A 198,501-nucleotide genomic window follows, 5' to 3' on the forward strand; every position below is an offset into this window, starting at 1 on the left:
GGATCACTCGGCGGTCGTCATCGGTGGGGACGGATCGATCGAGCGGTGGGACCTGAAGTCGGGCGAGGCTCTGCCCGGTGCCCCGGGCGAGGCCGAACTGCGCCTCGGCCACCAGGCCATCACCTCCCCGGGCCGCCACAGTGTCGCCATCGCCCGCCGATCGCGCCTGGAACTCGTCCACTTCGTGGGCACGTCCGGCGAACACCGGCGGCGTACCGCGCCCCTGGCCCAGGACGAGTTCCTGGTCACCAGTGGCGGCACCGTTCTGGCGACCCATGACGGCCGCCGCCTGGCCGTGCGCGACTTCACCGACGGCCGGATTCTCCGCGAAGTGCCCTGCCCTCAGGGCCTCGCGGCATCCGCGATCAGTGCCGACGCCTCGGTTGTCGCCATGGCCACCTCGAACAAGGTCCACGTCCACCAGCAGCATCGTGGATCGGTCGAACTGGACATCCGCAACCGGCTGGAGATTCTCAAACCGGGCTGCTGGCTGAGCATCTCCCCCTCCGGAAGGTACGTCGCGTGCGCCACCTTCCGCGAACTACGGGTCTGGCTGACGGCTGATCAAACCATCGTTCTGCACCGGGAGTTCAGCGGACAGGAGAGTGTCGACAGCCTGGGGGCCCAAGGCATGCGCCTGTTCTGCACCGACGAGGGGAGGGTGCTGTGCTCCGTCGGGGCCTGCTGTCCCAGGTGACCCACCAGCCCGAGATCCGCCATCTCGAACAGGCCGGCCGTTACGACGACTTCGCCGTCCACCTCGACGGAAACCTGCTGGCGGCCGTCAGCGGCACCAGCCTCGTACGGACCTGGGAGTGGAACGGCTGAGGTCGGCCAAGCTGAACCCCTCAACGGGTGGGCGCGAAGCGGGTGTTCGGACGTAGGTTGTGCGATGAATGACCCGCACCTCGGCCGAAGGACTGACGCGACTCATGACTGACCCTGTGACGACGCCCGAACCAGCGGAGCACCAGAAGATCGACACCTCTGTGCCGCACTCGGCGCGCATCTGGAACTACTGGCTGGGCGGCAAGGACAACTACCCCGTGGACGAGGCGGCAGGCGACGCCTACACCGACGTCTTCCCCGGTATCGTCACCATCGCCCGCAGCAGCCGCGCCTTCCTGCGCCGCAACATCACGTATCTGGTCTCCGAGGCGGGGATCCGGCAGTTCCTTGACGTCGGCACCGGTCTTCCGACCGCCCAGAACACCCATGAGGTCGCCCAGCAGATCGCCCCCGAGGCGAGGATCGTCTACGTCGACAACGACCCCATGGTCCTGGGCCACGCGCGTGCCCTGCTCTATTCCACCCGCGAGGGCGCGACCGCCTACATCGACTCCAACGTCACGGACCCGGACCGCATCCTCGCCGCAGCCGCGAAGACGCTGGACTTCGGCCGGCCCACCGCGCTCATCCTCAGCAACATCCTGGGACACGTCGCCGACCACGATCAGGCCCGCTCCATCGTCACCCGGCTCATGGACGCTCTGCCCTCGGGGAGTTACCTGTCCATCAACGACGGCTCACGCGGCGTGGACCCGGTCTTCGAGCAGGCCCAGGACGCGTACAACGACAGCGGGGCCGTGCCGTACAACCTGCGCACGGTTGAGGAGATCACCGCGTTCTTCGACGGCCTGGAACTGGTCGAGCCGGGCGTCGTCTCGGTCACGCAGTGGCGTCCGGAGCCTGGTTCCACCAGTGCGGACGTCATCGCCGAGCACGGCGGTCTTGCCCGGAAGCCGTAAGCGGCGACCGTTGCGGACGTCGCGGCAGGACCCGGGTCCCGCGATGAAGCCGATCGTGCGGGCCGGCAACCAGGAGGTACCCCCCTGTCGCCGTCCCGCACGTTGCCGTAACCCGTCCCGTCGGTCTGGTCAGCAACTGCCGTCCGACACCAGCAGCCCCTTGCCGGCACCTGCCGTCCGGCTCACGATGTTCGGCACGCAGGCAGCCGTGTCGAGGCTGTGGGCGTAGGGGATGCTCACCGTGGTGTTGGACTTCGGGTCGGGGCCGGCGGGATGGTTCTCCGAACCGGCGCTGGACCAGGTCACGTTGTCGAAGATGTTGCCGCTGACCTGCCAGTATCCGGCCGCGTCGGTGTAGAAGGTGCCGAGGACGTCCTTGGAGTCCTCGAAGTAGTTGTTGTCCACCTTGGCCTTGGCGCCGGCCCGGGAGTTGATGCCGGACTCGTTGAGTTTCACGTAGTGGTTGTTGTACATGTGGGCTGTGCCGCCACGGAGCAGCGGGGTGCGGGAGTCGATGTTCTCGTACCGGTTGTGGTGGTAGGTGATGAAGCTGTTCGAGACGTCGCTCTCACTCGATCCGACGAGGCCACCGCGGCCGGAGTTGCGCAGGATGCTGTAGGAGAGCGTCACGTACTGGGTGTTGTCCTTCATGTCGAAGAGACCGTCGAACCCCTGCGCCTCCCCACCCGACGCCTCCAGAGTGGTGTGATCGACCCAGACGTTGCGGACGTTGCGCTCCATGCCGATGGCGTCACCGCCGTTGGACGTGGGCGAGCCCGACTTCTTGACGTTCCGGATGGTCACGTTCTGAATGATGATGTTGCGGGCGTCGCGCAGGTGGATGCCCAACTGGTCGAAGACAGCGCCGCTGCCGACCCCGATGATCGTGACGTTGCTGACCTCCTTGAGCTCGATCACGCCGGCGGCGGTGTTGCAGCTGGCGCCCGACACCTTGGTGGTGTTGCCGTGGTTGATGGTTCCCTGCACCTCGATGGTGATCGGGGTGCTGCTACTGGCCCGGCCGCACAGGGCCGCGTGGATCGCGGTTCCCGTGGTGGCCCGTACGGTCGCCCCGCCCGCGCCGCCGGTGGTCCCGCCGTTCTGGGTCGCGTATCCGCTGGCGCCGGCGGTCGCCGCCGATGCCTCGGGTATCGACAGAACCGCACCGGTCGCGGCCGTAATAGCCATCGTGGCCAGCGCCGCATGGAGTCGCAGTGAGAGTGGTCGCTTCATCCTCGTCTCCTCATCTTCTCGTTCGTCCTCGAATGTCGGGGCGTGCTTGCGTCGGCGTAGTCGGCCTGACGGTGGGCCCCTGGCTCCGGCAACGGAACACCAGGCGCACGCGCTGATTCCCCGTGGGTAAGCGCTTTCTCGGACCGTAGGGACCTGTCGCGACCGCGTCAATACTGTTGTACGGAATTTGTTCACGTAGGTGAACAAGCGGCGAGTGCGGCACCTCGGCCACTACGCCCCAGATTTGCAGGCCTGATCTCTGGAGGGGCACTTCATCCCTAAGGAACGGATCCTTCAGGCCATCGCGCCACCGCACTCAGGGGTGGCGGCGACCGTCGCACTCGATTCACAGATACAGACAACGATCATGTGCAGGCACCTTGACGTGGCTATGACACGCTTCTTTACTTCTCCCGGAAAGCGCTTTCCCGCTACTCGATTCAAGGCCCCGCTCTGGAGACGATTCATGCGCCTGAAGCACGTCGCCGCGTCCACCGCCCTCTCCGGACTGCTGGCCGGTTTCCTCACCTTGGGCTCCGCCGGCGGTGCGCACGCCGCCACCGACCTGTATGTGGCGCCGAACGGCAGCGACAGCAACGCGGGGACGCTCGCCGCCCCGTTGAAGACCATCCAACGCGCCGTGGATCTGGCGCAGGCGGGGACCACCATTCAGGTCCGGGGCGGGACATACGCACCGACCACGAACCTTCAGTTACTCAAGAGCGGCACGGCGAGCCAGCCCATCACCCTGCGCAACTACAACAGTGAGCGCGTGATCATCGACGGCGAGAACATGCCGTACACCCCGGGAGCGGTGGATTCGAGCATCCCCCGTTCCGAGCGCGGTGCCGTTCACATCGAGGGGGAGTACTGGCGGCTCGTCGGCCTGGAAATCATCCACGGCCCCTACGGCGTGTTCGGACTGGACACCAGCGGCAACGTCTTCGACCGCGTCGTCACCCGGGACAACTACGAGTCCGGGTTCCACCTCCAGGGCGCTTCCAGCAACAACCAGATCCTGAACCTGGACAGTTACGGAAACCGCGACCCTCGCAAGAACGGTGAGAGCGCCGACGGGATTGCCATCAAGGAGGGCGCCGGCAGCGGCAACGTGTTGCGTGGCGCCCGGCTGTGGAACAACGCTGACGACGGCCTGGACTTCTGGATGTTCGACAACTCGCCGCTCCTCGTGGAGAACACGCTCGCGTGGGGCAACGGGTTCAACCGGTGGAACCTGCCTGACTACCAGGGCGACGGCAACGGCTTCAAGATGGGCGGCAACGGCGTGGCCGCCAACCACACCGTCCGTAACAGCATGGCGTGGGACAATTCCGCCGGCGGCTTCGTCGACAACAACAACCCGGGCAAGATGAAGATCGAACGCTGCACCGCGTGGGACAACACGAAGACCGGCTTCAACTTCAACCGGTCCTCCAGCACACTCACGAAGAACCTCGCGGTGGCCAACGGCACCGACGTATCGCTGGGATCGACCTCCACTGGCAGCGGCAACTCCTGGAATATCGGCGGCAGTTGGTCCCTCGCCAGCACCAGCGCGAGCACGATCACGGGTCCCAGGGCAGCCGACGGCTCCATCCCGACCTCCACGTTCCTGCGCCCCAGCAACGGCGCGGACGTCGGGGCACGGTTCTGAGCGAGCGCGCCCGAAAGTTCGTCAAGAACCTGAACCTGAGCGAAGAGGGGCACCGGATCAACCAGTGCCCCTCTTACGCGCACCCGCCGCTTCAGGAATGGGAGGGCAGTTCGCCCGAGAAGGCGGCGGCCATCCGCAGCCAGGGCGCCGCCTCATCGGCACGCCCCTGGCGTTCCAGGGTGCGGCCCAGCATCAGGTGGGCGTAGTGCTCCACCGGATCGCGCTCGATGACCTGACGCAACTGCTCCTCCGCGCGCCCCAGTTGGGCCGAGTGATAGTAGGCGCGGGCCAGCAGCAGCCGAGGACCGGTCTGCTCCGGAACCTCCTCGACGACGGCGGCGAGGAGACGGGCAGCACCGATGTGGTCCCGTGCCTCGAAGAGCAGTTGGGCCCTTTCCCAGCGCTCGAGGACGCTCTCTTCGTGCGGCACGCCGACGCCGTTGTCGAACAAGTGCAGAGCGCTGGCCCAGCGGTCGGGCGCGACTCCGTCCTGCGCTGGGTAGTCGTTGAAGGTGTCGATGTTGTCGGCCATCATGCTTCCCTTCCTACCGGCTCGTGGACGAGGTCGGTGCCGCGGGCGGTGAGCAGCGACACGTGGGTGGGGGCGTCGGGCACATCGGCCGGCCGGCCCACGGCGAACTCCTTGCGCAGTACCGGGACCACCTCGGAGCCCAGCATGTCGATCTGCTCCAGTGCCGCCTCGAGCGGGACGCCGCCGCCGTCGACTATGAACAGTTGGCGCTGGTAGTCACCGGCGTAGTCACGGAAGGACAGCGTCTTCTCGATGACCTGCTCCGGGGTGCCGACCGTCAGCGGAGTCTGCTGCATGTACTCCTCCATGGCCATCCCGCCGCCCATCACCGGCGAGCGGTCGAAGACCGGGCGGAACTCGCGTATGGCGTCCTGGGAGTTGCGGCGCATGTAGACCTGGCCGCCGAGGCCAACGATCGCCTGCTCCGCACTGCCGTGGCCGTAGTGCGCGTACCGGGTCCGGTACAGGTCGATCATCTTCCTGGTGTGCTCCTTCGGCCAGAAGATGTTGTTGTGGAAGAAGCCGTCGCCGTAGTAGGCGGCCTGCTCGGCGATCTCGGGCGAGCGGATGGAGCCGTGCCAGACGAAGGGCGGTACGCCGTCCAGGGGGCGGGGTGTGGAGGTGAAGCCCTGGAGCGGGGTGCGGAACTTCCCCTCCCAGTTCACGACGTCCTCGCGCCACAGGCGGCGCAGCAGGGCGTAGTTCTCGATGGCGAGGCCGATGCCGTCGCGGATGTCCTTGCCGAACCACGGATAGACGGGGCCGGTGTTGCCGCGGCCCATCATCAGGTCCACCCGGCCGTCGGCCAGGTGCTGGAGCATCGCGAAGTCCTCGGCGATCTTCACCGGGTCGTTCGTGGTGATCAGCGTGGTGGAGGTGGAGAGAATGATCCGCTCCGTGCGCGCGGCGATCCAGCCCAGCATCGTGGTCGGCGACGACGGCACGAACGGCCGGTTGTGGTGCTCGCCGGTCGCGAACACGTCCAGGCCCACCTCCTCAGCCTTCTGCGCGATGGCGACCATCGCCTTGATCCGCTCGTGCTCGGTCGGCGTACGGCCCGTGGCCGGGTCCGTGGCGACGTCACCAACGGTGAAGATGCCGAACTGCATCGTGATCAGCCTTTCATGAGGTTGATACATCAACCACGACCCTTAACGCGCCCCGCCGCATCCGTATTCCGGCTGCACCGCCAGCCGTCCACGCCGGATCCCCGCTCACGATCGTCATCTAGTTGACACATCATCCGAGTGTCCCTATGTTCCTCGTGACGAACCCGTTGACGAAGCAACCAAGAGGCCACGCCCTCCGCCGGGGCACGGGCCACACCGGAGGGAACCACCCCCATGTACATCACCGCTGCGGTCCTCAGCGTGCTGCTCGCCCTCGTGGCACTGGCCGCCGGCACGCCGAAGGCAATGCTGAAGGGCGACGTGTCCGCAGGGCTCCAGTCCCACATGGGCCTGAGCGCCGGGCTGGTCCGCTTCATTGGACTGGCCGAGGTCGCCGCGGCGGTGGGCCTGGTCGTGGGGCTCTTCTGGCAGCCTCTGGGCATCGCCGCCGCCGTCGGCTTCGGGATCACGATGATCGGCGCGGTGGGCTTCCACACCAAGGTCGGCGACTACGCCGATCCCGCCACGCGCGGAAACGCCATGGCTCCCGTCATCCTCGCGCTGGTCTCCGCGGCGACCGCCGTCACACTCGTCCTGGCTATGTGAGCCCGACCCCCGAGGCACAGCCCGGCCGCCCCCACAGCGGTCGGACACCGCGTCCCGATCGACCGATCACCCAAGTGACGACCTACCGCTCCGAGACGTGGCTCCGGCCCCCGAAGCGCGGCGCGACCCGTCCTGCCCTGACTGTTTTCGTACGGCTTTCTTCGCGGGTCGTCAGTCGGCGGAGTCGGGGCGTTGCCCGCGCAGGGCCGACCACCGGTCCAGTCGGCGGCGGATGTGCTCCTCGTAGCCGCTCCCCGTGGGGTGGTAGAAGGTCTCGCGGTCCATGCCCTCGGGAAAGTAGTCGGCGCCGGAGAACCCCTCCGGTGTGTCCGGGTCGTACTGGTAACCCTCGCCGTAACCGATGTCCTTCATGAGCCGGGTCGGCGCGTTGAGGATGTGCGGCGGAGGCATCAGGGAGCCGGTCCGGCGGGCGCGCTGCTGTGCGGCGCCGAACGCACGGTAGACCGCGATGGACTTGGGGGCGGTCGCCAGATGGACCACGGCCTGCGCGATGGCCAGCTCGCCTTCGGGTGAGCCGAGACGCTCGTACACGTCCCAGGCCGCCAGGGCCTGTTGTACCGCCTGGGGTTCGGCCAATCCGATGTCCTCGTTGGCGAAGCGTACGAGTCGGCGGGCGATGTACAGGGGGTCCTCGCCGCCGTCGAGCATGCGGGCGAGCCAGTACAGGGCCGCGTCGGGGTCGGAGCCGCGCATGGACTTGTGCAGCGCCGAAATCAGGTTGTAGTGGCCCTCCTGGGCCTTGTCGTACAGCGGAGCCCGCCGCTGGATCTGCTGGGCGAGGGCGGAGGTGTCCAGCGGCGGTGTGCCCTCGGGCAGCGCCTGGAGCTGCTCGGCCATGTTGAGCAGGAACCGGCCGTCGCCGTCCGCCATGGCCAGCAGGGCCAGGCGGGCCTCGTCGTCCAGCGGCAGTTCGCGCCCGTTCAGCTCCTCGGCGCGTGCGATCAGGGTGCCCAGGGCCGTGTCGTCGAGACGTTTGAGGACGAAGACCCGGCAGCGGGAGAGCAGTGCCCCGTTCAGCTCGAAGCTGGGATTCTCGGTCGTGGCCCCGACGAGAGTGACCGTGCCGTCCTCCACGTAGGGCAGGAAGCTGTCCTGCTGGGCGCGGTTGAACCGGTGGACCTCGTCGACGAACAGCAGCGTTCCCTGGCCGATCTCACGCCTGCGCCGGGCCGCCTCGAAGACCTTCCTCAGGTCCGCGACACCGGAGAATGTGGCCGACAGCGGCTCGAAGGCCAGCTCGGTCCGCTGCGCCAGGAGCCGGGCGATGGTGGTCTTCCCACATCCGGGCGGCCCCCACAGGATCGCCGACACCAACCGCCCCTGTTCCACCATGCGCCCGAGGGGGGCGTCGGACGCGAGCAGGTGTTCCTGCCCGACGACGTCCTCCAGGGTGCGCGGCCGCAGCCGGTCGGCCAGCGGGCGCTGCGTGCCCTCGTCGAACAGGGGCAGCGCTTGTGCTTCGTGCTTCATGGACGGTCCTTGGCTCCTGGCCTCGCGGTGGGTGTGGCGTGCGGCCGGGTGTTCGTCAGTCGGCGATGCCACCGTGGGCGATGACCTTGGTCGGGTGCAGGCGGACGGCCAGCTCACCGGGAACGGCATTCCGCCTGCCGAACCCCTCGGCTTTGTCCGTGCCCCGACCGGCGGGCCGGGGAACGAAGGGCCGTTCCCGCATGATCAGTGCGCGCGGCGGCACCGGCAACACGACGACGGCGAGCCCGCGCTCACCATCCTTTCCTCGCGGACGACGATCCGCTCGGCAAACTGCGGACACCTGATGGTCGACAGACGACACACGTCGGGAACGGAACGGAGTTCCTCCGCCCTCTTCGTCTCGCTGCCCGCCACCTGGGCCCGAACCGGTGTCGCGAGCAGTGTTGTGCCGTCGCGGCCACCGGTCGGGCTCAGGATGTCCCTCGGTTCTCAGGCACGCCAGTGCACTTTGAAGACCCACGCGTGCTGCCCCGCCCTGCGTGCGGCTTCGGGGACGTCGATCACCAGCGCCCCGTTGCTGACGGTCCACGTCAGGGGTCGGCCGTGGCCGAGCATCGTCATCCTGTCGCCGGCGCGGATCGGGATCGGTGCTTCGACGGTGAGTTTGGCGCCCGGCCTCGCCAGGGAGTGGATGTAGAAGGCCTCGTCCGGGCGGACGGTGAACCGCAGGTCCTCGCCCAGTTCGGCCATCCGGGACCAGTACGTGGTGTCGTGGATCGCCTCTCCGTTGGTACGGAGCCAGCGGCCTGTCTCACGCAGCCGGGTCTGCATGATCTCTGGGATGGTGCCGTCGGCACGCGGACCGATGTCGAGGAGGAAGTTGCCGTTCTTGGAGACGATGTCGACGAGGCTGTGCACGACCTCCTCGGTCGTCATGTAGGCGTCGTCCGGGGTCGCCTTGTTGTATCCGTAACTGAACGGGTCCAGTCCGCGGCTGGACTCCCACTTGGCGACGACCGTGTTGTCGTACGTCGTGTACTCGGGGGTCGTGAAGTCGTGGAAGCCGATGCCCGAACGGTCGTTGACGGTGACGTCGATGGGCCGGGCGCGGTTCTTCGCGTGGTTGAAGTACTCGGCCAGGACGTGAAGGCTGTCGTTGGCGCCGCCGATGTCGCACCAGATGAGCTCCGGGTCGTAGCCCTGGATCAGCTCCAGCATCTGCGGGGCCTGGTAGTCCTTCACGAAGTCCTTGCCCCCGGTGTAACCCGTGTACGGCTCCGGCTCCTGGGTGTACGGATTGCGTGGGGCGTGACCCATCCAGGGGTTGTCCGGGTTGAACCACTCGGGCATGGAGAAGTAGAGCCCGCGGTGGAGTTCGGGGGTGTAGCGGCGGGACGCGTCGAAGAGTTCCTTGACGAGATCCCGTTTCGGGCCCATCTTCACGGAGTTGCGGTCGGAGAGCTTCGTGTCCCACAGGGCGAAGCCTTCGTGGTGCTTCGAGGTCAGCACGTGGTACTGGGCACCCGCGTCCCGGAACAGTTCGACCCAGGCGCGCGGATCGAACTTCTCCGCCGTGAACATCGGGATGAAGTCGTCGTAGGAGAAGTTCTCGCCGTACGTCTCGCGGTGGTACCCGTGGACGGCGTTCGCCGGGTCCTGCATGTGGTTCCAGTACCACTCGGCGTACTGCTTGCCGACCGGCGACCAGGCCGGCACCGAGTAGACGCCCCAGTGGATGAAGATGCCGAACTTGGCGCCCTGGAACCAGTACGGCGCCTGGTGGCCGGAGAGCGAGGACGCGGTGGGCTGGTAGTCGGCGACGCCGAGAGTCAACCGGCCCTCCTGCGCGGCGACTTGGGTTCCGCGTCCGGTGACGGTCACCGAGCCGTCGCGAACCGTGCCGGGTGCGGTGCCCGCACGGTTGCGGATGCCCACGCGGACGCGGGCCTGCTCACCGGGGTCCAGGCGGCGGACACGGGCGCCCTCGACGGTCCGGGCTCCCGGAACCTCGACGCCCACCGACACGCCGTCCGCGGCCAGGATGGAGACCGTCCCGGCGTTGACGACGGTGGCTTCGATGCTCTGGGCGCCGGACGACTCCAGCAGCGAGTTCGTGGACCGGGCCCCGCGCAGGGCCAGCGCGCGCCCCTGGGCGGCGGGTTGCAGGGACAGCGCGAACACATGGAGCGACGCCTTGTTCGCCTGCGCCGGGTTCGTCACCGGGAGCGTGATCGCTACGGCGTCGCGCTGCGGGTCGAGCCACAACTCTGACGTGCCGATGCCCACACGGTGTTCGTCCTTGGTGCCGTCCGGTGTGTAGCGGTACGGCACCGACAGGGATCCACCCGTCGCGTACCAGTCGGATCCGCCGAGGGGGGCGGTCGTGGTCGAGCCGTCCGCGTAGTGGACCGTGGCCTTGCCGGAGGCGTTGCCGTAGCTGCCCGCGGTGAGGAAGAGAGCCGAGAGGTAGCGGCCTTTGGGCAGTTCCACGCGCTGGCCGAGCGCGACGACATTGTTCTTCCCGTCCGTGTCCGAGGCCGGGAAGACAAAGGGCACACCATCGACTTCGACACGGCCTGCGGGAAGTTCCTCGCCCGGGAACGTGTAGCCCGAGCCGTCGAAGTCGCCGCCCCGTGCGGAGGCGGTGTCGATGCCGTCGTTGTCGTAGAGGGAGTCGAGGGGAACAGGGACGGGGTCGGGGACGGGAGCCCACGGCCCGGCGTACTCGGCGAGTGGTTCGACGGCGTGTGCGGCGGTGGCTGAGGCAAGGGGAAGGGCCGCAGCGGCGGCGGCTCCGGCCGCGGTGCCCAGGATCTGACGTCTCGGATACGTACCCATGAGCGGCTCCAATTCATCGGATGTCTGATGATTGAATGGACTCATCACGCTGTCAACTGCCCCGACAGAGCGGAGTGTTGAGATATAGGTCGGATGAAAAATGGGGCACCAGCCTCGCCTCGTCGGCGCGTCGAGCCGTTCGGCGGTCATAACGGTCACCTGCGCGATCCACCGGAAGTCCGACACAAGGCCACGCAGGAGAGCCCAGACCCGAAGTTGTTGCGTCAACTACAATGCCGTGATCAGAGAACGAAGGCCACAGCAAGCAGACGACGAGCGGGAGACATGCGGATCTTCATCGACAAACAGAGCCCCAAGGCCTTCCATGCCCTGCGGCAGACGGCGGAAGCGGTACGGACGGTTGCCGCCGAAGCGGGGCTCGACCGCACCGCTGTGGAACTGATCAACCTCCGCGTGTCTCAGATCAACGGCTGCGCCTATTGCCTCGACACCCACACCAGGGCAGCCCTGCGCGCGGGTGAGTCGACGCAGCGGCTGGGAGTGCTGGCCGCCTGGCGGGACACCGAGGTGTTCTCCCCCATAGAGCGCGCGGCCCTTGCACTGGCCGAGGCCACGACCGAGCCCACCGATGCCGTCGCACAGGAATCCGCTTACGAGGCCGCTCGACAGGCGCTCACCGATGACCAGATCTCCGCTGCGATATGGGTGGCGGTCACCATCAACGCGTTCAACCGGGTCTCGATCATGAGCAAGCACCCGGTACGGGCGAATCGAGATGCTCCGGGAGGGAAAAGCGGCGTCCCACTGTCCGATGGGTGATGCACCCCCTTCTCACCCCACCCGCGCGACGCCGGTGGGGTGAGCGTCGAGCCGCCCTCTCACCGCAGGGTCGCGCCCAGTGAACTGGAACATGTTGCCGAGCTCCTCGGCCAACGGAATCTCGAGGGTACGCCGTAGGGCACGGACTGGAAGCACACCGGCTCGCCCAGCGCCGCCGCCAGCTTCTCCGCGTACTGCGCACCGGTCAGATGGTCGCCGGCCAGACCGACTCTCCGGCCGATGTCCGCCACGTCCACGCCGGACAGGAGCTTGCCGTCCTCCAGGAACAGCTCATTACCCTCACCCTTGACGTCGAAGTGCGGCACGTTGCACTTCTCCTGCAGCACCGACATACGGCTGTCCTCCAGCGTCGACCAGACCACGTGCCGCGGTCCGGTGGCCGCGAGCTCCCTGCCCCGGTGAGCGCGCGCACCGTGAAACCCGACTCCGGTTCGGCCAGGATCGCTCGAGCGGCCCCGCCACCCTGCGCACCCGTTGCTCCGGCGACTGCGATGAGGCGCGGCCGTCTCGATGGCCGCGCGACCGTTGGGAGTGACGACCACATGGACACCGCGCCCGCCCTTGGGGCAGAACTCCTGGGTGACCAAGCCGCGCTGGACAGAGGTTGACTCCCCCACCCCGCTGGCGTACGTTGTTGATATATCAACAACAAATTCATTGCAGACTTTGCCGGATTCCAAGGAGAACAAGTGACGGTCAAGGTGATCGACCAACCTGAGGCACGCCGATACGAGGCCACGGTGGACGGGCAGTTGGAAGTCGCGGGTTTCTCGCAGTACATCCGGACACCGGAACTGATCGCCTTCCTGCACACGGAAGTGCGTCCGGAGTTCGAGGGCCGTGGGGTCGGTTCGGCGCTGGCTCGGACCTCGCTCGACGAGGCACGCGCCGCAGGGCTGAGGGTCCTTGCCACGTGCCCCTTCTACGCGGCCTGGATCGGCCGCCACCCGGAGTACGCCGACCTGCTGTACCAGGCCCGGAGCAAGGTCAGCGACTGACTCGGCCGAGCGGACGGGCGAAGACGCAGTGAGGGAGACCGGCATGAGCGGCACACCCCGGAAGAAGACCTACAAGGCGCCGGAGATCACCGTGACCTTCGAGTCGAGGCGCTGCCTGCACGCAGCCCGGTGTCTCGACGGCCTGCCCGAGGTCTTCGACGTGAACGCGCGTCCGTGGATCCGGCCCGACGGCGCCCCGGCCGACCAACTGGCAGAGGTGGTGCGCCGCTGCCCCTCGGGTGCGCTGCGGTACGAACTGCCGGATGGCGGGAGCGAGACTCCGGACCGGCCCACCCGCATCACCCGGAATCCTGATGGGCAGCTGGTCGCGCGTGGCGACCTGTCGCTGGACACGCAGGAGGGGACGGACCGCGAGACCAGGGCCGTGCTGTGCGGCTGTGGCAACAGTCAGATGCAGCCGTACTGCGACCACTCCGGCCCCTGCGGCCGGTAGCACGGGCGGTGACGAAGGAACCGACCACGAACTGGTCGGCCCGCTGATCACTGCCGAGCCGGCACGCGGCGGCATGCGCACAAAGTGGAGAAACCATCCAGAGAGTGATTCGTCCTGGGAGGAAATTCTCCCCTCTTTCCCCGGTGCGTTCGGTGTCATGCTGAGAAGCATGACCGGCAACGTTCCCCTTAATGAGCTGGGAGAATTCCTCAAGAAGCGCCGCGCCGAGCTGAGCCCGCGCACGGTCGGACTGCCCGAGAGCGACCGGCCCCGCCGGGTCGCCGGGCTGCGCCGCGAGGAGGTCGCCCAGCTCGCCAGCATCAGCACCGACTACTACATGCGCCTCGAACAGGGTCGTATGCAGGCCTCTGCTCCGGTCCTGGACGTCCTGGCCCGGGTCCTCCGTCTGGACGACGACGAGCGAGGCTATCTCTTCCAGCTCGCGGGCAAGACCACCACCCGCACCCGACGCCGCGGCCGCCAGAAGGTGCAGCCACAGTTGCAGCGGGTCCTGAACGACCTCACCGCCACGCCCGCGATCGTGCAGGGCCGGCGCGGCGACATTCTGGCCTGGAACCCGTTGGCCGCCGCGCTGGTCACCGACTTCTCCCGCGTCCCGGAAAAGCACCGCAACTATCCCCGGATCCAGTTCACCGAACCGGCCATGCGCACCCTGTACGCGGACTGGGAGACCTCGGCGCAGATCTCCGTGGCACAGCTGCGGATGGAGGCCGCGAAGTATCCCGAGGACCCTCGCCTCATCGAGCTGGTCGGTGAACTGTCCACGCGTGACCATCAGTTCGCCAAGTGGTGGGCCGACCACCGCGTCGCGGCCCGCACCGTGGGCACCAAGACCCTCAACCACCCGGTCGTCGGGGAACTCGTCCTGGACTGGGACACGCTCACCGCCAACACCGATCCCGACCAGCACCTGACCGTCTGGACCGCCGCGCCCGGCTCCCCCACCCACGAACGGCTGAGCATCCTCGCCTCCTGGGCCGCCGATCAGAACCTGCCCGCGTCCCGGCCGCTCAGCTGACGGTTCGACACGGCTGCTGACGACGTGCACCGCGCCGGCCGCGGTCCATGCGGTCGAGGAAACCATGGGGGGACAAAACTCTCCCAGTCACAGCCGTTGCTCGTGATGCAAGACTTCCCGCATCGACAGCAGGGCCTGCGCTCGCCAGGTCTGCGGCGACGACGATCCCCCACTCCTGCCGTGCTGTTCCGCATGGCCGATCCGTCCGTGATGCGAAGGCATACCTATGTCTCTTGACCTCCCTGATTCCGCTGTTCCTCCCCCCGCCGAATCCGACGAGTCCTCCTCGGCGCCCACGCGGCGCACCTTCATCGCGACCAGTACCGCAGTCGGCGGCGCCGTCGTCGCGGGAGGAACCTTCCTCGCCGGGCCGCAGGAGGCCAGTGCCGCGGCCGCCTCGCCCTCCAGCCGCGTCTCCCTGACGGTCAACGGCACCCGCCGCACCGTGACGGTCGACAACCGCACCTCGCTGCTGGACCTGCTGCGCGAGCACCTGGACCTGACCGGCTCCAAGAAGGGCTGCAACGCCGGTGCTTGCGGCGCGTGCACCGTGCTGGTCGACGGGCAGCGGGTCAACTCCTGTCTGACGCTGGCCGTGAGACTTGAGGGCGCCCAGGTCACCACGATCGAGGGGCTGGCCAAGGGCGACCGACTGCACCCGCTGCAGCAGGCGTTCATCGACGAGGACGCCTTCCAGTGCGGCTACTGCACACCCGGCCAGATCATGTCCGGCGTCGGCTGCATCCAGGAGGGCCACACCGGCTCCCCGGAGGAGATCCGGGAGTACATGAGCGGCAACATCTGCCGCTGCGGCTGCTACGTCAAGATCGTGCGCGCGGTCGAGCAGACCGCCGCCCGGAAGTAAGGGGAACAGCCTGTGCGTCCCTTCGCCTACACCCGTGTCTCCGACACCGGGGAAGCTCTCAACGCCGGTCGCGACGGCGGGCGTTACATCGCCGGCGGCACCACGCTGGTCGACCTGATGCGCGAGACCGTCGAACACCCCGGGACACTCGTCGACATCTCCGGCCTGCCGCTGCGTGAAGCACTCGTCACCAAGCAGGGCGGCCTGCGTATCGGCTCCCTGGTGCGGATGGCCGAGGCCGCCGCCCACCCCGCGGTGCGCGCCGCCTATCCGGTCGTCTCCGAGGCCCTGGAGCTCAGCGCCTCGGCCCAGTTGCGGAACATGGCCACCATCGGCGGCAACATCATGCAGCGCACCCGCTGCACCTACTTCCGTGACGTGAGCGCCGACTGCAACAAGCGCGAGCCCGGCTCCGGTTGTGCGGCGCTGCACGGCGTCAACCGCTCCCACGCGATCCTGGGCACCTCCGACGCCTGCGTGGCCACCCACCCTTCCGACGTCGCCGTGGCCTTCGCGGCACTGGAGGCGCGCGTGCACCTGCTGGGTCCGGACCGACGCGAGCGCAGCGTGCCGTTCGCCGACTTCCTGCTGCGGCCCGGCAGCACCCCCCACCATGAGCAAGCCATCCGGCAAGGCGAGTTGATCACAGCAGTGGAGATTCCCGCCCTTCCACAGCCGCTGAATTCGGGCTATCTGAAGGTACGCGACCGCCAGTCCTACGAGTTCGCGCTCACCTCGGCGGCCGTGGCACTGCACATGCGCGGTGGAACGATCCGCGAGGCCAAGGTCGCCGCCGGCGGCGTGGGCACCGTCCCCTGGAAGCTGCCCGCGGTCGAGCGGGCCCTCATCGGCCGACGGCCCTCGGACGCCCTGTGGACCGCGGCCGCGGAGAAGGCGGCGGAGGGAACACGCCCCCTCACGCACAACCGCTTCAAGGTCGCCCTGCTGAGGCGGACCGTCGAACGCCAGCTGCGCATCGTGGGAGGAACCGAATGAGCCCCCAGCCACAGGCAGCCGTGGGTGCGCCGCTGTCCCGGGTGGACGGGCGCCTGAAGGTCACGGGTCAGGCGAAGTACGCCGCCGAGTTCGACGCCGAGGGGACGGTGCACGCCGTCATCGTCGACGCGAGCATCGGCCGCGGCCGCATCACCTCCATCGACACCGGTGACGCCGAGGCCCACCCGGGCGTGCTGCGGGTGATCCATCACGGCAACGCGCCGACACTGCCGTACCGCGACAACCCGGGGTCGAACAACCTGCCCGGCCGCAAGGTGCGGGTGTTCCAGGACGACCGGGTGCTCTTCCACGGCTACCCGGTCGCCGTCGTGGTGGCCACCACCCTGGAGGCCGCGCAGCACGGTGCGAGCCTGGTGAGGGTCGGCTACGACGCCGAGCAGCCCTCGACCGACCTCACCGAGGGCGAACCTGGCCGGCCGGCCACCTACGCGCGCGGTGACGTGGAAGCCGGACTGCGCGACGCCGACGTACGGCTGGACCTGACCTACCGGCTGGCGCGCAACCACCACAACCCGATGGAGCCGCACGCCACGATCGCCCGCTGGGACGGCAACCGGCTGACCGTGTGGGACAAGACCCAGTGGGTGCCCGGCACCCAGACGGAACTCTCCACGGTGTTCGATCTGCCGATGGACTCCGTGCGGGTCATCAACCCGTTCGTCGGGGGCGGCTTCGGCAGCGGGCTGCGCTGCTGGCCGCACACCGTGGTCGCCGCGCTGGCCGCACGGGAGACGGGCCGTCCGGTCAAGCTGGTCCTGACCCGCAGGCAGATGTACTTCGGCACCGGCTTCCGGCCCTCCTACGACTACCGGCTGAGCGTCGGCGGCGACCGCAACGGCCGTCTGGTCGCCGCGGACCACCGGATCGACGCGGAGACCTCGTCGTTCGAGACGTTCACCGAGGCCGTCATGTCACCCGGCCAGATGCTCTACAGCACGCCCAGCGTCCGCCAGGCCTATCGGACGGTGCCGCTGGACGTGAACAGCCCGATCTGGATGCGCGGTCCCGGCGCCGCCACGGCCGTCCACGCCGTCGAGTCGGCCATGGACGAACTCGCCCACGAGCTCGGCATCGACCCGATCGAGCTGCGCCGCCGCAACGAGCCGGCCCAGGACCCGTCGAACAACGCGCCGTTCTCCACGCGCCGGCTGCTGGAGTGCTACACCACCGGCGCCCGCGAGTTCGGCTGGAACCGCCGCAGTCCCAAGCCCCGCTCGACACGCGACGGCGACTGGCTGATCGGCATGGGCATGGCCTCGGGCGTCTACCACACCGGCGTCGCCCCGGCGCAGTCCCGGGCCCGGCTGAACGCCGACGGCACGGCAGTGATCGAGTGCGCCACCAGCGACATGGGCCCGGGCACCTACACCTCCCAGACCCAGGTGGCCGCCGACGCGCTCGGGCTCGCCGTGCGCGCGGTCGACTTCCGGCTCGGCGACTCCCGCTACCCGCAGACCCCGCCGCACGGCGGCTCGATGACCATGGCCAGCGTCGGCTCCGCCACTCTCGACGTCTGCAACCAGCTCAGGCAGCAGGCGATCCGACTGGCCGTCGAGGACGAGGAGTCGCCGCTGCACGGGGTGCCGGCCGACGACATCGTGGTCCGGGGCGGCCGGCTGCATGTGCAGGGGAACCCGGCACGCGGTGAGACGTACCGGCGACTGCTCACCCGTAACGACCGGGAGCGGCTCGTGGCGAACACCTCCTTCTCCCCGCCGCAGGGCGAACGGTTCTCCATCAGCGCCTACAGCGCCACCTTCACCGAGGTGGCCGTGGACGCGACGCTGGGTCTGGTGCGGGTACGGCGGATGCTGTCCGTGTACGACGCGGGCCGCATCATCAGCCCCAAGCTCGCCGACAGCCAGGCGCTCGGCGGCATGGTGGGCGGCATCGGCGCGGCCCTGCTGGAGCACACGGTCACCGACCACCGTGACGGCCGGATCGTCAACGCCAACCTCGCCGACTACCTGGTCCCGGTCAACGCCGACGTCCCCGATCTCAGGGCGATCTACCTCGACGGCGAGGACACGCACGCCGACGCGCTCGGCGTGAAGGGCCTTGCCGAGCTGGTGATCTGCGGCGTGGCGCCCGCCATCGCCAACGCGGTGTTCAACGCCACCGGCCGCCGGGTGCGTGAACTGCCCATCACGGCAGAGGCCCTGCTCTGACGCCGCCTCGGCTTCTTACGGAGTCGTGACGTGCGGGCGCGCTCCCGCCCTTGCGCGCGCCGCCGGACCTAGCGTGGCCGTATGCGTGTACTGGTCACCGGCGGTGCCGGGTTCATCGGGTCCCATGTCGTCGAGGCGCTGGCGGCGCACGGGCACGAGCCGATCGTGTACGACGTCCGGGCGGATCCCGGCGCCGACGTACGCGATCCGGCTGCGGTCGCCCGCGCGCTCGCCGGCGTGGACGCCGTCTGCCATCAGGCGGCCATGGTCGGGCTCGGCAACGGTGTCGCTGACGCGGCGCAGTACGTGGCGCACAACGACCTCGGTACCGCCGTGCTGCTCGCCGCCATGGCGGAGGCCGGCATCGGGCGGCTTGTGCTCGCCGGGTCGATGGTGGTCTACGGGGAGGGGCGCTACGAGTGCCCGCGGCACGGTGTCGTACGGCCCGGGCCGCGTGCCGTCGCCGACCTGGACGCCGGGCGGTTCGAGCCGCCGTGTCCGGTGTGCGGGGCGGACCTCTCCCCGGGTCTGGTCGGCGAGGGCACCGCGACCGATCCGCGGAACGTGTACGCGACGACCAAGCTCGCCCAGGAGCACCTGGCCGTCGCCTGGGCCCGCTGCACCGGCGGCTCGGCGGTGTCGTTGCGCTATCACAACGTCTACGGGCCGGGCATGCCCAGGGATACGCCGTACGCCGGGGTGGCCTCGTTCTTCCGGTCCGCGCTCGCCCGCGGCGAGGGACCGCGGGTGTTCGAGGACGGGGCACAGCGCCGGGACTTCGTGCATGTGCGGGACGTGGCGGCGGCCAACGTGGCGGCGCTGGAGGCGTCGTCGGCCGCGGGCGTGCTGACGGTGTACAACACGGGCAGCGGTGACCCGCACACCGTGGGCGAGATGGCGCGGGCCCTGGCCGCCGCGTACGGCGGGCCCGAGCCGGTCGTCACGGGCGAGTACCGGCTCGGGGACGTACGGCACATCACCGCCGACTCCGCGCGGCTGCGGGCCGATCTGGGGTGGAAGCCGGAGGTCGCGTTCGGAGACGGAATGGCGGAGTTCGCGCGGGCCGGGATGCGCACCGTGTAGAACTGCGGTGCCACAGACCGGTGGTGCTGCCCGCATCAGGAAGCGGCGGCGGGCAGCACCACCTCGAAGCGGCAGCCGCCGGGGATGTTGCGTACGGTGGCCCGCCCCTGGTGGGCCTCGACGATCCCCCGGACGATGGCGAGCCCGAGGCCCGCTCCGGCCGGCGGTGTGCGGGCGTGCGTGCCGCGCCAGCCGGTGTCGAAGACGCGGGAGAGGTCCTCGTCGGGGATACCGCCGCAGCCGTCCGTCACCGACACCACCACTCCCTCGGGCGAGCGCTCGGCAGCGACGGCGACCGTACCGTCGGCCGGGGTCCGGCGAATGGCGTTGACCAGCAGGTTGCCCAGGACCCGGCTCATCTCCTTGGCGTCCACCTCGACCGGCAGCATCTCGACATGCCCGCCCACGAGCCGCACTCCGTGTTCCCGGGCGAGCGGGTCGGCGCCCGCCAGCGCGTCGCCGATCAGGTCGTAGAGCGAGATCCGGGCGTACGACAGCGGCAGTGTGCCGGCGTGGATGCGGGAGAGTTCGAAGAGGTCGCCGACCATGTCGTTGAGGCGTTCCACCTCGGTGCGCATCTGCCGGAGGTAGCGGGTGGGGTCGGCGGCGACTCCGTCCTCCAGCGCCTCCGACATGGCGCGCAGACCGGCCAGCGGGGTGCGCAGATCGTGCGAGATCCACGCGACGAGTTCACGCCGGGACGCCTCCAACGCCCTTTCCCGTTCACGGGATTCGGCGAGCTTGGCGCTGGTGGCCGCCAACTCCCGGCTCAGGTGCTCCAGTTCGGCGGTCGCGGGGACGTCGGGGGCGGCGAAGTCCCCGCCGTCGCCGAAGGAGCGTGCCGCAGCAGCGAGTTCACGGCTGCGCGCGACCACCCAGCGGCCCAGGAGGAGAGCGGTGGCCAGCGAGACCACGGCCGCCATCGCGACGACCGTCGTGACGACGGTCAGGTCGTGCGGGGACAGGAACATCGCCCAGGCCACGGCGAGCGTGCCCGCCAGCATCGCGACGATCCCGACGGCCGCCACCACGGCCAGGGACGCGGTCAGGGAGCGGCGCCGGACCACGCGCAGTACGGCCGCTCCGGCCAGCCCGGTGGCGGCGGCGCCGGCGAAGGCGTACAGGGCTATCAGCAGCGTGTCGTTCATGATCCGCTCTCCTCCCCCGTGGATTGCGTGGTTCCCGTGGGATCGAAGCGGTAGCCGACGCCCCACACCGTCTGGATCAGGCGGGGGCGGGCCGGGTCGTCCTCGACCTTGCCGCGCAGACGGCGGACGTGGACGGTGACGGTCGACAGATCGCCGAAGTCCCAGCCCCACACCTCGCGCATCAGGTCCTCCCGGCTGAACGCCCTTCCCGGATGCCGCAGGAAGTAGGAGAGCAGGTCGAACTCCCGCAGGGTGAGGGCGAGTTCGTTGTCGTCCTTGGACGCCCGGCGGGCCGCGGGATCGACCGTCAGGCCCGCCGCGCCCAGCCGTGCGCCGCCGGTGGCGGGCCTGCTGCGACGCAGTACCGACTCCACGCGCAGCACCAGCTCGCGGGGGCTGAACGGCTTGGTGACGTAGTCGTCGGCGCCCACTTCCAGGCCCAGGATGCGGTCGTCCTCGTCGCCGCGGGCAGTGAGCATGATGACCGGGACCGGCCCCTGGCCGCGCATCCGGCGGCAGACCTCCAGGCCGTCCATGCCGGGCAGCATGAGATCGAGCACGACCAGGTCGGGCCAGTGCGCGGCGGCACGGTCGAGGGCCGTCGGACCGTCGTCGGCGCGGTCGACGAGATAGCCGGCCCGGTCGAGGTACCCGGCGACGACCTCGGCGACGGTGGGGTCGTCGTCGACCACGAGGATCCGGGTGGGACCGCTCGCGCTCTCTTCGTGCTGGTAGGGCTGCTGCATGCCCCCAGCCTGGCACCACGCCGCCGCCGTTGACGTGCCGGGCGCCTCCGCGGCCTTCGATGTCCGCGTTTCGTAAGGAGCAGGTGTCCGCTATGCCCGATTCCCGTTCGTAGGGTGAAACGGTGACAACGACACCTTCCGACGTCGACGTGGTGCTGCCCTGTCTGAACGAGGCCAAGGCCCTGCCCTGGGTGCTCGAACGGATCCCGCCGGGCTGGCGCGCCCTCGTCGTCGACAACGGTTCCACCGACGGCTCCGCCCACATCGCCGACGCGCTCGGCGCGACCGTCGTGCACGAGCCGCGCCGGGGCTTCGGCGCCGCCTGCCACGCCGGGCTCGTCGCCGCCACCGCCGACCTGGTGTGTTTCTGCGACTGCGACGCCTCCCTGGACCCCTCGCTCCTCGGACCCTTCGTCGAAGAGATCCTCAACGGCGAGGCCGACCTGGTCCTCGGCCGGCGCCGTCCGCAGGGCCGGGGCGCGTGGCCCGCACACGCCCGTGCCGGCAACCTCGCGCTCGCCCGCATGCTGCGCCGCCGCACCGGGCTGCGCCTGCACGACCTCGGCCCGCTGCGCGCCGCCCGCCGGAAGCCGCTGCTCGACCTCGATCTCACCGACCGGCGCAGCGGTTACCCGCTCCAGATGGTCGTTCGCGCCGCCGACGCCGGCTGGCGGATCACCGAACACGACGTGCCCTATCTGCCGCGCACCGGGGCCTCGAAGGTGACGGGCACCTGGCGCGGCACCTGGCAGGCCGTGCGGGACATGAGCCGGGTGCTGGCCGACGGGAGGACCGCACGGTGACCACACTCCTCGTCATCGCCAAGGAACCCCTGCCGGGGCGGGTGAAGACCCGGCTGACCCCGCCGTTCTCGCCCCGCCAGGCGGCGGCACTGGCCGAGGCGTCTCTCGCGGACACCCTGCGCGCCGTGGCGGCCACGCCCGCTTCCCGTCGCCTTCTCGTCCTGGACGGGAGGCCCGGACCCTGGCTGCCGCCCGGCTTCGATGTCGTACGGCAGTGCGCGGGCCCTCTGGACGAGCGGCTGGCGGACGCCTTCGCGCACTGTGCGGGTCCGGCCCTGCTCATCGGCATGGACACGCCTCAGGTGACCCCCGCACTGCTCGCCGCGGACTTCGCCGACTGCGACGCCCTGTTCGGTCCGGCCGAGGACGGCGGCTTCTGGGCGCTGGGAATGGCCAGGCCCGACCCCGACCTGCTGCGGGGTGTGCCCATGTCGACCCCGGTGACCGGGGCGGTGCAGCGCGAGCGGCTCATCGCGGCCGGACTGCGGGTACGGGACCTGCCCCGGCTGCGGGACGTGGACACCGCCGCCGACGCCGAGGCGGTCGCCGCCCTCGCCCCGCACGGACGGTTCGCGGCGCGGCTGGCCCGGTGCGCACCAACCGCTGCGGGGCCCGGGGCGCCGTCAGGTACCGGGTCCGCCGCGCGTTCTGGCACCCGCCGATGAGCAGCCCGCCCGTCACGGCTCGCGCATGGGCGAGTGCCGATCCCTACGCCGCGGCTCTTCGCACCGGGCGCGGCCCGCTGTTTTTGCGCCGCGACGACGGCTGGCTGCTGCCGCTGGAGGTGGAACGCTGGTGCGCACGCGCCGACGAGGTGGACCGGGACGTGCTCGACCGGTGCGAGGGCAATGTGCTGGACGTGGGCTGCGGCCCCGGACGGCTGGTGGCGGAACTCGCCGGCCGGGGCCGGGCCGTCCTCGGCATCGACGTCAGCCAGGCCGCTGTCGAGCACACTGTGCGCCTCGGCGGTCAGGCACTGCGGCGCTCGGTCTTCGAGGCGCTGCCCGGCGAGGGCCGTTGGGACACCGTCCTGCTCATGGACGGCAACGTTGGTATCGGCGGTGACCCTCGTGCCCTGCTGGACCGGGTGGCCGCTCTCCTGAGGCCCGGCGGCCTGCTGATCGCGGAGACCGCACCGGTGGAGGTCGACGAGCGTGTGCAGGTGGCGGTCGTCGGCCTCGTCGACAGCGGCGAGGCCGACCTCCCCTTCCCCTGGGCCAGGGTCGGCACGCGGGCCCTGCTCGCGCACGCGCAGGGCTGGCGGCGTGCCGGTCAGTGGACCGCGGGCGGACGGTGCTTCGCGGCGCTGCGCAGCCGTAGCGCCAGCAACAGCGCCGACCCTGCGAACAGCACGGCGGTGATCAGCAGCCAACGCGCCGCGAAGCCGTCCGGCGACAGACCGGTGGCGGATCGGTAACGCCGGTCCACCATCCCGCTGATCAGCGGGAACCACACCAGCAGAAGCAGCGCGGACAGCGCGGCCGGCACTCGCACGTACATCACCCACGCGCGGCGGCCGGCCGCGCCGAGCCCGCGGACCAGCGCCCCGTCGAGCACCGCGTACAGCGGCAGCAGCACCAGGTCGTGCAGCAGGGCCGCCCCGACCAACCACAGCGCCACACCGAACCAGTCGCCGTCGAGGAGCCGCACACCCGCATATGCGGCGAGTGCGAACGAGCAAGCGAGCAGCAGGAGTTGAAAGGGGCTTCCGACAGGAATCCGCGGTCGGCGCATCACAGGTCTCCGAACGTCAGCCGGGCCACCCACTTGGTGTTCAGGACACCGGGCGCGGCGGGCACGATGATCCGGGCCGGGTGGCCGTGGTCGGGGGACAGCTCCTCGCCGTTGACGTACAGGGCGAGCAGGGACCGCGGATCGGCCACCTGGTTGGCGCGCAGGGCCGCTTTGCGGAACGATCCGCGCTGCTGGAGGGATTCGACGAAGACGTCCGGCGGGTCGTCCTCGTAACCGACGAGCGCCGCCAGGTCGCGCAGCCGCACTCCGCGCCACCACTGGTCGGAGGTCGACCAGCCCTCGACGCAGGCGATGGGCAACGCGGCGCTGTGCAGGGGCAGTTCGGCGAGCTGTGCCCGGCTGAGGCGGACGGTGCCCGTCCGCCCCGTGACGACGAGCCGCCACGCGTCCTCCCCCGTCTGTGCGGGGGTGATCCCGGCGTAGGCGGCGGTCTTGTTGATCTGGAAGCCGTTCGGGCCGCTGCCGGGCTCACCGGCGCCGTGCGGTGCGAGCAGGGCGGTGCGCCGCAGCGGTCCGTCGAAGTTCTGCCCCACCGTGGTGGCGAACAGCAGCAGGGAGCCTCCCCCGACGAACCACAGGGCGCCCCGGCGGGAGACGGTCGGCTCGGTGGGGCGCGGGGAGACCAGGTCGTTGCGCTCCTCCCGCAGCTGCCGCAGATTCCGCAGCGCCGTCGGCAGCTTCAGCACCGCGTGCGCTGCGAACGCGGCGAAGAACACCCAGGCGCCGTAGAAGTGCAGCCGGTAGAAGGAGCCGGGGAAGACGTAGTCGAGCTGGACGTTGAGCACGCCCGTCACGAACTCGAACAGCCCTCCCCCGACCAGGAGCAGCAGCGAGATCCGCTCCAGGGCGTGAGTGAGGGAACGAGCCGGCGGCAGGGTGAACAGCCTGGGCACCACCGACCACAGCTTGGCCAGCAGTACGGGGATCAGGGTGACGCCGAGGGTGACATGGACGCCCTGGTTGAGCCGGTACAGCCAGTGCGGGCCGGTCGGCCAGGAGAAGAGGTAGAAGCCGAGGAACCCCTTGTCCGGGGTCTTGTCGTTCACCGGCGACAGGTCCGGGTTGTAGGCGGCGTAGGAGACCAGTCCCGTCACGAACAGCACCGTGATGCCGACGAGCAGGACCAGACCCAGCACCGAGGTGAGCCAGGGGCCGCGCAGCGCACTGCGCCAGAAACCGGGCGAGGACGGCAGCCGTGGGTCCGCTCGCAGGGAAAGGCGTGGGATGTCGGGGTCGCGCATGGCCCGACCGTAGGCCCGGAGCACCCCATGAAAGGGTGCGCAACCCATGACGAAACGCTGACGTCCGGCCCGGGAGACGGCAAACGGCCGACCGGCCCGCCTAGCGTTCTCCGCGTGACCCGCTCCCTTCGCCGTGACCTGTACGCCGCCGGGGCCGCCGCGGCGCTGGTGACCACCGCCGTGCTCATCGGCCGCCACATCCAGCACACGCACCACACCCTGTTCGTCGACTGGCCCCCGCTCCTGGCGTTCTGGGACCCTCATCTGGGCCCCGGCACCCCGGCCGCCGTCCTCGTGGCGACCGCCACCGTGGTGTACGGCCCCGCTCTCGCAGCCCGTCTCCCCTTCCGTGCCCTGCTCCCGCTGGCCTGGGCCACGGCCATGGCGTGGATCTGGTCCCTCGCCCTGATCGACGGCTGGCACCGGGGCGTCGCGCGCAGGCTCACCACGCGCTACGAGTACCTCCAGGTCATCGACCGCTTCCACGACATCCCCGCCGCCCTGCGGGACTTCACGCACCACATCCTGCTCGGCTCCCCCGATCACTGGCCCGCCCACGTCGCCGGCCATCCGCCCGGCGCGACGCTCACCTTCGTCCTGCTGGACCGGATCGGGCTGCGGGGCGGGGGCTGGGCCGGGGGGTGGTGCATCACGGTCGGGGCGGCCGCCTGCGTGGCCGTACTGGTCACGATCCGCGCGCTGGCCGACGAACGGCGGGCGCGGCACGCCGCACCGTTCCTGGTCCTGGCGCCGGCCGCCGTGTGGATGGGCACCTCGGCCGACGCGTACTTCGCGGCGGTGGCCGCCTGGGCGGTGGCACTGCTGGCCCTGGCGATCACCCGGCGGTCCCTGGGGTGGGCGGGGGGTTCGGGGCTGCTGTTCGGCCTGACCTGCTATCTGTCCTACGGTCTGACGCTCGTCGCGCTGATCGGGGCCGCGGTGCTGGTGCTCGGAAGACGGGAACTCCGGGAGCGCCCGGCCGTGTTGGTGCCGCTGCTCGCCGGAGCGGCCGTGGTGCCGGCGGCGTTCACGTTCGCCGGGTTCGACTGGTGGGAGGCGTACCACCTGCTGGTCACGCGCTACTACCAAGGCGCGGGCGGCATCCGCCCCTACGGCTACTGGGTGTGGGCCAACCTGGCGTGCGCGGTGCTGGTGACCGGCCTGGCGACGGCGGCGGGCCTGCGGCGGACGGGCGCGCTCCTGCTGCGGCATCGCACCGGCAGCCGTGCCGACGTCCGCCTCGGCGTTCTCGTGGCCGCCGCGCTTGCCGCCCTGCTGGTCGCCGACCTGTCCGGCATGAGCAAGGCGGAGACGGAACGCATCTGGCTGCCCTTCGCGCTGTGGCTGTACCCGGCGTGCGCGTTCCTCCCCCACCCCCGTGCCTGGCTCGCCGCCCAGGCGCTGCTCGCCCTGCTCCTCAACCATCTGCTGCGCACCGGGTGGTGACCCCCGCCCAGGTGCCCGGAGGTGGCACCAGACGTTGTCAGTGCCGGATGACACCATCCGGGCATGAGTGGTGAGGCTTTCAACTGGCTCGAGTTCCTGGGACGTTGGCAGGAGGAGTGGGTCCCGCGCGACGACCTGGACGAGGACGAGGACGACGGGCAGACCCCGGGCCTGGGCCGGCCCGGGGCGGACGAGGCGGTGATCGCCGCGGCCGAGGAGCGGCTGGGGCGACGGCTGCCGGCCTCGTACCGGGAGTTCCTGGCCGTGAGCGACGGGTGGCACGTCGACCAGACGGCCGGGGTCTATCAGCTCGGCGGCGCCGCGGACATCGACTGGTTCCGCGACCCGTACGACATGACCCCGCTGTACGAGGAGAATCTCGGCGACAACCCGCGCGAGGAGGACGTCCTGCTGGCCGGGATGTGGCAACGGGCGCTGCGGCTGGAGACGGACTCCGACATGTCGCACGCGCTGCTCGACCCGGGCGACACCGACCAGGACGGCGAGTGGGCGCTCTATGTCTACAAGGGCTGGGGCGGTGAACTGCCGGACCGCTACCCGTCGTTCCGCGCGTACATGGAGGCCATGTACCGGGGCTTCCATGCCGACCGGGCGCACAGATCCGACTTCGTGAACGCGACCACGCGCGTCCAGGACACCCACGTGAAGGACGCTGTCCTGCTGGCCCTGCAGGGACGGTACGAGGTGGCGCTGTCCCTGCTGGAGGAGGCGCGGTCCTTCGGACGGCCAGGCAGCGTCGTCCTGCTGAACCAGCTCCGGCACCTGCTGGCTCCGCGCAGCCCCCGGGATTACGGCAGCCTGGTCGACGATCCGCGCTACCTGGCCGAGATTCTGCCCGTGGAGGCCATGACGCCGGCACGCGGCGAGTGGCGGCTGGGCGGGGACGACCACTGGCTCGGGATGATGGCCGCGCGCGGGGCAGCCCGCCGGACCGCCCAGGCCGTACTGGGCGCGCTGCGGGACGGCACCCATCACTACGCGCCTCCCGGTCCATGGGGGCGGGCTGTCGCCCAGGCCCGGGAGGCGGCCCGCTGGGGAGCGACCGACGCCGCGTGGCGGCTGCTGCGGGACGCGCTTCCCCGGTGGGAGACACCCGGGCCCGCGCTGCTCGCCCCGATCGGCCTGCTCGCCGATCCGGTCCTGGGTCCGCTGGTCACACCGGAGCGCGGGCGGGAGATCCTCGCGACACCGCGGGCCGGGCAGACGGGACCCGTTCCGGAGCCGGTGCCCGATCTCGACCCGCCGGGTCTCGCGTGGCTGGCGGAGACCGCGGCGAACCGGCAGCCGGTGGACGGATACCGCTGCGTGTGGGTCGAGGGGATCGACCCCGCCGGCCTGCCCGCCCTGATCGGTGAGGAAGGCGCCGAACTGAGCGGCCCCACGGATCCGCGCAGGGCGTCCTGGCAGGCACCCAAGCCCCATGAGCGGGAAGGCGTGGAACTCTGGGAGGACCGGGCCGTGGTCGCGGTCGGTCGCACCGCCGAAGGGTGGGCCTTCGCCTTCGACGGCCACTCCCACCGCCACCTGAACAAGCTGTTCCTGTCCCCCGTCCAAAGGGCCTCTTCGGCCGGCCGCGCGGTGGTGGTGTGGCGCGACCCGAGGAGCTCGTCGCCGGGTGAGCGCTCAGCCGCGTTTCATCTGTCGGTGGCCGAACAGGGCGAGGAGCTCTACGCGTTCACCGTGCGGGGCACGGAGATCGAGCGCTCCGGGGCGATACCCGAGGCGCTGGATCCCGCACGGCTGTTCCGCCCGGACGACACCGAGCCGGACTGCGAACTGCGTGCGCTGGAAGCCCTGCACACCGAACTCGGGCTCTCACTCCCCCGGTTCGCGCTGACCCAAGGCAGTCTGCACACCTTCACCACCCGCTCCTGGACCCGGGCGCCACGCACGGGCGAGGGATTCTCGTACGTCACGATCGGACGGCTCGGGCACTGACCGCGGGCCGACGTTGTCGCGCGGGGCCGTTTCCGCCAGGGCCGTTCGGCCCCGCTTCCCGCCCGCACGGCCCATGGGACCCTCGGCGGGGCCCGGAAGACCATGCCGGAGATGGCGTGGGCCGGCCCCGCACGCCCCTGCGGGGTCGCCCACGTCAGAGACATCCAACAAGGCGAGACGTATCGTCTTGTCAATCTCGCCGTCGTGCCGTACCGTCCTCCACATGGGTTCCCTGTGAGACAGCCGGCGCCGACCGCGTAGAGCACCGCTCCGCGATCGCGCGCCTCGCGTGCAGCCATCCACCCCGATCCCGCCCCGGGCTGAAACCCGCGCGGCCAGGAGGGACCCGATCGTGCACACCTCACAACTCACCCTTCACCACGTCACCAAGCGCTACCCCGGCCGCACCGTCCTCGACCAGGTCTCCTTCACACTCAAGCCGGGCGAGAAAGCCGGGCTCATCGGCGACAACGGCGCCGGGAAGTCCACCCTCCTCCGGCTCATTGCAGGCCAGGAGAGGCCCGACAGCGGCGAGTTGACCGTGACCGCCACCGACGGCATCGGCTATCTGCCGCAGAGCCTCTCCCTGCCCCCGACCGCCACCGTCCAGGACGCCGTCGACCTGGCCCTTGCCGACCTGCGTGCCCTGGAGGCGGAACTGCGCCAGACCGAACAGGTTATGGACGACACCGCGGACCCGGCGGAACTCGCCGCGTACGCCCACCTCCTCGGGCGCTACGAGGCCCGGGGCGGCTACGACGCCGACCACCGGGTGGACATCGCCCTGCACCACCTCGGCCTGCCCGCCCTCCCCCGGGAGCGCCCGCTCGGCACCCTGTCCGGCGGCGAACGCTCCCGGCTTGCCCTGGCCGGTGTCCTCGCCGGCCGCCCCGAACTGCTGCTCCTGGACGAGCCGACGAACGACCTGGACGACCAGGCGGTCGAGTGGCTGGAGGCCCAACTGCGGGCGCACCACGGCACGGTGCTCGCGGTCACCCACGACCGCGTCTTCCTGGAACGCCTGACGACCACGGTCCTGGAGGCCGAAGCCGGGAAGGTCACCCGCTACGGCGACGGCTATGCCGGCTACCGCACGGCGAAGGCGGCGCAGCGCCACCGCCGGCTCCAGGAGTACGGGCGATGGCGCGACGAGCTGGCCCGCAACGAACGGCTGGCCGCCGGCCACGCCATCGGCCTCGACGCCATTCCGCGCAAGGCACCGCTGGCCAACTTCGGCCACGGCGGCTTCCGCACCCGCGGCCGCGCCCACGGTGCGATGGCCCGTATCCGCAACGCCCGCGAGCGGGTCGAGAGGCTGACCGCGAACCCCGTGGCGCCGCCACCGGACCCACTGGTCTTCCGGGCGCAGATGGCAACGACGGGGCAAACCGCGGAACTCCCCGCCGTCGAGCTGTCGGACGTACGCGTCGAAGACCGCCTCCACCTGGACTCCCTCACCCTCGGCCGCAGCGCCCGCCTCCTGGTCACCGGTCCCAACGGCGCCGGCAAGACCACGCTGCTGCGGCTCCTCGCCGGTGAGCTGCGACCGGACGAGGGCTCGGTCCAGGTGCCGGGCCGGGTGGGGCATCTGCGCCAGGACGAGACGCCATGGCCACCGGGCCTGACGGTGACCGAGGCATTCGGGCTCAGACGCGCGGGCTCCGCCGACGAGCACGCGGACGCCCTGCTGTCCCTCGGCCTCTTCGACCCGGAACAACTGCGCTTGCGCATGGGTGAGTTGTCGTACGGCCAGCGCCGCCGCGTGGATCTGGCGCGGCTGGTCTCGCAGCCCGCCGAGCTCCTGCTGCTCGACGAGCCGACGAACCATCTCTCCCCGGCGCTGGTCGAGGAACTGCAGGAGGCGCTCACCGGCTATCCGGGAGCGATCGTGCTGGTCACCCACGACCGCGCCCTGCGGACGCGGTTCCAGGGCGAGCATCTGCGACTGCCCGGACCGGTGAGGATGCCGATGAGGTGACGGACGCGCCCTCCGCGACCAGGCAAAGGGATCGATAGGCCACACCTATACGGGGCATCGATTTTTGGTCGTGGACCCTCCGCGCCGGCCCCGGGTTCACTGTGGCCCAAAGCCGGCGCGGACCGATGGGGCTCGGTGTCGCGCGATCAGGGAGGTTGCAATGACGCATACCCCGGGCAACGGACGAGCCGAACAGGCCGCGCGTATCGCGGCGAAGCCGTGGTACCGGCAGTTGTACGTCCAGGTGCTGGTGGCGATCGTGATCGGTATCGTGCTCGGCTGGAAGTGGCCTGATCTGGCCACCGACATGGAGCCGATCGGCACGACGTTCATCACCGCGATGAAGATGCTGATCGGACCGATCGTCTTCCTGACGATCATCGGCGGCATCGCCGGCGTCGCGGACCTGAAGAAGGTCGGCCGCACCGGGATCAAGGCGCTGACCTACTTCCAGGTGGGCACGATCGTGGCCCTGCTGACGGGCCTGGTGGCGATCAACGTCTTCCGGCTCGGAGACGGTGTGCACGCCGACCCCTCGACGCTCCAGACCTCGGGCGACGCGAGCCAGTACGTCGAGCAGGGCGAACACCAGCACTGGTGGGAGTTCCTCACCAACATCGTCCCGGACAGTTTCTTCGGCCCGTTCGTCGAAGGGAAGATCCTCCAGGTGATCTTCCTGGCCGTTGTCTTCGGCATCGCGATCAAGCTGGTGGGCAGGACCGGCGAGCCGATCACCGCGGCCGTGGGACGCCTGACCGAAGTCGTGCTCACGGTCGGCTGCCGCGACAGCGCTTCTACCGAGTCAGGGGTGACGCCATGGTCAACCCGCCTACGAGTCGGGCGAATTCGGTGCGCTGCCGACTGGTCAGGGTGGCGTAGAGCGGCGCCTGCAGCTCCGTGGTGAGTCGCTCGGCACGCTGCCATCGCGGGAGCAGGGTCGCCGTCGCGGGGTGGGATGCTTCCCAGCCGTAGTGGGCCGCCTGTTCGGTGCCGAGGTTGATGACCATGGCCGCCTGGGCGGTCAGCCCCGACAGACGTACCGCGGCCAGATGGCACGCCCCACGGTGCTCTCGCAGCACGTGGACGCGCTGCATGGCCGCGCCGACCGGGTCCTGGTCGGGGTAAGGCTGTGCGCGCCAGCCGGCGAACAGCGGGAGCGCGTCCGCGTCGGCGGCGTCGATCAGCTGCTGCGCCAGCCGGTTGAAGTGCTCCACGTCGACGTCACCGGGAATGTGGGCGCGTCCCCACTGCCAGATCGCCTGGGCGTAGCAAGCGGCGGCGGCCTCCGCCGGCATCACGGACCGTCCGGCGAGCCAGCCTGCGGAGATCAGGCCGGGGCCGAGGAAGCCCTGGACCGCTTGCACCACCGGGAGCGGCACTTCGCCGAGCACCCCGAACCGGCCGCGGCAGTAGAAGCCGCGCCCCGGAGGAAACCCGGCTCGCAGGCCGATCGCGCTGGTCGCTTCGTCGGACATGAACTCGTCACCGAAGTCGTGAAGGGGCCGGGCCACCGCGTCGATGCAGTCGAAGATCTCCATGCGCCCAAGGTCGCCCACGACGACTCGATAGAACAAGAGGATGTTTCCTCACCTGACCCTTTAGCTAGTCTATCGACTCATGCTCGACATCCGCCGTCTGCACACACTCAGAACCGTCGTCGCCCGTGGCTCCATCGCGGCAGCCGCGCAGTCACTCGACCTGACCGCCGGAGCCGTGTCCCAGCAACTGGCCGCGCTGCGGCGCGAAATGGGAGTCGATCTGCTGCGCCCCGACGGGCGCACCGTGGCGTTGACCGAGGCGGGACGGGTGCTCGTCGAACACGCCGACCGGATCTTCGGCGCCGTACAGGAAGCCGAGAACGCCGTCGCGGCGGTCAGGGGCACGGTCGGCCCCACCGCCACCCTCGCCGCGCTGCCGTCGACCATCGCCCGCATCGTGACTCCGGCGCTGACCTCACTGGCCTCACAGCACCCGCAGCTCACCGTCACCTGCCTGGTGACCGACCAGGCGCAACTACGGGAACTGCCACTGGGCACCGTCGACGTGGTGCTCGGCCAGCGCTACCACCACCTGCCCGATGCCACACCCCGGGACGTCGACACCTACCCACTGCTGGACGATCCGCTGCTCATCGTCACCGCGGCAGACCGGACAGGCGAACGCCCCGTCTCCCTGCGGGAACTGGCCACGCACCGCCTCGTCGTGCCACCGCCGACCACGGACTGCGGGCAAGCCATCCTCCAGGCCTGCCGACAAGCCGGGTTCGCGCCCTCAACGCCTTACGTCACCACCGACATCGCGGCCCAACTCACCCTCGCCCGGGCCGGCCTAGCCACCGCGCTCATCCCCCGAACCGCCATCGACCCGACCACAACCGGGATCCACACCTCACCCATCGAGGACCACCCGATCCACCGCTCGCTGTTCGCCGCGACCCGCCACACCAACACGGCGAACCCCACGATCACCGCTGTCGTCACCGCACTGCGAACAGCCGCTCAGCACGGTCACCCCACATGCCTTCCGACGGATTAGATGGGCTTGATTCGCTTACGCGGACAGGACGATGCACGGTCGCGAACCTACTGGGTTCGAGCCGCTCGCTGACGGTGAATGGCCATGCCTCTGATTGCCTCCGGTCGCATCCGAGAGCCTCGTCCTGGACGCTGAGGTGCGGGGAACCGCTCCGTCAGGAACGAGTCTTCCGACGGGCCAGGAAGGCGAAGACCGCCAGAACCGCTCCACTGACTGCCGCGATCACTCCGAGCAGGATCGGCACGACATCGCCAGTAAGGATTCCTGCAACGCACGCACAGATCCCTCCGGCGATCGAGACCGCGGAGAAGGCTCGCACTCTTCTTATCGCGTCATCCATCGATGCACCCTTGTGCCGCATTCCACCACCGCTCTCTACGCGTTCGGAGAAATTCCGTCTATTCGTCACGCATTGCCCTGCCAGGGGACTTGAAGCGCAACCCAGACGCCTGCTTGGTCTGCCGCGTGACGCCGGGGAATCTGGGTGAGTGCCCGCATAGGTAGTGGACAAACCAGGGAAATCGACCGCGTGTTCCTGAATTCGCTGGGCACTAGGAGCTACGGAGGTTGATAACTATGGTTCCCCTGCTTCTCGTTCTTCTGCTGGCTCTGATCCTCTTCGGTGCGGGTTTCGCTCTGAAGGCACTGTGGTGGATCGCGGTCATCGTGCTGGTCGTCTGGCTGCTGGGCTTCGTCATGCGCTCCGCGGACACAGGTGGCCGCAGGGGCCGCTGGTATCGCTGGTAATCCGCCGCTCAACACCATGCCGGTGGGCTCCGGAGGTATCCGGGGCCCACCGGCATGTTCCTCGAGACGCTCTGTTTCAGAATTCCTTTTCGTCAGCGGGCCTCTCGATCCCGGTGGTCACCCGTGCCCCTCGAAAGAGCACCGGAAGCCACAGGAGGCATGCCAGCAGAGGGACCGCGGCGTAGGCGGCCATGCCCGCACTGGAACCCAGCCCGTCCATGAGCGCGCCGAGGACGAGATAGCCGAGGCCGATGAGTGCCGACTCCACGAATGCGATCATCGACAACAGGCTCGCCCGGTGGCGTGACGGCACGGCCTCGTTGAACACGTTGTCCACGATCACGGCGGCGATCTCGGGAATCCCCACCAGGGCCAGGAACGCGGCGATGGTGACCCAGACAAGGCCGAGGCCGCTCAGGGCGAGTGCCGCGGCGAGCGTCAGGAGGGACACCGGGACGATGACCCGATATCCGATGCGCCGGTCCGCGCGGTCCGACAGCAGCGGAGTGAGCCCGCCGGCGAGGAATCCCGCCGATATGACCACGCTGACCCATGCGGTGTCCGCTCCCTGATCGGAGAGGGTCTTCTGCGCAAAGATGATGTACGGCGTCAAAGTCGCATGCATCAATCCCGACACCACGACAAGCGTCACGAGCGCCGGCGTGGCGACCCGAAGCATCGCCCGCCATGTTGTGGCGTCGCCGTGCCCCTCGGCTCCCTCCTGCTCGTCCACCGCGTCCGCGCCGCGGATCTCGGGCACCCGTGACATCAGCACCACCACAGCCAGGGCGAGGCACGCCGCCGAACCGATGTAGACGACTCCCCAGGAGATCTGCTGCAGTTGGCCACCGAGGACGATGGCGGCTCCCGAGGTGACCGTCCCGAGCATGGTGAACCGGGACTTGATCTTGATGTAGCCGGCCGTTGCACCACGACGCACGAGCAGGTCGTACAGCAGGGCGGTGTCCGAGCCGGACACACATGCCATGCCCACGCCCTGCCCCATGAACAGTGCCAGGAACACCCAGTAGTTGGAGAACGTCCCCTGGCCGAGCAGACATCCAGCTATCAGCATCTGGCCGATCACGATGCTGGCGCGCCTGCCGATTCGGTCGGCGATGACTCCCGTCGGCAACTCCGCAAGTCCGCTGACCAGGTAGAGCAGTGTCTGAAGGAGGGCCACTTGCCCGGCGGAGAAGCCTCGCTGATAAAGGAAGATGACGAATACGCCACGCTGGAACAGCGAGTTGGCGAGCACGGCGTATACGTAGAACGGGCGCGTGACGCTTCGTACTGCATCGTTGACTGCAGCCGACCCGCCAAGGGCTTCCGTGGTGCCGGTCATGCTGCGGGCTCCCTGGTGACTCCGGTGATCATTGGTGTTGGGTCTCCGCCACCGACCGGAACCTCCACGGCGGTCTCAGCACGGGGGAAAACTCCTCGACCAACCGAGTCAGCACGGGCCGCCAACCGCCGACGCTCCACCCTGGTGCACGGTGGGAAGCCGAGCTGTCTCAACGGAAGGGGCCCTCGGTCGCGAAGGCGTGAGCCGCAAAGCGCTTACCCATTCGACGGTATGCGGCGGCGGTGGGGTGCAGGCCGTCGGCCAGATCATCCGCCTCGTCGGGGCCGAGCAGCTCGCGTCCGTCGAGATAGTGGAGATGGGGATCGGACGCCTGACGTGCCCCAGCGATCCGGGCCAGCTCGGCACGGACGACCGCCAATGACAATGCCCCGCCGGCCACTTCGGCCGGGTCGCCCAAGGCGGCGAGTCTCCCGTCCGGGCCGGTCACGGTCGGCCCGGGAGTCTCCTCCAGGGCCGGACAGCTCACCGGAGAGACCAACAGCAGCGGGGTGTCGGGGTGTCCGTCCCGGATCGTGTCCAGGAACCCGTGTACCGCCGGGCCGAACGTCCGCAGCCGGAAGGCGGACAGGCTCACGATGTTGATGCCCACCTTGAGGCTGATCAGGTCGGCGGGCGTATCGCGGATCGTCCGGGCGACGTAGGGATCGAGCAGTGCGTTGCCCGCCTGGCTGAGGTTGATCACCTCCACCTCTCCGAGCGCGGCTGCCACCACCGGCCAGGTCCCGGTCGGGCCATCAGCCTCGATGCACTGGCTGATGGAGCTGCCGTGGTGCACCCAGCGGCGCCGCCCGTCCGACAGCGGCGCCAGCACGTCGCCGTCAGCGCGCAGTGCCACCAGTTCCGTTGGGTTCTGCTGCGGTAGCCACACCTCGACGCTCTTCATGCCGGCCGGCAGCCCGGCGAACCGTACGGTCCCTGGCTCGCCCGGAATGAGTCGCTGTACGACCCCGGGGCCCGCCATCCGCAGCACGTTGCCCACCGGCGCCTGCTGACGTCCGGCCAACGCGCCGTCCACCAGCAACTCCAGCATCCCGGTCGGGCGGGGGTGGGGGTCGGAGTCGAGCTGGCCGGTGGAGGTGAGTACCTCCAACTCCAACGTGCGCGCATCAGTGCGGAACACCAGCCGCACGCCCGACGGCATCAGGGTCACCCCGTAGACCGACGGGTCCTGGTACTGCTCCTTGGTCCACGCGGGCAGCCGGCGCGGCATCACCCCTGCCTGTGTGGTCTCCAGGTCCAGGGCACCCCGCAACTCCACCGGCCCGCCCACCAGTGGAACCGCCCGCAGCGCCACCGTCACCGCTCCTGCCCCAGGTCGATGCGTTCCGGAGACGACATCAGCCCGGTGCCTTCGTGGCTCATCGACGCCCGCCGAACTCCCAGTCGTGGACCTCGATGTCCGCGTACCGTCCCGGAGTCAGGAAGGCGCGTGCCGTGTCCGGATCCGGGGCCCTGAGCAGCACCGCCGTACCCAGCCAGGTGTCGCCGTCGTCGGACAACAACGGCCCGTACGCGATCAGCTCGTCCCCGTCCTGCGGCAGGGCGAGGTCGGCGGCCGGGCCCTCGCCGAGGCCGAGCACCAGGTAGCGGTTGCCATCGGTCCGGCCGCCGGGGAAGTCCCACATGGTGCGCCCCAGCACGTTGCGCCACCGGCGCAGCAGCACGTCCCGGTACGCGCCGGCCTGGTAGTTGGGCTCGTCGAAGGCGAACGCCCGGGCGGCGGCGGGATCGGGCAGGTCGACGATGTGCACGCTGCCGGTGGGGGTTTCACCGTCATCGGCGAAGGTCGGGCCGCGAGCGATCAGCTCCTTCGCGTACCGGTCCATGTAGGACCAGTGCTCCTCCAGCAACTCCTCGCGCAACGCGAGGGAGCCGGGCCGATCACGGTGGTAGCAGAAGAACTCCATGACCACAGACCCTTCCCCATCAAGGGGACCATCTCAACCGGCTTTTGGCGGCGATGACTTCGCGGTCCACACGGCGCAGCATTGCGTCAGACGGAGTAGCCGTCTCGGCCGCACGGTCTGTTGGACGACTCGCTGCGGCGAGCATCGGGGCTGGGATGCTCTGCCCGCCCGAGCGCGCAGTCGGCGCAGGGGAGCCGATGGACACTTCTGGGTGACTGACCACGGGGAAGATGAGTAGCGGCAGTCTCCCGTCGGAAGGAATGGGATAGGAACCGGTTTGGCACGAGGGAGACGCCCATGGCTGTATCTGGCGGAGGTGGCCCGATCGCCCAGGAGCCGCGCCGGTTCTACGACGGTGGCATCGACGCTTCGGCGGGACGACCGGAAGTCTTGCCCGACCCCGGCTCCGATGCCCGTATCGAGCTCAAGCGGGTCATCGTGGGCCGCCACGAGTACTTCATGATGCAGCGCCGCATCGCGTACCGCGACCGGCACCTGGGCGAGCTCCTGGTGCCGCGGGAGACCGGCACTTTCTGCACCGACCTGACCTCGGTTCCCGCGTTTCTCACCTGGCTCGTGCCGAAAACCGGCGAGCATCTCCCGGCCACACTGCTGCACGACGGACTGAGCCATCCGGAGGGTGTCCCGGAGTACACCTCGACCGACGGCCAGGTCGTGCGGCGTGCGGAAGCCGACCGCGTGCTGCGCGATGCGATGGCGGATGCCGGCACCGCGCTGATCCGGCGGTGGCTGATCTGGTCGGCGGTGGCGATGGCGACCATGTGGCGCGGCGAGGGAACGGACTGGCCGACGTGGCTCCAGTGGCGTTACCGCCTGATTGTGGGACTGACCGGCTTGGGAATTCTGGTGCTCGGCACCTGGGCGACCATCGACCTTTTCGACGTCGGGATCTCCTGGCTCGGCAACCTGTGGTGGATGGGGAACCGGCCTTGGTGGGAGGAACTCGTCGGCGGGCTGACGGCGGCGATCGTGTTCTCGGTGGGCTGGGCGGTGACCTGGGGGCGCTTCTGGAGGGCCGGCGCGGTCGTCGGGGTGAGCCTGGCGGTGCTGTTGCACGTCACGGCGGCGCTACTCCTCATCTCCGCGATGTACCAGGTGTCGGAGCGCTTCACGAGGAAGGCTCCGAAGGCGGCATGCGTGCTGACATGCCTCGGGCTGCTGGCGGCACTGGCCGGATTCATCGCGGTGCTGGTGACTCCATGAGGCACGGCCCACTGGGCAGTTCACCGCCGGCCTCGCTCACGTCACGGGCATGAACTCGGGCAGGGTGAGGGCGGAGTGGGCCGGTCGGCCCTCTCCGGAAGGCATGACGCTGAGACTGCGCAGCATGTCGTTGCGCTGCTCCAGGGCTCGAGCGGTGGTGGGGAAGAGTGTGGCGTCGCCCTCGCCGACCTGATCCTGGTTCACGGTCACGAACTCACGGATGGCGTGTTCGTAGGCGGCAAGCCCCGCGGTGTGGGTCCGGTCGGCCAGGGAGCCGGCGAGCATGTAGGCGCCGACGAGCGCGAGGCTGGAGCCCTGTCCGGTGAGGAACGAGGGCGCGTACGCGGCGTCGCCCACCAGCGCGACCCTGCCCTTGGACCAGCGGGGCATGCGGATCTGGCTGACCGCGTCGAAGAACAGGTCGTCCGCGTCGCGCATGGCGGCCAGCATGCCGGGGACTTCCCATCGCGCATCGGCGAAGACCGCGGCGACCAGGTCCCGTTGGGCTTGCGGGTTGCGGAAGGCGTCGTACGGCGGTTGTGGATGAGCGAAGTTCAGGAAGGCGTGCACGTCGTCGTTGTCGCCCACCGCGTAGAGTGCCGCGGCCCGGCCCGGGGTGTTCCACATCGTGAGCTCGTGGGAAAGTCCGAAGGTGTTGGACATGGTGAATCCGGCGAAGCAGTAGCCGAGGTACCGGTGGAACTGCTCTTCGGGGCCGAACAGGAGCTCGCGGGTACGTGAGTGCAGACCGTCCGCGCCGAACACCATGTCGAACGTACGCCGGCCGCCCCCGCGGAAGGTGACGTCGACCCCGTGCTCGGACTGGTCGAGGCTGTCGATGGAGTCGTTGAACAAGAACTCCACGTCGTCACGGACCGCCGCATGGAGAGCGTCGGTCAGTTCCCCGCGCGGCACCTCAAGGTCGCGTCCCGCGACACCGCCGGTAACGGTGTGCGGGTTGACCGAGGCGACCTTGCCGCCGTCTGCGTCGAGGAAGGTCAGCCGGCGCAGATCGATGTGTGCGTCCCGCAGTTGCGGCAGGATGCCCATCCTGCGGACGACCTCGAGTGCGGTGCCGCGCACGTCGATGGGGTAACCGCCGCCGCGTAGTGCGCTTGCCTTCTCGACCACCGTGACCGTGAAGCCGTAGCGGTTCAGCCAGAACCCGAGGGCGGGCCCCGCGATGCTGGCCCCGGATATCAGGACCTTGCCCCTCGGCATGGTGTTGATGTGCCTCGAGAGATCGGTGCGCGTCATGCTGTGACTCCTTTGCTCATGGTGCGGGCGAGAAGCAGGGACAGTGCCGTGACGGCGCCGGCGATGGCGAAGCAGGTGACGAAGGCCGATTCGGCCGGGACATCCGTCCCGGAGGGGGTGGCGGCGGTGAGGATCGCACCACTGGCCTGGACACCGACGGCGAAGCCGAGCACGCGGGTCACCAGGACCAGGCTCGTGGCGATGCCGGTGTCACCTCGGTCGACGGACGTGGCGGTGCTGGTCACCATCGCGGTGACGCACAGGCCGTTGGCCAGCGCGATCATCATCTTGCCGACGACGAGGTGCCAGATCTCGGTGTGCACGGCGGCCAGCGCGATCAGGCCGGCGGCCAGGAGGGCGATCCCGGCGGTGACGACGGCACGCGAGCCGTAGCGTCGCGCCCCGAGTCCGCTGGTCGGTCCGGCCAGCGAGGCGGCCACGGCGCCGGGCAGCAGGTAGAAGCCGATCGCCGTGGCGCCGGCCCCGAACCCGTACTCGTCGACGGGCACCGCGAGCAGCTGCGGGACGAGGTAGACCGGTACCGCGGTGCCGACGCAGATCACGAACGTCAGCACACACGACTTCCACACCGCGGGCCGTGCCAGCATGCGCAGATCGACCATTGGCGAGGCCGCCCGACGCTCGACGGCGATCCATCCCGTCACGAAGGCGGCCAGCACCACGATGAGGGCGCCCAATACGAGGGGCTGCGAGGCGATGTCGGGGGCCAGTGCGAGGACGAGCATGAGCGTGACCAGCGTCCCGCACAGGAGGATCAGGCCGGGCCAGTCGACGCCGGTGCCGTCCGAGCGGCCCGGCGCATCGTGCGGCATCTGCCGGTTCACCAGCAGGGTGGACCCGATGACCGCGATCGTCGGCAGCGCGAACATCCAGTGCCGGGCGAGCCCTTCCGCCACGGGCCCGGCGGACAGCGTGCCCGCCATCCCGCCCCCGACGAACAACCCGCTGACCACCCCGATGGCCACCTTCGCCTCTCCCGCCGGGAGGTGTTCGCGCACCAGGATGAACGACAGGGGCAGCGCGCCCACCATCGCCCCCTGCAGCACCTGACCGAGCAGCAGCACCGGCAGGTTCGGAGCCAGGGCGGACACCAGCCCGCCGGTACAGACGACCGCCATCAGCCGGATCAGGACCCGTTTCCCGCCGTAGCGGTCGCCTAACTTGCCTGCGACCGGTGTGATGAGCGCGCCGGTGATGAGCAGCACGATGCTCAGCAAGGCCCCTTCGGCGGGGCTCATATCCAGTTCGCGTTGCAGGAGCGGGAGCGTCGGCGTCACCACCGACTCCAAGGCACCGGTGGCGACTGCCAGCATGCCGAGGGCTCCGACAGCTGCCCTCCCGATACGGACCGGGGGAGCCAGAGTTGCGGTCATGGAAGTCCTTCCGTAGGTGCCGGGTGAGCAAGGGGTCGGCCGTTCGCGGAGTACTGCCGCTTTGCCGGGCCCGGCGCGGGCAGAGCGGCGGTTTCGTGCGGGGCGAGGTGTGCGCGGTGCTGTGTGGACAGGTCGCGAGGTCCTGGTCGTCCGGCAGTAAGAACCCCGGGACTGAAGGGAGTTGAGGTGGCGCATCGGCAACTCCGCCTGGCGGAGCGGGTGTAGGAGTGCGGCATCCACCGAGCCAGTATTACACTACACCGTGCAGTGTAGGACAGTTAGGATGTGCCCATGCCGACCACGAAGACGAAGACCCTGCGCGAGGGATCCACACAAAAGCGGGCCGCCATCCTCGCGGCGGCCCGGGAACTGTTCCTCGCCGACGGCTTCGACCGGTCCAGCGTCGACGCCATCGCCGCCCGCGCCGAGGTGTCCAAGCGGACGGTCTACGACTACTTCGGCGACAAGCAGACGCTGCTGCAAGCAGTCGTCGACACCATCGGCCAGTCAATGATCACCACGATCCGGCGCACCCTCGACGACACCCTCAGCGACCCCATCGAGGCCGCCGACCTCGAGGACGCCCTGGTCACCTTCTCGATGCGCATCGCCACCGACATGCTCGGCTCGGCGGAGTACGCAACGCTGCAACGACTGGTCCGCGCCGAATCCGGCCACCTGCCGCACCAGGGCTACAACTCCATGGCCGACACCCCCGACGAGGCACTCGCCGAACGGTTCGCCGCCCTCGCCGCGGCCGGGCTGCTCCACGTCCCCGACCCCCGGCTCGCGGCCGACCAGTTCATCGCACTGGCCTTCGGCGTCACGCTGGACAGGCTCGGCTCCGCAAACGCGACCGAGGACACCCGCGTCCGGCCACTCGTCGTCGAGGGAGTGCGGACCTTTCTCCGGGCATACCGAACCGTATAGGACCGCGAGAACAGCGCCTCCGATCACGCTTCGCCGTCGAAGCGGGACCGACCTGTTTCAGTAGAACTACGCAATCCTCTACGGGCTTTCACCGCAAGCGGCACGCGGCGCGCGCGAGGGGCGACGGCGTGTGTGACGCTGTGCCAGGCAGCATGGTCGATTGCTTGTGAGCACATGGCTCCGTTCCCGAACCGCATCGCTGGTGGACCTCCTCATCCGGCCCTACAGGTCCGCCCGGTGAGGGAAAGCAGTCTCGAAGCAGGCGGGGGAACTCATGGGAAGCGCACGCACGTTCTGCATATCGGCCGCGGCCGTGGCAGCGCTGCTCACAGTCTCGGGATGTTCGGACGACAAGCCGACCGCCAAGGCGACGGCAACCGCTTCCCCGTCTGAGCTCGCTCGCTACACGGCCGCTCCCGACCCGACCACTCCGGCGCCGAGCCCGACGACGGCCGCGCCCACGGAGTGCGTGAAGACCACTGGCATGAGCGTCGAAAAACTGACCGACTATCTCAAGGAACTGCCCAGCAGCAGCGGCGCATACCAGTCCGAGGGCTTGACCCTGGACTCCTCCGGCCTGAACTTCACCCCGGAGGCGATCCAGAGGCCCTGCAAGGCAGTCACGGTCAAGCTCGCCCGCTACTGGATCGAGTTCAAGAAGACGAGCGAGGAGACTATCGTCACCCCCGCCCGCTACGAGTACCAGTACACGCCGATCAGCGTCACCTCCGTCAAGGCCGGCCCGCAGGACGGCAGAGTCCCCGACACCGCCCCGCCCGCGGGCTCCGACTGCCAGGGCTCGCTTTCGGTGGTCTACCTCGGCGAAGACATTCCGCAGAGGTACCTGCCGTCCGACCTGGAGCTGACCGATGCGACAGCCCCCGTCCCGATCGAGGTGGCCGGAGCCGGAGTGCTGTCCGCGCTCTACGTCTCGCCCATCAGCTTGGCGTCCTGCTGACCGCCGATGTGAGTGGCGGTACCACGAGTAGTACGCCTGTCAGCTGATCCCGCAGGACCAGCATCATGCTGTGGCTGGTGTGCCCACGGCGTCGGCGCTGTCCTGGACAGCCCCGTGAAGCTACGGACCGTGCAGTCCCCTGCCGGGCGGCCGCCCTGGCTTGGTGCCAGGGCATGCTCGCCAGGTCAGTCGCCGCCCCCGAAGTCACCGCTGTCACCGCCGCCGTAGGTATCCACGTCCGCCAAGCCGCCGATGTCGTCATCGACGTCTGCCGGTCCCTTGCGGGAGCGGGGTGACTGCGAGGGCCGGCGGCGGCCCGCACCGGGCTTCCCCTTACGCCGACCGGGCTCGGAGAACACGGCCCGCGAGACCCTGAAACCGGTCTCGAAGGTCTCATCGGACAGCGCCTGCGAAACGGCGGCGCGACAGCGGCGGGTGAATCGGGGCCAGGGGCGGGACATCTCCGCCGGCCACAGCCCCGCGAGAGGCGCCAGGGCGGCCCACACGGCCATCCACACGGTCGTCCACCACCCCGGGTCCTGGTCGGGCAGCCCCGGCACCCCGTGGCGCGTGAACATCGCGTGCATGGACATGCCGACCGCCACCGTGAAGGCGGCGGTCGCAGCAGGCACGCGGTATCTGCCGAATCGTTCGCGCAAGGGGGCGCGACGCGCCTCCAGGACCGTCCGGAACCTCTGGAAGCGCGGCTCGGTGCGGAGCTGCAGGACCGAGGCGCTCCCGTGTCGGCGCATGCCGGCCACGAGTGCCGCGAGAACCGGGTCCGCGAGTGATCGGGACCGCCCGGGCGTCAGGGTGAGCCGGCCGTCCTTGTCGACCTCGGCGTCTCCGGCCGCGATCAGCAGGCGTGCGACCACCTCGGCGGCGTACCACTCCTGCTGTGCCGGCGCGTTCTCCCAGGAGCCGCCGAGCCACCAGGCCGCCTGGATCGGGACCACATCCGCGCCGTCGCTCTCCTTGAGGAACTGTCGCTCGGATCGCGTCCGCTTGCGGAAGGACACGAACAGCGCCCCGTTGAACCCGGCCAACGCCAGCAGCCAGCCGGCGGCGATCCACGCCATCCCCTCGCTCCTATCAGCCGCCCCGTTCCCCGCCCGGCAACGCCCGACGGCCCCGCTCGATTCATGAGACGGCCTCCTCGGAGGGCGTCCAACCGGTCGTCGGGCCGGCGCGCCTGCCGGTCATTCCCCACTCGAAGCACGGCCAACTCCTCTACGACGGGGCGTCTCCCCAGCTCAAGCAGGCGCTCATTGATCTGCGGGCCGCGGTCAGGCGCCGGTGACGCGGCCGGGCCCCGAGCTGACGGGGCAGACGCCGGCATGCGTCGAGGAGCCGACGCCGTACGGGGAACTGGTGGCGGGCCCGGCCCGGGTTCCGCTGTCGTGATCGGCCGACGGTGGGGGGAAGGCGACGTCCAGCCGGGTGAGCCCGCGGAAGTTGAGGCTGCGCTGCCACTGCGGGGCGCCGCCGTCGAGCCGCAGGCCGGGGAGCCGGGTCAGGAGTGCTTCCAGGACGACCGCGCCTTCCAGGCGCGCCAGGGCCGCGCCGAGGCAGAAGTGCGGACCGTGTCCGAACGCCAGGTGCCGTCCGCCGGGCCGTTCGAAATCCAGCACATGAGGATCGGGAAACACCGCCGGGTCCCGGTTCGCGGCGCCGCCCACCAGGAGCACCGTCTGTCCTTCGGTGATGGTGCGGCCGGCCAGGTCCAGGTCGCGGCGCGCCCGGCGCAGCATCAGCTGTACCGGGGCGTCGTAGCGCAGGAGTTCCTCGACCGCGGCGGGCATCAGGTCGGGCCGGCTGCGCAGTTGGTCGGCCGCGTGCGGATGGCGGAGCAGGGCGAGGGTGGCGTTGCCGATGAAGTGGGTGGTGGTCTCGTGACCGGCGATCAGGAGCAGGGCGCAATTGGCGAGCAGTTCGTCGAAGTCCTGGTCGGTGTTCTCGGCCTGTGCGCTCACCATGGCGCGCAGCGTGTGGGGCGCCGGCGGGGTGTCGTGGCGGGTGAGGAGTTCGCGGAAGTAGGCGAGCATGTCCGTCATGCTCTGCGAGGCCTCGCGGTTGCGGTCGGCATCCAGCCGGGAGTTGCCTATGGCCTCGGCGATCGGCTCGGACCAGGAGGCGAGGGCGCCGCGGTCCTGCTGCGGCACGTCGAGGAGGTCGCAGATGATGGTCAGAGGCAGAGGGCGGGCGAGGTCCGCGACGATGTCCATCCGCCCGGTCGGCGCCGCGTGGGCGATGATCCGGTCGACGGCTTCGACAATCCTGCCGCGCAGTGTCTGCACTGCCCGAGGGCTGAAGGCCTTGCTGATCAGGGCCCGTAGCCGGGGATGGTCGGGGGCGTCGTTGTAGAGCATCTGCCGGCTCAGCACCCTGGCCAGAGGCCGCAGCTCCTCGGGTACGGCCTCGATGTCGGGATAGCGCACCGAGGACAGCCCCGGGTCACCCGCCGCTTTGCTGACCACGGCGTGCCCGGTCGCGACCCACGCGCGCAGGCTGCGGTCCCAGAACAGGTCGTCGGCGTTGCGCAGCTCTTCGTAGAAGTCGTAGAGGCGCTCTTGGACTTGAGGCCGAAAGGCCCGCAACAGCGAGGTGGGAGTGCTCACCGGCCCAGGCTAGACGGTCTGCGAATCGGGGCCGGGTGCAAGGAGTCCCCAGCTCAGGAGTTAGGTAGGCGATTGCGTACTTTCACCGAAGTCCTCGGACCGAGCGTGCGGAAGCGTTGTCACCGGGCCCTGGACGCCTCCGGGGTGACCGAGTGGAGAGAACGCGGGTGAACGGTGCGGGTACGGTGCGCTGCGGCGGCTGTGTGGGTGCTTTCGTTGACGGTGCTGAGCGCGTGTGGCGGTGGGACCGAGGTCTCCGGCGACACGACGGAGGAAACGACCTCCCAGGCGGCCGTGTCGGCTTCCGCATCTGCGGAGGGTGAGAAGCCCCAGGCGTCGGCTGAGCCCCAGGCGTCGGCCAAGGTTCTGAGCGACGCCCAGTTGCAGTCCGCTGTCCTGGTCGATGCGGATCTGAGCGAGTTTCAGATGTCCGAGGAGATGGCGGGTATGCCCGCTCCTGAGGGCGCTGCGAAGAGGGTTTCCCCGGCCAAGTGCCAGCCGCTGCTGAACATCGCCGTGGGCAAGCTCGAACCGCAGGCGAAGGCGTTCCGGTACAGCGTTGCCGTGGGGTCTTCGGCATCCGGACAGTCTGCCGACCGGATCGGGGTGGAGATCAAACTCTTCGCCCTTGACCAGGCCGGTGCCGAGCACGTCCTCGCGCAGCTGAGAACAGCGGCGAAGGATTGTGCGGGGTACGAGAACGGCGGGCACCAGACCGTCGCGGCGGCCGACGCACCGGACGCGGGCGACGAGGCGGTGGCGTACAAGACGTCCGCGGCGGGCTCGATCCCGATCTGGACCACGGTGGTACGCAGCGGCGCCACCGTGGTGGCCTTCGGCCACTACACAGCCGAGCTGCCCGATGAAGTACTGTCCGCTCAGATCTCCAAGATCGAGGCGGTCGCAGGCTGAGTGTCCGGCGAGGTGCTGCGTCGGCGCCCTCGGCCGGACCTGGCGGGAACTGTTCGCTTTCTACGATCACATGTGGTTCAGGGGGGTCTGTGCGCCGTCGTCGTGAGCAGTCATGTCTTCTGACAGTTGCGCTCCTGTTCAAGTGGTACCTGGTCGGATACCTCCTCCTGGTTCCGGTCGTCGTCCCCGGGCTCATGGCCGCGCAGTCGCCTCCGCAGCACGTAGACGGAGCCGCGCCACCGATCCTGGCGGGGATATCCCTGCTGACCGCGGTCGTTGTGGCCTGGTGGGCCGGCCACGGCCAGCCCTTGCGATGGTGGCTGCTGCTGGCCCGTACCGCCGTGCTGCTGGGTCTCTGTGCGGCAGCGGTGGCGTTGACCCGGTCCCAAATGGAGCCGGGGGCGTTGCGCGCCACGATGGAGGAGCCGGCGGATCCCTACGCGAAGTGGCTGGTCACCTCGATGCTGGAGATCCCTGCGGCGGGGCTCACGGCCATGGTGTTCTTCCTCGTAGTGCGCTGGTGGGGCCGCAGGCGTCCGGCCCTACCACCGCGGAGACGGCAGTCCGCGGACCGGCCCCGCAGGCAGGGCCGACCGACCATTCCGGCGCCGGGCGAGATATGGCTGGCCATGGTCCCCTACCGCGAAGGGACCGGGGAGGAATCCCAGCACTACTGCATCGTGGTGACCTCCCACGAGCACCATGCCGGCGTCCTGCAGATCACCAGCCAGAACAAGGACACGCGACGCGACCACATCCGGATGCCCAACGCCGGATGGGACGAAGTCTCCGGCAAGGACCACTGGACGGAAATCGGCGTCCCTCTCCGCGAGGTGCCGTACGAAAAGTTCCTGACGGTCAGTCCCCAGGGTCAGTGCCCCGCGACGACCTGGGCCCAAATCCGAGCAGCGCACCCGACGGAGGTCCCGGACCAGCCGGAACAGGCCACGGCTCGGGAGCCGTTGACGGGATGGAGAAAGCTGACCCGGCACGTGCGTTCGAGCTCCACGCCTTCAGACAGGGACGCGGACGCCAAGGCTTTCCAGGGCGAGTCGAGGGTGGATCAGTGAAACCACGCAACCGGATACCCAACCTTCGTCCCCGGCGTCATCACCGGCCCGGATCGTCGTCGGTGTCGGATACGGTCCGGGCCACGACGGGAACGGACGACGACCTCTTTCACGCGGTCAGCCCTGCGCACGGCGCTCGGCCTCCGGAGCAGGTTGCGAGGGTCCGCGCCCTGCTGGCCGAGGGCGCCGAGGTGTCAGCGCCTGATGAGCAGGGGGCCACCCCCTTGCACCGGGCGGTCCAAGCCCCGTACCAGGACAGGGACCCGCTGCCGTCGCTGGAGGTGGTGCGTGCCTTGCTGGAGTCGGGTGCGGATGTGCACGCCCGCGACCGGATCGGAGTCACGCCCGCCGCCCGGGCCGTCCTGCTCAACGACACCTCGACGCAAGCCGCCGTCGACCGGTCGGTGGCGGTACTGGAGCTCCTGGTCGAGCACGGCGCCCGTCTCGACGGCCCCTGCGGGGACGTCATGGGCGGTTCGTTCGCGCACCACAGCACCACCGCCACCCCGGTCTACGCCTTCCTGCTCGATCACGGCGCACCAACGACAGACCCCGCTGGGCGTCGCACTGCGCCTGGACCAGTGCAACGACCATCAGCGACGTGCCCGGTCGCAGATCGTGCCCATGCTGGAAGCGGTGGGGGCGCCCGCGCACGTGCGCTACCCCCATACCGAGGGCGGACCACTGCCCATCGACATGGACGCCGTGCGCCGGGCCGCAGCGGAACTGCGCGCCGAAGGCGAGGACGACCCCAGGCTGCAACGGCACGTGGACGAGACATACGACAGCTACCAGCACTTCATCGACGTACTGAACCGCAACTGCGGCCCCGACGGTTTCGTGTGGGTACTGGAGCTGTGCCGCAGAGTCCTCGGCGCCACGGGCACAGCCCGGACCCTGGTGGGCGAGCAGGACGTGCGCGCTCATCGTCGTCGGCGGAGACCTGACGGCCCAGGCGGTGTACACCGATGGCGACATGCACGTCAGCGGCGACATCGAGGCGGACATCGTCTACGGCTGCTACAACGACCACACCCTGGAGGCACGCACCATCCGGGGACGCCTGGTCATCTCGGACGACCACGATGTACAGGCCCACGTGGAAGCGAAGCATCGCTGAACCCGGGCGAACTCTTCTCCCGCCTGTGGGAAGGAAGACCCGTCTTCCGTACCTCTGACCGACCGGCCGTCAAGACGGTGACGGCGACGATCCGGTGGGTCCGTCAGTCCCGTTCGTCGTGTCGCGCAGCTCGAGTCTGGTCTGGAGGACGGCGAGGGCGGCTCGCGAAGTGACGCCGGTCTTGCGGTAGATGCGGCTGAGGTGAGATTCGACCGTGCGGGGGCTGAGGAAGAGCCGGGCGGCGATGGCCGGGGTGGTCAGGCCGTCGGCGACCAGGGCGGCGATCTCGCGTTCGCGGGCGGACAGGCCCGGGTCCGGGGCCGGAGGCTGGGCCGGGGGCACGTCGTACACGAGGGGGTGGAACGCATCGGCCAGGCCGGTCAGTTGACGTGCGCCGCCGGCCTCGGCGAGCTGTCGGGCGCGTGTCCACATGGCTCGGGCACGGTCCGGATCGGCGGCGACGGTCAGGGGTGCGCCGAACAGCAGGCTGAACGCTTCCCACAGCACCGCTCCCCCACGGGCCGTCCTGTCCACGGCCTCCTCGAACAGCTCGGCGGCCGCCGCCGTGTCGCCGCCGACGGCCAGACAGTGGGCGGTGCTGCGCAGCGCCGAGGCCTGTTGCGACGGCAGGTTGAGCTGCTCCGCCTCCTTGCGGGCCCGCTCCGCCCAGGTCGCGGCGGCTCCCGTGTCGCCGGTCATGATGGCCGAGTTGACGAGGATCTCCAGGATGAGCGGGCGCATGGACGGGTGGAGCGCCTTCAGGTCGTCGCCTCCGCCACGCAGGACCGCGGCCCGGGCGCGCTGAGGATCACCTGCGTGCATCGCCGCCTGGGCGAGCACGCACCAGGCGATGGACGCCCACCAGTTGGTACGCGTGCCTGCCGCGGCGACGGCTTCCTCGGCCACCGCCAATGCGGCCTGGTCACCGGGCGGGAGGGCGAACATCTGGGTATACGCCTTGTTGGTGAGGACGAAGGCCAGCAGTTCGTCGCTGCCGATGCCACGGGCGATCGTCTCGGCCTCGTCCGCGAGTTCCCTGGCCGAGTCCAGGCGCAGAGTCTGAAGTTGAACATATGCCTTGCACAGCAGCAGGTGCGGCAGGACATAGAGCTGGCCGCCGCGCCGGGCGATGGCCAGGCCGCGATCGGCGTGCCGTTCGGCATCGGCGTACCGCTCCAGGAACGCCTCGGCCCAGCCGAGGCGGGCCAGCGGCTCGCACAGTCCCGCGAGGTCGTGATCGGTAAGGGCGTCGACCAGGGCGGCGGCCCGATCGCTTGTCTCCCGCGCGGCACCCATGTTGCCTTCGTACGTCTCCCCGAGGGCCGCAACCCCGAGGGCGCCCGCCTGGGCGACCTCATCGCCCAGCGACCGGGCCAGGTCGAGGGTGCCGGCCAGGTCGGCACGCACTTGGGGGTAGGCGGTGGCATGCGGCGCGGACGATCCGAGTTCCAGGCCGAGTTCTACCGTGTCGGCGTCGGACGGGCCCGGTGTCCGGGCGAGCTCGCGGCGCAGCAGTGCAACCGCCTCGGCGTACCGCCCCAGGTAACGCTCCATCACCGCGCACAGTGTCACGGCAGAGGCCCGCACGCTTCGTGGCGCCCCCGCCTCGTCGGGCGGTGACATGGCGATCACCTCATGCAGCAGGTCCCGGCTCTCTCGCAGACCTCCGCACACGCCCAGGGCACGGGCCCGTCGCAGCATCAGATCGCGGCGCAGCGTGGCGTGTTGGGGCTGGTCGGGCAGGTGGGTGAGGGCGACGCCGAGCCAGTGGGCGCTGCTCGCGGGTGCGGTGGCGGCGGAGCGCTCGGCCGCTTCGGACAGTACGGCGACGGCCTGCGGGTCCCAGCCGGTCAGTGACTGCTCGACGTGGTGGGCGCGTTCGCTGGCGGGAGCACCCGTGGCGGCCAGTGCGTCCGCGGCGAGGCGATGCATGCGCACGCGTTCCAGGGGGTGGGTGCTCTCGTGCACGACCGCTCGGAGCACCGGATGGCGCAGTGCCCACCGTCCGCCCGGCCCGGGACGCAGGAGATCACGGTCGGTCAATGCTCCCAGGTCCGCGGTGACCTCGGCCTCGTCCCGCCCGGTCACCACGCTCAGCAGAGCGGCGCTGCCCCGATCGCCGAGGACGGCCACCGCCTCGGCGGTCCGGCGCTGTGCCGCGGTCAGCGGGGTCAGTTCGTCCAGTAGGACGGAGCCGAGTCCGGCCGAGTGCGGTGGGGCGTCCTGCCCGGCGTCGCGTCCTGCTTGTCCGGCCTGGAGGAGGGCGAGGAAGTACAGCGGATTGCCGTCGCTGGCGGCGTACAGCTCGGCGGCCCGGCCGGGCTGCATGCCGGGGGCCAGTCCGGGGGCCAGTACCTCGACGCACGCCTGCTCGGCGAGGGGGCCGAGGTTCAGCCGCAGCACCGTCCCCATGTCGATGCCCCGGGTGAGCGCGGCGTCCAGGGAGGCCGTGGTCTGGCGGTCGCGACGGGCCACGACGATCACGACGGGGGCGTTCGGGGGATGGCGGACGACGTGGTCGAGGAGTTCCAGGGATGCCGGGTCCGCCCAGTGCAGATCGTCCAACGCCACGACGAGCCCGGGACCGGGGCCGGACCGGGCGATCCGTACGAGCAGCTTCGCGATGGAGCGCTGCAGCCCGAACCGGTCGCCGCGCGCGTCCATGGCACCCGGATCCGCCAACTCCATGTCGTGGTCGGCGAGGGCGTCGCTGAACGGCTGGTAAGGGATGTGCTGTTCGTATTCGCTGGCCCTGCCGCGCAGTACCGTCATCCCCCGGGCCTGCGCCCGTCGGCAGAACTCGGCCATCAGCCGGCTCTTGCCGATGCCCGCGGTCCCGGCGAGGTCCACGACGGAGCAACCGCCGTCCTCGCCGAGTGTCCGGTCGAGCACCGAGTCCAGAAGTTCCAGTTCTGTCGCCCGGCTCACCAGCGGAGTCACATCGCCACCTAACTCCCCATGGCCACGCGGCCGTCGGGGACATTTCTGTGACGATCTTACGTAATCCATGCCCGGCACGGCCGAACCGGTCGGACTCCACGGGTCATCGGAATCCTTCGTGGATTCCGATGACGCAGGACAAGCCGCCTGTCCGGTCCGACGCTGCCGTAGCGCGGTAGCCGATGTCGGTCTCGGCAAGCTGCAGGCGGAACTTGGCGCTCTCGTCGGACGCCGGAGTGCCGAGTTTGGTAGCCCTCAGCGGGGAAGCCCGCCGAGCCGGCGTCGGTGCGGGGGTGGAGGGTGACGGAGCCGATGGTCCGGTCGGCGCCGAGGTCGACTTCGATCCACACCGGTGTGTCGCTGAAGTCGGCGGCGGGGAAAGGCCAGTTGCCGGACACAGGGCATTGAATCGGTTCATTCGCATGTTTGCAGGCGAGATCCTGTCCCTCTGCGCAGCACTACGTCAATGCTCTTGCAGCAGTTGCTTTCACCGACGGCGGGCCGGGCGCGACGAGTTGCCCGCCCCGGGGATCAAACCGGCCGGTTCCATTGACGTGCCCTTGACCAACATCTATCTTCTGCTCGAATTTACGAACAGCGTTCGACTTCTCGAACAATAGCCGCCATTTGCAGAACGACAGGAGAAGTTCATGCGCGCGGTTCTCTCCAGACTGGCAGCGATGCTGGTCGCCGCCGGCCTCCTCTTCACAGCCCAAGTCCTGATCACACCTCAGCGAGCCGCCGCGGCCGACCCGGGTTACCTGATGACGCACTTCATCGGGGAGGGCTCGACCGGTCAGCAGATGTACTTCTCGTACAGCTCGGACGGCCTGAACTGGACCGATCTCAACGGCGGCGGGATGACCCTGCGTTCGACCGTGGGCACGCGAGGGGTGCGCGACCCCGCCCTGGTCCGCTCCCCCGACGGCAGCAAGTACTGGATCATCGCGACCGACCTGTGCATCGACTGCGGGCAGACGTGGAGTCAGTCCATCAACAACGGCAGCCGCAATCTGGTGGTCTGGGAGTCGAATGACCTGGTCACCTGGTCGGCGCCGTGGCTGCTCAACGTCGCCGGGGCCATCCCCGACGGGCGCAACGCCTGGGCCCCTGAGGCGATCTGGGATCCGGCCGGCAACAACTACGTCCTGTACTGGGCGACGAACACGCCGCTCAACGGCGTGACGAAGCACCGCATCCACTACGCCCGCACCACGGACTTCCGCACCATCACCACCCCCCAGATCTACATCGAGCGCCCCGGCTCCCAGGAAATCATCGACACCCAGATCGTCGAGGTTCCCTCCGGCGTGGGCAACTACCGCTACGTACGGGCATCCGGCGACGGTCAGATCACCCTCGAAGGCAGCAACTCGATCCTCGGCACCTGGACCAGCCTCGGCAACCTCTCAGGCATCGGCCTGACCGGCTCGCAGGTCGAGGGCCCGATGTGGATGAAGTTCCGCGACCGCAACGAGTGGACCCTCTACCTCGACCAGTACGCGGCCGGAAAGGGATACATGCCGGTCACGACGACCAACCCGTCCGCCACCGGCACCTACAAGCTTCCGACGTCGGGCACCTACTCCCTGGGCGGCACCAAGAAGCGCCACGGCTCGATCCTGAACCTGACGGCCGCCGAGGACGCCCGGATCCAGGCCCGCTGGGTGAACACCCCGGCCAGGCGGCTGCAGTCCTTCAACTTCCAGGACCGCTACGTGCGGCACGTCAACTTCGACGTACGCATCGACCAGAACGTCACCAACGAGGACGCCCAGTTCCGGCCGCGACCCGGCCTGGTCGGCACCGGCACCGTCTCCTTCGAGTCGGTCAACTTCCCCGGCTACTACCTGCGCCACGACGGAACCGACTTCCAACTCGTCCGCAACGACGGCACCACCGCCTTCGCCGAAGACGCCACCTTCCGCCAGGTCGCCGGGCTCGCCGACGCCACCTGGTCCTCCTTCCAGTCCTACAACCACCCCGACCGCTACATCCGCCACTACGCCTACCAGCTCAAACTCGACCCCATCAGCACCGCCACCGCCCGCAGCGACGCCACCTTCCGTCTGACGAGCTGACCTGGCTGAGGGGCCGGCGCCCTCCCCCAGCGGAGAAGGCGCCGGCTTCCCATCCCCACCCCGCCATCACCTTCGTCATCGTTGCCCGCGGCGCTGAGAGAGCGGCAGTCTCAGTTCGAACAAGGCACCTCCCCCGGGAGCGTCGCTGACGGTCAATGTGCCTCCGTGGCGTACGGCGATGTCCTTCGCGATGGCCAGGCCCAGGCCGGCGCCGCCGTCGTCCCGGGCTCGGGACTCGTCGAGCCGGACGAAGCGCTCGAAGATGCGGTCGCGGTCGGCGAGGGGGACGCCCGAGCCGTCGTCGGCGACCTGGAGGACCACCTGGTCGTCGGCCGTGCGCAGGGTGACGGCGACGCGATCGCGGGCGTGCCGCCTCGCGTTGTCCAGAAGATTGCCGAGGACCCGGCAGATCTGGCTGCGGAAGCCGTGCACCTCCACGAACGCGACGCTGTCGAGAGTCACTCCGTCCCGTGAGGACACTTCCTGCGCCACGACCTTCGCCAGGTCGAAGCGGGCGTCCGGCGGGGGCCGCTCCCCCGCGTCCAGGCGGGCGAGCAGCAACAGGTCGGCAGCCAGGCCCTGCAGCCGTACAGTGTCCTCGACGGCCCCGTCCAGGTCCAGCAACTGCGGGTGCGCGGCGCCCACTTCGAGCTGGGTGCGCAGGGACGCGATGGGGCTCCGCAACTCGTGCGAGGCGTCGGCGACGAACGCGCGCTGCCGCGCGACCGAGGTCTCCAGGGCGGCAAGGGTCTCGTTCGTCGTGCGGGCCAGACGGGCGATCTCGTCGTGGGTGGCCGGCTCGGGGACCCGCCGTGACAGGTCCTCGGAGGCCATGATGGCGGCCATCTCGGCTCGGATGCCCTCGACCGGGCGCAGCGCCCGTCTGGTGACGACGTACGTCACCCCGCTGACGGTCAGCAGCAGCAGCGGCAGCCCGATGAGCATCGTCGTCAGCGCGACGTCGACGGCGTCCTCCTCGATGGACAGCGGAGCGCCGGCGTAGACGGTGAGCGGGACGCCTCCCGATGTGATCACGTCGACCGCGGCGAACCGGTACTTCGCCGTGACTCCCTCGACGGTCGCGGTGCCCTCGCCGTACCAGGTCTCGTCGGTGATCTCCCCGGTGGTGAGCGCGTCGTTGTCCTCCGTGTCCCGATCGCCCTCCGCCCTGTCGTCGGCATCGTCGTTGGTCTCGGAGTTCAGCCGGTCCGAGGCGGCGGCGGTCACGTTCATGCCCTCGACGTCCTCGCCGACCGCGACGGGCTTCTCGTCCCGGTCCAGGACCTCGACGGGGTTCTCGTCGCCGTCCGGCAGGTTCAGCTGGTCGTACGCGAACCCGTTCGCCAGCGCCGAGGCGGCGTTACGAGCGACGGAGTCGGCCTCGGCGTCCGCCTTGTCGGTGAGGGTGAACCGCAGCGAGAGCACTACGGCGGTGCCCGCCGCGACCAGGGCTATGGCGACGACGACCGTCGCGGCGAGGGTGGCCCGCGCCCGCACGGAGCGGAGGCGGCGCTTCACGGACGGACCTCCAACCTGTATCCGGCCCCGCGTACCGTCTTGATGAGCGCCGGACCGAGCTTGCGGCGCAGCGTGCTGATGTAGACCTCGACGATGTTCGGGTCGCCGTCGTACGCGAAGTCCCAGACGTGCTCCAGGATGTCGGACTTCGACACGACCTCACCGGCTCTCATCACGAGCTGCTCGAGGACGGAGAACTCCTTGGTGGTCAGGGTGATCTCGTCCTCGGCGAGGAACACCCGCCGGGCCGCGGTGTCGACCTTCAGATCGCCGACCGTGTGCACGGGTGAGGCTCCGCCCGCCGGCCCGCGCCGCCTGAGCAGCGCCTTCACCCGGGCGACGAGGACGACGTAGGAGAACGGCTTGGTGAGGTAGTCGTCGGCACCCGTGTCCAGGCCCTCCGCCTCGTCGTACTCGCCGTCCTTGGCGGTGAGCATCAGGATCGGCACGTCATGGCCGCCGGCGCGCAGGGCGGCGCAGACCCTGTAGCCGTTCATGCCGGGCAGCATGATGTCGAGGATCACCAGGTCGTAGGCCCCCTCACTCGCCTGGTGCAGGCCCTCGGTTCCGTCGTGGACGACGTCCACGGCATACCCCTCGGCCGTCAGACCCCTGGCCAGCGACAGCGCGAGCCGCTTCTCATCTTCCACGATCAACAGACGCATGCGTTCAGCTTGGCAAACCGAACCTGAAGCGGCCTTCAGGGGGCTTCAGCTCCGCTTCAGTGTCGGTCGGCCAGATTGAGTCCCGTCGACAGCAGACGAGGCGGACCGGCCGACTGCGATCGACAAAGACCTCTGTCATTCGTTGCAGTCGTTCGCATTCTGGAGGAACCCCATGAAGCGCAACACCGTCATCGCCGCCGTCGCGGCCGTCGCTCTGGTCGGCGGCGGCACCGCCGCCGCCATCGCGGTCTCGGGTGACGACGAAGGGCCGGCGAAGAAGACCGTGGCGGTGACGAACGACCCCGCCGACACCGATGGCACCGCCCAGGACGGGGACCGGTCCGCCGGCGCAAAGGACGGGCCCGCCGAGGACAAGGCCGAGAACTCCGCCGCGGCGAAGGCCGGACAGATCACGGCCGCGGACGCGATCAGGGCGGCGCTGCGGCACACGACCGGTACGGCGGTCTCGGCCGACCTGGACGACGAGGGCACGGCCCATGTGTGGGAGGTCGATGTGCTGGCAGGCGGCGGTACCTGGCACAGCGTCCAGGTGGCCCCGGCCGACGGCAAGGTCCTCGGCTCGCACACCGAGAAGGACGAAGACGGTGACGACGCCGCCGAGACGGCGCAGATCCGTGCCGCCCTCAAGGGCACCTCGGTGAGCGCCGCGGAGGCCGCCGAGGCCGCCGCCGCCAAGGGCACGGTGACCTCCGTCGACCTGGACGAGGAGAGCAGGGACCCGGCCTGGGACGCCGACACCACCGCCCCCGACGGCACCGGCAGCGAATGGCGCGTGAGCCCGGACTCCGGCAAGGTCACCGCCGACCGCTCGAACGACTGACCAAAGCGCACCCGACCAAGGCCAAGAGCTTGACCGCCTCGGCCGGCGACCGATACCCGGCGCCGCTCGACCCGCCAGGTGCCGTTCCGTCAGACCCAGTCGAGGGCCGCCGGTTCCCGCAGGAAGCTCACGAACACCGAGTCGTCGTCGTCCGGACGGGCAGCGTCGTGGAGCACCTGCACCGCGCCACCCTGGACGAGCACGGACGCGTCGCTGTACTTGCGCGTCACCCAGCGGCGCGTGCCGGCGGCGTCGACGTAGGTGACCGTGGCGGTGGCCCCCGCGACACGCCGCCCTCCGGAGTCGTCGCTGGAGTAGTGGATGCGCAGCTCGCTGATGGTCCCGGTGGTCCGCATCCCCTCGGTCAGCAGCCGGTTCCGGGTGGCGGCGCTCGCGGCACTGCGGCGCTGGGTCCGGACGGCCGACCACACCAGCAGGAGCGAGAGCATGACCAGGAGGCCGGGCAGCCAGAGGTCGGCGTAGTAGAGGATCCACTGCCCCCAACCCCACGGCTCCGGCGGCTCGTAGTCCGTCACCACCCAGCCGACGCGGTCCGCCTCCACCCAGCCGCGCGACGCGACGGCGACGCCCAGGGCGAAGACGGCGACGCCGATCGCCAGCGCCCATCCGCCGCCGCCCCGTGCCGCCCGGTAGCCGTCGAGATGATGGGCGCCCACCGGCAGCCCCAGGCCCGTCAGGAGCATCCCCGCGACCATCCCGACGACCACGAGCGGGACCGAGACACCGGAGACGTGGGTGCCCGACGGCGCGTTGAGGGAGATCGCGCGCAGCGCGTCGAACCACAGGGCGACGGGCAGAGCGAGCACGAAGGCGCCGGCGGCACCGAGGACGAACCAGATCACGCCCATACGCAGAGCCGCCGGATTGCCCACCTGACGATCACGCTTCTGGCGCCGGCGCACTGACGGGTCCACGGTGTCCATGGCGCCTCCTGAGGTGCAGGTCGGCGCGATCGCCGGGGAATCATCGTACTGAACCGATCAGGTGAGGCCGGGGCGTGCGGCCGGTGACCCCCTACTTCACGGACCCGGCCATCACCCCCTGGACGAAGTGCCGTTGGAAGGCGAAGAACACGACCACCGGCACGATCAGGGACAGGAAGGCGCCGGGCGCCAGCACATCGATGTTGCTGCCGAACTGCCGTATCTGCGACTGCAGTTCCACGGTCAGAGGCTGCGCCGAGCCGTCCGCGAAGAGGAGCGCCACCAGCATGTCGTTCCACACCCACAGGAACTGGAAGATGGCGAGGCTCGCGAGGGCGGGGCGCCCCACCGGCAGGACGAGCCGGATGAAGATGCGCCACTCGCTGCCTCCGTCCATGCGGGCGGCCTCCAGCATCTCCCGCGGTATCTCGGCGAAGTAGTTCCGCAGCAGGAAGATCGCGAAGGGCAGGCCGTAGGAGACGTGGAAGAGGACGACGCCGGGGATGGTGCCGAACAGCCCCAGCTGGCCGAAGAGTTTGGCCACGGGCAGCAGGCCGATCTGCACCGGCACCACCAGCAGGGCGACGACGAGCAGGAAGAGTGCGTCGCGGCCGGGGAAGTCCAGCCACGCGAAGGCGTATCCGGCGAGCGCGGCGATCACCACGACGAGCAACGTCGTCGGAACCGAGATCAGCACCGTGTTCCAGAACGCCCGCGTGATCCCGGAGTTCTTCAGCAGCGCCGCGTAGTTGTCGAAGGACAGCTGCCCCGGGCTGGTGAACGTCGTCCACCAGCCGCCCTTGGCCGTGTCCTGCGTGGAGCGCAGGGACGACAGGAGCAGTCCGGCGAGCGGAGTGAGCCAGATCAGTCCGACGACCACGAGGACGGCCTGGACCACGCTGTTGGCGAACCCGCGCCGGAGCGCACTGAGGTTCATCGCTGACTCCCTCGGAAGCGGCGGACGTTGAAGACCATGGCGGGGATCACCAGGAGCAGGAGCAGGACCCCGAGGGCACTGCCGAGCCCCTGGTCGTTGCCGCCGCCGAAGGACACGAGCCACATCTGGGTGGCCAGCACGGTGGCGTCCTCCTGCACGGGTCCTGGCGCGATGATGTAGACGAGGTCGAACACCTTCATCACGTTGATGACGAGGGTCACGAAGACCACGGTCAGTACGGGCGCGAGCAGGGGCACGGTGATCCGCCGGAAGATCTGCCACTCGTTGGCGCCGTCCATCCGGGCGGCCTCCAGCGCGTCCCGGGGCAGCGTCGACAGGCCGGCGCCGATGAGGACCATCGCGAAGCCGGTCCAGATCCACAGGTAGGCACCGATGATCGCCGGAGTGACGAGCGCCGGGCCGAGCCAGGAGATGCCCTCGTAGGGCGGGGCGAAGTTCGAGCCGGGGAGCGTGACGGTGTAAGAACCCGCGTCCAGGCCCGTGAAGCGGAAGGAGCCGTCGGCGGCGGTGGTCGTGCTCGCGATCGTCCTCCCGTCGCGCACCGCCTCGACCCGCATCTGCGGCAGTCCGCTCTCCCGGGGGTCGACCACCCCCTGCTTGCCTCCCCCGCCGCGCGTGAAGTCGAGGTAGACGACGCCGCGCAGTTCGTCCGCGCCCGCCTGGCGGGCCGCGGCCGCCTGGGCGGGCCGCGCGTCCTGGGGCAGTTCCTTGGGCGCTACGCCGACCAGGCCGAGAGAGACCGTGTCGCCCGGTGAGACGCTCGTGCTCGTGCGGTACGAGCCGTCGGCGCCCTGGGTCAGTCCCTGCCCGTCGCGGGCGCGGGCGGTCGGGTAGGAGGAGGTGCCTTCGAAGGCGTCGTGGATGCCGACCACCGCCGCGTTCAGGACGCCCTTGTCCGGGTCCTCGTCGTAGGCGAGGCGGAAGATGATGCCCGCCGCCAGGAAGGAGACGGCCATGGGCATGAACAGCAGCAGTTTGAACGCCGTGGCCCAGCGGACCTTCTCGACGAGTACGGCGAGGATCAGTCCCAGGCCCGTCAGCAGGGCGGGGGCCACGACCACCCAGATGATCGTGTTGCGGAGTGCGGTGAGGGTGGCCGGGTCGCGGAACATCTCGGTGTAGTTGTCACCGCCCACGAAGCGGGTCCCGGAGGCGTCGAAGAAGCTGCGGCCGACCGTGAACAGCACCGGGTAGAGGACGAGAGCGCCGAGCAGGAGCAGCGCGGGGAGGACGAAGAGGAGGGCGATGGTCCGCCCCCGCCGCCGGGCGCGCCGCTTGTGGGCGACGGTTCCGGCGGCGGGGGGACCGCTCACCTTCGTGAGCGTGGCGGTCATCGCGATCAGTCCTTGTAGGCCTTGGCCGCGGCGGTCTCCAGCTGTGCCGCGGTCGCCTTGGGGTCGGACGGGTCGCGCAGGAAGTCCTGGAGGATCTTCCACTCGCCCGCGCCCTTGGTCCCGCCGAACGCGGCCGGTGCCTGGTCGGACATGTCGAAGCGGACCGAATCCCCGGCGGCTATGAGGGACTTGGCGGTGGTGCGGGTGACGTCGTCGCCGTAGGAGGCGAGGTCGAGTCCCTTGTTCGGGGAGAGGAAGCCGCCCGTCTTCGCCCACACGGCGGCGGCCTCGGGGGTCGCCAGGTACTCCAGGAGGGCCATGCCGGCCTTGGTGTTCTTGCCGTCCTTGAGGACGACGGCCGCGTCGCCGCCGCTGACCACGGGTGCCTCGCCGCCGCCGACGGGCGGGAACGGGAAGAAGTTCGCGTCCTCGCCGATCTTCCGGCCGAACTGGTCCTTGGCGACACCGGCGACGAAATCGCCCTCGTAGACCATGCCGGCCTCGGGTTCGGGCCCGAAGACCTTCTCGACGGAGCCCGGGAAGTCGGTGTTGAGGGCGCCCTGCTGTCCGCCCGCCAGGAGCTGCTTGTCCTTGAAGAGCTTGCCGAGCGTCGTGAGCGCGTCGATGACGCTCTGGTCGGTCCACTTCAACCGGTGCGCCGCGAGGGCGTCGTACTTCTCGGGGCCGGCCTGGGAGAGGTAGACGTTCTCGAACCAGTCGGTGAGTGTCCAGCCGTCCTGTCCGGCGACGGAGAAGGCGGCGAGCCCCGAGTCGGAGACGGTGCGCCCGGCCTTCAGCATCGCGTCGTACGTCTTCGGCGGCTGGACGCCGGCCTGGTCGAGGGCGTCGGGGCTGTACCAGACGGTCGACTTGTGGGCGGCCTTGAAGTACAGGCCGTAGAGGGTGCCGTCGACGCTGCCGTAGTCCTTCCACACGCTCGCGTAGTTGGCGTCGACGGACTTGCGGGTGGCCGTGGACAGCGGCTTGAGCCAGCCCTTCTGGGCGAACTGCTGGAGCACGCCGACCTGCGGGACCATCACCACGTCGGGGGCGTTGCCGCCCTCGATCTTGCTGCCGACGACGGTGGAGACGTTGTCGCCGGTGGAGACGAACTGGGTCTTGGCGCCGGTCTTCTCGGTGAAGGCGTCCAGCACCTTCTGGAAGTTCTTCTGTTCGCTGCCGGACCAGACGCCGGCCACGGAGACCGTCTGGCCGCTGAACGCCTGGTCGCCGCCGCCGGCGGAGACGGGGCCGCCGCCACCGCAGGCGGTGGAGCCGAGCGCCAGGACGAGTGCGGTGCAGCCGGTGAGCAGGGCGGTACGTCGTCGCATCATCGTTGATGTCCCTTCGGGGAGGGTGATTGCCGGGGTGGGGAGGTGTGGGGCTCAGGAATCGGTGTCGTCGCCGATCCACCAGGCGGCCGTGGAGCCGGGGAGCACCCCGGCCGGGCAGGGGCCGCTGGACAGCAGGGGGGTGCCGGAGACGGGCGCCGGCGTGGGCGTCGTACCGAAGTTGACGGCGCAGACGAGGCTGTCGCCGCGGACGAAGCCGAGGACGCCTGGCTGGGTGTCCAGCCAGCGCAGCTCGCCCTCGCCCAACTGGGGCAGCGCGGCACGCAGTTGGAGGCCGTCGCGGTACAGGTGCCAGAAGGAGCGGGTGTCGGCGAGGGCCCGGTCGGTGGCGTACTCGGCGAAGTAGTCCGGCTGCGGCAGCCAGGGCTTGACGTGTTCGACACCCGAGGTGAAGCCGAAGGGCGAGGCCTGCCCGGACCATGGCAGCGGTACCCGGCAGCCGTCGCGGATGCGGGCGCGGCTGCCGGTGCGGTGGAAGATCGGGTCGGTGAGCACGTCGTCCGGCAGGTCGACGACCTCGGGCAGTCCCAGCTCCTCGCCCTGGTAGATGTACGCGCCGCCGGGCAGTGCGAGCATCAGCAGGGCGGCGGCACGGGCGCGGGCCGCGCCGAGCCCGCTGCCCTCGGGGGCCGGTTCGCCGTAGCGGGTCACGGTGCGGACCTGATCGTGGTTGTTGAGGACCCAGGTGACGGTCGATCCCGTTCCCGCGATGTCCTGCATGGCCTCGGAGATGACCTTGCGGAAGGCGTCGGCGTCCCAGGAGGCGCTCAACAGGTCGAAGAAGAAGGCCTGGTGCAGTTCGTCGGGGCGTACGTACTTCGCGTGTTCACGGGCTGTGGGTACCGAGACCTCGCCGACCAGGAGCCGTTCGCGGCCGTCGCGCGCCGCGTACTCCTCGCACACCGCGCGCCAGCGGCGCCACACGCCGTGCACCTCCGGCTGGTTCCAGGCGAGTGGGTTGACGGAGTCACGCGTCCGGGCGTCGGCCTCGGGGTCGGGCGAGTCGGGCAGTTCGGGGTGTTTGAAGAGCCCGGCGGCGACGTCGATGCGGAAGCCGTCCACGCCCCGGTCGAGCCAGAAGCGCAGGACGCGGTCGAACTCGGCTCCGACTTCGGGGTCGCGCCAGTTCCAGTCGGGCTGTTCGGGGGTGAACATGTGCAGGTACCACTGGCCCGGGCGGCCGTCCGGCTCCGTGACGCGGGACCATGCGGGGCCGCCGAACATGGCGTGCCAGTTGTTGGGCGGCTCGGTCCCGTCGGGGCCACGGCCGTCGGCGAAGTGGAAGCGGGCCCGGGCCGCGCTGCCCGCCTCGGAGGCCAGTGCCTCACGGAACCACGGGTGGTCGCTGGAGCAGTGGTTGGGAACGATGTCGAGCAGCACCCTGATGCCCAGCCGCCGGGCCGCCGCCATCAGCAGGTCGAACTCGGCGAGGTCCCCGAAGAGCGGGTCGACATCGCAGTAGTCGGCGACGTCGTAGCCGTGGTCGTGCTGGGGTGAGGGGTAGAAGGGGCTCAGCCAGATCCCGTCGACTCCCAGCTTCTTCAGGTAGGGAAGCCCCGCGCGGACTCCGGCGAGATCGCCGACGCCGTCGCCGGTGCTGTCCAGGAAGCTGCGGACGTACACCTGGTAGATCACTGCATCACGCCACCAGTGCGGCGTGTCGATGTGCTTGGAGCTCACCCCATGGACCTGTCTGTGCGGGCTGACTGTTATGCATGCATGTTAGGTAGCCGTTTCAGGCGAGTGTCAATGAACTCGCAGCGGCAATCGCGAGAGCAGGGTTCTATATACGGATAAATAGTCCCTGAACGAGAGAGGGTGAGACCATCGCGTTACCTAACATGTAGGTAGGAGGGAGGGAGAGGCGGCAGAGCTCTCAGCCGCGGCGGGCGATCTCCGCCAGCTCCCTGGCCAGCCGTCGCACGGCCGCCTCGGGAGTCGTGTGCCCGGTCACCGCGTCGTGGACGACCGCCTGCACCACCAGGCTGACCTGGTCGTAGCGGGGGCTCTTCGGGCGCGGCGCGGCCGTGAGGACACTGGCACGCAGGGTCGGCAGGTACGGGAACTTCCGCACCAGTTCCGGATCCTCGTACAGATCCGCGCGTACGGGAGGCAGCGCGCCCTTCAGGAGGACCTGCCGCTGGACGCCCTCACTGGTGAGGTAGGCGATCAGGCGCGCGGCGGTTTCCGGATGCGCGGCATGGGTGGTGACGGCCAGGTTGGAGCCGCCGAGCACACTGGTCCCGGGCCCGTCGGGCCCCGGCAGAGGTACGGCGCCGACCTTGCCGGCGACCGCGGAACCCGCGGCGGACGCACTGACGTACGCGTAGGGCCAGTTGCGCAGGAAGAGCAGCCGCCCGTCCTGGAACGCCCGCCTGGACTCCTCCTCCGTGTACGTCAGCGCCTCCTTGGGCACCCAGCCCTCCCGGACACCGCGGGCGAGGAAGCCGATACCCTCCCGGGCAGCCGAGCCGACGGTGACACGGTCGCCTTCGTCGCCGAGGATGGTGCCCCCCGCCGAGTACACGGCCTCGGCCGCGTTGACGGTGAGTCCCTCGTAGGGCAGGAACTGGCCCGCGTAGCCGTCGAGTCCGTGCCTGGGCGCGATCGTCTTCGCGTCGCGCTCCAGCTCGGCCCAGGTGCGGGGCGCCGGGACGCCCTCCGCGGCGAGGATGTCCTTGCGGTACAGGAGCAGGCCCGCGTTGGTGACGTACGGGACGGCGTACAGCTGTCCGTCGTACGTCGCCGTGTCCACGACCGGTGGGAGGAAACTGCCCAGCGGGAAGCGGTCGCGTGGCAGCGGGCGGATCCAGTCGGCGGCGGCGAACTCCGAGGTCCAGGCGACGTCGATGTTGAGCATGTCGAAGCGGCCGTGGTCCCCGTCGCGCAGGTCGGTGATCATCTGGGCGCGGGTCTCGTCCGGGGAGTCCGGTAGTTCGACGAGGGTGACGCGCTCCGATGGGTGGGCGCGGTTCCAGCCCTGGAGGAGCGAGCCGAGGTAGCCGGTCAGGTCGCCGCCCGTGGCCAGGGTCAGTGGTCCACGGCCCTCGGACCCCGCGTCGGCGTGGGCACCGGTCCCGCCGTAACCGGCCAGGACCACCGCGAGGACGAGAAGGCCCCTACCGGCGGCGCGTATCCACCGCATAGGTTCCTCCCTGTACACCGGCGCTGGGCTCCGTCGCCCGGAATCAGTGGCCATGTATACCCGTTAGGTATGGGCGATACTAGGGCCTGGACCACACTACGAGGCTGCGAGGAGGACAGCACGAGTGCGCCTGCCCCTCCTGGCACTGCTGGCACGCGGCCCGGCCCATGGCTACGAGCTCAAGCAGGACCTTGAGCAACTGCTGGGTGCCGCGTACCCTCAGCCGAACATCGGCCAGATCTACGTGACCCTCGGCCGCCTCGAGAAGTCGGGACTGATCGAGGGTGAAGAGGTCGAGCAGTCGAGTCGGCCCAACAAGAAGATCTACCGCCTCACCGACGCCGGGCAGGAGACGCTGCTCGCCTGGTACGAGGACACGGCCGACGAACCGCGGGTGCGGGACGAGTTCTTCATGAAGTTCGCGCTCGCCCCGCAGACCGGTCTCGCCGACCAGATAGACCTGATCAACAAGCAGCGACGCCACTACCTGAACACCATGCGCAACCTGTCGAAGCTCGTCACGGCCGAGAACCGGGACAACCGGATCGCCCACCTGTTGGTCGAAGGCGCCATGCTGCACCTCCAGGCCGACCTCGACTGGCTGGAGCGTTGCCAGGAGGAACTGGAGGAGCCGGAGTGAGCGACACCCCCACTCCTGTGCTGCGCGCCGAAGGCCTCGTCAAGACCCACCACGGCGAGGGCGCGCCCGCGCACGCCGTACGCGGGGTGGATCTGTGTGTGCGGCAAGGCGAATTCGTGGCCGTCACCGGTCCTTCCGGCGCCGGTAAGTCGACCCTGCTGCATCTGCTCGGCGGGCTCCAGCGACCGGACAGCGGCCGCATCTGGCTGCACGGCGAGCGCGCGGACGCCTACAGCGAGGCGCGGTGGGCCGTGGAACGCCGACGCCGGATCGGCATCGTCTTCCAGTTCTTCAACCTGGTCTCCAACCTGTCGGTCGCGGACAACGTCGAGCTGCCCGCGCTGCTGGCCGGGGTCTCCCCCAAGCAGGCGCGCGCGATGCGGGACGAGCTGCTGACCGAGCTGGGTCTCACGGGCAAGGAGCGGAGCATGCCGGGCGAGCTGTCCGGCGGCGAACAGCAGCGGGTGGCGCTGGCCCGGGCGCTGGTCAACCAGCCGCCGCTGCTGCTCGCCGACGAGCCCGCGGGCAGCCTGGACAGCAAGGGCACCCGCGAGGTGATGCGGCTGCTGTCCCGTTTCCACCAGCGCGGCCAGACCATCCTGCTGGTCACGCACGACGCACGGCTGGCGAGCGCCGCGGACCGGGTGATCAGCTTCTTCGACGGCCGGATAGCCGACGACGCACGGCTGGACGCCACCCCGTCGCCGAGCACGGACGCCTCCGCCGTGCTGCAGCTGAAGGACTGACCGATGCGAGCCACCTTGCGCTGGGCGCACTCGGACCTGCGGACGCATCGCGGCGAGGCGCTGTTCCTGGTGCTCGCCACTGTCGGCATCGTCACCTCCCTGCTGCTGGCGGCGGCGCTCTTCGGTTATGCGACCAACCCTTGGCAGCGGGTCTTCACGCAGTCCCGGGGCGCACACGTGTGGATCCACACGGAGCCCTCCGCCAAGGTGTCCGACCTCGCCCGGCTGGACGGCGTCGAGGCCGTCGCGGGTCCCTACCCCACGGCTTCCGCCACCGTCACCTCCCGTGGCTCCCGCGCCTCCGTCGAACTGCGCGGCACGACCGAACAGCCCGCGATCGGCCGCCCGTTGCTCACCTCGGGCCGCTGGCTGGACCCGGCGACACCCGACGGCGTGGTACTGGAGAAGAGCCTCGCGCGGGCGCTGCTGGCCGAGCCGGGGGACGCACTGACACTGCCCGGCGGGACCGGCCCGCTGACCGTCCTGGGCATCGCCGACAGTGCCGAGCCGCAGTACCGCCGAGGCGAACGGTCGGGGGTGGTCTGGGCGCTGCCGTCCGCCGTACCGCGCGCCGGCTCCGGCGGCGAGGTGATCGGACTGCGCCTGACCGACCCCGAGGACACCGACTACGCCGTCCAGCGCGCCGTCACCGTGCTCGGCGCCGGTGCCGTCGGCGAGGTCTCCACCTGGCGCCAGGCCCAGTCCGAGGCCCAGGGCGACGACCGGCTGCTCGGCCAGATACTGGGCCTGTTCGGCCTCGGTGCGCTGGTCGCCGCCGGTCTCGCCGTGCACGGCGCCATCGGCACCCGCATCCGCGGCCATCTGCGGGACATCTCGGTCCTCAAGGCGATCGGTTTCACACCGGGCCAGGTGGTCCGTGTCTTCCTGCTCCAGCACCTCGCGTACGCACTGCTGGGTGCCGTGGCCGCGGCGACGCTCACGCAGGCGCTGGGCAGCCGGATGCCCGGGCGCCTCGGGGACGCGGTCGCCGTGTGGCAGGGGCTCCCGGGGCATGCCGTGACACTGGCCGCGGTGCCGGTGGGCGTGGTGCTCTTCATCGCGGCGACCACCGGGCTCGCGGCCTGGCGGGCAGGACGGGTGCCGCCGGTCCCGGTACCGCGGACCGCCGCACCGGCCGCCGGACGCCTGTCGGGCCCCGCGCGCCGCGCCCTCGGCCTGCGGCTGCCGCCCGCGCTGGTCCTCGGCTGGCACAAGGCGTTCACGCGCCGCACGCGCTCACTGGCCACGATCGCCCGTCTCGCCCTGCCGCTGCTGCTGATCGTGGTGGCGATGAGCGCGTGGACGACCATCGACCGCTTCCACAGCAGACCGGAGCAGATGGGGCTGGCGGCCGCCCTCACCGTCCGCGCCGACGACGCATTGAGCGACCCGGCCACTCGCACGATCCTCGCCCGCAGCCCCGAGATAGCCGCCGTCTATCCGGGCGTCGAGGTGGCGGCCCTGGTGCCGGGCCAGACGGCCACGATCGCCCTGCGCGGCCTCGGCACCCGTGAGGATCCGTACCCCTACACGCTGGCCGAGGGACGTCTCGCCCACGGTTTTGACGAGGCGGTCGCGGGGCAGGGGCTGCTGGATCTGCTGGACGTACACGTCGGCGACTGGGTGCGCATGACCGTGTCCGGCCGACCCCAGATCCTGCACATCGTGGGCCGCAGCATCGAACCCGAGAACGCCGGCCGGGTCATCTCCACCTCGCTCGACACCCTTCAGGAGAACGACCCGACGCTCAGGCCGATGCTGTACCAGCTCCGGCTGCGGGCCGGTGCGGAGCCGCACCAGGCCGCCACCGACCTGGCCGCCTCGGCCGGTCGCGGACAGCTGGACGTGCATGTCGTGGCGAACCCCGCCGACGGCCTGCCGCCGCTGCGCGCCGTCGTGGTCGGTCTGCTCGGCGTCCTCGCCCTCATCGGACTCGTCGATCTGCTGACCGCGATCGGCGGCAGTGTGCGCGAGGGCGAACGGGACCTGCTCGCGCTGAAGGCGATCGGACTGTCGCCCCGGCAGATCACCGCGATCACCGTCACGGCCACCGGCTGCACCGCGCTCGCCTCGGTGGTGGTCGCCATGGTGGTGGGGATCCCCCTCGCACACTGGTTGATCGACGCCCAGGGCCGATCGAGCGGGATCGGGGCCGGGATCGCGCACGGCCCCTCCCCCGTCATGCTGTCGGCGTTCGGCGCGGCGGCGGTACTGGGCGCGCTGGCGCTGGCGGTGCTGCCGGCCGCCCGCGCCTCCCGCCGCCGGTTCGCGGACACGCTGAGCGGCGTGGCGTAAGGACCTCGGCACGTGCCTCTCGACGGCACGAGCGGGCGGCAGCCTCCGTGGGCGTCATCGCGACGCGTCCACCACGGCCGGGCTCAACCGGAGGAGCACGGCGGTGTTCTCCCGCGGCAGCGAGACAGTGAGCTGCCCCGCGTCCGCGTCCCACTTCACGGCGGCGTCGGCTGTCGTGGGGTACAGCACCGTGGGCTGCACGTGAACGCCTCGCAGATGCGGGACGGTGAGGGTGCGGTCGGTGTCGGCGGACGGGTCGGGTGTTGCGATGTCGCCCGGTGCCCTTCGCCAGACCGTGAGGAACGTGGCGTCTCGACCTCGGAGTCCGTGGGCCAGCCATGCGTCATCCCAGTCGGGAAGGCCCAGAGGCCAGAACGGACGCGTGCCGCCGAGCTCCGGCCGGAGCTCCTTGTAGACGGAGATCGCCGAGCGGACGAGGCCGGCCTGCTCCTCGCTCATCAGATTGATGAAGCCGGAGAGGTGGACGCGGCCGAGCAGCGCCCCGGTGAGGGTGAAGGCGATCTCGTCGAGGGTGTGGTCCGGCTGGGGGTAGGCCCAGACCGCGGCCTGCTCCGGCGTCGCGGCGGTGGCTGCCGCGGCGGCGATGGGCGGGTAGCGCAGGAGGTCCTGCTGGTCGCTGGTGGACTGCAGCTGGGCCACGGCCAACTGCGCGTAGTCCATGCGCAGGCCGCCCGACCCGCAGTTCTCCAGGACGAGATCGGGATGCCGGTCGAGGAGTGAGGCCATCCAGTCGAGGTGGGCGCGGTGATGCCCGAGCAGACCGGAACCCGGGCTCTCGGAGCCGTTCTCCGTGCCGGGGCCGATGTTGATGTTGTAGTCGAGCTTCAGGTAGCCGACGCCCCACTCGCCGACCAGCCGGTCCACTACCTCGTCGAGGTGGGCGCGGGCGGCCGGGTGACGCAGGTCCAGGTGGTGGCGCCCGTGTTCGGTGACGCGCAGTCCGCCGCGCCGGAAGAATGCCTCGGGCGGCAGGGTGCGGGCCAGGGGGCTGCGTACGCCGACGACTTCGGGTTCGAGCCAGAGTCCCGGGGTCATCCCGTGCGCTCTGATGGCGTCCAGGACCTCCGGCAGACCGCCCGGGAAGCGACGGGCAGCGGGCTCCCAGGCGCCGACGGCGTCCCACCAGCCCTGGGCGTCGTCGTCGTACCAGCCCGCGTCGATCACGAACACCTCGGCACCGGCCGCGCCCGCCGCCTCGATCAGCGGCAGGAGCCGTTCCGTGGTGGGGTCGCCCATCAGGGTGTTCATGTAGTCGTTGTAGATCACCGGCAGCGCGCGGCGGTCGGGGTGATCGCGGCGGATGCTGCGGCGGTAGTCGGTCAGTTCACCGAAGGCCGCGTCCAGCCCGCCGCTCTCCGTGTGGACCAGGACGGCCGGGACGGTGTGGAACTCCCCGCCGGGGGCCAGCGTGTGGTGCCACTGGTGGTGGGCGTCGTCGGGGCCGAACAGTGCCACGTAGGCGGCGCCTTCGCGCTCGCCGGTCTCGAAGCGCCAGCCTGCGCTGGACTCGATCTGCCACAGCCAGGCGCGGCCTTCGCTGTCGGTGAGGCCGGCCACGGGAAGGTGGCGGCCGGTGGACCAGCTTCCCTGCGAGTACCGCTCGAAGCAGCCCCGGCCTTCGTGGCCGTGGACGGACCGGCTCAGCGGGACCACCCGCTTACGGAAGGCGTCCTGGCGCCACCGGCATTCGGCGAGCCAGTCGTTGTCCGCCCAGTGCAGGGTCAGGTCGTCGAGACCGTCGTCCGCGTCGACGATGCCGCCGAGGGTCAGGGTGGAGACGCTCTCCAGCCGGAGCGCTGTGCCGCCCTCGTTGGCCAGGCGCACCCGGGCCCGCAGGAAACCGCTGCCCGGCCGTGCCTCCAGGGTGACGTCGGCGGCCAGACCGGTCGTGGAGTCCGCCAGCCGGATCGTCGTACGCTCCTGGCCGCCGTCCTGGACCGTCTCATGGCTCAGGTAGCTCAGGCGGTCGCCGATGGCCGTCTCGATGAAGCGTTCTCCCGACCACATGCGTCCGTGGCCGGTGGCGGTGACCTCGACCAGGGGGACCAGGCAGGCCCAGTCCTGGCCGGGTCTGCCCAGTCGCACCGCGCCGGTGGCGTCCATGACGGCGTGCAGGCCGAGTTCCGGATGCGACCAGACCCGGGACACCTCGGCAGCTTCGACGGCAGCGGTCAACGCGATTCCCCTTCCGGGATGGTTCGGTCCTGCGGTTGGTGCTCGTGGAGCTGATCTGCGAATTCACCCTCGGGGCGGTGAGGATGGGCCGCGCCGCCGAATGTACCGGGGTGATAACCCCCCGGTTACGGTCTCTTGACGCCCACGTTGTGACCGCTCACAATCCTCGCATGTCTGTGACCGGTCACACAAGGTCGGGCGGCCCCGCCGACCCCCCGCAGGGGCAGCAGAAAGCTGCCAGCATTCGCGATGTCGCCAAGACGGCGGGCGTCTCCTACCAGACCGTTTCGAGGGTCATCAACGGCCACCCGAACGTCCGCGAGGAGACGCGCCGACGAGTGCAGGAAGCCATCACCGCCCTGGGCTTCCGGCGCAACGCCACCGCGTTCGCGCTGGCCAGCGGCGTGACCCGGTCGGTCACGGTCCTCACCTCGAACACGCTCCTCTACGGCTACGCAGCGACCCTGCAGGGACTGGAGGAGGCGTCCCGCGCCGCGGGCTACACCCTCGGCGTGCGGGTCCTGACCCCGGAGGACGACCTGGACCGCACGATCGCCTCGGCCGCCGACGCCGGTGGCGGACTGGTGGTCATCGGCTTCGACCGGCTCGGCGCAGCGGCCCTGGAGCGGGTACCGGCCCACATGCCGTGCGCGGCGGTGGTGGAAGCACCGCCGCAGGGCCAGTCACCCGGACTTCCCGCCGTGTGGGCCGACGACCGCGAGGCGGCCCGTGCCGCCACCGAGCACCTCCTCGCGCTCGGGCACGACACCGTGCACTACGTGGCGATTCCCACCTCGACCGGGACCCAGGGCTCGGAGGGGCCGCGCGCAGAAGGCTGGCGCCAGGCCCTGGAAGCGGCCGGCGTCACCGCTCCCGAGCCGTCCGGCAAGGGGTGGGACTCCCAGGCCGGATACGAGGCCGGGAAGAAGCTCGCCCGGAACCGGGACGTCACCGCGATCCTGTGCGGCAACGACGACCTGGCGCTCGGTGTCCTGCGGGCCCTGCACCACGCAGGCCGGCGGGTTCCCGAGGACGTCAGCGTCATCGGATTCGACGACGCCCCGCACTCCGCGTTCGTCACCCCGTCCCTCACCACGGTCCGCATGGACTTCCAGGGGCTGGGCCGCGCCGCCTTCGGGCTGCTGCGCACCCAGCTCGACACGGAACAGCAGGCGCCCGCGCCGGTGCCGGCCGAACCCGCCCTCGTCCTCCGGGAGAGTGCGGGTTCCCGACAGGCGTAACCCGCACGGAAGCTCTCGCTCGCCGTCTGCCCAGGTCGCCGCCCCGCAGCCTTCCCCCGCCCGGGCAGCACCGCTCCGCCTCCCTCCCCTCTCGACCAAGGATCTCGCCATGAGAAGAGCCGTCTCCGTCCTTGTCACCGCCTGTCTGCTCGGGCTGACCGCCACCGCCTGCAGCGACAGCACCGCCGGCGGCACCGGCGCCGCACCCGAGGGAACGGTCGACCCCACCGCGAACCTCAAGGGCGTCGAACTCACCATGTGGACGGCCCAGAACAGCGTCGGACAGCCCAAGCAGGCCATCGAGGCGTTCGAGAAGGCCACCGGCGCCAAGATCAACACCGAGGTGATCCCCGACCCCTACGAGTCGAACGTCCCGACCAAGCTCGCCTCGGGCGTCAAGCCGGACCTGATGTTCTGGCAGCCCACGGGCAGCACGCTGCCGTTCATCCAGCCGCAGCAGAACCTGCTCCAGCTCGACAACGAGGACTGGGTCTCCAAGCTCGGCAAGACGGAGAAGGGCCTCGGCCAGGTCGACGGCCACCGCTACGCGGCCATCGTCACCAGCCCCGCGGTCCTCGGCGTCTACTACAACAAGGACGTCTTCGAGAAGGCCGGCATCACCTCGATGCCCAAGAGCTACGACGACCTCCTCGCCACCGCCCGGACCATCAAGTCCAAGACGGGCACCGCCCCGTTCTTCGAGGTCGGCGGCGACAAGTGGCCCCTGCAGTGGCAGGTCCAGGTGCAGATGACGGACCTGCCCCAGACGTTCTGGGACAACCTCAACAAGAACAAGGACAGCTGGACCGACAAGGCCGTCGTCGACGCCATCACCAAGTACAAGACGAAGGTCCTCGACGGCGGCCTGGCACAGAAGAACTACAAGACCGCCACGTTCGTCGACCAGGGCAAGGCGATCATGGACGGCAGCGCCGCGATGGCCCTCAACGTCACCTCGCTGCAGTCCCAGATACAGGCCACCTCCAGCACGGAGGAGATGGACAAGAAGCTGGGCTGGTTCCCCATCGCCAACAGCGCCGCCGGCGCCGAGTACTCGCCCGACCAGACCAACGGCGTCGTCGCCTTCAAGACCGGCGACACCAAGCGCCAGAACGCCGCCCGGCAGTTCCTGTCCTACTGGCTCGGCCAGGACTACCCGGACTACATCAAGGCGAACAAGCTCGTGTCGGTGCAGCCGTCGGTGCCCAACCCCGACGGTCTGCCGCAGACCGCGATCGCCCAGGCCGAGGCGCTCTCCACCGCCACCGGCGTCTTCCAGGTCAAGGCACTCACCGCGCCCGACATGCACCTCGCCCTCGCCGACATGATCTACGGCAAGAAGACCCCCAAGCAGGTCGCCCAGGCCGCCCAGGACCAGTTCCAGCAGGTCCTCAAGGCGCGCGGTGTCTCCGGCTTCTGACCGGCGCCCCTTCGCCAGCCCGTTCCCCGGGCCGCCCGTCGGCGGCGCGCCCGGGGCCCCGTAACCGGAGGTAGGAAAGTGGTGGACACCGCCGCCAGGGGCGCCATCGAGCCCACGCGTGCGAAGGACCGGAGCGGCCCGCCCCGTCGCGGCCGGCGCGAGAGCACCCGGAGGAAGGCCAACCAGCCGTGGTGGTTCGCGCTTCCCGCGCTCGCCGTGTTCGGCGTGTTCTTCCTGCTGCCGAACCTGCTGAACTTCGTCTATCCGTTCACCGACTGGTCGGCGTTCCACCCGCAGATCAGCTTCGTGGGCCTGGACAACCTCAAGACCATCCTCGACGACGGATCGATGCTCCGGGACATCCGCATCACCCTGGTGTACGCGGTCCTCGTGGCCCTCTTCCAGAACGGCTTCGGTCTCGGCCTCGCCCTCCTGCTGGAGCGGGACACCCGTTTCAACCGCTTCTTCCGCGCGGTCTTCTTCCTGCCCGTGCTGATCTCGGCCCTGGCCGTCGGCTACATCTTCAAGGCCCTGCTGGAGCAGGACGGGGCGCTCAACGGCGTGCTGTCCTCCCTCATGGGACACCAGGTCGACACCCCCTGGCTGGGATCGACCACGTGGACCCTGGTCGTGGTGACCCTCATCCACGGCTGGAAGTGGATGGGCCTGGCCATGCTCATCTATCTGGCGGGCCTGAAGAGCATGCCCGACGACGTGCTGGAGGCCGCCCGCATCGACGGGGCCGGCGCCTGGCGCACCTTCTGGTCGATCCGGTTCCCGCTGCTGGCGCCCGCGGTGACGTTCAACGTGACCACCGCGCTGATCGGCTCCATGAACACCTTCGACATCGTCCAGGCCACCACCGCGGGCGGCCCCGGCAGCGAGACCGAGGTGTTCAACATCTACATGTTCCGCATCTTCGGCCAGGGTCTGTACGCCCAGGCGTCCGCGATGAGCCTGGTCCTCTTCCTCATCGTCGTCGTCCTCGCCGTACCCGTCATCGTCGGCCTGCGGCGCAGGGAGAGCAACCAGTGACCACCATGCCCGCGCCCGCCCCCGTACACCGACGCCCCGTGCGGTGGGTCCAGCCCTTCGTCACCCTGGTCGTCGCGGCCGTCACCATCGGCATTCCGCTCTGGCTGGTCGCGGTGACCTCCGTGAAGCCGCAGGCCGAGGCGATCAAGCCCAACCTCTCGCTGCCGCAGCACATGCAGGCCGCCGAGAACTACCGACAGACCTTCGACGAGGGCAAGATCGTCCAGGGATTCGTCAACAGCCTGCTGGTCGTCGTCCCCTCCGTCGTCCTCGTCCTGCTGCTGGGCGCCGGCGCCGCATGGGTCTTCGCCCGCCGCAAGGGGCGCCTGGTCGGGACGCTGTACGCGCTGAGCATCAGCGGCCTGCTGCTCCCGCCCGCCGTCATCACCATCGTCATGGAGCTGCGCCAACTCGGCCTGGCGGGCACCCAGCTCGGCATGATCGCCGTCTACACGGGGATGTACCTCTCCACGTCGATCTTCTTCATGACCGGCTTCATCCGAAACCTCCCGGAGGAACTGGAGGAGGCCGCGCGCATGGACGGCGCGAGCCCGGCCCGGGTCTTCTTCCAGGTGATCCTGCCGCTGCTGCGCCCGGTCATCGCCACCGCGACGATCATGGTGATGCTCTTCGCCTGGAGCGACATCTTCTACGCCTTCTTCGTGCTGGGCGGCGGCGACAAGGCCACGCTCCCCCTGAACCTCTACCAGGTCGCCAACGCCCAGCTGTACCTGAACAACTGGCACCTCGTCTTCGCCTACGTCGTGATGATGAGCCTGCCGATGGTGGCGGTCTTCGTCATCGCCCAGCGCCGGATCGTCGCCGGCATCACCAGCGGCGCCGTCAAGTAGCCCCACTCCCCTGACCACCGGGGCGTGACTCCCCGCACGCCCCGGCCCCCACACCCGGGCCACCCGGGCTCCCGGGCCCGCTCACGATCCCCCGCAACGCCGCGGGAGGCGGAGGACACACACATGCCGCGAACCGAGCACGGATCACGCCACACCGCGCGCCTCATGGGGGCGATCGCCTTCACCGCCGCGCTGATCGGCACAGCCGTGACCATTCCGTCCGCCCAGGCGGCCACCGCGCAGGTCACCGTCGACCTGGGCAGAACCACCGGCGACGTGATGCACGGAGCCAACGGAACGCTGTACGGGCTCAGTGACGACGGCGTCCCCGGTGACGAGCTGGTCGCACCGCTGCACATGACCACCGTCATCCAGAAGGCGCCCGACGGCGCTCAGCACCCCAACGGCGACGCTCTCGCGATCAAGAAGGGCTACGACCGCAACGGCGGCGGCGAGGTCCACATCTACATGCAGGACGTCTACGCGCAGTGGCCGTACGAGAACCTCGGCCTGAGCGACTACCTCACCAAGGTCGACACCATGGTCCGCAAGGTCGCGGCACGCCCCGACGCGGACGATTTCGTGTGGGTGCCCTTCAACGAGCCCAACGGCAACTGGTATCCGGATCTGGGAAGTTCCGACAGCGCCAAGTACACGAGCGCGCTGAGCGAGTTCCAGAGCGACTGGACCACCGTCTACAAAAAGATCCGCTCGATCATCCCCGACGCCCGGATAGCCGGCCCCAACGAGACCCACTACGACGCCAAGCTCATGGGCGACTTCTACCCCTGGGCCAAGGCCAACGGGGTGCTCCCGGACATCACGACCTGGCACGAACTGGGCCCGGACTCCCTCAAGGACTTCGAGTCCCACCTCGCCGACTACCGGGCCATCGAGAAGAAGGCCCGGATCAGCGAGCGACCGGTGAGCATCAACGAGTACGGCAACCGGCGTGACCAGTCCGTGCCCGGACAGATGGTCCAGTGGATGTCGATGTTCGAGCGCAACAAGGTCTACGCCGATCAGGCGTACTGGAACATCGCCGGAAACCTCAACGACAACGCCGCCCAGACCAACATCCCCAACGGCACCTGGTGGCTGCTGCGCTGGTACGCGGGCCTGACCGGCAAGACCGTCCAGCTGGACCCGCCGCAGCCCAACACCATCGACACCGTCCAGGGCATCGCCTCACTGGACACCGGCCGCAAGCAGGCCCAGGTACTGCTCGGCGGCACCTCCGACGACGTGAACACCGTGATCCGCAACGTCCCCGCGCGCTTCGGCAAGAAGGTCAACGTCACCGTCGAGCGCATCGGCTGGAGCGGCTACGAGGGCGCCGCCGCGCCCAGCGTGGTGTCCCGCACCACCACCAGGGTCGCCAAGAACGGCAGCATCGACGTGCCGCTGACCGGCCTGGACGCCATGTCGGCCTACCGCGTCACCGTCAACCCGGCCGGCAGCGGCTCGCCCACCGCGGCGAGCCTGCCGTGGTCCACGTCGTACGAGGCGGAGAACGCCACGATCACCGGCGGCACGGTCTACTCCCAGGGCTCGGTGACCAACCCCTACGGCTTCGCCACCTCGGGCACCAAGGACGTCGGCAGCCTGAACCAGTCCGACAGCAAGGTCGCCTTCACCGTCGACGTCCCGAAGACCGGCACATACGACCTGGACGTCTTCTACGGCAACCAGTCCGGCGGGCCCGCCACTCAGACCCTCACGGTCGACGGCGGCACGCCGCAGACCCTCACCTACGGGTCCACCCTGAACTGGACCTACCGCGCCAAGGCGAGCACGCCCGTGTCCCTGACGGCCGGCACGCACACCCTGACCCTGTCCAAGGGCACGAACGAGGTCACCCTCGACAAGATCGACCTCACCGCGTCCAGGACCCCGGACGCCGTCTACCCCGCGGCCTACGCCGACATCAGCGGCTCCCCGTCGTACGACTACAGCGCCTCCGGCATCAGCGGCGCCGGCGCCCTGGTGCTGGACCGCAGCGACAAGGCCGCCTTCGACGTCTACGCCCCGGCCGACGGCTACTACACCGTGCACGCCCACTACGCCGCCACCGGCAACGCCACCCTGAGCATGGACGGCGCCGACGCCGCCGTCCTCCCCTCCACCCGGGGCCGCGTGACCGACAAGACCCTGCGGCTGTACCTGTCGGCGGGCAACAACCGCGTCACCGCCGCCGTCCCCGGCAACGGCCGTCTCACCCTGCGCGACCTGCGCGTCACCGGCGTGGTCAGCACCTCGGGCGCCGAGATCTACGAGGCCGAGGACGCCGCCCCCGCCGGCACCGCGTCGGTCTCCGGCAACTCCTGGGCCTCCGGCGACAAGTACGTCGGCCACATCGGCCTGGGCAGCGCCAACACCCTCACCTTCAAGGTGAACGCCCCCACGGCAGGGCGCTACGTGATGAACGTGCGCTACGCCAACAACGAGACCGCCGGGTCCGGGAACTACAACACCAACGTCGTCTCCCGGGCCGCGGACATCACCGTCAACGACACCTCCCAGAAGGTCATGTTCCGCAACTCCTACAGCTGGTCCAACTTCTGGGACCTGCCGGTCCCGGTGACCCTCAAAGCCGGCGTCAACACCATCACCTTCGCCAACTCCGCGGCATACGCACCCGACATCGACAAGGTGACCGTCGCCCCGCTGAACGGCTGACGGCACCGCACGCGATCCTGGCCCCGGACGGCAACAGCCGGTGGCGTCGCGGCTTCCTGGCGAAGCCGCGGCGCCGGTTCGGGGACGGTCAGCCGTCGTGTGGGCCGCGGCTCGTCAGGTGCTCCACGACCTCGGCCGGCGTCAGTCCCCGCAGCCGCTCCAGCAGCGCGCTGACGGCCTTGAGGTCCGCGCGTGCTTCACCGTCGGCCTCGCCCCTGGCGTCGAGTTCACGGACGAGGTCGAGACCCAGGTCGATCTCACCGTCGCCGACCTGCTCCTTGGCGTCGGTCACGAGCTGACCGGCGCGGGCGAGCAGCTTCGCCGCCTTGGCCGCCAGGCGCTCATCGTTCAACAGGAGGGGAGCGAGCGGGAGTTCGACCCGTTCGATCAGGGTGATCCACTCGCGGCCGGCCTCGGTCTTCGCCAGTGCGTCGTCGCGGACGGTGCGCAGCTCGTCCACCTCGTTGCGGCGCCCCAGCAGTTTCAGACCGATCAGATCGAAGGCGCAGATGCTCTGCTGGGCGAGGGCGAGGAGGCCCGACTTGGCATCGCGTTTGATGAGGGTGGGGTCCGCCGGGTGGAAGGAGTCCTCGATGGTGGCCGCCCTCGGCCCGGTCTCGAAGGTGAAGCCGTACGTCTTGCCCAGGGCGGGGTTGGCGATGTGCCGACTGTACGCGTAGTCGCTCTGCGTGCCGGTGGTGGCATACAGCGCGCGCCCGGTCTGCGGGGTGTACGCCCGCCCGCGCACCGCGGCGATCGCGTCCACGATCCGGCCCGCCACCGTCTCGAAGCGCTGCTGGTCGCGGACGGTGATGTACTCCTGGTAGCCGGGGACGCCGATGGGCGCGCATGTTCCCGTCGGCAGTGTCGTGAAGCGCCGCGCCGGGTCGGTGCTCTGGTTGAAGGCGTGGCCCCACGGATACAGGACGAGTTCCGAGTACGAGTGCACGTCCGCGAAGGTGTGGATGGTCTGGGTGTCCAGCAAATGCTTGACGTTGCGCGTCTCCGGCTCCGAGAAGGCGCCGGGCCCGGCGTAGACGTCGCTGCAGGGACTGCACGAGGTCTGGCCCTCGGTGACGCCCCAGAGGATGGCCGCGTTGCGGTTGAGGTCGACGCCGTCGCAGGCGGTTCCCGGGTTGTCACGCAGGTTCTTGCGCCACATGCCGTCGACCGTGAGCACGTGCTGGCGGCCGTCGGGGTTGATGCAGGGCACGATCCACACATCGAGGGTCTCGAGGATGAGCTTGACGTCCTGGGCGCTCCAGGTGCGGCCGCCGTAGACGATGTCGGTGCCGTTCAGCCGGCTCACGACAAGGTCGACGGCGAGTTCCACCAGTGCGTCGGGGTTCATCAGCTCACGGGAATGGGTGCCGCCGACCAGGAGCACGCCCCGCCGGTCGGTACCACTGCCGGAACGCATGCGCAGGGCGAACACGTCACGCCCCTGCACCGAGCGTTCCGGCAGCCTTGTCCGGGTGCACAGCTGGGGGAACCAGTTCGCGAGCGCCGAGGTCAGCGAGTCGAGCTGGGCGACTGTCCGGTACATCACGCACCCCCCGACCGCTCGATGCCCTGGACCCGTTCCTCCAGCCAGGCCATCACCGACTCGTCCGTCTCCACCAGCTCGGCGGGAACGGGCCGTACCGGCACCAGGGCGCGCAGGTGGACCTCGTAGCCGCTTTCCAGCAGCCGCCGGCATTCCTCCGGTGTGACGAGCAGGCGGACCTCGTCATCGGGATCGGGCATCCGGTCCAGATCGAGGTCGGCGACGGCGCCGAGGCTACGGGCGGTGACGCCTGGGTGCACGGTCGCGTCGAAGCGGATCGCCGGGTTTCCGGGTGGTGGCTGCGCAGCGCGTTCCGATGGCTCGTTCATGGTCGTCTCCCTTGGTGCTTTGTCCGTCTCACATGTGGAGCCGAAGTCGGCGGGCGCGCGCATGCGCGGGGGAAGACGAAGAGCACGGCGCCGACCAGAGAGGGAAGGCCGGGACGAAGATCAGCTTCCTTGACCAAGAAGCAGGGTAAATCCGACAATCCACCTTTACTTTCGATACTGGAACCAGGCCCGACCTCTGTCAACTTCGACGCCGCAACTGGAAGCCGGGGCCTCCAGAAGCGGCGATCTCCCCCTGTGCGTCAGGGAGTTTGCCTTCCTCACCCCTCCCCCGCGCCTAGGACACGCCGTCGAGCGGCCGGAGAAAACGGCGTTCGTACCGCCTGATGCAACGCGTGCGACGAGCCAGTTCGAAGGCCTCCTGGCACTCCGGATCGGACACGCTGTCCGTGCGGTACTGCTCGTAGGCGGCGAGGCTGGGAAACGAGAAGAGGGCGTAGGCGATGTCGCTGTCGCCCTCGCTCGGCAGGAAGTAGCCGTGGTGAGTTCCGCCGAAACGGTCGACGAGCCGGACCCAGCGACGGCCGTATTCCTCGAAGTCCTCCAGCTTGTCCGCGTCGATCTCGTACTTCAGGTGAATGGTGATCATGCGTACATGATGCAGCGAGTCGATGCGGGCCCGAAGGTCGGTCACCGCGGGCCGGGTGGGTAATTCGCTTGCTCCGGCCACAGGTCGACGCTGCACTGGGCGCAGGCACCACGACTTGTGGTGCCGGTATTGCGAGGAGGCAGCGGCGCCGATGGAGATTCGTTCCACGACCGATGAGGACTTCGACGTCTTCGTCGACACCGTCCATGCCGCGTTCGGGAGCTTCCCGGAGACCCCGGTCGAGGGCGGCGGGCTCTGGTGGTCGGCGCTCGAAACAGACCGCTGCCTGCTCGCCCTGACGGCGGACGGGCGGCCTGTCGGCACCGCCGCGACGCACTCCTTCGAGCTCACCCTGCCCGGTGAGACCCTCGTCCCGGCCCCCGGAGTGACCGCCGTCGGCGTCCTGCCCTCGCACCGGCGCCAGGGCGTGCTCGGCGCGATGATGCGGCATCAGCTCGCCGAGCTGCGCGCCGGCGGGGAGTTCCTCTCCGTGCTGCTGTCCTCCGAGGCCACCATCTACGGCAGGTTCGGCTACGGACCGGCGACGTACACGGGGCAGCTGACGGTGGAGCGTCACCGGGCCGCCCTCTCGCTCCCCCGGGCGCGCGGAGCGGCCGAGGCCCGGGCGGCCGGCTCGGTCGAGGTGCTGCGGCGTGCCGAGTGCGGCGAGATCCTGGAAGAGGTCTACGACCGGTACCGCCGCGCCCAGCCCGGCGCACTGTCCCGGCCGCACCGCTGGTGGGCCCTGCGCGCGGGGCAGCCCCCGATCTCGCCGGCACCACGCTACGTCGCCGTTCACCGGGACGCCGAGGGCGTCCCGGACGGGTACGCCAGCTACGCGATCGAGTCCGGCACCCTCACCGTCGACGAGACCATCACCACCGACGACGCCGTCTTCACAGCCCTGGCCCGGTTCGTACTCGGACACGACCTGGTCTCCCGGGTCGTGTTCAAGCACGTCCCGCCCGAGCACCCGCTGCGCTGGCAGCTCGCGGACTTCCGCGCCGGCCAGGTGAGCGGCCAGATGGACTGGCTCTGGGTGCGGATCCTGGACGTCCCAGCCGCTCTGACCGCGCGCGGCTGGTTCACGGACGGCGAACTCGTCCTCGACGTCGCCGACCCGTTCCTCGGCGAGCACGGCCGCCATCTGCTGACCGTCCGGGACGGCAAGGCCGACTGCGTCCCCACGGGCCGAAAGGCCGACCTGTCCCTGGACATCAGGGACCTGGGCTCGATCTACCTCGGCGGCACCGCCCCGAGCACGCTCGTGCGTGCCGGACACATCCAGGCCCACCACCCGGGCGCGGCCACCCTCGCCGACACCCTCTTCCGCACCGACCGCTCCCCGCACTGCCTGCACTGGTTCTGACCCCGCTCGCAGACCCTGCGCACGTCTCGTCGTGCCTCCTATTCGGTGCGCAGTGCGGTGGCCGTTCGGGCCCGGGCGGCCCACCCGGCGGGCAGGAGGGCGCCCAGGGCGGCAATGAACAGGCCGCCGAGGGTGAGCGGGAGCAGTTCGGCCGCGTGGTAGACGGCGGTGACGGACCCGGGAAGGCGAAGCCCCACGCTGTCGCCCATCGCGGGGATGACCCAGCCGTGCAAGGCCACACCGAGGGGTACGCCCAGCGCGCCCGCGACCAGTCCGGTCACGACGACGGAGGTGAGGACCATCGCGACGGTCTGCCGCGGGGTCATCCCGAGCGCCTTGTGGACGCCGATCTCGCGGACGCGCTCGCGGGTGTCGAGGAGCACGCCGTTCAGTACGCCGAGCGCGGCGACGGCGACGAGCATCAGAGTGAGGATCGCGGACAGCGCGTTGAGCGTGCCGACCATGTCGCTGCCGGAGTTCAGCCCGCCGACCCGCGCTGTGGCGCCGAGTGGTGCCAGGTCCTTGTTCAGCGCGTCGGCGTAGGCGGTGACGTCGGTGCCCGAGGTGACCGCGATGTGATGGCTCGTCTCCGTCAGGTCGGGATGTGCGTCCTTGAGCGTCGAGGCGTCGGTGAAGACCTGCAGGCCGTCGTTGCGGGTGTCGAAGACCTCGCCGACGATCCGGATCGTGACCGGCTGGGCCAAGCCGTCGAGGGTGACGGTGTCGCCGATACGAGAGCTGGTGGCGGTCAGAAAGGGGGTGGGGACCACGGCCTCGCCGGTGCGCTCGATCCAGCGGCCCGAGACCATCGTGTAGCCGCCCCAGGAGGCGTCGCCGGCAAAGGAGTTCACCTCGACGGTCCCGGTCAGGCCGGACACGGTCGCCCGCACCCTCGTAGCCCTGTAGTACCTGCCGGTCCCGGCTTCGGCCTCGATGACCGCGGCGACCGCGGCGGGATCGACTCCGGGCTGCTGCTCGGAGCCGGGGCCCCCGGGCCCGAAGTCCGGCACGGGCGCGGGGACGACGACATCGGCCGCGTTGTGGGCCCTTGCTTCCATCACCTGGCCGAGCGAGGCGCCCATCCCCACAGTGAACGTGACGGCGATGGCGCCGAACAGGATGGCGGTGCCCATGGCCAGCGCGCGGGCGGGCCGCGCGAAGGGACGGGCCAGCCCCAGCGCGACGGATTGCGGCAGCGGCAGCCGTCCGGCGAGGCGGGCCGCCCGCCGGCCGCGCCCCGCCGAAGCGGTACGCCCGACGGCGAGCGCGTCGACGGTACGCAGACGGCCGGCCCGCGAGGCACTCGCCCAGGCGGTCGCCGCCACCAGACCGAGCACCCCCGCGATCACCGTCAGGTCGACCCAGGGGGCGACGGCCAGGGACGAGGTGCTGTAGACGTCCTGGGCCTCGGCCACTACGGGGACGGCGAGCAGATGCCCGGCGAGGACTCCGAAGCTCGCGCCGACGGCGGCCGGGATCAGCGCCTGGCCGACGTAGGCCCTTACGACCTGGGCCGGGGTGAAGCCGACGGCTTTGAGGACCCCGATACGGCGCGTTCCCGTGCCGACGGCCGACGCGACGACGTTACCGACGATGAGCACCGCCATGACCAGGCCCAGGGCACCGAAGGCCATGAGGAAGGGGACGTAGAGGGCGGTGTCGCGCTCGACGGTCTTCTTGACGGTGAGCCAGGACTGTTCGCCGACGACGGCTCCCTGTGGCAGGGACCGGGTCACGGCCTTGCCGCCCGCGGTGATCTGCGCGTCGGTGCCGGCGTCGGTGAAGCGGTAGAGCATCTGGTGGCCGCCGCTGCCGGGCGCGGTGAGCGCGGGCATCTGGGACGGCAGCACCCAGGCGTCGGCGGTCTGCGTGACCGAACGGGCCGCACCGACCACCGTCAGCGTCGGGTCGCCGGGCAGGCCGGGGAAGGTGACCTTCATGCCCAGGGTCGCGAGGAGCGCGGAGTCGGCGGACACCACGATCTCGCCGGTGCGCGTGGGCCAGCGGCCATCGAGCAGTGTCAGCTCGTCGACGTCCCGGCCGGGACCGTCCCGGCCGACCACGGTCATCGGCCAGCCGGGACCGCCCATGCCGTCCGACCGCGGGGTGAGTGTCGCCGTGGGGAACGGGCCGGCGGCATCGCTCACCCCTTCGGCGTCCTTGGACGCCGACAGCTGTCCGGCGCCGACCGCGTCCGCGTCGAACTGCAGGGACAGATGCGCCCCGTGGCGACGCGCGAACGCGTCGTCGAAGGGCGCGCCCGAGACCACGAGCAGGGTTCCCCCGAGGACTGAGGCGGCCACCGCCATCATCGTGGCGAGCCCGACCACCATCGTCTGCACCCGGCGTCGGGCGACCCCCGAGCGCACCACCTTGCCGAGCGCGCTCATCGGACGGCCTGCGGGGTGACGGCCTGCGACCCGGTGTCCTGCGTGATCCGGCCGTCGGCGATATGGACCGTGCGGTTCGTGCAAGAGCGGGCCAGAGCCAGGTCGTGGGTGACCACGACGATGGTCTGGCCCTCGGCGTTGAGGCCGGAGAGCAGCTCGCTGACGTCCTGTCCGGCGGCCGTGTCCAGGGCCCCGGTCGGCTCGTCGGCCAGGAGCAGCGCGGGCCGGTTCATCAACGCCCGGGCGACCGCGACGCGTTGCCGCTCGCCACCGGACAGCCGTCCCGGGTAGGCGCGGGCGTGCCGGTCGATGCCCAGCAGTTCCAGGAGTTCTGCCGCCCGGCGGCCCGCCTCGCCCCGTGCCATGCCGGTGAGGCGCGCGGGCAGCTCGACGTTGTCGGTGACGGTCAGATCGTCGAGCAGGTTGAAGAACTGGAAGACCATGCCGATCCTCGAGCGCCGGTAGAGCGCCGCACCGGCCTCACCGAGCCGGTCCACCTGTACCCCGTCCACGGTGACGGTCCCCGCGTCGGGCCGGTCCAGGCCCGCGATCAGATTGAGCAGCGTGGACTTGCCGCTGCCGGAAGGGCCGAGGATCGCAACGGCCTCGCCGGTCAGCACGGTCAGCGACGCCTCGTGCAGAGCGGGCGGGCCGTCGTCGTATCGGCGGCTCACCTCGCGCAGTTCGATCACCGGCATGGTCATGAAAGGCTCCTCGGGTAAGGGCAGTTGGCTGCGTGAACGCTAGAAGCGGGCCCGGCCGGCACGCGTCACCCGCTCGAACCCCTTGCGGTACCGAGCTGGGATGAGCCCCGCGGACGTCATCCCTGCGATGTAGGCGGGTGATGTATCCGGTACGGCGGAAATGACCACGGGGGCGGACTCCGCGGGTCCGCGCGGCGGCGAGAATGATCCGGTGACGGACGTACGTACGACGCTGGAGCGGATGCGGGAAGCCGCCCGCCGGACGGTCCGCGACGCCAGGGTTCCGAGCGGTCCGCCGCTGCGGCCCACCCAGCGCGCCTGGCAGTTCGACGCGCTGCTGGCACTGGTGATCGGCATCTCCACCGTCTACTACGGCCTCGACAACGTCGACGTCGTCGTGGTGCGGGAGATCGCACCCGGCGTGGCGTACACGGTGGTGCGCCCGTCGGGCCCCGGCGGGCTGGCCTTCATGGTGACCCTCGCGGTCGTCGCCTCGGGCGCCCTGGCGCTGCGCCGCCGCTATCCGCTCGCCGTGCTGTGCGTCGTGACGGCGGCGACACTGGCGACACCGCAGAGCGTGCTGCGGCTGACCTTCTACGCGTTCATCATCGCCGTCTACAGCGCCGCCGTGTACAGCCCGTACCGGGTGGCGACCCTGGCGACGCTGCCGGTGTCGGTCGTCCTGGTCGGCACCTCGGGGGACTCGGTGACACCGATCGTCCCCAACGACTACATCGCCCTGCTGATCCTGATACCGATGGCCGTGGCCGCCATCGGCCTGCGCACCTGGAAACTGCGTACCGACGAGGGCCGTACCCGGATCTCCACCCTGGAACGGGAACGGACCGAGGAACTGCGCCGGGCCGTCGAGCACGAGCGGGCCAGGATCGCCCGCGAACTGCACGACGTCGTCACGCACAACGTCAGCGTGATGATCATCCAGGCGGGTGCCGCCCGCAAGATCATGAACACCTCCCCCGAGGAGGCCGGCGAGGCACTGCTCGCCGTCGAGGCGGGTGGCCGGGCGGCCATGACCGAACTGCGCCACGTCATGGGACTGCTCACCATGGCCGACGAGGAGGAGACGTCCAGCGGTGCGGACCTGGCCGACACGGCGGAGCACCTGACCCCGCAACCCGGCCTGGACCAACTGGAGTCGCTGGTGGGGCGGGTGCGGGACACCGGACTGCCCGTCGACCTGACCGTGACCGGGCCGCCCCGTGCCCTCCCTCCCGGCCTCGAACTCGCCGCCTATCGCGTGGTCCAGGAAGCCCTGACCAACACCGTGAAGCACGCGTCCGGCGCCAGGGCCGCCGTGACCGTCGACTACGGCCCGGACCGGCTCCGGGTCGAAGTCACCGACACCGGTGGGCACTCGGGCGGGGCCGTCGGAAGCGGCCGGGGGCTGATCGGGCTGCGCGAGCGCCTCGCCGTCCACGACGGAACCCTCAACACCGGCCGCCGCCTGACCGGCGGCTACCGTGTGGAAGCCCTGATCCCCCTGGAGGGACCGTGACCGAGCCGCTGCGCGTGCTCCTCGCCGACGACCAGACCCTGGTCCGCACCGGATTCCGGCTGATCCTCCGCGCCGACGGCATCGACGTCGTCGCCGAGGCGACCAACGGCGGCGAGGCCGTCGAGGCGGTCCGCCGTACCCGGCCCGACGTGGTCCTGATGGACATCCGGATGCCCGAGATGGACGGCCTGGAGGCCACCCGCCGCATCCTCACCGGGGTCGCCGACACGCCCCGCGTCATCATCCTCACCACGTTCGACCTCGACCGGTACGTCTACGCCGCCCTGTCCGCCGGAGCCAGCGGCTTCCTCCTCAAGGACGTCACCCCCGAGCAACTGACCGCGGCGGTCCGTACGGTCCGTACCGGCGACGCCCTTCTCGCACCCACCATCACCCGCCGTCTCGTGCAGCGGTTCGCACACCGGGGCAGCGACACCGCCGCCCTCCATCGCGACCTCGCCTCGCTCACCCCACGTGAGCTGGAAGTCCTCGCCCTGCTGGCCCGGGGGCTGAGCAACGCCGAACTCGCCACCCGCCTCCAGCTGGCCGAGGCGACCGTCAAGACACACGTCGCCCGCATCCTCGCCAAGCTCGGACTCCGTGACCGCGTCCAGGCCGTCATCGTGGCCTACGAGACAGGGCTGGTCAGCGTCGGCGCGGGCGGGGCCGCCCAGCAGCCGACCGAGCAGACGTAGAACGGACGAACCCTGCGTCCGACAGCCTCTGCACTTCTGTGAGAAGCGCCAACCGCCTCACCTACACACCGAGTTGGTGGAGTTCCGCTCCGGTTGTCGGGCAATTCCCACCCCGGCCGGGGAGATTCGGGGATCCTGTGGCCGTGACCGAGAATCTGCGCGACAACACTCCGGACCATGAGGTCAAGGCACTTCTCCGAGTCCTGCACGGGCAACGGCGCCACGTGGTGGACATCCTCGACGGGCTCGACGCGCAGGATCTACGACGGCCCGTGCTGCCCGCGGCCTGACGAGCGACGATGAGGCCTGGAAGGTGTCCCCGGAGGTCCCGGCCGTCGACGTGCTCGACCGATACCGACAGGAGGCGGCATTCGCCGATGCCGTCATCACCGCCACCCCCGCCGACGCGGGGTTGGCCTGGTGGCCCCACGACCTGTTCGGCGAACCACACCTGCACACCCTGCGCGACGTGCTGCTGCACGTGATCACCGAGACCGCGTGCCACGCCGGCCACCTCGACGCGGCCCGAGAGCTGATCGACGGCCGCCGCTGGCTGGTCCTTACCTGAGAGTCGCGATCGGGGTTCCCGCCCCTCCGACGCCGCCCCCGGAGAAGGGCGGCCGCGGACTGCTACCCCAGAAGGAAGAGTGTCGGAAATAAGAATATTATTCTTATATGCCACCTACGCGTTCCCGACCCATCGCCTTGGCGGTCATCCTCGGTCTCGTGGCAGAGCTCGGGATCGTCCGGCTGGTCAGATCCGCCACCATTGATGGGCAGACTAAGGAGGGATGATCATGGCCAAGCGTCTGGTCGTGTGCTGCGACGGCACGTGGAACTTCGCCGACCAGCCGAGCAAGACGAACGTCGCCAAGGTCGCCCTGGCCCTGCGCCCGATATCCGCCGACGGAAAGGAACAACGCGTCTATTACCACAGCGGCGTTGGCACCCAGCGACGGGAGCGGCTGCGTGGCGGCGCGCTTGGCGTGGGGCTGTCCCGGAACGTCGCCGCCGCCTACCAGTTCCTCGTCGAGACGTACGAACCCGACGACGAGCTGTTCCTCTTCGGCTTCAGCCGGGGCGCGTTCACCGCTCGCAGCCTGGTCGGACTGCTCCGCAACTGCGGTGTGCTGCGGCGGGACCACGCCGACCGGATCCCGGAGGCCTGGGCGCTGTACCGGGACCGGATCGAGCAACCGAACGGCGCGGCGGCCACGTTGTTCCGCCGCTCGTACGCACGCGAGACGGAGATCCACTTCATTGGGGTGTGGGACACGGTGGGCGCCCTCGGCATCCCGGTCCCGGACATGGCCTGGCTGCGTCCGGCGGCAGACCGGTTCAACCGCCGATGGGCGTTCCACAACACCGAGTTGAGCAGCTGGGTCAGGTCCGCGTTCCACGCTCTGTCCGTCGACGAACAGCGCTCGGCGTTCCGGCCGACCCTGTGGCATCAGCAGCCAGGAGCGGACCGGGAGGGCCAGGAGCTCAAGCAGGTCTGGTTCGCCGGGGTACACGCCGATGTCGGCGGCGGCTACAAAGAGGCGGGTCTTTCCGACGTCGCCCTGTTGTGGATGGTCGATCAGGCCCGCAGATACGGTCTCGACTTCGACACCGACGTGCTGAGCGAGGCCGGGCCGAAGGTGATGAAGCCGCAGCAGAGCATCGACTTCCGGGTACGGCCCGACGGTTCTGGCATGCTGCATACCTCCCGTACAGGCATGTACCGCCTGTCCAAGCCGCTGCATCGCCCCCTCGGTTCGGCCGTGGACGACAAGGGTGAGCCCGACGGGAACGAGTTCCTCGCGGTCCCCGCCAAGGAACGCTACGACCGGGACACGGCTTATCGGCCGCAGGAACTGGAGCGCTACCTTGCCGCTCAGGAGCGCGTGCGGCTGGAGCCGGTGCTGCTGCCGGGCCTCGCCGCGGGTCTGCCGCCGATCCCTGCGGAGGCGTCGGCCGATACGTCCAAGGGATTCCGCCGGGCCCCGTGACATCACGATCGGCAGCACGGGCAACTCCACCGGCCCGCACCTGCACTTCGAGATGTCAAAGGGCCGCACGTGGCCCTACGACGATGTCGCCAAGCCCAGTTGGTGACTACGGGTACGAACCCTGAGCAGGAGGCGGACGGACACCTCTTTGACACCGGTCACGCTGCCCTCAGGGCATGACCTCAGGCGTCCTCGAACAGCAGGTCCTCGGACGGATGCGTCATCCGCAGGGTCTGACCGTTCGTGACCTCAACGACCCGGTGCAGGCCCACGCAGCGCTCGCCGGTGGAGAGGATGGAATACCGGTCCCTGGCACCGGCGAGATAGGCCGGAACGCACGTCAGGGGCATGGAGAGCCGGAGGTAGTCGACCATGCGGCGGAACAGCTTCGGCAAGAGCACGAGGTCGTCCGTCAGGGAGGCCAGGCCGGTGATCTTCGCCCCGGTCGTGGTGACATCGCTCGGCCACAGACCCCGCTCCGCCTCTCGGGCCTGCTTCGCTGTTGTGGCCATCTCCACCCGCAGGCTGGTGAACAGACTGCGGTAGAACGTCGGGTACACCAACCCGCTCGTGAGCAGATGGTGGTTGACCGTCGCTCTCAGCACAGTGACGTCGACGTCGATCTCCAGGCCGCTCGTCCCTGGCGCAGTTCCACGCCCTGCCAGGGCGATGCATCGACCGTGGACATCGGAACCGCGGGTGAGCACGAACCCGGGAACCGTCTCCGGCGTGGTGGCGGTGACGGTCTCGTCCGGCTGGCGCTGAACGTCGGTGAAGCCAAGCCAGTTGAGCAGCTCGTCGCGTGCGGCGTGAGCGAACTGCAAGGGTTGGTGGACTCGGTTGGCGCCGTAGTGCGTCTCGAGCGCGTCGATCGCGTCCAGCCGCAGCTTCGCGCGGCCCGTTGCGCTGTGCTCGACGGCGCGGCCCAGCCCGCCGCCGACCAGGCTCCACTGCGAGGGGTCGTCGGCCGTGAAAGCGACAGTGTCCCCGTCCGGCTGCGAGCCCTTGACGTCGTAGAAGCCCTTGATGAGCAGCATCGGCATGACGACTCCTCCGCGGGTTCACCGGCGAATGGACGCAGATCGCCGTCCTGAAGCCCCTCCCGTACGGCTCGTCAGGACCACCCGCACAGCTCGTCGTCCCCCTACTTCAAATGGTGCGCCTCGAACAGCGGTTCCGCACGTCGTGCGGGTGAGGCAGCAGAGGCCCTCCGGCCCAACGCCCTTTGCACTGAGTGTCCTTGTGTCTCGCCCCGAGGTCGAACCTTGTAGATGCCGAGTGACTCCGGGGCCCTACCAGCCCATGTCCTGGGCCACCTCTTCCTGCGCTTGGACGATCTCCTCCTCGGTGGACTCGATGACGTCCACTTCTTCCAAACGCGTCAGCAGGTCGGCGAGAGCCTGCTTCTGAGCCGGATGCGTGATCGGCACGGTGTTGAGGTCGGTGCTCATCAGCCAGTCGAACAGGACGATGGCGTCGGAGCGCCACAGACGGAGATCGACGGTCGGCGTGGACCCCCACGGGAACCCAGTTTCCATGGGGGCATCATGCCGGGTCAGCGAGGCACCGATCGAACACCTGCCCCATACGCTCACTGCGCTGCCACACTCGCCGGTCCCTATGGCCCCCGTGAAGTGGCCCGGCGATCCCGTGGGACACAGGATGGAGACCGGCAAAAGCCGCGAACCATCACATGTTCCGCTGGAAGGGGCTTGACCGCATGAGTGCCGACGTATCACAGGCAAAGGACCCCTCACAGCGACGCCGAATCGCGGCCCCGGTCGTCGGGCTCGTGCTGGCAGCCGTGAGTGCGGCGGCGCTCGTCTCGTGCAGCACCGACAGCGACGGCGACGACTCCTCCTCGTTCAGTCCGACTCCGACGGCGGCCGACACGGCGTCGTTCTCCGGCACATCGCCATCCGCCCTCGCCTCGATCGGGGAGTCCGTGAAGGCGTCCGCCAAGGAGGCGGCCTCGGCCGCGGCCTCCTCCGCCTCCGCACGGGCCTCCGCGTTCGAGGCATCGGTGTCCGCCGAGGCCGCACGCGCCAACGAGGCGGCGCAGAAGGAGCTCGCGGACGTCGAGGGCCGGGGCAACGCGACGGCCGATGTCTCGATGACCGGCCTGCCGCGCGCGGAGACGGGCGGCCTGCTCGCCCTCGTCGTGAACATCACCAACCGGACGGAAAAGACGGCGTCCTACGCCGTCCAGGTCGACTTCCGGGACCCCGACGGCAAGGTCGTCGAGACGCGCTTCGTCGGTGTGCAGGACCTCGAGCCCGGCGATCGGGCGCAGCCGCTGGCCATCAGCCGCAAGCCGGCCGAGCCGAAACTGACGGCCGAGATCGCCAAGGCCCAGCGGTATTGAGCCGGACCCCTGGCAGTCAGGGCCCGGGCGCCAGGGCCCCTGGTTCACCGGGCGGACAGCGTCCGATCCCCAGCCTCACGCGGCCCTGTCACGATGAGTGTGTGTAGCGAGCGGTGATCGCGGCGGCGCGGTCGCGCAGGGATGTCCGCAACGACTGCGGGGCCAGGACTTCCGCGTCCGTGCTGAGCTGCCACAGCGCCCATTCGGCGTGCTCTGCGTCCTGGAAGGTCACCTCCAGCCGCAGCCAGCCGTCCGCGTCGGGTTCCTCGGCCCGTACGGCCAGCGCGCTGTCCAGCAGGTCCTCCCGCCGCGCAGGAGCCACCCGCACCCGCACGGTGAGGTGATCGCCGCCGGAGAGAAACCGCGCGGAGCGTTCCCGCCAGATCCGGTCCAGATCGACGCGAGACGGCCGCTGCGCTGTTTCGGGGAGCTCCTCGGCCGCCAGCACCCGCGACAGCCGATAGGTGCGGTCCGCGCCGGATCTCGTGGCGAGCAGGTAGCTCCGCTCGCGTACGGTGACCAGGCCGATCGGGTCCACCGTGCGCCACTGTGCGGTCTGGCCCGAGGCCGCGTAGTGGATGCGCAGCTTGTGCCCGGCCAACACCGCGCGCCGGACCTCGATCATCGTGGTGCCGGGTACCTGATCAGTGACCAGCCGGCGTGACAGCAGGTCGGTCTCCGGCTCGACAAGAAATCGCTGCGCCGCATCGCTCGCGGTGGCCCGGTGGCTCTCGGGCAGCGCGTCGACCACCTTCCGCATGGCCGAAGCCAGCGCCGAGCCGAGGCCGAACACCTGCTCGCCCCGCCCTGATCCGGCGGTCAGCAGGGCAAGCGCCTCGTCGTGGTTCAGTCCGGTGAGCTCGGTCCGGAAACCGGGCAGCAGCGCGAACCCGCCGTGCCGGCCGCGTTCGGCGTAGACCGGTACACCGGCCGCTGACAGCGCCTCGATGTCGCGCAGCACCGTGCGGGTGGACACCTCCAGCTCGCGAGCCAGGGTGTCCGCCGTCAGCCGACCGCGCTGGCGCAGCAGGAGAACCAGTGAGACCAGCCGGTCGGCACGCATGCGAGAACGCTAGCCGAATACATGACGGTGGGTGTCGTGATTTGTTGCGAGGCTCGTTGACGCGGCGTCAGGGCCGGCGGCTACCGAGCTGACGGGCGGACGCACTCGCGATGCATCGAATGGAGCTGAAGTGGCAGTGGAGCGAACGGCGGTCAACCCGGTGACGTGGTCGGTGGAGATGGGGTTCAACCAGGGCGAGGTCGTCTCCGGGCACACGCGGACCTTGTACATCTCGGGGCAGACCGCGATGAGTGGCGACGGCAAGCCCCAGCATGACGGTGACATGGCGGCGCAGTTGGCGCTGAGCATCGACAATCTGGAGGCCGTGCTCGGCGAGGCCGACATGTCTCTCGCGAACCTCGTCCGGCTCAACGTCTACACGACCGACGTAGATCTGCTCTTCCCGCACTACGGCGTGCTCGCGGCGCGGTTGGGTACCGCCGGGGTGGCGCCGGCCACCACGATGCTCGGGGTGGCGCGTCTGGCGATCCCTGGCCAGCTGGTCGAGCTCGAGGGGACGGCCGTCGCGTGAGGTGAACTCGCCGTTCCTGCCCAGCCAGGACCGGAGAAGTACCCGAGGGCGGCCGAGTTCACGACGGTCCGGCCGTTTCTCGCTTGACCGTTGAATAGGGTCTGGCGGGGAGGCGGGCATGAGTTTTCGGTTGGCGGCGTATGCCGTATGCATTCAGGACGGGCGGGTGCTCCTCGCCCGTCACGTGCCGCCGGAGGGCGGGAGCAGCTGGACGCTTCCGGGCGGCAGGGTCGAGCACGGGGAGGATCCGTTCGATGCGGTGATCCGGGAGGTCGCCGAGGAGACCGGATACGCCGCGGTGGTGGATCGCCTGCTGGGAGTCGACTCACGAGTGATCCCCGCGGCCTCCGCGCGTGCGGGAGTCGAGCACCAGAATGTCGGCGTCTTCTACCGGGTCCGTATCACCGGCGGTCGGCTACGGCCCGAGCCGACCGGCGAGATCGTCGAGTCGGTCTGGACGCCGTTCGCCGATGTGGCCGCCATGCGCCGGTCATCGCTGGTCGACATCGGCCTCGCCCTGGCCCGGACCCTTCCGGCCGACGGGCACGTCGCACCCGTCCCGGTCGGCGGTCTGATCCAGCACTGAGGCATCTCCAGCGTCTGCCCGGCCTGTTCGCCGCCGACGTTCCTGAGCGGGCGGACGAGCCAGGTCGGCGACGGGCGACGCGGCATCCCGTCAACAGCCCTGTGGGGCACTGCTCCTAGACTTCGCTCATGATCTGTCGTGTGTGGCACGGATGGACCACAAGGGCGAACGCCGACGCCTACGAGCGCATCGTCCGGGGGCAGGTCATCCCCGGGATCGAGGCCCGGCACATCCCCGGGTTCCAGTCGATCGATCTGATGCGGCGCGAGCGCGAAAACGACGTCGAGTTCGTGACCCTGATGTGGTTCGACGACCTGTCCTCGGTGCAGGCGTTCATGGGCGAGGACTACGAGCAGGCACACGTGCCGGCGGCCGCCCGGGCCGTCCTCTCCGCCTTCGACGAGCGGTCAGCCCACTTCGAGGTACTCGACCGACGTCAACAGTCGGACTGAGCAAACCTGCGATCCGCTCGGCAGGACTGGGCCGGGACTCGGGCCTTTGCTAGTCAGCGCCGGCGAAGCTGCCGGATCGGGTCCCTTTGTGCCGAGGGGCGGTGGCGAGCCGGTCGGCGGCCACCGGCAGGAGCCGAACCGGACGGCGCGCCCACCAGGTGGCGCGGGGAAGGGATTTCGTACGCCGATCTTGACCCGCCGGGGAATCCAGGCTTAACGTTCCCGCGTTTACGGCTGATTGAAACGTTTCATTCCCTTGGGGGCGTACCCATGCAGAAGCCCATCCCGCAGCGTGGCGGGATATCCCGGCGCGCGGTCCTGGCCGCCTCCCTCGCCACAGGCGCCGCCACGGCGGGCGCCACGAACGCCGGTGCCGTTCCTCTGGCCGGCCGTCACCCCCTGTCGGGCGACTGGTTCGCCGCTCCCCCGCGCTCGGTGCGCCCCAAGTTCCGCTGGTGGTGGCCGGACGGACTCGTCGACCCGGTGGAGATCGCCCGCGAGATCGACCAGATCGCCGACGCCGGCTTCGGCGGCGCCGAGGTCTCCGCCGTCCACCACAGCATCAGGGACAAGTCCGTCCTCGACACCGCGCACCACGGCTGGGGCAGCACTCCCTGGCGTGAGGGCGTCGAGGCCGCCCTGCGCCAGGCCGCCCGCCGCGGCCTGACCGTCGACCTCACCCTCGGTCCCAGCTGGCCTGCCGCCGTCCCCGGCGTCACCCCTGACGACGATTCGGCCGCCCAGGAACTCGCCTACGGGCGCGTCTCCGTGACCGGCGGCACCACCTACCAGGGCCCGGTGCCCGAGCCCGTGCGCGTGGCCGCCGGCGCGGTCACCCGGCGCACCCTGCTCGCCGTCCAGGCGGCCCGCGTCGAGCCTGCCAACGCCACCCGCAAGGAGACCGGTCTCGATCTCGCGAGCGTCCAGGATCTCACCGCCACTGTCGAGAACGGCGCTCTGACCTGGACCGCTCCCGCCGGCGGCGACTGGGTGCTGATCTCCTACTGGCAGCGCGGCACCGCCCAGCAACCCGAGTCGGGCCCGCACTCCGCCCCGGCCGCCTACGTCGTCGACCACTTCAGCCCGGCCGGCACCGCCGCCGTCACCGGCTTCTGGGACCACTCGGTTCTGACCGGCACGATGCGCCGGCTCCTCAGGGCCGCGGGCGGCGCCTTCTTCGAGGACTCCATCGAGCTGGAGACCGACTCCCTCGTGTGGACCGCGGCGCTGCCCGACGCCTTCGAAAAGCGCTGGGGCCGCTCGCTGCTGCCGTACCTGCCGGCGCTCGTCCTGGACAAGAGCAACCAGGTCTTCGCCTTCGAGGCACAGATCACCCGGCAGATCCGGCACGACTTCTGGGAGACGGTCTCCCATCTGTTCAACACGCACCACGTCACCGCCCTCAAGGACTGGGCCCACTCCCTCGGCATGGAGCTGCGAGCCCAGCCCTACGGTCTGCAGACCGATGCCATCGCCTCCGCCGCGCTCCTCGACATCGCGGAGGGAGAGTCACTCGGCTTCAAGAACCTGGACGACTACCGCTGTCTGGCGGGTGGCCGGGACATGGCCGGGCACACCGTGCTGTCCTGCGAGTCGGGCGCCTACAACGGCTCGGCGTACAGCACGACGTGGGACCGGTTCCTGCGCACCATGGGCGGTGCGTACGCCGCCGGCGTCAACCAGACGGTGGTGCACGGCTTCTCGTACGCGACCGCCCCCGGCGCGAGCTGGCCCGGCTTCGCCGCCTTCAGCCCCTACAACGGCGCGCCCGGCTACGGCGAGTCGTGGGGTCCCAGACAGCCCACCTGGCGGCACGCCGAGGACATCGCCGGATATCTCGGGCGCGTGCACCAGGTTCTCCAGGCGGGTACGGCACGAGCGGACGTCGCCGTCTTCCGCCAGACCGGCTACACCGCCACCGGTATCGGCGCCTCCTGGTTCACCGCGACGGGCGTCCCGCTCGGCTGGACCCACCAGTTCCTCAGCGGTCCCCTGCTCGACCTGCCCGCCGCCCGCGTCTCGGACGGCCGCCTGGCGCCCGAAGGCCCCGCGTACAAGGCGCTGTTCGTCGAGGGCGACTTCTTCTACGGTTCCACGACGACCCTCGCCCTCGCCGATGCCCAGAAGCTGCTGAGCCTGGCCCGGGCCGGACTGCCCATGGTCCTGCTCGGCTCCTTCGACCAGGCACTGACCCCCGGCGTTCCCCATGAGAACGAGACGGAGCAACTGCGCGGGGTCCTCGCGAGCCTCCTCGCCCTGCCCCACGTCAAGGCCGTCACCGACAAGAGCGCCGTCGGCGACGCCCTCGCCGCTCTCGGCATCGTCCCCGACGCCCGCTACGCCGCCTCCTCCACTCTCCTCAACGCCCACCGCGTCATCGGCGACACCGACCTGTACTACCTGTGCAACGGCAAGCACGCCGAGACGGTCAAGCCGCCGGTCGCGGCCATCGACCACGACGTCACCCTGCGCCGCACCCGGCGAGGCACGACCGTCCCGTACCTGCTCAACCCGTGGACGGGAGAAGCGACCCGTATCGGCCGCTACACCGACGACGGCGACACCATGACCGTGCGCGTCACCCTGGAACCCGGTCAGGCCACCGTCATCGCCCTGGGCGGGCCCGGCCTGTTCGGGGACCGCAACGGCAACCGGCAGCACGCCGTGGACAGCACCGCCGACCGCGTGCTGTTCACCGACCGCGGCCTGGCCCTCCGCGCCACGAGCGGCGGCACCTACACCACCCGGCTCTCCCACGGCCGTACGGTCACCACCACGGTGCCCGCGGTACCGGACCCGATGACACTGGAGCGCTGGCGGCTCGACGTGCAGGACTGGCGCCCCGGCACCCAGCCGACCGACACCGACATCGTCCGCCGCAGCCTCACCCTGGACGCCCTGCTGCCCTGGTCGCAGATCCCCAAGCTCGCCGACTCCGCCGGCACAGGCCGCTACCGCACCACCGTCTCCCTGCCCGCCGACTGGACCTCGGCGCACGGCGCCCACCTCGAACTCGGCACCGTCAGCGACACCTTCCGGGTCACGGTCAACGGCACACGGCTGGCCCCCTGCGACCGGCTCCACCCGGTCGTCGACCTCGGCGGACACCTCCGCCCCGGCACCAACGTGATCGAGGTGGAGGTGGCAACGCCCCTCATCAACCGCCTCCGCGTCAGCCAGCCCTCCGTCTTCGGCACGGCCACCCGCCAGGCATACGGCCTCTCCGGCCCTGTCCGCCTGGTGCCGTACGCCCAGACTCCGGTGAGGTGACGGCACCGCACGCACATGCCGCGAGGCGCCGCGATCCGCCCTGATCGCGGCGCCCACCGCGCCCTCGTCGGCCGAGCACACCGGTCAGGATTCGAGAAGCGATGGCCGACGAGGATGCCTAGCGTGAAGGGCATGACCTCAATCGACTGCATCACCCTGGAAGTGACCGACCCGGCGGCCGCCGAGCGCTTCTACGCGGACGCCTTCGGCCTGGGCAAGCAGGTGCGGCTGCGGGCCGCGGAGGCGCCGACCTCCGGGTTCCGCGGGTTCACGCTCTCGCTCGTCGTGTCCCAGCCGTCGATCGTCGACGGCCTCGTCGGCACCGCACTCGACGCCGGTGCCACCATCCTCAAGCCCGCCAAGAAGTCGTTGTGGGGCTACGGCGGCGTCGTACAGGCCCCGGACGGGACCATCTGGCAGATCGCAAGCTCCTCGAAAAAGGACTCCGGCCCGGACAGCCGACAGATCGACGAGATCGTTCTGCTGCTGGGCGTCTCGGACATGGCGGCGAGCAAGCGGTTCTATGTGGACCGCGGTCTCACGGTGGCGAAGAGCTTCGGCAGCAAGTACGTGGAGTTCGACGCGTCGTCGAGCCCCGTCAAGCTGTCCCTGTACGGGCATCGCGGCCTGGCCAAGGTCGCCGGCGTCTCGCCGGACGGCACCGGATCGCATCGGATCGCCATCGGCAGCGATGCCGGGCCCTTCACCGACCCGGACGGGTTCGCTTGGGAGACCTTGGCCTGAGGCGGCGACCCGGTTCTCAGGCGGGTCGCCGCTGCACGGCGTCGGCGATGACCGCCGTCACCAGCTTGTTCACGGCTGCCGTGGCCGGCGGGCCGGGGTCGCGGTCCGCGAACAGGAGATGCCCGCCCCCGACCAGGGAGAGGGTGATTGAGTCGATGTCGGCGTCGGCCGCGATACGGCCCAGTTCACGCTCGTCGGCCAGATAGGCGGAGATCGCGGACGTGGCCTCGGCGAGGATCGCGATGCCGCCGCCGGGCCTGGCCTGCCTCAGCCGTGCGCGTAGCTCGTCCCGGAAGGTGATGAGCGGGATGATCGCCACCGGAATCGGTCCGAACAGGGTGGTCAGCGCGCCGGTGAGGTTGTCGGCCACCGTGCCCGTGCCGGCGGCCTCGCGCAGCGCACTGGCCTGCGTCTCCAACTGCGCGGCCCGGTCGAGCACGAGGTCGGCCAGGAAGGCGTCGAAGTCGGCGAAGTGCCGGTGCAGGACGCCCTTGGCGCAGCCCGCCTCGTCGGTGACGGCCCGGCTGGTCAGCCCGTTCGGCCCGTCTCGCAGGAGCACGCGTTCGGCAGCGTCGAACAGTTGCTGCCGCGCGTCGCGAAGGTGCACCCCAGTTGGCACTCATCGATCCTCTCGTACGTCGACCCGCCGGCATCCGTTGCTGAGTGGGCATGCGCCCACTAAGGTGGGCACATGCCCACCTTACCGCGAGAGCAGCCAGATCCCTCCCCGGCACAGCCGCATCAGGCCCGCCGCATGGCCGAGTCGTTCGGCGCGGACGCGCGACGCTACGACCAAGCCCGGCCCGGCTACCCCGACGCACTGGTGACGCGGATCATCGCGTCGATCCCCGGCCCCGCCGTACTCGACGTCGGCTGCGGCACCGGCATCGCGGCCCGCCAGTTCCAGGTCGCCGGCTGCACCGTGCTCGGTGTCGAGCCGGATGCGCGGATGGCGGACTTCGCACGAGCCCGTGGCTTACAGGTCGAGGTGGCATCCTTCGAAGCCTGGCAGCCGGACGGCCGGACGTTCGACGCGGTCATCGCCGCACAGTCGTGGCACTGGGTGGATCCGGTCACCGGACCCATGAAGGCGGCCCGCGTGCTGCGCCCTGGCGGACGGCTGGCGATCTTCGGGCACGTGTACGAGCCGCCGGCCGAGGTGGCCGAACCGTTCGCCGCCGCCTACCGGCGCGCGGCGCCCGACTCCCCGCTCAACGGCCAACCGACCCGGCGTCCACTCGACCTCTACCAGGCGGCCTACGCGAAGTTCGCCGTCCAGATCCGCGAGACCGGACAGTTCACCGATCCCGAACAGTGGCGATTCGACTGGGATCAGTCCTACACACGCGACCAATGGCTGGACCTGCTCCCCACCACCGGAGGCCTCACCCAGCTCCCTCCCGCTCAACTGGCCGACGTACTGAACGCGGTCGGAGACGCCATCGACTCCCTCGGCGGACGCTTCACGATGAACTACACCACCTTGGCAACGACCGCCGTACGCGCCGCTTCTTCCTGAATCCGTCGGCCAAACCGCCACGCAGAGCGGTCAGGTGTTCGCTACGAGGTCCCTGAGCGCGATGTTGAGTTCGAGGACGTTCACCCGGGCTCACCGATGAAGCCGAGTGTGCGTCCCTCGGTGTGATCGTCGACCCTCTTCTGCACCTGGGCGACGGGCAGGCCGTTCTTCTCGGCGCCGGGGAGATGTCCGGGTCCAGTCCGGAGCCGGAGGACGTCACCGCGTCGGCGGGCACCTCGGACGCCTCGGCCTTCCCGCGGGGCATCTCGATGGCCGCGGCTTGGACGAACGCCTCCAGTCCGTCTGACGGCGTCGGTGGCGAGGAAGGAATCGGGCCCCTGGCTACCTCGCCAGGGGCCCGGTCCCTCTTGCGCAAATCGAGCGGCACGTCCCTTCAGGACGGCGTCAGCGCAGGACATCCGTCCACGCCCTCGCCGGCCCTCAATCCCGCGCGGCTCGGCGCGGCGATCAGTACTGCTCGGTCTCCACGAAACCCGCGTCCGCGTCGTCGTCCGCGCCGAAGGCGGCGGCGGTCGGGTCGAATCCGGGCGGGCTGTCCTTGAGGCCCAGGCCCAGGCCGGCCAGCTTCGCCTTGACCTCGTCGATGGACTTCGCACCGAAGTTACGGATGTCCAGGAGGTCGGCCTCCGAGCGCGCCAGGAGCTCGCCCACGGAGTGGACGCCCTCACGCTTGAGGCAGTTGTACGACCGAACGGTGAGCTCCAGCTCCTCGATCGGCAGCGCCAGATCAGCGGCAAGGGCGGCGTCCGTGGGGGACGGGCCCATGTCGATGCCCTCGGCGTCGATGTTCAGCTCGCGGGCGAGACCGAACAGCTCGACCAGCGTCTTACCGGCCGACGCCATGGCGTCACGCGGACGCATCGCCTGCTTGGTCTCGACGTCGACGATCAGCTTGTCGAAGTCGGTCCGCTGCTCGACACGCGTCGCCTCGACCTTGTACGTGACCTTCAGAACCGGCGAGTAGATCGAGTCGACCGGGATGCGCCCGATCTCCTGACCGACCTGCTTGTTCTGCACGGCGGAGACGTAACCGCGGCCACGCTCGACCGTCAGCTCCATCTCCAGCTTGCCCTTGCCGTTCAGCGTGGCCAGGACCAGGTCGGGGTTGTGCACCTCGACACCGGCCGGAGGCGCGATGTCGGCGGCGGTGACCAGACCCGGACCCTGCTTGCGCAGGTACATCACGACCGGCTCGTCGTGCTCCGAGGAGACGACCAGCTGCTTGATGTTGAGGATCAGGTCGGTGACGTCCTCCTTGACGCCCGGCACGGTGGTGAACTCGTGCAGGACGCCATCGACGCGGATGCTGGTGACAGCAGCGCCGGGGATCGACGACAGCAGGGTACGGCGAAGAGAGTTGCCGAGGGTGTAGCCGAAGCCCGGCTCCAGCGGCTCGATCACGAACCGGGAACGGAACTCGTCGACGACCTCTTCGGTCAGAGACGGACGCTGAGCAATGAGCACGAGGTGTGTCCTCCAGTATTTGACGCCCGCTATGTGACGCCGTAGACCCTCGAAAGGGTACGGGCGATACGGCCGTCGAAGACACCGAACCCGCCGACTCCGCCTGTCCAGCAGCCAGTCGGCGGCCCTGATCCACCTGTCGTGAAGCCCGACCATCAGCGGCTTCTGCCCCGGAGAGTCAACGCGAAGCCGGATCTCATGCAGCTAGAACGGGTTAGTCCGTCTCGTGTGTCGAGAGCGAGAGAAGGTCGTCTGTTTCGTTCATCACACCGCCCGGCAGTCCCCCGCTGTCGGCCGGTGCACTCCCGAAGGCGCACCGGCCGACAGCAGGCGACGACGTGGATCACGGGAACGAGGTCACCTTCGACGGCACGGTGTCGGTCCCCGAGGTCGGGGCGCCGGTGTCGTTGATGACATGGGCGTACTGGCCCTTGCCTCCCAGGGAGATCACCTGGAGGTTGTGCATCTTGATGCCGGCCTTGACCGGGACCTGGAAGCCGTGGCGCTGCACGATCGAGGGATCGGAGGTGTAGTTGCAGTAGCTGCCCAGACCCCAGGCCTCGTGCACGGCCACCGTGTCGGCGACCTTGTAGGCCGCCCACCCGACGATGCCGTCGTGCGTGATGGCGGCGGCGTTCGGGGCGTCGTACGCCTTCTCGTTCTGGAAGAAGATCGTGCGCCCCCGCTCACCGCTCCACACGACGTCGTACTTGTTGAAGTGCTCCACGAACAGGCCGGTGGCCAGGACGTCGTCGCCGTTGACGCGCAGTCCGTAGTCAGCGCGGTTGGTCTCCCAGCCGACGCCTTCGCCGTGGTCGGCGCGCCAGATCCAGGTGTGGTCGATGACGACGTCGTCGCTGTTGACCACGACGGAATCGGTGGCCAGGCCGGGGCCGGCGCCGCCGATGCGGATGAACACGTCCTGCATGGTCGTCGGGTTGGCGGAGTGGTCCGCGCCCGCTCCGGCGGGGCCGATCTGGAGCAGGGTGTCGGAGCGGGCGGCGCCGGCGTCGATGAGGAAGCCGGCCAGCCGTACGCCGTCGACGTCCGCGACGTGCAGGGCGTCGACTCCCCCGTCGGGCACGATCGTCGCCAGGCCGAGACCGAGCACCACGGTGTCGGCGCGGGTGACGTTGATCGTCTGGTCGAGGTGGTAGACGCCCGGCGTGAACAGCAGATTCAGGCCCTGGGCCAGTGCGGTGTTGATGGTGGCGGCCGTCGCGCCGGGCTTGACGACGTAGAACTGGCTGAGCGGCAGCGAGGTCCCGGCGTTGGCGGGCCAGGACACACCGCGGGCGTTGGTGCGCTTGGCGGGGACGAAGACCTTGTAGTCGTTGCCGTCGAGGTACAGGAACGGCTTCTCGCGGGAGATCGGGGTGGTGTCCAGCGTGGTGTACGGCCCGGTGTCGAAGTTGCTCGCCGGGGCGCCCTGGACGCCGGTGAACGTCATGTTCCACACGCCGTTGGTCCAGCCGCCCACGGAGCTGTCCCGGGTGTACCACTGCTGCTGCGAGTACGGGCCGACCGTGCCGTCGATCTTGGAGTCGGCGATGTAGCCGCCGGAGGCCCATCCGTAGCCGTTGGGGGCGAGGTTGAGGCCGCCCTTGACGTGGATGCGGCGGAACGGCGCGGCCTGGGCGACGGCCCAGCGGTCGGTGCCGTTGGACGGTGTGATCGCGAGGTTCTCCGCCGAACGCCAGAAGTTCTGGGTGGCGTTGCCGTTGAACCAGCCCGCGTCCACGGTGATGTCGCCGTTGATCTGGGTGTCGTCGGGGTTGATTCCGAGGCCGGAGACGGAGGTGTAGAAGCCGAGCTGGGCGTTGATGCCGTTGTAGGTTCCCGGCTTGAGCAGGAACTGGTAGCGCCCGGCGCCGAACTGGGCGGACTCCTGCTGGGCGAAGACCTGGTCGAACTTCTGCTGGAGGTTCGGTGTGGAGGGGTCGACGACGATCACGTTCGGGCCGAGGTCACCGCCGCCCTGGACCGGGCCTCCGGTGCCGCCGGACGTCGTATGGACGGCGACCCCCCACAGCGAGTATCCGTAGACCGTCCCGCGAGCCGTCCCCAGGACACGGACGTAACGGCCCGTGCCGCTCACGTCGTAGGAGGCGCGGCCGCCGGTGGCACCGGTGACGCTCTTGAGGGTGTTCCAGTTCTGGCCGTCGGCGGAGGCCTGGAGCTGGAAGTCCTTGCCGTACGCGGCTTCCCAGTTCAGGTCGATCTTGCAGATGTCCTGGGAGGAGCCCAGGTCGACGCGCAGCCACTGCGGGTCCGAGGCCTGGCTGGACCAGCGGGTGGAGTCGTTGCCGTCGACCGCGGCGGACGCGGGGGTGCCGGCGTTTTCCGTCGAGGACGCCGAAACGGTCCTGCCCTGCGCCGAGTCGGCGGTCGAGCAGGTGCCGGGCTGCGATGTCCCGGTGGTGCCGAACACCTGGAACTCCCAGAGGGAGTAGCCCCATTGCGTCGCCCGGTGGACGCCCTGCAGACGTACGTACCGGCCCTGGCCGGAGACGGCGAGCGTGTCGGTGCCGCCGTCCGAGCCGGTGACCGTGCGCAGGTCGGTCCATGTGCTGCCGTCGGACGAGGACTGGATCTTGTAGTCCTTGCCGTAGGCCGTCTCCCAGTTGACGACGACCTGGCTGATCGTGGCGCCGGTTCCGAGGTCGACCTGGATCCACTGGTCGTCGGTGGCGGCCGAGGACCACCGGGTGCCGGTGTCGCCGTCGACCGCGTAGGCCGCGGGGGTGCCCGCGTTCTCGTTGGAGGACGCCGTCGCCGTTCGGCCCTGGGACAGGTTGGCGTCGGCGGCCGCGGCCACCGGTGGCTGGATGGTGGGCAGGGTGATCAGCGCTGCCGTGGCGGCGAGCGCGACACCCAAGGATCTGAGTCTCATGGAGGTCCCTGCGGGTGCGTCGGGAAAGGACATGAGGGCACGCCGACGACGGACGTGGCCGCATGCCAAGGCCACTGCCGCGACGCTTAGTTCACGTCTTGATTTAACTGATGAGTTACAACTCTCGGCAAGCCTTCGAAAGTTGAAATCTTTCCGGGCCCATCTCTGCCGTATCCCTTGACAGGTTGATGGCACACCGGCATCGACTCCGGCACCGGATTCCTCGCGCACGGCTATGGGAAGTTTTGGGGTGCCTCGTTACCCTCCGCCCATGATTCCCACCGTGGTCTGGGGCACGGGCAACGTCGGACGCGCCGCCGTTCGGGCCGTCGCGGCGCACCCGGAGCTCAGCCTTGTGGCCGTGCTGGTGTCCAACCCCGCCAAGGTCGGCAAGGACGCGGGCGAGCTCAGCGGACTCGGCCGGCGCCTCGGGGTGACGGCAACGGACGACGTGGCCGCGGCACTCTCCCAGGCCCCCCGCGCCGTGGTGTACGCGGCCTCCGGTGACGTGCGCCCCGACGGTGCGATCGAGGACATCAGCCGTGCGCTGCGCGCCGGCGCGGTGGTGGTCACGCCGTCCCTGTACGGCATGTACGACTGCACGCACGCGCCTGCCGAGATCCGCGACGTGCTGCTGGAGTCCATCGAGGCCGGGGGCGGCTCGCTGTTCGTGTCCGGGGTGGACCCGGGGTGGGCCAACGACGTGCTCCCGCTGCTGGTGAGCGGGCTGGGGTCCGCCATCGACACCGTCCGCTGCCAAGAGATCTTCGACTACTCGACCTACGACCAGGAGGAAGCCGTCCGCGACCTGATCGGTATGGGGCATCCCCTGGACTACCAGCCGCTGATGCTCGCCGAGGGCATTCCGACGATGATCTGGGGCGGACAGCTGCGTATGACGGCCCGGGCCCTGGGCGCCGAACTGGACGGCATCGAGGAGACCTTGGAACGCCGCCCCCTCGACACGTCCGTCGTCACCGACGCGATGGGCGAGTTCTCGGCCGGCACCCAGGGAGCGGTACGTCTCGAGGTGCGGGGCATGGTGGCGGGCGAACCCCGCATTGTCATCGAACACGTCACCCGCATCCATGCCACCTGCGCCCCGGACTGGCCGACGCCACCCGGCGGCGGGGCGGGCGCGCACCGCGTGATCATCGAAGGCCGCCCCCGGATAGAGGTCACGGTCGAAGCCACGGACGAGGGAGACAACAGAGCCGCCGGCGGCAACGCGACGGCTGCCGGCCGTCTGGTGAACGCCATCGACTGGCTCGTCGAGGCCGGACCCGGTCTCTTCGACGCCCTCGACGTCCCGCTGCGCCCCGCAGTGGGCAGACTGGGAAAGAAGTGATCATGCAGATCGACATCCCCCCGGGCGCCGACCCCATCCTGCATGTCTGGGGCGACCTGGTGCCCGGGATCGGCCCGGCGGCCAGCGCGTTCTCCTTGGCCGTCTACGAGTACACGACCCTCGGACTGCGCGAGTTCGAGGCCGCCCGCCTGCGTGTCGCCCAGATCAACGGATGCCTGTTCTGCCTGGACTGGCGCACCGAACGCGGCGGGGAGAAGGTCGAGGAGGACTTCCTCGACGCGGTCACGCAGTGGCGCACCACGGGCGCCTTCGACGAACGGACCCGGCTCGCCGCCGAGTACGCCGAGCGCTACGCCCTCGACCACCACGGGCTCGACGGGGACTTCTGGGCACGGTTCACGGCCCACTACAGCCAGGCGGAGATCGTGGAGCTGAGCATGTGCATCGGCTCATGGCTGGCCTTCGGCCGTCTCAATCACGTACTGGGTCTCGACACAGCCTGCACACTGCCGTCGGTGAAGCATCCCTGACACCTGTGGCCTCAGCTCTGGCAGCGATCACCGGCACTCAGTCCAGGACAGCGGTGGCTTCGATCTCGACCAGATGTTCGGGGACGTCCAGGGCCGCAACGCCGATCAGTGTGGCCGGCGGCACCGGAGTGAGTCCCAGCTTCGCGGTCGCCCGGGAGATGCCCTCCAGGAGGAGGGGCATCTTATCGGCGGTCCAGTCGACGGCATAGACGGTCAGTTTCGCCACGTCGTCGAAGGAGCCGCCGGCCTCGGCCAGTGCGGTGGCGACGTTGAGGTAGGACTGCTCAACCTGCGCGGCGAGGTCCCCCTCGCCGACCGTGACGCCTTCTGCGTCCCAGGAAACCTGCCCTGCGACAAAGACCAGCCTCGTGCCGGACGCGATCGCCACCTGCCGGTAGACATCGATCTTCGGCAGGCCCTCGGGGTTCCTCAGCGTGATGGTCATGGTGTCCGTCTCCTTGTCCGGGCTCCTGTGAGCCCGTGTCCGTCAGACCGATGCGGTCTCTTGTGGTTACTGAGGAACCGTAGGAGAGTGAGCGATGACATGGAAGAACGCACTTTTCAGTGACTGGGGAACCTCATGGTGACCAAGCAGCTCAGCGGCTCGACCGATGACGCCAATCTGCGTCTCGCCGACTCCCTGGCGCGGGAGATCTTCTCCGACGTCGCCAACAAGTGGGCACTCCTGATCATCGAAGCGCTGGGGGAAGGCACCCTGCGCTTCAGCGAGCTGCGCGGCCGGGTCGAAGGCATCAGCCACAAGATGCTCACCCAGAACCTGCGCATGCTGGAGCGCAACGGCCTGGCCGAGCGAACCGTCCACCCGACCGTCCCGCCCCGTGTCGAGTACACCCTCACCGAAGCGGGCCACGGACTGCGGGCGACCGTCGACGGCATGTGCGAGTGGACCTACCGCTACTTCCGCCACATCGAGTCCGCCCGGCAGCGCTTCGAAAGCTGAGGGCCGGTACCCCGGTGATGAGTTTTCGCGACCGCACCCGTCACACCTACGTCGGGACATGACGAGGCGGAAGGATGACGTGATGAGTGCGGACACGCGGCTGGAGGAGCCGGGCGGGAGCGGGCTGGGCGAGGTCGACGAGCCGGCGTTCTCGGGGCTGGCGGAGCGGCACCGGCGGGAGCTGCACGTGCACTGCTACCGGATACTCGGGTCGTTCGAGGACGCCGAGGACACCGTGCAGGAGACGTTCCTGCGTGCCTGGCGGCGGCGGGAGACCTTCGAGGGGCGGTCGACGTTCCGGGCCTGGTTGTACCGGATCGCCACCAACGCCTGCCTGGACCTGCTCGCCAAGCGCCGCCCGGAGCCCGCGACCGGCGGCGAGGTGCTGTGGCTGCAGCCCTACCCGGACCGGCTGCTCGACGAGCTGTCGGCGGGCGACATCGACGAGCCGGAGAGCCTCGCCGTCGCGCGGGAGACGATCGAGCTGGCGTACCTGGTCGCGGTCCAGCACCTCGCCCCGCGCCCACGGGCCGTGCTGATCCTGCGGGATGTGCTCGGCTGGCCCGCGAAGGACGTGGCGGAGGCCCTCGGGGACTCCGTCAACTCCGTGAACAGCGCGCTGCAGCGAGCCCGCGCCGGCATGCGGGAACACCTGCCCGCCGAGCGGCAGGACTGGACCGGCGGCGAACAGGACGCCGCTACGCGCGAGCTGGTGCGCCGCTTCACCGACGCCAGCGTGGCCACGGACATCCCGGCGCTGGCCGCACTGCTGCGGGACGACGTCCGCTGCTCGATGCCGCCCACGCCGGGCCTGTATGTCGGCCGCGACGCGGTGGTGAACGACTGGGTCGAGGACGGCTTCGAGGGCATGACGGGCCTGCGCGGCATCCTCACCTCCGTGAACCGGCAGCCCGCCGTCGCCTTCTACCTCTGGCAGGAGCGGGAGGGCGCGTACCTGCCGCTGACGCTCGACGTCCTGCGCGTCACCGGCGGGGAGATCACCGAGATCGTCACGTTCCACGACGACCGGTTCCCGCGGCTCGGGCTGCCGGAGCGCCTGCCTGCGGACGGTACGGAGTAGTCCCGGTGCGGACGCTCACGCTGCGCGGTGGCGCGCGTGTCGTGGCTGTCGCGGCGCAGTGGTACGACGCGTTCGGCGTCGTCACCCGCGGGCGGGTGCAGCTGGAGCTGCGCGACGGCGAGCCCGGGCCGGTCCTGGGACGCGACGCCGGATTCTGGCTCCGCGGCACCGGCGTCCGCGCCCTGCGGAACCCCGGCCGTCGCACGCGGCCAGGGTGCGCGTCCTCACCCCGGGGCCAGGACCGTCGCATGCCGGTCAACACGCCCGTACGCCGACTGACGAACGCTGGAGGAGGAGCGGCATGGACAGCATGGATGACACCGGGGTCGTCGCAGGCCCGGCGGCGGGCCCCACCCACCGCACCCACCGATTCGCCAGGCTCGCGGGCACCGGCCTCCTTGCCACGCTCGCGGCGATGGCGGCCACCACCCTGGGCGCGGCGCTTGCCCGGGCCGTCGGCGTCGACTTCGAGGTCCCCGAGGGCGGCGAGAGCATCCCGCTGCCCGGGTTCGCCATGGTGACCGGCCTCTTCTCGGTCGTGGGCATCGTCATCGCCGCCGCTCTTCTGCGCTGGAGCGCTCGCCCCGCCGAGCGATTCGTGTGGACGGCAGTGTCACTGACCGCGCTCTCGTGGGTCCCGCCTCTCCTCTGCGGGGCCGACACCGCCACCATCACCGCCCTCGTCGGGCTCCACCTGGTACCGGCCACGGTGATGATCCCCGCCCTGGCGAGGAGCCTCCGCCCCCGGACCGGTTGACGGTCCCGTCATCCCCAACGGCGTGGCGTGCGAGCGTTCCCCGACCGCGACCGCGCCCTCGACCGACCGAGCCCGCTGACGCGGCAGTCACTCCTGGCGTGAAATGCCAGATTCTCCAGCGGGCCCGGACAGCAATGCGGCAAGGCGGGTGGCGGTCTTCTCTCCCGCTCGCTGCTTGACCAAGCCCTCTTTGGCAGCCGCGCGAAGCCTCACCGCCGAGCTGTCCTCCGCGCCCCTTGTCACCCATACGGTGACCACCACGGGATTCAGGCCGCCAAGACCACCACCGACGACGACACGCAGCATCTCCTGGTCCCCGCCGTCCTCGACGCGCAGCGACACCACCGGCCGGCCTCCCCCTCCGAGCACCCCCACGACGCGGTCCACGGCATCGCTGAACGGCAACGGGATGACAAGGTCGATCTCGTGGACGTTCTTCCCCATCAGCTTGGCCACAAGCCCGGTCAGGCGACCGCTGCCCCCGACCGCGGCACCCAGTGCGGCAACTTCGTCCGCCAGAATCTGGTCCTCACCCTGGTCCACACGCCCCGCCCTTCCCCTGCCGCACCTGTCCACGGAATCAGCCACGCGCCGTTGAGCGGGAGCACGCTTCCAGGCTCAGGAGCAGGGTAGTTCACCCGCTGCACATGCTCCGCGGGCCATGCCGGGGTAGGCACCGGCCCGCGGGTCGTCGCGAAGTGGCGGTCCCGTCAGACGAGTTGATAGCCGCGCATGTTGCTGAGCAACAGGTAGCAGTTCTGGAGCGAGCCCGACGTGTCGCCCAGCGAGCGATAGATGCCCCATTTCGGGCGGACACGGTCGGCGAGGAAGGTGTCGATACCGGTGCGGGACTTGTCGATGACCGTGGTCGAGCCGTTCTTGAGGATCCAGCGCAGGGAACCCGCCGAGCCGTTGCCGACCTTGATCTGGAAGTCGACGTCGATCCACCTGTCGTGCAGCGGCTCCAGTTCGGTGCGGCCGATGAGGATGTCGTCGGTGAACTGCTTCAACTCGATGGTCTGGACGCCGTTCACGCGGCGCAGCGACTGAACGACGACGGGCGAGGAGCCGGTGCCTGGCTGCTTCATCTGCATGATGTGGGTGAAGCTGGTGGTCGCCTTCAGGGAACTCGGTATGTACATCGAGTAGGTGACCCGCCAGGTCTGGCCCTCGGTCCACTTGAGGTAGTTGCCGCCGCTGCCGTTGCGCAGGCCGGTGACCTCGTGACGCTGGCGGTCGGTGGAGGTGTCCCGGTCGACGGTGTGCATGTTGAAGCGCCAGTTGTTGCCCGTGGCGTAGATGTGCGGCGCGGCGGACGTGTGCGAGTCGGCGCGGTCGTCCTCGATGGTCTCGAAGGCGCCGAGTCCGTCGCCGCTCGCCGACGGGGACCACTTCAGCTGCCAGGAGGCGGCGTGCGCGGTGGAGGGGGGCAGGCCGACCGTTGCGGCGGCCGCACCGCCGAGCGCGGCGCCGAGAAGGTTTCTGCGCGTGGTGCTCATGACCGTTCACCTCGTCGTGAGTGGGGGGTGGATGTGCGCGGGCCGTGACGGGGTCGCGAGCAGTGGCCAGTTCATGGATCTGACCAATGTTCACTCACGCATCTGTCGGCGGAGTACAGAGTGGCGTCCCGTCAATGCCGGGTCAATGGTCCAGACCGATAAGGCCGAGCCCTCAGGAAGGATTCCGGCCAGAGCGCGACCGGCCAGGACGTGCCGGCGAACGAGCGTGCGCAGAAGGCGAGCCCAGTTCGGTTGTCGCGACGCTTCAGGTGACCTCGCGGATCCATCGCCGCGGTGGCCGCCGACTCGTGCCAGGATGCGGCAATGGTGTGGCTGAAAAGACGTGGTACATGGACGCTCAGGCTTGTGACCGCGGTGAGTGCGGTGGTCGCGGTGGCCGCCTGCGGTGCGGCCGGTGTGGACGACGGGGACTCCGGGGGCCGTGAGGCGAAGTACAAGCGCGTCATCAAGGACCCTCACCCGCAGCCTGCCGACGTCATCGAGGCGGCCGGCGCGCCCACCGGCGTGGCCCGCGCGGACGACGGTTCGCTGCTCCTGTCGTACGACGTGCTCAACGTCGAGGACGATGAGGGGCCGGCCGCCTTCGCCTGGCGCATCGTCGGACCTGACGGCCGTACGGTCGCTGAGCACGCGGAGCACGGAAACGCGGAGGCGACGCGGACCGCGTTCAAGGGAGTGAGCGGGGGCTTCGTGCGAGTGCCGCCCGGCGAGGGGGCGGACGGAGCGTACTTGCTCGACGTACGCGGCAAGCGGCACAAGGTCGCCACCACCGACACGCCGATGCGCACCCGCGCCGGCGACATCCTGCTCGCCGAGCTGGAGCCGACCCTCGTCTACCGCCCGGCCACGCGCACCGTGGCGCCCCCGGCCGGGGTGCCGGACGACGCCGTCCTTCTCGCCCTCGACGAGCGGGGCACGGTCTGGAGCCTGGAACAGTTCCTGACCGATGAGCCCAACCGTGTCGTATGGCAGCGCGACGGTCGCACCCTCGGCTCCAGGGCTGTCCCGAAGGGGTCGTCCGACGCGGGAGGCATCCTCGTCGCAGCGGGTGGCACCGCAGCGCTGTCCCTCACCCGGAGCGAGGACGTGCGTGGCCTGCTGGTGACGACGGACGACGGCGGACACTGGCAGAGGGTCCTCGACGGTGGCATCCCCTGGAGGACCCTGAAGGGCGGCCCGGTGTCGCTGATCCTGGAACTGCTCACGGACGGGCGGCTGCTCGTCGGCGAGGAAGGCGGCCGCTACTGGCTCGCCGACGACCGCGCCAACCGCGCCTTCCACGAGGTCAAGACACCGGCACGATTCACGTCGTTCGCCGTCGACGGCACGACGCTCTACGGCATGGCGGACGCGACGACGTCGACGTACGGCCTGGTCAAGGGCGAAGGGCTGTGGATCTCGCACGACGGCGGGCGCGAGTGGCAGCAGTACAAGCAGCGCCGATAGGAGCACCGCGGTGCCGGTCCTCGCAAGAGCCGTCCTGGCAAGATGGCGGCATGGAACGTGTGCTTGGTATCGGTGGCTACTTCATGCGAGCGGCTGACCCTGCGGCCCTGAGTGCGTGGTACCGCGATTGTCTGGGCCTGGACGCCGATGAGCACGGTATGTGGCGTCAGGATGCAGGGGTGACGGTGTTCGCCACGTTCGAGTCCGGGACCGAGTACTTCGGGTCCCGGACGCAGCGAACCATGCTCAACTTCCGGGTCCGCGACCTGGATGCGATGCTCGCGCAGTTGCGCGCCAAGGGAGCCGATGTGGCCGAAGAGACCCAGGACATGGAAGGTGTCGGTCTATTCGGTTGGGTGACCGATCCCGAGGGCAATCGGGTCGAGCTGTGGCAGCCCGCCTGACCTCGTCGTCATGCGGGCTCACCCACTCGCCGCCTGCCGTACCGCCCGCGGTGAGGCGCCCAGTTCCTTGCGGCAGGTCTTGTTGAACGCCTGGAGGTCGGAGATGCCGACCGCGGCCGCGATCGCCGGGATGGCCAGGGTCGAGGCGATCAGGAGGTGCCGGGCGCGCTCCATGCGCCGGTGTCTGATGTAGCCCACGACGGTGGACCCGGTGTCCTCGCGGAACAGCCGGGTGAGGTGGGTGTGGGAGACGCCTGCCGCGCGGGCGATGGCGGGGATGTTCAGAGGACCGGCCAGGTGTTCCTCGATGTGGGCCATGGCCGTGCGCAGGGCGGGATGCCGGGGGCCTGGGCTGTTGTCCGCGGAGCCGGTCAGGGTGGTCGTGCGCCACAGCACGGTCCACAGCTCCGCGGAGGCGCGCGACGGGGACTGTGTGCTCGCCGCGACCGTCTGCCTCAGCAGCCCGCCCAGCGCGGCCGCCTCCGCGCCGGCGTCCTGCATCGCCGGGAGGCGGCGCCGCTCGCCGTCGCCGGGCAGCCGGAAGTGGGCGTAGAGGTGCTCGCAGCGCGGGGCGTCGTAGTGGAAGTGGACCTCTGTGTCGGGTGGCACCAGGCTTACGTGGCCAGGCCGGATCGGGTGCGAGACGCCGCCGAACTCCAGCGTGCCGGAGTAGCTGTACAGATGGAGCTGCCACAGTCTGGGCAGCCGGAAGACCTCGTGCGGGCCGGCCGACCCGTGCACGCCCACGCCCGCGTTCGCCACGTGGGGCGGCTGATCGAGGGCGAGTTCCACCTGTTGCCGCATGGTGGAAAATTACCAGTGCTCGCTGATTACAGCCCACGACATGGGCGGCGGTCACTTTTACGGTCGTCGTATGTCAACCACACGACAGCTGTTGAACTCCGTCGAGGTGGCGCGGTTCGTGGCTCACGGTTTCCTGCGCCTGGACGGCATCGTCCCCCGGGAGATGAACGAGGAGGCGCTCGGCGTCTTCGCCACCGGGCTGCCCCCCGTGCCGTACGGCACTCCCGTACCGAAGGCGTTCCCCGAGGGTTCCTTCACCCGCCGGCTCGTCGAACTCCCCGCTGTAGCGGGCGCGTTGGAGAGCCTGGCGGGATCGGACCCGAGCGTCGACCATCACTTCGTGCACACCCGCGAACCGCACGAGGGCAGCGCGCAGCCGCTGCACGCCGACGCCCTCATCGATGTGCGGCCCGACGCGTTCGACGTGCAGCTCATGTACTACCCGCAGGAGGTCACCGCGGACATGGGCGGGACGCTCGTCGTACCGGGCAGCCATCTGCGTCGTACCAACGAGTCCGACACCGGCCGTTACCAGAACCTGCTCGGCCAGACCCGGCTGACCTGTTCGGCCGGCACCGTCATGCTGGTGCACCACGGCATCTGGCACGGCGGACGTCGCAACGACAGCGACACCGTCCGCCACATGTACAAGATCCGCTTCAACCCGACCGTGCCACAGGTCCGGTTGTGGGACGTCTCGGATCTGGGCTCCCCCGCCGTGTCCTCCGAACTGGGGCGCACCTTCCCCTGGTACGAACCGGCCACCGGCCGACTGGAGATCCACAACCGGATCCAGCTGTGGCGCATCCTGACCGGCGACCCGAGCTTCGACATCGACCACTGGGCCACCCGTATCGCCAACCGGCCCGCCCTGAGGAGCCAGGCATGACCATCGCCCACAGCGAGACGAACGGGACCGCCGCACGCACCACGCGTCAGCAGGTGCTCGTCCTGTACCTGGCCACCTCCGCCCTCGACTCGAACGTGGTCGGCTGGGCCCGCTACGACGGCACCGGCGCCACGTCTCCCACCACCGGTGACAGCGACGAACCCCCGTACCGCACAGGCGTCGCCGCCCTGCGGGACGGCTGGCGGCTCTTCCAGGCTGCCCAGCTCATCCCTCCGTACCCGGGGGCGGAGCACGAGACGTCCTTCCTCAAGCACGAGTTCTTCTTCGAGAAGCTCGTCGACCTGTGAGATGACGATCGGGCGGGTTCGCCTCAGTGATCCACTACCGTCCCGGGATGTTCGGCGAGGTACTCCCGCACCACCGATGCGAAGCTCGCGTCGGGCAGCAGGCCCAGGTCCGCCGCGCGGCGGTTGTCGAAGACCGCGGGCCAGGAACCGACGACGGCCTCCACGGCCGGATCAGGTGCGAGGGTCACCAGATCGGCGGCCGGAGCGCCCGCCACTCTCCGCAGTGTGGCGAGCATGTCGGCCACCGAGACGGTCAGGCCGGGCACGTTGACCGGCGTCGCCCCCTCCACTTGTCCCGGCCCGCTGCCGCGCCCGGCCTCTGCGATGCGGAGGACGGCCTCGATCGTGCTCCGCGGCGAGGCCAGGGCCACCGTCGACTCGGGGGCGACGGGGCAGACGGCCGGCCGTCCGGCGAGCGGCTCACGGATGATGGCGGAGACGAAACCGGAGGCGGCCGCGTTCGGCTTGCCCGGCCGGACCGCGACGGTCATCAGCCGGGCCACGCGCCCGTCGACGAAGCCGCGGCGGGTCATGTCCGCGATGAGATGCTCGCACATCAACTTCTGTGTGCCGTAGCTCGATTGTGGTGCCGGCAGGGTCGTCTCGCTGACCTTCGGCGGGAAACCTCCCGTCGGCAGAGGGCCGTAGACGGCGAGGCTGCTGGCGAACAGCACCCGCGCCACCGGGCCGCCGCTCGCCGACTGCTCCCGCGCGGCCTGCAGCAGCGCGCGGGTGGCGTCCACGTTGACGCGCATCCCGAGGTCGAAGTCGGCTTCGCACTCGGCGGACACCGCCGCCGCGAGGTGGAACACCATGTCCACCGGCTCCGCGAACACCTCGCCGAGGTGGTCGACCAGGTCGCCGTCGACCGTCCGCACCAGCGGGTCCGTGGCCGATGGACCATCCGGCCAGGCAACACGATCGACCAGCACCAGCCGGGTGACCGGCGCCGCGGCAAACGACCGCGTCCGTAGCAGTTCCCTCACCAGCAGGCGTCCCAGGAACCCGGACGCCCCCGTCACGACGACCCTCACCCGCCACTCCCCCTCACCAGACGACCGGCACGTCTCACGATGGCGCACCGGGCCGCTTCGCGACACCACACCCCGTCTGCTTTCGCGCACGGACATCTGGTCGGCCGGCGGTCGATGAGCGGACACCACACGCCCCCGCAGCGAACCGACGCGGCCGTACACAGCCCGACCACGGCTGCGGCAATCCGCCCGACACTTCGCCGGCGCGCCACGGACGCCGGCCATGCCCCCCTTGCAACCGGCCCCGCCTTCATGGCCCCGTTGCCGCGGTCATCGAGCCGGAAGCACTACGCCGGTGGCCCCGCCCCTCCGGAAAGGGGTAGCCCAGCGGGCCGCTCCGATGGGCCGCTGACGTGCCACGTCGTAGTGCGTCCCAGCGACCCGCTCGGCGCCGAACGGGTGGACTTGCGGGGAGGGCGGCCACGCGCGGGACCGGCTCCTGGGCCGCGGATGGTGACGTGGCTGCCCCGACCCAGACCTGGAAGAGGCACCGAGTCGTGAAACGTACCTCCGCCCGCCGTGTCTTCGCCGCAGCGTTGCTCGTGGCGTCCGTGCTGGCCCCGATGGCGGCCGCGCCCGCCACGGCGGCACAGTCCGTCACCTCCCACCCGTCCCGGCCGGACGACTGCCCGGCGCACGAACTCGACCCAGAGCTGGCCGCACGGCTCGACAAGGCCATCGAGAAGGTCCGTCAGCAGGCCGGCATTCCCGGCGTGGTCGCCGGGCTGTGGATGCCGGGCAAGGGCAGCTACGTCCGTGCGACCGGCGTCGCCGACACCGCCACCCGCAAGCCGATGACCTCCGATGTCTTCGTCCGGATCGGAAGCGAGACCAAGACCTTCACGGTCACCGCGCTGCTCAAGCTCGTCGACGACGGCCTGATCGGGCTCGACGACCCGATCTCCGACTACATCCACGGCGTACCCAAGGGGCACCGGATCACGTTGCGCCATCTCGCCGAGATGCGCAGCGGCCTCTTCCCCTACACCGAGGATGCCGACTTCCAGCACGATCTGCTGAGCAACCCCAAGCGCTCGTTCACCCCGCGGGAGGTGCTGGCGTACGGCTTCAAGCACAAGAACACCTTCGCGCCCGGCAAGCAGTTCGAGTACTCCAACACCAACCTCATCCTGCTCGGCCTGGTGGTCGAGAAGGTGAGCGGGCACCGCCTCGACGACTTCATCGAGAAGCGGGTGCTGCGTCCCGCCCGCCTGTCCCACACTCTGTTCCCGCGAGGCTTCGAGTTCCCTCGACCGCACCCCCGCGGCTACACCAACCAGACGCTGACCGGTGAGGTCACCGACAGCACGAACTGGAACCCGAGCTGGGCCTGGGCGGCCGGAGCGATGATCTCCGACCTGCACGACCTGCGCCGCTGGGCGAAGATCGTCGCCACGGGCACGCTGCTGCGGCCGCGGACCCAGGAGCAGCGGCTCACCATGCTGCCCACCGGCCACCCCGGCACCAGCTACGGCCTGGGCATCTTCAACAGCGACGGCTGGATCGGGCACAACGGCTCCATCCCCGGATACGAGACCGTGACCGTCTACCTGCCCTCGAAGAAGGCCACCTTGGTGTTGATGCTCAACACCGACATCTCGTCCCAGGGCCAGGAGCCGTCCTCGCTGCTCGCCCGGGCGATCACTGAGATCGTGACGCCGGACAACGTCTACGACCGGCCGCTCCCCACGAGCTAGCGCACAAATCGCCGTACAGGTCCCCTTCGTCGCCGGCCGGCGTCATCTGGTGGGATGCAGCGGTTCGGGCGGTGCGTCGATCTGCTGCAGCTCCGCCAGGAGCTGGTTCCGGCCGGTGAGGAGTTCGGTGAGGATACGGCGGGCGGCTCGCAGGAGTTCGGCGACGTCGCCGCCGGCGAGGGCGTAGCGGACGGTGGAGCCCTCCCGTATGGACACGACGATGCCGGAGCGACGCAGAACGGCCAGTTGCTGCGAGAGGCTGGACGGCTCGATCTCGATGTCGGCGAGCAGGTCCCGGACGGACACCGGACCGTCCTGGAGCAGCTCCAGCACCCGGATGCGTACGGGGTGACCGAGCATGCGGAAGAACTCCGCCTTGACTTGGTAGAGGGGGGCCTGCATGTCTGCTCGCTCCTGGTCGGGTGGGGGCGACGGGGCTGCCGGGGTGCGGCGGCATCCGAGGACGCCGCCGCACCGCATGCCGCCCTCGGATGCCGATCCTTCATGCCCCGGGCCCGCCACGACCGGGCATTGGAACCATGCTCATGTGGTGACTTGAAGAAGTCTTCACATGATGGGCAGACGTGGCCCAGGGTTTTCGGCCGCGTTAGATCTCGATCGCCTCCTCCACCCGCTTGAGCTGATGGCGGGCCATCGCCAGGTTCGAGCGGGCCTTGTCCAGGACGAGGTACAGGAACAATCCGTTGCCGGTGCGACCGGTGACCAGGCGGATCAGGTGGTACTGGGAGTCCAGCGTGATCAGGATGTCCTCGATCCGGCGGTTGAGGCCCAGCTGCTCCATCGTGCGCACCTTGGCCCGGATCACGTCCGTGTTGCCGGCCGCCGCGACCGTCAGGTCCAGGTCCTTGCCCCCGCCCAGTGTGCCCAGCGCCATTCCGCTGGTGTAGTCGACGACGGCGGCTCCCAAAGAGCCCTCGACCCCGGCCATCATCTCCTTCAGCGACACTTCCACACTCGCCACAACGCCTCCCCTTGCATGCCGTTGACTGCGGCGGACCGATGCTCCCGATCCGCCTCGGTCCCCGGACCGTATGCATGCCGTCCGCACCCCACGGCCGAGTCTTTGAGACTGTCCGGTGCCGACCGAACAACGGCATGCCCGGATCGTTCGACAGACCGGAAGTGCCGTGACTGGCAATGAAGTTGACGCCCCACCCCGCTCGGCGAGCACGCCCGGCGAGCGGTGCGCCGGATCGCTGGGACGACGCTTCTGTCAGGGATCTGCCAGAGTTCGGTCGTGCGAGGTCGAGGCGGGTTTCCCGGGCGGAGAGAACAGTTGGCCATAGATGTGAGCAGACGGGCATATCGAGGACAGCGCTGGGCGGCGAGGGTGGCATTGGCCGCGGCCGCCCTCGCGGTCCTGGTCCCTCTCGGCTACGACGGCCTGGCCGGCGTGCTGCTTCTGGTGTGCGGCGCTGCCGGCCTGGCGGTCGCCGCGGCTGCGGCCTGGTGGACGCTGACCCTGCGGGGACCGTTGCGCTGGGCGGCGGGCGTGCTGGTCCTGGCCATCCCCGCCGCGATCGTCGCCCTGTTCGCCGCGACCCTTCTCTGGGCCCTGCCGGTGTCCTTGGCACTGTGGGGCGTGGCAGTGTGGAGCGGTCGGTATGCGCTGCGGGGCACCGGAAGCCATCGGGTGCGGAGCAAGGAGTACCGCACGCCCCCGCCGCAACAGCCGTTTCTGATCATGAATCCGCGCTCGGGCGGCGGCAAGGTGGACCGCTTCGGGCTCAAGGAGAAGGCCGAGCGGCTCGGCGCTCGAGTCGTCCTGCTGGACCCGGACGAGCAGCAGGACATCACGGAGCTGGCCCGGGCCGCCGTCGCGGAGGGTGCGGATCTGCTCGGTGCCGCGGGCGGCGACGGAACCCAGGCACTGGTCGCGGCCGTCGCCTCCGAGCACGGCATACCGTTTCTCGTCATCAGCGCCGGCACGCGCAACCACTTCGCCCTGGACCTCGGTCTCGACCGCGACGACCCCGGCGCCTGTCTCGACGCGCTCAGCGACGGTGTCGAACTCCGCGTCGACCTCGGCTTCGCCGGTGACCGTCCCTTTGTCAACAACGCCTCCTTCGGGGCCTACGCGGCGATCGTGCAGAGTCCCTCCTATCGCGGCGACAAGATCGGCACGAGCCTGGACCTGCTGCCCGACCTGCTCACCGGTCAGCAAGGTGCCCGGCTCACCGCACAAGCGGGAGACACCACCCTCGACTCCCCGCAGGCGGTGCTGGTGAGCAACAACCCCTATCGGACCGGCGATCCCTTCGGGTTCGGCCGTCGCGACCGGCTCGACACCGGAACACTCGGGGTCCTCGGCGTACGCGTGGACGGCGCGGCCGACGCCGCAGCGCTGCTGCTCGACCCGGAACCGGCCGCGCTCACCGTCCTGACCGTCCGCGAGGTCGTCGTCGAAGCCGACGGCGCGGAGGTGCAGGTGGGCCTCGACGGCGAGGCCCTCGTCCTTCCCTCACCGGTCCACTGCCGCATAGCGCCCGGCGCTCTCACCGTCCGAGTCCCTCGGAAGCGGCCGGGGGTGGTGCAACGTCAACCCCGCCTGGACTGGCGCCGGTTGAGGAAGCTGGCGGCGACAGTCAGCCGTACGGCCGCCCCACGCCGTATGTGAAGCCATCGCCGACTTGACAGAACTACCGTCTCGTATGTCCGGAAGAGTCGACTGTCACGGCTCCGACGTCTCGGATTCGAGTGAAGTACGCGTCGCCGGTCCGTAGACGCCCGACTCGTCATCGACGACCACACGGGTCAACTGGTAGGCGCGGACCGCGCTCTCGACCTCGCGGTCGTAGACGCCGTCGGCCTCTCCGCCGAAGAAACCGGTCTGCCGTAGGCGGAGTTGGAGCTCGATCACCTCGGGTCCCCGGTCGCCGAGGCGGAGCACGGGGGCCTCCCCTTGTGAAGGGCTCGATGTGGGGCTGCTCGTGGCGATGGCGCTGGACGAGGTCGCGCTCGGGGTGGCGCCGGTCGGGGGGAGGGGACCTGCGGTCGAGGTCGTGTCCGGTGAGGGAGTAGCGGTCGGGGACGGTTGCGCCGAGGTCACCGACGCGGAGGGGGCCGGGGACGAGGGATCGATTGCCGTGGACTGCGTGTCCGGCAGGCCCGCGCGCACGCCGCCGGATAAGGAGCCGTCCCGGTCAGGACTGTCGTACCAGAGGAATCCGCCGACCAGGCAACCCGTCAGCAGGACGGCCGCCGCGGCCCCCGCCCCGGTGCCCAGCGCGATCCTGCGCCTACGCGGGGAGTTCTGGGTGCTGTCGTCCGCGCGAGGCACATCCGGAGCGTCGACGTGCGGCGAGGTTGCGTCTTCCCGGTCACCCGCCGGTTGGTCCGCGGGTTCCGTCCCGGGTTCCTCCGACGTCACGTAGACGTCAGGCGATGCGGCGTCGTCACCTATCTCCACGAAGGGCCGTATCCGCACCGGATCGAAGTCCTCGGCGGCCTCGGCCTCTGCCATGCGGGTCGCGCGATGGGCGTCGGCTGCGCGGCGGGCACACGAACAGGCCAGGCTGCCGTCCGCGGGTCGAGGTGTACCGCACTCCGCGCAGGCGGGACCTGACGGCTGACTCACACACGCTCCCTCTCCGCATGACCTCCATATTTTAAACATGAACAACACGCGTGAGCTCCGCAAGAAGTCCAAAAATGGAATCCACGTGTCCGGACCGTCGGGATCCGGCCGTGCGAGCTGTTTGCAGCGGGTGAGGGCGCTCCACCTGCCCGTTGCTCTTCGGGGCGGACCACGCAAGCGCCATGTGGAGTACGGTCCACAGCCAGGAGGCACTCCGTGCCGCGCCGAGGTCGTGCGAGATGCGGGCACCCATGTCTCCAGGCAGCGAGAACATGGCAATCTCCACGCCGCTGGCGGCGACGAGCCAGTCGGATCCCTCCGTGTTCGGAACCGGCAGGCCACGATCCTCGCGCGCCCTCTCGAGCATGCCGAGGAATCGGCCTGCCAGCTGCAGCATCTCCACCGCCGCCCTGCGCGCCTCCGTCAGCAACAAGGCCCGCTGCTGGTGCCTATGAGTGGCCGTCACCACCGCCCAGGCGGTCAGTGCAGCCACGACGCCTCCGACCACTGCGGACAGAGCGCCCTGCAGCAACAACCCCCACCAGCCCTGCGGATCCACAAGTCCTCCCAAGCCAGGCCGCGCGCCCGCCCACGGCATGGGCTGCGGCCGCGCAGTGGCACCAGGGTGGACGCCACCCTCGTCGTCGGCCAAGGGCCGACAACTCAGAGGGAGCCGCACAGGATCCCGGTCAGCGAGTCGTCCGTGCCGACGAACAAACCGGGCGGCATCGCCCTTCTTCTCGTCACACGCGTCGCGCCCAGGGGCCGACTCCAGGGATCACAGGGATGCCAGCCAGGCCGCCGTGTCCTTGGGATGACCGAAACGGAGGGTGTCGAGTGGGGCGAAGCGGGGGTCGCGGACGCGGCTTCCGATTTCGCGGCGGCGGACCCCGTGTTGGGACCAGGCCCACCATGCCGGGTGTTCCCGGCTCAGCCAGCCGGTCAAGGTCTCCCTGTTCCCGCCGAAGAGGGCCTCGCGGGTGACGGTGCGCCGGATGGAGCGGCGCAGAACGCGGGGCATGATGACGTGTTTGGGGTAGTCCAGCCAGATCACGGTGTCGGCCCGGTCCCACAGCAGGTCACGGACTTCCGGGTATCCGACGGAGTCGACGATCCAGCGAGGTTCCGCGGTGAGCTTTGATACGTCTTCGGTCAGTTTGTCGTTGACGGCCCAGTTGGGGCCGTTGAAGTAGAGCGCGTCCATCTCGTGGTACGGCAGGCCCAGACGACTGCTCAGGGTTTGGGCGAGCGTGGATTTACCTGCACCGGTCACACCCGCCACCAAGATCCGTTCCACGGATGCACTCTATGCCCGGCGCCCCTGCGCAGTCCCCGGCCTCCCTGCCATGGGAGCGCTTTGTTAGCGTCAGCCGCATGAACGGATCCCCTTCCCCAGGCCAGAGGGCGCGATGAACGTCGTCGAGTCCTGCCCGCTCGGCGCCGAGACCACGCTGGCCGAGCTCACCCGGGATCCGCATCCGCGCCTGGCACTGCTGCGGGCGCGGGAACCGGTGTCGTGGGTGCCCGAGTTGGGCGGCTGGCTGGTGACCCGGCGTGATCTCGCGTTGAGCGTGATGCGGGATGCCGAGACCTTCACCGTCGATGACCCCCGGTTCTCCACCGCTCGAGTGGTCGGCCCCAGCATGCTGTCCCTGGACGGCGACCGGCACGCCCGGCACCGCGAACCCTTCAGCGCGCCCTTCCGCCCCCGGGCCGTGCGTGAGGGTTTCGCCGCGTTCATCGAGCGGGAGACCGACACGCTCATCAGCGCCTTCGAACCGGCGGGGGCGGCCGAACTGCGGCGCTCCTTCGCCGGCCCCCTCGCGGTCGCGGTGGTGACCGAGGCGCTGGGGCTGGCCGGCACCACCGTGGACACGGTGCTCGCCTGGTACGACGCCATCGTGCGGTCGGTCTCGGACATCACCGCGGGCCTGGAGGCGGGAGCGGCGGGCGTCACGGCGTACGCGCAGCTGCGCTCCGCGGTGGAAGCCACCGTCGCCGACCGGAACACGTCCTCCCTCCTCGCGGCAGCCGCCGGGCAGTTGACCGTGCCCGAGGTGGCGTCCAATGCCGCGGTGCTGATGTTCGGAGGCATCGAGACCACCGAGGCGATGATCACCAACGCGCTGTTGCATCTGCTGCGGCACCCCGACCAACTCGCCCTGGTCCGGGCCGACGCCGGTCTGCTGGACGGCGCGATCGAGGAATCACTGCGCCTCGAACCCGGCGCGGCCGTCGTGGACCGCTACGCCACCGGCGACACCGTGCTCGGCCCGGCCACCATCCGCCGCGGTGACCTCGTCACCGTCTCCCTCACCGGCGCCAACCGCGACCCGGCCGTATTCGCCGACCCCGACCGGTTCGACGTCCGCCGCGAGAACACGCGACTCCAACTGGCCTTCGCACACGGCCCGCACTACTGCCTCGCCGCCCACCTCGCGCGCCTGGAAACCCGTATCGCCCTCCAGCACCTGCTCCAACGCCTGCCCGAGCTGCGCCTCGACCCCGACCACACCGCGGCCCCGTACGGCCTGGTCTTCCGCAAGCCGACCGCGCTGCATGTGCGGTGGGGACGAGCGGCCTGAGCGGCCCGGTGGAAGTGCGGTGAGGGACCTGCGGGCCGGTGGGGGCTGGTCGCACAGTTCACCGCGCCCCTTACGGGGCGCGGTGCCGCACCGGGTTTGCTATCGCGCGGTCTCCTGGCAGCCGGTCTCAGTGGACCGCGTGTCCGGGTAGCGGGCCTGTTCCACCGGGGTGAGGATGCGGTCGACGGCCTCGCAGATGGTGTGGATCGCGCGGGTCACGTCGGGCAGGTCGACGTTCCACAGGCCGACGGAGCTGCCCGTGCTGATCGCCAGGGTCCGTCCGTCGGGGCTGAAGGCCACTGTTCCGGGCGAGCGGGTCGGCAGGGTGGTTCGGCTCTGGCTGGTGGCGAGGTCCCACAGCCGGACTCCTCTTGCGGTGCTTGCGGCCAGGGTGCGTGCATCGGGGGTGAAAGCCAGGGACGACACCTGGGCGCTCACGCTGAAGGTTTCTTCGAGCTGACCGGTGCGCGTGTCCCACGTCTTCACGAGTCCGCTGCTGCCGCTCGCGGTGGCCAGGGCGTGCCCGTCCGGACTGAACGCGAGCGTCAGCAGGCTCCGGGGGCCCGGGTCGATGGTGCGCTGTGTGCGGCCGGTCGCGGTATCGAGCAGCGTGATCTGGTCGCCGCCGGTCTCGATGTCCACGACGGCGAGCGTGTGACCGTCCGGGGCGAATGCCACCGCCCTCACGGATCCTCCGGGGCTGGTGTGGACGGTGCTCAGTTCCCCCGTAGACAGGTGCCAGATGCGCACCGACCCCTTCTCGCCGACGATGGCGAGCCGTGTTCCGTCGGGGCTGAAGACCGCTGTGAGAATGCCGCCCACATCACGGCTTTGGCGCAGGCTGCCCGTGGCGACATCCCGGACCTCGACGACGCTGCGGTTGACCACCTCGGCGGCCAGGGCGCGCCCGGTCGGGCTGAAACCCACGGCCACGGGGCGGGAACCCGTGACGGGCGGTCGCTGTCCCCGATGTGCCAGGTCGGTATCGGGTGCCCGGGTGGCTTCGAGTTCGCCGGTCCTGGCATCCCAGAGCAGTACCGACCCACGGCCGAGCGGCGGTTGCCGGACCGTGGTCACCGTGCGTCCGTCGGGACTGAACTCCAAGTCGGCGATGTACGCGCCGGATGGGCCGGGCAGCGTGGTCCGCGGGTGATCAGCGGAGAGGCGGTGCACGCGGATGGTGGGGTCCGTGTTGCTGCTGGTGAACAGAGTGCGGCCGTCCGCGCTGAGGGCCACGCTCATGACTCCCCGTCGATGGAGGCTCGCCGTGACGGTGGTACGCGTCTTACCGGAGGCGGTGTCCCAGAGGCGCACCGTGTCTCCTGGGCCCGGGACGGCGAGGGTGCGCCCGTCCGGGGCGAAGGCCATCCCGTGCGACCCGATGGGAAGGTCCTTGATGGTGCGCCGGACGACGCCGGTGTCCATGTCCCGCAGTTGCACCGAACCGTCGGTGCGGACGACCGCGTACGTCTGACCGTCCGGGCTCAAAGCCACGTCGCTGCCCCTGATGTCGCTGTCACGGGAGGTTCGGGTGCGTCCGGTCGTCACGTCCCACACCCGTACCCCTCCGGTGGGACTCACTGCCGCGATGGTGCGTCCGTCGGGGCCGAAGCCGACCGCCTGCGGGTCGGGGTGGTGGGTGAACCTGTGGCGTGTACGACCGGTGGCCACGTCCCAGACCCGTACGGCACTCGGGGAGGAGGCGGCCACGGTCCGGCCGTCAGGGCTGAAGGCCAGCCCGCGTACCGAACCGTCAGGAACGGAGAGAGTCCTCATCTTCCTGCCGCCGGCCGGATCCCACAGGGTCACCCTCGCTCCGGTGCCACCGGAGGTGGCGACGGCCAGGATGCGTCCGTCGGGGCTGAACACCACGGCCCGGCTGCCTTCGTTGCTGCTGGTGTGGCCGGTGAAGGTGTCTCGGAGTTGGCCTGCGGGTACGTCCCAGATCCGTATCCTGCCGTCTCTGCCGGCGGCGGCGAGGGTCTTTCCGTCCGGGCTGAGAGCGATGGCGTCCACGGGCTCGGTGCCGCCGGTCAGGCGCTCGCGCAGCGGGAGCGCCGAGGCGGCGTAGAGGGCGGCGGTGGCTTCCCGGGTCGGGCTGGTTCGGTAGGCGTGCACGGCGAGCAGTGCGGCGAGGTCGGGGTCGGAATCCAGCAACGCGCCGGACTGGGCGGCCAGTTGCCGGGACTGGGCCGTGTGCTGGGCGGTGACCGCGCTCTGCCACTGCCCCACGGCCAGTCCTGCGGCGACGAGGGCGAGGCACAGGGCGGCGGTGACCGCGGTGAGCACCAGCCGGTGTCGGCGGCGGCTCTTCTGCTCCTGATCACGACTGGCGTGAAGGAAGGCGTGCTCTACGTCGGTCAGGTCCTCGCGCGATACGCCACCGAAGTGTTCCAGGGCCGCGGCGAGCCTGCTCCCCCGGCTCAGGGCGCCCTTCTCGCGGCCCAAGTCCTGCCAGGCGTGGGCAGCTTCGGTCAGGTTCCGGTGCACACGCAGGCGTTCACGGTCCTCCTCGATCCACCCGCGCAGCCGGGGCCACGACGTGATCAGGGCCTCGTGGGCCATCTCGACCGTGTCGCCGTCCAAGGTGAGCAGCCGCGCCCCGGCGAGCGCCTCCACGACCGTGGCGGTGTCGTCCCGGCCGGCGCCGGGCAGTTCCGCGCGCTGGACGGGACGGCGGGTGTCGGGGGTGCCGTCACCGGGGGCGACCAAGCGCAGCAGCACCCGGCGTGCGGCGGTCGCCTGGCTTTCGGTGAACCGGCCGTAGAGCTGCTCGGCTGTCTTGGCGATCGCGCCGTCGAGGCATCCGACCGCCTCGTACCCCGCCATGGTCAGCGTCTTGCCGCGGCGGCGGCGCCAGGTCTCCAGCAACGCGTGGGACAGCAGCGGCAACCCGCCCGGCGCGTCGGTGACCTCCTTGACCAGCCGCGCGGTGAGGGCGCGTTCCACGGTCAGCCCGGCGGCCGCGGCCGGCTTGACGACGGCGTCGCGCAGTTCCGTCTGACTCATCGCGCCGGCCAGGAGGTTGGCGTCGCGCAGTGCGTCGGCCAGGTCGCGGTGCTCGGCGCAGCGGCCGTAGAAGTCACCGCGGACCGCCAAGAGCACCCGAAGGCGGCTGTCGGGGTGCCGGGCTGTGAGCAACAGGTCGATGAACCGGGCGCGTTCGGCCGCGTCGCGGCAGAGGGTGAAGACCTCCTCGAACTGGTCGACGATCACGAACGTTTCCGCTTCCGCGCTGCCGTCGCGGGCTGATGCGGGGGCGAGGAGGAGTGCGTGGCTGCGGGCCGGGTGTTCGCCGGGTGTCAGGATGCGGATCGCGGCCGGGCGCAGGCCCGGCTCCTGAACGCGCCGGAGAGCGGGTATCAGGCCGGCCCTCAGCAGGGAGGACTTGCCGCTGCCGGAGGGGCCGAAGACCGCGGCGAACCGCCGGCCGCGCAGCAGCTCGACCAGGTCGGCGGTGAGCTGGTCCCGGCCGAAGAACAGGCCGCTGTCCCCGGTCTCGAACCGTGCCAGGCCCCGGTACGGCGTGAGTGATCCGTCGTCGTCCGCGTGGCCGCCACCGGCCGACTCCTCCACCGCCTCCTTCCACCGGGTCTCCCATTCCGCCACGTCGCCGCCGCACGCCCCCGCATAGGCCAGGGCCACCGGCAGCGTCGGCAACTGCTCGCCCGCCGCCGCCTGCGACAGCGTGGTCACCGAGTAGCCCGCCCGCCGCGCCAGCGCCCGGTAGGTGATCCCGTCCGCCTCCGCTCTCAGCTTGCGTAACTCGAACGCGAACCGCTGCACCGGACCCGCCGCCGGATCCAACGGCACCTCACGACGCCCCGCCACACCGTCACCCCGTTCATTGTTCGGTCCTCAGAACGGTACTGCCGAACAATGCTCCGACCGCTGGACTCGGTGCTGTGAGCGGTGCGGGGCGTGCCCCCTTTCGCCGCCGTTGGACAAGCCCAACGCCAACCTCGCCGAAGAGGACTTTGCCCACGCATGGAATCCCGACCTCTCGACCCCGCCTCTTCGCTCTCAGCTACCTCGCGATGGCTCACCACCACCTCGACGGTCGGCCCCTCGCGCTTGGGCTGGCTGGACGCGTTGCGCGGCATCGCCGCGCTCGTCGTCGTGTTCGACCACTCCTCGTACACCTTCATGGCCGACTTCCGGCGGGAGTTGATGCCGCAGTTCAACACGAGCCGCTACGCCATCATGGTGTTCTTCCTGGTGAGCGGCTACGTCATCCCCGCTTCGCTGGAACGCCGGGGCTGCGTCCGGACGTTCTGGATCGGACGGATCTTCCGCGTGTATCCGCTGGCGGCGGCTGTCGTCACCATGCTCCTCGCCGCCAACCTGCTTGGCATCGCGGAGATCCGTGACTTCGACCGGCAGAGCGCCGCCACCGTGATCGTCGCCCACGCCACCATGCTCCAGGAGTTGCTGGGCACACCCAATCTCCTGCTCGTCCTGTGGACGCTCTCCTACGAGATGTCCTTCTACCTCCTGGTCGTCGCTCTGTTCACGGTCCGCCTCCATCAACGGTCCGCGGCGATCGCAACCGTCCTGGCCGCGCTCGCCGCGGTCAGCGTGACGGCTGGGGTGACACTGCCGGCCTCCGCCCTGTCCGGCCTGGTCGGCACCGGTCCGCTGATCGCGTTCGCCTCGGTCGCCATGGCGGTCGCGATCAGCTGCGCGAGTGCCGGGTCACCCGTACTCCGGGGCTTCGGGGGCGTGTTGGGCGGGGTGCTGGCGCTCGTCCTGGTCCTGTTCAACGGCACGGTCCCGCAGTGGGAGGGACTGGTGATCCTCGCCGTGATGTTTCTCGGCACCGCCGTCTACCGTGCCGAGAACGGTCAGAGCACCTGGTCCCGTGCGGCCGCCACCGCTGCCGCCGTGGTCGCCTGCGCCGTGGGGAGCGCGTTCTGCTACGGCGACGGTGACCACTTCGTACGGCGTGGCTGGATCGTCGCGTTCCTGATGGCTGTGCTCACCTTCGGCACCGGGCTGCCGTTGCGGCGCCGGCGCATACCGCGCGTGCTGGCCGGGTTGGGCACGATCAGTTACTCGGTCTATCTGGTGCATCCGGTGCTGCTGGCGGTGATCGACGGCACGGTCGGCCGACGGCGCCAGGACAGTCTTCTGCTCGAAGTGGCGTTCTTCACGGTGCTCTTGCCGCTGTGCCTGCTGACGTACCGCTGTATCGAAGCGCCCGGCCGGCGGTGGGGCCGAAAGTCTTTGCGCGGGCCGCTCTCGTGATGATGGACTTGGGTGGGCTGGCAACTCAGCGCCGGCGAACGCGAAGCCCACTGCCTCAAGATGCCGCAGCAGCGCGTGCACCGTCTCGGTCCAGGGCCGCACGGGGCGGCGCACTGTGTCGCCGAGCCGCACGACCTGCCGGTGAGCGTGGTCCTGCAACACATGCTCGTTGTTCGTCCCGACACGAGGCTATCCACGCCTTCGACAGGACGACTCGCGGATCTTGCGCCCTGAGCCATGGGGCGACGCCGAGGTCACCGTTCTCGAAGGCGCCACCACCACCAACGTCCCGCCGTCCATTCGCTCATCCAGCCGGGGTCCGGAAGGGTACGCCGTTCGAACTCGACGTCGATCCGCTCGACCAAGCGGCCCAGATCTGCTCGGGCTCCTGCGGGCAGATACAGCAGAGCCACTTCGAGATCGTCTCGACCGTCCTCGATCTCGATGCCGGGGCTCTCGGCGGGGCCGGACAGATATCGTCCCGGCTCTTTGAAGGCCCACTCGAACCGACTGAGGGCGTTAGCGACTGCGTCGGGCCAGAGACGCTCGGCCTCAACGCGTCGCACCGCTGCGCGAGTTCGGGCTGATACGCCAGGGATGCGACAGACCGGAATGTGTTTCGGTGGCCGCCACCGCTCGGCGCGGACGGCCTTCGGGCGCCTACGCGGCATTGCCCTTTCTGATCAGAGTCATGTCGGCATTCTGCCACGGCCCGCACCTTCGGAGAGGGGCGAGGAGCCCGGGCCTCGCAGCCCGGAACAGCCTCGCCGCACAGGCGAGTTGGCCCGCCGTACGCAAGCGGCCAGATCGTCCGGGCCGCACCGAAGGCGACGGCTTCACCGGAGGAGGTGTCGGCCTTGTGGTGGACGCCGGAGGCACGCCACATGCGGGAATACCTTGCCGGTCAGTGCGACTTCGCCGAACACCACCGGCGCAGGGTCCGCTCCTTCCTGCCGATGCTCGGCGAGCCGGTTCCTGAAAGTCCCGGCCTGCTGGACGCCTGGATCGCCGCGCGCCATCTCACGGTGTTCGAGAAGGCCTGGCAGCGCTATCCCGATGTCCAGCCATGCCTGGAGACCCTGAAACGGCTCCCCCTGGGATCGCGACTGGCTGTTCTCACCAACGGGGATCCCGGCCAACAGCGCGCCAAGCTCGCCCGCTTCGGCCTCCTGGACGATTTCGAAGCCGTCACGCGGCCGCCCTCGCCGGACTCACCGGCGTCTGGCTGGACCGCGGCATCGACTTCGTCACCGGTGAACCCTCGCCGACGGCAGACGAGACGGTGCTCCGCATCGAACGGCTCACCGACCTGCCGGACCACTTGACCCGTACGAACGCCTGACCGGCGCTCATTGCTGCCGTGTCCCTGTCCGGGATGAGCCGAAAAACGTGCGGGGCCTGTCCGCATTTGCGGACAGGCCCCGTATTGAGCGCCGGGCAGGCCTTGCACCTGCATCTCCCCGCAGGAAGCGGGGCGTCTTTCCTTGGACCACCAACGCACTGCCTGTCGACCAGAGTTGTGGCAACCGGCTCGTGATCAACTCTAGCGTATGCACGGGGCGGTATTCACCACGCGCCCCGAAACTGAAGTGCGTCCGACCTCAGGGACACCTATCGTGCCGCCCATGCCTGCGACGCCGGCCCACCGGCCACTCACGCTCGACAACGCCCCGGCCCTGGCCGAGTTGTTCGCCGCGGTGGAAGCGGCCGACGGCACCGAGGAGCACTACGACGCCGAGGACCTCGCCGAGGAACTGGGCGATCCACGCCTGGAGTTGACCCAGGACTCGGTGGGGGTGTGGTCGGGCGGCGAACTGATCGGTTACGCCAAGACGACGGGGCTGCCAGACGCGACCGACGTGCACCAAGTGCACGTCGAGGGGGCCGTACGGCCCGACGCACGCGGCCAAGGCGTGGGCGCCGACCTGGTGAAATGGCAGGTGGCCCGGGCGGCACAGCTGCATCGCGAGCGGTTTCCCGACCTGCCGGGCGAGGCACACATCCCGATCCACGCGCCGAACACCGCCAAACGGGACCTGTACCAGGGAGCCGGGTTCCAGGCTCGGCGCTGGTTCTTCGACATGCGTCGGCCGTTGGAGGTCGACGAGATCCCGGTGACGGCACCGGCGGGTGGGCTGCGCGTCGTCCCCTTCACGGCGGCGTACGACGAGGCGACCCGGTTGGCGCACAACGAAGCGTTCCGCGACCACTGGGGTCACACCCCGAGCAGCGCGGACCGGTGGCGTCACGGCACCACCGGCGCCCGGTCGTTCCGGCCTGACATGTCGTTCCTGGCGCTGGACGGGGACGAGGTCGCCGGGTACCTGATCAGCCACGAGTACGACGCCGACACCGCGATGACCGGCATCCGCGAATGCTGGATCGCCCGGCTCGGCACCCGACCGCCCTGGCGTGGCAGCGGCGTGGCCACCGCGCTGGTCACGACCTGCCTGCGGGCCGGCCAGGCGCGGGGCTTTCACAGAGCCGGTCTGAATGTGGACAGCGCCAATGCCACCGGTGCGCTGAGCCTGTACGAGCGGTGCGGTTTCCGCACTCGGCACACCTGGGTCGGCTACGTGCGGCCGCTCTAGCGGCAGGCGCGTCCAACCCGGGGTTCACAGCAGGCCGAGGTCGCGGGCGCGCAGTGCGGCCTGGGTGCGGTCGCGCAGGGCGAGGCGGCTGAGGATGCGGGAGACGTGGTTCTTGACGGTGCCTTCGCTGAGGTACAGCTGCGCGGCGATCTCCCGGTTGGTGCGGCCGCGCGCGACGAGCCGCAGGATGTCGATCTCGCGCGGGCTGAGGGCGGGAGCTGTGGTGGGCGGCTCGGGAGCGGCGTGGGGCAGGGCGGCGGCGAGCCGGGCGGCCACCGAGGAGTCGAGCTGGGTGACTCCGGCGTGGGCCAGGCGGATCGCCTGCGCGAGTTCCTCGGCCGGCAGGTCCTTGAGGAGATAGCCGCTGGCTCCCGCGCGCAGCGCCTGGACGACGTACTCCTCGTCGTCGAACGTCGTCAGCATCACGACCCGGCACTCCGGTGCCCTGCCACGCAGCACGGCGACGGCCTCCACGCCGTCCAGTTCCGGCATCCGCACGTCCATCAGGACGACGTCGGGTCCCAGTTCCACCGCCTTCTCCACGGCCTCCCGCCCGTTGACCGCCGTACCGACGACGGTGATGCCCGGCCGGATCGAGAGCAGTGAGGCGATGCCGTCCCGGATCAGCTGCTGATCGTCCACCACCAGCACCCGTACCGCCGTCGGCTCCTGGCTCACCGCTCGTCTTCCCGCCGCGGGACGACGACGGTGAGCCGTGTGCCCTCGCCCGGCCTGCTGTCGATGTCGACGCTCCCCGCGACCAGGTGCACCCGTTCGCGCATGCCGGTCAGACCGAATCCGGCCGTGGCCCGGTCCGGTGTGAAGCCGCAGCCGTCGTCGGTCACCGCCAGCCGTGCGGTGTCCTCGCTCAGCCGGACCGCCACGGACACCCGCGAGGCCCGCGCGTGACGCAGCGCGTTGGTCAGCCCCTCCTGGGCGGCCCGGTACAACGCGGTCAGTGCGGCCGTGCCGTAACCGTCCTCCTCCCCCGTCACCTCCACACTGACGCACGGCCCCGCACCGCCTTCACGCGCCCATCCCGCGAGTGTGGCCGACAGCGACGGGCGCGCGTCGTCGCGCAGCGCGCGCACCGACTGCCTCACGTCACCGAGGGCCAGCTTCACCGACTGTCTGGCCTCGGCCATCGCCCGTCCGGCCGCGTCCGGGTCCAGGACGCGGAACTCGGACGCGATCTCCAACTGCACCGAGATCGCGGTGAGATGGTGGCCGAGGCTGTCGTGGATGTCGCGGGCCAGCCGGTTGCGTTCGGTCGCCGCGGACAGCTCCGCGACCCGCGCGGCGTACTCCTGCAGTTCTCGCCGGGCCCGTTGCTCGCCTACGGCGACGGCGGCCATCGAGATCGCCAGCACGAGGCCGACGCCGACCATCAGCAGGTCGGACACGTACTCCATGTCGCGATACCAGGCGGGGGCTGTCAGCAGGAAGCCGGTGAGCAGTCCGGCCAGGCACAGCGCGCCCAGTACGAGCGCCGTCGTGCGGCCGAACGCGAAGTAGGCGGTGAACGGCAGGAGCACGAACAGCACTTGGGCCAGTTCCGAGGCATCCGCGGCGACCACGGCACCTGTCAGCCCGCACCGCACGAGCAGCAGCGGCACCCGTGGCAGGTTCCGCCGGCGCCCCACCACGTCCAGGGCGCACAGGGCGGCGAGCGAGGCGACGAAGCCGGCCGTGCGCCAGGACAACAGCCCGGGTCCGGCGCCCAGATCCGCCGCCAGGTAGTAGATGCCGCCGACGAAGACCGCGCCGTACAACAGCGGTGACACCCACGGCACGGGCACATACGCCGACATGCACACCCCCACCCCCGACGCCACCGCCCAGGCTAGGCCGCACGCGCGGGCCAGGCGACACCGACGGGAGAAGTCCTGCCGGGAGCCGCGAAGTGTGGACGAACGGCACATGCCGATCGGCACTCCACCGACCGCGGGCGCCGGTGACCTCCAGCCGCGGATGTCGCCGCTCGGCACCTGCCCGGACCGGCTGCTCGCTTCCTACGGTGTCGGCCTGACCTGCCCTTCGACACACCGGAGTTGGCTCACATGTCCGCAGCCTTCCGCTCTGTGCACGTCCCCGCCCGGCTCCCCCGTTTCGGAGCCCTGTGCGGGGTGCTGTCCGGCCTGCTCATCGCACTGCCCGCCGCCGTCGAGGCATTCACCGGCGAAACCGCCGTGACCAGCCTCCTCCTCGCCCTCTCCCCCGCGTTGGCCCTGCCGTTCCTCACCGCGCTCCACCAGTGGCAGAGCCCGGCCACCGGCCGCTTCGGAGAGACCGCCTATCTCGTGAACCTCATCGGCCTCGGCCTGTTCGGCGGGGCCGCGTTCGCCGCGAACCTGGTGCTCTACTACCTGGACGACGACGTCATCGAAGCGCAACTGACGGGCCCCACGATTCCCGCCCTCCTCGGTTCGGCGTTCGTCTTCGCCGTGGGCTGCGCGCTGTTCGGGGCGGCGCTGATCCGTGCCCGGATGCTCCCGAGGGTTTTGGCGTGGGGGTACGCCGTCGCACTGCCCCTGTTCGCGTTCTTGATCGCGCTGCCCGACTCCGTGCTGACGAGCGCCCTGCACATCGTCGTCGGCATCGTCCTGGTATGGCTCTCGACCGCCCTGTGGCAGTCCGCTTCGTCGAACGACCGGACCGCTGCCTCGGCGTTCACCAGCTGATGCGGGCCGCCACCGGCAGATGGTCGCTGCCGGTGGCCGGCAGGACCCACGAGCTGTCCGGCTCCACGCCGCGGGCCAGGATCTGGTCGATCCGCGCCACCGGGAACTTCGCCGGCCAGGTGAAGCCGAAGCCGTCGCCGGCCGTGTCCTGTGCCGAGTGCAACTGCGAGGTGATGCCGGAGAGCGCCCGGTCGTCCATCGTGCCGTTCAGGTCGCCGAGCAGCACCACGCGCTCGTTCCGCTCGGCGGCGACGGCCTTGGCGAGGGCCCGCGCGTTCCTGTCCCGCGAGCCGGTCCAGAAGCCCGTCCTGGGGGTCACGCGTACGGACCCCAGGTGGGCGACGTACACGGCGAGGGGCCCGTTGTCCGTGGCGACCGTGGCGCGCAGCGCTCGGTTGTAGGCCAGCTTGACGTCGGCGGGCTTGGCGGCTCCCAGCGGCCCGGCGTCCATGTCGGTGTCGACCGGCCGGGTGTCCGACAGCGGCAGCTTGCTCCACAGCCCGACCGTGCCCTGGACCGTGTGGTACGGGTACGCCTTCGCCAGCCCCTTCTCGTAGACGCCCCGGTCCTGAGCTGTCAGCTCCTCCAGCGCCAGCACGTCCGCACCCGAGGCGGCCAGGTCGCGAGCGGTGCCGGCCGGGTCGGGGTTGTCGGCGCCGACGTTGTGGCCGGCCACCATGAGGTCACCCCCCGCGTGGGATTTGTCGCCGAGCAGCCCGCCGAAGAGGTTCAGCCAGACCATGACCGGCAGCAGCAGCGCGACCACCGCCGAGGCGGAGCGGCGCCACAGCGCCGCGGCCAGCAGCACCGGGATGAACAGGCCGAACCACGGCAGGAAGGTCTCCACCAGGCTGCCGAGGCCACCCGTCCGGTTCGGGATCCTCGCGTGCAGCAGCATGAGCAGGCCCAGCAGCAGCGCCAGTGCCGTGAGCACCAGGCCGCGCTTCCACGGCTGCGGCCGGGAGCTGAAGCGGATCGCCCGGTGGACGGCCGCGCGCCAGGTCCCGGCGCCGGGTGCCTGTCCGTTGCCCGCGAGCCGAGTACCCGCGTCGGCTTCCTGGCTGTCAACGCCGTCCTGTGCGGGCTCCGCGGTGTCCGCCTGCGCCATCGTCTGTCCTCGTTCACTGCTGGTCACTGCTGCATCCTGGGGTCCTGGGTGGGGTCGGCATACATGCGGGGGCAATCCCGGTCGATCGCCTCGGTACGCAGTTCGTAATGCCAGGGTTCGTTCTCGTAGATCTGGCACAGCCCGTAAGCGGCGCCGTGCGTGGACAGCCACGCCGTCGCTTGGGAGCGCCCGATGTCGACCGCGTCCCCCGACACGTGGGGAGACGTCGCCGCGGTGGCCACCCATCGGGCGGCTTCGTCTTCGGATCCGTACTCGGAGACCGCCTTACGAAGAAGCTGGTCCTGGTACTCGGGGGAACGCCAGCCGCTGTTGACGTAGAACGCCACGCCGTCGTCGGCGGCAGCCGTCGCAGCCTCGCGGAGGGCCTTGAGCAGATCCGGATCGAGGTGGGTCACGGCCGGAAGCGCGTCATCGAAGACCGTCACGCCGTCGGGGACGACACCGCCGGCCTCGCCGAGCGCACCACGGTGCTCACCGCGATGAGGGCTCGTGAGTGATGCGGTGGAGGGGGGTAAGGGGGGCGCGGAGGACGACGACTTCGTCACCTGGTGGCCGAGGGCCGCTGTGAGCCCCGCCAAGGCGACGAACAGGCCGACGGCAAGGAGCCATCGCAGCCGATGGGTCGGTGTGCGTGCCGATGGTGCGGTTCGCCTCATACCGACAGTCAAGGCAGCGTGGTGTTGTCGGCACGTATGCGGTTTTCGATATGCCGACGATAGGCGCCGACTCGTAGCCTCGGAGCATGCGTGTGCTGATTGTCGAGGACGAGCCCTATCTGGCCGAAGCCATCCGCGACGGGCTGCGACTGGAAGCGATCGCGGCCGACCTCGCGGGCGACGGCGACACCGCGCTGGAACTGCTGGGCGTCAACACCTACGACATCGCCGTCCTCGACCGCGACATTCCCGGACCGTCCGGTGACGAGATCGCCAAACGCATCGTCGCCTCCGGCAGCGGCATGCCCATCCTCATGCTCACCGCGGCCGACCGGCTCGACGACAAGGCCTCCGGTTTCGAACTCGGCGCCGACGACTACCTCACCAAGCCCTTCGCGCTCCAGGAACTCGCGCTCAGGCTCAGAGCACTGGACCGCAGACGCGCCCACAACAGGCCTCCCGTGCAGGAGATCGCGGGGCTGCGGCTCAACGCGTTCCGCCGAGAGGTCTACCGCGACGGCCGCTACGTCGCGCTGACCAGGAAGCAGTTCGCGGTGCTCGAAGTCCTCGTCGCCGCCGACGGCGGTGTCGTCAGCGCCGAAGAGCTCCTGGAACGCGCGTGGGACGAGAACGCCGACCCGTTCACCAACGCCGTACGCATCACCGTCTCGGCACTGCGCAAGCGGCTCGGCGAACCCTGGATCATCGCCACCGTGCCAGGCGTCGGCTACCGCATCGACACCCAACCGGAGGCCGAACCTGAGGGGCGAGACCATGGATAGAGCGCCCGGTGTGAGCGTCCGCCTCAAGCTCACCCTCAGCTACGCCGGGTTCCTCATGGTCGCCGGTGCCCTGCTGCTCGCGGCGGTGTGGGTCTTCCTCCTCCGTTACGTCCCCGATCGCGCGATGCTGATCAACCCCGACGACCGGCCCACGGGTGGTGTCTTTCCCATCCGGTCGGTCCTTCTGCACGTGTTCGCTCCGAGGGCGGTCGCGGTGCTGGCGTTCCTGCTGGTGTTCGGCCTCGTGGGAGGGTGGCTGCTCGCCGGCCGGATGCTCGCCCCGCTGACCCGCATCACCGAAGCGACCCGCCTGGCCTCGACCGGATCACTCGCCCACCGGGTCCGGCTGCCGGGCCGCAGGGACGAGTTCCGCGAGCTCGCCGACGCCTTCGACACCATGCTCGCCCGCCTCGAGGAACACGTCGCCGAACAGCGCCGGTTCGCGGCCAACGCCTCGCACGAGTTGCGCACGCCGCTCTCGATCTCGCAGTCGCTTCTCGACGTGGCCCGCACCGATCCGACCCACGACACCGGCGAGATCATCGAGCGGCTCCACGCCGTCAACACCCGAGCGATCGACCTCACCGAGGCGCTGCTCCTGCTCAGCCGCGCAGGCCAGCGCTCCTTCACCCGAGAACAGGTCGACCTGTCCCTCCTGGCCGAGGAAGCCACCGAGACGCTCCTGCCCCTGGCGGAAAAGCTCGGTGTCTCCATCGAGACGTCCGGCGAGATCGCCCCTACCGACGGCTCACACGCGCTGCTGCTCCAGCTGAGCATGAACCTCGTCCACAACGCGATCGTCCACAACCTGCCGGGACAGGGCACCGTGTCGGTGCGCACCAGCGTCCGCAGCGAGACCGTGGTGCTCACGGTCGAGAACACCGGCGAGCAGCTCACCCCGCAGTCGGTCTCCACGTTCACCGCACCGTTCCAGCGCGGCACCGAGCGCATCCACACCGACCACGCAGGCGTCGGCCTGGGCCTGGCCATCGTCAACACCATCACGCAGGCACACGACGGCACCCTCACCCTCACCCCGCGCTCCGCGGGCGGGATCAGCGTCAGCGTGGAACTGCCCCGGTCACCCGGCACGCCGGCAGGTGACGCTCCAGCGAACTGACGCGCCGGTCCTCCCTGAGCGTCGCGCCTGGTCAGAGCCCCCGTCGCCCGGCAGACCGTGCTGCGCCGGAAGGCCGCGTTCCAGAGTGTGAGACGCCCCGCCACGCCGCTCTCGGCGCCGGTTGTTGGCCGCCACGGCCCCGGTCCTGTCGGCGGCCCGGGCCCGACCGAACGTTACGGATACGTTCCGAGCTCTTGACGGCCACCGTATGACTGCGTAGACATGACCGCGCAGTCAGACATACGGCGTCTGACGGTATCGAGCTCGATCGTGCGGCCATCGGGAGACGTCATGACGCGAGGTACTGGACGGGACGGAAGCCCCGGCGCGCCGCGCAGCGTGGATGTGGCCCGGGTGGCCGGGGTCTCGCAGAAGACGGTGTCGAGGGTCTTCAACGACGAGCCGTACGTCTCCGCCGACGTACGTCGGCGCGTCCTCGACGCCGCCGAACAGCTCGGCTACCGGCGCAACAACGCCGCCCGGGCACTGGCCTCAGGGCGGACCCGCTCGATCGGCGTGGTGACACTGGGCACGGCCCTGTACGGTCCCGCCTCACTGCTCATGGGCGTGGAACGGGTCGTCCGGGACACGGGCTACGCGCTCCGTGTGGTCAACACGATGGAAGGCGACCCGGCGGGCCTCGCCGGCGCCGTCGGTTCGCTCCTCGATCAGGGCGTGGACGGCATCGTCATCTCCGAGCCGATCGACGAGCCGGGCGCCGGCGAAGCCGAACCCGTGCGCGTCGATGTGCCGGTGCTGGTTCTCGGCGCACCGCAGCCCTTTGCGGCCTCCACGGTGTTGTTCGGGGGGCGGGGCGCCGACCGGATGGCACGGGCGGTCGTCGAGCATCTGCTGGACCTGGGACACGCGACGGTCCATCACCTCGCCGGCCCCCAGCGGTGGTACGCCGCCAAGGACCGTCTCGAGGGATGGCGCTCGGCACTGGCCGCACATGGCAGGGACGAGCCGCCGGTCATCGAGGGCGACTGGTCCGCCGCCTCCGGCTACGCGGCGGGCCGGGAGCTGGCCGCCGACCCCGGAGTGACGGCCGTGTTCGCCGCCAACGACGACATGGCCATCGGCCTGATCCGGGCGCTGGCGGAAGCCGGCCGGAGGGTGCCGCAGGACGTCAGCGTCGTCGGCTTCGACGACATCCCGGTCGCCGCCTATGTGACCCCTCCCCTGACCACGGTGCGACAGCCGTTCGACACGGTGGCGCAGGAGGGGCTCAAGCGACTCGTGCACGCCATCGACAACCCGCGGGCACAGGCCCTGCCGGCGAGCGATCCGCCGGTCGACCTCATCGTGCGTGGTTCGACCCAGCCCCCGCCGCCCCGGACACCACCGGGACGTCGACGACATAGCGTCTCCCGATCCCCAGGAGAGGTGTCCCCTCACCGGCTCCCTGAGAAGAGCCCGTCCGCCCACCTCTGAACGACGCCGGTCAGCCCGCGCTCCAGAGCCCGGACCCGGCGCATGAACCCAGGGCCTGGCGGCCGCACCGGCCGTAGCTCAGCCCCTGCCCAGCCCGACCGCGTCCCCACCACCGCGGACGACCCCGCCACCCGGACGACGCGCACATTCCCCTCCACCCAGCGGCTCTCGCGCCGCACGGCCGCAGCGCGCTGCGGCCCGTACCGCACCCATCTGCGTGCCGTACACCGCTCGCAGCCGGCGCAACCAAGCGTCCCGAACCCGTCGGCTTCGACGTCCAGATCGTCGCGCCCCCACCTGCGTTCGCCTTCGCCATCCCCGTACCGCACGCCCTCCCCCGGCGTGCTGTCCCCATCGCCATCGGCGGGAGTTCACCATGCCCACATCCGGATCCTTCGCCAGCCCCTCCTCCATGAACCGTCGGCTGTTCCTCACCGCGACGGGCGCCCTGTCGCTCGGCGCCGCCCTCACGGCGTGCGGCGGCGGTGACTCCGGCGGTTCCTCCGCGGCCGCGAAGCCGGTCAGCCAGGCCGATATCGACAAGGCGATGAAGACACCGACCGAGCTGACGTTCTGGACCTGGGTCCCGAACATCGCCAAGGAGGTCGCCCTCTTCGAGAAGAAGTACCCGGCCGTCAAGATCAAGATCGTCAACGCCGGTCAGGGCACCCCGCAGTACACCAAGCTGCGTACCGCGCTGAAGGCCGGGAGCGGCGCTCCGGACATGGTGCAGATCGAGTACCAGGCCATCCCGACCTTCACGATCACCAACAGCCTCCTGGACCTGCGTCCTTACGGCGCCTCCGCCCTCAAGAACCAGTTCGTCGACTGGACTTGGGGCCAGGTCAGCGGCAGCGACGGCGAGGTCTGGGCGATCCCCCAGGACACCGGCCCGATGGGCATGCTGTACCGCAAGGACATCTTCGACAAGCACGGCATCGAAGTCCCCGGGACCTGGGACGAGTTCGCCGCGGCGGCCCGCAAGCTCCACAAGGCCGACCCCGACGTCTACCTCACCAACCTCGCGGCGAACCAGCCCGCGGCCTGGCACGGCCTGCAGTGGCAGGCGGGCGCCAAGCCCTATGTGACCTCCGGCAAGAGCGACATCGCCATCAGCGTCGACGACGCCGTCTCCCGCAAGCTCGGCGAGTACTGGGGCGGGCTCGCCAAGGAGGGCGTCATCGGTGTCGAACCGGACTTCACCGACGGCTGGTACGCGGCCCTCAACAAGGGCAAGTACGCCACCTGGCTCACGGCGGCCTGGGGGCCCGTCTTCCTCTCCGGTTCCGCCAAGGCGACCTCGGGCAAGTGGCGGGCGGCCCCGCTGCCGCAGTGGGATGCCGCCAAGCCCAGTTCCGGCAACTGGGGCGGCTCGACCACCGCGGTCATCCGCTCGACCAAGAACCCCATCGCGGCAGCCGAGTTCGCGAAGTTCCTCAACTCCGACCCGGCCAGCGCGCGGATGTTCGCCACCGAGCAGTTCTTCTTCCCGGCGACCAAGGCCTTGCTCACGGACGCCGAGTTCGTCGGCCAGGCACCGGCGTTCTACGGCGGCCAGAAGGTCAACCAGCTGTTCGCCGACATCAGTTCCACCGTCAACTCCTCCTTCCAGTGGCCGCCGTTCCTCGACCAGGCGGCCACCGACTGGACGGAGACAGTCGGCAAGTCCCTCGCCGACAAGACCGACACCGTCCGCGCGCTCGGCACGTGGCAGTCGCGACTGACGACGTACGCCAAGGGCCAGGGCTTCACCGTCAAGGGGAGCTGAGATGGCTGCCACCACCCCGGCCCCCGCCAAGGGCAAACGCCGTGCGGCAGGGCCGCTGTTCGTCGCACCGTTCATGGTGCTCTTCCTCCTGCTCTTCCTCGCCCCGCTCGGCTACGCCGCCTATCTCAGCCTCTTCCAGGAACGCCTCATCGGCGGCACGGCCTTCGTCGGACTGGACAACTACGTCACGGCCGTCAAGGACCCGCAGCTCATCCACGGCGTCGGACGCGTCGCGCTGTTCTTCGTGATCCAGGTCCCGGTGATGCTGCTGCTCGCCCTGCTGTTCGCCCTCGCGCTGGACAGCGGGCTGCTGCGGCTGGCCCGGGTGATCCGGCTGGGCATCTTCGTGCCGTACGCGGTGCCCAGCGTGGTCGCGGCACTGATGTGGGGCTATCTGTACGGCCCGGACTTCGGCCCGTTCGCCCAGCTGAGCCGGGACCTGGACCTGCCGGTCCCGCAATTCCTCAGCGAGGGCTGGATGCTCGGCAGCCTCGCGAACATCGTGACCTGGGAGTTCGTCGGCTACAACATGATCATCCTGTACGCCGCCCTGCGCACCATCCCCAGCGAGCTGTACGAAGCGGCGGCCATGGACGGCGCCGGCGCCTGGCGCATCGCCTGGTCCGTCAAACTCCCCGCGCTCAAGCCGGCGCTGATGCTCACCCTGCTGTTCTCCATCATCGGCAGCTTCCAGCTCTTCAACGAACCGAACCTGCTGATGAAGGTCGCCCCGGACGTCATCAGCAGCTCCTACACCGCCAACCTCTACGCCTACTCCCTCGCCTTCACCGGCCAGCAGGTCAACTACGCGGCCACGGTGTCCTTCCTTCTCGGCCTTGTCATCGTGATCGCCTCCTACGCCATCCTGCTCACCGCGAACCGCAGGAGGACCCCGTGACGACCACAGCCCTGTCCCCGGGGACCACGAGCACCCCGCCCAAGGACCGGAAGCCCGCGGCCCGAGGCCGGCGCAGGCCGTCTTCCGGGCGCCGCAGCACCCCGCTGACGATCGCCATGCTGGCCGCCCTGGCCTACTTCCTCCTTCCCCTGTTCTGGCTGCTGATCGCCTCGACGAAGAGCACCCAGGACCTGTTCAACAGCTTCGGCCTGTGGTTCTCGGACGCCCCGCAGCTGCTGGCGAACATCAAGGCGACCTTCACTCAGGACGACGGCGTCTTCGTGCACTGGCTGCTCAACACGGTGATGTACGCCGTGGTGAGCTCCGTCGGTGCCGCCCTGCTCGCGGCCGCGGCCGGGTACGGCTTCGCCAAGTTCCGTTTCCGCGGCGACCGGTTGGGCTTCAACCTGGTCCTCGGCGCCGTCATGGTCCCGACCACCGCCCTGGCGATCCCGACCTACCTGCTCTTCGCGGAGGCGGGCCTGGTCAACACCCCCTGGGCGATCATCCTGCCCTCCCTGGTCAACCCGTTCGGCCTCTACCTCATGCGCGTCTACGCCCAGGACGCCGTACCGGACAGCATTCTGGAGGCCGCCCGCATCGACGGCGCCGGGGAAGCCCGGATCTTCTTCACCATCGCCCTGCGCCTGCTCGCGCCGGGTCTGGTGACCGTGCTGCTGTTCACGCTGGTGGCGACCTGGAACAACTACTTCCTGCCGCTGATCATGCTCAACGACCCGGACCTGTACCCGATCACGGTCGGCCTGTCCTCCTGGGCCGCCCAGGCCCAGAACGGCGGGGCCGGCTCCAGCAGCGACATGCTCGCGCTCGTCGTGACCGGCTCCCTGATCTCGATCCTGCCCCTCGTCGTGGCCTTCCTGCTCCTGCAGCGTTACTGGCAGAGCGGCCTGGCCGCCGGCGGCGTCAAGCAGTAGGGCACGCAGCCCTCGTACCACTCCCCCCTTCCCCGGAGGTTTCCTTCATGGCGGCTCTGCCTGCCCGCGTCCTCTTCGGCGCCGCGTACTACCACGAGTACCAGCCGTACGAGCGCCCCGACGAACGTCTCAAGACCGACCTGGACCTGATGTCCGAGGCGCACGTCACCGTCATCCGGGTCGGTGAGTCGGTGTGGTCGACCTGGGAGCCGGAGAACGGACGGTTCGACCTCGACTGGCTCCAGCCGGTCCTCGACGGCGCCCACGAGCGGGGCATCTCCGTCGTCCTCGGCACCCCGACGTACGCCGTCCCACCGTGGCTCGCCCGCCAGTACCCCGAGATCACCGGCGAGCGGCGCACCGGCGAGCGCATCGGCTGGGGTGCCCGCCAGGAAGTCGACTTCACCCACCCCGCGTTCCGCTTCCACGCCGAGCGGATCATCCGCAAGATCGTCGCCCGGTACGTCGACCACCCCGCCGTCATCGGCTTCCAGGTCGACAACGAACCCGGCCTGGAGCTCTTCCACAACCACGGCGTCTTCCAGCGCTTCACCGACCACCTGCGCGCCAAGTACGGCGACGTCGAGACCCTCAACCGCGAGTGGGGACTGGTCTATTGGTCGCACCGGCTGTCGACCTGGGCCGACCTGTGGACCCCGGACGGCAACGCCCAGCCCCAGTACGACGTCGCCTGGCGGGAGTTCCAGGCCCGGCAGGTCACCGAGTTCATCGGCTGGCAGGCCGACCTCGTCCGCGAGTACGCCCGGCCCGAGCAGTTCGTCACCACCTGCATCTCCTACAAGCGCCCCGGGGTGGAGGACGACGAGCTGACCGACCGGCTCGACATCGCCACCGGCAACGCGTACTACGGCATGCAGGACGATCTGCTGCTGCCCGACCCCACGCCCGACGGTCTCGAGCAGGGCTGGCAGACCACCGGGGTCTGGGCGCTGTACCAGACCGCGGACTGGATGTTCTCCTCCCGCCAGGAGCCCTTCCTGGTCACCGAGACCAACGCCGGTTCCATCGGCATGCCGTGGGACAACCGTCCCGCCTACGACGGCCAGTGGCGCCAGGCCGCCTGGGCGCTGGTCGGGCGCGGGGCCCGGATGATCGAGTACTGGCACTGGCACACGCTGCACTTCGGCGCGGAGACCTACTGGGGCGGCATCCTGCCCCACACCGGGCAGCCCGGGCGCACCTACGCCGAACTGGCCCGGCTGGGCGCGGAGTTCGAGGCCGCGGGCCCGCTGGTGGCCGGGCTCGAACCGGACGCCGACATCACGATGGTGTACTCGACGCCGAGCAAGTGGCTGATGGAGAAGTACCCGCCGCTGGCCAAGCCGGACGGTGAGCCCGACCCGACCGCCTACCACCGCATCTTCGACCCCTTCTACCGCGGCGCCTTCGACGCCGGCCGCCAGGTCCGCATGGTCCACGCCCGCCAGCTGCACGACCCGCGCGACGAGCGGGAGGGAATGACGCCGCAGGATGCCGCCCGGCGCCACCCCGTCCTCGTCGTCCCGGCGCTGTACATCGCCGCCGACTCGACCCTGGACTGGCTGGCCGCCTACGCGGAAGCCGGCGGCCACCTGGTCCTCGGCCCACGCACCGGCTACGCCGACCACGAGGCGCGGGCCCGGCACGAGCCGGCGCCCGGACGGCTGGTCGACTGCGCGGGCGTCCAGTACGACGAGTTCAGCAACCTCGTACGAGACATCCCCGTGCGCTCGGCGTCCGGCGGACCGCTCGACCTGCCCGAGGGGGCGACGGCGACCCACTGGGCGGAAGGCCTGACCGCCACCGACGCCGACGTCCTCGTCGAGTACGACCACCCGCACTTCGGCCGCTGGCCCGCCGTCACCACCCGCCGCCACGGTGCGGGCCGCGTCACCACCGTCGGAACCGTCCCCGGCCGCGACCTCGCCCGGGCACTGGCCGCCTGGATGACACCGGCCTCCCGCGACGCCTGGCCGGACCGCCCGGAATCCGTCACCGCCACGACCGGCACCTCACCCGACGGACGCCGCGTCCACATCGTCCACAACTGGAGCTGGGAGCCCGTCCGCGTCCAGGCCCCGGTGGACCTCTCCGACGCCCTGACCGGCGCCTCCGTCCCCGCGGGCACGGAGCTGGAGCTCGGCGCCTGGGACGTCCGCGTACTCGTCGCCTGACCCGACCCCTTACCGGCACCACCGTGGCCACCCCCAGGAGGGGCAATGCACACAAGAAGAGCAGGAAGAGCGCTCGGATTCGTCGCGGCATCAGCGCTGCTGGCGATACCCGCCTCCAGTGCGCAGGCGTACAACCCGACGGGTGGAATCCTCTACCAGCTCGGCAGCGAACCGTGTCTGAAGGGGCGGGGCAACTGCGCGGTCTACCCGAAGTCGGCGCAGCTGCCGAGCGGGCGTCTGGTCGCGTCGTTCGAGAAGTCCACGGTCGTGTCGGCCACGGGCAGCGCCGACAGACAGACCCTCCCCGTGTACAAGAGCGACGACCACGGCACGTCGTGGCAGCCGCTGTCGGAGGTCAAAGCTCCCGCGTACCTCTCCAGCGACCCCAAGTACGCGAAGTACACGAGCAATTGGACGAACCCGTACCTCTACACGCTGCCGCAGGACGTCGGGAACCTGAAGCAGGGCACGCTGCTCCTCGCGAGCGTCGTCTCGGGCGACGACTACTACTACAAGGAGCACAAGGCGGCCGACCCGAACTGGACGCCGACCAACGACGGAGACCGCAGGGACCTGGCGATAGCCCTGTACTCCAGCACCGACGACGGTGCGACGTGGAAGGTCCTCAACATCGTCGCGACCGGCGGCTGGCAGGGCGGCAGCGCGGGCGCGACCGGGCAGAACATCGCCGCCGCGAACACGAACAAGCAGGTGGATCCCCTGTGGGAGCCGTACCTGATGGTCCACAAGGGCCAACTCGTCTGCTACTACTCCGACGAGAACGACTACACCGGCTTCAACGCGAGCACCGGTGTCCCGACGCTGGACCCCGCCAACGACACCGCCACGGACTCCCTGGGCCAGATCCTCGCCCACAGGACCTGGGACGGTCGCGGTGCGCAGTGGAGCGCCCCCGTCGTCGACGTCGCCGGGCTGACCCAGAGCATGGGAGGCGGCAAGACGGAGATCGGCGGCGGACGGCCGGGCATGGCGAACGTCGTGCGCACGACGGACGGCAAGTGGATGCTCCCCTTCGAGTACTGGGGCGGCGGAGCCAACACCAGGTACGTGGTCGCCGACAACCCGCTGGAGTTCTACCGCGGTTCGGCCACCGGCACGGACGTCGCCTCCCTGCCGGTCGACTCCGGCTCCCGTCCGCTCGCCGGAAACGGCAGTCCGGTGATCATCAGGCTGCCGGGCGGGCGCCTGGTCTACAACGCGGCCGCGAGCGGCAACGTCTGGGTCAACGAGAGCGGACGCAGCGACGGCACGTGGAAGGAGTACCAGACGACCTCACCGGCCGGTTACAGCCGCAACCTGCAGTACGTCGAGGGCACCGGCCGCATCGCGATCCTCAACAACCAGGGCACCTCGACGATCGCCTACGCCGAGGTCGACCTCGGCCAATCGGCCGGCGCCTACTACCAGTTGGTCAACCGCAAGACCGACCAGGTGATCGGTACCGGGAACAACACCAACGACGCGAACCTCGGCAACGCCGACGTCCCCGACGTCGTCCTGGAGGACCCCGGCGCGGCGGCGAACCCGGACACCCAGTACTGGCACGTGGTGACCGAACCGAACGGCGGCACGACCCTGCTGAACAAGTCGGGCGGCCGCGCGGCGGCCATCTGGACGGGCAACGCGACAGCCGGCCAACGGATCGGCCAGTGGGTCGACAACAGCGCCACCGGCAGCTGGAACCTGATCAAGACCAGCGACGGCTTCTACAAACTGCAGTCGGTAAAGAACACGAGCCTCTACCTCACCGGCGCCTCCGACGGAGCACCTCTGACCTTGCAGAACGCGACCACGGACGGCTCGCAGGACTGGGAGCTCGTCCCGTAGGCCACCGCCGGCCCGGCGCGGAAGGCAGGCGAAATCCGCTTTTCGCGCCGGGCCGGCGGCAGCTAGCGTCTGGGTGCAGCGAGTCGCCCACGAGGAGTTGAGAGATGGTCGGTCGTCCGAGCGCGCGTTGACGTCGTAGGCCGTGACCGGCCCGTCATCGCGTGCCGCCCTTGATGTTGCGGCACAGCGAGCCTTCTCCTGCCTGGACCGTCGGCGCACCTGTCGGGTGCCCGGTGGCAGGCCTCGTTGTCGGCGACCCGAGGGATCTCCGTGCCGTCCGCTTCCTCCGCTGTATCCGATTCCGGTCGGCCCGTTCCGTCCAGCCTGTGGCGGGACAGCGACTTCCGCAGACTCTGGGTGGGACAGACCGCCTCCCAACTCGGGGAACAAGCAGGTCTGGTGGTCCTTCCGCTCTTCGCCGTCCTGACCCTGCATGCCGGTGCGACCGAACTGGGCGTCCTGCGCGCCGTGGGGCAGGCGCCGATCCTGTTGCTCTCGCTGTTCGTCGGCGCGTGGGTGGACCGGTGGCGCACTCGCACGGTGATGGTGCTGACGGACGCGGGCCGGACCCTTGCCCTGGGTGCCGCCGCCGTGGCCGGCCTCTTCGGCTGGCTCGGCCTGCCCGCGCTGTTCGTGATCGCTTTCGCCGTCGGGGCCCTGTCGGTGTTCTTCGACGTGGCGTACCAGGCGTGTCTCGTACGGCTGGTGCGACGCGATCAACTGGTGCGCGGAAACAGCGCCCTTGAGGCCAGCCGGTCCGCGGCGCAGATCGGCGGTCCCGCCCTGGGTGGTGCGTTGGTGTCGCTGCTGTCGGCGCCGATCGCCGCCGTCTCCAGCGCGCTGTTCTTCGCGCTGTCGTTCCTGTCGATCCGACGAATCCGTAGACCCGAATCGGCCCCGGAGCACCGGCAACGTCCCTCGCGGGTCTGGCGGCGCATCCACGAAGGTCTACGTTTTGTCGTCAGCGACAGCGCACTGCGGACCGTGTGCCTGGCCTCCGCCGCCTTCCAGTTCTCGCTCGCGGCCGTGATGACCGTCTATCTGCTCTTCCTGCCGCGGGAACTGCACCTGTCCGGCGCCGCCGTCGGGCTGGCCCTCGCGGCGACAGGGCCGGGCGCGCTTGTGGGCTCCGTCCTGGCCGCCCGTCTGCCGAACCGGTTCGGGTACGGCCCGGTACTCGTGGCCGCGGCGGCACTCGGCGACGGCGTGTTCTTGTGTGTACCCGCGCTCCACGGCTCCCCCGCCGTGACCGTCCCCGCGCTCCTCGCGGTCAACTTCGTGTTCGGGGTCGGCGGCCAGTTGGTGAATGTGGCGGTCATGGCCGTCCGACAGACCGTCACGCCGGACGGGATGCAAGGCCGCGCCGCCGCGACGATCACGTTCGTCGGCATGGGACTCTCCCCGCTCGGCTCCCTGCTCGGCGGCTTCCTCGCGGACGCCTGGGGGTTGCGCACCAGTCTCCTGGTGACGGCCGTGGGCATGCTGTTGTCCCCGGTGGTGATGGCTCTGTCCCCGTTTGTACGCCTTGGACGGACGCTCCCGGCCCCGCGGAGCGCGCCGCTGACAGCCGACCGTGGGAAGGGCGACTCGGGGTGATGGCCTGGTCAGCCGGCTCGGAGCCGGACGCGTTGTTCGGCGACGACGGACACGCGAAGCTCGGCGCCGTCGGGTGCGGCAGCCGTGCGGACGCGGCCGATCTGTTCGGCCGGCACCAGGGCGGTTCCCCCTCCGCCATGTGAGCGCGGATGCCGCGCAGGGCGGCCGGCGCCGCGTCGTCGTCGGGGAGCGGGGTGAAGGTCGGTCCGGCGAGGAAGATCGCCCGGTAGCGGCGGGGCAGCTTCAAAGCCTCCATACGCTGGTGGAACACGGTCGCACGGATGCCTTGCTCGTCTGCCCGGCGACGGCGGCGGTCGAGGATGTCCGCGGAGGAGTCGACGCCCTCGACCTCCAGACCGCGTCGGCGCAGTTCGAGCGGAGGGTCACCGTCGCCCCACCCCAACTCCAGTGCCGGCATGCCTGCTCGCTCAACGAAGGCCGCATAGGGCTCAGGGTCCTGGGAGAAGGACTTCAGCGGTCCGTAGAGCTCCGCGACGATCCAAGGCAGGGCACTGCTGATGAGCCGGCTCCCGGCTCCGCGTCAAGGGCACGGGAGGCACGTTGACAGGTGCCTGTCGACATGTTGCTATGAGGCGCTGCTCAGCCGGAACTGCGTCGCGTCGCATACCGCTCGGGCACCGGATCGACGGACACCAAAGCGGGGGCCGTGCCCCTTAAGTACAGAGCGAGGAACCATGCCGCAGCGCGCTGCGACCATCGTCGGCGGCGGCATCGGCGGGCTCGCGGCGGCCATCGCCCTGCATCGCCGGGGTTGGCGTGTCGAGGTGCTGGAACGGGCTCCTGAGTTCGCCGAGATCGGCGCCGGCATCTCCCTGTGGCCGAACGCGCTGCGCGCACTCGAGGCGCTCGGGCTGGCCGACGCCGTCCGGGCACTGGGCGCCGTCGAGGCCGCGGGCGGCGTACGCGACCGCCGGGGCCGGTGGCTCTCCCGTACGGACAACGCGGAACTGGCACGCCGCTTCGGCCACCCCCTGACGGTCCTGCACCGTGCCGACCTGTTGCGGGCGCTCACCCAGGCGCTGCCCGCCGACAGTCTGCGGCCGGGCAGCGAGGTGTCCACGGTCCACGACGACGGCCACCGCCCGGTCGTAGACCACGGCGGGGGTCAGTCCCGGCCCGACCTCGTCATCGGCGCCGACGGGCTGCGCAGTGTGGTCCGGCGCGCCCTGTGGCCCGACGCGGCCGGCCCCCGGTACGCCGGTTACACCGCCTGGCGCATGGTCACCGAGCCCCTCGCCCAGCCGCCCTCCGAGGGCGCGGCGACCTGGGGCCGCGGGGAACGGTTCGGCTACACGGCGCTGCCGGGCGGGCGGATGTACTGCTTCGCGACCGCGTCGCTCCCGGCCGCAGCGGCCTCCGCCTCCTCCGAGTACGCCGAACTGCTGCGCCGGTTCGGCTCCTGGCCGGATCCCGTCCCCGCCCTGCTGGCCGCCGTCCCCGCGGACGCGGTGCTCCGCCACGACCTGTACGACCTGCCGCCCCTGCCCTCCTTCGTCCACGGCCGCGTCGCGCTGCTGGGCGACGCGGCCCATGCGATGACCCCCAATCTGGGCCAGGGCGCCTGCCAGGCGCTGGAGGACGCGGTCACCCTCGCCCACTGCCTCGACAGCACCCCGGACGTCACCGCCGCGCTCCGCTCGTACGACCTGCTGCGCCGCCCGCGTACGCAGGCCATCACCCGCCGCTCCGCCCGGCTCGGCGTGCTCGGCCAACTGTCGTGGCGACCGGCGGTGTTGCTGCGCGACACCGCCGCCCGGCTGACACCGACACGCGCGACGCTGCGTTCCATGACGCCGGTGCTCGGCTGGACCGCGCCCGACGGCCCGATGACCGCGACCCAGAGCGAGACCCACTGATGCCGGACTGGACCTACCACCCGATGCGCCAGGCGGCCGCCGCAGTGCTCGGCCGCCGCCGTTCACAGCTCACCGCACTGGGACTGCTCGCCCGGATCGGCTCCCGCCCCGCCGGCGCGCGACTCATCGCCCGCGGGTTCGGCCACCGCCATCCGCCGCGGCACCTCGCGGGCGACATCGTCGGCGTACCCGTGACCGTCCGCCTCGGCATATCCGTCCCGCCCTCCCTCGCCCGCGAAGCGGTACACGCCATGCCCCCGCTCGGGGCCGGTGTCGTCGAGGTGGGGCCCGTCTCGGCGGCGGACGCGGAGACGGTACGCAAGGCCGCTGCCGGCCGCACGATCCCGCTGGTCGTCCGCGCCCGCGACCCCGAGGTCGAGGCCGCCCTCAAGCCCCATGTCGACGGGTTCACCCGCGACGACGACCCGCACCTGGTCCACGTGTCCGACGCGTCGGTCACCGCCGCGGCCGCTGCGCTCGAGGAGCCGGGCGCGGTCGTGCTCGCCCGGCCCGGGGTGCTCGTCGAGTCCGGGCCCGGCTGGTTCGCCCGGGTCACCGAGGCGGCCACACCGACCGCGCCCGCCCCACGGCTACGGGACGTCGGCCTCGATCCCCGCCGCTGGCCCGCCTGGTGGTGGGCGCTGCTCGTCGGGCTCGGGATGACGGGCGCCGGACTCGGGGCCGCGGCGATCACCCTCGGGCCGGTACTGCTCTGGTACGACCGCGACTACCTCGGCATGACGCTGCACGACCTGCATGCCGCCAACCACCACCTCGTGCACTTCCTCCAGCACGACCGGATCACCATGGCCGGCACGATGGTGGCGATCGGCGCCCTCTACACGGGCCTCGCCGTGGGCGGCATCCGACGCGGCTGGCCCTGGGCCCGCGAGGTGTATCTGCTCTCGGGCGCCATCGGCTTCCCCACCCTGTTCTACTTCCTGGCCACCGGCTTCGTGGAACCCCTGCACACGGCCACCACCCTCGTCCTGTTCCCGATGTTCGTGGCCGGGATCCGCCCGACCCCGCACGCACCCCGCTGGCACCTGGCCCCCGAGGGACCGGAGCGGGAGCGCCGACGGGCGCTGACCGGCCAGCTTCTCCTGATCGTCACGGGAGCCGGGCTGTTCGTCGGCGGAGCCGTGATCTCCGTGGTCGGCCTGACCGGCGTCTTCGTGCCGAGCGACCTGACCTTCCTGGGCACCGGCGCGCAGACGCTGGAAGCCGTCAATCCGCGGCTCGTGCCGTTCATCGCCCACGACCGCGCGGGGTTCGGCGGCGCCCTGATGTCCGCGGCCGTGGCGATCCTCCTGCTCAGCGCGTGGGGCTGGCGGCGAGGTGAGGCCTGGGTGTTCTGGACCCTGGCCGCGGCGGCGACCGCCGGCTTCCTGCCCGCCGTCGTGGTCCACGGGGTGATCCACTACACCGACTTCATCCACCTCGTACCGGTCTACATCGGCATCGCCCTGACCGGCATCGGCCTCCTGCTCGCGCGCCCCTACCTCTGCGCCAAGACGCCGGCCCCGCCAGGCGACTGACGGGCACCCTCCGGAGAGAAACCGGAGCGGCGCAAGTCACGCAGCGGGACGGCACTTGGGCAAGGGACAGTCACCGTGGCGCCCTCGACCGGCGGCTCACGGGGTCTGCTAGTGCTGGGTGAACGCGGCGATCAGGCCCTGGGCCGTGTTGTTCTCGGAGTCGATGTGGTGGACTTCGGCTCCTTCGAACATGGCGACCTCGGCGCTGCGGAGGAACATGGCCTGTTCGTACTCGCTGAGCGCGGCCTCGATGTCGTCGGGGTGCGCGGCGAGGGCCTTGCCGAGTTCGGCGCCGTCGAGCATGGCCAGGTTGGCTCCTTCGCCGTTCGGGGCCGCGAGGTGGGCGGCGTCACCGAGGAGCGTCACCCCCGGCACCCGGTCCCACCGGTGGTCGACCGGCAGGGTGTAGTGGGGGCGCAGGACCGGAGCGGTGTCGCCGTCGGTGATCAGCGCGGTCAGTTCGGGCGCCCAGCCGTCGAACTCCTGGGCGATCCGTGCGGCGGCCGCGGCGGCGTCGGTGAAGTCGATGGCGGCGAACCACTCCTGCGGCCTGCTCAGCGCCACATAGGTGTGCAGAGTGTCGCCGCTTTCCCGGTGTCCGAAGATCTCCTTGCCCGGCGAAGGCGCCATCATCGAACCACCGCCGACCGCTTTCGCGCAGGCGGGGTGCCGGGTGTCGGCGTCGAACAGATAGGTCTCGACGAACGATGTCCCGACGTACTCGGGTGTGGCGCCGGAGAGCAGCGGCCTCACCCGTGACCAGGCGCCGTCCGCGCCGACCAGCAGACTGGTGACGACGGTGGTGCCGTCGGCGAACGTCACCTCGTAGCGGCCCTGGCCGAGGGCGCGGGTGCCGCTGGCCTTGTGCCCCCATCGGACGGTGCCGGCCGGGAGTGAGTCGAGCAGGATCTGCCGCAGTTCGCTGCGCTGCACCTCGGGGCGTCCGCCGGTGCCGTCGTCGCCCTCCTCGAACAGGACGGTCCCGTCCCGGTCGAGGACCCGCATCGCCTGACGGCCCTCCAGGATGATGGCCCGGAACGCGTCCATCAGGCCGGCCGCCTCGAGGGCGAGCTGCCCGTTGTAGTCGTGGATGTCGAGCATCCCGCCCTGCATACGCGCCGACGGGGAGACCTCGGCCTCGTGGACCGAGACCGGGATGCCGTGGACATGCAGGACACGGGCCAGCGTGAGTCCGCCGAGTCCGGCACCGATGATCGTGACGGGTGTGCGCATGGTGGCTCCTTGGGGATCGGGCCGCCCGGTGGTATCCGGCCGGCCTCCTCCCGAAAGATCCCAACGCCTCCCGACAGGCCGCCGACATCGCACCAACAGCCCCCGACAACCGACCGACACCACGCCGGTGATGATCGTGACAGAGGTCTGGCCCGCCGCTACGGGGGAGAGCGACGGGCCAGTACCTCCACAGTGCCACAGCCGCGCACGAGATGTGCGGCGTCATGGGAAAGCGCCGCCGCTCAACAGGCCCGAAACGCCGGAAATACACAGAGCCCGTCCCGGATGTATCCGGGACGGGCTCTGCTGTGGAGCGCCGGGCAGGCCTTGCACCTGCATCTCCCCGCAGGAAGCGGGGCGTCTTTCCTTGGACCACCAACGCGCGACCGGAAACCAGGAGTTCTGGCGACCAGCTCTAGATCAAGCATAGCGGATGCTCGACGGCCGGCAGACACGGGCGACCGCGCGAAGCGGTCAGTCCTCCGCCGGATTCACGTCCGTCACCTTGCCCTCGGTGTCGGTCTGCAGGAAACCGCTACGGCCGTACTTGTCCGAGAGGTAGACCGACAGTCCGAACGAAGGGTTGAAGGCGTTGGGCTGGCGCACCAGCACATAACGGGTCTCGACATCCTTGACGTTCAGCTTCTTCTCCGCCTCGGCCAAGAGAGCGGGAATCCTGTCCCAGTTGAAGTCCTCGACGGCGAAGGGCTTGTAACCACTCGGCAGGGTGCTGTCGATGATGCCCTTCTTCGCGCCCGTGCCCGGGCGGTAGTCGTACGACTCGTATGCGGTGTCACTGCCGTTGACCATCACCTGGGCCAGTACGTAGTCGTCGTAGACGGAGAAGCTGCCGAACCTCTTCCGGCCGCTCTCCTTCTCCAACGCCTTGATGGCGGTGCGGATGTTGGCGGGGGTGAGCATGCTCCCCGTCGCGGTCTCCTGCGAATCCGAACTGGCGGAGGGCGAGCCCGATGTCGGCGTCGAGACTGACGTAGGTGTCGAGGACGACGTGGACGTCGAGGGGCCTCCCGTGTTCAGGTCGGCGGAACCGTCGTCCAGGGGCAGCAGCCACCACAGCAGTGCTACGGCGCCGACGAGCGAGGTTCCCGACAGGCTCAACAGCAAGGGGCGGCCCGGGGTGCGTCGGCGTGGCGCTCGGGTAGGGGAGGTCACCGATTGGGGTGCTGTCGGTGCTGTCGGCCCGGGGATCGGGTTGGCCGACGGGGGGCCGAATGCGGCGGGAGTGGCAGGCGCGCCGGGGTACCAAGGGTCTGTGGGCGTGGACGGTGCCGCCAAGGGATACGAGGTGGGTTCGTCGCGCGGGGGCGTCGGGGCGGTCGTCGGCTCCGACTCGATCACGGCGAGTCTGCGGTCCAGGACAGCGGCGGATGCGCGCGCCGCGGGGTCCCGTACCAGCACGCTCATCAGGACGTCGCCGAGGAGGCCGGCCCGTACCGGTGGCGGCACGTCGTCGTGGAGGACGGCGGCGAGGGTGGCCAGGGTGCTGCCCCGGCGCAGCGGGTGGTGGCCCTCCACCGCGTTGTAGAGCATCATCGCCAGCGACCACAGGTCGGACGCGGGTCCGCCCTCGTGGCCCGAGATGCGTTCCGGCGCCATGAAGTCCGGTGTGCCGATGATGGAGCCGGTGGCGGTGAGGCTGGTCGTCTCTCGGATCGCGGCGATACCGAAGTCGGTGAGGACGGGGCGCCCGTCCGGCCGTAGCAGCACATTGGCGGGCTTGACGTCCCGGTGCTGGATTCCGGCGTCGTGCGCGGCGGTCAGTGCGGCCAGTACCCCGCGGCCGATCCGTGCCGCCTCGGCCGGGGACATCGGCCCCTGAGCCAACCGGTCGGCGAGCGAGCCGCCGCTGACCAGCTCCATCACGATCCACGGGTAGGTGCCCTCGCCGCCGTCGACGATGTGGTGAATGGTGACGACGTTGGGATGGTCGATCCGGGCCAGGGCCCTGGCCTCGCGCAGCACGCGTTCACGCAGCATGCGAGCGGCCTCGGGGTCGTACTCGGCGAGATCGCGGTCCGGCGGGCGGACCTCCTTGATCGCCACCAGTCTGTGCAGGACCAGGTCCCTGGCCCGCCAGACCATGCCCATCCCGCCGCCGCCCAGGCGGCCCTCCAACTCGAAGCGCCCGTCGACAACCCGTCTGCCGGGACCTCCGTCTGCCTCACTCATGGGCGGGAGCTTAGTTGGCGCCACCGACATCGTTCGACGGCCCCCGAGGCGCCGGTCCGGTGCTGTGCGATGAGCGTGCCCAACGGCTCTCGGGCAGAGCCCCGTTGGTCTCTCAGTCGAACCGCAGGATGCGCGGGGCGAAGGTGCCCTCGGGGCCGTCGGCGCGGCCGACCGACCACACCGTCGACGTGCCCGGCACCGGTGCCAGCCGTAGCGTCCTGGAGTCGCCCTCCCCGGCCACCGCCGGTTCGCTGTACTCGGTGAACGACTGCCCGTTCCAGCCGAGGAAGTCCGGTCCGGGGACCCACGGTGGAGTGCTGCCCGGCGGACCCCACTTCTGCGAGCGGGCCACCGCCACCCAGCCCAGCTCGCCGGACGGGGTGGGCGCCAGTGACGTGATGCCGCCGAAGTCCGTCGGCACGGTCACGTGGCTCCACTCGTGTCCGTCGAAGCGGACGAGCAGCGGCGGGATCGGCCGGCCCACCGGACCTCCGACGAACCCGGCCGTGCCACCCGCCCACACCTCCGTGGGCGAGACCGCCAGCACGCTGCCCACGGCCGAGCGCGGGAACCCGTCCACGATCGTCTGCTCCCACGTCTGCCCGTCCCAGTGCGACACCGCCGCACCCGAGACGGTCTCGCCCGCGGCCCAGACGTCGTCGGCCGCCAGGATGTGCAGGCCGTACACGGCGCCCGGAGGCGTCGGCACGTCCCGCCAGCCGCGGCCGTCCCAGCGCAGCAGTACCTGGGCGCCGTCGCGTGAGCCGGTCAGCCAGGTCTCGCCGCCACCGGAGACGACTCGGGTCAGCAGGACCCCGCGCGGCGACCGGGTCTCGCGCCAGGCGGTGCCGTCGTAGCGCAGCAGGTGCGCGCCGCCCGCCGAGTCGCGGCCGACCGCCCAGACGGTGGTGGGTGAGGTGGCGGCGACGGACAGCAGTTCTCCCTGCCAGCCGATCCCGGGCAGGTTCTGGCGCTGCCAGGTGGTTCCGTCCCAGCGCAGCACCAGCGGGAAGCCTGGCGCCTCACGGCCGACGGCATCGGCGCCGACCACCCAGGCCCGGTCCGGCCCGAGCGCCACGGCCTCGTTGAGCCCGGCCTGTGGGCGTACCTGTGCCGGGACGGGAACGTGTTGCCAGGACCGGGTGTCCGCCGCGGCCGTGGTCATGAGGGTGATGATGGTCAGGGCGACGGCGAGGGCCGCGACGAGAAGTCTGCGTGCCATGGTCAGCCTCCCAGCCGCTCGCTCATCAGGTTCGGTTTGGAGCCGTAGATCTCGACGGTCCCGAAGGACAGCAGTGAGGACCCGGCCCTCGTCAGTTCACGCGGCTTGACGTCGATCGCGTTCGTGCGCTCCGGACCGTAGGAGAAGGTGGTGCGGGTGCCGTCCACCCGTGCGTACTTCGACTGGAACGCCCGGTCACTGCGCACCGGCAGCCACAGGGCGCCGTCCGGGCCGCGCGTCATGCCCTCGGTGTACGTGTCGCCGAGCGAGGGGTAAGTGGTGTGCCAGGTACGCCCGTTGAAGGTCATCAGGTAGGTGCGGGGCATGCCGTCGGTGTACTGGCTGCCGCCGATCGTGGCCCGGCCGGACGGTTCGAGCAGGATCGTGTGCACGTTGCTGTTCGGCGGCAGCGGCACCTTGGCGTCCCGCCACACCGTGCCGTCCCAACGCAGCACGGTGGTACCGGTGTTGGTGTCCGCCCAGGCCCAGGCGTCGGTGGCCGTACGCGCGGTGACGCCCATCAGGTAGATCACGCCGTCCGGGGTGGACTGCGTGGTCCAGCCGGAGCCGTCGTAGTGCAACACCTTCAGCCCGGTGTCGTCTTCACCGACCACCCACGCGGCACCCGGCACGGCGGTGAAGTCCTGGTAGGTCCACAGGGTCTGCGGAAGCGGTACGGCACTCCATCCTGACGTCGACCGTCGCAGGATCTCGCCCGCCCCCGCGCGGTTGTGGAAGATCCACGCCTCCTCGCCGACGAACTGCACCTTGCCGAGCCAGCCCGGCTCGTCGGCGCCGGGGAAGGTGGTGTCCCGGTTCCATGCCGTGCCGTCCCACCGGTACAGCATCGGCCGCAGTCCGTCGGCGGCGTGCTCGTACCCGGTGGCCCATGCCTCGCCCGGCCCGCGGGCGGCGAGATCGGACACGGTCACCGGTGGGGCCGCCGCAGGCACCGGCAGCGCCGACCAGCTCGGTTTCGCAGCGGCGGCGGGCGGCACAGCCGCGGCCGGAGACACGACCGTGGCGCACGCGATCACAAGGCAGACGATGACTGTGCGGAGACCGTTCACGAGACCCCCCAGTACGCGACGGTCGCACACGGTATTGGCGTTCACCCACCGGGAACAGACGGCATTCGGCCATCACGGTTCCCTCTGGAGGACGTCCGTGTCGCGGGCCTTCTGGAGTCACGAGCACGGTGCGTCGGACGGGGTCCTACTTCCTGCGTTCCGTGCCGAGTTGCAAGCGTTTTCACTTCAAGGTCGCACGGACGCCCAGGAGACGAAGACCGTTCTGAACTCCATAGATGTAGCCATGTGTTTTGCCTTGACGCGTACGCATCACGATGCTTCCATCACCACCGTGTAAACGCTTCAACTCCGGACGGCTCGTCGGCCATCGATCGACGCGAAGGTCACGCCGCCGAGGCGGTCACGAGCGCAGCCGAGCCCGGTCCGGTGCACCGCACCACGAAGGCAACCGCGAGCAACCCAAGGAGACCGTCGTGCACTTGACGCATCGGTGGCGAGCCACCCACCGGCTCCCCGTCACCGTCTCAGCGGTGCTGGCCGTCTGCGCCACCCTGACCGCCGCCCCGGGAAGCGTCGCCTCGCCCGACCCGGCCGCGGCCGGCGATGTGACGATCCAGGCCGCGCGCGTGATGGAGAACCTCGGACGCGGGGTCGTGGCGGTGCGCTCCGGCAGCAGCCAGGTCCTGGTCTCCTGGCGACTGCTGGGCCTGGACCCGCAGGGCATCGGCTTCAATGTGTACCGGTCCACCGGTGGCGGCGCGTACACCAAGGTCAACACCGCCGTCCTGACAGGCGGGACCAACTACACCGACTCCACGGCCGACTTGACGCGGTCCAACAGCTATCGCGTGGCCGCGGTCGTCGGCGGTCAGGAACAGGCGCCCAGCGGTGCCTTCACGTTGACGGCCAATCACGCGACGGAACCCGTGGTCCGTGTGCCGCTGCGCTCCGGCGGTCCGGTGAAGTTCGTCTGGGTCGGCGACCTCGACGGCGACGGCGAGTACGACTACCTGGTGGACCGGCAGACCTCGCCCCAGAAGCTCGAGGCGTACAGCAGTGACGGCGACTTCCTCTGGGACGTCGACATGGGGCCGAACAGCCAGAACCAGGACAACATCGAACCGGGGTCGTCCGCGATCGACGTAGGCCACTGGGACGGCGTCACGGTCTACGACTTCGACAGCGACGGCCGAGCGGAGGTCGCCCTCAAGATCGCCGACGGTGTCAGGTTCGGCGACGGAGCGACCTGGACGCACGCGGACGACGCGCGACAGTTCATGGCCATACTCGACGGCGCGTTCAACCTGATGATGGCCGCCTGGAAATTCACCGGCAGTGCGCTCAGGCAGGAATGGACGTGGCTTCGCGGCAGCCAGAACGCACCCGACGGTCACAACAGCCGCGCCCTCGACGTCAACGGCGACGGGACGGACGAGGTCGCCGAGATCGGGTTCGTCCTCAACGGCGACGGCACCCTGCGTTACTCCATGGGCCCCCAGGGCATCGTCCACGGCGACCGCTTCCACATCGCCGACATGGACCCCGGCCGCCCGGGCCTCGAGGGCTACGGCGTCCAACAGGACAACCCCAGCGGCCTCCTCGAGTACTACTACGACGCCTCGACCGGCTCCATCATCTGGAAGCACAACGGTGGCCCCGCCGACGTCGGACGCGGCATGGCCGCCGACGTCGACGCACGCTTCCCCGGCATGGAGGTCTGGTCCTTCTCGGGCCTGTACAACGCCCCCTCCAACCAGCTCACCGAACCCAACACCTCACTACGGCCGTGGCCGCAACTGGGACTGTGGTGGGACGGCGACCTCACCACGGAACTCCTCAACGACGGCAAGATCGAAAAATGGAACCCGCTCAACCCGACGTCGACCGGCAGCCTCCCCCGCCTGGTCAGCACCTGGAACTACGGCGCCGTCACGGCCGCCCAGGGCGGCCCCACCCTCGTCGGTGACATCCTCGGCGACTGGCGCGAGGAGGCCGTCTACACCAACGCCTCCTACAACGAGCTGATCATCTTCACCACGAACCAACCGACCACCACCCGCCTCTACACACCGGCCCACAACCCCGCCTACCGCAACGCCATGACCTTCAAGGGCTATATGCAGTCCCACCACGTCGACTACTTCCTCGGAGCCGGCATGTCGTCGGCACCTCGGCCGAATATCACCTATGCGGGGAGTGCTGCTGCGGGCGCGGCGGAAGCAGCGGGCGGGTCGGGCGGCTAGAAGGTGCTCTCCTTGAAGGGGCGGCCGGTTGATCGGAGACGTCTCCCGGCGAGTCATCACTGATACGCCGATGCGGCGATGCGACACGGGACCGGATCGGCCAGCTGATGCCGGCTGATCCGGTTCGCGGAGGCCGATGGTTCGGCCATCGCTTTCAAGGCAACTCGGGGTGGGGGTGCCGCGTAGGGCCAGCGCGCCTCACCCACGCCGATGGCTGCCGGCCGCTGCGCTTGTCGGCCGGTGTGTGTGGGCGTTGCTACGCGGTTGGACGCTCACCCCTGCGTCTCTTGTCGAGGGCCGGTGCTGAGCTCGGCATTGTGCAGAGCGGCGAGTTCCCGGAGGTCATTCGCGACCATGACCTGAGCGCGGCGACCTGCGACGCCGGCCACGTCCGGCCAGGAGGATGCGCGAGGCCAGTTCTGAAGTCTGGCCTTATCTTCATCAGGTCGATCATGACGGCTTTCCAACCCTGCATGTGACTGGATGAGGGGCTGACCATAGGTCGCTGGGATTCACACGGATCCGCCTCAGTCCGTCGCTGTTGGTGTCAGCCGCTGATGTCAGGTGTCAGCCTGCCCCTTGACATGTTGCCGCTCGGCTTCCTCCGAGACGCAGAGCATCTGATGAGCTGGGATCACCGATTCGCCAGGAAGAGGATCTATGCCCCGGACTCGGACGGCCACGATATCGGTGACCAAAGGCGAGTACGGGCTACGGAGTTGAACAAGGCGCCATCGGAAGCGATAAGGAACGTCCTTTGCCGGCAGTTCCCTTGTGGCTAGGCTCACCCAGCGGTCGTAGATCGTCGGGTAGATACGGATGTCAGAGCCGCACCGGGGACAGGTCGGCGGTTCGAGGAACGTCACGTCGTCAGGGTCCGGCTCGGGCCACGGCAGGGCTGTTGCGCCCTCATCCTGCGCCATTTGATTCGCGAGCCGATTCCAGCATCCGTCACACAGCTCGGCTATGAGATCTATGCGCCCGCGGCTGTGGACAGTCGGGTCATGCTCACCACAGCGCTGGCATAAGTGCTCATCACGATCGCCCATCGCCCCCATGTGTTCGAGTGTGAGCGAGTATGTGCAAATTGCAGTAGAACGCGATTTGGCCCTTTTAGCAGGTAAAACCTGCACCATATGTCTTGAAGTAAACATCTACTTGTCACACGCCCCGTCACCCGCTCCCCTTCCTTCACCACCACCGGCCCCAGCTCCCATCCCGGTGCCGGCTGATCCCCCACCGGAGGCATCCGCCTTGACCCTGGGCCGCTCTATACGGTGATCGACTCATAGCTTCCGGCCCTAACCACATGTGGGCGCGCGTCGGCGGCGGCAGCGCCGAGCGGGCCGCTGAGTAGCGTGTCCCTTACGGGGTGGGGAGAGCTGCTTACGGCTGTTGTCGGAGTGTTGGTCGGTGTCGTGGCGACAGAGGCTGTCCACGCGCGACGGGCTCGCATCGAGAATCCGGCGATACGACTCACGGTTCGCGCGAACAGCAGTGATGGAGTGTGTGTACTGAACAATCTTGGCTACGCCAGTGCACACACGGTCGGGGTGACCGCCGGTTGGGTTTCGCAGCAGGGGCGTTACCGCGTCACTCATCGTGTCAAGCGGTGGAACGAAGTGCCTCCTGGTGCGGAGTTGCACTTCTCCCTACCGCAGGACATCGGGCGTGCTGGCGGCACAGTGCTCATGGTGGCGTGGCATGAAGGCCTGAAGCCCACGGCTCGTCGTCGGCAGCAGCAATGGCCAATTGGATGAGGTCACAGCACCGGCTCAGCCCTGCCCATTGCCTTGACGTGAAGTCTCGCAGCAGGTCAGTCGGTGCCGACACTGGATATCGATGCCGCATACATCATCAGCGTCGCAGCCGTCTTCAACTGCCGGGACGCAGGCCCAGCCAGCCGGGTGATGCGGCCTGGGGGTAGCGCGCCGCCACGTTCCGGCGGGCCGCACCTGGACGCGGCGAGGCTTTGCCTCAACTGGTGGCCGGCGACGGCTCATCAGCAGTCGCTGGACGGCTGATCGGCGCGTACTGACAGCGGGCGACCCCGGGGGTATCACGCCCGCCTGAGACTACTCCGACGCGCACCTCGCCGAGTTCTCTCCCGGTTCCGCCGCCCCACCGCCCGCACACCGCCCGCACACCGCCCCCGATGATCTTCTGCCCGGAGCCGGGTCGCGAGGGCATTGTCAGTGGTGGCAGGCAGGATGATGGGCATGACGACACCCGTTGCACAGATCGTGGATGCCGCCGCCTACGCGCAGGCGGTCGAGGATGCGGTGAAGGCCGCGGCCGCCTACTACGAGGGCGGCACCTCAGCCCTGGACGACGACGCCTATGACCGGCTCGTGCGCGGTATCGCGGCGTGGGAGGCGGAGCATCCCGACGAGGTGCTGTCCGACTCTCCGACGGGCAAGGTCGCCGGCGGGGCCGTGGAGGGGGATGTTCCGCACACGGTGGCGATGCTGAGTCTGGACAACGTGTTCTCGCCGGAGGAGTTCACCACCTGGACGGCCTCGCTGGCCCGTCGCATCGGCCACGACGTCACTTGCTTCAGTGTCGAACCGAAGCTCGACGGGCTGGCGATCGCCGCTCGCTACACCCACGGCCGACTGAGACAGCTGATCACGCGCGGGGACGGCACCGCCGGGGAGGACGTCTCGCACGCGATCGGCACCATCGAGGGGCTCCCGGAAGAACTGTCCGAGCCTGTCACCGTGGAGGTGCGCGGCGAGGTTCTCATGACCACGGCGCAGTTCGAGCACGCCAACGAGGTGCGCACCGCGCACGGCGGGCAGCCGTTCGCCAATCCGCGCAATGCCGCGGCGGGCACTCTGCGTGCCAAGGAGCGTGCCTACACCGTGCCGATGACCTTCTTCGGTTACGGCCTGCTCCCCCTGCCCGACACCCAACCGGCGCTGGCGGAGCAGCTCGGCGAGAGCGCCCACAGCGACCTGATGGCACAGGCCGGCGGACTCGGCGTGAACACCACCGCGACGACCGCCGTGCCCGGCAGCACCGCAGACACCGTCGAGGAGGTCCTGGCGCGGGTGCAGGAGATCGCGGCACTGCGTGCGGAGCTGCCGTTCGGCATCGACGGGGTCGTCATCAAGGCCGACCTGGCCGTCGACCAGGCGACCGCCGGATCCGGGACACGCGCCCCGCGCTGGGCGATCGCCTACAAGCTCCCCGCCGTGGAGAAGGTCACCCGACTGCTCGAAGTGGAGTGGAACGTGGGCCGCACCGGCATCATCGCGCCCCGCGCCGTCCTGGAACCGGTGGAGATCGACGGCTCCACCATCACCTATGCCACCCTGCACAACCCCGCCGACATCACCCGCCGCGACCTGCGCCTGGGCGACCACGTCATGGTCTACCGCGCCGGCGACGTCATCCCCCGTATCGAGGCCCCCGTCGCCCACCTGCGCACCGGCGACGAACAGCCGATCGTCTTCCCCGAGGTGTGCCCGCGCTGTGGCTCCGCCATCGACACCAGCGAACAGCGCTGGCGTTGCGAGAACGGCCGCAACTGCCACCTGGTCGCATCGCTGTCCTACGCCGCCGGGCGCGACCAGCTCGACATCGAAGGCCTCGGCCACACCCGCGTCGTCCAGTTCGTCGACGCCGGCCTGGTCGCCGACCTCGCCGACCTGTTCACCCTCACCCGAGACCAGCTCCTGGCTCTGGAACGGATGGGCGACACCAGCACCGACAACCTCCTTGCCGCGCTGACCACGGCCAAGAGCCAGCCGCTGTCGCGAGTGCTCTGCGCGCTGGGAGTACGCGGCACCGGCCGGTCCATGTCCCGCCGTATCGCCCGCTATTTCGCCACCATGGACAACATTCGGGCCGCCGACGCCGAAGCGATGCAGCGGGTCGACGGCATCGGCACCGAGAAAGCCCCCTCCATCGTCGCCGAACTCGCCGAACTCGCCCCGCTCATCGACAAGCTCGCCGCGGCCGGGGTGAACATGACCGAACCGGGCGCCACCCCGCCCGTCCCGGCGGAGGACAGCACCGCGGACACCGAGGGTGAAGCGCAAGGAGCGGGACTGCCGCTGGCCGGGATGGCCGTCGTGGTCACCGGCTCCATGACCGGCGCGCTGGAGAAGCTCTCCCGCAACGAGATGAACGAGCTCATCGAACGCGCCGGCGGCCGTTCCTCCTCCAGCGTCTCCAAGAAGACCACCCTGGTCGTCGCCGGAGACGGCGCCGGCTCCAAGCGAGCCAAAGCCGAGGACCTCGGCATCCGCCTGGCCACCCCGGACGAATTCGCCACGCTCATCGCCGACTTCCTCAACTGACCGAAACTGACCGACCCTGGAGCCGCGGCCGGCCTTCCCCGACCGGTCGCGGCGCCGCCCCCTGTCGGCAACAGCACCAGCCACGTCCCTACTCACGTCAGAGGCGGCAAGTAGCCTGCGAACCATGGGTATTGAGATCGATGTAGTGGTGGGTTACCCGATCAACGATGAGGTGGAGCGGGTGCTCGGGTTGGCCGAGGCGGTCGACGAGCCCATCACGGTCACCTTCATGTGGGAGGGGCGCGAAGAGGCGGAACGTGCGGTGCTGGTACCCGCGGCCACGCTGGCGCTCTGGGAGCACTGGGCCCCCACGGCCTACCCGACGAGTGGCGTCGGGGCAGAGGACCACGCGGTGGCGGAGGAGCCGGAACTGGCCCACCCAGAGGAGTTCGGCGCGTTCACTCTCTTTCGTCGTCGCGTGGGCGGGCGCACGGCGGTTGCCCGTAAGGGTGTGGTGGTCGCCGAGCTCCTGGACCCTGACGAGGCGCACTGGCTCCAGGAGAAGGCCCGCAATGTCCGCCAAGGCTTCATGGACCCGAAGCAGAAGGCGGCGTTCGAGGAGTTCCTTGCCCGACAGGCAGCCCTCGAAGATCAGTGAGGCGCACTCGAACACGGTCCGGCGGGAGCCGGGTGCGATCCTGCGGATATGAATGATCTCGGTGACGCGCACCTACGCACCTTGACGCTGCGCTTGATGACTCTCCTCGCAGCCGGCCCCCAGGATCAGCTGGCCTGGCTGGGCGAGCGTGAGCTGGAGACGGCGTCCATCGTCGAAGAGGTGGAGCTCCTCTGCCGCGTCGCCGAAGGACTGGCAGAGCGCGGAGTCCTCGAACCCCAGGAGCTGCTGGATCTTCGGGCCGTCGGCCGTCGCATCGGCCACATCGATACCACCTGCCGTACCGGTCTCTGGGGCGACGCCCTGGCGGCCGCGGATCCGGCATGGGGCGAGATACGTCTCCTCGCCCGCCAGTTCCTCCTCACGACGCTGGGCGACTGGCGTCAGCCGATGCCACGCCCCGTGCACCCGCACACGGGCCACCGCTGAGCACGTTCAGGCCGCCTGCGTGCCTCTGGCTCTGCCACTGGCCAGATCCGCGAAAACGAACACTTGTTCCCCATCGCCACTCAAGGCAACCGCTGTGATGCACAGCCCCCGCAGCCAGCGGGCCGCTGGGCGTCCGCTGGTAAAATGGGGGCACGCTTCGACATCGCCGGGGCCCGTGCCAAGGGGTACGGGCCCCGGACCGTTCCGGGGCGCCACTTCAGGAAGGTTCCCCTCATGAACGCGAAGCCGTCGACCCGTGGACGCTCCCGTGCCGGTACTCCGCAGCGGGCGTCAGGGGCGCAGGGCGACCTTTCGACGCCGAAGACGGTGTCGCCCGGCCTGCCCGCGGCCGCGTCCTTCGACGCGCTCGAGCTGCCGTCGGAGCTGAGGAAGGCAATGACCGGCCTCGGAGTGACGGAACCGTTCCCGATCCAGGCGGCCACCCTGCCCAACGCGCTGGCCGGCCGCGATGTCCTCGGCCGGGCACAGACCGGCTCCGGCAAGACGCTGGCCTTCGGGCTGGCGCTCCTCGTGCGGACCGCAGGCCAGCGAGCGGAGTCGAAGCGTCCGCTCGCGCTGGTCCTGGTGCCGACCCGGGAACTCGCGCAACAGGTGAGCGACGCGCTGACGCCGTACGCGCAGATCCTCAAGGTGCGACTGACGACGGCGGTCGGCGGGCTGTCGATCAACCGGCAGCAGGCCGCGTTGCGCACCGGAGCCGAGGTGGTCGTCGCGACGCCAGGGCGGCTGGCCGACCTCGTGTCACGCCGGGACTGCATCCTGAATCACGTGCGGATCACCGTGCTGGACGAGGCGGACCAGATGTGCGACCTGGGGTTCCTGCCGCAGGTCACGGAAATCCTGGACCAGATGCCCCCCGACGGCCAGCGGCTGCTCTTCTCCGCCACGCTCGACCGCAACGTCGACCAGCTGGTGCGCGACTACCTCCACGACCCGGTACTCGCATCCGTCGACCCGGCGGCAGCCTCGGTCACCACGATGGAACACCACCAGCTCAACATCCACCCCGCCGACAAGTACGCGACCGCGACCGAGATCGCCGCGCGGGACGGCCGGGTCCTCATGTTCCTGGACACCAAGGCCGCCGTGGACCAGTTCACCCGTCACCTCCGGGCCAGCGGCGTACGGGCCGGAGCCCTGCACAGCGGAAAGTCGCAACCTCAGCGCATGCACACCCTGGGCCAGTTCAGGGACGGCGAGATCACCGTGCTGGTGGCCACGAATGTAGCCGCGCGAGGCATTCACATCGACACGCTCGACCTCGTCGTCAACGTCGATCCGCCGGCCGACGGCAAGGACTACCTGCACCGCGGCGGGCGTACGGCCCGCGCCGGGGAGTCCGGGACCGTGGTCACCCTCGTGACACCCAACCAACGGCGTGATGTGAACCGGATGATGTCCGAGGCCGGGATCCGGCCGACGGTCACGCAGGTGCGCTCCGGCGAGGCGCAACTGACCGCCATCACCGGTGCGAAGCGCCCGCCGACGGCGACGAAGTCCACCGCCGGCAACATCCCGTTCCGCGGCATCGGCGACCGAACGGGCCGCCCCGCGAAGGAGTCCCGCAAAGCCGCCGAGGCCCGCAAGGCCGCGGAAGCCCGCGCGGCGGCCCGGGTACGCAAAAGCCGCTGACGCCGGTGTGGTTGCTCGGGCGCTGAACGTCGTACGAACTCCGTGCGCAGCGAAACAGGCCCCTGGTCGATACGAGACTGCTCAGCGGTCAGCGGCGCGTGAACGCCTGCGTCGCCTCAGCGATGCTCTCCCCCACACCGTCAACCCGACGAGGGAAACGATCAACGTCCCTCCGATGACGGTGGGGACGGCCGCTATCAGAGCGAAGTTCAGCAGGAGCTCCGCCCAGGTCGGCTCCTCCCCCATCGTGCTCCCGCCCTGTGCCATACACACCAGGACGTCGGTGGGTAGTCGATCAGTTCCAGGTGTCCGGCACGGCCGACACCACTGGAAGCTCGGCCGAGAGCAAGCCGCCCGAATGTCCGCTACGAACCCTTCTGTGACCGACAACCCATCGGCGGTAGGGAGTTATCCATGCAGCGCAACACCAGCACCACTCCGGGCCGCAAGCGAGCCGGGCGGCTTGCCGTCGCTCTCGCCGCGGCTGCTGTTCTCGTGGGCGGGGGGATCGCCGCGGCGGGCCCGGCCAACGCCGACACCTTCTGCGGAGCAACCGGGGACGGCGGCTTCGGGTGCGTGATCGACCAGGGAGACGGAACGTTCAAGATGGTCAACAGCAACGGGGACATCGTCTACAACTGGTGACGACACGTACTTGACGCCTGGCCTGACGACGGGTGGACCACGACCGACTCGCGTCGGTGTGCGTCCACCCGTCCGCGTCGTGGGCTCGCAGCATGCGGCAGCAGAGATCACTCACCCTTACAGAGCAATTGATCACTTTCGAGTATCTGCGCCCTGTATCAGGGTGATATGAAACCCCTTGTCAAACGCTCCACTTCAGAGGCGGGCATGGGGAAACGGTTCCACAGGGGAACGCAGGTCGGCGTGGTGATTCTCGGGGCCGGCCCGGCGGGGCTGGTGTTGGGGAATCTGCTGCTGGACCGGGGTGTCGACTGCGTGATCCTGGAGCGGCGCGGCCGCGAGGCAGTGGAGGGGCGGGCCAGAGCGGGGTTCCTCGCGGCGAACTCCGTGCGGGTGCTGGCGGAGAACGGGCTGGGTGCCGGGGTGCTGGCCCGCGGGCGGGCGCACGGGACGTGTCTGTTCCGCAGCGACCGCGGGGAGTTCACCCTGGACTACGGGCGGTTGGGGCAGGGTGAGACGCACACCGTCTATCCCCAGCAGGAACTGGTGCGGGACCTGGTGACCGAGTTTCTACGGCGCGGTGGTGACCTGCGGTTCGAGGCCGAGGCCGAGGAAGTCTCGGAAGGCCGGGTGCGGTTGCGCGGCGGTGCGGAGGTGACAGGTCGGTACGTCGCCGGATGCGACGGGCACCGGGGTGTCGCTCGCCGTGCGCTGGCGGCCCGGGGTGTGCGGACGGACCGGTGGGATCACGGAGTGTCCTGGCTCGCGGTGCTGGTCCAGGCCCCGCCCAGCCTGGCGGCCGTCGGATACGCCCTGCACGAGCGGGGTTTCGCGGGGCACATGGCCCGTACGGCATCCGTCACCCGGTATTACCTCCAGTGTCCGCGCGGAACCGTTTCCGCCGACTGGAGCGAGGAACGGATCTGGGCCGAGCTCGCGACGCGGATGCGGGCGACCGAGTTCGGGCCCCTGCACCAGGGCGCCGTCCTGGAGAAGGCGGTCGTCGACCTGCGTTCCGATGTGCTGGAGACCCCGGGTGCCGGGCGGCTGTGGCTGGCCGGTGACGCCGCCGGGCTCATCAGTCCGTCGGCGGCCAAGGGGGCCAACCTCGCCGTTCTCCAAGCCGAGTTGCTCGCCCGGGCACTGCACGAGGCGGTGGCGCGCGGGGACGAGAGCGGTCTCGCCCGGTACGCCGCGGACTGTCTGCCGCGGGTGTGGCGGGCGCATGAGTTCTCGCACTGGATGAGCACGCTCCTGCACGGTCCGGCCGACGGCGGTGCCGAGGCTCGCTACGGGCGGGCGCTCCAGTACGCCCGGCTGGACAGCCTGCGTACCTCCCGCGCGCATCAGGACTTCTTCGCCGAGAACTACACCGGCATCTGATCCCCGGGACACGTCTGTCCCGGTTCCGTCCGCACGATCATCGGAAACCCCTTCATGAACCTCCCTGTCGCACAGGCCTGCCTGTCCGCCTCCGATCTGAAGCGAATTGAGCGCGCGGCCGCCCATGTCCGCGACTACGACACCGAGCAGGTTCTCGCCGAACTCCTGCCCGGCCTCACGGCCGAGGAGCGAGGCGACGTCAGCCGTCACCTCGTCTTCGACCACACCGCCGTGCTCGTCTTCCCCGCCTCTCTCGACGGGCTCTGCGACGACCTGCGCCGACGCGGGTTCGAGCCGGGTCCGGTCGCGCCGAGCGTGGTGGTCCGCGAGCGGCTGGTCCGCCGCTACGGCGCGCTCGTCGGCGACGCTCCGGTCGGCATCGTGCACGTACCCGTCGACGGGCGCAGCGTGGAGATCTTCGCGCTGCCCGTACCGCCGGACTCCCCGCGGCAGGCTATCGCCGACGACGAACGCACCGCCGAGCACGAGGTGCACCACGCGTTCGCGGTCACCGCGCCGGGGGCGGTGGTGCCGGCCGGGCTGCGGACGCTGCTCCAGGAGCGGGGCGGCGCGGTGCCGGACGGTGGTGGGTACAACGGCCATGAGAACGTGACCGTCCTGTACTTCCGCACCAGGCAGCACCGCCGCTTCGAACTCCGGCTGCCCGGCCGTCACGAGCCGCTGCCGGACCCATCGGTCTCGTTGCTCGGCGTGATGACCGGTGCCTGGGCCACCCAGGCCGTCGCCGCCATGGCGGAGCTCGGGATCGCCGACCACCTCGCCGCTCGGCCTGGGCTCGGCGCCGACGCCCTCGCGGATCTCACCGGCACCGATCCGGACGCGCTGCGCAGGCTGCTGCGCTATCTCAGCGCGCTGGGCCTGCTCACATCCGCCGCGGACACGTATCACCTGACCGCCCTCGGCCAACCCCTGTGCACCGCCACCGAGTTCTCGCTGCGGCCGCTGGCCCGGCTCTACGGCGGCCCGTTCTACGACTCCTTCGCCGGACTGACGTATTCCGTACGCACCGGACGCGAGGCCTTCGCCCACCGGTACGGGCAGCACCACTTCACCTACTTCGCCGAACGGCCCGAACTCGGCACCCTGTTCAACCGGGCGATGGCCGCGAGCGCGGAGATGTTCACGCCGGTTCCGGCCCTGGTGGACTTCTCCGGTGCGCGGCGCGTCGTCGATGTCGGCGGCGGAAACGGCGCCCTGCTCACGCGCGTTCTGCGGACACACGGGCACCTGAAGGGCGTACTGCTGGAACGGCCCGAGGCGCTGGAGGCGGCACGCAAGGAGCTGGCCGCGGTCGGGCTCGACCGGCGGTGCGCCTTCATCGTCGGGGACTTCACGGTGGCGGTGCCGGAGGGAGGCGACGTCTATCTGCTGTCCCGGGTGCTGCACGACTGGGACGACGAGCGATGCCTGACCATTCTTCGGCGGTGCGCGCGGGCGATGCGGACGGGAGCCGAACTGCTCGTCGTGGAAAGGCTGTTGCCCCAGCGCGAAGGGGTGCCGTCACCTGCGGTGGCCTGGGACGTCCATATGTTGTGCAACGTGGGCGGCAGGGAGCGGACCGAGGACCACTACGCGCGACTGCTGACGGAGGCGGGCTTCGAGGTGACGGCCTGCCATGGTCTGCCCCTCGGCGGCTCTCTGATCCACGCCGTGAGAGGTGCCGCGATGTGACGTCACCCCTCGCCTGGTTCCGGCTGCTGCTCGCCGTGTTGTCCGTGAACTCCCCCGGAATTGTCCTTGATCGGTAACAGGCGCATCCCCGGGGCGCCGGCCGTCGTCCTGCCTGGTGTCGCACGGCGACGCAGGATCGGCGAGGAACTGTTGGAAGGTGGGCGGACATGGCGCAGCACGGCGGCGGGCGGGGCTGGTACGGCAAGGTCGTCGGAGCTGCTCTCGGTGTGACAGTGCTGGCCGCCGGTGCCTCGGCGTGGTCGGCGCAAGCCGGCGCCGTGGACGGCTCGTCGCCGCGGGCGGAGAGTTCCGCCACGCCGGGCAGTGTCAAGCCTGTGTCGGTGACCATCGCGCATGCCTCGGACAAGGGCGCGCGCGGAGTCAACATCACCATCGATGACGGCCCCGACCCCGTGTGGACCCCCCAGATGCTCGACATACTGCGGGAGTACGGGGTGAAGGCCACGTTCTGCATGGTCGGAACCCAGGCGCAGGCCCACCCGGACCTCGTGAAGCAGGTGGTCGCGGCCGGGCACCGGCTGTGCGACCACTCGGTGGCGCACGACACCGCCATGGACACCAAGACCCAGGCGTACCAGTCGCAGCAGATCCTCGACGCCGAACGGATGATCACCGAGGCGTCCGGGGGCGTACGGCCGATGTACTACCGGGCCCCCGGTGGCGCGTTCACGCCCTACAGCCGCAAGCTCGCCGCCTCTCGGGGCATGCGCCCGCTGGGCTGGAACGTGGACACCAAGGACTTCGAACGGCCGGGCGCCGACGCCATCGTCGCCACCGTCCAGCGGGAGCTGCCGAACGGACCGACGCTCCTCTTCCACGACGCGGGCGGCGACCGTTCCCAGACCGTCGAGGCGCTGCGCCGGGTCCTGCCCTGGCTCAAGTCCCAGGGCTACTCGTTCGGCTTCCCGGTGCGCTGAAACCCCGGCAGCTGGGAAACGTTTCGGGCCCGCGAGCTTGGCTCGCGGGCCCGAAACGCTGCCTTCAGAACTAGGCGGGGGTGATGTTCTCCGCCTGCGGGCCCTTCTGGCCCTGGGTGATGTCGAAGGTCACCGCCTGGCCTTCCTGGAGCTCACGGAAGCCGGAGGCGTTGATGTTGGAGTAGTGAGCGAAGACGTCCGGTCCGCCGCCGTCCTGGGCGATGAAGCCGAAGCCCTTCTCCGCGTTGAACCACTTGACGGTTCCGCTGGCCATGCTGGTACCTCTCAATAGACGTCAGAACCGCACCGCGCGGTCCTGAAGGTGCTCGCCCTGGTCCGGTACTGCACAGCAAAGCGCCCGCGCCTAAGCGCGGGCAGGTACTGCGAACCACGACAGCTGGCAGTGACGCTACACCGCGGAAAGGACGATCACCAGAGAGCAACAACGGTGAACCACACCAAGTCGGTTGGAAAACTCCCCCAAAGGCCACGGAAAGACCGGCCACCCGCAGCCTGAGCAGCGCGCTCTGCCCAGGCGCTCCGCGACTGAGGCTCCGCCGGCTCTCATGCCTTCGGGAAGCGGGAATGCACCGTCCGCACACAGCTGCGGGTCCCCGGCATCCCTACGCCTCGGCATCGGACTCGGTTCTCAGGTACCGGCCCCAGATCTGGGCCTTGCGGTAGGGGCCGTCTCCGTCGCTGGCTGCGGGGTGTCGAAGGTGACCCAGTACAGCAACTCGCCGCTGAGCGCCTGGGCATGTTCGTTGGGCTCGGGCGCGTGCGTGGCGTCGATCGTTCCCGGAAATTCGGCCTGCCAGGGGCCGTCCCAGTCCGATGCGCGAATTACCGTGACCCGGCTGCCGGGCGGCAATGCACCTGTCGGCCATGTCTGACCCGCATCGGCGGGAGCGGGGTCGGAAGTGTCTCTCATGCCGTCCACCCTGCCCGCACCGTTGCGGAGGCGCCACAGGACAGTCACGCCTCGACACCCTGCTCCCGGGGTCTGTCTCGAGGCACGCGAGACGTCTCGATCCGGTCCTTCTCGGTCCCCCGGATATCAGCGAGGCTTTCCCTGCTCATGCCCGCGTCTTCACGCAACGGCCGTCGCGCGGAACTGTGATGACGGGTGCGGTGCTCAGGTGCCGTCGCCCACCGCACGGGCCAGAGGTCAGGAGAGGTATGTCTGTGATTGCCGAGACGCCCGCACGCACAGCACACCGTGGACAGCACAGGACCGTACGCAGCTTCGCGCTGGGGACCGTGCTCGCCCTGATCGCGTTCGCCCCGTCCGCGGCCGCGACCGAGCCGGACAGTTCGGCCGGCGAAGGCGCCATCTCGTGGACAACGCAGTACGTGGCCCCCGGAGTCGAGGTCCGTACCGGGGTGTTGAGCGCCCCGGAGGCCGCCGGAGTCTGGACCGTCACGGTCCAGGCACCCGCGGTCAACCGCCTGACCGGGGCGGCCACATGGGCGCCGCTCGGTGACCGGTCCTGGGCCGACACCACCGCCGAGAAGTTGCGGGCGGACGGGTTCGCGCCCCGCTTGGAGCGGGTGGCCTGGGACGCGTACGTGGACACACCGCGCGGCACGATGGGGTGGCAGGTCAGGGTCGGACAGTACGGCACCCAGGCCGAGGCCCGTACGCTCAACTCGGCGGTGTCGGGGGCGGGTTTCCGTACGTCCGTTGAGTGGACGGGATACGACGGGCGGCAACGCGCCGACGCGGAGCGCATCCACGTGGCCGTGATCGATCCGGACCGGCTGCGAGGCACCGTCGAGGTCAGTGACGGCGGCAATGCGGCCGATCGCGAGAAGACCTCGGCCGTCGCCGCTCGCCTGGGGTCCCTGGTGGGTGTCAACGGCGGATTCTTCGTCACGTCCGATGCGGACGGCGTACAGGGCACGACCGCCGGACTGTCGGTGGTGGACGGCGAGTTGCAGTCGATGGCGGTCGGCTCGCGCGCCGCGCTGGTCCTCGAGGACGGGGGTCGGCACGTGCGTGTCGCGGATCTGTCCACCAGCGTCACCGTGCGCGCCGGTTCCGCCGTCCACGCGGTGCAGGGCATCAACCGGGTGCCGGGCAAGGTGCGCAACTGCGGCCGTCCCGGCGCCGTACCCACCGACCTGCCCCGTCAGGACCTCACGTGTTCCCTGCCGGACGACCTGGTGAAGTTCACCGAGTCGTTCGGGGCGCCGCTGCCCACGGGCGCCGGTGTGCAGGTCGTGCTGGACGAGCACGATGTCGTCGTCTCCCGTGGCGACCGGGGCGGCTCCGTGCCCGCCGCGGGCTCCGTTCTCCAGGGTGCCGGGGCAGCAGGCGCCTGGCTGACCGAGCACGCCGAGATGGGCCGACGGCTGCATCTGCGCGAGATCGTGCGGGACGCCGCGGGACGGCAGCTGCGCCTCGGTCCCGACGATGACATCGTCAGCGCGGCTCCCACCCTCGTCGAGAACGGCCGCATCCACATCGACGCCGCCACCGAGGGCACGCTGGACCCGCTCGACCTCTCCTTCGGGTTCGCCTGGTCCAACGTCCGCCAGCCCCGCACCCTGGCCGGCATCGACCGGCACGGCAGGCTGCTGCTGGCGACCGTCGACGGACGGCAGCCCGGCGTCAGCGAAGGTTTCACACTCGCCGAAGCCGCGCGGTTCATGCGAACCCTGGGCGCTGTCCAGGCCCTCAATCTCGACGGCGGCGGCTCCAGCGCGATGGCCGTGGACGGGGCCCTGGTCAACGTGCCGTCGGACGCCGCCGGCGAGCGAGCCGTCGGCGACACCGTCCAGATCCTGCCGCGTGCGACGTAGTCCGATTCCAAGGAAACCGAGGTGCCCTGACCGGCACCGGTCGGGTACCGTGCGGGCCATGTCGAGTCCTGAGTCAGACAAGGCGGGGGCTTTCGGTCACGCCGTCAGCCCCCTGAACCACTGAGCTCATAGCTCTGCCGTCGCACCGCGTCCCGCGGTGGGACGCGAGCGCTCCTGAGGGCCGGCCGCGGTGACGAGATGCCCCTCTCGTGCCTGTCCTCACCTCGGAGCCACTCGATGCCACTCCCCCTGTATCTGCTTGCCGTGGCGGTCTTCGCCATGGGCACCTCGGAGTTCATGCTCGCCGGACTCTTGCCGGACATCGCCTCGGACCTCGATGTCACCGTCGCCACGGCAGGCGGGCTCACCTCCGCCTTCGCCATCGGCATGGTCGTCGGCGCCCCTCTTGTCGCCGCGCTTGCCCGCAACTGGCCCAGGCGCTCCAGCCTTCTCGGATTCGTCCTCACCTTCGCGGCAGCGCACGCCGTGGCGGCCGTCACCACGAGCTTTCCCGTCCTGTTCGCCACCCGGGTCGTCGCCGCGCTCGCGAACGCGGGATTCCTTGCCGTCGCGCTGACGACTGCCGCCACGCTCGTCTCACCCGACAGGAAGGGACGTGCACTGGCCGTGCTGCTGTCCGGCACGACGGTGGCCACGATCGCCGGTGTCCCTGGTGGGTCGGTACTCGGCGCGTTCCTCGGCTGGCGAGCCACATTCTGGGCTGTCGCCGCCCTCTGCTTGCCCGCAGCCCTCGGCATCCTGAAAGGAACCACAAGGGGGCGAGGGAACGAGGGAGCGACCGGCGGTCCAGCCCTGCGCACGGAGCTCGCCCTCCTCGCACAGCCGAGGTTGATTCTGGTGATGCTGCTCGGCGCGCTCGTGAACGCGGCGACCTTCGCCGGCTTCACCTTCCTGGCCCCCGTCGTGACCGACACCGCCGGGTTGAGTGAACTGTGGGTCTCCGTCGCGCTGATCCTCTTCGGCCTCGGCTCCTTCGCCGGGGTCACGGTCGCCGGCCGTCTGTCCGACCAGCAGCCCGGCCCGATCATCGCCGTCGGCGGTCCGCTGCTGCTCATCGGCTGGCCGGCCCTGGCGGTACTGGCCGACGAGCCGGTCGCCCTGCTCACCCTCGTGTTCGTGCAGGGCGCCTTGTCGTTCGCGCTGGGCAGCACTCTGATCACACGGGTCCTCTACGAGGCCGCGGGAGCCCCCACCATGGCCGGCTCGTACGCGACGGCGGCACTCAACGTCGGCGCCGCCGTCGGACCCCTCATTGCCGCGTCCACTCTCAGCACCTCGGCCGGGGCTCTCGGGCCGCCGTGGTCGAGCGGACTCATGGTCGCCGTTGCGCTGCTGATCGCGTTCCCCTTGCACGGGGTGATCGCGGCGGACCGGAACACCGAGGTGCTCCACTGACGCATGCCAGCGCCCTCTTGGCCTCGATCACTCGATCACTCGATCAGGCCAATGGCGGCGCCCAGGGCGATGAGTCTCGCCGTGGTAACCAGTCTTCATCCCCGACACACGATCAATCGCACCCTGCACTCCAGGAGAGCCTCGTGACCGCTACCTACACCTTCGACGTCTTTTCCAGCCTCGACGGCTACGGCGCCGCCGGCGGCAACTGGACCGGCTACTGGGGCAAGCAGGGCCCCGAGCTGCTCGACCACCGCCTCGCCCTGTACAGCGAGGAGCAGCGGGTGGTGTTCGGAGCGAACACGTATCGGGCGTTCGCGCGAATGCTGGCCGCGAGCACCGAGGAGTCCGACGTGCGCGACCCATGGGTCACACGAATGAGGAGCCTGCCGGCCACGGTGGTGTCGACCACTCTGGAAGGCCCCCTCGACTGGCCGGACGCGAATGTCGCGAGCGGTGACGCCGTCGACGTCGTCGCCCGGCTCAAGGAGGAGTCCGATGTGCCGTTGCGCTCGCACGGCAGCCTGTCGATGAACCGGGCGCTGATGGCCGCCGGTCTCGTCGACCGCGTCCAGGTGACCCTCTTCCCCGTGATCACCGGTCGGACCGGGGCGGACGCGATCTTCCAGGGGGCGGCCGACTTCGACCTCGAGCTCATCGAGCACCGGACGCTCGACGGCCACATCCAAGAGCTCGTCTACCGGCCCACCTTGCACGTCTGAGCCCGTACCCGTGGGCTGCGGTTGAGGCGGGCCACGTGATGAGGGTTGGCGTTGGGCCGACGCAGCCGTGCGTGAGTCGATGCGCATCGCCGATGTCGTGGTCCTGGCAGTGGCCCCCGCCGCAGCGCCACACGCGAGTCGGCCAGGACGTGGTCGCCGACAGATCGACGCGGCCCGGGCCTTGAACGGCGTTTCGAGCAGCGCATAACGTCAGGGCGGTGGGGACATCACACCGATCCGCCGCCCGGGTCATCTGTCTTGACGCCGCCCATCGCGTGCTTCTTCTGCGCTGGCGTGATCCGTTCGACGGGAGACTGCTCTGGGAGCCGCCCGGTGGCGGGATCGAGCCGGGCGAAAGCCCACTGGTGGCGGCACGTCGCGAACTGGCCGAGGAAACCGGTCTCGACCCGGCTGCCGTGCTTGATCGGTCGGTGCCGGTCGACCGTGATGTGCAGTGGAACGGCAAGCGGTACATCGGCACGGAACTCTTCTATCTCGCGCAGTACGCCGAGGAGCGGCCACCGCTCGTGCGGACCGGTCTGCTCCCCGATGAGGAGGCCAGCCTGGACACGCACTCCTGGATCGCGTGGTCGGATCTGGACTCCCAAGTCGACCCGGTCGAGCCACCGCAGTTGTTGTCCGTGCTCGGCGACTTGATGCCGGAGGGCCCGTGGCGTGAGTCGGTCGAGGGCCGGCAATAGGGCGCCGGTCGACCGTCCCGGTCCGATATCCGTTGGGTGGGCCTGCGGCGTCCCTCGTATCTTGACGCCATGACGGACGAGGGAGAGCCGAGGCTCTTTGTGAACCGCTGGGGTGACACGTCGACGCCGGGACGAGGCGGACCGGAGCCCTCCACGGACAGGTGCTCGTGCTTCGACGGCTCCAAGCCGCACCCGCGCGCCAGGGTCGGGTTTCACGGCGAACGTCAGGACATCTCCGCCCCGGGCTGGCAGCGCCTGCTGGAGCTCATCGACGAGGCCGCCGCAGACGGCCGCGAGGAGTTCCGCCCCCTGGTCGAGCTCAGGCCCGAGCAGCGGCGACAGGTCGTCACCCTGCCGCCGAGCATCGCCAAGCTGACCGAGGTCAAGCACCTCATGCTCTACGGCAGCAACCTGGTGCGGATTCCGCCCGAGATCGGGGCCATGACCAGCCTGGAGGAGTTCACCCCGTACACCTCGTACCGGCTGCACTGGTTCCCGTACGAGATCACCCGGTGCCGCAAGCTCACCTCCAGCACGGTCAGCACCCGCGCGCTGTTCGGCAACTACAAGCTGCGGCCGCCCTTCCCAAGTCTGGAGCCATCCCGGGATTCCGTCATGGATCTTGATACGGCCGGCCTCGACCCCAAGCGCTGGGGAGCCACCGCCGTGCACCACTGCAGTGTCTGCGAACGGCCGATCGAGCAGAGCGGCCTCCATCAGGTGTGGATCTCGCTCCGCGTGGCCACGGACGTACTGCCGCTCCTGGTCAATGCCTGCTCGACGGCGTGTGTGGCCGCCCTGCCCGATGGCGCCGAGGACTACATTCCCGCACCCCACAAGGGTGGCCGCGTCGATCAACCGCCCTCTGACTGGGACTGACGCGCGAAGGCACCCTGACGGCGGCACCCCCGACGGCGTCCCCAGCGCTCCCGTCACCTATCAGTGTGCTGTGAATTTCCGATGCGGTTGAACAGACGTGACTCACCATCCGTATGGGGCCGGGGGGCTTTACATGCCGGGACGGACGACAGGCGCAGGAGTACTTCCGTGGGACGCAGTAATCGCAGACGCCCAACAGGTGCACGACGTGCGACCTTCGCAGCCGTAGCTCTGATGTTGGGGGGTGGTGGCCTGGTGGCGGTGAATGTGTACGCCTCCGCGACCGAAGGCAGCCCCGACACGAGCCAGACGACCGACGGTGGTTGGCAGGCGGGCACGATCGACTGCCCCGACGTGGGCGACACCTTGACGAACGTGCCGGACGACGCGAGGGAAGAGGTCGACAAGGAACTTGCCCAGCTGGACCAGCAGATAGCCGAGGCGTACCAGAAGTTGCAGGACCCCGCGGTGCGGGGTGACGAGGCCGCCGCAAACGGGATCATGGATCCGCTGGCGGAGAACCGCGCCGCGACGATCGAGCGCATCGCCGCCGCTCTCGAGCGCGCCGGAGAGCGCCCCGAGGGCCTCGACGAGCTGGCGGCGTGCACACTCCGCCAGTCCGACGACCAGGCCGACGCGCAGGACGGAGCCCAGGACGGCCAGAACGGCGAGGGCGATCAGGGGCAAGAGGGCGGCCAAGAGCAGGACGGTCAGGATCAGGGCGGCCAGCAGCAGGGCAACGGCGGCCAGTCCGGCAACGGCCCCGTCGCCGCCGACTTCGCCGACATCACCGCCGCACCGCCCGCCGCACAGGCCCCGAACGCCGGCGCCGAGGCCTCCCGTGGCACCTTCGCCACCAGCTGCGGCGTGAACGCGAACGGCCTGTTCAACTCGGACAACGTGATCGTGGCGCCCGGCGTGTCCAACGGCGCCCACCACTTCCACGACTACATCGGCAACCAGGCCAACAACGCCTTCGCCGACGACAACGAACTGGCCAACGGCGGCACCAGCTGCGTCGACCAGGGCGACAAGTCCTCCTACTACTGGCCCGTCCTGCGTCTGCAGAACGGCACCCAGGAGCAGGACGCGGGCGCGCCCGGCGGCGGCATCGAGGGCAACGCGGGTGAGATCGTCACGCCCAAGGACGTCACCCTCACCTTCGTCGGCAGCCCGAGCAGCAAGGTCACGGCCATGCCGCGGCTGCTGCGCATCATCACCGGTGACGCCAAGGCGTTCGTCAACGGCACCACCAACGCCAACGCCTCCTGGAGCTGCACCGGTTTCGAGGACCGCCAGTTGAAGGACAAGTACCCGGTGTGCCCCCAGGGCAGTGACGTGGTCCGCACCTTCAAGTTCCAGAGCTGCTGGGACGGTCGCAACATCGACAGCGCCAACCACCGCACCCATGTGGCGTTCGCCCAGGCCGACGGCTCCTGCCCGGCCGGCTTCCAGGCCATCCCGCAGCTGGTTCAGCGCATCGTCTACGACGTCGACGCGCCGAGCCTGCAGGATGGCGGCCGCACCGTTCCGCTCTTCGCCGTGGACGCGTTCCCGGAGCAGCTGCACAAGCCCGTCACCGACCACGGTGACTTCATCAACGTCTTCGACGAGGGCCTGATGCGGGAGATGGTCGGCTGCATCAACGAAGGCCGCCAGTGCGGAGCGGGCGCGGACGAAGAGCCCGGCGGCGGCGACGACAACGGCGGCGGCGACAACGGCAACGGCAACGGCTCAGACGACGGCTCCGACAACGGTTCCGACGACGGGGCGACCCAGGAGCCGGGGTCCGGTTCCGACAACGGTTCCGAGAAGCCCGGCGGATCCGACGACGAGCCGCAGGAAGAGCCGACGCCGACCGCCGACGTACCGAGCGGTGACGCGAGCACCGCGCCCACGGACGACGAGCCCAAGACGTACACCTCGCCCTCGGCCGCCGAGAAGCCCGTCACGCAGTCGCCCGAGGCCACGTCGTACCCCCGCGACGACAGCTCGCCGAGCGCGTCCGAGAGCGGCTCGACCGGCGTCGTGGCGCAGCCTCCGGCCGATGCCCAGCCCGCTCCGCAGGGCGGCAACGGCAGCCTCGCCGAGACCGGCACGCAGCTGTGGCCCGCCGCGGCCGGAGCGGTCCTGCTCATCTCCGGTTTCGTTCTCCTGCGCCGCACCCGGCGCCGTTACATGTGACGCCACCCCTTGGTCGGTTCGTGGCGGCATGACACGCCGTCACGAACCGACCTGGCTCGCACAGCACTTCAGACACCCCTTCATGCACGTGCGAACTGGCTGAAACAGCGCGCTCCCGTCCGCGACTGTGCAGCTCAGCGCCCACCGCGCGGACCTTTGACGGACGCGGTCGCCGCCCTTTCCACAGACGCCCGCCGAGCCCTGGTAGCGGCTCGGGGGACCGATTGTCAGTGATCGCCGCTAACGTTCCTCACATCGTCGCACTGGCGCCGGGAAGTCCCCGGCTGAACTGTGCTTTCTTCTTGCTGTCTTGGTGCGGAAGGCGGGGACTCGTGGGTTGGCTCTCGGCGGGTGACGGGTATGAAGTCGCCCTGGTGGAAGGACGGGTGGCAGCGCGTGCCACCTCGGGCCGGTCGGCGGGGCGGCAGTTGAAATCACTGCCGCGTGCGCTGCGCGACCACCCGGAGGTGGACCGGCTGCGGCGCTTCGCCGAATGGCTGGATCGGCACGCCGCGGCATGTGTCGCACAGGTCGACTCCTGGATGGTGTCGTCGCTGCCCGTGCCCACCGGCCTGCTGGCCCGGGTCTGGCCGGACGAGGCCTGGCAGGCCGCGCTGCGTGACATGGCCGTGGTGGGCGACGACCCGGAGGAGGTCGGATTCCTGCGGGGGGCCACCGAGGACGGCGAACTGCGGGTGGTGAACCTGGACGGCGAGACGGTACGGCTGTCGCCGCGCACGGTCACCCTGCCGCACCCGGTGCTGCTGCCGGACCTCGACGACATCCGGGAGTTCGCGGCGGAACTGGGCATCGTCCAGCGCGTCGAGCAGATCCACCGCGCCACTTGGCAGCGGCCCGACGACCTCGACCCCAAGGCCACCGAGATACGGGAGTTCACGGGCGGCTCGTTCCGTTCCCGCTTCGCCCTCGCCGCTCGGGCGAGTTCGCTGGGCTACCGCGTCTCCGGGGGCTACTCCACGGCTCGGGTCCGCGACGGCGGGCGCACCGTGGAGGCCTCCGTGTGGATCGGTGAGCCGTACTGGGAGGACACGGTGGAGACCGGCAGCCTCACCTGGCAGGACCAGGACGGGCGCGCCCTGCCGCTGCGGGAGGTGGGCCCGGTGGCCTGGTCCGAGGGGATGCGGATGGCCGCGGCTCTCTATGCCGGGCGTGTGATCGAGGAAGGCAAGAACGCATGAGCGGGGGGACGCAGGTGTCGAACGAGGAACTGCTGACGGCGGGCGCGGTGCTGCCGCCGGACGCCGAGGGGGGCGGCGAGCGCGCGGTGCCGCTGACGGCGCGGACCTATCGCCATCCGGGCCTCGACGACCGTGTGGTGGTGCGGCTGGTCGCCGGTGAGCTCGGGGCGGCCGAGGACCTCGCCGCCGGGTTCCTCGGCCTGGAGCCGGACGGCGAGCCGGCCGTCGTGGGGCTGGGGCTGCGCCAGTCGTTGGGCTTTCCCGAGTGGGTGCTGGTGCACCACCCCGAGGACGGCCACCACGCTTTGGGGGTCGTACCGGATCTGGAGCGGGCGGCGCGACAGGCGAAGTCCCGTCCGAAGGCCGCCCTGGACGCCTATCTGGAACTCGGCCAGCGGCTGGCCGCCTCGGTCCCGCATTTCCTGCCGACGTTCTACGAGCAGGCAGGACGGGTGTTCCTGGCCGAGGAGAACGCCACCTACGCCGCCCAGTTGTTCACCCGCGCCCGCAAGGCCGAGGCGGAGCACGGACTGACGGTGGAGGAGGAGCGTCTGGACGCGGTGTTCCTGGAGTTCGCGCTGGCCGGCGCTCTGCCGGTCAAGGTGCTGTCCGGGTACGGCAAGGAGCTGGCCGCCCGGGTACCGGCCGATGAGGCGCTGCGCCGCTTCACCCGGCTGTGTCTGCGCCGCACCGCGGGCGGTCTGCCGCCGTCCGCGCAGATGGCCAACGACCTGCGCAAGCTCGCCCGTGCCGCGGGCCAGGACGCCGACCGCGCCGAGCAGGACTATCTGGCCGAACTGCTCGGCCTGCCGGCGACGCTGCGTGCCGCGGCCGGCTGGTGGAAGGGCCACCATGCCGCCCTGGTGGCGCTGGCCGAACGGGACCGGCGGGTGCGGGGCACCCTGCTGGACATGCTCCCCGCCAGTGCCGACAGCGCGATGCCCGCGATGTGGCTGGAGGTGCTGGAGGCGTCCGGCGCGACGGCGGGGTTGTGGGACGACTCCCTGCCCGCGCAGGAGCGCCCGGGCAGCGGCACGGCGGGCTGGCTGGAGCGCTTCCTGACGTTCCGGGAGCGGGCCCGCTCCTGGCGCGCCTCCACCCGGATGCCGGAGCTGTACCCGCTGGTGGAGCGGATGGCGCCCAGCCTTCGTGCCGAACTCGCCGCGTCCGGACGGGCGTTGAAGGTGCTGCACGACATCGACCTGATCGATCTGCTGCTGTCCCTGGACGTGCCGGTGGCCACCCCGGGCAAGGACGAGGACCTGCCGCTGACGGCGTGGGCCGTGGGCGAGGGGCAGCGGGACCTGGTGCTGTTCGGTGCCGACTCCCGTTTCCGGGACGCCTTCCTGCGGGGCGCGGAGCGCTTCCACAACAACGACCAGGGTCTGCGGGCCATCCGTCTGCTGGCGGTGTCTCCCGGCGCCCGCCCCTGGCTGGCGGAGTGGGTCAGCACGGTCGTGCGACGGTTCACCGCGGTCGGGCTGCCCGGCCTGCCCAACGCGCTGACCCGGCTCGGCTGGCTCCCCGCCGAGGCGCTGGCGCTGGCCGAGGACGACGTCCGCGCCGCGGTCGGCACCGATCTCGCGCCGGTGCTGGCGCGCACCCTGCGCGCCGGGCTCTTCGACGAACTGGGCTGGCCGGCCTGGGAGGAGGCGACCGCCGCCCTCGTCCCCAAGGACCGGGTCGAGGACATCGTCGTCGCCGACGCCTGGCCCCACCTCGTGGTCGCCGGCAACGCCCAGGCGCGGGTCATCGGCGCCGACGGCACCCTGCTCACCCACGACCTGCGACTGCCCGCGAACGACGTGTCGGGCGACCCGGGGTTCCATCACGTGGACGGCGAACTGCTCGTCTACTGGAACTCCCGCAAGGACGGCCTGCGCGGCTACTGGCATCCCCGTGCCGACCGCGTCGAGTCCCTCAAGGGACCGCACGCCACCCGGGGCACCGAGATGGACTGGTACCGGGCCGACTTCCCGATCACCCTGCCCCTGCCGGACGGCGGCCGGACCACCGGACGCGGCGTCGTGCACGCCGGGGACACCACCCTGCCCGAGGAGCGGCCGCTGCTCTTCGACGGCTCCTCCTACTGGGTATGGCACGCGGACTCCGAGGACCGCGAGGCGCACGGCTGGTACGAGTACGACCCGGCCACGAACGAGCGCGGCCGCATGAGCCGCCCCGCCTTCCTGGCCGACGCCCTGCGCGACGCCCCCGAGGGCAGCACCTTCGCGGGCGGACGGCTGCGCCCCTCCCCCACCGCCGACACCACCTCGGCCTGCGCTCCCGTGGGCGGCCTGGTCGGCCTGCGCGTGGTGCAACTGCCCGACGGCTCCCGGCGCGCCGAGAACCTCGCCGGACACACCGTCACCCTGCCCGCCGAGGCAGGCAAACCGAGCGCGCTCGTCGTCTTCCCGGGCGCCGAGCGGGCCACTGCCGTCGTACGCAACAACTGGCAGCTCGAACTGGTCGACGCGGACGGCACCGTCACCGCCTGGGCCAAGACCGACCGCGCCCCCGGCGACTTCGGCGAGGGCACCCTGCTGCTGCCGCCCGTGCAGTACTGGGAGTGCCTGACGCCGCGTGACCCGGAAGGGTCCAAGGCGCTGCGGAACATCGACCGGGACACGGCCGCGGCGCTGCTGGCCGCCGCGGCGAGCGCCGACAAGGAGGCGCTGTCCGACGCCATCGGCACGCTCCTTCCGGTCACCCACGAAGCCCTCGTGACGGGCATCGCCGGCGTCGCCCGCTACGCCGCGGCGCAGCAGGCCGTGCTGGACGCCGCGGCCGCTCGCCTCACCCGCGCCCTCGAAGGCGGCCTGGAGGACGAGGGACCTGCTGGACCGGCGGACAGCGTCCTCTCGGCGGCGACGAGCGGACTCGGCGCCTCCAGGGGTTACTGGTGGAACGGTGACGACGAGGCCGACACCGTCTTCCGCTCCCTGCGTGTCCTTGCCCGGGCCGCCGGGCTCACCGGGACGGCCCTGCCCGACCGGCCGGACGTCCGGCTCCACCTCGACGGTCACCCGCTGCCCGTCGGACAGCCGGACCTGGAGTCGCTGCTCGACCGTGCGGCCGCCCTGGCCTACCGGGCGGCGTCCGGCACCACCACCGAGGAGCACCGCGAGGTGCTGCGCACGCTGCTCGCCGAGTTCGACCGTCTCGGGCTGGGCCCGGCCGCGTCCGCCCACTGGCGCAAGGTGAGCCTGCACGTGCCGGCGGCCCCGCTGCGCACGCCCGCCGGCCAATGGCGCGACGGCTCGTGGAACGGGCTGCTCCCGCTGGCCGACGGCGCGTTTCTCGCCGTCACCGGACGCCGCCTGCTGGAGGACGACGGCGGTACGTTCACGGGCTACTTCCACGACCCGGCCGGCCGGTTCGAGACACCGCAGCCGTACAAGGTGCTGGCGTCGGAGCCGCTCGGCGAGGACTCCGACACGGGACGGCTGGGCAGGTTCCTCGCCGAGCTGGCCGAGCGCGGACCGGCCCCGTGGTTCCCGGAGGCCGCCGAGGAGTTCGCCCGCCTCACCGGGGTGACCGAGACGATGGCCCGGCTGATCGTCGCCGGTCTGCCGGGGATCGACGTCTACGAGCGGAGCTTCCTGAGCACCGAGGCGCGCACCCTCATCGGGGTGAAGGTCGCCCCGGCGGCGGTCGCCAAGGACGAGCTGAGCGCCGTCGACGGCATGGTGCGTGCCGCGGTCGTGGGCGCGCTCATGCCCGCCGAACCCGCCCGGCTGTGGACCGAGGGCCCTGACGTGGCCGCGGCCGCCGCGGTGTGGAACGCGAGGGTCGGCAAGCGGGTGGCCGTGCCCGAGGAACTGCTCGGCGACGCGGGCCGCACCTTCCGGCACGCGTCCTGGCCGGTCCGGCAGGCGCTGCCCGAACTGCTGGACCCGGCAGGCTCTCCCCGGCTCAGCCGGGACCTGGAGTGGGCGGTCAAGGGCGACCGGGTCCGGCCCGTCGGTGACGACGCGGACGGGTTCACGGCGGAGACGCTGGTCGGCGCCGTCGGGTTCACGGCCTGGCTGGCCCACCGGCTGCCCGCAGGCGACCCGGTGCGGGCCGCGCTGCCGCCGGCCCTCACCGCCGTGCGGGAACGCCTCGCCCACCCCGGGCTGATGCTCGACCTGGGGCGCTACATCAGCCTCCCCGACTTCCGGAAGACCGCGGGCGCCCCCACGGAGACCGGCCCGGGCTTCGAACGGTACGGCGCCGTCGTCCTGGCCACCCACGACGACCAGCCCGCTCCGGGTGTGCGGGTCGCTCTCCTCGACGAGGCGGGCCAGGACCCGTACCTGCCCGCGGTGCGCGTCGACAACCAGCGGCCCTACACCGCCGAAGTGGCCCTGCGTCTGGTCCGCGACCAGCGGTTCGCGGCCCTCCTCGCGGACCCCGGGGAGCCGCTCGCGGGCGACCGGGGCAAGGACGGCACCTGGTGGCCGCAGGACCCGAGCCGTTCGGTGCCCGAGCTGGTGACCGAGGCGGCCAAGGAGTACGGCCTCGGCGAGGACGCCGCCACGCTCTATCTGATGCTGCTCGCCATGCCCGACCCGACCGACCGTATGACGGCCCGGTGGACGGGCTGGAAGCCGGCCCGGCTCAAGGCGGCACGTGCCGAACTGGCCGCCACCGACCTGGTGGTCGAGGCCAGCCGGACGCGGGCCGGACGCTCGCTCTTCCTGCCGGGCGGCTGGGTCTCGCAGTCGTCGCCGCGCGTTCCGCTGGAGCGCTGGAAGCTGCCGCTGTTCGCCGACGTGACCGACGAGCACGCGCCGTTCGGCGTGATCGTGCCGTTCGAGCCGGCCTCGGAGCTCTACCGCAGGGCGTGGCAGCGCGTGCGGGACGGTGACGCTCCCCGGTTCGAGGAGCTGAAGGTGCGGCGGGCCCGCCGCCGCTGACGCGACGCAGCCGGGGCGCCGCCGAGCCGCGGCGCCCCGGTCCCCCCACCTCTGTCTCCCCCACGCCCCGACCCAGACCGATCCACCGAGCAAGGACATCCATGCCCCTGACCGACACGGTGTCGGCCCTCCCGGCCCGGCAGACCCTGCCCGCCGAAGAGCGCTTCGCCACCGAACTCGCCTTTCTCGCCGCCCACGACGACGGCCCCCGTCCGCCCGGCTGGCTGCTGACACCCCGCGCCGTGATCACGTTCGTCTGCGGCAGCGGCGGCGAGGCGCTCAAGCTGCCCGAGGCGCCCGAGGCTCTGCCGGACGAACTGGTCATCGCCCCCAAGTTCGTCGGCGAACGCGCCCTGGTGGAGCGGTGCGTGGTCACCCTCGCCGGAGAACGCGGACTGCTGCTCGTCGGCGAACCGGGCACCGCCAAGTCGATGCTGTCCGAGCTGCTGTCGGCGGCCGTCTGCGGCACCAGCGCCCTCACCGTGCAGGGCACCGCGGGCACCACCGAGGACGCCCTGCGCTACGGCTGGAACTACGCCCTGCTCCTCGCCCAGGGCCCCTCCCCGCAGGCCCTGGTGGACTCACCGGTCCTCGCCGCGATGCGCGACGGGAGGGTGGCCCGTATCGAGGAGATCACCCGCTGTCTGCCCGAGGTGCAGGACGCCCTGGTGTCGCTCCTGTCCGACCGGCGGATGAGCGTGCCCGAACTGTCCGGCACCGACGACGCACAGGTCGCCGCCGCGCCCGGGTTCACCGTCATCGCCACCGCCAACCTCCGCGACCGCGGGGTGTCGGAGATGTCCGCCGCTCTCAAGCGCCGCTTCAACTTCGAGACCGTGCACCCGATCGCCGACGTCGAGGCCGAGACCGCCCTCGTCAAGCGGCAGGCCACGGCGGCCGTCGAGCGGGCGGGCGCGGCCTTCGGCGTGGACGACGCGGTCCTCGACGTCCTGCTGACCGTCTTTCGCGACCTGCGGGCCGGACGCTCGGCCGAGGGCTGGGACGTGGAGCGCCCGGGGACGGTGATGTCCACCGCCGAGGCGGTGCAGGTCGCCGTCTCCCTGGGGGTGGCCGCCGCCTACCTCCCCGGCGGCGACTCGCTGGACCTGGTCCCCGGTCATCTGCTGGGCGTGGTCCGCAAGGACGATCCGGCCGACCACGCGCGTCTCCTCGGCTACTGGGACGGCCCGGTGCGCCGCCGCGCCGAGGACGGTTCGGCGACCTGGCGCCGCCTGTGGGACCTGCGGGAGAACCTTCGGTGACCCTCGTTCAGGAACCGAGGGCGGCCCTCGCCGCCCTCGCCGACTCGGTGGTGCCGTACCTGCTGGGCGTACGGCACCACAGCCCGGCGCTCGCCGCCGCCGTCCCCGCCCTGCTGGACGCCTCCGGCGCCGAGGTCGTCTGTGTGGAGCTGCCCACCGACTTCCAGCCCTGGCTGACCCATCTCGGCGCGCCGGGCACCCTCGCCCCGGTCGCCCTGGCCGGGGCCGGCGAGGGCGACCGGCTCGGCTTCTACCCCTTCGCCGACTTCTCGCCCGAACTCGCCGCCATCCGCTGGGCACGCGAGCGTGGCGCCGAGGTCGTCTGCTGCGACCTGCCGATGTCCGATCCGCGCTGGAGCACCGAAGCCGGGGACTCTCGCGCACCGGCGGCCGAGGCGCCCACAGCGTTCGCGGCCGCGCTCACCGCGGCCGGCACGGGCCGCGACGGCGACGACATGTGGGACCGCAGCGTCGAGGTCCTCGCCCCGGGCTGCGCCCCCGAAGCCGTACGCCGGGCTGCCCTGGGGGTCGGTTGGGCGCTGCGCCGCGACGCCGAGTCGGCGGACGGGGTTCCCGCGGTGGATCTGGCGCGCGAGGCGCACATGCGTGAGGCGATCGCCCGTGCCGCGGCCGGCGGACGCCGCGTCGCGGCCGTCGTCGGAGCCTTCCACGCACCGGCGTTGACCGAAGGGGCCGCGACGCCCACCGCGGCGCCGGTGCCCGCGGCTGAGTGGCCGGCCGTCGTCACCTCCCTCGTGCCGTACGCCTTCGATCTGCTGGACTCCCGTTCCGGCTATCCGGCCGGCATCCGTGATCCGCGCTGGCAGCAGGCCGTGTTCACGGCCGGCGGCGATCCCGAGCGGTTGCACGAGGCCGCGGCACGGGCGATCACCGACGTCTGCCGTGAGCTGCGCGCGGCCGGGCATGTCGCCGGTACCGGCGAGGCCCGCGAGACGCTGCGCGTGGCGTGCGACCTGGCGCGGCTGCGCGGTCTGTCGGCTCCCGGGCGCGGCGAGGTGCTGGAGGCGCTGACGACCGTGATGGGCCAGGGTGAGCCGCTCGGCCGAGGTCGGGCGCTGGCGCGGGCGTTGGAGGTCGTCCTGGTCGGCACCGACCGCGGCCGCATCGCCCCGGGCACGCCCCGCTCCGGGCTCGGCCCGTCCGTCGAGGCGGAGCTCGCCGCGCTGCGGCTGCCGGGACCCGACGATCCCACCGGGCGTGAACTGCGGCTCGACCCGCTGCGCTCGGCGCTCGACGGCCGCCGCGAGATCCTGCTCCAGCGTCTCGCGGTGTGCGGAGCGGGGTACGGCGAGCCGGTCCAGGTGGCGGGTACGGGGGATGCGGCCGCGCTCACCACGCGGTGGCGCCTGTCGTGGACCCCGGCCGTGCCGGTCCGGCTGGATCTGGCCGGCGTCCGGGGCGTGACAGCGGCGCTGGCCGCCGAGGGGACCCTGCGGGAGACCTTCCGCAGGGAGTCGGCGGACGGCGGGCCCACCAGCGCCCTCGTTCTGGCGGCGCTCAGCGGCGCCGCCCGGTGCGATCTGCTGGAGCTGGTCGCCGAGCGGCTGGCCGACGCCGCCGAGGTGCTCCCCGCCTGCGCCACCCTCCCCGAACTCCTCAGCGGCCTCGACTTGTCCGAGGCGCTGCGGCGAGGCCATCTGCCCGGCACCACACCCGAGAGCCGGCGGACGGCCACCGAACTCGCCGCCGAACTGCTGGAGTCGGCCGTACGGTGCCTGCCCGGGCTGGCGGGCAGCGACGACCCGCAGGACGCGGACGCACTCGTGGCGCTCGCCTCCCGCGCGGGCGAACACCGCCTCGGACTGCGGATGGACGACGCGCTGGACGACCTCGCGCGCACCGGCTCCCCGCTCGTCCAGGGCGCCGCGCTCGCCGCCCGCGTCATGCTCGACCTCGACGGCACCGACACTCTCGGTACCCGTGCCGCGGGCTGGATCGACACCGCCACCGGGCCCGACGAGCGGCATGCGCTGAACCGCCGCCTGAGCGGTCTGCTCAGCGGGGCCGCTCCCCTGCTCCAGTCGGCGCCGACCGCGCTGGACCCGCTGCTCGACCGTATCGACACACTCACCGACCAGGGGTTCCTCGACCGGCTGCCCGCCCTGCGCGGCGGCTTCGACGCGCTCAGCCCGGCGGGCCGCGGCCGTCTGCTGGACACGGTGACCGAGCGTCTCGGAGACCGGCTCGACCTGTCGCTCGGCGCCTCACCGCAGCTGCTCGCGCTGTGGACGGCCGCCGACGCGGCGGGCCGGGCGGCGGTCGACGCGCTCCGGCCACCGCTGGGGACGGCACTCGCCCCGGCCGACAGCACCCCGCCCCCGAAGGCCGCGGAAACCGACAAGGCCCCCGACAAGCCCGTGTCCCGCCCTGAAGCACGACAGGGCGCCGCCCTCCATCTCACGCCGACCGACCGCTGGCGACTGCTCCTCGGCCGGGAGAGCGACAAGTTGCCGCAGGGCGCCCGCCGTTACGCGCACGCGCTCGACGAGTTGTACGGCACCGGCCGTGGCGAGGGCTCCGCGGACCTCGGCCGCGAGGGCGGCCCCGGCGGCGGTCGGGACGCCTCCTTCCCGACCGCCCGTGAGTGGGCCGAGGAACTCGACGCGCTGTTCGGCACCGACGTCCGCGAGGAGGTGCTGGCCCGGGCCGCCGACCAGGGCCGCAGCGACGTCCTGGCCGAGCTCGACCCGAAGTCGGTCCGTCCCTCGGTCGACCTGCTGTCGTCCGTGCTGTCCCTGGCCGGCGGGATGCCGGAGCAGCAACTGGCCCGGTTGCGCCCGCTGGTGCGCCGCCTGGTCGACGAGCTGGCCAAGGAGCTGGCCACCCGGCTGCGTCCGGCGCTGACCGGGCTGGCCACCCCACGCCCGACCCACCGGCCGGGCGGCCGGATCGACCTGCCGCGCACCCTGCGGGCCAACCTCGCCCACACCCGCACGACCGACGACGGCCGCACCCTGGTCGTCCCGGAGCGGCCGGTGTTCAGCACCCGCTCGCGCAGGGAGGCGGACTGGCGGCTGATCCTGGTGGTCGACGTGTCCGGGTCGATGGAGGCGTCCGTCATCTGGTCGGCGCTGACCGCGGCCGTGCTGGGCGGAGTGCCCACGCTGAGCACGCACTTCCTCGCCTTCTCCACGGAGGTGATCGACCTGACGGAACGCGTCGACGACCCGCTGTCGCTGCTCCTGGAGGTGCGGGTCGGCGGCGGCACGCACATCGCGGCGGGGCTGGCCCAGGCCCGTTCCCTGGTGACCGTTCCCAGCCGGACCCTCGTGGTGGTGGTCAGCGACTTCGAGGAGGGATATCCGCTCGGCGGCCTCCTCGGCGAGGTACGCGACCTCGCGAGCTCCGGCGTCCATCTGATGGGCTGCGCCGCCCTGGACGACACCGGCAGTCCGCGCTACTCGGTCCCCGTGGCGCAGCAGCTCGTCGCGGCCGGGATGCCGGTCGCCGCCCTCAGTCCCCTCGCCCTCGCCCGCTGGGTGGGCGACCGCCTCCGCGGAGAGACCCGATGAACACCGAACTGCCCCCCGTGGCACCCGAGGTGGTCGCCGCCGCCGTCGAGCAACTGACGTCCCGGCTGCGCAAGAAGCTGGACGCCGCGATCGAGACCTACGCGACGCTGCCCGTCACCGCCGACGGCACCGTACGGCGGGTGCGATGCGGTGAGGACGCCGAGGTGACCCTCACGCCCGGGCCGTCCGGCGCGGTCACGGAGGACGGTCAGGCGCAGTGCAGCTGTCTGCTCGCGCCCCGGTGTCTGCATCGCGCGGCCGTGCTCGGTGCCGCTCCGGTGGCCGACGCGGACACGGTGGCCGAGACGCCGGAACCCTCGTCCGACGGGGCCGATGTCAAGGCGATCCCTCCTGACGAAGGTGCCGGGACAGCGGACGCCCGTGAGGCGGATGCGCCGCCGGTGGGACCGACCGATGCCCAGGTGTCAGCCGCGACGGGTCTTTGGGACGCGGCCGCCGCTGTGCTGGCCGCCGGGGTGCCCGGCGCGGGGGCCGTACCGCAGGCCGAGTTGCTGCGGGCCGCGCACACGGCCCGGCTCGCCGGGCTGCACCGTCCCGAGGCGGCCGCGCTGCGGGTGGTGCGCGCCGTGCGTGCGGCGCGCGCCCGCCACGACGGCCACCGGTTGGCCGACCTGGTGGCCGCTCTGCGGGAACTGCTGCTCACCAGCGGCCTGTTGGCGGCGTCCGACCCCGACCCGGCGCTGGTCGGCACCGCCCGGCGCGGCTACCGGCCGGGGGGCGGCCTGCGTGTCCACGGGGTGTGCCGGGAGCCGGTGATCTCCGCCACCGGCTACGGCGGGGTCGTCACGCATGTGCTGTCCGACGAGGGGCGCTGGTTCTCCGTGGCCGACGTCAGACCCGGTGGCCCGGCCCGGGCGCGGGGTGCCGCCACGGCCACCGTGGCGCTCGGCTCCGGCGGCCTCGATCACGCGCGGCTCTCCCGGGGCGGGTTGCTGATCTCGGGCGCGACGCTCTCACCGGACGGCCGCCTCGGCGCCGGGAAGGGCGTACGGGCCACCCCGGTCACGGGCCTGTCGTGGACGTCGGGCCCGCTCGCGCGGCTGTTCTCCCGCCCGTTGGCCGAGGCCGCGGCGACACGCTTCACCGGCGCAGGGACGACCGAGCCGGAACAGGCCGGGCAGACGGCCGGCGAACTCATCGGCTGTGACGTGGTCATCGTGGGAGCGGCCGAAGACCATCTGTTCGCCCGGGAGTTGCCCGCGCAGGAGGCGGACGGTGAGGGTCTGGTGATCCGGCTGGTGCCGTCCAACAGCCACCCCGACCTGGCGCATGCGGCCAACTTCCGCAAGCTGGCCTCGCGGCCCGGTTTGCGGTTGCGCGTCGTCGGGCGTCTGGACCCGGCCCGTGCCGCGACACTGCGGCCGCTGGCGGTCGGTCCCGTGCCGGACGGCACGGCGACCCTGCGTCTGCCGACCGAGTGGGCGGGGCATGCCGATCTGGGCTACGACCGCCTCGAAGGCGCGCATTTCCCGCCGGCCGACGAACTGCCGTCGGTGGAGACCCTGTCCGCGTTCCCGCCGGATCCGGTGGCCGAAGCGCCCCTGTGGCGGCTGCGACGGCTGGTCGAGGTCGCTGTGTCCGGGGGCCGGCGGACCGCCGCCGAGCCCGCACGCGACGGCGACCGGGCGTCGGGAACCGCGGCCCTTCGGCGTAGCGGCTTCCGGGCCGCGGCCGACCTGGCGGACGCGCTCGCGGCGGAGGCCGACCGCCGTGGCCGCGATGTGTTCGGCCGGACCCGGCAGGCCGATCCGGGTGGGTACGCACGGGTGTGGCTCGCCGCGGCCGTCTACCTGTCCGGCACCGAACGGGCCCTGGTCGAGGCGACTTGGCGGCCACCGGCTGCCGCATGACCACCGGGCCGTTCACCCCGACCGGGGCACAGGGCCCCCGCGAACCGTGCATGTGACCCACGCCACATCGCGGAAGTGCATAGCGGGGCGGGGCCCAGCGTCTTGTTAAGGGTGACAGCGGCGGAAGCCGGCGTGTTCGGCAGGGGGTTGGGGGGCGGCGTTGACGGGGCAGCAGCGGGCCGTTGAGTTCGACCGGTTCGTGGCTGCCCGGTGGTCGGCCTTGCTCCACCTGGCGCGGCTGCTCACCGGTGGGGACCGGCACCGGGCCGAGGACCTGTTGCAGGAGGCGCTGGTCAAACTGTGGTTCGCCTGGCCGAAGGTGGCCGACCAGGCGCCCGAGGCCTATGTGCGCAAGGTCCTGGCACGTGCCGCGGCACGCTCGGCACGGCGTCGATGGTGGGGCGAGCACCCCGTCGACCAGCTGCCCGACCCGCCCGGGGCGGGAGACGAGACGGCCGCGGTGGACGAGCGGACCCGGCTGGAGGCCATGTTGGCGTTGCTGTCGGCACGGCAGCGGGCCGCGGTGGTGCTGCGCTACTACCAGGACCTGCCCGAGCGGGACGTCGCGGAAGTGCTCGGGTGTCCGGTGGGGACCGCCCGTTCACTGACGGCGCGCGGGGTCGCACGGCTGCGGCGGCTTCTGGCCGAGGCAGTCGAGCCGGTCGAGTGAAGGAGGAACAGTGGATCGCTTCGAGCAGGAGCTGACACGCATGATGCGTGACGGCCACACGGACAGGCCCTACGAGGACCGGCACCGATACCGGCTGCAAGCCGGCGTCCGTGCCCGGCAGCGGGCCCGGGCCGCCTGGATGGCCACCGCATCGGTGCTGACCATCGCCGGACTCGGCATCGGGCTGCTGCTCCTGGCGAGCTCCGTCGCCCAGGGCGGACCCCACACGAGGCAGCCCCGCCCCGTCACCTCCGCCGAGTCGGTCCCGACGCCGTCGACGGTCCTCCCCGCCTCCACCGCTCAGGTAGGGGCAGGTTCGAGCGGCCCCGCTCGCTGAGGCCGAGCCGGCTAGGCCCTCGCCGCCCGCCAGGCGGCTGACGCCCGCTCGTCCCGCTCTCCACGAACAGAAGGCTCACCAGGTGTTCCACAAGAACGCGCCCACGTCCGTCGGCATGCCCCGAATCGATCAGGCCGGTCACCGGGAGGCCTCCTGGGAGCAGCGGCTGCGCGCCTTCGGATACGCGGGACGCCGGCACACATCCGTGCGCGACCGCCTGGTCGTGCCCTTTCCCGAACCCGGGTCACGGCCGTGGCGCAGGCTCGGGCTGTCGCCCGCGGCGGCGCTCCGGCCGGACCGCTGGTCGGGATGGGGCGGGCCCCTGCTGGTGGCGCTCCTTTCCGGACTTCCGCGCTTTTGGCGTCTGGGCAGCCCGCGCACGCTCGTGTTCGACGAGACGTACTACGCCAAGGACGCCTGGTCCCTCCTCCGACTGGGCTACGAGGGCACCTGGCCGGACCGCAAGATCGCAGATCCGCAGATCCTGGCCCATCCCCAGGTGATATCGCTCTCCGACACCGGGTCCTTCGTCGCGCACCCGCCGACGGGCAAGTGGGTGATCGCTCTCGGCGAGTGGATGTTCGGTCTCACCCCGTTCGGCTGGCGCTTCATGACGGCGGTCCTCGGCACGCTGTCGGTACTGATGCTGTGCCGCATCGGGCGCCGGCTGTTCCGTTCGACGCTGCTGGGCTGCCTGGCCGGGGCACTGATGGCGGTGGACGGTCTGCATTACGTCATGAGCCGCACCGCTCTGCTCGACCTCGTCCTCATGTTCTTCGTCCTGGCGGCGTTCGGATGCCTGCTCATCGACCGGGACCACGCACGGGCCCGGCTCGCGGCGGCCCTGCCCGTCCCCGAGGACGGTCGTGTGCGCCCGGACGGACACACCGGTGACCATGCCGGAACGGGACTGCGTCCCTGGCGGATCGCGGCCGGCCTCTTCCTGGGACTGGCGGCCTCCACCAAGTGGAACGGCCTGTACTTCCTCGCCTTCTTCATGGTCCTCACCCTGCTGTGGGACGTCGGGGCCCGCCGGGTGGCCGGGGCCCGCCGCCCCTACCGGGCGGTGCTGCGCAAGGACCTCGGCCGGTCGGTGCTGTCCCTCGTTCCGGTCGCCGTCGTGACGTACCTGGCGACATGGACCGGCTGGTTCCTGTCCGACAACGGCTACGGACGCCACTGGGCGGACGGCCGCGGCGGCACGTGGTCGTGGATCCCGGCTCCGCTGCGCAGCCTGTGGCACTACGAGTACGGGGTGTACCAGTTCAACGTGGGGCTGCACACGCCCCACAAGTACGAGTCGAACCCCTGGAGCTGGCTGGTCCTCGGCCGCCCGGTGCTGTTCCGCTACGAGTCGCCGAAACCCGGGACGGAAGGCTGCCGCACAGCCACCGACTGCACGCAGACCATCCTCGCCCTGGGCACGCCCCTCCTGTGGTGGTCGGCGTGCTGCGCCCTGGTGTACCTGCTCTACCGATGGGCGCTGCGCCGCGACTGGCGCTCCGGCGCTGTCCTGTGCGCGGTGGGTGCCGGCTATCTGCCCTGGTTCCTGTACCAGGACCGCACGATCTTCTCCTTCTACGCGGTCGCCTTCGTGCCGTACCTGTGTCTGGCCGTCACGATGATGCTGGGGGCCCTGCTGGGTCCGCCGGGAGCGACCGGCGAGCGCCGCACGGTGGGGGCGGTGACCGCAGGCGTGCTCGTGCTGCTCATCGCGTGGAACTTCATCCACTTCTTCCCCGCGTACACCGGGCAGACGATTCCGTACGCGGACTGGCGCGCCAGGATGTGGCTCGACAGCTGGATCTGACTCGCGTGATGTGGGTCACTCGCCGGGTGCCGCAGGTCGGACGTGCTCGATCATGATCCGAATGGACGCCCACTTTCTTGGCATCACCGAGCTGGTCGAGACACCGTCCGTGGCGGTCGTGGTCGACGTCATGCGGGCCTTTACCGTGGCCGCCTGGGCCTTTGGCCAAGGCGCGGAGAAGATCGTTCTGGCTGAGTCGCTGGACGATGCCCTGGCCCTCAAGACCCGCCACCCGGACTGGGTGGCGCTCAAGGACGGTCCGCCCGCGCCCGGCTTCGACACCGTGAACTCGCCGGGCATGCTGCGGTCCATGGACCTCGGCGGACGGACCGTCGTGCAGAAGACCACGGCGGGGACGGTCGGCGCCCTCGCGGTCAAGGACGCGTCGCTGGTGCTGTGCGCGAGCTTCGTGGTGGCGGAGGCGACGGCTCGGCTCCTGCGGACACGCAAGAGTGACAGCGTCACCTTCGTGGTCACCGGCGAGGGTGGACAGGCCGACGAGGATCTGGCGTGTGCCCAGTACATCGCCCGGAGGGCCACCGAGGCGGGAACGGATGCCTCCGAGTTCCTCCGCCGCGCCGCCGAGTCCCGCGCGGCAGCCGAACTGACGCAGGGGGTGCGTCAAGGGGTCCACCCCGATGACGTCGCACTCTGTCTCGAACTCGACCGTTTCCCCTTTGCCATGGTGGCGGCCCTGGAGGACTCCCTGATGGTCCTTCGCCCGGACCTCGCGTCTTGTCCGGGCGACGACACCTAGATCTGATCGCCGACGGGGCCCGGGTAGTCCATTCCCCGGGCCCCGTGGCCTGTTCGCTTCTATCGTGGAACGGCACAGTGACGCTCGGCGCCGAGGCAGGCAGGCAGCAAATGGCGGAGGAACCGCAGATCGACTATGCGGCGGTATTCAGGGCTCTGCCCGGCATGGTGGCACTGCTCACCCCCCAGCTGGTGTACGTGGACGCCAACGAGGACTTCCTCCGGCTGGCCGGACGCACCCGCGAGCAGCTGGTGGGCCACTACATCTTCGACGTCTTCCCCGAGAACCCGAACGACGCGGCCGCGGCCGGTATGCGCGAGACGCGGGAGTCGATGCTGCGCACCGCTGCCACCGGTGAACGCGACACCATGGCGCTGCTCCGCTACGACATCGAGGATCCCGCGCACCCCGGCCGCTGGAAGGAGCACTACTGGAGCCCGGTCAACGCCCCCGTCCACGACCCCGACGGGCAGGTCACGCTGATCGTGCACCGGGTGGAGGAGGTCACCGAGCTCATCCGCGCCTTCGGCGGCCCGGACGGCGACCGGCGGTCCCGGGTGCTGGAGGCCGAGCTGTACACCCGCGCGCGGGAGCTTCAGCAGGTCAACGAACGTCTGCGCCAGGCACACGACCGCGAGCGTGAGGTCGCCCTGGCCCTGCAGGCGGCCATGCTGCCCGACCCCAGACCCCTTGAACACCGCAAAGCGGCGGTCCGCTACCGGCCCGCCGTCGGCGCCCTGAACGTGTGCGGCGACTGGTACGACGTGGTCGAGCTGCCCGGCGAGGGCCTCGCGGTGGCGGTGGGTGACGTCGTCGGTCACGGCCTGGCGGCCGCCTGCGCCATGGGACAGCTGCGCAGCGCCCTGAGCGCGGCCACACGCGTCGCCGACGGCCCGGCACAGGCACTGGAGGCCCTCGACATGTACGCCCGCTCCGTCGACGGCGCCGAATCGAGCACAGCGGCGACGACCTTCATCGACTGGGACGACCACACCATCACCTACAGCTGCGCAGGGCACCCGCCGCCCGCCCTGCTCCACCCCGACGGCACCGTGTCCTTCCTCGACCGGGCCACCGACCCGCCACTCGCCGCCCGTCCCCGCTCCGCCACGCGCCCCCAGGCCCAGACACCCTTCACCGAGGGCGCCACCCTGGTCCTCTACACCGACGGCCTGGTCGAACGCCGCACCGAGGACATCGACGCCGGACTGGCCCGCCTCGCCGACTCCCTCATCCACCACCAGCACGCCGCCCCCGAGGCCCTGGCCGACGCCCTCCTCACCGACCTGCTCCCCCACACCGGCAACACGGACGACACCGCGCTCATCGTCCTACGGCTGTGACCCGTCCCCTGGCCCGGTCTCAGCACTCGATGACGTTGACGGCGAGGCCGCCGCGGGCGGTCTCCTTGTACTTGACCTTCATGTCGGCGCCGGTCTCCTTCATCGTCTTGATGACCTTGTCGAGGGAGACGTGGTGCCGGCCGTCGCCCCGCAGGGCCATCCGCGCGGCGGTGACCGCCTTGACCGCGGCCATGCCGTTGCGTTCGATGCAGGGGATCTGGACGAGGCCGCCGACGGGGTCGCAGGTCAGACCGAGGTTGTGTTCCATGCCGATCTCGGCGGCGTTCTCGACCTGCTCCGGAGAGCCGCCCAGCACCTCCGCGAGACCGCCCGCGGCCATCGAGCAGGCGGAGCCGACCTCGCCCTGGCAGCCGACCTCGGCGCCGGAGATGGAGGCGTTCTCCTTGAACAGCATGCCGATCGCCCCGGCGGCGAGCATGAAGCGGACGATGCCGTCCTCGTCGGCGCCCGGCACGAAGTTGAGGTAGTAGTGCAGGACGGCCGGGATGATGCCTGCGGCGCCGTTCGTCGGGGCCGTGACGACCCGTCCGCCCGCCGCGTTCTCCTCGTTCACCGCCATCGCGTAGAGCGTGATCCACTCCATCGCGTGCGCCAACGGATCGCCCTCGCTGCGCAGTTGACGAGCCGCCGCAGCAGCCCGGCGACGCACTTTCAGACCACCGGGGAGGATGCCTTCGCAGGACATCCCGCGCGACACGCACCCTTCCATCACCCGCCAGATCTCCAGCAGGCCCGCGCGGATCTCCTCCTCCGTGCGCCAGGCCTTCTCGTTCTCCAGCATCAGCGCGGAGATCGACAGACCCGTCTCCCGGGTCAGCCGCAGCAGTTCGTCGCCCGTGCGGAACGGGTGGGCCTGCGCGGTGTCGTCGGCCTTGATCCGGTCGGTCCCCACGGCGTCCTCGTCGACCACGAAGCCGCCGCCCACCGAGTAGTACGTCTTCTCCAGCAGCGGGACCCCGTCGGCGTCGTACGCGAAGAGGGTCATGCCGTTGGCGTGGTACGGCAGCGAGCGCCGACGGTGCAGGACCAGCTGGGTCGAGGCGTCGAAGTCGATCTCGTGGGCCGCGCCGATCTCGGCACCGAGCAGACGGATGCGCCCGCTGCCGCGGATCCGCTCGACGTCCAGGTCGGCCTGGGCCACGTCGACGGTGTGCGGCTCGTTGCCCTCCAGGCCCAGCAGCACCGCCTTGGGGGTGCCGTGGCCGTGGCCGGTGGCACCGAGGGAGCCGAACAGCTCCGCCCGTACCGCGACGGCCGGAGCGAGCAGGCCGTCCGTCTTCAGCCGGGCGGCGAACATCGCGGCGGCGCGCATCGGTCCGACGGTGTGCGAGCTGGACGGGCCGATGCCTATGGAGAACAGGTCGAAGACGCTGATTGCCACGCTGTACTCCATGGGTTGATGGGCGAGGGGCGTGCCCTTGCGGGAGATGGTCGGTTACAGGCCGGGGTACAGCGGGTGCTTGTCGGCCAGCGCCTTGACCCGGGCCTTCAGGTCTTCGACGTCGTAGGACGGCTTCAGCGCCGAGGCGATCACGTCCGCGACCTCGGTGAAGTCCTCGGCCGTGAAACCACGCGTCGCCAGCGCCGGGGTGCCGATCCGCAGGCCCGAGGTGACCATCGGGGGACGCGGGTCGTTGGGGACGGCGTTGCGGTTGACGGTGAT

Annotated in this window: 164 protein-coding genes, 1 tRNA gene and 4 pseudogenes (1 of these 169 running past the window's edge); 105 read left to right on the forward strand and 64 right to left on the reverse strand. The window is 70.3% G+C overall.

Annotation, left to right across the window (positions count from 1 at the left end; translation table 11 throughout):
* The 3 genes from ACIOHP_RS30910 to ACIOHP_RS30920 form a co-directional block, all read left to right on the forward strand.
* Window positions 1–697: the 3' end of a hypothetical protein gene (locus ACIOHP_RS30910; protein WP_401892594.1), read on the forward strand. 914 nt of this gene lie to the left of the window's left edge; 697 of the gene's 1,611 nt are visible here — the last part of the coding sequence; its start codon lies beyond the left edge, outside the window; the stop codon is at window positions 695–697.
* The gene (locus ACIOHP_RS30915) at window positions 667–828 is read left to right on the forward strand and encodes a hypothetical protein (protein WP_401892596.1); all 162 of its coding nucleotides are present in this window, start codon (window positions 667–669) and stop codon (window positions 826–828) included. Before ACIOHP_RS30910 ends, ACIOHP_RS30915 begins: the two co-directional genes overlap by 31 nt.
* 104 nt (window positions 829–932) lie before the next feature.
* Window positions 933–1,748: an SAM-dependent methyltransferase gene (locus ACIOHP_RS30920; protein ID WP_401892598.1), complete on the forward strand. Its 816-nt coding sequence runs from the start codon at window positions 933–935 to the stop codon at window positions 1,746–1,748.
* A gap of 132 nt (window positions 1,749–1,880) precedes the next feature.
* On the opposite strand, the pseudogene ACIOHP_RS30925 reads toward ACIOHP_RS30920, so the two are convergent.
* A pseudogene (locus ACIOHP_RS30925) lies at window positions 1,881–2,981 on the reverse strand (polysaccharide lyase family 1 protein); the annotation flags it as partial.
* Window positions 2,982–3,447: 466 nt separating this feature from the next.
* Between ACIOHP_RS30925 and ACIOHP_RS30930 the strand changes: the two are divergent.
* The gene (locus ACIOHP_RS30930) at window positions 3,448–4,635 is read left to right on the forward strand and encodes a right-handed parallel beta-helix repeat-containing protein (protein ID WP_401892600.1); all 1,188 of its coding nucleotides are present in this window, start codon (window positions 3,448–3,450) and stop codon (window positions 4,633–4,635) included.
* A gap of 91 nt (window positions 4,636–4,726) precedes the next feature.
* Here the strand turns inward: ACIOHP_RS30930 and ACIOHP_RS30935 are convergent, their stop codons facing one another.
* A complete protein-coding gene (locus ACIOHP_RS30935) occupies window positions 4,727–5,167 on the reverse strand; it encodes a tetratricopeptide repeat protein (RefSeq protein ID WP_401892932.1) in 441 nt (146 codons plus the stop codon).
* Window positions 5,167–6,276: an LLM class flavin-dependent oxidoreductase gene (locus ACIOHP_RS30940; protein ID WP_401892603.1), complete on the reverse strand. Its 1,110-nt coding sequence runs from the start codon at window positions 6,274–6,276 to the stop codon at window positions 5,167–5,169. The genes ACIOHP_RS30935 and ACIOHP_RS30940 overlap by 1 nt, the downstream gene beginning before the upstream one ends.
* A 234-nt stretch (window positions 6,277–6,510) precedes the next feature.
* Between ACIOHP_RS30940 and ACIOHP_RS30945 the strand changes: the two genes are divergently transcribed.
* Window positions 6,511–6,882 carry a DoxX family protein gene (locus ACIOHP_RS30945; protein ID WP_401892605.1) on the forward strand — a complete coding sequence of 124 codons (372 nt, stop codon included), beginning with the start codon at window positions 6,511–6,513 and terminating at the stop codon, window positions 6,880–6,882.
* A 171-nt stretch (window positions 6,883–7,053) separates the two neighbouring features.
* Here ACIOHP_RS30945 and ACIOHP_RS30950 read toward each other — a convergent pair whose 3' ends face one another.
* Both ACIOHP_RS30950 and ACIOHP_RS30955 read right to left on the reverse strand, forming a co-directional pair.
* Window positions 7,054–8,373, reverse strand: coding sequence for a replication-associated recombination protein A (locus ACIOHP_RS30950; protein ID WP_401892608.1), 1,320 nt, complete (start codon window positions 8,371–8,373; stop codon window positions 7,054–7,056).
* Between the two features lie 450 nt (window positions 8,374–8,823).
* On the reverse strand, window positions 8,824–11,172 hold the full coding sequence (locus tag ACIOHP_RS30955) for an alpha-L-fucosidase (RefSeq protein WP_401892609.1): 2,349 nt from the start codon (window positions 11,170–11,172) through the stop codon (window positions 8,824–8,826).
* A gap of 285 nt (window positions 11,173–11,457) precedes the next feature.
* Between ACIOHP_RS30955 and ACIOHP_RS30960 the strand changes: the two genes are divergently transcribed.
* Entirely contained in the window at window positions 11,458–11,952 is a 495-nt protein-coding gene (locus ACIOHP_RS30960) for a carboxymuconolactone decarboxylase family protein (protein WP_401892611.1), read from the forward strand.
* A 59-nt stretch (window positions 11,953–12,011) separates the two neighbouring features.
* Here ACIOHP_RS30960 and ACIOHP_RS30965 read toward each other — a convergent pair whose 3' ends face one another.
* On the reverse strand, window positions 12,012–12,305 hold the full coding sequence (locus ACIOHP_RS30965) for a hypothetical protein (protein WP_401892614.1): 294 nt from the start codon (window positions 12,303–12,305) through the stop codon (window positions 12,012–12,014).
* A 357-nt stretch (window positions 12,306–12,662) separates the two neighbouring features.
* Here ACIOHP_RS30965 and ACIOHP_RS30970 point away from each other — a divergent pair, with 357 nt between their 5' ends.
* The 7 genes from ACIOHP_RS30970 to ACIOHP_RS31000 all read left to right on the forward strand — a co-directional run bounded on the left by ACIOHP_RS30970 (window position 12,663) and on the right by ACIOHP_RS31000 (window position 19,597).
* Window positions 12,663–12,971, forward strand: coding sequence for a GNAT family N-acetyltransferase (locus ACIOHP_RS30970; protein WP_361556306.1), 309 nt, complete (start codon window positions 12,663–12,665; stop codon window positions 12,969–12,971).
* Window positions 12,972–13,014: 43 nt separating this feature from the next.
* Window positions 13,015–13,425, forward strand: a complete 411-nt coding sequence (locus ACIOHP_RS30975) for a (4Fe-4S)-binding protein (RefSeq protein WP_401892617.1) — start codon at window positions 13,015–13,017, stop codon at window positions 13,423–13,425.
* 157 nt (window positions 13,426–13,582) lie between these two features.
* Entirely contained in the window at window positions 13,583–14,464 is an 882-nt protein-coding gene (locus ACIOHP_RS30980; RefSeq protein ID WP_401892618.1) for a helix-turn-helix domain-containing protein, read from the forward strand.
* 226 nt (window positions 14,465–14,690) lie between these two features.
* Window positions 14,691–15,329 (forward strand): (2Fe-2S)-binding protein, encoded by a 639-nt coding sequence (locus ACIOHP_RS30985; RefSeq protein WP_401892619.1) that lies wholly within the window; start codon window positions 14,691–14,693, stop codon window positions 15,327–15,329.
* Window positions 15,330–15,341: 12 nt separating this feature from the next.
* Complete coding sequence (locus tag ACIOHP_RS30990) at window positions 15,342–16,325, forward strand: FAD binding domain-containing protein (RefSeq protein ID WP_401892621.1); 984 nt, start codon at window positions 15,342–15,344, stop codon at window positions 16,323–16,325.
* Window positions 16,322–18,514, forward strand: coding sequence for a xanthine dehydrogenase family protein molybdopterin-binding subunit (locus ACIOHP_RS30995; protein ID WP_401892623.1), 2,193 nt, complete (start codon window positions 16,322–16,324; stop codon window positions 18,512–18,514). The genes ACIOHP_RS30990 and ACIOHP_RS30995 overlap by 4 nt, the downstream gene beginning before the upstream one ends.
* Before the next feature lie 81 nt (window positions 18,515–18,595).
* A complete protein-coding gene (locus tag ACIOHP_RS31000) occupies window positions 18,596–19,597 on the forward strand; it encodes an NAD-dependent epimerase/dehydratase family protein (RefSeq protein ID WP_401892624.1) in 1,002 nt (333 codons plus the stop codon).
* Between the two features lie 35 nt (window positions 19,598–19,632).
* On the opposite strand, the gene ACIOHP_RS31005 is transcribed toward ACIOHP_RS31000, so the two are convergent.
* Window positions 19,633–20,745 (reverse strand): sensor histidine kinase, encoded by a 1,113-nt coding sequence (locus ACIOHP_RS31005; protein ID WP_401892626.1) that lies wholly within the window; start codon window positions 20,743–20,745, stop codon window positions 19,633–19,635.
* Window positions 20,742–21,491 carry a response regulator transcription factor gene (locus ACIOHP_RS31010; protein WP_361556282.1) on the reverse strand — a complete coding sequence of 250 codons (750 nt, stop codon included), beginning with the start codon at window positions 21,489–21,491 and terminating at the stop codon, window positions 20,742–20,744. Before ACIOHP_RS31010 ends, ACIOHP_RS31005 begins: the two co-directional genes overlap by 4 nt.
* A gap of 122 nt (window positions 21,492–21,613) precedes the next feature.
* Between ACIOHP_RS31010 and ACIOHP_RS31015 the strand changes: the two genes are divergently transcribed.
* Genes ACIOHP_RS31015 through ACIOHP_RS31025 form a run of 3 tightly spaced genes read left to right on the forward strand, consistent with a single transcriptional unit; the run spans window position 21,614 to window position 23,711 of the window.
* Window positions 21,614–22,294, forward strand: coding sequence for a glycosyltransferase family 2 protein (locus ACIOHP_RS31015; protein WP_401892627.1), 681 nt, complete (start codon window positions 21,614–21,616; stop codon window positions 22,292–22,294).
* Window positions 22,291–22,959, forward strand: a complete 669-nt coding sequence (locus tag ACIOHP_RS31020) for a DUF2064 domain-containing protein (protein ID WP_401892629.1) — start codon at window positions 22,291–22,293, stop codon at window positions 22,957–22,959. The genes ACIOHP_RS31015 and ACIOHP_RS31020 overlap by 4 nt, the downstream gene beginning before the upstream one ends.
* Window positions 22,956–23,711, forward strand: a complete 756-nt coding sequence (locus tag ACIOHP_RS31025) for a class I SAM-dependent methyltransferase (protein WP_401892631.1) — start codon at window positions 22,956–22,958, stop codon at window positions 23,709–23,711. Before ACIOHP_RS31020 ends, ACIOHP_RS31025 begins: the two co-directional genes overlap by 4 nt.
* 316 nt (window positions 23,712–24,027) lie before the next feature.
* On the opposite strand, the gene ACIOHP_RS31030 is transcribed toward ACIOHP_RS31025, so the two are convergent.
* The gene (locus tag ACIOHP_RS31030; protein ID WP_361556270.1) at window positions 24,028–25,290 is read right to left on the reverse strand and encodes a molybdopterin-dependent oxidoreductase; all 1,263 of its coding nucleotides are present in this window, start codon (window positions 25,288–25,290) and stop codon (window positions 24,028–24,030) included.
* A 114-nt stretch (window positions 25,291–25,404) separates the two neighbouring features.
* Here ACIOHP_RS31030 and ACIOHP_RS31035 point away from each other — a divergent pair, with 114 nt between their 5' ends.
* The 4 genes from ACIOHP_RS31035 (at window position 25,405) to ACIOHP_RS31050 (ending at window position 31,577) form a co-directional block, all read left to right on the forward strand.
* A complete protein-coding gene (locus tag ACIOHP_RS31035; protein ID WP_401892633.1) occupies window positions 25,405–26,736 on the forward strand; it encodes a hypothetical protein in 1,332 nt (443 codons plus the stop codon).
* 63 nt (window positions 26,737–26,799) lie between these two features.
* Window positions 26,800–28,695 (forward strand): SMI1/KNR4 family protein, encoded by a 1,896-nt coding sequence (locus ACIOHP_RS31040; RefSeq protein WP_401892635.1) that lies wholly within the window; start codon window positions 26,800–26,802, stop codon window positions 28,693–28,695.
* A gap of 352 nt (window positions 28,696–29,047) precedes the next feature.
* Window positions 29,048–30,673, forward strand: a complete 1,626-nt coding sequence (locus ACIOHP_RS31045; RefSeq protein ID WP_401892636.1) for a TlrC/CarA/OleB/SrmB family ABC-F type ribosomal protection protein — start codon at window positions 29,048–29,050, stop codon at window positions 30,671–30,673.
* A gap of 160 nt (window positions 30,674–30,833) precedes the next feature.
* The gene (locus tag ACIOHP_RS31050) at window positions 30,834–31,577 is read left to right on the forward strand and encodes a cation:dicarboxylate symporter family transporter (RefSeq protein WP_401892638.1); all 744 of its coding nucleotides are present in this window, start codon (window positions 30,834–30,836) and stop codon (window positions 31,575–31,577) included.
* Here ACIOHP_RS31050 and ACIOHP_RS31055 read toward each other — a convergent pair.
* Window positions 31,468–32,229 (reverse strand): hypothetical protein, encoded by a 762-nt coding sequence (locus ACIOHP_RS31055; RefSeq protein ID WP_401892641.1) that lies wholly within the window; start codon window positions 32,227–32,229, stop codon window positions 31,468–31,470. The genes ACIOHP_RS31050 and ACIOHP_RS31055 overlap by 110 nt on opposite strands.
* 61 nt (window positions 32,230–32,290) lie before the next feature.
* Between ACIOHP_RS31055 and ACIOHP_RS31060 the strand changes: the two genes are divergently transcribed.
* Together ACIOHP_RS31060 and ACIOHP_RS31065 are read left to right on the forward strand one after the other, a co-directional pair.
* Complete coding sequence (locus ACIOHP_RS31060) at window positions 32,291–33,208, forward strand: LysR family transcriptional regulator (protein WP_401892644.1); 918 nt, start codon at window positions 32,291–32,293, stop codon at window positions 33,206–33,208.
* Between the two features lie 576 nt (window positions 33,209–33,784).
* Window positions 33,785–33,955 (forward strand): DUF5670 family protein, encoded by a 171-nt coding sequence (locus ACIOHP_RS31065; protein ID WP_045563097.1) that lies wholly within the window; start codon window positions 33,785–33,787, stop codon window positions 33,953–33,955.
* Between the two features lie 76 nt (window positions 33,956–34,031).
* Here the strand turns inward: ACIOHP_RS31065 and ACIOHP_RS31070 are convergent, their stop codons facing one another.
* The 3 genes from ACIOHP_RS31070 to ACIOHP_RS31080 all read right to left on the reverse strand — a co-directional run bounded on the left by ACIOHP_RS31070 (window position 34,032) and on the right by ACIOHP_RS31080 (window position 37,228).
* Entirely contained in the window at window positions 34,032–35,300 is a 1,269-nt protein-coding gene (locus ACIOHP_RS31070) for an MFS transporter (protein ID WP_401892647.1), read from the reverse strand.
* A 169-nt stretch (window positions 35,301–35,469) separates the two neighbouring features.
* Entirely contained in the window at window positions 35,470–36,621 is a 1,152-nt protein-coding gene (locus ACIOHP_RS31075) for a GDSL-type esterase/lipase family protein (protein WP_401892649.1), read from the reverse strand.
* A 58-nt stretch (window positions 36,622–36,679) separates the two neighbouring features.
* Window positions 36,680–37,228, reverse strand: a complete 549-nt coding sequence (locus tag ACIOHP_RS31080; protein WP_401892652.1) for a YciI family protein — start codon at window positions 37,226–37,228, stop codon at window positions 36,680–36,682.
* 390 nt (window positions 37,229–37,618) lie between these two features.
* Here ACIOHP_RS31080 and ACIOHP_RS31085 point away from each other — a divergent pair, with 390 nt between their 5' ends.
* Entirely contained in the window at window positions 37,619–38,452 is an 834-nt protein-coding gene (locus tag ACIOHP_RS31085) for a DUF1353 domain-containing protein (RefSeq protein WP_401892655.1), read from the forward strand.
* A gap of 36 nt (window positions 38,453–38,488) precedes the next feature.
* Here ACIOHP_RS31085 and ACIOHP_RS31090 read toward each other — a convergent pair whose 3' ends face one another.
* On the reverse strand, window positions 38,489–39,709 hold the full coding sequence (locus ACIOHP_RS31090) for an FAD-dependent monooxygenase (protein WP_401892657.1): 1,221 nt from the start codon (window positions 39,707–39,709) through the stop codon (window positions 38,489–38,491).
* Complete coding sequence (locus ACIOHP_RS31095; protein ID WP_401892659.1) at window positions 39,706–41,103, reverse strand: MFS transporter; 1,398 nt, start codon at window positions 41,101–41,103, stop codon at window positions 39,706–39,708. The genes ACIOHP_RS31090 and ACIOHP_RS31095 overlap by 4 nt, the downstream gene beginning before the upstream one ends.
* Window positions 41,104–41,394: 291 nt before the next feature.
* On the opposite strand from ACIOHP_RS31095, the gene ACIOHP_RS31100 reads away from it, so the two are divergent.
* Together ACIOHP_RS31100 and ACIOHP_RS31105 are read left to right on the forward strand one after the other, a co-directional pair.
* A complete protein-coding gene (locus ACIOHP_RS31100) occupies window positions 41,395–42,033 on the forward strand; it encodes a TetR/AcrR family transcriptional regulator (protein WP_401892660.1) in 639 nt (212 codons plus the stop codon).
* Between the two features lie 484 nt (window positions 42,034–42,517).
* The gene (locus ACIOHP_RS31105; protein ID WP_401892663.1) at window positions 42,518–42,991 is read left to right on the forward strand and encodes a hypothetical protein; all 474 of its coding nucleotides are present in this window, start codon (window positions 42,518–42,520) and stop codon (window positions 42,989–42,991) included.
* Between the two features lie 185 nt (window positions 42,992–43,176).
* Here the strand turns inward: ACIOHP_RS31105 and ACIOHP_RS31110 are convergent, their stop codons facing one another.
* Both ACIOHP_RS31110 and ACIOHP_RS31115 read right to left on the reverse strand, forming a co-directional pair.
* Entirely contained in the window at window positions 43,177–44,070 is an 894-nt protein-coding gene (locus ACIOHP_RS31110) for a hypothetical protein (protein ID WP_401892666.1), read from the reverse strand.
* 207 nt (window positions 44,071–44,277) lie between these two features.
* Window positions 44,278–45,609 (reverse strand): cytochrome P450, encoded by a 1,332-nt coding sequence (locus tag ACIOHP_RS31115; RefSeq protein ID WP_401892669.1) that lies wholly within the window; start codon window positions 45,607–45,609, stop codon window positions 44,278–44,280.
* A 216-nt stretch (window positions 45,610–45,825) separates the two neighbouring features.
* On the opposite strand from ACIOHP_RS31115, the gene ACIOHP_RS31120 reads away from it, so the two are divergent.
* From ACIOHP_RS31120 to ACIOHP_RS31135, 4 genes are all read left to right on the forward strand, one after another.
* Window positions 45,826–46,521 (forward strand): hypothetical protein, encoded by a 696-nt coding sequence (locus ACIOHP_RS31120; RefSeq protein WP_401892671.1) that lies wholly within the window; start codon window positions 45,826–45,828, stop codon window positions 46,519–46,521.
* 89 nt (window positions 46,522–46,610) lie between these two features.
* Window positions 46,611–47,591: a hypothetical protein gene (locus ACIOHP_RS31125; RefSeq protein ID WP_401892674.1), complete on the forward strand. Its 981-nt coding sequence runs from the start codon at window positions 46,611–46,613 to the stop codon at window positions 47,589–47,591.
* Window positions 47,492–48,538: an ankyrin repeat domain-containing protein gene (locus tag ACIOHP_RS31130; protein ID WP_401892676.1), complete on the forward strand. Its 1,047-nt coding sequence runs from the start codon at window positions 47,492–47,494 to the stop codon at window positions 48,536–48,538. Before ACIOHP_RS31125 ends, ACIOHP_RS31130 begins: the two co-directional genes overlap by 100 nt.
* 29 nt (window positions 48,539–48,567) lie before the next feature.
* Complete coding sequence (locus tag ACIOHP_RS31135; RefSeq protein WP_401892678.1) at window positions 48,568–48,711, forward strand: hypothetical protein; 144 nt, start codon at window positions 48,568–48,570, stop codon at window positions 48,709–48,711.
* Between the two features lie 69 nt (window positions 48,712–48,780).
* Here ACIOHP_RS31135 and ACIOHP_RS31140 read toward each other — a convergent pair whose 3' ends face one another.
* Complete coding sequence (locus ACIOHP_RS31140; RefSeq protein ID WP_401892934.1) at window positions 48,781–51,642, reverse strand: ATP-binding protein; 2,862 nt, start codon at window positions 51,640–51,642, stop codon at window positions 48,781–48,783.
* Between the two features lie 659 nt (window positions 51,643–52,301).
* Here ACIOHP_RS31140 and ACIOHP_RS31145 point away from each other — a divergent pair.
* Window positions 52,302–53,732: a glycoside hydrolase family 43 protein gene (locus ACIOHP_RS31145; protein WP_401892681.1), complete on the forward strand. Its 1,431-nt coding sequence runs from the start codon at window positions 52,302–52,304 to the stop codon at window positions 53,730–53,732.
* Between the two features lie 75 nt (window positions 53,733–53,807).
* On the opposite strand, the gene ACIOHP_RS31150 is transcribed toward ACIOHP_RS31145, so the two are convergent.
* Window positions 53,808–55,250 carry an ATP-binding protein gene (locus ACIOHP_RS31150; protein WP_401892684.1) on the reverse strand — a complete coding sequence of 481 codons (1,443 nt, stop codon included), beginning with the start codon at window positions 55,248–55,250 and terminating at the stop codon, window positions 53,808–53,810.
* The gene (locus ACIOHP_RS31155) at window positions 55,247–55,915 is read right to left on the reverse strand and encodes a response regulator transcription factor (RefSeq protein ID WP_401892687.1); all 669 of its coding nucleotides are present in this window, start codon (window positions 55,913–55,915) and stop codon (window positions 55,247–55,249) included. The genes ACIOHP_RS31150 and ACIOHP_RS31155 overlap by 4 nt, the downstream gene beginning before the upstream one ends.
* 172 nt (window positions 55,916–56,087) lie before the next feature.
* Between ACIOHP_RS31155 and ACIOHP_RS31160 the strand changes: the two genes are divergently transcribed.
* On the forward strand, window positions 56,088–56,756 hold the full coding sequence (locus tag ACIOHP_RS31160) for a PepSY domain-containing protein (protein WP_401892689.1): 669 nt from the start codon (window positions 56,088–56,090) through the stop codon (window positions 56,754–56,756).
* Between the two features lie 89 nt (window positions 56,757–56,845).
* Here the strand turns inward: ACIOHP_RS31160 and ACIOHP_RS31165 are convergent, their stop codons facing one another.
* The 6 genes from ACIOHP_RS31165 to ACIOHP_RS31190 all read right to left on the reverse strand — a co-directional run bounded on the left by ACIOHP_RS31165 (window position 56,846) and on the right by ACIOHP_RS31190 (window position 64,489).
* Entirely contained in the window at window positions 56,846–57,700 is an 855-nt protein-coding gene (locus ACIOHP_RS31165; RefSeq protein WP_401892691.1) for a hypothetical protein, read from the reverse strand.
* Window positions 57,701–57,791: 91 nt separating this feature from the next.
* Window positions 57,792–58,637, reverse strand: coding sequence for a carbohydrate ABC transporter permease (locus ACIOHP_RS31170; RefSeq protein ID WP_401892694.1), 846 nt, complete (start codon window positions 58,635–58,637; stop codon window positions 57,792–57,794).
* A complete protein-coding gene (locus tag ACIOHP_RS31175) occupies window positions 58,634–59,992 on the reverse strand; it encodes an ABC transporter permease subunit (protein ID WP_401892696.1) in 1,359 nt (452 codons plus the stop codon). The genes ACIOHP_RS31170 and ACIOHP_RS31175 overlap by 4 nt, the downstream gene beginning before the upstream one ends.
* A 5-nt stretch (window positions 59,993–59,997) precedes the next feature.
* Window positions 59,998–61,326 (reverse strand): ABC transporter substrate-binding protein, encoded by a 1,329-nt coding sequence (locus ACIOHP_RS31180; protein WP_361556185.1) that lies wholly within the window; start codon window positions 61,324–61,326, stop codon window positions 59,998–60,000.
* A gap of 51 nt (window positions 61,327–61,377) precedes the next feature.
* Window positions 61,378–63,024, reverse strand: coding sequence for a glycoside hydrolase family 13 protein (locus tag ACIOHP_RS31185; protein WP_401892698.1), 1,647 nt, complete (start codon window positions 63,022–63,024; stop codon window positions 61,378–61,380).
* 196 nt (window positions 63,025–63,220) lie between these two features.
* The gene (locus tag ACIOHP_RS31190) at window positions 63,221–64,489 is read right to left on the reverse strand and encodes an ABC transporter substrate-binding protein (protein WP_401892700.1); all 1,269 of its coding nucleotides are present in this window, start codon (window positions 64,487–64,489) and stop codon (window positions 63,221–63,223) included.
* Window positions 64,490–64,613: 124 nt separating this feature from the next.
* Here ACIOHP_RS31190 and ACIOHP_RS31195 point away from each other — a divergent pair, with 124 nt between their 5' ends.
* From ACIOHP_RS31195 to ACIOHP_RS31205, 3 genes are read left to right on the forward strand one after another with little or no spacing between them, the layout of a single operon-like run.
* Complete coding sequence (locus ACIOHP_RS31195) at window positions 64,614–65,129, forward strand: PadR family transcriptional regulator (RefSeq protein ID WP_266818932.1); 516 nt, start codon at window positions 64,614–64,616, stop codon at window positions 65,127–65,129.
* Window positions 65,126–65,875 (forward strand): ABC transporter ATP-binding protein, encoded by a 750-nt coding sequence (locus tag ACIOHP_RS31200; RefSeq protein WP_401892702.1) that lies wholly within the window; start codon window positions 65,126–65,128, stop codon window positions 65,873–65,875. Before ACIOHP_RS31195 ends, ACIOHP_RS31200 begins: the two co-directional genes overlap by 4 nt.
* Before the next feature lie 3 nt (window positions 65,876–65,878).
* Complete coding sequence (locus tag ACIOHP_RS31205; RefSeq protein ID WP_401892705.1) at window positions 65,879–68,170, forward strand: FtsX-like permease family protein; 2,292 nt, start codon at window positions 65,879–65,881, stop codon at window positions 68,168–68,170.
* Window positions 68,171–68,224: 54 nt separating this feature from the next.
* Here the strand turns inward: ACIOHP_RS31205 and ACIOHP_RS31210 are convergent, their stop codons facing one another.
* Complete coding sequence (locus tag ACIOHP_RS31210; protein WP_401892936.1) at window positions 68,225–70,294, reverse strand: alpha-galactosidase; 2,070 nt, start codon at window positions 70,292–70,294, stop codon at window positions 68,225–68,227.
* Window positions 70,295–70,536: 242 nt separating this feature from the next.
* Between ACIOHP_RS31210 and ACIOHP_RS31215 the strand changes: the two genes are divergently transcribed.
* The 5 genes from ACIOHP_RS31215 (at window position 70,537) to ACIOHP_RS31235 (ending at window position 77,592) form a co-directional block, all read left to right on the forward strand.
* Window positions 70,537–71,607, forward strand: a complete 1,071-nt coding sequence (locus tag ACIOHP_RS31215; RefSeq protein ID WP_401892708.1) for a LacI family DNA-binding transcriptional regulator — start codon at window positions 70,537–70,539, stop codon at window positions 71,605–71,607.
* 109 nt (window positions 71,608–71,716) lie between these two features.
* Window positions 71,717–73,027: an ABC transporter substrate-binding protein gene (locus ACIOHP_RS31220; RefSeq protein ID WP_401892710.1), complete on the forward strand. Its 1,311-nt coding sequence runs from the start codon at window positions 71,717–71,719 to the stop codon at window positions 73,025–73,027.
* 78 nt (window positions 73,028–73,105) lie between these two features.
* The gene (locus ACIOHP_RS31225) at window positions 73,106–74,062 is read left to right on the forward strand and encodes a carbohydrate ABC transporter permease (protein ID WP_401892713.1); all 957 of its coding nucleotides are present in this window, start codon (window positions 73,106–73,108) and stop codon (window positions 74,060–74,062) included.
* The gene (locus ACIOHP_RS31230) at window positions 74,059–74,913 is read left to right on the forward strand and encodes a carbohydrate ABC transporter permease (RefSeq protein ID WP_401892715.1); all 855 of its coding nucleotides are present in this window, start codon (window positions 74,059–74,061) and stop codon (window positions 74,911–74,913) included. The genes ACIOHP_RS31225 and ACIOHP_RS31230 overlap by 4 nt, the downstream gene beginning before the upstream one ends.
* A gap of 123 nt (window positions 74,914–75,036) precedes the next feature.
* Window positions 75,037–77,592 carry a CBM35 domain-containing protein gene (locus tag ACIOHP_RS31235; RefSeq protein ID WP_401892717.1) on the forward strand — a complete coding sequence of 852 codons (2,556 nt, stop codon included), beginning with the start codon at window positions 75,037–75,039 and terminating at the stop codon, window positions 77,590–77,592.
* Between the two features lie 88 nt (window positions 77,593–77,680).
* On the opposite strand, the gene ACIOHP_RS31240 is transcribed toward ACIOHP_RS31235, so the two are convergent.
* The 3 genes from ACIOHP_RS31240 to ACIOHP_RS31250 all read right to left on the reverse strand — a co-directional run bounded on the left by ACIOHP_RS31240 (window position 77,681) and on the right by ACIOHP_RS31250 (window position 80,074).
* A complete protein-coding gene (locus ACIOHP_RS31240; protein ID WP_401892719.1) occupies window positions 77,681–79,138 on the reverse strand; it encodes a M14 family zinc carboxypeptidase in 1,458 nt (485 codons plus the stop codon).
* On the reverse strand, window positions 79,138–79,467 hold the full coding sequence (locus ACIOHP_RS31245) for a hypothetical protein (RefSeq protein ID WP_361485762.1): 330 nt from the start codon (window positions 79,465–79,467) through the stop codon (window positions 79,138–79,140). Before ACIOHP_RS31245 ends, ACIOHP_RS31240 begins: the two co-directional genes overlap by 1 nt.
* Before the next feature lie 295 nt (window positions 79,468–79,762).
* Window positions 79,763–80,074 carry an NIPSNAP family protein gene (locus ACIOHP_RS31250; protein WP_361485760.1) on the reverse strand — a complete coding sequence of 104 codons (312 nt, stop codon included), beginning with the start codon at window positions 80,072–80,074 and terminating at the stop codon, window positions 79,763–79,765.
* Between the two features lie 151 nt (window positions 80,075–80,225).
* Between ACIOHP_RS31250 and ACIOHP_RS31255 the strand changes: the two genes are divergently transcribed.
* Window positions 80,226–81,443 carry a GNAT family N-acetyltransferase gene (locus ACIOHP_RS31255; protein ID WP_401892723.1) on the forward strand — a complete coding sequence of 406 codons (1,218 nt, stop codon included), beginning with the start codon at window positions 80,226–80,228 and terminating at the stop codon, window positions 81,441–81,443.
* Window positions 81,444–81,481: 38 nt separating this feature from the next.
* Here ACIOHP_RS31255 and ACIOHP_RS31260 read toward each other — a convergent pair whose 3' ends face one another.
* Both ACIOHP_RS31260 and ACIOHP_RS31265 read right to left on the reverse strand, forming a co-directional pair.
* Window positions 81,482–83,833, reverse strand: a complete 2,352-nt coding sequence (locus ACIOHP_RS31260) for an ABC transporter permease (RefSeq protein WP_401892725.1) — start codon at window positions 83,831–83,833, stop codon at window positions 81,482–81,484.
* Window positions 83,830–84,537 carry an ABC transporter ATP-binding protein gene (locus ACIOHP_RS31265; RefSeq protein WP_401892728.1) on the reverse strand — a complete coding sequence of 236 codons (708 nt, stop codon included), beginning with the start codon at window positions 84,535–84,537 and terminating at the stop codon, window positions 83,830–83,832. The genes ACIOHP_RS31260 and ACIOHP_RS31265 overlap by 4 nt, the downstream gene beginning before the upstream one ends.
* Before the next feature lie 241 nt (window positions 84,538–84,778).
* On the opposite strand from ACIOHP_RS31265, the gene ACIOHP_RS31270 reads away from it, so the two are divergent.
* The 5 genes from ACIOHP_RS31270 to ACIOHP_RS31290 all read left to right on the forward strand — a co-directional run bounded on the left by ACIOHP_RS31270 (window position 84,779) and on the right by ACIOHP_RS31290 (window position 88,739).
* Complete coding sequence (locus ACIOHP_RS31270; RefSeq protein WP_401892938.1) at window positions 84,779–86,053, forward strand: sensor histidine kinase; 1,275 nt, start codon at window positions 84,779–84,781, stop codon at window positions 86,051–86,053.
* Window positions 86,050–86,748, forward strand: a complete 699-nt coding sequence (locus ACIOHP_RS31275) for a response regulator (RefSeq protein ID WP_401892730.1) — start codon at window positions 86,050–86,052, stop codon at window positions 86,746–86,748. The genes ACIOHP_RS31270 and ACIOHP_RS31275 overlap by 4 nt, the downstream gene beginning before the upstream one ends.
* A gap of 143 nt (window positions 86,749–86,891) precedes the next feature.
* A complete protein-coding gene (locus ACIOHP_RS31280; protein ID WP_401892733.1) occupies window positions 86,892–87,038 on the forward strand; it encodes a hypothetical protein in 147 nt (48 codons plus the stop codon).
* Window positions 87,039–87,061: 23 nt separating this feature from the next.
* The gene (locus ACIOHP_RS31285; protein ID WP_401892735.1) at window positions 87,062–87,316 is read left to right on the forward strand and encodes a DUF664 domain-containing protein; all 255 of its coding nucleotides are present in this window, start codon (window positions 87,062–87,064) and stop codon (window positions 87,314–87,316) included.
* 229 nt (window positions 87,317–87,545) lie between these two features.
* Complete coding sequence (locus ACIOHP_RS31290) at window positions 87,546–88,739, forward strand: DUF2235 domain-containing protein (RefSeq protein ID WP_401892738.1); 1,194 nt, start codon at window positions 87,546–87,548, stop codon at window positions 88,737–88,739.
* Between the two features lie 182 nt (window positions 88,740–88,921).
* On the opposite strand, the gene ACIOHP_RS31295 is transcribed toward ACIOHP_RS31290, so the two are convergent.
* The gene (locus ACIOHP_RS31295) at window positions 88,922–89,782 is read right to left on the reverse strand and encodes a nuclease (protein WP_361556138.1); all 861 of its coding nucleotides are present in this window, start codon (window positions 89,780–89,782) and stop codon (window positions 88,922–88,924) included.
* 249 nt (window positions 89,783–90,031) lie between these two features.
* Window positions 90,032–90,277 carry a hypothetical protein gene (locus ACIOHP_RS31300; RefSeq protein WP_401892741.1) on the reverse strand — a complete coding sequence of 82 codons (246 nt, stop codon included), beginning with the start codon at window positions 90,275–90,277 and terminating at the stop codon, window positions 90,032–90,034.
* 182 nt (window positions 90,278–90,459) lie between these two features.
* On the opposite strand from ACIOHP_RS31300, the gene ACIOHP_RS31305 reads away from it, so the two are divergent.
* Complete coding sequence (locus tag ACIOHP_RS31305) at window positions 90,460–91,104, forward strand: hypothetical protein (protein WP_401892744.1); 645 nt, start codon at window positions 90,460–90,462, stop codon at window positions 91,102–91,104.
* 88 nt (window positions 91,105–91,192) lie between these two features.
* On the opposite strand, the gene ACIOHP_RS31310 is transcribed toward ACIOHP_RS31305, so the two are convergent.
* On the reverse strand, window positions 91,193–92,167 hold the full coding sequence (locus ACIOHP_RS31310) for a helix-turn-helix transcriptional regulator (protein ID WP_401892747.1): 975 nt from the start codon (window positions 92,165–92,167) through the stop codon (window positions 91,193–91,195).
* 136 nt (window positions 92,168–92,303) lie between these two features.
* Here ACIOHP_RS31310 and ACIOHP_RS31315 point away from each other — a divergent pair, with 136 nt between their 5' ends.
* The 5 genes from ACIOHP_RS31315 (at window position 92,304) to ACIOHP_RS31335 (ending at window position 97,751) form a co-directional block, all read left to right on the forward strand.
* Window positions 92,304–92,699 (forward strand): RidA family protein, encoded by a 396-nt coding sequence (locus tag ACIOHP_RS31315; protein WP_401892940.1) that lies wholly within the window; start codon window positions 92,304–92,306, stop codon window positions 92,697–92,699.
* 118 nt (window positions 92,700–92,817) lie between these two features.
* Window positions 92,818–93,285, forward strand: a complete 468-nt coding sequence (locus tag ACIOHP_RS31320) for an NUDIX hydrolase (RefSeq protein ID WP_401892750.1) — start codon at window positions 92,818–92,820, stop codon at window positions 93,283–93,285.
* 128 nt (window positions 93,286–93,413) lie between these two features.
* On the forward strand, window positions 93,414–93,737 hold the full coding sequence (locus ACIOHP_RS31325) for an antibiotic biosynthesis monooxygenase (RefSeq protein ID WP_401892753.1): 324 nt from the start codon (window positions 93,414–93,416) through the stop codon (window positions 93,735–93,737).
* Window positions 93,738–94,007: 270 nt separating this feature from the next.
* Window positions 94,008–97,007: a glycosyl hydrolase gene (locus ACIOHP_RS31330; RefSeq protein WP_401892755.1), complete on the forward strand. Its 3,000-nt coding sequence runs from the start codon at window positions 94,008–94,010 to the stop codon at window positions 97,005–97,007.
* 132 nt (window positions 97,008–97,139) lie between these two features.
* The gene (locus ACIOHP_RS31335) at window positions 97,140–97,751 is read left to right on the forward strand and encodes a glyoxalase (RefSeq protein ID WP_361556117.1); all 612 of its coding nucleotides are present in this window, start codon (window positions 97,140–97,142) and stop codon (window positions 97,749–97,751) included.
* A 16-nt stretch (window positions 97,752–97,767) separates the two neighbouring features.
* On the opposite strand, the gene ACIOHP_RS31340 is transcribed toward ACIOHP_RS31335, so the two are convergent.
* Window positions 97,768–98,370, reverse strand: coding sequence for a TetR/AcrR family transcriptional regulator (locus tag ACIOHP_RS31340; RefSeq protein WP_401892759.1), 603 nt, complete (start codon window positions 98,368–98,370; stop codon window positions 97,768–97,770).
* Window positions 98,371–98,442: 72 nt separating this feature from the next.
* Here ACIOHP_RS31340 and ACIOHP_RS31345 point away from each other — a divergent pair, with 72 nt between their 5' ends.
* The gene (locus ACIOHP_RS31345) at window positions 98,443–99,270 is read left to right on the forward strand and encodes a class I SAM-dependent methyltransferase (RefSeq protein ID WP_401892763.1); all 828 of its coding nucleotides are present in this window, start codon (window positions 98,443–98,445) and stop codon (window positions 99,268–99,270) included.
* 30 nt (window positions 99,271–99,300) lie between these two features.
* Here the strand turns inward: ACIOHP_RS31345 and ACIOHP_RS31350 are convergent.
* The 3 genes and pseudogenes from ACIOHP_RS31350 to ACIOHP_RS31360 all read right to left on the reverse strand — a co-directional run.
* Window positions 99,301–99,523 (reverse strand): annotated as a pseudogene (locus tag ACIOHP_RS31350) (potassium-transporting ATPase subunit C); the annotation flags it as partial.
* Window positions 99,524–99,738: 215 nt separating this feature from the next.
* On the reverse strand, window positions 99,739–100,755 hold the full coding sequence (locus tag ACIOHP_RS31355) for a DNA-directed RNA polymerase subunit alpha (RefSeq protein ID WP_266818958.1): 1,017 nt from the start codon (window positions 100,753–100,755) through the stop codon (window positions 99,739–99,741).
* A gap of 343 nt (window positions 100,756–101,098) precedes the next feature.
* Window positions 101,099–103,648, reverse strand: coding sequence for a discoidin domain-containing protein (locus ACIOHP_RS31360; RefSeq protein ID WP_401892766.1), 2,550 nt, complete (start codon window positions 103,646–103,648; stop codon window positions 101,099–101,101).
* A 271-nt stretch (window positions 103,649–103,919) separates the two neighbouring features.
* Here ACIOHP_RS31360 and ACIOHP_RS31365 point away from each other — a divergent pair, with 271 nt between their 5' ends.
* Together ACIOHP_RS31365 and ACIOHP_RS31370 are read left to right on the forward strand one after the other, a co-directional pair.
* Window positions 103,920–104,996 carry a dihydrodipicolinate reductase gene (locus ACIOHP_RS31365; protein ID WP_401892768.1) on the forward strand — a complete coding sequence of 359 codons (1,077 nt, stop codon included), beginning with the start codon at window positions 103,920–103,922 and terminating at the stop codon, window positions 104,994–104,996.
* A 2-nt stretch (window positions 104,997–104,998) separates the two neighbouring features.
* On the forward strand, window positions 104,999–105,487 hold the full coding sequence (locus ACIOHP_RS31370) for a carboxymuconolactone decarboxylase family protein (protein WP_361558528.1): 489 nt from the start codon (window positions 104,999–105,001) through the stop codon (window positions 105,485–105,487).
* Window positions 105,488–105,524: 37 nt separating this feature from the next.
* Here ACIOHP_RS31370 and ACIOHP_RS31375 read toward each other — a convergent pair whose 3' ends face one another.
* On the reverse strand, window positions 105,525–105,932 hold the full coding sequence (locus ACIOHP_RS31375; protein WP_401892771.1) for a RidA family protein: 408 nt from the start codon (window positions 105,930–105,932) through the stop codon (window positions 105,525–105,527).
* Window positions 105,933–106,067: 135 nt separating this feature from the next.
* On the opposite strand from ACIOHP_RS31375, the gene ACIOHP_RS31380 reads away from it, so the two are divergent.
* The 3 genes from ACIOHP_RS31380 (at window position 106,068) to ACIOHP_RS31390 (ending at window position 108,286) form a co-directional block, all read left to right on the forward strand.
* Window positions 106,068–106,448, forward strand: coding sequence for a helix-turn-helix domain-containing protein (locus ACIOHP_RS31380; RefSeq protein ID WP_266883743.1), 381 nt, complete (start codon window positions 106,068–106,070; stop codon window positions 106,446–106,448).
* Window positions 106,449–106,530: 82 nt separating this feature from the next.
* Window positions 106,531–107,529, forward strand: a complete 999-nt coding sequence (locus ACIOHP_RS31385) for an RNA polymerase subunit sigma-70 (protein WP_401892774.1) — start codon at window positions 106,531–106,533, stop codon at window positions 107,527–107,529.
* Between the two features lie 301 nt (window positions 107,530–107,830).
* The gene (locus ACIOHP_RS31390; protein WP_401892777.1) at window positions 107,831–108,286 is read left to right on the forward strand and encodes a DUF6069 family protein; all 456 of its coding nucleotides are present in this window, start codon (window positions 107,831–107,833) and stop codon (window positions 108,284–108,286) included.
* Window positions 108,287–108,373: 87 nt separating this feature from the next.
* Here ACIOHP_RS31390 and ACIOHP_RS31395 read toward each other — a convergent pair whose 3' ends face one another.
* Window positions 108,374–108,829 (reverse strand): hypothetical protein, encoded by a 456-nt coding sequence (locus ACIOHP_RS31395; protein ID WP_401892779.1) that lies wholly within the window; start codon window positions 108,827–108,829, stop codon window positions 108,374–108,376.
* 167 nt (window positions 108,830–108,996) lie between these two features.
* Window positions 108,997–109,785 carry a heparin lyase I family protein gene (locus ACIOHP_RS31400; protein ID WP_401892782.1) on the reverse strand — a complete coding sequence of 263 codons (789 nt, stop codon included), beginning with the start codon at window positions 109,783–109,785 and terminating at the stop codon, window positions 108,997–108,999.
* A 366-nt stretch (window positions 109,786–110,151) separates the two neighbouring features.
* Between ACIOHP_RS31400 and ACIOHP_RS31405 the strand changes: the two genes are divergently transcribed.
* Window positions 110,152–111,252 carry a hypothetical protein gene (locus tag ACIOHP_RS31405; RefSeq protein WP_401892784.1) on the forward strand — a complete coding sequence of 367 codons (1,101 nt, stop codon included), beginning with the start codon at window positions 110,152–110,154 and terminating at the stop codon, window positions 111,250–111,252.
* A 50-nt stretch (window positions 111,253–111,302) separates the two neighbouring features.
* Window positions 111,303–111,656, forward strand: a complete 354-nt coding sequence (locus tag ACIOHP_RS31410) for a VOC family protein (protein ID WP_361558507.1) — start codon at window positions 111,303–111,305, stop codon at window positions 111,654–111,656.
* Between the two features lie 18 nt (window positions 111,657–111,674).
* Here ACIOHP_RS31410 and ACIOHP_RS31415 read toward each other — a convergent pair whose 3' ends face one another.
* Window positions 111,675–112,460 (reverse strand): helix-turn-helix domain-containing protein, encoded by a 786-nt coding sequence (locus tag ACIOHP_RS31415; protein ID WP_401892786.1) that lies wholly within the window; start codon window positions 112,458–112,460, stop codon window positions 111,675–111,677.
* Between the two features lie 70 nt (window positions 112,461–112,530).
* Between ACIOHP_RS31415 and ACIOHP_RS31420 the strand changes: the two genes are divergently transcribed.
* Both ACIOHP_RS31420 and ACIOHP_RS31425 read left to right on the forward strand, forming a co-directional pair.
* Window positions 112,531–113,349 (forward strand): phytanoyl-CoA dioxygenase family protein, encoded by an 819-nt coding sequence (locus tag ACIOHP_RS31420; RefSeq protein ID WP_401892789.1) that lies wholly within the window; start codon window positions 112,531–112,533, stop codon window positions 113,347–113,349.
* Window positions 113,346–113,657: a hypothetical protein gene (locus ACIOHP_RS31425; protein WP_361558498.1), complete on the forward strand. Its 312-nt coding sequence runs from the start codon at window positions 113,346–113,348 to the stop codon at window positions 113,655–113,657. The genes ACIOHP_RS31420 and ACIOHP_RS31425 overlap by 4 nt, the downstream gene beginning before the upstream one ends.
* A gap of 23 nt (window positions 113,658–113,680) precedes the next feature.
* Here the strand turns inward: ACIOHP_RS31425 and denD are convergent, their stop codons facing one another.
* Entirely contained in the window at window positions 113,681–114,691 is a 1,011-nt protein-coding gene (gene denD / locus ACIOHP_RS31430) for a D-erythronate dehydrogenase (RefSeq protein WP_401892791.1), read from the reverse strand.
* Window positions 114,692–115,188: 497 nt separating this feature from the next.
* Between denD and ACIOHP_RS31435 the strand changes: the two genes are divergently transcribed.
* Window positions 115,189–116,388, forward strand: a complete 1,200-nt coding sequence (locus tag ACIOHP_RS31435) for a serine hydrolase domain-containing protein (RefSeq protein ID WP_401892793.1) — start codon at window positions 115,189–115,191, stop codon at window positions 116,386–116,388.
* Between the two features lie 42 nt (window positions 116,389–116,430).
* Here the strand turns inward: ACIOHP_RS31435 and ACIOHP_RS31440 are convergent, their stop codons facing one another.
* Both ACIOHP_RS31440 and ACIOHP_RS31445 read right to left on the reverse strand, forming a co-directional pair.
* Entirely contained in the window at window positions 116,431–116,790 is a 360-nt protein-coding gene (locus tag ACIOHP_RS31440; protein WP_171145451.1) for a helix-turn-helix transcriptional regulator, read from the reverse strand.
* Window positions 116,791–116,995: 205 nt separating this feature from the next.
* The gene (locus tag ACIOHP_RS31445) at window positions 116,996–117,370 is read right to left on the reverse strand and encodes a hypothetical protein (protein WP_171145452.1); all 375 of its coding nucleotides are present in this window, start codon (window positions 117,368–117,370) and stop codon (window positions 116,996–116,998) included.
* A 315-nt stretch (window positions 117,371–117,685) separates the two neighbouring features.
* Here ACIOHP_RS31445 and ACIOHP_RS31450 point away from each other — a divergent pair, with 315 nt between their 5' ends.
* Entirely contained in the window at window positions 117,686–119,026 is a 1,341-nt protein-coding gene (locus tag ACIOHP_RS31450; RefSeq protein WP_401892798.1) for a diacylglycerol/lipid kinase family protein, read from the forward strand.
* A 54-nt stretch (window positions 119,027–119,080) separates the two neighbouring features.
* Here ACIOHP_RS31450 and ACIOHP_RS31455 read toward each other — a convergent pair whose 3' ends face one another.
* From ACIOHP_RS31455 to ACIOHP_RS31465, 3 genes are all read right to left on the reverse strand, one after another.
* Entirely contained in the window at window positions 119,081–119,872 is a 792-nt protein-coding gene (locus ACIOHP_RS31455) for a peptidoglycan-binding protein (RefSeq protein ID WP_401892800.1), read from the reverse strand.
* Window positions 119,873–120,017: 145 nt separating this feature from the next.
* Window positions 120,018–120,479: a hypothetical protein gene (locus ACIOHP_RS31460; RefSeq protein WP_401892802.1), complete on the reverse strand. Its 462-nt coding sequence runs from the start codon at window positions 120,477–120,479 to the stop codon at window positions 120,018–120,020.
* Between the two features lie 285 nt (window positions 120,480–120,764).
* Window positions 120,765–121,283, reverse strand: a complete 519-nt coding sequence (locus tag ACIOHP_RS31465; RefSeq protein ID WP_401892804.1) for an adenylate kinase — start codon at window positions 121,281–121,283, stop codon at window positions 120,765–120,767.
* 112 nt (window positions 121,284–121,395) lie between these two features.
* On the opposite strand from ACIOHP_RS31465, the gene ACIOHP_RS31470 reads away from it, so the two are divergent.
* On the forward strand, window positions 121,396–122,571 hold the full coding sequence (locus ACIOHP_RS31470; RefSeq protein ID WP_401892807.1) for a cytochrome P450: 1,176 nt from the start codon (window positions 121,396–121,398) through the stop codon (window positions 122,569–122,571).
* A 99-nt stretch (window positions 122,572–122,670) separates the two neighbouring features.
* Here ACIOHP_RS31470 and ACIOHP_RS31475 read toward each other — a convergent pair whose 3' ends face one another.
* Window positions 122,671–126,402 (reverse strand): helix-turn-helix domain-containing protein, encoded by a 3,732-nt coding sequence (locus ACIOHP_RS31475; RefSeq protein WP_401892810.1) that lies wholly within the window; start codon window positions 126,400–126,402, stop codon window positions 122,671–122,673.
* A 156-nt stretch (window positions 126,403–126,558) separates the two neighbouring features.
* Here ACIOHP_RS31475 and ACIOHP_RS31480 point away from each other — a divergent pair, with 156 nt between their 5' ends.
* The 3 genes from ACIOHP_RS31480 to ACIOHP_RS31490 all read left to right on the forward strand — a co-directional run bounded on the left by ACIOHP_RS31480 (window position 126,559) and on the right by ACIOHP_RS31490 (window position 130,409).
* Window positions 126,559–127,818, forward strand: a complete 1,260-nt coding sequence (locus ACIOHP_RS31480; RefSeq protein ID WP_401892813.1) for an acyltransferase family protein — start codon at window positions 126,559–126,561, stop codon at window positions 127,816–127,818.
* An 848-nt stretch (window positions 127,819–128,666) separates the two neighbouring features.
* On the forward strand, window positions 128,667–129,143 hold the full coding sequence (locus ACIOHP_RS31485; protein WP_401892816.1) for an HAD family hydrolase: 477 nt from the start codon (window positions 128,667–128,669) through the stop codon (window positions 129,141–129,143).
* Between the two features lie 300 nt (window positions 129,144–129,443).
* Entirely contained in the window at window positions 129,444–130,409 is a 966-nt protein-coding gene (locus ACIOHP_RS31490) for a GNAT family N-acetyltransferase (RefSeq protein WP_401892819.1), read from the forward strand.
* Between the two features lie 24 nt (window positions 130,410–130,433).
* On the opposite strand, the gene ACIOHP_RS31495 is transcribed toward ACIOHP_RS31490, so the two are convergent.
* The gene (locus ACIOHP_RS31495; RefSeq protein WP_401892821.1) at window positions 130,434–131,087 is read right to left on the reverse strand and encodes a response regulator; all 654 of its coding nucleotides are present in this window, start codon (window positions 131,085–131,087) and stop codon (window positions 130,434–130,436) included.
* Window positions 131,084–132,220 carry a sensor histidine kinase gene (locus tag ACIOHP_RS31500; RefSeq protein WP_401892824.1) on the reverse strand — a complete coding sequence of 379 codons (1,137 nt, stop codon included), beginning with the start codon at window positions 132,218–132,220 and terminating at the stop codon, window positions 131,084–131,086. The genes ACIOHP_RS31495 and ACIOHP_RS31500 overlap by 4 nt, the downstream gene beginning before the upstream one ends.
* A gap of 249 nt (window positions 132,221–132,469) precedes the next feature.
* On the opposite strand from ACIOHP_RS31500, the gene ACIOHP_RS31505 reads away from it, so the two are divergent.
* The gene (locus tag ACIOHP_RS31505) at window positions 132,470–133,090 is read left to right on the forward strand and encodes a hypothetical protein (RefSeq protein ID WP_401892827.1); all 621 of its coding nucleotides are present in this window, start codon (window positions 132,470–132,472) and stop codon (window positions 133,088–133,090) included.
* On the opposite strand, the gene ACIOHP_RS31510 is transcribed toward ACIOHP_RS31505, so the two are convergent.
* Together ACIOHP_RS31510 and ACIOHP_RS31515 are read right to left on the reverse strand one after the other, a co-directional pair.
* Complete coding sequence (locus ACIOHP_RS31510) at window positions 133,080–134,198, reverse strand: endonuclease/exonuclease/phosphatase family protein (RefSeq protein WP_401892942.1); 1,119 nt, start codon at window positions 134,196–134,198, stop codon at window positions 133,080–133,082. The two genes, ACIOHP_RS31505 and ACIOHP_RS31510, sit on opposite strands and share 11 nt — an antisense overlap.
* 23 nt (window positions 134,199–134,221) lie before the next feature.
* The gene (locus tag ACIOHP_RS31515; protein ID WP_401892830.1) at window positions 134,222–134,875 is read right to left on the reverse strand and encodes a M15 family metallopeptidase; all 654 of its coding nucleotides are present in this window, start codon (window positions 134,873–134,875) and stop codon (window positions 134,222–134,224) included.
* Between the two features lie 86 nt (window positions 134,876–134,961).
* Between ACIOHP_RS31515 and ACIOHP_RS31520 the strand changes: the two genes are divergently transcribed.
* The 10 genes from ACIOHP_RS31520 (at window position 134,962) to ACIOHP_RS31565 (ending at window position 147,573) form a co-directional block, all read left to right on the forward strand.
* A complete protein-coding gene (locus ACIOHP_RS31520) occupies window positions 134,962–135,657 on the forward strand; it encodes a response regulator transcription factor (RefSeq protein WP_361558446.1) in 696 nt (231 codons plus the stop codon).
* Window positions 135,650–136,777 (forward strand): sensor histidine kinase, encoded by a 1,128-nt coding sequence (locus tag ACIOHP_RS31525; RefSeq protein WP_401892832.1) that lies wholly within the window; start codon window positions 135,650–135,652, stop codon window positions 136,775–136,777. The genes ACIOHP_RS31520 and ACIOHP_RS31525 overlap by 8 nt, the downstream gene beginning before the upstream one ends.
* A gap of 339 nt (window positions 136,778–137,116) precedes the next feature.
* A complete protein-coding gene (locus tag ACIOHP_RS31530) occupies window positions 137,117–138,211 on the forward strand; it encodes a LacI family DNA-binding transcriptional regulator (protein ID WP_401892944.1) in 1,095 nt (364 codons plus the stop codon).
* A 376-nt stretch (window positions 138,212–138,587) separates the two neighbouring features.
* Complete coding sequence (locus ACIOHP_RS31535; RefSeq protein WP_401892835.1) at window positions 138,588–139,979, forward strand: ABC transporter substrate-binding protein; 1,392 nt, start codon at window positions 138,588–138,590, stop codon at window positions 139,977–139,979.
* A gap of 1 nt (window position 139,980) precedes the next feature.
* Window positions 139,981–140,877: a carbohydrate ABC transporter permease gene (locus ACIOHP_RS31540; protein WP_401892838.1), complete on the forward strand. Its 897-nt coding sequence runs from the start codon at window positions 139,981–139,983 to the stop codon at window positions 140,875–140,877.
* Window positions 140,874–141,812 (forward strand): carbohydrate ABC transporter permease, encoded by a 939-nt coding sequence (locus ACIOHP_RS31545; RefSeq protein WP_401892840.1) that lies wholly within the window; start codon window positions 140,874–140,876, stop codon window positions 141,810–141,812. The genes ACIOHP_RS31540 and ACIOHP_RS31545 overlap by 4 nt, the downstream gene beginning before the upstream one ends.
* A gap of 47 nt (window positions 141,813–141,859) precedes the next feature.
* The gene (locus ACIOHP_RS31550) at window positions 141,860–143,986 is read left to right on the forward strand and encodes a beta-galactosidase (RefSeq protein ID WP_401892843.1); all 2,127 of its coding nucleotides are present in this window, start codon (window positions 141,860–141,862) and stop codon (window positions 143,984–143,986) included.
* A 45-nt stretch (window positions 143,987–144,031) separates the two neighbouring features.
* A complete protein-coding gene (locus tag ACIOHP_RS31555) occupies window positions 144,032–145,834 on the forward strand; it encodes an RICIN domain-containing protein (RefSeq protein ID WP_401892845.1) in 1,803 nt (600 codons plus the stop codon).
* 270 nt (window positions 145,835–146,104) lie between these two features.
* The gene (locus tag ACIOHP_RS31560) at window positions 146,105–147,430 is read left to right on the forward strand and encodes an MFS transporter (protein ID WP_401892848.1); all 1,326 of its coding nucleotides are present in this window, start codon (window positions 146,105–146,107) and stop codon (window positions 147,428–147,430) included.
* Window positions 147,430–147,573, forward strand: a complete 144-nt coding sequence (locus ACIOHP_RS31565; protein WP_401892947.1) for a hypothetical protein — start codon at window positions 147,430–147,432, stop codon at window positions 147,571–147,573. The genes ACIOHP_RS31560 and ACIOHP_RS31565 overlap by 1 nt, the downstream gene beginning before the upstream one ends.
* 47 nt (window positions 147,574–147,620) lie before the next feature.
* Here the strand turns inward: ACIOHP_RS31565 and ACIOHP_RS31570 are convergent.
* A pseudogene (locus tag ACIOHP_RS31570) lies at window positions 147,621–147,848 on the reverse strand (class I SAM-dependent methyltransferase); the annotation flags it as partial.
* Window positions 147,849–148,125: 277 nt separating this feature from the next.
* Here ACIOHP_RS31570 and ACIOHP_RS31575 point away from each other — a divergent pair.
* Together ACIOHP_RS31575 and ACIOHP_RS31580 are read left to right on the forward strand one after the other, a co-directional pair.
* Window positions 148,126–149,307 (forward strand): FAD-dependent monooxygenase, encoded by a 1,182-nt coding sequence (locus ACIOHP_RS31575; RefSeq protein WP_401892851.1) that lies wholly within the window; start codon window positions 148,126–148,128, stop codon window positions 149,305–149,307.
* A complete protein-coding gene (locus ACIOHP_RS31580; protein ID WP_401892853.1) occupies window positions 149,307–150,845 on the forward strand; it encodes a hypothetical protein in 1,539 nt (512 codons plus the stop codon). Before ACIOHP_RS31575 ends, ACIOHP_RS31580 begins: the two co-directional genes overlap by 1 nt.
* Before the next feature lie 108 nt (window positions 150,846–150,953).
* Here ACIOHP_RS31580 and ACIOHP_RS31585 read toward each other — a convergent pair whose 3' ends face one another.
* The 5 genes from ACIOHP_RS31585 to ACIOHP_RS31605 all read right to left on the reverse strand — a co-directional run bounded on the left by ACIOHP_RS31585 (window position 150,954) and on the right by ACIOHP_RS31605 (window position 156,560).
* Complete coding sequence (locus tag ACIOHP_RS31585; RefSeq protein ID WP_401892854.1) at window positions 150,954–152,078, reverse strand: FAD-dependent oxidoreductase; 1,125 nt, start codon at window positions 152,076–152,078, stop codon at window positions 150,954–150,956.
* 309 nt (window positions 152,079–152,387) lie between these two features.
* Window positions 152,388–152,460: transfer RNA gene (locus tag ACIOHP_RS31590), tRNA-Gly, on the reverse strand.
* A 92-nt stretch (window positions 152,461–152,552) separates the two neighbouring features.
* On the reverse strand, window positions 152,553–154,268 hold the full coding sequence (locus ACIOHP_RS31595; RefSeq protein WP_401892856.1) for a protein kinase: 1,716 nt from the start codon (window positions 154,266–154,268) through the stop codon (window positions 152,553–152,555).
* Window positions 154,269–154,380: 112 nt separating this feature from the next.
* The gene (locus ACIOHP_RS31600) at window positions 154,381–155,490 is read right to left on the reverse strand and encodes a hypothetical protein (protein ID WP_401892858.1); all 1,110 of its coding nucleotides are present in this window, start codon (window positions 155,488–155,490) and stop codon (window positions 154,381–154,383) included.
* Window positions 155,491–155,492: 2 nt separating this feature from the next.
* Window positions 155,493–156,560 (reverse strand): hypothetical protein, encoded by a 1,068-nt coding sequence (locus ACIOHP_RS31605; RefSeq protein ID WP_401892859.1) that lies wholly within the window; start codon window positions 156,558–156,560, stop codon window positions 155,493–155,495.
* 434 nt (window positions 156,561–156,994) lie between these two features.
* Here ACIOHP_RS31605 and ACIOHP_RS31610 point away from each other — a divergent pair, with 434 nt between their 5' ends.
* Entirely contained in the window at window positions 156,995–158,764 is a 1,770-nt protein-coding gene (locus ACIOHP_RS31610) for a hypothetical protein (RefSeq protein WP_401892862.1), read from the forward strand.
* A 560-nt stretch (window positions 158,765–159,324) separates the two neighbouring features.
* Here the strand turns inward: ACIOHP_RS31610 and ACIOHP_RS31615 are convergent.
* The gene (locus ACIOHP_RS31615) at window positions 159,325–159,918 is read right to left on the reverse strand and encodes a DUF6083 domain-containing protein (protein ID WP_401892865.1); all 594 of its coding nucleotides are present in this window, start codon (window positions 159,916–159,918) and stop codon (window positions 159,325–159,327) included.
* 1,065 nt (window positions 159,919–160,983) lie between these two features.
* Between ACIOHP_RS31615 and ligA the strand changes: the two genes are divergently transcribed.
* The 8 genes from ligA to ACIOHP_RS31655 all read left to right on the forward strand — a co-directional run bounded on the left by ligA (window position 160,984) and on the right by ACIOHP_RS31655 (window position 170,427).
* Window positions 160,984–163,071, forward strand: coding sequence for an NAD-dependent DNA ligase LigA (gene ligA, locus ACIOHP_RS31620; protein ID WP_401892866.1), 2,088 nt, complete (start codon window positions 160,984–160,986; stop codon window positions 163,069–163,071).
* Window positions 163,072–163,195: 124 nt separating this feature from the next.
* Window positions 163,196–163,669 (forward strand): hypothetical protein, encoded by a 474-nt coding sequence (locus ACIOHP_RS31625; protein ID WP_401892869.1) that lies wholly within the window; start codon window positions 163,196–163,198, stop codon window positions 163,667–163,669.
* A gap of 96 nt (window positions 163,670–163,765) precedes the next feature.
* A complete protein-coding gene (locus ACIOHP_RS31630) occupies window positions 163,766–164,116 on the forward strand; it encodes a hypothetical protein (RefSeq protein ID WP_401892872.1) in 351 nt (116 codons plus the stop codon).
* 234 nt (window positions 164,117–164,350) lie between these two features.
* On the forward strand, window positions 164,351–165,769 hold the full coding sequence (locus tag ACIOHP_RS31635) for a DEAD/DEAH box helicase (protein WP_401892874.1): 1,419 nt from the start codon (window positions 164,351–164,353) through the stop codon (window positions 165,767–165,769).
* A 414-nt stretch (window positions 165,770–166,183) separates the two neighbouring features.
* Window positions 166,184–166,414 carry a hypothetical protein gene (locus tag ACIOHP_RS31640; protein ID WP_401892877.1) on the forward strand — a complete coding sequence of 77 codons (231 nt, stop codon included), beginning with the start codon at window positions 166,184–166,186 and terminating at the stop codon, window positions 166,412–166,414.
* A gap of 243 nt (window positions 166,415–166,657) precedes the next feature.
* Entirely contained in the window at window positions 166,658–167,797 is a 1,140-nt protein-coding gene (locus ACIOHP_RS31645; RefSeq protein ID WP_361558375.1) for a 4-hydroxybenzoate 3-monooxygenase, read from the forward strand.
* Window positions 167,798–167,851: 54 nt separating this feature from the next.
* A complete protein-coding gene (locus tag ACIOHP_RS31650) occupies window positions 167,852–169,489 on the forward strand; it encodes a methyltransferase (protein WP_401892879.1) in 1,638 nt (545 codons plus the stop codon).
* Between the two features lie 167 nt (window positions 169,490–169,656).
* A complete protein-coding gene (locus ACIOHP_RS31655; RefSeq protein WP_401892882.1) occupies window positions 169,657–170,427 on the forward strand; it encodes a polysaccharide deacetylase family protein in 771 nt (256 codons plus the stop codon).
* A gap of 70 nt (window positions 170,428–170,497) precedes the next feature.
* Here ACIOHP_RS31655 and ACIOHP_RS31660 read toward each other — a convergent pair whose 3' ends face one another.
* Window positions 170,498–170,701, reverse strand: coding sequence for a cold-shock protein (locus tag ACIOHP_RS31660; RefSeq protein WP_037751662.1), 204 nt, complete (start codon window positions 170,699–170,701; stop codon window positions 170,498–170,500).
* Window positions 170,702–171,606: 905 nt separating this feature from the next.
* Here ACIOHP_RS31660 and ACIOHP_RS31665 point away from each other — a divergent pair.
* The 16 genes from ACIOHP_RS31665 (at window position 171,607) to ACIOHP_RS31740 (ending at window position 196,817) form a co-directional block, all read left to right on the forward strand.
* Window positions 171,607–173,232 (forward strand): phosphodiester glycosidase family protein, encoded by a 1,626-nt coding sequence (locus ACIOHP_RS31665; protein ID WP_401892885.1) that lies wholly within the window; start codon window positions 171,607–171,609, stop codon window positions 173,230–173,232.
* A gap of 237 nt (window positions 173,233–173,469) precedes the next feature.
* Complete coding sequence (locus ACIOHP_RS31670) at window positions 173,470–174,648, forward strand: Cmx/CmrA family chloramphenicol efflux MFS transporter (RefSeq protein ID WP_401892888.1); 1,179 nt, start codon at window positions 173,470–173,472, stop codon at window positions 174,646–174,648.
* A 143-nt stretch (window positions 174,649–174,791) separates the two neighbouring features.
* Entirely contained in the window at window positions 174,792–175,370 is a 579-nt protein-coding gene (locus ACIOHP_RS31675) for a dihydrofolate reductase family protein (RefSeq protein WP_401892890.1), read from the forward strand.
* 218 nt (window positions 175,371–175,588) lie between these two features.
* Complete coding sequence (locus tag ACIOHP_RS31680; RefSeq protein ID WP_401892892.1) at window positions 175,589–176,071, forward strand: NUDIX hydrolase; 483 nt, start codon at window positions 175,589–175,591, stop codon at window positions 176,069–176,071.
* A 69-nt stretch (window positions 176,072–176,140) separates the two neighbouring features.
* The gene (locus ACIOHP_RS31685; protein ID WP_401892894.1) at window positions 176,141–176,950 is read left to right on the forward strand and encodes a leucine-rich repeat domain-containing protein; all 810 of its coding nucleotides are present in this window, start codon (window positions 176,141–176,143) and stop codon (window positions 176,948–176,950) included.
* Window positions 176,951–177,205: 255 nt separating this feature from the next.
* Window positions 177,206–179,134: a DUF1996 domain-containing protein gene (locus tag ACIOHP_RS31690; protein ID WP_401892897.1), complete on the forward strand. Its 1,929-nt coding sequence runs from the start codon at window positions 177,206–177,208 to the stop codon at window positions 179,132–179,134.
* 332 nt (window positions 179,135–179,466) lie between these two features.
* Window positions 179,467–180,333 (forward strand): DUF4132 domain-containing protein, encoded by an 867-nt coding sequence (locus ACIOHP_RS31695; protein WP_362409207.1) that lies wholly within the window; start codon window positions 179,467–179,469, stop codon window positions 180,331–180,333.
* Window positions 180,330–185,234, forward strand: coding sequence for a DNA-binding protein (locus ACIOHP_RS31700; RefSeq protein WP_401892900.1), 4,905 nt, complete (start codon window positions 180,330–180,332; stop codon window positions 185,232–185,234). The genes ACIOHP_RS31695 and ACIOHP_RS31700 overlap by 4 nt, the downstream gene beginning before the upstream one ends.
* A gap of 101 nt (window positions 185,235–185,335) precedes the next feature.
* On the forward strand, window positions 185,336–186,496 hold the full coding sequence (locus tag ACIOHP_RS31705; protein WP_401892903.1) for an AAA family ATPase: 1,161 nt from the start codon (window positions 185,336–185,338) through the stop codon (window positions 186,494–186,496).
* Window positions 186,493–190,029: a DUF5682 family protein gene (locus ACIOHP_RS31710; protein WP_401892905.1), complete on the forward strand. Its 3,537-nt coding sequence runs from the start codon at window positions 186,493–186,495 to the stop codon at window positions 190,027–190,029. Before ACIOHP_RS31705 ends, ACIOHP_RS31710 begins: the two co-directional genes overlap by 4 nt.
* Window positions 190,026–191,900, forward strand: a complete 1,875-nt coding sequence (locus tag ACIOHP_RS31715; protein WP_401892907.1) for a hypothetical protein — start codon at window positions 190,026–190,028, stop codon at window positions 191,898–191,900. Before ACIOHP_RS31710 ends, ACIOHP_RS31715 begins: the two co-directional genes overlap by 4 nt.
* A 160-nt stretch (window positions 191,901–192,060) precedes the next feature.
* Window positions 192,061–192,570, forward strand: a complete 510-nt coding sequence (locus tag ACIOHP_RS31720; protein ID WP_401892909.1) for a SigE family RNA polymerase sigma factor — start codon at window positions 192,061–192,063, stop codon at window positions 192,568–192,570.
* 10 nt (window positions 192,571–192,580) lie between these two features.
* Window positions 192,581–192,907 (forward strand): hypothetical protein, encoded by a 327-nt coding sequence (locus ACIOHP_RS31725; protein ID WP_401892911.1) that lies wholly within the window; start codon window positions 192,581–192,583, stop codon window positions 192,905–192,907.
* Between the two features lie 115 nt (window positions 192,908–193,022).
* Window positions 193,023–194,717: a dolichyl-phosphate-mannose--protein mannosyltransferase gene (locus ACIOHP_RS31730; protein ID WP_401892913.1), complete on the forward strand. Its 1,695-nt coding sequence runs from the start codon at window positions 193,023–193,025 to the stop codon at window positions 194,715–194,717.
* A 61-nt stretch (window positions 194,718–194,778) separates the two neighbouring features.
* Window positions 194,779–195,474 (forward strand): 2-phosphosulfolactate phosphatase, encoded by a 696-nt coding sequence (locus tag ACIOHP_RS31735; protein ID WP_401892915.1) that lies wholly within the window; start codon window positions 194,779–194,781, stop codon window positions 195,472–195,474.
* A 110-nt stretch (window positions 195,475–195,584) separates the two neighbouring features.
* Window positions 195,585–196,817: a PP2C family protein-serine/threonine phosphatase gene (locus ACIOHP_RS31740; RefSeq protein WP_401892918.1), complete on the forward strand. Its 1,233-nt coding sequence runs from the start codon at window positions 195,585–195,587 to the stop codon at window positions 196,815–196,817.
* A gap of 19 nt (window positions 196,818–196,836) precedes the next feature.
* Here ACIOHP_RS31740 and ACIOHP_RS31745 read toward each other — a convergent pair whose 3' ends face one another.
* Complete coding sequence (locus tag ACIOHP_RS31745) at window positions 196,837–198,219, reverse strand: L-serine ammonia-lyase (RefSeq protein ID WP_401892921.1); 1,383 nt, start codon at window positions 198,217–198,219, stop codon at window positions 196,837–196,839.
* Window positions 198,220–198,273: 54 nt separating this feature from the next.
* Window positions 198,274–198,501: pseudogene (locus ACIOHP_RS31750) on the reverse strand (serine hydroxymethyltransferase); the annotation flags it as partial.

Origin of the sequence: Streptomyces sp. NPDC087859 (assembly GCF_044742595.1) — a bacterium.
GTDB lineage: Bacteria > Actinomycetota > Actinomycetes > Streptomycetales > Streptomycetaceae > Streptomyces > Streptomyces canus_F.

Bases quoted from the DNA above. Each gene is read 5' to 3' on its own strand.
- ACIOHP_RS30920 (WP_401892598.1), top strand. From the start codon at position 933: ATGACTGACCCTGTGACGACGCCCGAACCAGCGGAGCACCAGAAGATC.
- ACIOHP_RS30930 (WP_401892600.1), top strand. From the start codon at position 3,448: ATGCGCCTGAAGCACGTCGCCGCGTCCACCGCCCTCTCCGGACTGCTG.
- ACIOHP_RS30935 (WP_401892932.1), bottom strand. From the start codon at position 5,167: ATGGCCGACAACATCGACACCTTCAACGACTACCCAGCGCAGGACGGA.
- ACIOHP_RS30940 (WP_401892603.1), bottom strand. From the start codon at position 6,276: ATGCAGTTCGGCATCTTCACCGTTGGTGACGTCGCCACGGACCCGGCC.
- ACIOHP_RS30945 (WP_401892605.1), top strand. From the start codon at position 6,511: ATGTACATCACCGCTGCGGTCCTCAGCGTGCTGCTCGCCCTCGTGGCA.
- ACIOHP_RS30950 (WP_401892608.1), bottom strand. From the start codon at position 8,373: ATGAAGCACGAAGCACAAGCGCTGCCCCTGTTCGACGAGGGCACGCAG.
- ACIOHP_RS30955 (WP_401892609.1), bottom strand. From the start codon at position 11,172: ATGGGTACGTATCCGAGACGTCAGATCCTGGGCACCGCGGCCGGAGCC.
- ACIOHP_RS30960 (WP_401892611.1), top strand. From the start codon at position 11,458: ATGCGGATCTTCATCGACAAACAGAGCCCCAAGGCCTTCCATGCCCTG.
- ACIOHP_RS30965 (WP_401892614.1), bottom strand. From the start codon at position 12,305: ATGTCGGTGCTGCAGGAGAAGTGCAACGTGCCGCACTTCGACGTCAAG.
- ACIOHP_RS30975 (WP_401892617.1), top strand. From the start codon at position 13,015: ATGAGCGGCACACCCCGGAAGAAGACCTACAAGGCGCCGGAGATCACC.
- ACIOHP_RS30980 (WP_401892618.1), top strand. From the start codon at position 13,583: ATGCTGAGAAGCATGACCGGCAACGTTCCCCTTAATGAGCTGGGAGAA.
- ACIOHP_RS30985 (WP_401892619.1), top strand. From the start codon at position 14,691: ATGTCTCTTGACCTCCCTGATTCCGCTGTTCCTCCCCCCGCCGAATCC.
- ACIOHP_RS30995 (WP_401892623.1), top strand. From the start codon at position 16,322: ATGAGCCCCCAGCCACAGGCAGCCGTGGGTGCGCCGCTGTCCCGGGTG.
- ACIOHP_RS31000 (WP_401892624.1), top strand. From the start codon at position 18,596: ATGCGTGTACTGGTCACCGGCGGTGCCGGGTTCATCGGGTCCCATGTC.
- ACIOHP_RS31005 (WP_401892626.1), bottom strand. From the start codon at position 20,745: ATGAACGACACGCTGCTGATAGCCCTGTACGCCTTCGCCGGCGCCGCC.
- ACIOHP_RS31010 (WP_361556282.1), bottom strand. From the start codon at position 21,491: ATGCAGCAGCCCTACCAGCACGAAGAGAGCGCGAGCGGTCCCACCCGG.
- ACIOHP_RS31025 (WP_401892631.1), top strand. From the start codon at position 22,956: ATGAGCAGCCCGCCCGTCACGGCTCGCGCATGGGCGAGTGCCGATCCC.
- ACIOHP_RS31030 (WP_361556270.1), bottom strand. From the start codon at position 25,290: ATGCGCGACCCCGACATCCCACGCCTTTCCCTGCGAGCGGACCCACGG.
- ACIOHP_RS31040 (WP_401892635.1), top strand. From the start codon at position 26,800: ATGAGTGGTGAGGCTTTCAACTGGCTCGAGTTCCTGGGACGTTGGCAG.
- ACIOHP_RS31050 (WP_401892638.1), top strand. From the start codon at position 30,834: ATGACGCATACCCCGGGCAACGGACGAGCCGAACAGGCCGCGCGTATC.
- ACIOHP_RS31060 (WP_401892644.1), top strand. From the start codon at position 32,291: ATGCTCGACATCCGCCGTCTGCACACACTCAGAACCGTCGTCGCCCGT.
- ACIOHP_RS31065 (WP_045563097.1), top strand. From the start codon at position 33,785: ATGGTTCCCCTGCTTCTCGTTCTTCTGCTGGCTCTGATCCTCTTCGGT.
- ACIOHP_RS31070 (WP_401892647.1), bottom strand. From the start codon at position 35,300: ATGACCGGCACCACGGAAGCCCTTGGCGGGTCGGCTGCAGTCAACGAT.
- ACIOHP_RS31080 (WP_401892652.1), bottom strand. From the start codon at position 37,228: ATGGAGTTCTTCTGCTACCACCGTGATCGGCCCGGCTCCCTCGCGTTG.
- ACIOHP_RS31090 (WP_401892657.1), bottom strand. From the start codon at position 39,709: ATGACGCGCACCGATCTCTCGAGGCACATCAACACCATGCCGAGGGGC.
- ACIOHP_RS31095 (WP_401892659.1), bottom strand. From the start codon at position 41,103: ATGACCGCAACTCTGGCTCCCCCGGTCCGTATCGGGAGGGCAGCTGTC.
- ACIOHP_RS31100 (WP_401892660.1), top strand. From the start codon at position 41,395: ATGCCGACCACGAAGACGAAGACCCTGCGCGAGGGATCCACACAAAAG.
- ACIOHP_RS31105 (WP_401892663.1), top strand. From the start codon at position 42,518: ATGAGCGTCGAAAAACTGACCGACTATCTCAAGGAACTGCCCAGCAGC.
- ACIOHP_RS31110 (WP_401892666.1), bottom strand. From the start codon at position 44,070: ATGGCGTGGATCGCCGCCGGCTGGCTGCTGGCGTTGGCCGGGTTCAAC.
- ACIOHP_RS31130 (WP_401892676.1), top strand. From the start codon at position 47,492: ATGGAGAAAGCTGACCCGGCACGTGCGTTCGAGCTCCACGCCTTCAGA.
- ACIOHP_RS31135 (WP_401892678.1), top strand. From the start codon at position 48,568: ATGCACGTCAGCGGCGACATCGAGGCGGACATCGTCTACGGCTGCTAC.
- ACIOHP_RS31145 (WP_401892681.1), top strand. From the start codon at position 52,302: ATGCGCGCGGTTCTCTCCAGACTGGCAGCGATGCTGGTCGCCGCCGGC.
- ACIOHP_RS31155 (WP_401892687.1), bottom strand. From the start codon at position 55,915: ATGCGTCTGTTGATCGTGGAAGATGAGAAGCGGCTCGCGCTGTCGCTG.
- ACIOHP_RS31160 (WP_401892689.1), top strand. From the start codon at position 56,088: ATGAAGCGCAACACCGTCATCGCCGCCGTCGCGGCCGTCGCTCTGGTC.
- ACIOHP_RS31165 (WP_401892691.1), bottom strand. From the start codon at position 57,700: ATGGACACCGTGGACCCGTCAGTGCGCCGGCGCCAGAAGCGTGATCGT.
- ACIOHP_RS31170 (WP_401892694.1), bottom strand. From the start codon at position 58,637: ATGAACCTCAGTGCGCTCCGGCGCGGGTTCGCCAACAGCGTGGTCCAG.
- ACIOHP_RS31175 (WP_401892696.1), bottom strand. From the start codon at position 59,992: ATGACCGCCACGCTCACGAAGGTGAGCGGTCCCCCCGCCGCCGGAACC.
- ACIOHP_RS31180 (WP_361556185.1), bottom strand. From the start codon at position 61,326: ATGATGCGACGACGTACCGCCCTGCTCACCGGCTGCACCGCACTCGTC.
- ACIOHP_RS31190 (WP_401892700.1), bottom strand. From the start codon at position 64,489: ATGCGGTGGATACGCGCCGCCGGTAGGGGCCTTCTCGTCCTCGCGGTG.
- ACIOHP_RS31205 (WP_401892705.1), top strand. From the start codon at position 65,879: ATGCGAGCCACCTTGCGCTGGGCGCACTCGGACCTGCGGACGCATCGC.
- ACIOHP_RS31210 (WP_401892936.1), bottom strand. From the start codon at position 70,294: ATGGACGCCACCGGCGCGGTGCGACTGGGCAGACCCGGCCAGGACTGG.
- ACIOHP_RS31215 (WP_401892708.1), top strand. From the start codon at position 70,537: ATGTCTGTGACCGGTCACACAAGGTCGGGCGGCCCCGCCGACCCCCCG.
- ACIOHP_RS31220 (WP_401892710.1), top strand. From the start codon at position 71,717: ATGAGAAGAGCCGTCTCCGTCCTTGTCACCGCCTGTCTGCTCGGGCTG.
- ACIOHP_RS31235 (WP_401892717.1), top strand. From the start codon at position 75,037: ATGCCGCGAACCGAGCACGGATCACGCCACACCGCGCGCCTCATGGGG.
- ACIOHP_RS31240 (WP_401892719.1), bottom strand. From the start codon at position 79,138: ATGTACCGGACAGTCGCCCAGCTCGACTCGCTGACCTCGGCGCTCGCG.
- ACIOHP_RS31245 (WP_361485762.1), bottom strand. From the start codon at position 79,467: ATGAACGAGCCATCGGAACGCGCTGCGCAGCCACCACCCGGAAACCCG.
- ACIOHP_RS31250 (WP_361485760.1), bottom strand. From the start codon at position 80,074: ATGATCACCATTCACCTGAAGTACGAGATCGACGCGGACAAGCTGGAG.
- ACIOHP_RS31255 (WP_401892723.1), top strand. From the start codon at position 80,226: ATGGAGATTCGTTCCACGACCGATGAGGACTTCGACGTCTTCGTCGAC.
- ACIOHP_RS31260 (WP_401892725.1), bottom strand. From the start codon at position 83,833: ATGAGCGCGCTCGGCAAGGTGGTGCGCTCGGGGGTCGCCCGACGCCGG.
- ACIOHP_RS31265 (WP_401892728.1), bottom strand. From the start codon at position 84,537: ATGACCATGCCGGTGATCGAACTGCGCGAGGTGAGCCGCCGATACGAC.
- ACIOHP_RS31270 (WP_401892938.1), top strand. From the start codon at position 84,779: ATGCGGGAAGCCGCCCGCCGGACGGTCCGCGACGCCAGGGTTCCGAGC.
- ACIOHP_RS31290 (WP_401892738.1), top strand. From the start codon at position 87,546: ATGGCCAAGCGTCTGGTCGTGTGCTGCGACGGCACGTGGAACTTCGCC.
- ACIOHP_RS31295 (WP_361556138.1), bottom strand. From the start codon at position 89,782: ATGCCGATGCTGCTCATCAAGGGCTTCTACGACGTCAAGGGCTCGCAG.
- ACIOHP_RS31300 (WP_401892741.1), bottom strand. From the start codon at position 90,277: ATGGAAACTGGGTTCCCGTGGGGGTCCACGCCGACCGTCGATCTCCGT.
- ACIOHP_RS31305 (WP_401892744.1), top strand. From the start codon at position 90,460: ATGAGTGCCGACGTATCACAGGCAAAGGACCCCTCACAGCGACGCCGA.
- ACIOHP_RS31310 (WP_401892747.1), bottom strand. From the start codon at position 92,167: ATGCGTGCCGACCGGCTGGTCTCACTGGTTCTCCTGCTGCGCCAGCGC.
- ACIOHP_RS31320 (WP_401892750.1), top strand. From the start codon at position 92,818: ATGAGTTTTCGGTTGGCGGCGTATGCCGTATGCATTCAGGACGGGCGG.
- ACIOHP_RS31325 (WP_401892753.1), top strand. From the start codon at position 93,414: ATGATCTGTCGTGTGTGGCACGGATGGACCACAAGGGCGAACGCCGAC.
- ACIOHP_RS31330 (WP_401892755.1), top strand. From the start codon at position 94,008: ATGCAGAAGCCCATCCCGCAGCGTGGCGGGATATCCCGGCGCGCGGTC.
- ACIOHP_RS31335 (WP_361556117.1), top strand. From the start codon at position 97,140: ATGACCTCAATCGACTGCATCACCCTGGAAGTGACCGACCCGGCGGCC.
- ACIOHP_RS31345 (WP_401892763.1), top strand. From the start codon at position 98,443: ATGCCCACCTTACCGCGAGAGCAGCCAGATCCCTCCCCGGCACAGCCG.
- ACIOHP_RS31360 (WP_401892766.1), bottom strand. From the start codon at position 103,648: ATGAGACTCAGATCCTTGGGTGTCGCGCTCGCCGCCACGGCAGCGCTG.
- ACIOHP_RS31365 (WP_401892768.1), top strand. From the start codon at position 103,920: ATGATTCCCACCGTGGTCTGGGGCACGGGCAACGTCGGACGCGCCGCC.
- ACIOHP_RS31370 (WP_361558528.1), top strand. From the start codon at position 104,999: ATGCAGATCGACATCCCCCCGGGCGCCGACCCCATCCTGCATGTCTGG.
- ACIOHP_RS31375 (WP_401892771.1), bottom strand. From the start codon at position 105,932: ATGACCATCACGCTGAGGAACCCCGAGGGCCTGCCGAAGATCGATGTC.
- ACIOHP_RS31380 (WP_266883743.1), top strand. From the start codon at position 106,068: ATGGTGACCAAGCAGCTCAGCGGCTCGACCGATGACGCCAATCTGCGT.
- ACIOHP_RS31385 (WP_401892774.1), top strand. From the start codon at position 106,531: ATGAGTGCGGACACGCGGCTGGAGGAGCCGGGCGGGAGCGGGCTGGGC.
- ACIOHP_RS31390 (WP_401892777.1), top strand. From the start codon at position 107,831: ATGGACAGCATGGATGACACCGGGGTCGTCGCAGGCCCGGCGGCGGGC.
- ACIOHP_RS31400 (WP_401892782.1), bottom strand. From the start codon at position 109,785: ATGAGCACCACGCGCAGAAACCTTCTCGGCGCCGCGCTCGGCGGTGCG.
- ACIOHP_RS31410 (WP_361558507.1), top strand. From the start codon at position 111,303: ATGGAACGTGTGCTTGGTATCGGTGGCTACTTCATGCGAGCGGCTGAC.
- ACIOHP_RS31415 (WP_401892786.1), bottom strand. From the start codon at position 112,460: ATGCGGCAACAGGTGGAACTCGCCCTCGATCAGCCGCCCCACGTGGCG.
- ACIOHP_RS31420 (WP_401892789.1), top strand. From the start codon at position 112,531: ATGTCAACCACACGACAGCTGTTGAACTCCGTCGAGGTGGCGCGGTTC.
- ACIOHP_RS31425 (WP_361558498.1), top strand. From the start codon at position 113,346: ATGACCATCGCCCACAGCGAGACGAACGGGACCGCCGCACGCACCACG.
- ACIOHP_RS31440 (WP_171145451.1), bottom strand. From the start codon at position 116,790: ATGCAGGCCCCCCTCTACCAAGTCAAGGCGGAGTTCTTCCGCATGCTC.
- ACIOHP_RS31455 (WP_401892800.1), bottom strand. From the start codon at position 119,872: ATGGCAGAGGCCGAGGCCGCCGAGGACTTCGATCCGGTGCGGATACGG.
- ACIOHP_RS31470 (WP_401892807.1), top strand. From the start codon at position 121,396: ATGAACGTCGTCGAGTCCTGCCCGCTCGGCGCCGAGACCACGCTGGCC.
- ACIOHP_RS31480 (WP_401892813.1), top strand. From the start codon at position 126,559: ATGGAATCCCGACCTCTCGACCCCGCCTCTTCGCTCTCAGCTACCTCG.
- ACIOHP_RS31490 (WP_401892819.1), top strand. From the start codon at position 129,444: ATGCCTGCGACGCCGGCCCACCGGCCACTCACGCTCGACAACGCCCCG.
- ACIOHP_RS31500 (WP_401892824.1), bottom strand. From the start codon at position 132,220: ATGTCGGCGTATGTGCCCGTGCCGTGGGTGTCACCGCTGTTGTACGGC.
- ACIOHP_RS31505 (WP_401892827.1), top strand. From the start codon at position 132,470: ATGTCCGCAGCCTTCCGCTCTGTGCACGTCCCCGCCCGGCTCCCCCGT.
- ACIOHP_RS31510 (WP_401892942.1), bottom strand. From the start codon at position 134,198: ATGGCGCAGGCGGACACCGCGGAGCCCGCACAGGACGGCGTTGACAGC.
- ACIOHP_RS31515 (WP_401892830.1), bottom strand. From the start codon at position 134,875: ATGAGGCGAACCGCACCATCGGCACGCACACCGACCCATCGGCTGCGA.
- ACIOHP_RS31520 (WP_361558446.1), top strand. From the start codon at position 134,962: ATGCGTGTGCTGATTGTCGAGGACGAGCCCTATCTGGCCGAAGCCATC.
- ACIOHP_RS31525 (WP_401892832.1), top strand. From the start codon at position 135,650: ATGGATAGAGCGCCCGGTGTGAGCGTCCGCCTCAAGCTCACCCTCAGC.
- ACIOHP_RS31535 (WP_401892835.1), top strand. From the start codon at position 138,588: ATGCCCACATCCGGATCCTTCGCCAGCCCCTCCTCCATGAACCGTCGG.
- ACIOHP_RS31540 (WP_401892838.1), top strand. From the start codon at position 139,981: ATGGCTGCCACCACCCCGGCCCCCGCCAAGGGCAAACGCCGTGCGGCA.
- ACIOHP_RS31550 (WP_401892843.1), top strand. From the start codon at position 141,860: ATGGCGGCTCTGCCTGCCCGCGTCCTCTTCGGCGCCGCGTACTACCAC.
- ACIOHP_RS31555 (WP_401892845.1), top strand. From the start codon at position 144,032: ATGCACACAAGAAGAGCAGGAAGAGCGCTCGGATTCGTCGCGGCATCA.
- ACIOHP_RS31565 (WP_401892947.1), top strand. From the start codon at position 147,430: ATGGCCTGGTCAGCCGGCTCGGAGCCGGACGCGTTGTTCGGCGACGAC.
- ACIOHP_RS31575 (WP_401892851.1), top strand. From the start codon at position 148,126: ATGCCGCAGCGCGCTGCGACCATCGTCGGCGGCGGCATCGGCGGGCTC.
- ACIOHP_RS31580 (WP_401892853.1), top strand. From the start codon at position 149,307: ATGCCGGACTGGACCTACCACCCGATGCGCCAGGCGGCCGCCGCAGTG.
- ACIOHP_RS31585 (WP_401892854.1), bottom strand. From the start codon at position 152,078: ATGCGCACACCCGTCACGATCATCGGTGCCGGACTCGGCGGACTCACG.
- ACIOHP_RS31595 (WP_401892856.1), bottom strand. From the start codon at position 154,268: ATGAGTGAGGCAGACGGAGGTCCCGGCAGACGGGTTGTCGACGGGCGC.
- ACIOHP_RS31600 (WP_401892858.1), bottom strand. From the start codon at position 155,490: ATGGCACGCAGACTTCTCGTCGCGGCCCTCGCCGTCGCCCTGACCATC.
- ACIOHP_RS31615 (WP_401892865.1), bottom strand. From the start codon at position 159,918: ATGTTTACTTCAAGACATATGGTGCAGGTTTTACCTGCTAAAAGGGCC.
- ligA (WP_401892866.1), top strand. From the start codon at position 160,984: ATGACGACACCCGTTGCACAGATCGTGGATGCCGCCGCCTACGCGCAG.
- ACIOHP_RS31625 (WP_401892869.1), top strand. From the start codon at position 163,196: ATGGGTATTGAGATCGATGTAGTGGTGGGTTACCCGATCAACGATGAG.
- ACIOHP_RS31630 (WP_401892872.1), top strand. From the start codon at position 163,766: ATGACTCTCCTCGCAGCCGGCCCCCAGGATCAGCTGGCCTGGCTGGGC.
- ACIOHP_RS31635 (WP_401892874.1), top strand. From the start codon at position 164,351: ATGAACGCGAAGCCGTCGACCCGTGGACGCTCCCGTGCCGGTACTCCG.
- ACIOHP_RS31640 (WP_401892877.1), top strand. From the start codon at position 166,184: ATGCAGCGCAACACCAGCACCACTCCGGGCCGCAAGCGAGCCGGGCGG.
- ACIOHP_RS31650 (WP_401892879.1), top strand. From the start codon at position 167,852: ATGAACCTCCCTGTCGCACAGGCCTGCCTGTCCGCCTCCGATCTGAAG.
- ACIOHP_RS31655 (WP_401892882.1), top strand. From the start codon at position 169,657: ATGGCGCAGCACGGCGGCGGGCGGGGCTGGTACGGCAAGGTCGTCGGA.
- ACIOHP_RS31660 (WP_037751662.1), bottom strand. From the start codon at position 170,701: ATGGCCAGCGGAACCGTCAAGTGGTTCAACGCGGAGAAGGGCTTCGGC.
- ACIOHP_RS31665 (WP_401892885.1), top strand. From the start codon at position 171,607: ATGTCTGTGATTGCCGAGACGCCCGCACGCACAGCACACCGTGGACAG.
- ACIOHP_RS31670 (WP_401892888.1), top strand. From the start codon at position 173,470: ATGCCACTCCCCCTGTATCTGCTTGCCGTGGCGGTCTTCGCCATGGGC.
- ACIOHP_RS31685 (WP_401892894.1), top strand. From the start codon at position 176,141: ATGACGGACGAGGGAGAGCCGAGGCTCTTTGTGAACCGCTGGGGTGAC.
- ACIOHP_RS31700 (WP_401892900.1), top strand. From the start codon at position 180,330: ATGAGCGGGGGGACGCAGGTGTCGAACGAGGAACTGCTGACGGCGGGC.
- ACIOHP_RS31705 (WP_401892903.1), top strand. From the start codon at position 185,336: ATGCCCCTGACCGACACGGTGTCGGCCCTCCCGGCCCGGCAGACCCTG.
- ACIOHP_RS31715 (WP_401892907.1), top strand. From the start codon at position 190,026: ATGAACACCGAACTGCCCCCCGTGGCACCCGAGGTGGTCGCCGCCGCC.
- ACIOHP_RS31730 (WP_401892913.1), top strand. From the start codon at position 193,023: ATGCCCCGAATCGATCAGGCCGGTCACCGGGAGGCCTCCTGGGAGCAG.
- ACIOHP_RS31735 (WP_401892915.1), top strand. From the start codon at position 194,779: ATGGACGCCCACTTTCTTGGCATCACCGAGCTGGTCGAGACACCGTCC.
- ACIOHP_RS31740 (WP_401892918.1), top strand. From the start codon at position 195,585: ATGGCGGAGGAACCGCAGATCGACTATGCGGCGGTATTCAGGGCTCTG.